Below are 222,596 nucleotides of genomic sequence, written 5' to 3'. Positions count from 1 at the left end.
GGGCGCTGGTCGGCGATCCGGCCCTGGACCCGGCGGGCGCCGCCGAGGTGCGCGGGATCGTGGAGGCCTCCGGTGCGCGCGCGGCGGTGGAGCGGATGATCCGGTCCCGGGCCGACGCGGCCCTGACCGCGCTGCACCGGCTGCCGCTGGCGGAGCCGGCCCGGGTGGCGCTGGCCGAGCTGGCGGCCCGGGCCGTAAACCGGCGCCGCTGACCCGACTTTTGTCGCTCATTGACGAAAGTCGTTCCGGAACCAGCGGAAGCTATGGACAGGCAGATCGAAAGGTCTTAATGTCGTGCGCAAGCACAGAGCTGTTTCGTCGAGGTGAACCGCCCGCACCCCCGGCACCCTCGTCGAGGTGACCGCCGGCCGGCCGCAACCACCGGTGGTCACGGCCCACCGAGCCGCACCCGGCGGGCCCGGCGCAGCATCCCCGCACGGCATCCGGCGCGACGCGCGCCCGATCCAGGCTGCGCGCGTCAGGAAGGGACAGCAGAGGCATGTCCAGCCCTCACCACACCCCCACCCGACGATGGCTCCCCGCCGGATCGGCGCTGCTGCTCGCGGCGGCCGCCGGCGCGGTCGGCCTGGCCGCGACCCCCGTCCCGGCGTCCGCGCACCCCATCCCGGCGAGCGACTTCCAGCAGGTCGAACTCGCCCGCGGCGTCGCCGAGACCGGCGAACCGATGTCCCTCGCGGTGCTGCCCGACCGCTCGGTCCTGCACACCGCCCGCAACGGCACGCTGCGGCGCACCGACGCCGCCGGCGTCACCACCGTGATCGGCACCCTGCCGGTCTACAGCCACGACGAGGAGGGCCTCCAGGGCGTCGGGGTCGACCCCGGCTTCGCGAGCAACCGGCAGATCTACCTCTACTACGCGCCGCCGCTGTCCACGCCGGCCGGGGACGCGCCGGCCACCGGCACCGACTTCTCCGCCTGGCAGGGCGTCAACCGGCTCTCCCGGTTCAACCTCAACGCCGACTTCACGCTCAACCAGGCCAGCAAGGTCGACGTGCTGGACGTGCCGGCCGACCGCGGGCTGTGCTGCCACGTCGGCGGCGACATCGACTTCGACGCCGCGGGCAACCTCTACCTCTCCACCGGCGACGACACCAACCCGTTCGACTCCGCCGGCTACGCGCCGCTCGACGAGCGGACCAACGGCAACCCCGGGTACGACGCGCAGCGCAGCGCCGGCAACACCAACGACCTGCGCGGCAAGATCCTGCGGATCAAGGTCAACGCCAACGGCACGTACGCGATCCCGGCCGGCAACCTCTTCCCGCCCGGCACCGCGCGGACCCGCCCCGAGATCTACGCCATGGGCTTCCGCAACCCGTTCCGGATGAGCGTCGACCGGGCCACCGGGATCGTGTACGTCGGCGACTATGGCCCGGACGCCGGCACCAGCTCGGCCCGCGGCCCGTCGGGCCAGGTCGAGTTCGACCGGGTCACCGGGCCGGGCAACTACGGCTGGCCGTACTGCACGGGCACCAACACGGCGGCCGAGACGTACGCCGAGTGGGACTTCGCCGCCGGCACCGCGGGCTCGAAGTACAACTGCGCGGGCGGCCCGACGAACAACTCGTTCCGCAACACCGGCCAGAGCACCCTGCCGGCCGCGAAACCGGCCTGGATCCGGTACGCGGGCGACGCCGGCAGCCCGCCCGAGTTCGGCGGCGGCTCCGAGTCGCCGATGGCCGGCCCGGTCTACCGCTACGACGCCGCCAACCCGTCCACCACGAAGTTCCCCCAGTCCTTCGACGGGCAGTTCTTCGCCACCGAGTTCGGCCGCGGCTGGATCAAGCCGATCCACCTCAACGCCGACGGCTCGCCCGGCGCCATCGACGCCTTCGGCTGGACCGGCAAACAGGTGATGGACTCCGCGTTCGGGCCGGACGGCGCCTACTACGTGCTCGACTACGGCACCGGCTACTTCAACGGCGACGCCAACTCGGCGCTGTACCGCTTCGACTACCTCGGCGGCGGCAACCGCGCCCCGGTGGCCCGGGCCGCCGCCGACCGGACCTCCGGCACGGCCCCGCTGGCGGTCGCCTTCTCCTCGGCCGGCTCGTCCGACCCGGAGGGCGGGGCGCTCACGTACGCGTGGGCGTTCGGCGACGGCGGCACCTCGACGGCGGCCAACCCGTCGCACACCTACACGGCCAACGGCCGGTACACCGCCACGCTGACCGTCCGGGACCCGCAGGGCGCCACCGGCACCGCCAGCGTGGCCGTCACCGTCGGCAACACCGCGCCGACGGTCACCGTGAACAGCCCGGGCAACGGGCAGCTCTTCTCCTTCGGCGACACCGTGCCGTTCCGGATCACCGTGACCGACCCGGAGGACGGCACGATCGACTGCACCAGGGTCAAGATGACCTACGTGCTCGGCCACGACCAGCACGGCCACCAGATCACCTCGGCCACCGGCTGCACCGGGTCGATCGGCATCCCCGTCGACGGCGAGCACGACGACGCCGCGAACATCTTCGCGATCTTCGACGCCGAGTACACCGATTCCGGCGGCCTGACCACGCACACCCAGCACACCCTCCAACCCCGGCACCGGCAGGCCGAGCACTTCAGGACCTCGGCCGGGATCAACACCTTCGACAAGGCGACCGCCGAGGGCGGCCGGACCGTCGGCGACATCCACAACGGGGACTGGATCGCGTTCGAGCCCTACCAGCTCGGCAACGTCACCGGGTTCAGCGCCCGGGTCTCCTCGGCCGGGGTGGGCGGCACCCTCCAGGTGCGGGCCGGCTCGGCGACCGGCACCGTGCTCGGCTCGGCCACCGTGCCGGTGACCGGTGGCTGGGACACGTTCACCACGGTGACCGGCGCGGTCGCCAACCCGCCCGCCGGGACCACCACGCTCTACCTCACCTTCGCGGGCGGCGCCGGCGCCCTCTACGACGTCGACTCGTTCACGCTCACCACGTCCGGCGTGCGCACCGGGCCGGTGCGCGGGCTGGCCGGCAAGTGCCTCGACGTGCGCAACGCCGCGACCGCCGACGGCACGCAGGTCCAGCTCTACACCTGCAACGGCACCACGGCGCAGAGCTGGACGGTGACGCCGAACTCGACGATCAAGGCGCTGGGCAAGTGCCTGGACGTCTCCGGCGGTGCGACCGCCGACGGGACGAAGATCCAGCTCTGGACGTGCAACGGCACGGGAGCACAGAACTGGTCGGCGCAGGCCGACGGCACGCTGCGCAACCCGCAGTCCGGCAAGTGCCTGGACGTCTCCGGCAACAACTCCGCCGACAGCACCCCCGTACACCTCTGGACCTGCACCGCCGCGGCGAACCAGAAGTGGATCCTGCCCTGATCCGACGGTGCGGGGCCGGGTGGCCGGCCCCGCACCCCGTCCGGCCCTGGAGAGCGACATGAGACTCCTCCGCACCGCCCTCGGCGCGGCCACCGCCGTCCTCGCCACCCTCGCCTGCACCACCCCGGCCACCCCGGCGGCCGCCGCCGACGCCCCCTACGACGTGCTGGTCTTCTCCAGGACCGCCGGCTTCCGGCACGACGCCATCCCGGCCGGCATCCAGGCCGTCCGCGACCTCGGCGCGGCGAACAACTTCACCGTCACCGCCACCGAGGACGCCGCCCAGTTCACCACCGCCAACCTGGCCCGCTACGAGGCGGTGGTCTTCCTCAACACCACCGGCGACGTGCTCAACCCCACCCAGCAGACCGCCTTCGAGGCGTACGTCGGCGCGGGCGGGGGCTACGTGGGCGTGCACGCCGCCGCCGACACCGAGTACGACTGGCCGTTCTACGGCAACCTGGTCGGCGCCTGGTTCGCCTCCCACCCGGCGATCCAGCCGGCGAACGTGAAGGTGGAGGACCGGGCGCACGCCGCCACCGCCCACCTGCCGCAGACCTGGAACCGCACCGACGAGTGGTACAACTACCGCACCAACGCCCGGTCCACCGCGCACGTGCTGGCCACCCTCGACGAGTCGTCGTACTCGGGCGGCTCGATGGGCGGCGACCACCCGCACGCCTGGTGCAAGACGTACGCGGGGGGCCGGTCCTTCTACACCGGCGGCGGGCACACCCAGGCGTCCTACGCCGACCCCGCGTTCCGCGCCCACCTGCTCGGCGGCATCCGGTACGCGGCCGGCCGCAGCAAGGCCGACTGCCGTCCGGAGACCGGCTACGCGCCGCTCTACAACGGCGCCATCACCGGCTGGTCCCAGGCCGGGCCGGGCAGCTTCACCAACACCGACGCCACCCTCACCTCGGTCGGCGGGATGGGCCTCTACTGGTACAGCGCCCGCCAGTTCACCAACTACTCGCTCAAGCTGGACTGGCGGCTCGCCGGCGACGACAACTCCGGCGTCTTCATCGGCTTCCCGCCGTCGAGCGACCCCTGGTCGGCGGTGGACAACGGCTACGAGATCCAGATCGACCCGACCGACAGCCCCGACCGGACCACCGGCGCGGTCTACACCTTCAAGTCCGCCGACCTGCCGGCCCGGGACGCGGCGCTCAACCCGGCGGGGGAGTGGAACACCTACGAGCTGCTGGTCGAGGGCGAGCGGCTCCAGGTCTTCCTCAACGGCGTGAAGATCAACGACTTCACGAACACCGACCCGGCCCGCTCGCTCGCCGGCCACGTCGGCATCCAGAACCACGGCACCGGTGACGACGTCTCGTTCCGCAACATCCGGATCAGGGAGCTGGGCACCACCCCGCCGACCGGCAACACCACCGTGCAGGCCGAGGCGTTCAGCTCGGCCAGCGGGGTCACCCCGTTCACCAAGGCCGGCGCCAACGGCGGGCAGACCCTGGGGTACGTCGACCCGGGCGACTGGGCCGCGTACCAGGGGCTGGACCTGACCGGGGTGACCGCACTGCGGGCCCGGGTGGTCTCCGGCGGCCCGGGTGGCACCCTCCAGCTCCGCACCGGCTCCCCGACGGGCACCGTGCTCGGCCAGGTGGCGGTGCCGAACACCGGTGGCTGGACCACCTTCGCGGACGTCGGCACCGCGCTGGCCGGTGTGCCGGCCGGCAGCCAGACCGTCTGGCTGACCTTCGCCGGCACCGGCTCCGGCCTGTACGACGTCGACGACTTCACCCTGGTCCGGGGCGGTGGGAGCGGGACCGGCCCGGTCCGGGGCCTGGCCGGCAAGTGCCTCGACGTGCGGGGTGGGGCCACCGCCGACGGCACCCAGATCCAGCTCTACACCTGCAACGGCAGCACCGCGCAGACCTGGACGGTGACGCCGAACTCGACCGTGCGAGCGCTCGGCAAGTGCCTGGACGTCTCGGGCGGTGGCTCGGCCGACGGGACGAAGATCCAGCTCTGGACGTGCAACGGCACGGGGGCGCAGAACTGGTCGGCCCAGGCCGACGGCACGCTGCGCAACCCGCAGTCCGGCAAGTGCCTGGACGTCTCCGGCAACAACTCCGCCGACAGCACCCCCGTACACCTCTGGACCTGCACCGGCGCGGCGAACCAGAAGTGGACCCTGCCCTGACCGGCGCTGGCGGCGGACCGGGCGACCTGCGGGATCCGCCCGGTCCGCCGCCGGGGTGCTGCCGTACCTTGACCGTGTGGGACGCCTGGAGCGGTGGCGTCGGGTCGCCCGGGCGCGCCCGAGCGTCGGTGACGTGCTGCGGGCCGCCCTGTCGCGGGTGTGGCGCCGCGTCGAGCCGTCGGCGTCGCCCGCCGGGCCCGCACCCAGCCTCACCCGGCTGGACGCGCTGATCGACGAGGTCGCCGCCGGCCGGCCGGTGCGCTGGAGGGTGGGCGGCCAGCCCCGCCCGCTGCCCGCCGCGGTCGACGTGGCCGCGTACCGGATCATCCAGGAGGCGCTGACCGACGCGCGCCGGCACGCGCCGGGCGCGGCCGTCGCGGTCCGGCTGCGCTACGACCCGGCCGGCCTCACCGTCGAGCTACGCGGCGACGGGCCCGCCATTTCGACCGCCGGCCTGCGGACGCGGGCCGAGTCGGTCGGCGGCGCCTTCCACGCCGGCCCGCGCCCCGAGGGGGGCTGGCTGGTCCACGCCGAGCTGCCCGCCCCCGAGGACGAGGCGGAGCCGGCCTGACCGTCCCCGGCCCTTCCGCGCCGGCCGCGGCCGACCTAGAGTGAGGGCGGCGACCGCGAGGTGGCCGGTGACCCGGCGGGAGGCGCAACCCGTCGGGCCCAGACGCGATCGCGTCCACCGGTGCCCGCCGGGGTCGCCGGCACCCGGTCGCCCTCGCCCCGGTCCGCTACGGAATCCCCCATCACGACAGGGGAGAAGGACAATGGCGCGACCCATCACGCTCTTCACCGGCCAGTGGGCCGATCTTCCGTTCGACGAGGTCTGCCGGCTCGCCGCCGAGTGGGGATACGACGGCCTGGAGATCGCCTGCTGGGGTGACCACTTCGAGGTCGACAAGGCGCTCGCCGACGAGTCGTACGTGGACCGCAAGCGGGCCACCCTCGCCAAGCACAACCTCCAGGTCTTCGCCATCTCCAACCACCTGGTCGGGCAGGCGGTCTGCGACCACCCGATCGACGAGCGGCACCAGGACATCCTCCCCGCCCGGATCTGGGGCGACGGCGAGCCGGAGGGCGTACGCCGCCGCGCCGCCGAGGAGATGAAGGACACCGCCCGGGCGGCGGCGAAGCTCGGGGTGAAGACCGTTGTCGGCTTCACCGGCTCGTCGATCTGGCACACCCTGGCCATGTTCCCGCCGGTCCCGCCCGCCATGATCGAGCGCGGCTACCAGGACTTCGCCGACCGGTGGAACCCGATCCTGGACGTCTTCGACTCCGTCGGTGTGCGCTTCGCCCACGAGGTGCACCCCAGCGAGATCGCCTACGACTACTGGACCACCAAGCGGGCGCTGGACGCGATCGGCCACCGCCCCGCGTTCGGGCTGAACTGGGACCCGTCGCACTTCGTCTGGCAGGAGCTTGACCCGGTCAACTTCATCTTCGACTTCGCCGACCGGATCTACCACGTCGACTGCAAGGACGCGAAGGTGCGCACCGGGGACGGCCGGCGCGGCCGGCTCTCCTCCCACCTGCCCTGGGCGGACCTGCGCCGGGGCTGGGACTTCGTCTCCACCGGCCACGGTGACGTGCCGTGGGAGGACTGCTTCCGCGCGTTGAACGCGATCGGCTACACCGGCCCGATCTCGATCGAGTGGGAGGACGCCGGCATGGACCGCCTGGTCGGCGCACCCGAGGCGCTCCAGTTCGTCCGCCGGCTCGCCTTCGACGCCCCGTCCGCCGCCTTCGACGCGGCCTTCTCCACCAGCCGGGACTAGATTCGTCGGCCGCTACGAACTTGATGGCGTGAACGACTCGTCCGCTCCGCCGGGCGGTGACCCGGGCGGTCGGCGGGTGAGTCACCTGCGCCATCAAGTTCGTAGCGCCGAGACGGACGGTCCGCCGCCGGTGCGGAGTGGGGGAGACGAACCGGTGCGGCACGGTGACGATGATGGTCGGCGCCGCCTCCGCCGCTCCCCTCAGCGGGCGGCGAAGACCTGGTCGCTGACCAGCCGGGCCGCGCCGACCAGGCCGGCCCGGTCGCCGAGGTCGGACAGGACGATCGGCATGCTGCCGGTGGCGAGCGGGGTGGAGCGCCGGTAGACCACGCCCCGGATCTCGGCGAGCAGGACCGGCCCGATGCCCGGTGCCGCCCCGCCGATGATCACGATGGCCGGGTTGACGAAGCTGACCAGGCCGACCAGCACCTGCCCGAGCCGGCGGGCGGCGTCGCGGACCAGGGTCTGCGCGGCCGCGTCCCCCGCGGTCGCCGCCGCGGCCACGTCGGCCACGGTGAGCGCCCCGGCGGCGGCCAACCGGTCGGCGAGCGCCGTCGAGCGCCCGGCCCGCGCGGCCGTCACGGCCTCCCGCACCAGAGCGGCATCCCCGCAGTACGCCTCGACGCAGCCGGTGTTGCCGCACCCGCAGAGCGGCCCGTCCTCGCTGAGCTGGAGGTGCCCGATGTCCCCGGCGCCGCTGGCCGCGCCCCGGTACAGCGCCCCGCCGAGCACCAGCCCGCAGCCCACCGCGTCGCCCAGCTTCACGTAGAGGAAGTCCTCGAACGGCCGGCCGGTGCCGGCGTGCCGCTCGCCCAGGGCCATCACGTTGGCGTCGTTGTCCACCTGCACCGGGCAGCCCAGCTCGGCGGCGATGGTGTCGCGTACCGGGAACTGGTGCCAGCCGGGCAGGGCGGGCGGGGAGACCGGGGCGCCGTCGCGGACCGCGACCGGCGCGGGAAGCGCCACTCCGACGCCGGCCAGCCGGGCCAGCCCGGACTCGGCCCGCAGCTTGCCGAGCAGCTCGATCGCCCGGCCGATCACGACCTCCGGGCCGAGCCGCACGTCCACCGGCTCGTCGTGGCGGGCGAGCAGGGTCAACTCGCCGTCGGTGAGCGCCACCGCCAGCCGCCCGTCGCCGACCCGCACCGCCCCGAAGCGCACCTGCCGGCCGACCCGCAGCAGCGACGAGCGCCGGCCACCCCGGGACGCGGCCGGCCCGGCGGTCTCCACCAGGCCCTGCGCGGCCAGCCGGTCCGCCTCGGCGGTGAACCGGGCCCGGGGCAGGCCCAGGGCGTCGGCCAGTTCGACCCGCGAGCGCGGGCCGTCGTCGCGCAGCAGGCGCAGCAGCCGCGCCTGGTCGGCGGTCTCCGGTCCGACCATCGTCATCACGATCACCTCCCCCCGAATGTGCCACACCGGCGTCACGACCGTGTGACGCGAGGGGGCCGCCCCGGTTCCCCGGTGCGGCCCCCTGCGATCCGGTGTCGAGTCCGTCAGCCCCGCAGACCCGACATGTGCTGGTAGCTGATCTCCGCGTAGCGCAGCGACCGGCCCGGGTCGGCGGCGCCGCCCGGTGCGTTGTCCTGCTCCCACATCGGGTTGTGGTAACCCTTCGCGCCCATGTTCGCGAAGAAGGTGCCGTAGTCGATGTCGCCCTCGCCGAGCGGCACCATGGCGTAGCCGGCGGCCGTGTTCGGGTCGTACGTGCCGTCCTTGGCGTGGAACAGCGGGAACCGGATGGTCTGGGCGGCGACCACGGCCAGCGGGTCGAAGATCTTGGTCTGGGTCACCCCGTCCGGGTCGGTGTAGCTGCGGAACCGGTGCTGGGCCACGTGCGCCCAGTAGATGTCCATCTCGAACCAGACCCACTCCGGGTTGGTCCGCGCGATGAAGTACTCCAGCTTGCGCACACCGGAGGACCGCGTCGGCCGGCCCTGCGCGTCCAGCGGGCCGCTGTCGCGCAGGAAGTCGTACGCGGCGTCGTGGTTGTGCGTGTAGAGCTTCAGGCCCCGGGCGGCGGCCATCTCGCCGAAGGTGTTCCACCGGTCCACGGCGGCGTCCCAGTCGGCCTTGTAGTTGCTGCCGGTCGGGTCGTTGCCGGTGCCGATGTGCGTCATGCCGAGGATCTCGGCGGTGTCGAGGGTCTGCTCGAACGCCGCGATGGTGTCCGGGGTGACCGTGCTCGGGACGGAGGCGTGCGAGCCGTTGGCACGCAGCCCGTTGTCGTCCAGGATCTTGCGGATCTCCGCCGGGGTGATCTGCCGGCCGAGGATCGAGGTGTGCTGGGTGTACCCGGCGAACTCGACCTCCTTGTAGCCGATCTCGGCGAGCCGGGCGAGCACCCGCTCGAACCCGTACGGCACGCCGGTGGCGTCCGGGGCGGCGCCGATCCGGTCGCGGACGCTGTAGAGGATGATGCCCCGCTTGCCGGTCGGGACGAGCACCCCGTTGCCGGCGAAGGCGGCCGACGGGGCGAGCCCTGCGGCGCCGGCGGCGACGGCGCCTGCCGCCCCGGCGATGGTGCCGAGCACCCGGCGACGGCTCATGCCGTGCGATGTGTCGTTCATGTGCTGACTGCCTTTCTGACGGTGCTGGATGGTGTGGAAGGGAGAGAGTGGGGTGGGGCCGCCGGGTGGCGGCCCCACCTCGGCGTCACGGCGTGACGCCGATGCCCTGGCCGGTGAACTCGACCCAGTTGAGGTTGCCGAAGCCGCCGGCCGGACCGCCGGGGACGGTGGTCAGGACCAGGTAGAGCCTGTGCGTCCCGCCCGGGTCGCTCACCGGCACGGTGGTGCTGGTGAAGGCGTTGTTGCCGGCGGTCGCGTTGACCGTGGCGGTGGCCAGCAGCGGGCCGGTGGGGGAGTCCAGCCGGAACTGGACGCCGAACCGGGGCTGCCCGGCGGTGGCGGCGCTGCCCCCGGAGGTGCGCAGCGTCACCGACTGCATGTTTCTCAGGTTCACGGTGTTGTTGACCGCGATCCAGTCGCCGGGGTCGAGGCTGCCGCGCTGCTGCCCGCCCCCGGTGTCGGTGGTGGTGCCGACCGTCGTGCCGGACTCCTCGGTGGCGAACTCGACCTCCTGGCGCTTGGCCTGGATGATCTGCTGGTCCACCGTGGTCAGCGCCGGCTGACCGTTGGCGCCCCGGTCGGTGTACGACGCGCTGACCACGCCGTAGATGTAGCCGCCGTGCGAGGCGTCGTCGGCGTCCGTGGGCAGCACCCCGGAGCAGCCGAACTGGTTGGCCTCGCCGTGCCCGTGGCTGTCGTGGCCGAGCACGAAGGTCACCTCGACCTTGCCGCAGTCGACCGGCCCGTCCTCCGGGTCGGTGACGGTGACCGTCCACGGGATGTCGTCGCCCCAGTTGAAGAAGCCGCCCTCCAGCGGGGTTGTGACGGTGACGGTCGGCGCGGTGTTGCCGACCGTGATGGTGGTGTTCGCCGACGCGCTCTTGCCGCTGGAGTCGGTCACCGTGAGCCGGGCGGTGTAGACGCCGTTGGCGGTGTAGGTGAACGACGGGTTCGGGTCGATCGAGTCGGTGGTGCCGTTGCCGTCGAAGTCCCAGGCGAACGAGATGGAGTCCGCCGGGTCCGGGTCCTTCGAGCCGTCGCTGGAGAAACCGACGGTCAGCGGCGCCCGGCCGTTGGTCGGGGTGGCGTTCAGCACGGCGGTCGGCGCCCGCAGGCCCTTGACGTAGCTGAACTTGAGCATCGCCGCGTCCGGGTTGACGTTGAAGAACCCGTCGCCGTACGTCAGCAGGTAGAAGTTGCCGTCCGCGCCCCAGCGCATGTCCATCGGGTTGTCGCAGAGGAACGGCTTCGCCGGTGTGGTGGGCGCCTGCCCGCAGTTCAACACGTTGTTGATCTTCAGGATGTCGCCCTGGTCGTCCAGCCGGATCTCCTTGAGGGTGTCCCGGGTGAACTCACCGAAGAAGATCGCGCCGTCGTAGTACTCGGGGAACTTCGTCTCCGACCTCAGCTCCGGGTCGAAGTCGTACTTCGCCGCTCCGTGCGGGCCGACGCCGCCCGTGCCCAGCTCAGGGAAGAGCACCGGGCAGGTCTGCGTCGGAGTCGACAGGTAGGACTCCGGGCAGGGCGTCGGGGCCTGGAACGAGTACCACAGCTCCGACTTCTCCACCCGCGGCAGGTCGGTCAGGCCGGTGTTGTGCCGCGAGGTGTTCTTCGGCGCCGCGCAGTCGAACGGGGCCACCGGCGAGATCGGGTTGGTGGTCCAGTTCATCTCGATGTACGGCAGGTTCGGCTGCACGCACATCGGCCAGCCGTAGTTCGCCGGCTTGTCGACCACCATCATCCGGCCGGTGCCGGCGGGACCCCGGCCCACCTGGGCGACCGAGGAGTCCGGCGAGTAGTCGGTGATGTAGGCGACGTCGTTCTTGTCCAGGGTGATCCGGAACGGGTTCCGGAAGCCCATCGCGTAGATCTCCGGGCGGGTCTTCGCCGTGCCGGCCGGGAACAGGTTTCCCGCCGGGACGGTGTACGACCCGTCCGCGCCGACGGTGATCCGCAGGATCTTGCCCCGCAGGTCGTTGGTGTTGGCCGCGCTGCGCCGGGCGTCGACGAACGGGGCCTGGTAGACGCCGGTGGCACTGACCGAGTCGTTGTGCGGGGAGAAGCCGCCGGACCCGCCGCCGCCGGCGGGGGTGTCGTCCCCGGTGACCAGCCAGAGGTTGTTCTCCGAGTCGAACGTGATGTCGCCGGCGACGTGGCAGCAGGCGCCCCGGTCCACCGGCACCTGCAGGATCTTCTGCTCGGTGCTCACGTCCAGCGACGGGGTCTCCCCGTCGACGAACTTGAACCGGGAGAGCTGGAAGTAGCCCTTCCACTGGTCCCACGCGGCCGGGTCGGTGCTGGTGGTCGGCGCGCTGCCCGTCGGGGTGTCCAGCGGGGGAGCGTAGTAGAGGTAGACCCACTTGTTGGTGGCGAAGTCGTGGTCCACCGCCGGGCCGTACATCCCGTCCTCGCTGTTGGTGTAGACCGGGATCTGGGCCAGCACGGTGGTCTCGTTGGTCGCCGGGTCGTGCAGCCGCACGCCGCCGCGCCGGTCGGTCTGGATCACCCGGCCGTCGGGGAGGACGTCGAAGCCGATCGGCTCGCTGACGTTGGGCTGCGCCCCGACCACCGTCATCTGGTAGTTCGCCAGCACGGTCGCGCCGCAGTCGCCGTCGGTGACGCCGGCCGCCCACTGGATCGCCCCGCCGAGGTGGGCCCGCAGGTCGGCGCTGTCGTAGCTCGCCGGGGTGGCGCCGAGTCCGGTGTAGAACGAGCGGCCGCCCTGGTAGTCCTTGCACCAGGTGACCGGGTGGTCGAAGCCCATGCTGCCGCCGGCGTACGTCTTCTCGTCCACCGTGGCCAGTACGTGCGAGACGCCCCGGACGTTGCCCGCGAAGTTGTACCACCGGTCGGTGGTGGACCAGCGCTGCGGCAGCGTCTCCGACGCCGGGTGGACCCGGTCGGCGACGGTGACGGTGGCCCGGCTCGCGGCCGTCGGCGCGCCGGTGGCTCGGGTGCCGAGCAGGTCGGTGAGGAACGACCAGTCCGGCTCGGCCTCGATGGCGGAGTGGACGCCCACGAAGCCGCCACCGTCGCGGTAGTACGCCTCGAAGGCGGCCTGCTGGGTGTCGTTGAGCACGTCGCCGGCGGTGTTCAGGAACACGACGGCCCGGAACTGCTTCAGGTGGGGCTGGTCGAACTTGCGCGGGTCGTTGGTGACCTCGACGGTGAAGCGGCGCTCCCGCCCGAGTTGCTGGACGGCCTGCACGCCTGCCGCGGTAGCGGCGTTGTTGCCGTCGGCCGACCGGGTGAAGACGAGCACCTTGTACTGGATGCCGTTGCTGTTGGGTGCGGGGGCGGTGAGCACCGGCGCCGCCTGCGCCGGGGTCGGGGCCCGCTCCGCCGTCGCGACGAGCGTCGCGGCGACGAGAGTGAGCACGCTGAGATGGGCGGCGGCCCTGCGGCCGAACGGTCTTCTGCGCATCGAACCTCGCTCTGGTCGGGCGGGTCCGCCTCAGCGCCGGGACGAGGCTGAGGAGGTCGCTGGAAGGTGACGAGAGCCTGGCCAGGTTCTATGCGAGACGATATTTGCGCTCGGGATCAAAGAGAAGAGGCTGACGGCAAAAGTTTTAGCTGAACCGCTGTCACTTTTGCTTAGAATGAGCGAAAGTCGGACACGATCTTGTTCGGACAGACGGAAGCGGGCCGGTCGCCAATGGCGATCGGCCCGCTTCCGGGTGGGTCAGAGGTTGGTGCTCGTGCCGGACGACTTGGTGGTCGACGAGCTGGTCGAGCTGGTCGAACCCGTGCCGGTCGAGCCGGACTTGGCGCCCACCGTGGCCGGCGTGCCGGCGAACGGCTTGTCGGCCTCGGTCAGCCCCGGCTTGCCGCCGTTGCCGTTGCCGGTGCCCAGCTTCTCGCCGAGCTTGGTCTGCCCCAGCTTGTCCTTGCCCTCCGAGTAGAGCCGGGTCGCCTGGGCCTGCGCGACACCCGCCGCCTCCTGGACGGTCGGGTGGTCGAGCACCTTGCGGCCCCGGACCACCAGCTCCTCGTACTTCTCCCGGCCGGCACGGGCGCCCAGGACGAATCCCGCAGCCAGCCCGCCAAGAAACATGATCTTTCCGCGCATGGCGGCTCCTTCCGTACCTGACGCGCCGCCGATCCCGACCGGGTGATCCCGGGCGGGAGCGACCTTCTCGCGCCTGCGTTCTCTGTCGGCGGCTAACTACCCATCCTGCTCTCCGCTCATACCTCCCTGTGCCGAGATGGCGATTTGTCCGATATTCTGAGAGCGCTCCGAGGGTGGTCGCCGGGTGGGGGAAGTCGGGTAACCCCCCTGGCGCACCACCCCCCGATGTCCTGTACTCTTGTCCCCGTCGCACGGCGCGGAGAGATCCGCAGCCGGGTGACCTACGGTCCCCCGTAGCTCAATTGGCAGAGCAGCCGGCTGTTAACCGGCAGGTTTTTGGTTCGAGTCCAAACGGGGGAGCAACACCCACAACGCCCGTCGGCCACGCCGACGGGCGTTTCCCGTTGTGTCGCCCCTCGCGCCGGGTCGGGTGGTTTTCGCCCGGCGGTGCTTGGTGGCCCGGCAGGATGGTCGATGTCGACTTAGACTCGCGCTGCGTCGATTGCTGCGTCGATTCGAGGGTGGTCGGGATGGCCGGAGGGCGGAGTCGCTGGACCGCGACGCTGGTCGCGGTCGTCGTGGTGCTGGGCTGGCTGGTCGTCGGCGGCCTCGCCGGGCCGTACTCCGGGAAGCTCGGCGACGTCGCCACCAACGACAACGCGTCCTTCCTGCCCGCCGACGCCGAGGCCACCCGGGCGCAGGACCTCGCCGCCGGATTCGTGGACCGGGAGACGACCCCGGCGCTCGTCGTCTACGAGCGCACCTCGGGCATCACCGCCGCCGACCAGGAGCGGATCCAGGCCGAGGCGGCCCGCTTCGCCCAGCTGCCGGGCGTCGTCGGCCCGCTGCCGCCGCCGATCGTCAGCCAGGACCGGCAGGCCGTCCAGGTGGTCGTCCCGATCGACGCGGCCGAGGGCGAACAGATCGGCGCGGTGGTCGACCGGCTACGGGACATCGCCGGCACCGATCGGGACGGGCTCACCGTGGACGTGGCCGGCCCGGCCGGCCTGCTCGCCGACCTCATCGAGGTGTTCACCGCCATCGACGGACCGCTGCTGCTGGTCACCCTGGTCGTGGTGCTGGTCATCCTGCTGATCGTCTACCGCAGCCCGGTGCTCTGGGTCTTCCCGCTGCTCGCCGCCGGGATGTCGTACTCGCTGGCCTCCCTCGTGGTCTACGTCCTGGCCAAGAACGACGTCGTCAAGCTCAACGGGCAGGCCCAGGGCATCCTCACCGTCCTCGTCTTCGGCGCCGGAACCGACTACGCGCTGCTGCTCATCGCCCGCTACCGCGAGGAACTGCACCGGCACGAGCGGCCGTGGGACGCCATGCGGGCCGCCTGGAAGGGCGCTGCCCCGGCGATCATCGCCTCGGGCGCCACGGTCATCGTCAGCCTCCTCTGCCTGCTGCTGTCCAGCCTCAACTCGAACCGGGCGCTCGGCCCGGTGAGCGCCGTCGGCATCGCCGCCACCCTGCTGGTGATGCTGACCTTCCTGCCCGCCCTGCTGCTGCTCGGCGGACGGTGGGCGTTCTGGCCCCGGCGACCCGGGTTCGACCACGCCGACCCGCGGACCGAACACGGCATCTGGGGGCGGATCGCGGGCTTCGTGGCGCGCCGCGCCCGTACCGTCTGGATCGTCACCGCGGTGGTCCTGGCCGCGCTCGCTCTGGGGGTGACCCAGCTCGGCGCCACCACCCTCGGCCAGTCCGACCTGTTCACCCAGCGCACCGACTCGGTGGCCGGTCAGGAGGTGATCGCCCGCCACTACCCGGCCGGCACCGGCAGCCCGGCCACCATCTTCACCAACCAGGCCACCGCCCAGCAGGTCGCCCAGGTGGCGCAGGGCGTATCGGGGGTGTCCTCGGTCCGGCCGTTCAGCCGGCAGGGACCGGCCGGGCCGCCCGAGGTGGTCGACGGGCGGGTGCAGCTGGAGGCCACCCTCGCCGACCCGCCGGACAGCAACGGCGCCGAACGCGCCGTACGCGAGCTGCGCGTGGCGGTGCACCGGGTGCCCGGCGCGGACGCGGTGGTCGGCGGCTTCACCGCCATCAACGTGGACACCGCCGACGCGTCCACCCGCGACCGCAACGTCATCATCCCGGTGGTGCTGCTGGTCATCGCGATCATCCTGGCGCTGCTGCTGCGGGCCCTGCTCGCCCCGGTGCTGCTGATCGCCACGGTCGTGCTGTCGTTCCTGGCGACGCTCGGCCTCTGCGCGCTGATCTTCCGGTACGTCCTCGACTTCCCCGGGGTCGACCAGTCGTTCCCGCTGTTCGCGTTCGTCTTCCTGGTCGCGCTCGGCATCGACTACAACATCTTCCTGATGAGCCGGGTCCGCGAGGAATCCGTCCGGCGCGGCAGCCGGGCCGGGGTGCTCACCGGCCTGGCCGTCACCGGCGGCGTGATCACCTCCGCCGGCATCGTGCTCGCCGCCACCTTCTCCGCGCTCGCCGTGCTGCCGCTGGTGGTGCTCGTCGAGCTGGGTGTGGCGGTCGCCGCCGGGGTGCTGCTCGACACCATCGTGGTCCGGTCGCTGCTGGTGCCCGCGCTCGCGTACGACATCGGGCCGAAGATCTGGTGGCCGGGCCGACTGTCCCGGACGAACCGCAACGGCGACCGGGCCGGGGCGGAGGTGGAGCATGCCCGCTGAGACGGACGTGGTCATCGTCGGCGGCGGCCTGGCCGGCCTCGCCGCCGCCCGCCGGCTGCACCGGGCCGGCGTGCCCTGGCGGCTGCTGGAGGCCGCCGACCGGCTCGGCGGCCGGGTCGCCACCGACGAGGTCGACGGTTACCTGCTGGACCGCGGCTTCCAGGTGCTCAACACCGCCTACCCGCGGCTCGGCGGCCTGGTCGACCTCGACGCCCTCGACCTGGGCTGGTTCACCCCCGGGGTGCTGGTGCGCCGCGGCGACCGGCTGGCACGCCTGGTCAACCCGCTGCGCGACCCCGCCGGCGCGCCCGGCACCGTGTCCGCCGGCATCGGCTCGCTGGTCGACCGGCTGCGCTTCGCCGCGCTCGCCACCGGCTGCGCCACCCTGCCGATCGGCCGGCTGCTCAACGCACCCGAAACCACCAGCGAGGTCGCGCTGCGCCGGGCCGGGCTCTCCGCCGCGTTCATCGAGGAACTGCTCCGGCCGTTCCTGTCCGGCGTGCTGCTCGACCGCGAGCTGACCACCTCCAGCCACGTGCTGGCCGTCCTCCTGCGGGCGTTCGCCCGGGGCCGGATCGGGCTGCCCGCCCGCGGCATGGCCGCGCTGCCCCGGGCCGTCGCCGGCCCGCTGCCCGCCGAGCTGATCGACCTGGACACCCCGGTCGCCGAGGTCGCGCCGGGCCGGGTCCGCACCCCAACCGGCGACCTCACCTGCCGCGCCGTCGTGGTCGCCGCGGATCCGCCGGCCGCGGCCACCCTGCTGCCCCGGCTCCAACGGGTACGCATGCACAGCTACACGACCTACTACCACAGCACCGACACCCCGCCGCTGGCCGAGCCGATCCTGCTGCTCGACGGGGACCGGCGCGAACTGGTCGCCAACACGGTGGTGATCAGCAACGCGGCGCCCACCTACGCGCCGGCGGGGAAGCACCTGGTCGCCACCTCGGTGGTCGGCCCGCAGGCCCCGCCCGAGCCGCTGGTCCGCGGCGAACTGGACCGCCTCTACGGGCGCTCCACCGCCGACTGGACCCACCTGGCGACCGTGTCGGTGCCGCACGCCCTGCCCGCCGCGCCGCCGCCGCAGGGCCGGCTGCGCAAGCCGGTCACGCTCGGCGACGGGCTCTTCGTCGCCGGCGACCACCGGGACACCCCGTCCATCCAGGGTGCCCTCGCGAGCGGCTGGCGGGCCGCCGGGGCGGTGCTCGCCGAGCTGCACGGCACGGGCTGGACGTGACACCAGCGGGACCGAATGATCCGCTGCGCGCTGTTATCCTCGCGTTGCCCATCGTGCCGGCCAGATCATCAAGCCGACCCGACGGGTGATGGCCGGTGATCCGTTGAGCGGGTTACGATCCGGCGCGGTAGCGGGGCGGTAGCTCAGCGGGTTAGAGCAGGGGACTCATAATCCCTCGGTCGCGGGTTCGAGTCCCGCCCGCCCCACCACGTAGACACCCTGGTCAGCCATGGCGGCGTCGGAGCTACTGCCTGCTGCTTTGCCGCTCGATCGCCGCCTGCCCGTCTTCGCCAGCGAAGCCAATCAGTAGAGCCGGCGCGCTGGTGGCCGTCAAGGCGACTTGGCGAGCGCGGCTGCCGGATTCAGGCCATGCGGGACCAGATGCCTAGCTCGGCCAGCCAATCGTGTCGAGGAAATCCTCCACGGCGACCACGACCCGGCTGAGCACCGCGATCGACTCGGTAAGCGGGCCGGGTACGTACATACCGTGGTCCGCGCCTTCCACCTCCAGCACATGGGGTGACAGCCGGCGGGCGATGTCACCGTCCCATACCTTGTCGGCGGTCCCACCCACGAGCAGGAACGGCGCGGTTGCGCGGGCCAGCGCGTCAACCACCCACGGCAGGGTGAGCAAGGGCGTGAGCCACACCGCGGGCAGGGATCTCTCGGCGGCGACGGCTGCCGCGTTCGTGCCGAGCGACTTGCCGATCAGCAGTGGGCGACCGCTGATGGTGTCGATCAGTGGAGCGATCTCACCGCCGACCCAGCTCTCGATTTCTGGCTGGTCAGGCTTCGGAAACTCCGCGGACCACGAGTGTCGATGTACCGTTGCGCCCCGCTGCTCCGCAACATCGCCGGCATACATCAGCAGGGGAGCGCCCGGTCCGAACCGGCCGCCGGGGATCACGACAGCGTCAGCCATGCGGCCGACCCTACCCACTGATCAAGACATGTCCAGCGCGACAGCGACGGCATGCTGCGGTTCGGCTCGACGCTCGAACAGGTCATGGCGGCGGGCTCGGTTCCGCACCGAGCCCGCCCGTTCCATGGTCACTCTGCTCCTGATCGCGGGTCTGACGACGCTACCCGTTGGCGACGAGTCGGAATTGCTGGTTGGCTTGTCCGTTGCAGTCGTAGAGCTGGACCTGCTGCCCGTTGCCGGTGCCCCAGACGTCGAGGCAGCGGCCGGACTGGACACCCGTGATGGTGCCGTTGGAGTTGACGTTCCACTGCTGGTTGGTCTGGCCGTTGCAGCTGTAGATCTGGACCGCCGCGCCGTTGCCGGAGCCGGCGGCGTCCAGGCACCTGGTGCCGTACACGGTCAGTTGCTTGTTCGCGGTGTACGTCCACTGCTGGTTGCTCTGGCCGTGGCAGTCGTAGAGCTGCACCCGGGTGCCGTTGGTCTGCGACGCGTTGGGCACGTCGACGCACCGGCCCGACTGGCTGCCGACGATCCGGTTGGCGCCGTTGCTCGGCGGCGGCGTGGTCGGCGTCGGTGAGCCGGTGCCGGTCGGCGAGGGGTTGGCCGCGTTGAGGGCGTTGAGAACCGAGGTGTACGCGGCCTTCTTGTTGCCGCCGCCGTCGAACAGCAGCGGGCTCTCGTTGGAGCGCCAGGAGTCGCTGTCGCGTACGCCCCAGACGGTGATGCCGATGCAGCGCGGGACGTTCAGGCACGCCTGGGTGAGCCCGGCGTACTGGGAGGTGGAGGAGTTGGTGACGTCGACCTCGGTCAACGCGACGTCGACACCGAGCGCGGCGAAGCTGGACAGGGTGGTCTGGAAGTTGCCGGGCAGCGAGCTGCCGCCGGTGAAGTGGGTCTGCAGACCGACGCAGTCGATCGGTACGCCGCGGGACTTGAAGTCCCGGATCATGTTGTAGACGCCCTGCGTCTTGCCGTAGCTCCAGTTCTCGATGTTGTAGTCGTTGTAGCAGAGCTTGGCCGACGGGTCGGCCGTCCGGGCGGTGCGGAACGCCACCTCGATCCAGTCGTTGCCGGTGCCCTGGAGGTTGGACTGGCGGCGGCTGCCGTCCTCGTTGAACGCCTCGTTGACCACGTCCCACGCGGCGAGCTTGCCCTTGTAGTGGGCCATGACGCCGTTGATGTGGTTGATCATCGCGTTGCGCAGCGTGCTGCCGCTCATGTTCTGCATCCAGCCCGGCTGCTGAGCGTGCCACGCCAGGGTGTGCCCCCGGACCTTCATGCCGCGGCTGGTCGCCCAGTTGTAGATCTGGTCCCCGGCGGAGAAGTTGAACTGGTTCTGGTTCGGCTCCGTCGCGTCCGGCTTCATCTCGTTCTCGGCGGTGACCATGTTGAACTCGCGCGCGGCGATGGTGCTGTACGTGGAGTCGTTCAACCTGCTCGCCGCGATGGCGGTGCCGAAATACCGGCCCGACTGCGCCGCCGCGGCGCCCAGGGTGGTGGCAGCCTGGGCCAGACTCGGCACCACCAGCGCTGCCCCGGCCACCGCCAGCGCGCCGGTCGCGGCGGCCACCGCCAACCGGAAGCGGTTACGCCTCAGTAGACGTTCCATGACACTCCTCTGCATGGCCCGCGTGCCTGGTGTGGCGGCTGCCGCCATCATCGGACGCGCGGTAACTGGCTCCGAAACTTCCGAGGACTGTGCGAGAAATTCGACTGGACGATACCCGGGGTCAAGTTATCGGTCAATGTCGATTGCTCTCGTTCGCGTGGCTGCTCTTTCGGAGGCCAGCTCGGCCATGGTGCCGGTGTCCCGGCTGGCCAACCGCATCGGATCTGGCGACACGTTCCTCGATGCTCGCGCCGAAACTTCCACGACCTTCCAGCCGGAATTCCACCCGCACCCGGTGCGCGCGAAACGCTCCGGGTCCGTGCGGGTGCGGCAGCGCGGTTCGATGACCGTCCCGACCTTGTCGGTGTGCCGTCCTACAGTCGGGGGATGCTGATCCGGATCGAGGGCAGCGACCTGCCGGGACGGCGCGCCGATGCCGAGGCCGACCTGCTCCGGCTCCGCGACGTGCAGGTGGGGATGCAGCGACGGGCCGAGGTGGTCGACCGGATTCCGGCCGACGCGCGGGAAGCGGCCTGGCAGGTGGAGGTCACCAGCCGAGAGGTGGACGGGCTGCTCGACGTCGGTGGGCCGTGGGTGCACGGGCGCTTGGGGGCGCGCTTCCTCTACCTGAGCTGGGGTTCGGTGACGGACGACCGCTTCGAGCTGTTCCGCCGGGCGAAGCTCATGTTCGGTGACATCCCGACCGAGGTGCTCCGCGCCGCACACGACGGTGCCGGCGTGCTGGTCGGGCGGCTCCGGTTGACGGGCGCCGACGACGGGCCGATCTGTGCCCGGGTCCGGCCGCCCGACATCAGCTGGACGTTGGAGTGACCGCCCGGGCGGTGGAACCGGTGGGAAGCGATCTGGTGACGACCGCAGCCATGACCTGAGAGACCGCGGAGGACCCATGTCGCTCTCCACTGAGCCACGCGCTCCCCGGGCAGCCGAGCTGGCCGAGCTGCTCGCCGCGTGTCCGTGGCTCGTCCGGGTGCTGGGGGTGGTGCGGGAAGCAGGTCTACCGGACGCGTGGGTGGGGGCGGGTGTCCTCCGTGATCTGGTCTGGGGCCGGCGCTTCGGCGGTGGCTTCGAGCCCCGGGACGTGCGGGACGTCGACGTCGCGTTCTTCGACCCCCACAATCTGACCCGGAGCGGTGACGCCGCGGCGACCGAACTGCTACGACGCCACGATCCGGCGATCCCCTGGGAGGCGACCAACCAGGCCGCCGTACACACCTGGTACGAGAGCGTGTTCGGCGCCGGTCCGGTCGACGCGCTCCGCTCCATAGCCGAGGCGGTGACCACCTGGCCCGAGACCGCCACCGCGGTCGCGGTGCGTCTCGACGCCGCCGGGACCCTGCACGTGTGTGCCCCGCTCGGGCTGGACGACCTGCTCGACGGGATCTGGCGGCGCAACCCGCGGCGGGTGACGGTCGAGCTGTCCCGCGCCCGTCTCGCTCGTCACGACCCGGGCAGACGATGGCCCAAGGTACGGGTCCTGCCGCCGTAGCCACAGCCACGCCTGGAACTGAGCACGCATGCTCATCCGCGTGACTCCGCGACGCGGCAGGATCGGGGCGTGACGAAGACGACGCGTACCCTGCTCGGCGGCCTGCTCCTGGCGGCCGCGACGGTCGGCGCCTGGTGGGCGTGGCTGGGCTGGGAGTCGGGCTACACGGTCGACCTGGAGACCGGCGCGACCAGCGGCCCGTACGCCGTGTGGCAGGTGGCCGGCGCGGTGCTCACGCTGGTCGTGATCGCCGCCGTGGGTGGTTGGTTCTGGAGTCCCTGGCTCGTGGCGCCGGTGATGACGGTGGCCTTCACCGCGACGTGGGCGGCGCGGGCCGCGTCGACGGACGACACCGGGCTCTGGGCGGTGGGCGCGGCGCTGGTCGCCATCGGCACCGCCATCGGGGCGACGGTGGTCGGCGGGGGCGCGGCGTGGCTGCGCCGGCGGCGCGCGGGATGACAGTGGGGCCCGCCGGCGCGGCCGGCGGGCCCCGTTCACATCAGGCGAGCGTCTTCGCGTAGTCGGGGTTGGCCTTGAGCCACTCCTCGACGGCCTTCTCCTCGTCGCCCTTGTGGGTGTTGAACATGAGGTCCTCCAGGGACGCGAGCTGCGGTCCGTCCATCTTGAACTTCTTCAGCATCGCGGTGGCCTCGGGGAAGTCCTTGCCGAAGCCCTTGCGGGCGAAGGTGTTGATCTGCTCGGCCTGGCCGAGCGTGCCCTTCGGGTCGGCCAGGTCCTTCAACTCGTACTTGGCGTAGGCCCAGTGCGGGTGCCAGAGGGTGACCGCGATCGGCTTCTTGTCGGCGATGGCGCCGTCGAGCGCGGCGAGCATGGCCGGGGTGGACGAGGTCTTCAGCTTCATGGCCCCGTCCAGGCCGTAGCTGGGGATCACCTTCTCCTGGGTGGCCTTGGTGAGGCCGGCGCCCGGCTCGATGCCGATGAGCTGCCCGCCGAAGGTGCCGGCCTTCGCGGCCAGATCGTCGAGCGAGTCGACGCCCTCCACGTACTTCGGCACCGCGATGCTCAGGCTGGCGTCGTCGTGCCAGACGCCGAGCTTCTCCAGCTTGTCGCCGTACTTCTCCAGGTAGGAGGCGTGGGTCTGGGGCAGCCAGCCGTCGAGGAACAGGTCGATGTCGCCGCTGGCGAGACCGCCGTAGACGAGACCGGCCTCCAGGTTCTTGAGCTGGACCTGGTAGCCCTTCTCCTCCAGGATGTGCTGCCACAGGTGGGACGCCGCGATGGCCTCGTCCCAGGCCATGTAGCCGATGGTGATCTTCTTGCCGCTGGCGGCGCCGCCGTCCGACTCGGAGGTGCAGGCCGCACCGGCCAGCGCCAGGGTGGCGGTCACCGCGAGCGCGAGGACGCGCTTCATGGTCGTGAACACAGGGTTGTCCTTCCGGTTGTGGAACAGGCCGGCGGACCCGCGTACGCGGGAACTGGGGTGCCGGCGCGGAGGGCGACGGTCAGGCGGCCTCGCGCGCGAGGCGCTGTGCCCGCGCGGAGGGGAACCGGTCGCCCACGGAATCGGTGAGCCGGTCGAGCACGACGGCGAGGACCACGACGGCGATGCCGCCCTCGAAGCCGCTGCCCACCTCGACCTGGGACAGCGCGAACATGATCACGTCGCCGAGGCCGCCGGCGCCGACCATGCCGGCGATGACCACCATGGACAGGGCCAGCATGATCACCTGGTTGACCCCGGTCATGATGGTCGGCAGGGCCAGCGGCAGCTTGGTGCGCAGCAGCACCATCCACGGCGGCGCGCCGAACGACTCGGCGGCCTGGACGATCTCCCGGTCGACCTGGCGCAGGCCCAGTTCGGTGAGGCGTACGCCGGGCGGCATGCTGAACACCAGCGTGGCCAGCACGCCGGGCACGGTGCCGATGCCGAAGAAGAAGATCGCCGGGATGAGGTAGACGAACGCCGGCATGGTCTGCATGAGGTCCAGCACCGGCCGGGCGATCGCGGAGGCGCGCCTGTTCTCCGCCACGAAGACGCCCAGCGGGATCGCCAGCAGCAGGGCGAGCGCGCTGGCCACGAGCACCTGGGCGAGGGTGCTCATGGTCTCCTCCCAGTAGGGCATCCCGGCCACCAGGCCGAGGCCCACGGCGGTGCCGAGGCCGAACTTCCAGCCGCGCAGCCACCAGCCGAGCGCGGCGAGGACCAGCACGACCGCCACCGCCGGTACGCCGGTGAGCAGGTCGTTGAGCGGGCGCACGAGGGCGTCGACCACGGTGGCGACCGCGTCGAAGACCGGGCCGAGGGTGGCGGTGGCCCAGTCGACGGCGGACTCGGTCCACGTGCCGAGCGGCACGCGGGGCAGCCAGGAGTCGAGCGGAGACTGCGTCAGGCTCATACCGGCTCTTCCTTCTTGCTGATCAGGTCGAGTTCGGCCGGCGTTGCCGCGTCGGCCGGCCCGCTGTCGACGGGGTCGTCCGCCGCGGGCTCGACGTCGTCCGTCGGTGAGCTGTCGGGAGCCGTGCTGGCCAGGGCGGCGAGCAGCGTGATCCGGGGGATCACGCCGGACAGCCGGCCCGTCGCGTCCAGGACGGCCACCGGATGGACGCTCTCCGCGCACTCGGCGAACAGGTCGGCCACGGCGGTGTCCGCGGTGACCGTCCGGACCTGTTCGGTCGAGACGTACCCCGCCAGGCTCTGCCGGCCCTCACGGAACGCCCGCAGGACCTCGTCCTCGGTGACCGTGCCGAGGAACTGCTTCCGCGGGCCGGTCACGTAGACCACCGAGGTCTGGTTCTCCCGCAGCGCGCGGGCGGCCACCCGGGGGCCGACGTTGACGTCGAGCACGGTCTGCGCCTTCTCCATGACGGACGAGGCGGTGAGGATGCGGGTGCGGTCGACGTCCGCGACGAACTGCGCGACGTAGTCGTTGGCGGGGTCGGTGAGGATCTCCTCGGCGGTGCCGATCTGCACGATCCGGCCGTCCCGCATCACCGCGATCCGGTCGCCGAGACGCATGGCCTCGTTGAGGTCGTGGGTGATGAAGATGATGGTCTTGCCCAGCTCGGCCTGGAGTTCCAGGAGCTGGTCCTGGATCTCCCGCCGGATGAGCGGGTCGAGCGCCGAGAACGCCTCGTCCATGAGCAGGATGTCCGTGCCGGCGGCGAGCGCCCGGGCCAGCCCGACCCGCTGCCGCATGCCGCCGGACAGGTCGTGGGGGAGCTTGTCCGCCCACTCGGTCAGGCCGACCATGCGCAGCGCCTCCAGGGCGCGCTCGCGCCGTTCGGCCTTCGGGAGGCCGGCGACCTCCAGCGCGTACCCGGCGTTCTCCAGCACCGTCCGGTGTGGCATCAGCGCGAAGTGCTGGAAGACCATGCTGATCTTTTCGCGGCGGAGCTTGCGCAGCGCGGCGGGCCTGAGCGTGGTCAGCTCGACCCCGTCGACCCGCACGCTGCCCTTCGTGGGGCGGAGCAGGCCGTTGAGCATCCGGATGAGGGTGGACTTGCCGGAGCCGGACAGGCCCATCACGACGAAGATCTCGCCGGGGCGTACCTCGAAGTTCGCGTCGATCACGGCGGCCGTGGCCGGCAGCCCGGCGAGAGCCTCCGCGCGGGGCGCGCCGTCCGCGAGGCGCCTCATCGCCTCGTCGGTTCGGTTACCGAATATTTTGTAGAGCGACTTCACTGCGAGTGCAGGCACGATCCCCTCTCCGATGAAAACCTCTGGCGGATCGCACCATCGGTGGCCATCTTCGCGTCTCGTCCGTCGATATCAACATCGGTCACATCATTCGGGCCCTGGGGGCCGGCCCGGAAACCTACCGACTTCACTGCGGTGAATCCAGCCCGGAGTGCGGGGATTGTGGATCTGCCCACAAAAAATCGCGTTCCCCGGAAGTCGAATTCGGTCGTCGCACGCAGCAAGGACAGCCCGAGCGGGCGGCCGACGCGGGTAATTTAGGGGTCCTTGCGCCCTTTTGTCGCCGCTCGTGGCCGTCTCGTCGCCGAGGGAGTCGATTGCCGCCGCTCATCCCCGAATTTGTCGGCACTGATAGAGAACTGTCATGCGTTCGTCATATTCCGGCGCGGATCCGCCGTATCGCCGCCCGGTGCCGCGGTGTGCGTTTCCGGATCCGATGTGGACACGAGGAATCGCCGGTGATGATTCTCCGGGTCCGTTTCAGCCCTGACTCCCGCGGAACTCGGCGGCGAGGATTCGTAGCGCGTCGGTCAGCTCCCGCGCGGACGGAGCCGCCGCCGGGTCGACCAGCCACTGGGCCGCCACGCCGCCGATCAGCGCCTGGTGGAACGCGCCGAGGGCGAGCGCGGTCGACTCGTCGAGGCCCGGGTCGAGCCGGTGGAAGACCTCGGCCAACCCCAGCCGGGCCTGGCGGGTCACCCCGGCGAACGCCTCCCGCAGCTCGGGTGTCCGGTCGAGCTGCGCGATCAACTCGAACTGGACGGCCCAGAGTGGCCGTAGCCGGGCGAACGACTCGATGATCCGTTCCCACGCCGCCTCGAAGCGCTGCTCGGGTGTGGCGTCCGGCCCGGCGTCCTCGGCGAGGGCGCGGTGCAGCTCGTCGCCCCACTCCGCCATGGCCTCCACGAGCGCCTCGTTGAGCAGCGCCTTCGTGGTGCGGAAGTGGTAGCCGATGGCGGCCAGGCTGGTGCCGGCGGCGCCGGCCACGTCCCGTGCCGTGGTGGCCGCGTAGCCCTTCTCCATGAGGCAGCGCTTGGCCCCGGCGAGCAGGTCCTCCCGATTTCCCATGCCGACAGCCTAGCCGATTCCTTGAACAAGTGTCTTGCACAAACGTCTAACACGCTTGTACCGTCCTCGGTATGACTGATGTGCTGATCTCCGGCGCCGGTGTCGCCGGTCCCACGCTCGCCTGGTGGCTGCGCCGCCACGGCTTCCGGCCGACCGTCGTCGAGCGCGGCCCGGCGTTGCGCGACGGTGGCTACAAGGTGGACGTCCGGGGCGCCGCGCTGACCGTGCTGGACCGGATGGGCCTGCTGGAGCAGGTGCGGCGGCGCGACACCGGGATGCGGTCGGCCCGCTTCGTGGACGCGTCCGGCGCGCGACTGGCCACCATGGACGCCGCGCTCTTCGGTGGCCGGGAGGGGGACGACGTCGAGGTGCTGCGCGGTGATCTGGCCCGGCTGCTCGTCGAGGCGACCGGCGACGTCGAATACCTCTTCGGCGACTCGATCGCCGCGCTGGATCCGGCCGCCGACGGGGTGGACGTGACCTTCGCCGGGGGCGGGCGCCGTCGCTTCGACCTGGTGGTCGGTGCCGACGGGCTGCACTCGGCGGTACGCCGGCTCGCGTTCGGCCCCGCGGCCGAGCACCTGCGCCCGCTCGGGCACCACATCGCGATCTGCGCCGTTCCCGCCGGGTTCGGCGAGGAGCGGGTCGAGCTGATGCACCCGGCGCCGGGCCGGACCGTCGGGGTCTACCGCACCGCCGGGGCGCCGGACGCCCGGGCGCTGTTCCTCTTCCCGTCGCCGGCCGAGGAGCCCGACCACCGGGACCTGCCGGCCCAGCGGGCCGCGCTGGCCCGGGCGTTCGACGGGGCCGGCTGGCGGGTGCCCGAGTTGCTGGCCGCGGCCGCCGACGCGCCGGATTTCTACTTCGCGCCCATGAGCCAGGTGCGGATGGACCGCTGGTCCACCGGCCGGATCGCGCTCGTCGGCGACGCCGGTTACGGCCCGTCGCCGGCCTCCGGGCAGGGCACCAGCCTCGGGCTGGTCGGGGCGTACGTGCTGGCCGCCTCGCTGGCCGACGCCGGTGGGGACCCGGCGGCCGGGTTCGCCGGGTACGAGCGGCGGATGCGCCCCTTCGTCGAGGCGAACCAGCGGTTGGCCGAGCGCAACCTGGCCGGGATGGTGCTGTCGTCGGCGGCCTGGATCCGGTTCCAGACGCTGATGCTGCGGCTCATGCCGCGCCTGCCGGGCCGGGAGCGGATGATCCGCCGGGTCACCGAGCCGATCCGCCGGGCCGCGACCGCGATCACCCTGCCGGACTGACCCGTCAGTCCTTCAGGCGCTCGTCGTACGCGGCGCGCAGCTCGTCCCAGCCGAACTCCTTGGCCTCGGCGCCCCGGATCGGGCCGACCGGGTCGCCGTCGAGCAGGTGGCCGGCGACGTCGAGGCAGAGGTGCCAGCCGGCGGCCATGCTGGCGCCCAGCGCGCGGTCGTCGAAGCGGTGCCGCAGGGTCAGCCGGGTGCCGCCCGCCGTGGCGGCGAGCTCCCAGCGCAGCAACCCGTCGCCCCAGGTGTATTCGAGCAGGGTGGGTGGCTCGGCCCGCCGCACGGTGGCCGCGTCCGGCCAGCGCCGGTCGCCGTCGACGGTGCTCAGCGTGACCGCCCCGGGCGTGCCCAGGTCCCGGTCGGCGAGGAAGGGCGCCCACTCGGCGAGCCGGTCCGGCTCGGTGAGCGCCGCCCACACCTTCTCCGGCGGGTGCCGCAGGTCACGGACGAGGACCAGGTCCCACCGGTCGCCGGCCGGTGCCCAGGTGACGTCGGCGAGCGGGCCGGGCCGGAAGCTGTCGCGGTCCATGGTCACTCCTCACTGTCGAGATGGCGTTCCAGGGCGTCGAGGTGCTCGCCCCACATCCGCCGGTACGGGCCGAGCCAGTCGTCCACGGCGCGCAGCGGGCGGACGTCGAGCCGGTAGATCCGCTGCTGGGCAGCGGTGCGGCAGCTGACCAGGCCGGCCTCCCGCAGCACCTTCAGGTGCTTGGAGACGGCCGGTTGGCTCATGCCGAGCGCGTCCACGAGGTCGCCGACGCTGCTCTCCGCCCGGCGCAGCCGGTCGAGGATGCGACGTCGGGTGGGCTCGGCCAGCACGGCGAAGGCATCCCCGGACACCTCCCCAATATGCCTCGACGTTCATATGCCTGTCAAGGAATACGAGGCGCGCACGCGGCGGGCCCGCCCGCTTTCTATGCTCGGGACATGGAACTGCGGATCTTCACCGAACCCCAGCAGGGCGCCAGCTACGACCAGCTGCTCGCCGTGGCGCGCCGCGCGGAGGAGACCGGCTTCGGCGCCTTCTTCCGCTCCGACCACTACCTGAAGATGGGCTCGGTGAGCGGCGACCCGGGTCCGACCGACGCCTGGACCACCCTCGCCGGCCTGGCCCGGGACACCAGGACGATCCGGCTCGGCACCCTCATGACCGCGGCCACCTTCCGGCTCCCCGGCCCGCTGGCCATCACCGTCGCCCAGGTCGACCAGATGAGCGGCGGCCGGGTCGAGCTGGGCATCGGGACTGGCTGGTTCGCCGAGGAGCACAGCGCGTACGGCATCCCGTTCCCGCCGCTCGGCGAGCGGTTCGACCGGCTGGAGGAGCAGCTCGCGGTCATCACCGGGCTCTGGGAGACGCCGGCCGGGTCGACCTTCGACTTCCCCGGCAAGTACTACCCGGTCAGCGACTCACCGGCCCTGCCCAAGCCGGTCCAGCAGCCGCGCCCACCGATCCTGCTCGGCGGCACGGGACCGAAGCGGACGCCCCGCCTCGCCGCCCGGTACGCCGACGAGTTCAACCTGCCGTTCGCCTCGGTCGAGGACTCGGCGGCGCAGTTCCAGCGGGTCCGGGACGCCTGCGCCGAGGCCGGCCGGGATGCGTCGAGCATGACCTGGTCCAACGCCCTGGTGCTCTGCTGCGGGCGGGACGACGCCGAGGTGGCCCGGCGCGCCGCGGCCATCGGCCGGGAGCCCGCGGAACTGCGCGCGAACGGCGCCGCCGGGACGCCCGCCGAGGTCGTCGACAAGCTCGGCCGGTACGCGGAGATCGGCAGCGAGCGGGTCTACCTCCAGGTGCTCGACCTGGCCGACCTGGACCACCTGGAGCTGGTCGCCGCCGAGGTGATGCGGCAGGTCTGAGCGCGGCCGGGCCCGGGCCCGGCCGCGCTCAGCGGGCCGGCCCGCCGGCGGCCCGGGGCGGCGGCCCCGGATGGGGAATCGGGTCGGGCTCGGGTTCCGGGGTCGGCGGCGGCGCCGGTGCCGTGCCGGCCATCCCGACCGGCTCGGGACCGACGCCGGTCGGGTCGATCTCCTCTTCCGACGGATACACGTCGCCCCGGAGGCTCGGATCGCGGTAGCTGCTCATGCCCACAGGGTTCCCTACCCGGTGGCGGGGCAACCACGCCTTGCGCGATTGGCGGATGATGCACCCGGACACGCGCGACCGGAACGGGGGGAACGACATGGAGCTGCACCGCAACCGGGGGGTGCTGCCGCTGGCCCTCGTCTGCGTGGCGGGCGGGGTGATGGTGCTCGCCGTCGCCGGTGACGGCCCGGTGCTGCGGATGCTGGTCGCCCTGGGGATCGTCGTGATCGGCGTCAAGGTGCTGATCGGCGCGCTGCGGCCGTTCCGCTGCGTGCTCGGCCCCGAGGGGCTGGAGGTGCGCCGGCCGGGCCTGCGCGGGACGTACCCCTGGGAGCAGTTCGCGGCGCTCGCCCTCGACGACGCCGGCCGGCTGGTCGGCGTGCCCGGGGCCGGGCTGCCGCCGGGCCTGCCGGTCACCGCCCGGCATCCGCGCGACGGCCGCCCCGCCGTCGAACTGCTCGACCTCGGCCAGGTGCGGGAGAGCCCCGACGAGGTGACGGCGGCGCTGGTCCGCTACGCGGGCGACCGGTTCACCGACGCGCGCACCCGGCCGGCCGGTGTGGACCTCGACTTCACGATCGGGCTGCGCGGCTACGACGTCCGCGAGGTCGACCGGCTGGTGCACCGCGCCCGGGAGGCGCTCGCCCGGGGCGGAACGGCCGAGCGGCGGGCCGCCCGGGCGGAGATCGAGCAGACCCGGGCCGCCGGGCTGCCGGTGGCGCTGCGCGGGTATTCCACCACGGAGGTGGAGGCGGCGCTGGACAAGCTCTGCGCCGCCCTTGCCGAGGAGGCCAACACCGACCGGGAGGCCACGGCATGACCGGCACCAACTGGGCGGGCAACGTCACCTGGTCGGCCCGCGCCCGGCACGAGCCCACCACCCTGGACGAGCTGCGCCGGCTGGTCGCCGGTGCGGACCTGATCCGCGCGGTGGGCACCGGGCACTCGTTCAACCGGCTCGGCGACACCACCGGTGAGCAGGTGTCGGTGGCCGGGCTGCCGCCGACGGTCGCGCTCGACCGCGACCGGGGCACCGTCACCGTCGCCGCCGGGCTGCGCTACGGCGACCTGGCCACCGCGCTGCACGCCGAGGGGTACGCCCTGGCGAACCTCGCCTCCCTGCCGCACATCTCGGTGGCTGGGGCGGTCGCCACCGCCACCCACGGCTCGGGACCGGCGAACGGCAACCTGGCCACCGCCGTGGCCGCGCTGGAACTGGTCACCGCCGACGGTGACCTGCTCACGGTGGACCGCGGCGACCCCCGGTTCGCCGGGATGGTGGTCCACCTCGGCGCGCTGGGCGTGGTCACCCGGCTCACCCTCGACGTGGTGCCCGCCTTCGAGGTGCGGCAGTACGTCCGGCTCGGCCTGCCCCGCGCGGCACTCGACACCGCGCTCGACGGGGCGTACAGCGTGAGTGTCTTCACCGGCTGGCGGTCGCCCCGCTTCGACCAGGTGTGGCTCAAGCAGCGGGCCGACCAGCCGCCACCCCCGGCGGACTGGCTGGACACCCGGGCGGCCGACACGCCCCACCATCCGGTGCCCGGGATGCCGGCGGAGAACTGCACGGCCCAGCTCGGCGTGCCCGGGCCGTGGCACGAGCGGCTGCCGCACTTCCGGCTCGGCTTCACCCCGAGCAGTGGCGACGAACTCCAGTCCGAGTGGCATGTGGCCCGCTCCGACGCCGCCGCGGCGCTGGCCGCGCTCGACCCGGCGGCCGGGCGGATCGCCGCCGTGCTCCAGGTCTGCGAGCTGCGTACGGTGGCCGCCGACGGGTTGTGGCTCAGCCCGAACCACGAGCGGGACACCCTGGCCGTCCACTTCACCTGGGTCGGTGACCCGGCGGCGGTGGCGCCGGTGCTGGCCGAGGTGGAGGAGCGGCTCGCCCCGTTCGCCCCGCGCCCCCACTGGGGCAAGCTCTTCGCCCGCGACCCGGGTGCCGCCTACCCGCGCCACGACGACTTCCGCGCCCTGCTGCGCGAGCTCGACCCGGCCGGCAAGTTCCGCACCGCGTTGCTGGACCGTTACTTCCCGCGATACTGACCTACCGCCGTGGCCTGCTGAGCGACGGCTAGGAGCGGCCGGCGGCCATCTGCTCGCGCATGTGACCGCGCTGCACGGCGCGGCTGATGTCGCTGGGCGAGACGATCCCGACCAGCCGCTGGTCGGTCACCACGAGCGCCCGGCCGTCGGCGCACGCGCTGAGCCGGGGGAGCAGGTCGCTGAGCTGCTCGTCCGGGGTGGCGAGCACCAGCTCGTCGGCCCGGCAGGAGACCTCGGCCAGGGTGGTCGCGGCGCGCCGGTCGGCCGGGATGCCGCGGACCCGGTCGAGGGTGACGAGCCCGATCGGCCGGCCCTCCTCGGTCAGCGGCAGCGCCGAGTGCCGGTACGCGAAGAGGTAGTGGTCGACGAAGTCGGCGACGGTCATCTCCCCGGAGGCGGTCTGCGGCTGCGGGGTCATCACCTCGGCGACCCGGATGCCGCGCAGCGCGCTGCCCATCCGGGCCTGGCGCTCCTCCATGGTGGAGGCGCCGATCAGGAACCAGCCGATGAGCGCCAGCCAGAGCCCACCCACCCCGCTGCCGGCCAGGAACTGCCAGAGCCCCAGCCCGATCAGCAGCGCGCCGAGGACCCAGCCGGCCCGGGCCGCCACCACGGCCGCCTTGGTCCGGTCGCCGGTGGCCTTCCACACCGCCGCGCGCAGCACCCGGCCGCCGTCCAGTGGCGCGGCCGGCAGCACGTTGAAGATCGCCAGCAGCACGTTGATGCCGGCCAGCCAGGACAGCGCGCCGAGCAGCAGGCCGTGCGAGCCGGCCACGGCGAGCAGCACCGCGATGGCACCGAAGAAGAGCCCGATGATCAGGCTGACCAGCGGCCCCACCCCGGCGATGCGCAGCTCGGCGCCCGGGTCGCGGGCCTCGCCCTTGAGCTCGGAGACGCCGCCGAAGAGCCAGAGTGTGATCCCCTCGACCTCGATGCCGTTGCGCTTGGCGACCACCGCGTGGGCCACCTCGTGGGCGAGCAGGCCGAGGAAGAAGACCACCGCGGCGGCCAGGCCGGCGGCCCAGTACGCCACGGCCGAGTGTCCCGGGTACGCGCGGGGGAACTGGCTGGCGGACAGCGCCCACGCGATCAGCACGAAGATGACCAGGACGCTCCAGTTGACCCCGACGGGTACACCCGCGATCCGGCCAAGCCGGAAGCTCGCCCTCATGACCCCGTCATACCCCCACCCTGCCCCACCATGCGTCGCCGGTCGGTCGGGTCGGTCGCCGCGACCCGCCGGCACCACCCAGGGAGTCTTCGCCGGTTGTCAGCGGCGGTTCGGGGCCGTGCTGACCACGGTCGGGGAGTACTCGTTGGCCGCCTCCACGGCCCACTCCAGCGCGAAGTCGGCCTCCTCCTCCCAGCCCGGCTCGCCGCCGACGAAGTGCGACCGCCCCGGGAACTCCCGGTAGCTGGTGATCGCCGTCGAGCCCCGGTAGAGGTTGGCCACGGCGGACGCCAGCGCGGGCGGCACCACGTGGTCCTCGCCGCCGGCCGTCACGAGCAACGGCGCGCGGTCGGTGCGCGTGGTGTCCGTCGCCGTCGCCGAGTTCGGGTCCAGGTTGGCGAACGCCCCCTCGAAGAAGACGTGGCCGGCGGCGGGCACGGCGTACCGCTCCCAGGCGGCGTCGGATTCCTCCTGGCTGATGGTGTTGCCGAAGGTGTACCGGAAGTCCTCGGCGGTGAACGCCACCGCGCGGTGCCGGTTCGCGGGGTTGCGCAGGATGGGGAACCCGGAGCGCAGGGTGCTCAGCGGCAGCTTCAGCACGCCCTTCACGGCGGCGGGGTGCAGGGCGACGACGGCGGCGCCGAGGCCCCGGTCCATGAGCAGTTGGGCGATGAGGCCCCCGAACGAGTGCCCCATGATGATCGGCGGCCGGGGCAGGCCGCGGATGATCCCCGCGTAGTGGTCGACGATGGTGGCGATCCGCTGCGCGGCGATCGGGGTCGGGTCCTCCCGGAGCCGCTCGACGTCGACGTCCATGCCGGGCCAGGCGGGGGTGAGGACCCGGAAGCCGCGCGCCGAATACCGGTCGACCCAGTGCTCCCAGCTGCGTGACGTCATCCACAGGCCGTGGATCATCACGATGGTGTCCACCCGTGCCGTCGGTGCGCTCATCCCCAGACCTCCCGGTGCCGCGGCGACTGACGTCGGCGCTGGTTACCCGGCCGGGCCGCCCTCACTCCCGGGCGGGACGTGGGTGGCGAGGCCCCGGATCAGCAGGTCGACGCCGAACTCGAAGCGGGTGTCGCCGTCGCCGGCGAGCAGCGCGTCCACGTGCTCCCGCACGTGCGGGTACCGCCCCGCCGGCAGGTTCCGGTAGAACGTGCTGAGCTGCTCGCGCATCCGCGCCCACCACGCCGGCTGGTCCTGTCCGGCGGCCCGGACCTTCTCGGCGTACAGGGCGCCCTCGTAGGCGTCGCCCGCGATGTAGAGAAAGAGCCGGTCGAGGAACCAGGCTGCCTGCTGGGCCGGCACGCCGCCGCTGCGGAGAACGGCGAGCAGCCCGTCGGTGACCCGCAGGGCGTTCGGACCGGTGGGGATGGTGGCCAGTGAGGCCAGCGCCAGGTCGGTGTGCGCGGCGTAGACCCGGTACGCCTGCCGGGCCACCTCGCGGACCTGCTCCGTCCAGCGGCCCGGGTCGGGCTCGGGCACGGTGATGTCCGCGCTGACCCGGTCGACGAGAAGTTCGAGCAGTTCCTCGCGCCCGGAGACGTGGGCGTAGAGGGAGGCCGGTCCGGTGCCCAGCTCCTGGGCCACCCGCCGCATGCTGAGGCCGCCCAGACCTTCCCGGCCGAGCACGGCGAGGGCGGCGTCGACCACGGCCTGCTGGCTGAGCGGCCGGCGGGTCGCCCGGCTGCGCGGCCGGGTGCGCCACGGTGGCGCGGGGGTTTCGCTCACGGACGACCTCCGGGATGTGGGGACTCGAACATCGTACTTGCTGCGAACGGCGTTCGTTGATAGAACAGTGTTCGTCAACGAACAGTGTTCGCTCGAATCGGGGGACCCCATGACCACCCAACTCATCGCGGCACCACCGGCCGCGGGCCACCGCTGGCGCTGGATCGCCCTCGCGGTGATCCTCGCCGCCGAGGTGATGGACCTGCTCGACGTGCTCGTCACGAACCTTGCCGGCCCGGCGATCCGGGCAGACCTCGGCGGCTCGCCCACCGTCATCCAGTGGATCGGGGCCGGCTACACCCTCGCCATGGCCGTCGGCCTGGTCACCGGCGGCCGCCTCGGCGATCTGTACGGCCGGCGCCGGATGTTCCTGGTCGGGGTGCTCGGCTTCACCGCCGCCTCGGCCGCCTGCGCCCTCGCCGGCAGCCCCGGCACGCTGATCGCCGCCCGGGTGGCCCAGGGCCTGCTCGGCGCGCTGCTCCTCCCGCAGGGGCTGGGCCTCATCAAGGAGATGTTCCCGCCGGAGCAGCTGGCCGCCGCCTTCGGCGCGTTCGGCCCCGTGATGGGGATCTCCGCCGTCGGCGGGCCGATCCTGGCCGGCTGGCTGGTCGACGCCGACCTCGGCGGCACCGGCTGGCGCGCCATCTTCCTGATCAACGTCCCGCTCGGCCTGCTCGCCGCCCTCGGCGCGGCCCGCTTCCTGCCGGCCTCCCGACCCGGCCACGCCACCCGGCTCGACCTGCCCGGCGTCGCGCTCCTCTCGGTCGCGGTGTTCCTGCTGGTCCACCCGCTGGTGCAGGGCCGCGAGCTGGGCTGGCCGGCGTGGAGCTTCGCCATGCTGGCCGGCGCGGTCGTCGTGCTGGCGGTCTTCGCCCGCTACGAGCAGCGCCGGCAGCGGGCCGGCCGGGACCCGCTGGTGGTGCCCGCCCTGTTCCGCCGCCGCGCCTTCACCGGCGGGCTGGTCGCCGGGCTGGCCTTCTTCACCGCGCTGGCCGGCTTCTCGCTGGTGTTCAGCCTCTACCTCCAGCTCGGGCTCGGCTGGTCGCCGCTGCGCGCCGGGCTGGCCGGCGTGCCCCAGGCGCTCGGCATGGTGGCCGCCTTCGTGCTCGCCGGCGCCGGCCTGGCCCAGCGGCTCGGCCGGCGGCTCATCCACCTCGGACTCGGGGTGGTGCTGGCCGGCGTCGCCGGGATGCTGCTCACCCTCACCGTGGCCGGCGCCGACGTCACCCCGTGGCGGATGACGCCCGCGCTGCTGGCGGTCGGCTTCGGCATGGGCCTGGTGATGGCGCCCTTCTTCGACATCGTGCTCTCCGGGGTCGAGGAGGCGGAGACCGGCTCGGCGTCCGGCACGCTCACCGCCGTGCAGCAGCTCGGCGGCGCGCTCGGCGTGGCGCTGCTCGGCACCGTCTTCTTCGACGGGCTGGCCGAGTCGGTGTCGCACGCCGTGCGGGTCACCCTCCTCGCCGAGCTGGGACTGCTGCTGGTCACCGTGGCCGGCGCGTTCCTGCTGCCCCGCCGGGCCAGGGAGGGGGCCGGCGGCGGCCACTGACCGCCCTGACAAATGTCACGGTCGGAAGGTGACGCCCGCTCCGGGGACCGGCCCGCCGGTCCCCGGAGCATCATTGTCATGACCGACACCCCACCGGCCGTCGAGCTGGCCGGACTCACCAAGACCTTCGGCCCGGTGACCGCCGTCGACGGGCTCAGCCTCCGGATCGAACCGGGCGAGGTGGTCGCCTTCCTCGGCCCCAACGGCGCCGGCAAGACCACCACCGTGGACATGCTGCTCGGGCTGGCCCGCCCGGACGCCGGCACCGTCCGGCTCTTCGGCGGCACGCCCGGCGACGCCGTCCGGCTCGGCCGGGTCGCCGCCGTGATGCAGACCGGCGGCCTGCTCAAGGACCTCACCGTCGCCGAGACGGTACGGATGACCGCGCACTTCTACGGCCAGTCCCGGCCGGCGTCCGAGGTGCTGGAGCGGGCCGGCATCGCCGACATCGCCGACCGCGCGGTGGGCAAGTGCTCCGGCGGCCAGCAGCAGCGGCTGCGCTTCGCCCTGGCGCTGCTGCCGGACCCCGACCTCATGGTGCTCGACGAGCCGACCACCGGGATGGACGTCGAGGGGCGGCGGGACTTCTGGCAGGCCATCCGTGCCGACGCCCGCTCCGGCCGGACCGTCCTGTTCGCCACCCACTACCTGGACGAGGCCGACGCGTACGCGGACCGGATCGTGCTGGTCCGCCAGGGCCGGGTGGTCGCCGACGGCACCACCGCCGAGATCAAGAACCTGGCCGCCGGCCGGGTCGTGCGGGCCACCCTCCCGGGCGCCGACCAGACCGCGCTCGCGGCGCTGCCCGGCGTGCAGTCCGTCGAGGTGCGCGGCGACGCCGTGCTGGTCCACACCGAGGACTCCGACGTGGTCGCCCGGCACCTGCTGACCCGGACCGACGCCCGCGACCTGGAGATCACCTCGCGCAACCTCGAGGACGCCTTCCTCGCCCTGACCGCCGCCGCCTGACGCCGACCGCGAACGACCCCGGAGCCTGAGATGACCGTCACCGCCACGTCCGCCACCACCACGCCCGACCGGGCCGGAAACCGCCGGCCCCCCGCGCTGGGCGGCTTCTCCGCCCCCGTGCTCGGCATCGAGATCCGCCGGGTGCTGCGCAACCGCCGCACGCTGGTGTTCATCCTGGTCATGCCAGCGGTGTTCTTCCTGCTGTTCGGCCTGCCGCAGCGCGGGCAGAACCTGGACAACGGCCTGCCCGTCATGGGCTGGATCATGATCAGCCTGGCCGTCTACGCGGCCATGGTCGCCACCACCAGCGCCGGCGCGGCGGTCGCCACCGAGCGGGCGCTGGGCTGGAGCCGGCAGCTGCGGCTCACCCCGCTGCGCCCGGCCGCGTACGTGGCCACGAAGGTGGCCACCGCCATGGTGCTCGGCCTGCTCGGCGTGCTGGTCGAGTTCGCCGTGGGCGCCGCCTCCGGGGTCCGGATGCCGGTGCACGTCTGGATCGAGTCCGGCCTGACCGCCTGGATCGGCTCGCTGGTCTTCGCCGCCCTCGGGCTCTTCGTCGGCTACCTCGCCCCAGCCGAGAACGTCATGCAGTTCATGGGACCGGCGCTCGCCATCCTGGCCATGCTCGGCGGGCTGTTCGTCCCGCTCGACATCCTGCCCCACGCGATGCAGCAGATCGCCAAGTTCACCCCGGTGTACGGCGTCGGCCAGCTCGCCCGGGCGCCGCTGACCGGGGCCGGGCTGGACTGGGTGGCCGTCGGCAACGTGGTCGCCTGGACCGCCTTCTTCGGCTTCGGCGCGGCCCGGCTGTTCCGCCGCGACACCACCCGCGTCTGAGGCGCGGCGGCGGAGGTTAGCGTGTTCACCGTGGGCCTGCCGCACCAGCCGAGCCAGCCGGTGAGCCGCCGTTGGCGGATCACCGGCTGGCTCCTGGCCGCGGTCTGGCTCTTCTTCCTCAACATCCCGCTGCTCACCGCCCTGCACCAACCCGAGGTGTGGCGCCGGGTGCTCGGCGCGGTCACCCTGGTCGCCTTCGGCGTTCTCTACGTCTGGGTGTTCGAGTGGGCGCGCGGCCGGCGGCAGGCGCACCGGAACATCCCGCGCGGTCGGGCGTGGACGGTCCTGGCGGCGCTGCTCGGGCTCGGCCTCGCGGGCATTCCGGGCACCGAGGGGGACTGGCTGACCACACTGGTCTTCGTGGCGGCCGCGGCGGTGTTCCTGCTGCCGATCTGGGAGTCCCTGCTGGTGGTCGTGCTGGCCGCGCTGACCCCGCCCGTCACGGCGGCGCTGGTGCCCGGCTGGGAGGCCGAGGGGACCGTGGTCTTCGCCGTCGTGCTCGCCTCGTTCGCCATGTTCGGGGTGACCCGGCTGGCACAGCGCAACGCCGAACTCCAGGGCGCCCAGCAGGAGATCCGCCGGCTGGCGGTGGCCGAGGAGCGGGCCCGCACCGCACGGGACCTGCACGACATCCTCGGGCACTCGCTGACCGTGGTGGCGGTCAAGGCGGAGCTGGCCGGGCGGCTGCTGGAGCTGGACCCGGCCCGAGCGGCCACCGAGGTCGCGGACATCGAGCGGCTGGCCCGGCAGGCCCTGGCCGACGTGCGGGGCACCGTCGGGGCGTACCGCGGGGTGAGCCTGGCGACGGAGCTGGCGGGCGCCCGCTCGGCGCTGGCCGCCGCGGGCATCGCCGCGGACCTGCCCGAGACGGCGCCGTCGCTGCCGGCGGAGCGGGACGAGCTGTTCGGCTGGACGGTCCGCGAGGGGGTGACCAACGTGGTCCGGCACAGCGGGGCCCGGCGCTGCGAGATCCGGATCGACCCGACGGCCGTGGAGATCCGCGACGACGGCCGGGGGCCGGCCGGCGAGCCGGAGGCGGCCGGCCACGGCCTGGTCGGGCTCCGGGAGCGGGCCCGGCGGCTGGACGCCACGGTCGTCGTCGGCCGCCCGCGCGCCGGGCGCGGCTTCCTGCTCCGGGTGACGCTGCCCGACGCCGAACGGGGGACGACCGGATGAGCGAGCCGATCCGGCTGCTGCTCGCGGATGACCAGGCGCTGGTCCGGGGCGCGCTCGCCGCGTTGCTGTCGCTGGAGCCGGACCTGACCGTGGTGGCCGAGGTGGGGCGGGGCGACGAGGTGGTGCCGGAGGCGCTGCGCACCCGGCCCGACGTGGCCCTGCTCGACGTGGAGATGCCCGGCCTGGACGGGGTCGCGGCGGCCGCGGCGGTGCGGGCCGCGCTGCCCGGCTGCCGGGTGCTGATGGTGACCACCTTCGGCCGGCCCGGCTACCTGCGGCGGGCCATGGAGGCGGGCGCGAACGGCTTCGTGGTCAAGGACACCCCGGCCCGGCAGCTCGCCGACGCGGTCCGCCGGGTGCACGCCGGGCTGCGGGTGGTCGACCCGACGCTCGCCGCGGAGACCCTCGCCACCGGGCCGAGCCCGCTCACCGACCGGGAGACCGAGGTGCTGCGTACGGCCCGGGGCGGCGGCACCGTGGCGGAGCTGGCGGCGACCCTGCACCTCTCCGAGGGGACGGTGCGCAACCACCTGTCGGCGGCGATCGGCAAGACCGGCGCGCGCAACCGGGCCGACGCGGTCCGGATCGCCGAGGAGAACGGCTGGCTGCTCGGCGACTGAGCCGGCTCAGGCGGTGGCCGGCGGGGCCGGGAGCTGGTCCACCACCACGACCGCGGTGCCCGGGCGCAGCTCGGCGAGGAGCTGCCGCTGGCCGCTGCGGGTGAGCCGGATGCAGCCGTTGGTGACGTTCCTGCCGAGCGTCGCGTCGGTGTACCAGCTGTGCAGTCCGATGTGGGCGCCGCGCAGCCCGGTCGGCACCGCGTCCGGGTCGTCGGGGATCGCGCCCAGGGCGAAGATGTCCACCCCGCCGTAGACGTCCTGCGGGGGCGGGGTGCGGCCCAGGACGAAGGTGCGGCCGAGCGGGGTCAGCTGCCCGGACATGCCGAGGCTGACCTCCCAGGAGCGCACGGCGCTGCCGTCCCGGTACCAGGTGAGCCGGTGCGGGCGGCGTTCCACCACGATCTGGTCGCGTAGCGCGACGATGCTCCAGCCGCCGGCCGGCAGCCAGGCGATGCGCCGGTTGGCCGAGGGGAGCAGGACGGCGGTCCAGCCCACCCGCCGCTCGACGATCGGCACGGTCAGCTCGACGTCGCTGATGGTGGGCGCGAGGAAGGCCAGCGGCCGGCCGCCCGGCGCGTCGTACGCGGCCACGTTGCGGGTCGGCGTGAGTCCCTCGGTCAGCGGGCGGGTGTCGGCCGCACCGGGGTCGGCCGGGAATCCGCCGGGGGCCGGGTCGTAGGTGACCACCGGCAGGTCGTCCGGGGCGGGTGCGGCGGCCGGCACGGACTCCTCGGGGGACGGGCTCGGCTCCTCCGGAGCGGGCGGCACCGCCGCGGTGGGTGCGCCGGCGACCGGCGCCGGGGCCGGACCGCCGGTGAGGCCGCGCCCGACCAGCAGCGCGGCCGCCAGCAGCACCGGTACGCCGACCGCGGCGAGCAGCCAGCCGAACGTCCAGCGTGAGAACAATCGGTCAAACAGCACGATCAGTACTGTAATCGGGCGCACGGCCCCCGGGCCGCGAAAACAGCGGCGCGGGGGCCGATGTCGTCCTAGCTCAGGGCAGCTTCGCGCCGATGTGGATGGCGATCGCGTCGTGCGCGTTGACGGTGGCGGGGAACCAGCCGCCGGCGTCCACGGTGATCACCGGACCGCTGCACGAGCCGTTGCTGAAGTCGCCGTGGATGACGTCGCAGTAGCGCCCGGCCGGCAGGCCGGTGTAGTAGGACCGGCCGGTGATCGCGAAGTCCTCGTCGTTGACGGTGAGGTAGCCCTTGCCGGCCCGGCTGAACGCGATGTGCTGCCAGCCGTTGTCGTACCAGTTGGCGACACCGGCGCCCTGGGTGGCGTTGGCGAAGCCGACCATGTTGGCGATCACCCGCCAGCGATGCTCGCACTCCCAGCCCGAGTAGCAGGTGGTGTTCGACGTCTTGTTGCTGGCGTCCGAGGGCGGGCCCTGGTCCTTGTTGCCGAACGTGTAGCTCGACATCACCGCCGGGGTGCCGTACGGCCAGGCGAGCATGAAGGCGTTCGCGAGGGCGTACTCGCCGCGGTCGCGGTAGGTCAGGACGCCGCCGTCGCGCTGGGTGTCGTGGTTGTCGGTGAAGACCACCGCGGAGCCGCCGGGCAGGTAACCCCAGGCCTCGCCGAAGTTCCGCAGGTACGCCAGCCGCTCGCTGTTGAACATCCGGGCCAGGTCCTTGCCGTAGCGGAATTCGTGCACGTCGCCGTTGCCGGTGTACTCGGTCGGCTGGATCGGCTCGCCGGCGCCGTAGATGACCTCCTGCACCAGGTACGCCGAGCGGGACAGCTTCCCCTTGATCGCGGCGATGTCTGCGGCCGGCATGTGCTTGCTGGCGTCCAGCCGGAAGCCGTCGACCCCGAGCGAGAGCAGGTCGTTGAGGTACGCGGCGAGCCGGGTGCGTACGTAGTCCGACTCGGTCTTCAGGTCGGCCAGGTTGACCAGCTCGCAGTTCTGCACCTCGTACCGGTCGCCGTAGTTGGCGATGTCGTTGTTGCCGTTGCGGCCGCAGTAGTGGAAGTCCTGACTGGAGTAGGTGCCCGGGTAGTCGTAGTGGCCGAACCCGCTGCCGGCCCAGCCGGTGCCGCCGTTGTCCTGGCCGGACATGTGGTTGACCACGGCGTCGACGATGACCTTCACGCCGGCGTTGTGGCAGGTGTTCACCATCGCCTGGAACTGGGCTCGGGTGCCCTTGCGGGACTCGATCCGGTAGCTGACCGGCTGGTAGGCCACCCACCACTGGTTGCCCCGCACGTGCTCCTGCGGCGGGGAGACCTGCACGTAGCCGTAGCCCTTCGGGCCGAGGGTGCTGGTGCACTCGCTGGCCACCGAGGTCCAGTTCCACTCGAAGAGCTGGACGATGACCTTCTTGCTGCCGGGGGTGGCCGCGGCGGCCGGGGGAGCCGCCACGGTGGTGGGGACGAGCAGGCTGGCGGCCAGGCCCAGGGCAAGGGCAGCCGCGCGGCATCGACGTCGATGCATCGGGACTCCTGAGGGGGTGTGCGGTGCCGGGGGCTTCAGTGCCGGGTTATTGCAAGTCGGCCTGAAATTTTCGGCAAGGTTACAAGCGTGTTGCAAGAACTGTCAACGCATGGACATGTTTCGTTGCGTCAGGCGCTACACGCGCCCCGGGGCCGGACGGTTCGACGGACCGGCCGAGAAATTCGCCACCGGAGGTGATCCGCCCGTGCCGTCCGTCCGTACTGGAGAGGGGAGCAGGGTCGGCCGGTGGGGGCGCCGCCGCGAGACGATCGAGGAGCAGATGGCCCGGGCACAGCAGAACGAGAAGGCGACGACCGTCCGGACCGCCACCACCAGCCGTGGTGCCCGGACGATGTCGAGATCCGCGATGGTGGCGCTCAGCGTGTCCGCGCTCGCCGTCGCGTGGGCCGGCCTCGAACTGGCCGGCGCCGGCACCGTCATGTACTCGTACGGATTCTTCTTCACCGAGTTCTTCGCCGGGGTGGTCACCCTGGTCTCGCTCAGCCTCACCGTGATGATGGGCCTGCTCGCCACCGACCGGCTGGTGCTGCTCATCCGGCACCGGGTGCTGCTCCAGTCGGCGCACCGGGCCACCGGCGTCCTCGGCGTGGCCGGGCTGGTCTGTCACGTGATCACCAAGGTCGCGATCGGCCGGGCCGGGCCGACCGACGCGCTGGTGCCGTTCGTCGCCGGCCGGGGCCTCTACGTCGGGCTGGGCACGGTGGCCGCGCTGCTGATGGTCGGCGTGCTCTGGACCGGCATCGTCCGGGTCCGGTTCGCCGGCGTCGGTCCGAAGTGGATGTGGCGCGGGCTGCACTCCATGGCGTACGTCTCCTGGCCGTTCGCGCTGCTGCACGGGCTCAACGCCGGCCGCGCGGCGAAGACCTGGGTGGTGCTGAGCTACCTGGCCTGCGTGCTGCTGGTGGTGATGGCGCTGCTGGTCCGCCTCTCCGTCCACCTCGGCAAGCGCAGCCGGGAGCAGCACCAGGCCGCCGCGCTGAACCAGGCCATGGCCGGCAAGGGGGAGGAGCGCACGGGCCTGCTCGCCGGGCTGACCCGGCGCCGGAACGCCGGCAAGGAGGAGAGCCGGTCCAGCCGGGGCCGCTGGGCCGAGGCCACCGCCACCTGGACCGCGCCGGCCGGCACGGCCCGGCGCCGCGATCCCGAGCGGTTCGCCGTACCCGTGGTGCCGGAGCCCGGGACGCTGCGCGAGCCGGTCCGTGCGGGGGCCAGCCGGCGGCGCGCCGAGGCGCCCGTCTCCCCGGCCCGCCGCCGCGACGCCGAGCCGGCGCCCGCCGCCCGGCGGCGCGAGGAGCGCGAGCCGGTGGCGAGGCGCGAGGAGCGCGAGCCGGTGGCCCGGCGCCGCGAGGACGAGCGGACCGGCCGCCGCTACCGGGACGAGGAGGAGCGGACCGCACGCCGGTCCCGCGCCGACGCCGACGTCGACGCCCGCTACTCGGCCCCGCCGGAGAGCGGCGGCCGGCACTCGGCGCCGCCGGACACCGGCAGCCGCTACTCCACCCCACCCGAGATCGCCCGCTACTCGGCCCCGCCCCGGCGGCGCGACGAGCCGGAGGAGCCGTGGGACAGCCCGCGCCGCTGGGAGAGCCGGCCCGTCTCCGGCGAGCCCATCTCGGCCGGTCCCATCTCGTCGGCGCCGCGCAGCGACAGCGGCCGGCACAGCGTCGAGGAGGACCTGCCGGAGGAGCCGGACTACTGGCGTCCGCCGGCCCGCTACGCCCCCGACGACGCCTTCGTCGACGACACCCCGACCCTGGTCGACCTCGCCTCCCGGCGGGCCCGGAAGGCCTCCGGCGAGAGCCGGTCGAGCCGGCGCAAGCGGGCCAACGCCAACGCCGACGCCGTGGACGGGGCGTACTGGGCCGGGCTGCGGGGTGAGGCCAAGTGATGCGCACGACCGTGCCGCCGGTGGCCTGTGTCGGCGAGCCCCGGCTCACCGCCGGCTTCGCCGAGTTCGGGAGACTCGACCTGCTCGCCCACGAGGAGGTGCACGGCCCGATCGGGCCCATGGAGCCGGCCGCCCTGCTCCGGCTCGCCGAGGCGATCGACCTCAAGGGCAAGGGCGGGGCCGGCTTCCCGTTCGCCCGCAAGCTGCGCGCGGTGCTGGAGTCCTGCGAGCGGCAGGACCTCGCCGCCGTGGTGGTGGTCAACGCCTCCGAGGGGGAGCCGGCGAGCTGGAAGGACAAGGTGCTGCTCACCCGGGCCCCGCACCTCATCCTGGACGGCGCCGCGCTGGCCGCGTACGCGCTGGACGCCGAGGAGATCGTGATCGGGGTGGCCGACGACGACGTGGGCCGGCCCTCGCTCACCGAGGCGTTGCAGGAGCGGCGGATGCCGGTGCCGACCACCATCGTCACCGTGCCGCACCGGTTCATCTCCGGCGAGGGCGGCGCCCTGGTCAACGGGATCAACGGTCTGCCGCACATCCCGCCGGGCACCAAGAAGCGGTCCAGCGACTCCGGGGTGAACGGGCTGCCCACCCTGCTCTCCAACGCCGAGACGTACGCCCAGCTCGCGGTCGCCGCCCGGATCGGCCCGTACGAGTACGCCGCGCTCGGCACCGACGACGAGCCGGGAACCGTGCTGCTCACCGTCACCGGGGCGGCCAAGCGGCCCGCCGTGGTGGAGTGCGCGGCGGGCACCCCGCTACGCGAGATCCTGGAGCTCTGCGAGGTGCCCGAGGGGCCGGGCATCCTGATGGGCGGCTACCACGGCAAATGGATCACCCCGGAGGCGGCGGACCGGGCCGAGGTCTCCCGCAAGGGACTCGCCGCCGTCGGTGGCACCCTGGGCGCCGGCATCATCGTCCCGCTGGCCCGCGACACCTGCCCGCTGGGCGAGGCCGCCCAGGTGGTCCGCTACCTGGCCGGTGAGTCCGCCGGTCAGTGCGGCCCGTGCAAGATGGGCCTGCCCGACCTGGCCCGCGCCGTCGACCTGGCCGTCTCCGGCAGCGCGCCGATCGAGGTGGTCCGCGCGGCGGCCGGCGACGTGAAGGGGCGGGGGGCGTGCAGCCACCCCGACGGCACCGCCCGGTTCGCGCTCTCCGCCATGGAGGTGTTCGCCGAGGACCTGCGGCTGCACGCCACCGGCGAGGGCTGCGGCAAGCGGGTCAAGGGCCTCATGGGGTTGCCCGGCGCGCCCGACGCCAACCCCCGGAAGCTCACCCTCGACTGGTCCCGCTGCGACGGGCACGGCCTCTGCGCCCACGTGGTGCCGGACTTCATCCGGCTCGACGGCAACGGTTACCCCGCCTTCCCCGCCACCCCGGTGCCGACCTGGCTGCGGGAGGGCGCGCTCAAGGCGGTCAAGGTCTGTCCCGAACTCGCGCTCCGGCTGGTCAAGGCCGAGTAGCCCAACCCGGATGGAGACGCGGATGCGCCCACTCACCGCCCGTCGCCTGGTCACCGCCGCCGTGCTGGCCGTCACGCTGCCCGGCGCGGCGTCCTGCGCGGTCGGGCCGGAGCGGGCCACCCCGGTCGGCGCCGTGGCTCCCGCCCCGGCCGCGTCCGCGTCGGCGTCGCCGGCCGCCCCGGTGGTCCCGGCCCGGGTGCCGGAGACGCTGTCGTTCACCGCGAAGACCCTCGACGGTACGGCGTTCTCCGCCGCCGCCCTGGCCGGGAAGCCGGTGGTGCTGTGGTTCTGGGCGCCCTGGTGCGCCACCTGCGCCAGCCAGGCGTGGACGGTCGCCGAGATCGCCCCGAAGTACCGGGACACCGTGCCGATCGTCGGCGTCGCCGGGCTGGGCGAGCAGAAGGCCATGAAGGAGTTCGTCAGCGAGTTCGAGCTGGCCGGCACCCCGCAGCTCGACGACCGGTCCGGCGCGCTGTGGCGCCGGTTCGAGGTGGTCGAGCAGAGCACCTTCGTGGTCGTGGACCGCGACGGCCGGATCGTCCACCAGGGCTTCCTGGACGGCGAGTCACTCACCCGGCAGGTCGACGCGCTGGCCCGGGGATGACCGGCGGGCTGCTGCTCGCGCTGACCGCGGGCATGCTCGCCGCGGTCAACCCGTGCGGCTTCGCCATGCTGCCCGCGTACCTGTCGCTGCTGGTCGCCGGCCCCGCGGACGGTCGCGGCGCGGTCGGCCGCGCGCTCACCGCCACGGCCGGGCTGACCCTCGGGTACGCGCTGGTCTTCGGCGCCTTCGGGCTGGCCGTCGCGCCGCTGGCCGACTGGTTGCGCCCCCGGCTGCCCTGGCTGACCGTGACCCTCGGCGTGCTGCTGGCGCTGGCCGGCTGCTGGCTGCTCGCCGGCCGGCGGCTGCCCGCCCCGCGCCCGTTCGCCCGGGCGCCCCGGCTCACCCGCACCTGGCCGGCCATGGTCCTGTTCGGCGCGGCGTACGCGCTGACCTCGCTGACCTGCTCCATCGCGCCGTTCCTGGCGATCGTGGTGACCAGCCTGCGGGCCGGCTCGCCGCTGCGCGGGCTGGCGCTCTTCGGCGCGTACGCGATCGGGATGGGTCTGGTGGTCGGGGTGGCCGCGCTCGGCGTGGCGCTGCTGCGCGGCCGGCTGGTGGCCGGGCTGCGCGGCGCCGGCGCGTGGGTGCCCCGCCTGAGCGGCCTGGTGCTGCTGGTCGCCGGCGGCTACGTCGCCTGGTACGGCTGGTACGAGGTGCGCCTCGCCCGAGGCCGCCACGACGCCTTCGGCGACCCGGTCGTGCTGGCCGCGGCGCGCGTGCAGCAGGCCCTGGTCCGCGCGGTGGACACGGTCGGCCCGGCCCTGCTCGCGGCCGCCCTGGTGCTGTTGCTGGCGGCCGGTCTGCGGTGGCGACGGCGGCGGGGGCCGGACGAGCCGACCCCCGCCACGCGTCAGGCGGTCAGCGGACCGGGGTGAGCCGGTCCGTGCCGAGCTTGTCGCGGAGCACCTCCGGCACCACGACCGAGCCGTCGGGCTGCTGGAACTGCTCCAGGATGGCCGGGAAGAGCCGGCTGGTGGCCAGCGCCGACCCGTTGAGGGTGTGCACGAACCGGGTCTGCTTGCCGCCCGGCTCGCGGTAGCGGATGGCCGCCCGGCGGGCCTGGTAGTCGCCGCCCCAGGAGACCGACGACACCTCCTTGTACTTGCCGGTGCTGGGCATCCAGACCTCGACGTCGAGGGTCTTCTTCATGGCGGCGCTGGAGTCGCCGGCCGCGAGCAGGCTGGTCTGGAAGTGCAGGCCCAGCTTCTCGACCAGGCCCTCGACGTGACCGACCATGGCCTCCAGCGCGGCGCCCGCCTGCTCGGGCAGGGTGAACTGGAAGATCTCCACCTTGTTGAACTGGTGGCCGCGCACGGTGCCGCGCTCGTCGGAGTGCGAGCCGGCCGCCTCCCGGCGGTAGCACGGGGTGTAGGCGAACGCCTTCAGCGGCAGCTTCGGGGTCTCCAGGATCTCGTCCTGGAACGCGCCGAGGATCGCCGTCTCCGCGGTGGGCAGCAGGAACTGGCCGCGCGGGGCGGACTGCTTGTCCAGGTGGTAGACGTCGTCGTAGAACTTCGGGAACTGGCCGGCCGCGAAGCCGGCGCTGTCCAGCAGCAGGTGCGGCGGGAGCAGGAACTCGTAGCCGGCCTGGATGTTCTGCTCGATCAGCCAGTTGACCAGCGCCCACTCCAGCCGGGCGCCGAGGCCCGTGTACATCCAGAAGCCGGAGCCGCCGAGCTTCACCCCGCGCTCGTGGTCGACCAGGCCGAGCGCCCGGCTCAGCTCCACGTGGTCCCGGACCTTCTCGACGGCCGGCGGCTCGCCGAAGGTGCGCACCACCCGGTTGGCCTCCTTGCCACCGGCGACCACGTCGTCGGCGGGCAGGTTGGGCAGCTCGCTCATGGTGGTGCGCAGCCGGGACTGCACCTCGTCCAGCTGGGACTCCAGCTCGGCGAGCTGCTTGCGCTCGGCCTCCGGCGCGACCGGCTCCGGCGCCACGCCGGACCGCTTCGCCTCCGCGTACGCGCGCGCCTCGGCCTTGCGGCGCTGCCGCTCGGCGTCGATCTCCGTGATGAGGGCGCGGCGTTCCTGGTCGAGCCGCTGGATCTCGTCCAGCGCCCGGTTGACCTCGGCGGGATCCAGACGCTTCGCCAGCGCGGTCGCCACCGCCTCGCGATCCTTCCGGATCAACTCCATGTCGAGCATGCGGCTCCGTACGCCTCCGTCCAGGCAGTCGGGTGGGACCCCCAGATGCTACCGTCGCGGCCCGTTCCGCCCGCTTCGGCCCGCGCAGGCGGCCGACCGATCGGGTGCCGGCGGCGGCGCGCCCTCGACGGTGACTTTGCGTGACAGCGTGCCCGCCGGCGACCTGGTGTGACGGTGAGTGACGAACGCTGGCCTCGGGGTCGGTCGACGTCGCGGTCCCCGTCAGGTCACGGGTCGCCGAGCTGCGTGTTCTCTCGCACGCCCGCCAACGCCGCCCCCCACCCACGACCGCCTTTGCTCTGCAGCCACGGACGCATCGGTTGCGGTCCGTGCCTGCTGCGTGGATGGCTGCAGAGCAAAGGCGGAATGAGGGTGGGGTGGGGCGGGCGCCGGGATGACGCAGGGTGACAGCGGGTGTGCGTCGCGGGCGAGCCGTCCTGTGCCCGCCACGGTCGGTCCGCGTCAGAGGCGCACCGGCATGAGGATCGAGAAGACGTCCTCGTCGTCGGGGCGGCGCACGGCCAGCGGGGCGATCGGGCCGTCCAGCTCCAGCACGAGCTGGCCCCGGCCGCCGGCGTCCAGGGCGTCGAGCAGGTACTCCCGGTTCACGCCCACCCGCAGGCCGTCCGGGGCGTCGGGCCCGAGCACGCACAGCCCGCCCCGGTCGTCCACGCCGAGCACGACCACCTCGTGGTCGGCCCCCGCGTACTCGCGGTGCAGCACCGCAGCACCGCCGGCGGTGAGCGCCCGCCGCAGCGTCGGAACGTCGACCGGGATCCGGTGGGTGGGCTCGCCGCCGACCTGCCCGTGCAGCAGCCGCCGGTAGTCCGGGAAGTCGTACGGGAGCGCGGCGGCGGTCACCGGCCGGCCGGCCACCGTGACCTCCACCCGGTCCGCGCTCACCATGAGGTGCGCCTCCGGGGTGATCCCGACGCCGGTGTCGAGCAGGGCGCGCAGCTCGTCGACCGCGTCCGCCGGCAGCAGCGCGCGGACGGGCGGGCCGTCGACCTTCCCGCCGACCCGGGCCACGGCGAGCCGGTGCCGGTCGGTGGCGACCAGCCGGACGCCGTCCGGTTCGACCTCCAGCAGCACGCCGGAGAGCACCGGCAGCTCCGGATCGCTGCCGACGGCGAACCGGACGGCGTCCACGGCGGCGGCCAGGTCGGTGCGGGACAGCACGAGTCGGGTGGGGCTCACGGGGATCTCCTCCGGATCGATCAGGGCACGGATCCGGGAGAGCTCACGGCGGGCGTCGGCGAGGCCGTCCTCCAGGCGGCGCAGGTGCGCGTCCAGCAGCCGGTGCACCACGGCCGGCCGGTGCCGGTGCCGCAGCGCCTCGGCGATCCCGGCCAGCGGCATGCCGACCCGGCGCAGCCCGGCGACCAGGCGCGCGGGTGCCACCTGGTCGTCGGTGTACCAGCGGTAGCCGGTCGCCGGGTCCACCAGCGCCGGCACGAGCACGCCCGACCGGTCGTAGAACCGCAGCGCGCTCACCGTCAGCCCACTGGCCCGGGCCAGCTCGCCGATGCTGCGCAGTTCGCTCTCCACGACACCGGATCCTGGGCCCTCGACCCGGTTGAGGGTCAAGCGTCCAGCACCCGGAACGTGATTCCGGCCCGGACCAGCCGGTCGAGCAGGGCGTCGCCCATGGCGGTCACCGGGGTCACCTGCCCGGCGGTCGGGGGCAGGTCGTCCAGGGCCAGGCACAGCGCGGACTCGGCGAGCATCTTGGCGGTCTCGTCGTAGCCGGGGTCGCCGCCGGCCACCTCGGTGCGTACGGTCCGGCCGCCGCCGGTGCCGACGAACCGGACCCGGAACCACGACTTCGCCCGCTGGGCGGCGCTCGGCCCCTGGCCGGAGGAGAGCCGGCCGAGCAGCCAGCGCCGCGTCGGCGGCAGCTTCACGAGCCCGACCACCCCGGCCAGGCCCACGCCGGCGGCCAGCACGGTGGGCAGCCGCTTCACCGCGGCGAAGTGGCGGTAGCGGAAGTCCGGGCCGTACTCCGTGCGGGCCGCCGCCGACCGGCGGACCACCTGCGGGTCGATGGTGGGCAGCGGCACGGCCCACTGCCCGAACTCCTTCACCCGGCCGACCCGGCCGGGCACCGCCCGGACCCGGCGGCCCTCCGGCCGCGGCTCGACCGCCCGGCGGGCCTTCGCCGCCCGGCTCATCTCGCCCGTGCGGGAGAACGCGGTCAGTGCCGAGTGGTACGTGCCGGCCGAGAACCGCCCGCCGGCCCGGACGTAACCGTCCACGGTGACCGGCCCGTCGGTGGGCAGGTGCTTGACGGTGAACCAGGCGCCCAGGTCGTGCGGGATCGAGTCGAAGCCGCAGGCGTGCACGAGCCGCGCCCCGGTGCGCACCGCCTCGGCGTGGTGCCGCACGTACATGAGGTCGACGAACTCCGGCTCGCCGGTGATGTCGAGGTAGTCGGTGCCCGCGGCGGCGCAGGCCGCGACCAGCGGCTCGCCGTGGTGGACGTACGGGCCGACGGTGCTGGCGACCACCCGGGCGCTCTCCGCCACGGCACGCAGCGACGCCGGGTCGGTGACGTCGGCGGTGAGCAGCGGCAGCTCGGCCAGGCCCGGCTCGATGGCGGCCAGCCGGTCGCGCACCCCGGCCAGCTTGTCCGGGTTGCGGCCGGCCAGCGCCCAGCGCAGCCCGTCCGGGGCGTGCCGGGCCAGGTACTCGGCGGTCAGGCCACCGGTGAAACCGGTGGCGCCGAAGAGGACGAGGTCGTACGTGCGGTCGTCGCGCATCCGCCGAGTGTGCCACCCGCGGCCGCCCGGATCACGGGGTGCGGACCCCCGCCCTCAGCCCGCGGTCCCCGGCCGGTCCAGCCGGGAGCGGTCCGCCCGCAGCACCTCCCCGGTCTCCACGAGCTGCTTCGTCTCCCGCAGCGCCTGCCGGAGGAACCGGCCGGGGTCGTCGCCGACCAGGTGGGCGGCCAGCCCCGGCAGCATCGCCTCCCCACCGGCGGGCAGGCGGGCCGCGAGTTCGGTGCCGCGCCCGCCGGGGGCGGGGCGGGCGGACAGCTCGACCGCGCCGCCGAGCCGGTGCAGCGGTGCCGGCCGGCGCCCGCGCGGCAGCACCTCCTCGGGCCGGCCGGCCACCGTCAGCACCTGCCAGCGCCCCGGTGCGGGACCGGGTGCGGCCGGCCGGTGCCGGTGCCGGCGTACGAGGACGCCGGCCGCCAGGACGGCGAACCCGCCGCCCGCCAGGCGTCCCATCCGTGCCACCGGCCCCTCCCGTCCCCGCGGCTCCCGTGCGGCCGGCTCCGTGCGGCCGGCCCCCCCGTCCCCGCGGCTCCCGGGCGGCCGGCTTCTTTGCGGCCGGCCGCCCGCGTGCCTCCACCCTGCGGTCGGGTCGGGTGACCCGGGTTCGCCCGGAAGGGGTGAACCGGTCCGGGCCGGGTAACCGCTGCGCGCACCGACCGGGGGAGGGGCCGCATGCCGGAGGAGGCTGACCGCGTCGAGGTCGCCGCGACACCGACCGACGTCACCGGGGCGACGGATGTCGCCGACCCGCCGCCGACCGTCCCGGCCGCCGCCGGCGCGGTGGGGGTCGGCGGAGCGCCGGGCGGGGGCGGGTCGGCGGGCGGCCTCGGGGTGGTCGGCGCGCCGCTGCTGGCGTCCCGGCTGGCGCCGGCCGCGCTGCCCGAGCCGGTGCTGGTCCGGCCCCGGCTGCTGGACCGGTTGGACCAGGGCAGCGCCGGGCCGGTCACCCTTGTCCTCGCGCCCGCCGGCTGGGGCAAGACCACGCTCCTCGCGGGCTGGGCCCGGGCCGTGCGGACGGAGCCGCCGCCGGCCTGGGTGACCGTGGAGGAGGGCGACACCGGCGAGCGGCTCTGGGCCTACCTGGCGGCGGCACTGCGGGCGGCCGCCGAGGGGGTCCCGGACGAGGGGCCCCGGCCGCCGGTGCCGGACGGCCCGCCCCGGCCGGACCAGCTCGAACTGCTCGCCGCGGCGCTCGCCGCCCGGGAGCGCCCGGTGCTGCTGGTCCTGGACGACCTGCACCGGGTGACCGATCCGGCCGCGCTGACCGGGCTGGAGTTCCTGCTCCGGCACAGCGACGGACGGCTGCGGCTGGTGGCGGCCGCGCGGACGGACCCGCCGCTGGCCCTGCACCGGTGGCGGCTGGCCGGCGAGCTGACCGAGGTGGGTCCGGGGGAGCTGGCGTTCACCCCCGACGAGGTGGCCGACCTGCTGGTGGCGCACGGCGTGGCGCTGCCGGCCGCGGCGGTGCCCCGGCTGGCCGACCGGACCGGGGGCTGGCCCGCGGGCCTGCGCTTCGCCGCGCTGGCGCTGCGCGCCCAGGCCGACCCGGCGCGCGCGGTCGACGGGTTCGGCGGCGACCAGCCGGACGTCGCCGGGTACCTGCGCGACGAGGTGCTCGCGCCGCTGGACCCGGCCGTCCGGGACGTGCTGCGCCGCAGCGCGGTGGCCGCCGCGGTCTGCGGCGACCTGGCCGACGCCGTGACCGGGCGGCCCGACGCCGGCCAGGTGCTGGCCGACCTGGCCCGGGAGGGCGGCTTCGTCCAGCAGGACGGGGGGAGCCCGCCCTGGTACCGGTGCCACCCGCTCCTGGCCGACCTGCTCCGCGACGAGCTGGACCGGCTTCCCGCCGACGAGCTGGCCGAGCTGCACCGGCGCGCCGCCGGCTGGTACGCGGACCACGACCGGCCGGCCGAGGCGCTGCGGCACGCGCTGGCCGGCGGCGAGTGGGACACCGCCACCGAGCTGCTGATCGCCCGCTGGCCGGAGCTGGCGCCGTACGAGCGGGACCGGCCCGCCGCCCCGGCTCCGCCCGAGCCGCCCGTCGAGGCGGTGCGCCGCGATCCCGAGCTGGCGCTGGCCGGCGCGGCCGAACGGGCGTACGCCGGGGACGCCGAGGCGGCCGCGGGACGGCTGCGGGCGGCCGTCGAGCACGCCCGCGACCTGCCCGCCCCGCGCCGGGACCGGTTCCGGCGGCTGGCCACCGCCGTGGAGCTGACCCTGGCCCGGCTCGCCGGGGACCACGACGAAATACGCCGGGTGGCGGGACGGTTGCTGGCCACCGCCGCCCCGGCCGGTCCGGCGGACGACCCGCGGGCCGGCGGGGCGGAGGACGCCGACGTGCGGGCGGTCGCCGGCACCGCGCTGGGGCTGGTGGCGCTCGCCGAGGGGGAGCTGTCCGAGGCCGCCGGGCACTTCTCCGGGGCGCTGGCGGCGGCGCGGCGGGCGGGCCGGCCGCGTACCGGGCTGGTCTGTGCCAGCCGGTCGGCGCTGCTGGACGCGGCCCACGGCGCGCTCCGGTCCGCCGAACGCGCCGCCCGGGAGGCGCTGGCCATGCCGCCCTGCGAGGGCTGGTCCTCGCGGCTGGACTGCGGGTACGCGTACCTCGCGCTGGCCCTGGTGGCGTGGGACCGCGACGAGCCGGCGGAGGCCGCGGCGAACCTGACCCTGGCGGGGCCGGCGACCGCGGAGCCGGGCGGGGCGGCGCTGGCCGCGCTCTGCCGGGCCGGACTGCTGGCCGCCGGCGGCGAGCCGGCCGCGGCGCTGCGCGCCCTGGCGGCGGCCCGGGAGACGGCGCCCGGCCCCGAGCTGGGCGCCTGGCTGACCGCCGACGAGGCGCAGCTGCGCGCCGCCGTCGGGGACCTGGAGACCGCCCGTGCCCTGCTCGCCGACGCCGGAGCCGGCGCGGCCGCCGGGACCGCACCCGACCCGTCGCCGCCCGTCGGTCCCGGCCCGGCGGACCGGGCGGCGGCCGGCGGCCGGGAGCCGGACGCGGCCCGCGGTGCCGGCCGGGAGCCGGACGGGGCCCGCGGTGGCGGCCGGGCCGCCCTGGACGTGGCCCTGACCCGGGTGCGGCTGGGGGCCGGCGACGCGCGGGCGGCCGGCCGGACGCTGCCCGACTGGACCGGACCGGACGCGGACACCTGGCCACTGCCCGTGCGGCTCGCCGCCGGGCTGCTCGACGCGGTGGTGACCGGCTCGGCCGGCGACGACCGCGGTGCCGGGCGGATCCTGGAGCGGGTGCTCGACCTGGCCGAGCCGGAGGGCTACCGGCGGGTCTTCACCCGCGCCGAGCCGGTGGTCCGCGACCTGCTCGCCGCGCATCTCGACGCCGGCACCGCGCACTGGGCGACGGTGAGCGACCTGGTCCGCGGGGCCGACGAGCGGCGGGCCGACGAATCGCCGGAGCGCCCGACCGGCCCGGAGCGGGCCCTGGACGAGCCGCTCACCGAGCGGGAGCTGACGATCCTGCGCTACCTGCAGAGCATCCTGTCCAACGTGGAGATCGCGGGCGAGCTGTCGCTGTCGGTCAACACGGTGAAGACCCACGTGCGCAACATCTACCGCAAGCTCGACGCGACCCGCCGGCGGGAGGCCGTCCGGCGGGCGCGCGAGCTGCGGCTGATCTGACCGCGGCCGGGTTCAGGCCTCCGCGGCGGCGTCCACGGCGGCCAGCAGGTCGGCCACGTCGTAGCCGCCGTCGTGACGCACCTCGTTGACGAAGAGCGTCGGGGTCGCGTCGACCCCGCTGCGGATGCCGCCGACGAAGTCCTGCCGGACCCGGTCGGCGTGGGCGTGCCGCCCCACCTCCGCGCCGACCTCGTCGGGCGGCAGCCCGAGCTGCTCCACGCCGAGCGACAGGTGCACCGGGTCGAGCTGGTCCTGGTGCTCGTAGAGCCAGTCGTGCATCTCCCAGAACCGCCCCCGCCGGCCGGCCGCCTCGGCCGTCTCCGCGGCGCTCTCCGCGTACGGGTGGACGTTGGCGATGGGGAAGTGCCGGTAGACCAGCCGGACCGTGTCGGCGCGCTGGCGCAGCACCTCGGCCAGGTTGAGGTACGCGGCCCCGCAGAACCGGCACTGGAAGTCGCCGTACTCGACGAGGGTGACCGGCGCGTCGGCCGGCCCGCGGGCGTGGTCCGTCCCGGTCACCGGCAGCCCCAGCCGGACGGTGGTGACCTGCAGTGGCGTGGTCATCGGGCCATCACCCGCCGATCCGGCGTGGCGTTCGGATCAGTCATGGTTCCCAGCCTCGCCCGCGGCGGGGTGAGCCGGGATCACCCGGCCGGGGTGGTCCGCCTCACGGGCCCACCGTCACCCGGTTCTGCACCTCCCGGATGCCGGGCGCGCTCCACACCACGCGCTCGATCTCCGCGCGCTCGCCGGCCGAGTGCACCAACCCTTCCAGCAGCACCGTGTCGCCGTGCACCCGTACGCTGATCCCCTCCGCCTCGGTGGCGCCGTTGCGGGCCAGCGCGTCCACGATCCGCTCGGCCAGGTCGCGCCCGTCGGGGCGGGCGCTCGGCCGTACGGTGATGCCGTTGCTCACCCCGGTCACGCCGCTGAGCCGGGCGACCGAGCGCTCGGCGGCCCGGCGCTGGTACTCCCACTCGACCTCGCCGTGCAGGGTGACCCAGCCGTCGGCGACGGTCACGTCGAGCGCCTCGATGGGCACGAACGCGTCCCACTCCAGGGCCCGGCTGGCCGCGGTGGCGATCTCCGGGTCGCCCTTCTCGGCCGAGGTGGCGATCCGGACGGCGAGGTCGTTGGCGACCGCGCGCACCCGGGGCACCCGGTGCGCGGCCCGCTCGGCGGCCCACTTCTTGGCGTAGCTGTCCACCGAGCCGTTCAGGGTCACCACCCCCTCGGTGACGGTCACCCCGATCTCGTTGGGGCGTACCCGGGGTTCCCAGGTCAGCTCGTCGAGGACGGCGGACTGGATCTCCTGGTCGGTGCGGGTGGTGGTCGCGGTGGCCATGCTTGCTCCCTTCCGGGCTCCGTTCGTTGTTCGCCGGGCTCCGTCACCGGCACGGAGTCCCGCAACCCCGATCCTGCGCGCGTCCCGGGTGACCCGCCCTCACCCGATCCGGGTGGGCGTCGGGGGCTTGGGAGCGCTTCCATAATCGGTTAGTGTGAATGTCCTCGCCGCTCCCGCCCCACCACCCGGGCAACCGAGAGGACCCGCCCCATGCGTAGAAGTCTCGCCGGCGCCGCCGCGGCCGCGCTGGCCGCCGCCGTGGCGGCGGTCGTCGTGCCGCTCACCGCCGCACCCGCCACCTCGGGCGCCGCCGCGGCGGCCGAGCCGTACGACTGGAGGAACGTCCGGATCGACGGCGGTGGCTTCGTTCCCGGCATCGTCTTCAACCAGACCGAGAAGAACCTCGTCTACGCGCGCACCGACATCGGTGGGGCCTACCGCTGGGAGCAGTCGACCCGGTCCTGGACGCCGCTGCTGGACTGGGTCGGCGCCGACCGCTGGGGCTGGAACGGGGTGGTCAGCATCGCCACCGACCCGGTGCAGACCAACCGGGTGTACGCCGCGGTCGGCATGTACACCAACGACTGGGATCCGAACAACGGGGCGATCCTGCGCTCCACCGACCGGGGCGCCACCTGGCAGGCCACCGCGCTGCCGTTCAAGAACGGCGGCAACATGCCCGGCCGCGGCATGGGGGAGCGGCTGGCCGTCGACCCGAACCGGAACAGCATCGTCTACTACGGCGCCGAGGGCGGCAACGGCCTGTGGCGCAGCACCGACCACGGCGTCACCTGGGCGAAGGTGACCACCTTCCCCAACGTCGGCAACTACCGGGCCGACCCGAACGACAGCAGCGGCTACCAGAGCCAGAACCAGGGCCTGACCTGGGTCAGCTTCGACAAGAGCACGGGTACGGCCGGCAGCGCCACCCAGACCGTCTACGTGGGCGTGGCCGACAAGGAGAACCCGGTCTACCGGAGCACCGACGGTGGCGCCACGTGGGAACGGATCCCCGGCCAGCCCACCGGCTACCTGGCCCACAAGGGCGTGGTCGACCCGGTCGGCGGCTACCTCTACATCGCCACCAGCGACACCGGCGGCCCGTACGACGGCGGCAAGGGCGACGTGTGGAAGTTCAGCCGGGCCACCGGCGCCTGGACGCGGATCAGCCCGGTCCCGTCGACCAGCGCGGACGCCTACTTCGGCTACTCGGGGCTGACCATCGACCGGCAGCGCCCGAACACCCTGATGGTCGCCACCCAGGTCTCCTGGTGGCCGGACGCGATCTTCTGGCGCAGCACCGACGGGGGCGCCACCTGGACCCGGATCTGGGACTACGCCGGCTACCCGACCCGCGCGAAGAAGTACACCATGGACATCTCCTCGGTGCCGTGGCTGACCTTCGGCGCCAACCCGGCGCCGCCCGAGGAGAGCCCGAAGCTGGGCTGGATGAACGAGTCGCTGGAGATCGACCCGTTCGACAGCAACCGGATGATGTACGGCACCGGCGCCACCATCTACGGCACCACCGACCTGACGAAGTGGGACACCGGTGGCCAGGTCACCATCCGGCCGATGGTCCAGGGGCTGGAGGAGACCGCGGTGCTCGACCTGGTCAGCCCGCCCTCGGGCGCGCCGCTGATCAGCGCGCTCGGCGACATCGGCGGCTTCCGCCACACCGACCTCGCCGCGGTGCCGCCGGCGATGTTCACCCAGCCCGTCTTCACCAGCACCACGAGTCTCGACTACGCCGAGGCCAAGCCGGCGGTGCTGGTCCGGTCCGGCAACTTCACCGACGCGGACCGTCCCGGCGACAGCCACGTCGCGTTCTCCACCGACGGCGGGGCGAACTGGTTCCAGGGCGCCGAGCCGTCGGGGATCAACAGCGGCGGCACGGTGGCCGCGTCCGCCGACGGCAGCCAGTTCGTGTGGGCGCCGGGCGACGCCGGCCAGCCGGTGGTCCGCGCGGTCGGGTTCGGCACCTCCTGGAGCGCGGCGACCGGCATCCCGGCCAACGCGGTCGTCGAGTCCGACCGGGTCGACCCGAACCGGTTCTACGGCGTCAGCGGCGGGCGGTTCTACCTCAGCACCAACGGCGGCGCGAGCTTCACGGCCACCGCGGCGAGCGGGCTGCCCACCACCGGGGTCAAGTTCAAGGCGGTGCCCGGCCGGCAGGGCGACGTGTGGCTGGCCGGCGAGGGCGGCCTGTGGCACTCGACCGACTCCGGCGCGAGCTTCACGAAGCTGGCCGGCGTCACCTCGGCGGTCAACGTGGGCTTCGGCCGGGCCGCCCCCGGGCAGACCTATCCGGCGCTGTTCACCGTCGGCACCGTCGACGGCCGGCACGGCGTCCACCGGTCGGACAACGCCGGCGCGGCCTGGGTGCGGATCAACGACGACCAGCACCAGTACGGCAACGCGGGCGAGGCCCTCACCGGCGACCCGCGGGTCTACGGCCGGGTCTACCTGGGCACCAACGGCCGAGGCATCCTGGTGGCGGACCGCCTCGGCACCACGCCCGGCCCGACGCCGACCACGCCCGGCCCGACGCCGACGACCCCGGGCCCGTCCCCGACCTCGCCGAGCCCGACGCCCACCACGCCCGGCCCGTCGCCGACCGGCAGCGGCTGCACGGCCACCTACGCGGTGACGAACTCGTGGCCGGGCGGCTTCCAGGGCGAGGTGACGGTGCGCAACTCGGGCGCCGTCCCGATCGCCGGCTGGACCGTGGCCTGGACCTTCCCGGACGGCCAGAAGATCACCCAGCTCTGGAACGGGTCGTACACGCAGACCGGATCGGCCATGACGGTCCGGGACGCCGGCTGGAACGGCGACCTCGGCGCCGGTGGGTTCACCACCGCCGGCTTCACCGGCACCTGGACGGGCGGCAACCGCGCGCCGGCGCCCTCCTGCACCGCCCGCTGACCGCGCCGTACACCGCGACGGTGGCCGCCCCCGCATCGGGGGCGGCCACCGTCGCGTCCGCTTGTCGGTCCCGTCCGGCCCGGCGTCCGCCGGGTCCCGCTCAGCCGTCCAGGCCGGCGGGGGAGTTCGGGCGGTCCACGTCGACGAACTCGATCTCGTCGACGTCCCGCTCCCGGCTCCCGGCGGCCCGCGCGGCGGTGCCGGCCGCCCAGCCGATCGCCGCGCCGGCCAGCGCCGCGGCGATCAGCAGCGTCCAGGGCAGCGCCGGCCGGCGGCCGGCGAGCGCGTCGAAGGCGAGGCTGGCCCGGCGGCGGGCCTCCTCGGCGGCGGAGCCGACCAGGTCGGTGGCGTCGTCGGCGAGGCCGGAGGAGTTGCGGCGGGCGGACCGGGCGGCCTCGCGGACGCTGCCGCCGGCGGAACCGGCGGCGGAGAGCAGGTGCTGCCACGCCTGGTCGGCGACCCGCTCGGGCTTGCTGCGGCGGTCCAGCAGGGTGGATCCGAACATCGTGTTACCTCCTCGGGGTGCCGAAGTCCGGCGGCCAGATCGGACTCCGGGTGTGATCCGGCGCGTGACGGTTCGCTCCCCGGGGCAGTGCCCCGGCCGGACCCGGCGCAAACCATCGTGTCAGGGCAGGTCGGCGCGGCGTGGGACGAACCACCCGAACGCGCCGGGGGCGGGGTGCCACCCGGGCGTGCGCCGGCCCGCTACCCTGGGTCGGCGGATCGGCCGGGCCCACCCCGGCCGATCGACCGGTTGGGACCCCGCGCCGCGGGGAAATCGGAGCCCGAAGGTCCGGATTGGGATGCCCAGGTGTGCCCAGTACGCGAATTGCTCATCCCGAGGGGTGGCGACCGAGGCCGTCGGAGGAATACTCTCGGTCGCGGCCCGCGTACTGATGAGGCGCCCGTAAGGGCGAGTGGAGGTGCTCGCGTGAGCCTGTCGATCGTGAAGTCGGTGCTGCCGGGTGGTGTGGTCCAGATCGCCCCGCGAGGGGAGATCGACGTCGACACCGCGTACGAGGTGCGGGAAGCGATCGCCGAGGTGCTCGCCAAGGGCCGCCCCTCCCGGATCGAGCTCAACATGCGGCTCGTCACCTTCATCGACTCGGTCGGCATCAGCGCCATGGTCGCCGGCTTCCAGACCTGCGAGGTCAGCGGCGTCAAGCTGGTGGTCACCGAGCCGAGCCGGTTCGTGCACCGGCAGCTCTGGGTGACCGGCCTGCTCGGCCTCTTCGGCGCGCCCGAGCCCTGGTTCGCCGACAGCACCCCGCAGGTGCTCCCCGGCGCCTGATCGGCCCACCTCCCGCTGATCGACTCCAGCTCGCCGACCTGCCGCGGGCCCGGGACTTTCGACCCGTTGCCAGCCCGGCTCCGGTACGGGACGATCGTGCGGACCCACGACGGCGAGGGGGTGCCGCTTGCTCAGCAGCGACAGCTTCAGCTACACCGTGCAGGCCCGGTGCACCAGGGCCCACGCGGTGGCCCTGCTCGGCGACCTGAGCCGGCAGGGCGAGCTGCATCCGTTGATCGTCCGGGTCCGCCAACTGCCGGCCCGCCCGGGGGCACTGGCCAGCTACGCGATCACCGACCGGCTGGCGCTCGGCCCGCTGCATTTCCCGGTCACCTACCAGGCGGACGTGCTGGTCGCCACCGAGGACGAGGTCGTGACCGTGGCCCGGCAGCAGCCGGCCACCACGGTGCGCAACCACACGCGGCTGCGCGACGAGCCCGACGGGGTGGTGCGGATCGACGTGGAGATCACCCTCTCCGCACCGGCGCCGCTGTTCGGCTACGCCTTCCGGCAGGCCCGGGCGGCCCACCTCGGGCTGGCCAGCCGGCTCGGCGCCACCCTGGAGGGGCAGGCGGTCTGACCCGGGCGCCCTGACTCAGCCGCGTCGCCCGGCGGACACCGGTCGTCGGGCCGCCGGCCGGGCCGGCCGCAGCCGCCCCCACGGCTTGTAGGTGGACAGCACCGTCACGACGAGCAGCAGCGTGCTGGAGACGGTCGGCGCGACCACCAGGTCGACGCGGAGGTGGGCGTCGGCCGCCCCGGCCAGCTCACCGAGGTGCCGGACCCGCGGGGTGAGCAGGAGCAGCACCAGCGTGAGCACCACGGTGGTGACGGCGAACTTCACCAGCACCCAGCGCCAGCGCAGCAGCCCCCACGGGGTGAGCAGCGCGCTGGCGAGCCCGACCAGCCAGACGAGCACGCTCAGCGGGGCGAACAGCCAGGTGACCAGCAGCGCGGCGGCCGGATAGACCACCTCGGGGTCGGCCCCGCGCAGCCCGGCCACGCCGAGGGCCAGCAGCACCAGGTCGGCGCCGAGCCACCCCAGCGAGGTGACCAGGTGCAGGGTGAGCAGGGCCTTGCGTCCGGCGGGGGAGAGTCGAGTCATGCCCCCGATGCTCGGCCGTCGCGGGCGTCGCGTCGTGGGCCGCGCGGCGACACCCGGCGTACGTCGTGGGACGTAGCCGGGCGCCGCCGGGGCGGGGATCAGTACACCGACAGGTGCACGTGGTTGGTGTGGTCGCTGGACGGGTCGCCGTTGCCCCCGCTGTACGCCTTCCAGCCGCTGCTGGGCAGCCAGATCTGCCGGAACCAGATCACGTAGAGCACGGCGAGCGCGTCGGCGTTGCGGATGAAGTAGGCGGAGAGGTTGTTGCCGTACGTCTTGTCGCCGCCGCTGGCCACGCCGCCGAAGCCGCTCTTCTGCGCGGCGAAGTCGCAGGCCCGCCCCTTCGGGTGCTCGCCCGAGCCGCTGGGCCGGTGGCAGGAGACGTAGCGGGTGAAGCCGGCCGCCTTGGCCTGCTGGAGCGCGTGCAGCGTACGCGGGGTGATGCAGCCGTCGGCGGGCGTCGGGTCGTTGACGCTGCACGACTCGGGTGGCCAGGAGCCGTCGGCGTTGCGCTTGGCCGGCTTGGCGTTGGCCGACGAGGTGCCCTGGACGCTGCCGCCGCCGCTGCTGGACGCGCGGTTGTTCGCCACCTCCAGGGCGCGTTCGGCCTGCTGCTTGCGCTTGGCCATCACCGCGACCTGCTTGCGCTGCTCCTGGATCTCGCCGGTGAGCGCGGTCTGCGTGCGGGTGGCCTCGTCCCGGGTGTCGATGAGCTCGCGCAGTGCCCGGTCCTCGTGCGCGGCCACCTGCTCCAGCGCGGCCGCGCGGTCCATGAAGCCCTCGGGGCTGGTGCTGCCGAGCAGGGCCGCGGCGGTGCCCAGCCGCCCGGACCGGTATGCCACCCCGGCGATCTCGCCGACCTTGGCGTCCCGGACGGTCAGCTCGGCGTTGACCGTCTTGAGCTGGGCGGTGAGCTGCTGTTGCCGGGTCACCGAGCGGTTCAGCGCGGTGCGGGCGTCCAGCCACCCCTTGCTGGCGGCGTCGAGTTGGGCGCGCAGCGCCGGGGTGCCGCCCTCGTCGTCGCCGGGTGCGGCGGCGAGCAGCGCGGTCGGGGAAGCCGCCGCGGCCGCCGAGGCGGGAGAGACCGGCGCGGTCACGACGCCGAGGGCGAGCGTCGCGACGAGCAGGGCCGCCAACCGGGCGACCGTCCGTCGTACAGGTGCCACTGGGGGCATTCACGTGTCCTTCCGTCCACCGCCGACCGGGTTAGCTGACGGGTTCGGGACGGAAGATCCCTACCGCTGACGCGGATGCACCCCACGAACGTGGTTCCCCGGCTCGCCCTGCGGGCGATTAGGCGCTGGCCACCGCAGGCGCCGGTGGGCGCCGCCCGGCGGAGGCCGCGATCGAGCCTACCGGCGTTGTTCCGGGTCGGCTCGCTGGTGGGAGCCGGTGTCCCGGTCAAAACCGGCATAAGTGCACAATAACCACTTGGATTTAAGATTGCCCTAATTACCACTCGACCGCGCCGCACGCCCCGGGAGACGCTCCGGGTTCGATCTGCAACGTGGCGTGATCGATCGAGAAATCCTCGTGCAGGGCCGTCCGGGCGGCCGCCAGCACCTCGCCGACCTCGGCGCCCGGTGTCATGGTCAGGTGCGCCGAGGCCACCTCCATGCCCGAGGTGAGCGTCCAGACGTGCAGGTCGTGCACCTCGGCGACGCCGGGGACGGCGGCCAGCCGGTCGTGCACCGCGGTCACCTGGAGGTGCTCCGGGGCGGCCTGCACCAGGATCCGGACCGCGGCCCGGCCGAGCCGCCAGGTGCGCGGCAGGATGAACAGCCCGATCGCGACGGCGACCAGCGGGTCGGCCCACCACCAGTCGGTGACCGCGATGACCAGGGCGGCCCCGATCACGCCGAGCGAGCCGAGCAGGTCGCCCAGCACCTCCAGGTACGCCCCGCGCAGGTTGATGCTCTCCTCGGCGCCGGCGCGCAGCAGCGCGAACGCGGCGATGTTGGCGAGCAGGCCGAGCACCGCCACGGCGAGCATCGGCCCGGCGAGGACCTCCGGTGGTTCGCCGAACCGGCGTACCGCCTCGACCAGGACGTAGACGGCCACGGCGCCGAGCAGCACCGCGTTGGCCAGCGCGGCCAGCACCTCCAGCCGGTAGAGCCCGAAGGTGCGCTGCGGGTCGGTGTCGGCGTGCCGGGTGGCGGTGATCGCGGCGAGCGCCATGCCGATGCCGAGGACGTCGGTGAACATGTGCCCGGCGTCGGAGAGCAGGGCCAGCGAGCCGGTGGCGAAGGCGGCCACCGCCTCGACGACCATGAGGGCGGTGAGCAGCGCGAACGCGCCCCAGAGTCGACCACGGTGACGGTGCGCCGCGTTGGCCACCGCGCCGCTGTGGTCATGACCTGCGCCCACGCACACACCCTCTCGTTCGCCGCCCCGGCCGAGCTCAATCTATGCTCACATCGCTATGTGTGCAAGTGAACGCCGGATGCGGCGCCGCCGTCAGCCGACCGGGTCGAGGGTGGTGAGCCGCTGGGTGGCCCGGGAGAGCGCCACGTAGAGGGTCCGGACGCCCGACCCCGGATCGGCCCGGATCTCGCTCGGGGCGACCAGCACCACCCCGTCGTACTCCATGCCCTTGGCCTGGAGGCTGGTCACCACCTGGAGCCGGCCGCCCAGGTCGCCCAGCCAGCCGGCCACCTCGTCCCGGCGCGGCACCGGCGTGATCACACCCACCGTGCCCTCGACCTCCGCCAGCAGCGCGCGCGCCGCCGCCGCCGTGGCGGCGGGCAGGTCGCCGGCGGGCACCGACCGCTCGACGGGCGGCACCCCGGTGGAACGGACCGCGGTGGGCAACGCGAGATCCGGGTGCACGCGGTGGATCTCCGCGGCCGCCACGGCGAAGATCTCCGCCGAGTTGCGGTAGTTGGTGGTCAGCTCGTACCGGTGGCGACGGCGCCGGCCCAGCGCCTGGTCCCGGGCCCGGGCCAGCTCCTGCGGGTCGCCGGTCCAGGCGGTCTGCGCCGGGTCGCCCACCACGGTCCAGGAGGCCAGCCGGCCGCGCCGGCCGATCATCCGCCACTGCATCGGCGAGACGTCCTGCGACTCGTCGACGACCACGTGGGCGTAGTCGCGGTAGTCCTCCGGGCGCTCCCGCGCGGCGGCCCGGGCGGCCCGCTGCCGGTCGGCGGCCGTGCTCAGCTCGCGGACGCCGCCGGCCAGCTGGAACGGGTCCCGCTTCGGCCTCGCCCGCCGCACCGGCTGGCCCAGAAGCGCGTCCAGCTCGTCCAGCAGCGCCACGTCGGCGATGGTCAGGCCCTCGCCGTCCAGGCTCCGGTACGCCCCGGTCAGCAGCCGGATCTCGGCCCCGGACAGGACGCCCCCGGCGTACCGGCGCAGCCGCTCCGGGCGGGCCAGCCAGCCCAGCACGTGGCGCGGGTGCAGCCGCGGCCACCAGGCCTTGAGGAACTCCCGGAACTCCGGCCGGTCGATGATCTCGTCCTCGAACGCGGGCTGCTCCGGCAGCCGGCCGATCCGCAGCCTGCGGGCCTGTGCCCAGAGCGCGGCGAGGACCGCGTCGAAGGCCGCCCGGCGCACCTCGTTGCGGCGCGCCCCGCGGGACAGCGTCCGGTCCCGGATGGCGTCCAGCTCGGCCCGCTCCAGGCGCAGCAGCTCACCCCGGTAGAGCAGGCGCAGCTCGCCGGGGGAGTCGGGCACCGCGTCCCGGACCGCCCGCTCCAGCACCCGGCGCATCCGCAGCGAGCCCTTCACGGCCGCCACCTCGGGCGGGTCGGTCCGGGTCGCCGACACGCCGGGGAAGAGGGAACCCAGCGAGTGCAGGGTGGCCGTCTCCTCGCCGAGCGAGGGGAGCACCGAGGCGATGTACTGGACGAACACGCTCGACGGGCCGACCACCAGGATGCCGCCGCCGGCATACCGGGCGCGGTCGGAATAGAGCAGGTACGCGGCGCGGTGCAGGGCCACCGCCGTCTTGCCGGTGCCCGGGCCGCCGGAGACGATCGTGACCCCGCTGCCCGGGGAGCGGATCGCCTCGTCCTGCTCCCGCTGGATGGTGGCGACGATGTCCCGCATGCCGTGGCCGGTGGCCCGGGACAGGGTCGCCAGCAGCGCCCCGTCGCCCACCACCGCCATGTCCGGCGGGGCGGACTCCGGGTCCAGCAGGTCGTCCTCGATCCGGGTGACCTGCTCCGCGGACGACTGGATCGTGCGCCGCCGCACCACGCCCTGCGGCTCGGCCGGGGTGGCCTGGTAGAACGCGGCGGCGGCCGGCGCGCGCCAGTCCACCACCAGCGTCTCGGCGTTCTCCCCGCGCACACCCAGCCGCCCCACGTGCAGCACCTGCCGGGTACGCAGGTCCAGCCGGCCGAAGACCAGCCCCTCGTGCTCGGCGTCCAGCACGTGCCGGCGCTGCGCGGCGTGGAACACCATCGCGTCCCGCTCGACCAGCGCGCCGAAGTTGCCGACCCGGGCCAGCCGGTAGCCCTCCCGCTCGGCGTCGGCGGCCGACCGACGCAGTTCGGCCAGCCGGGCGTACACCCGGTCGAGATGCCGTTGTTCGACGGCGATCTCCCGTTCCAGGGTGGTCTGGTCGCTCAACGCGGGGGCTCCTGTGGTCAGACGGCGGGCTGAATGAGGGTACGGGCCGCCGGCCCGGCCCGTGTCGGGGCCATGCCGCTGCCCGCCGCCCGCCGCCCGGGTTGCCCGTTATCCGGGCGTTCCCACCCGCTGCCCGGACGTGCCCGCGTCCGTCCCCGAGAGCACCTGGTGCAGCACCCCGGCGACGGCCGCGGTCACGTCGTCGGGGCGTTCCATCATCAGCATGTGACCGGCGCCCGGGCAGACGGTCAGCTCGGTGGTCGGCAGCGCACCGGCGATCGACTCGGCGCACGGTGGCGGGGTGAGCCGGTCCCGGTCGCCGACCAGCGCGGCGGCCGGCAGCCGGCCGAGCGCCGCGAGGGTGTCCAGCCGGTGCTGGGCCCCGATCGAGGCGCGGAACCCGCCGATCGAGCGCAGCGAGGCGTGCGCCACCGCCGAGGTGACCAGCCGGATGTCGGCGGGGTCGCAGCGGTCGCCGAACAGCATCCAGCGGATGCTGGGGCGGAGCGCGCGCAGGAGCGCGTGCGGCGGGCGCCACGCGCCGCAGCGGGCCAGCACCCCGGCGCCGGTGGTCTCGGCGAGCCGGATCAGCCGGGCGATCCGGGGGGAGAGCCCGTAGGCGGTGTGGGTGTGCCCCTCGGCGGTGGTCGAGACGAACACCAGGCCGGCGGCGCGGGCCGCGAAGTGGTCGGGGTGGCGGTGGGCGTACTCCATCACCGTCATCCCGCCCATCGAGTGCCCGACCAGCACGATCGGGCCGGACGGGACGAGCTGGTCGACCACCGCGGCCAGGTCGTCGCCGAGCTGGGCCAGGGTGGCGGTGCGCAGCGCCATGCAGCTCGACCGGCCGTGTCCGCGGGCGTCGTAGGTGAGCACCCGGACCCGGTCGCCGAACCGGTCGCGCAGGCCGGCGAGCTGGCGGTGCCAGCTGCGGCCGTCCAGGGTCCAGCCGTGCAGCAGGACCGCGGTGACCTCGGCGTCGACCGGCCCGGTCGCCGTCACGTGCAGGCGTACGCCGTCGGGAAGCCGCACCTCCATGTGCTCCGGCATGTGCCACCTCCCCCGGGCCGACCGGTGTCCGCGCACCGGAGTGACCCGGTGGTCACACCGGCGTACCCGTCATGACAGCACGGCAACCGGGCTGGTGAGAAGATTCGCAACCCCGCCTCGCGCGGTCGGATCGGTGACCAGGCTGGAGGGCATGCCGTCCACCCCCGCCGCCCGGACGCCCCGGGCCGCCCTGGCCGAGCTGCTCTCCGGCAACCGGCGCTTCGTCAGCGGGCAACCGGTGCACGGCCACGACGTCACGGCCGCCGCGGCGGTGGCCTCCGGCGACCAGCAGCCGTACGCCGTGGTGCTGGGCTGCATCGACTCGCGGGTGCCGCTGGAGGCGATCTTCGACCAGACGTTCGGCTCGATCTGCGTGATCCGCACCGGCGCGCACGTGCTCGACCGGGCGGTCTGCGGCTCGATCGAGTACGTGGTGGGACAGCTCGGCGTGCGGCTGGTGATGGTGCTCGGCCACGAGCGCTGCGGCGCGGTGGGCTCGGCGGTCGACGCGCTGCGCAGCGGGCGCCACCCGGGCGGCGCGCTGGGCTACGTGGTGGACCGGATCGCGCCGGCGGTCCAGGAGGTCGGCGCGGACGACCCGGACGCCCACCGGATCGCCGTCCGCCGGCACGTCCGGCGCACGGTGGCCGCCCTGCGCGCCGACGACCTGCTGGCGGGGGCGGTGGCGGCCGGGGAGGTGGCCGTGGTCGGCGCCCTCTACGACCTGGCCACCGGCGAGGTGGCGCTGCTGCCCGAGGAGTGAGAAGACAGAACCGCCCGCCGGGGTGACCCCGGCGGGCGGTTCGTGGTGTCGCGGGTGAGGGCGCTCAGCCCTCGAAGACGCCGGCCTCGACGAGACGCTTCTCGGTCTTGTCCCAGCCGTGGTCCGGGTGGGTGGCGGCGAGAGCGTTGATCTCGGCGCGGACCTTGGCGGCGTGGCCGGCGGCGGCCAGCACGCGGATCTCCTCGACGAAGGCGTCGGAGTCGGTGCGCAGGTGCGCGGTCTTGCCGTTGGTCAGGTTGCGCACGTAGGCGTGCTTGCCGCCGTTGAGCGGGATCAGGTACTTGAACTCGCCCAGCACGCTGAGGGCGCCACCCTGGCCAGCCTGGCCGGCCCGGACTGACGCGCGCGCGGTCTTAGAGGTGTTGCTCGCCACGGAGGTACTCCTTGCAGACGTACGGGAGGACGGAAACCGTCCGGGGGCTGAATGTGCGGTTTGACGCCCGGGGTGAGCGTCAGCCCGCGAAGACGTGCGGCGGCACAGAACCGCCCAGAGAACTGTACACGACCCCGACGCCTGGCTGGTCGTCGCGCCGTCAGGGAGCACAACCAGGTCAGCCGCCCGGGTATTTCCCGGTCACCGGCACCGGCGAATTTTCCGATTCGCTGGCGCACCATCCGTCACACGGGTCATCATGTGTTCCAGAGGCCACTCGCGTGGACGAGGTCGTAGGGGAAGACGCACCTCGGCTCACCGGGAGGTCACCGTGCCAACGCGTGGCGTCGTATACGTCCACTCGACCCCGCTCGCCGTGTGCTCGCACGTCGAGTGGGCGATCGCGCGCGTCCTCGCCGCGCCGGTCAACCTGCACTGGACGGCCCAGCCCGTCGATCCCGCGGCGCGGCGCGCCGAGTGCGGGTGGACCGGCAGCCCGGGGACGGGCGCCGAACTGGCTGCTGCCCTCCGGCAGTGGCCCATGATCCGTTTCGAGGTCACCGAGGAGCCCAGTCCGGGGGTCGACGGCGAGCGCTTCATGTACGTCCCGGGGCGCGGCCTGTTCCGGGCCACCGTGGGCGCGGCCGGTGACATCCAGCTCGGCGAGGACCGGCTGCGCAGCATCATGGCCTCCGCCCGGGCCCCGGAGGCGCTCGCCCACGCCCTCGACAAGGCCCTCGGCACCGCCTGGGACGCCGAACTGGAGCCCTACCGGTTCGCCGGTGACGGCGCGCCGGTGACGCTGCTCACCCGGGTGGGCTGACAGAAGGTCAAGTTGCCCCGATACGGTGGGGCGCGTGTCGATTTCCCCGCGCCGCGCCTGCGTCGCGCTCGCCGCACTGACCGCGCTGCTCGCCTCCGGGTGCTCGGGTGAGCCCGAACGGCCCCGACCGACCCCGTCGAGCCCGGCGCCGGTCCCGTCGTCGGCCGCTCCCGCCCCGGCCGGCGCCGACCCGGCCGCCCGGGCGGCCGCCCTGGTGGCGACGCTCTCCGACGAGGATCTCGTCGGCCAGGTGCTGATGCCCTACGCGTACGGCAGCTCGGCGACGAAGGTGTCGCCCGGGTCGGCGGCCGGCAACCGGGCCCTGGCCGGGGTCGACACCCCCGCGGAGATGGTCGCGAAGTACCGCCTGGGCGGGCTGATCCTGGTCGGCTTCAGCGCCGACGACCCCACGTCCGGCAACCAGGAGACCACCAACGTCGACAACCCGAAGCAGGTTCGCGCGCTGACCGACGGGCTGCGCGCGGCCGCCGGCCGGCTGCCCGCCGGCCCCGCACCCTTCCTGATCGGCACCGACCAGGAGTACGGCGTGGTCACCCGGATCACCGACGGGGTGACCCTGCTGCCCAGCCCGCTCGCCGCCGGTGCCGCCGGCAACCCGGCGCTGACCGAGGCCGCCTGGCGGGCCGCCGGCGCCGAGCTGGCCGCCATGGGCGTCAACCTGGACTTCGCGCCGGTCGCCGACGTGCTGGCCACCCGCAGCACGGTGATCGGCTCCCGCTCCTTCGGCGCCGACCCGAAGACCGCCTCGGCGCAGGTGGCCGGCGCGGTCCGCGGGCTGCAGGCCGAGGGGGTCGGTGCCGCCGTCAAGCACTTCCCCGGGCACGGGCTGACCGCCGCCGACTCGCACACCGACCTGCCGGTGGTCGGGCAGTCCCGCGCCGTGCTGGACCGCACCGCGTTCCCGCCGTTCCACGCCGGGATCGACGCCGGCGCCATGGCGGTGATGTCCGCCCACCTGGACGTCAAGGCGGTCGACCCGGGCACCCCGGCCACCTTCTCCCGCAAGCTGCTCACCGACGTGCTCCGCGGCCAGCTCGGCTTCCAGGGCGTGGTGATCACCGACGGGATGAACATGGCGCCGGCCAAGAAGTGGTCGCCGGGCGAGGCCGCGGTCCGAGCTTTGAACGCCGGCAACGACCTCATCCTCATGACCCCGAACGTGGGCCAGGCGTACGACGGGCTGCGCGCCGCGCTCAAGGACGGCTCGCTGCCCCGGACCCGGCTCGTCGAGGCGGTCACCCGGGTGCTGACCATGAAGTTCAAGCTGGCCGACCGGCCGGCGCCCGCGCTGTCGACGCTGGACAGCGCCGGGCACCGCAAGGCCGCCGCCGACCTGGCCGCCGCCGCGGTGACCATGCTCCGCGGTCGGTGCGGCAGCCCGGTGGCCGGCCCGGTCACCGTCACCTCCTCCGGGGGACGGGACGGCACCCGGGCCGCGCTGACCGCGGCGCTCACCGCCGCCGGGGTCAAGGTGGTGCCCAGCGGCGGCACCGTCGTGCACCTCGTCGGGTACGGCGACGGGAGCAAGGACCTGCGCGCGGACGCCACCGTGACGGTGGCCATGGACACCCCGTACGTGCTGGCCGGGGCGAAGTCGCCGACCCTGCTGGCCACCTACTCGTCCACCCGGGCGTCGATGACCGCGCTGGCCGCGGTGCTCGCCGGCAAGGCCCGCCCGACCGGCCACTCCCCGGTGAAGGTGTCCGGCCTGCCCGCCACCACCTGCGGCACCTGATCGGGGCGGGTGCCGCCCGACCGGCCCGGTCCTGACCTGCCCGACTGGTAGCGTCGGCCCGGTCCGCCGCCAGGGAATCCGGGGGGTCGAGTGCCGTGACCGCGCCGCAGCCGGCCCTGTCCGTGGTGGTGCCGATGTTCGACGAGGCGGCCGTCCTCCCGCTGCTCGCCGTCCGGCTGCGCGGCGTGCTCGACGGGCTCGGCGAGGCGTACGAGGTGGTGGCCGTCGACGACGGCAGCACCGACGGCACCCCGGCGGCGCTGGCCGCGCTGCGGGTCGGCTGGCCTGAGCTGCGGGTGCTGCGGCTGCGCCGCAACAGCGGGCACCAGGCCGCCCTGCACGCCGGCCTGCTCCGGGCCCGGGGCGCGTACGTGGTCAGCATCGACGCCGACCTCCAGGACCCGCCCGAGGTGATCGTCGCGCTGCTGCGCCGGGCCCGGGCCGACCACCTGGACGTGGTCTACGCCGTGCGGGCCGACCGCAGCCGGGACACCCGGTTCAAGCGGTGGAGCGCGGGCGGCTACTACCGCCTGGTCCGGCGGCTGGTCGGCGAGCAGGTCCCCGCCCAGGCCGGCGACTTCCGGCTGCTCAGCCGGGCCGTCGTGGAGGCGCTGCGGGAGCTGCCCGAGCGCAGCCCGGTGCTCCGGCTCGTGGTGCCCTGGCTCGGCTTCCCCAGCGCCGAGGTGACCTACGAGCGGCAGGAACGCGCCGCGGGCCGGACGAAGTACCCGCTGTCCCGGATGGCCGGGCTGGCCGCCGAGAGCGTCACCAGCTTCTCCGCCGCCCCGCTGCGGGTGGCCACCTGGCTGGGCCTGGTCGGGGTGGCGGGCTGCGGGGTGCTCGTGGTCGCGGCCGTGCTGGCCTGGTTCGCCGGCGCCACGGTCAGCGGCTGGCCCTCGCTCTATGTGGCGATCCTCTTCCTCGGCGCGGTGCAGCTGCTCTGCCTCGGCCTGCTCGGCGAGTACGTGGGCCGGATCTACACCGCCGTGCAGGGCCGGCCCGCCTACCTGGTGGCCGGCGACAGCGCCGCCGCCCGCCCGGATTCCGCCGAGCTGGCCGACAGCCTGCGGTGACCGCCGTCGCCACCGGCGCCGCCCCGGCGGCCGCCGACCCGCGCCGCCGCCCGGCCGCCCTGCGCTGGGCCCCGACCGTCGCCGGGTACGCCGCCGTGGTCGCCGTGCTGCTCGCCGCCGGCACCTCGGCCGGCGCGATCGCCCGCTGGACCGCGTACGCGGCGCTGGCCGTGCTGCTCCCCGGCACGCTGGTGTTCCGCGCGTTGCGCCGCCGGCCGCACACCCTGGTCGAGGACCTGGCCCTGGGCGCGGCCGTCGGCCTGGTGCTGGAGCTGGTCGCGTGGGCGGGGTTCACCGCCGTCGGGCTGCCCGGCTGGCTGCGCCTGTGGCCGCTCGCCGTGGTGGTGCCGTTCGCCGCCGTGCCCCGGCTGCGCCGGCACTGGCGGGTCCGGTACCCGACGGTGGCGCCGGCGGGGTGGGCGTGGTCGCTGGCGGGGGTGGTGGCCGGCTTCAGCCTCTACCTGTACGGCTCGTTCCTCGCCGTCAACCCGGTGCTGCCCACCGACGAGGGGCAGGCCCAGTACCTCGACCTGGCCTTCGAGCTCTCCCTCGCCGGGGCGGCCACCCACCAGGTGCCGCCCGAGGTGCCGCAGGTCGCCGGGGAGCCGCTGCACTACCACTGGTTCGGCTTCGCCCACCTGGCCGCCACGAGCCTGGTCAGCGGGGTGGACCTGCCCACGGTGCTGTTCCGGCTCGCCGTGCCCGCGCTGTGCGCGCTCGCCGCCGTGTTGCTGGCCGTGGTCGGCTGGCGGATCACCGGCCGGCCGTACGCCGGGGTGGTGGCCGCCGCGCTGCTGTTCACGGTGGGCGAGTTCGGCTTCGAGAACGGCTGGCGGCAGCTCTTCGGCAGCCAGGCCACCTTCATCGTCTGGGGCAGCCCGTCGATGACGTACAGCTGGGTGCTGCTGCTGCCGCTGATCGCCGCGCTCGGTGAGCTCGTCGGCCGGGCCCGCGCGGTGACCGTGCCCCCGCTGGGCCGCGGCGCCTGGGCGCTGGCCGTCCTCTTCCTGGCCGCGTCGACCGGCGCGAAGGCCAGCACCCTGCCGGTGGTGCTGGCCGCGCTCGGTCTCACCGCCGTGGCGACCCTGGTGGCCCGCCGCCGGCTGCCCCGGGCAGTGCTGGTCGCCGCCGGCCTCGCCCTGGCCGCGCAGGTGTTCGCCACCGCGGTGCTGTTCGCCTTCGAGAGCCACGGGGTGGTCCTGGACCCGCTCTCCGGGCTGCGCCCGTACGTGCCGACCGGCCGGCCGGCGGGGGTGACCGCCCTGTGGTGGGTGCTGGTCGCGGTGGCGTTCCTGCTCAACCTCCAGCTCCGGCTGGCCGGGGCGCTCGCCCTGTTCCGGCCGCGCCGGTGGCGGTTCGAGCCGGTGCAGGTGTTCCTGCTCGGCGGAGCGCTCGCCGGCCCGGCCATCTACCTGCTCGTCGGGCATCCCGGCAGCAGCAACCAGTACTTCACCCGGACCGGGTTCGCCTTCGGGGTGCTGCTCTCCGCGTGGGGCTGGGTGGAGGTGGCCGACCGGGCCGCCCTCGCCGCCCGGGGCCGGTGGCTGCTCGGCGCGGGCGCCGCCGGGTTCGCCGTGCTGCTCACCGCGGTGCAGCTCGACTCCGCGACCAGCTCGCCGGCCGTCCCCGCGTACGCCCCGGTGCTGCCGCTGCTCCGCTGGGCGGCCGTGCTGACCGTGCCGGCGGTGCTGGTGTTCCTGTGCTGGCCGGCCCTGGTGGGTCGCTGGCCGGGGCTGGCCGGCCGGGGCGGGCTGGTGCTGCTGACCGCCGTGCTGACCGCCGGGGCGCCGGGGCTGGTGCTGGACGCCGCCGCGACCCGGGTCTACCCGAACGGCGGGGCGTACCCGGTGGTGGCAATGCCCGCCTCCCGGGTGGAGGCGGCCCGCTGGGTGCGGGCGCACAGCGCGCCGGACGACGTGCTCGCCACCAACGCGCACTGCCGGGAGGTGGTGGACGGGTGGTGCGACGCCCGGTCGTTCTGGCTCAGCGGCTACGCCGAGCGGTCGGTGCTGGTCGAGGGGTGGGCGTTCGCGCCCCGGATGGTCGGCCGGCCGGACGGCCCGTACGCGCCGTTCTGGGACGCCGACCGGCAACGCGTCAACGACTCGGCCTTCACGGCCCCCACGGCCGCCGGCCTGACCGCCCTGCGCGACCGGTACGGGGTGCGCTGGCTGGTGGTGGACCGGCAGGTCGGCGCCGAGGCGCTGGCCCTGCGGACGCTGGCCGACCTGCGCTTCGAGAACTCCCGGACGGCCGTCTACCGGCTGCGCTGACCCGGTCGCCGCTGGCGGTGACGGCGCGGGCCGGCACGGCCGGGCGGGATCAGGCCGGGCGGTGGGCGCGCAGCATGAGCGAGACTCCGGGCAACGCCCGCACCGGCAGGTGGCGTTCGGCCGTGACGACCGTGCGCAACCCCAGGTTGACCAGCGGGTGCGGCGGGTCCAGGTCGCTGCCGGTGGACCGGCGCCGCCGCCAAGCCGCCACCGGGCGGAGCAGCACGTTCCAGCTCCACAGCTCGTCGATCGCCAGGCCGGCCTTCTCCACCACGGCCCGCAGCCCGGCGCGGTCGTAGCGCCGGACGTGCCCGACCGCCACGTCGTGCGCCGACCAGAGCCGCATGTCGGCCGGCACGGCGATCAGGGCCGCCCCGCCGGGGCGCAGCGCCCGCCGGATCTCGGCGGCCGCCAGGTGGTCCTCGTCGACGTGCTCCAGGATGTCGAAGGCGACCACCAGGCCCAGGCCGGCCGAGGGGACCGGCAGGTGCCGGGCGTCGGCCCGGATCACGTCGAGGCCCCGGCCCCGGGCCACCCCGGCGCCCTCGGCGCTGTATTCCAGGGCGACGGGCCGCCAGCCGTGCGCCCGCAGCACCCGGGTGTTCCCGCCGCCGGCCGCGCCGATGTCCAGCGCCCGGCCCGGGCGGGTGCCCGCCGCCGCCAACCGGCGCAGCGCCCGGCCCAGCAGGACGCGCCGCTCCCGGTACCACCAGTGGGTGTCCTCCAGCGCGGCGAGCTTGCGGATCTCGGTCGCTTCCACGGGTGGTGCTCCTCGACGGCTCGGCGGTCTCACCCTAACGGCCACCGCGGGCCGGGACCGGGACGGCGGCAAATCCGGGTGCGGCCGGGCGCGGGTGCTGGCAGGGTGGCGCCGATGGGAGAGCAGGCGCAGGGTTTCCGCTATGTCGAACGGGCCGACGGGTCGGTGGTGATCACCCACCACGGCCGGGTCGCCGCCACGCTGCGCGGCGGGCGCGCCGCGCAGTTCCTCGCCGAGGTCGGCGACGACCCGCAACTGGTGATGGCCCGGTGGACCGGCAACTACCGGCGGGGCAACGAGCGGACCGCGCGGCAGCATCCCCGCAACCGGGGCTGAGACGCGCTCGGGGCCCGCGTCCGGTGCGGACGCGGGCCCCGAGCGGGCAGGCCGTGCTCAGGCCCGGGTGAACACCAGGGCCACGTTGTGCCCGCCGAAGCCGAACGCGTTGTTCAGCGCCGCCGGGATCTCCAGGTGGCGCGCCTTGTGCGCGGCCACCTCGAGGGTGAGCCCCTCGTCCGGGTCGTCCAGGTTGATCGTCGGCGGCACGACGCCGTCCCGGATGGCCAGGATGGTGGCGATCGACTCCAGCGCGCCGGCCGCGCCGAGCAGGTGCCCGGTCATCGACTTGGTGGCCGACAGCAGCACGTGGTCACCCACCGCCTTGTGCAGCGCGCCGATCTCCAGCATGTCGCCGACCGGGGTCGAGGTGGCGTGCGCGTTCACGTGCCGGATGTCGGTCTTCGCGACGTCCGCGTCCGCGACCGCCTTGGCGATGGCCCGGATGGCGCCCTCGCCCTCGGCGTGCGGCTGCACGATGTCGTAGGCGTCCGAGGTGATCCCGGCGCCGGCGAGGCGCGCGTAGACCCGGGCGCCGCGGGCGGCGGCGTGGTCGGCGCGCTCCAGGATCACCACGCCCGCGCCCTCGCCGAGGACGAAGCCGTCACGGCCCTTGTCCCAGGGGCGGGACGCCTTCTCCGGCTCGTCGTTGCGGGTCGACATGGCCCGCATCGAGCTGAACCCGGCGATCGGCAGCGCGTGGATGACCGCCTCGGTGCCGCCGGCCACCACCACGTCGGCCCGGCCGGCGCGGATGATGTCCAGCCCCAGCGCGATCGCCTCCGCGCCGGTCGCGCAGGCGCTGGCCACCGAGTGGACCCCGGCCTTGGCGCCGAGTTCCAGCCCGACCCAGGCGGCCGGGCCGTTCGGCATCAGCATCGGGATGGTGTGCGGGGAGACCCGCCGCGGGCCGGACGCCTCCAGGATGTCGTCCTGGGCGAGCAGGGTGGTGGCGCCGCCGATGCCGGAGCCGACGCTGACGGCCAGCCGCTCCGGGTCGAGCCCGGAGTCGGCCAGCCCGGCGTCCGCCCAGGCCTGCTGCGCCGCCACGATCGCGATCGCCTCGGACCGGTCCAGCCGGCGCAGCTTGACCCGGTCCAGCACCGTCGACGGTTCGACGGCGAGCTGCGCGGCGATCCGGACCGGCAGTTGCTCGGCCCACTCCTGGGTGAGCGCACTCACCCCGGAGCGGCCGGCGAGCATGGCGTCCCAGGTCGACGCGACGTCCCCGCCGAGCGGGGTCGTCGCGCCGAGCCCGGTGACGACGACGTCGGGACGACTCATGATCAGGACTGCGCCGCGATGTAGCTGACGGCGTCACCCACGGTCTTGAGGTTCTGCACCTCGTTGTCCGGGATCTTGACGCCGAACTTCTCCTCGGCCGCCACCACGACCTCCACCATGGAGAGCGAGTCGACGTCGAGGTCGTCGGTGAAGGACTTCCCCTCGGCCACGTCGTCCGGGTTCACCCCGGCAACCTCTTCGAGGATCTCGGCGAGGCCGGCGGTGATCTCGTCACGGGTCATTGCGGTTGGTTCCTCTCATCGGGGGTTCACTCGACGGCCGGCGACGCCGGTCGTCACACCTCGGCGCTCGCGCCCGAGGGAGTCTTCAGGGGCAGCGGACGACCTGACCGGCGTAGGTCAGGCCGCCGCCGAAGCCGAACAGCAGCACCGGGGCGCCGGAGGGCACCTCGCGCCGCTCGACCATCTTCGACAGGGCCAGCGGCACGCTCGCCGCCGACGTGTTTCCGGACTCGACGATGTCCTTCGCGATGATCGCGTTCGGGATGTCCAGCCGCTTGACGATGCCGTCGATGATCCGGGCGTTGGCCTGGTGCGGCACGAACGCGGCCAGCTCCGACGGGGCCACCCCGGCCTTCTCGCAGGCCTGGAGCGCGAGCGGGGCCAGCGCCGTGGTGGCCCAGCGGAAGACCGCCTGCCCCTCCTGCGCGATGTACGGCCGCCAGCCCTCGATACGGACCGCGTCGCTCTTCTCCGGCACCGAACCCCACACCACCGGACCCACCCCGGCCGGCTCGCCCTCGGCCGTCGCGGTGACCACGGCCGCTCCCGCGCCGTCGCCGAAGATGATGCACGTCGACCGGTCGGTCCAGTCGGTGAAGTCGGACAGCTTCTCGGCGCCGATCACGATCGCGTTGCGCGCCGCGCCGGCCCGGATGGCGTGGTCCACCGTGCCCAGCGCGTACGCGAAGCCGGAGCAGGCGGTGTTGATGTCGTACGCGCCCGGGGCGCTGATGCCCAGCTTGGCCGCGACCCGGCAGGCCACGTTCGGGCTGCGGTCGACCGAGGTACAGGTGGCGACCACGACGAGGTCGATGTCGGCGGCCGTGAGGCCCGAGTTGGCCAGCGCCTTGCCCGCGGCGGCGGCGGCCATGTCGGCCACCGTCTCGTCCCCGGCGATCCGGCGGGTGACGATGCCGACCCGGTCCCGGATCCACTCGTCGTTGGTGTCGACCATCTGAGCGAGGTCGTCGTTGGTGACGACGCGGGAGGGCTGGTAGTGCCCCATCGCGACGATCCGGCTGCCGGCCATCAGTAGATACCTTCCGTTCGCGACTGCGGGACCCGCAGGATCGGCTCGTTTTCCGGGCTCATGCGCTGTGCCGGGCGATCAGGTCCCGCGCGGCGGGCAGGTCGTCGGAGGTGTTGAGGGTGACGATCTCGGGCGCCCCCTCGCCCTTGAGCTCCCGCTTCACGAGGCCCGCCAGGGTCCCGGCCGGCGGCAGCTCGATGACGCCGGTGACGCCGAGGTCGGCCAGCGTGCGCATGCACAGGTCCCAGCGGACCGGGGCGGTCACCTGGCGGACCAGCCGCTGCACCATCTCCCGGCCGTGCGCGACCGGGGCGCCGTCCAGGTTGGAGAGCAGGGTGCGGGCCGGGTCGGCGGGGGTGATGCCGGCGGCCACCTCGGCCAGCGCGGCCTCGGCCGGGGCCATGTACGGGGTGTGGAAGGCGCCGGCCACCTTGAGCATGATGACCCGGGCGCGGGTGGGCGGTTCGGCGGCGAGCTTCTCCAGCCCGGCCACCGCGCCGGCGGCGACGATCTGGCCGGCGCCGTTGCGGTTGGCCGGGTGCAGTCCGTGCGCGTCCAGGGCGGCGAGCACCTCGTCGGGGTCGCCGCCCAGCACGGCGGCCATCCCGGTCGGCTCCAGCGCGCAGGCGGCGGCCATCTCCCGGCCGCGTACGCCGGCCAGGGTCACGGCCGCCTCGGCGGGCAGCACCCCGGCCAGGGCTGCGGCGCCAAGCTCGCCGACGCTGTGGCCGGCGACCAGGCCGACGTCGCGCATCGGCAGGTGCTCGGCGGCGAGCAGCGCGGCGGCGACCAGCAGCGGCTGGGTGCGGGCGGTGTCCTTGATCTCGTCCGCGTCCGCCCGGGTGCCCAGGTGGAGCAGGTCGACCCCGGCCAGCGCCGACCACCAGCGCAGGCGCGCCGCCGCGTCGGGCAGGTCGAGCCAGGGGGTCAGGAAACCGGGCTTCTGCGAACCCTGTCCGGGTGAGAGTACGGCGAGCACGTCTACGACTCTGACGGATACTCGCGGGTCGCGCTGTAACGCACGGCACCAAACCGCACTAGAAGGTTTGGAGGATACCTACAAAGATCGGCGCCGATCATCACCGGTCTGTGGCGTTTTGCCGGCTCCTGGGCTCATTGTCTGGCTCGGGACCGGTGCGACACCCGGTACCACCGGGTCCAGCCGGCCGACCGTCAGGGCCACCTGCAGGGTGAAGGCGTCGCGCGGCGTGAGCGGCGAGAAGCCGGCCACCTCGGCGACCCGCTTGAGCCGGTACCGGACCGTGTTGGGGTGCACAAAGAGGGCCCGGGCGGCGCTCTCCAGCGTGCCGCCGGCCGCGAAGAAGGCGTCCAGCGTCTCCAGCAGCTCGCCGCCCGCGCGGGCGAGCGGGGCGTACACGTCGTGACGCAGCCGGCGGCGGGCCTCGGCGTCGCCGGCCAGGGCCCGCTCGGGCAGCAGGTCGGCGGCGGAGACCGGGCGGGGCGCGGTCGGCCAGGCCGGCGCGGCCCGGAAGCCGGCCAGCGCGGCGCGCGCCGAGTCGGTCGCCTCGTCCAGGCTGGGCACGGCCGGCCCGACCACCACGGGGCCCTCCCCGAAGGCGGTAAGCAGCTTCTCCGTGGCCGCCACCGGGTCGGCCGCGCCGCCCAGCACGATGACCAGCCGGTCGCCGTGCACACCGCCGATCACCTCGACCCCGATCCGGCGGGCCTGCCGGTAGACGGTGTGCAGCACGGCGGCCACCTCACCGCCGGGGGAGCGGCCCACCGCCACCGCCACCGGCGGCGCGTCGGACCAGCCCAGCGCGGCCGCCCGGCTGGCCAGCACGTCGGGGGAGTCGCCGCGCAGCAGCGCGTCCACCAGCAACGCCTGCAGCCGGGCGTCCCAGGAGCCGCGGGTCTCGGCGGCGCGGGCGTAGACCCGGGCGGCGGCGAAGGCGATCTCCCGGGAGAAGCGCAGCACCGCCTCCCGCAGCAGCTGTTCCTCGCCCTTCACGGCGAGGTGCGACACCTGTTCCTCGACCACCTCGATGGTCACCTTGATCAGCGCCACGGTCTGCTGGAGGGTGATCGAGCGGGCGAGGGCCTGCGGCGCGGCGGCGAAGACCTCGTCCGACACCTCCTGGGTGCTGTCGGTCGCGCCGCCGCCCTGGTGCAGCCACTGCACCAGCGACCGGACGCCCGCCTGGGCGACCAGCATGACCCAGGAGCGCTGGTCGGCCGGCAGCTCCCGGAACCAGGGCAGCGTCTCGTCCATCCGCGCCACGCTGGCGGTCGACAGCGCGCCCGCCGCCCGCTCGATGCGGCGCAGCGTCGCCGACAGTTCGGTCCCGCCCGGTTCGCTCACGGCACCAGCCTGACACGCCCTGACCAGCACCTGCACTCCGAGGCCCGCCCGCCGGCCGGGCGCTGGCGGCCGGCGGTGACAATCATCTCCCGTGACCGACACCCCGCGCGCCCTCGCCGACCTCGCCCGCGACATCGACGCCACCTGCCGGCTCACCGGCCGGTTCGTGCTCCGTTCCGGCCGCACCGCCGACGAGTACTTCGACAAGTACCGGTTCGAGGCCGACCCGGTGCTGCTCGACCGGGTCGCCGCCGGCCTGGCCGGGCTCGTCCCGCCCGGCACCGAGGTGCTGGCCGGCCTGGAAATGGGCGGCATCCCGGTGATCACCGCGCTGGCCCGGCACGTCGGGCTGCCCTGCGCGTTCGTCCGCAAGACCGCCAAGGCGTACGGGACCGCCCGGCTGGCGGAGGGCGCGGACGTCGCCGGGCGGCGGGTGCTGGTGGTCGAGGACGTGGTGACCTCGGGCGGCCAGGTGGTGATCTCCACCGGCCAGCTCCGCGAGCTGGGCGCCACCGTCGACCACGCGCTCTGCGTGATCGACCGGGGCGAGGGCGGCACGGAGGCGCTCGCCGGGCACGGCATCGCGCTGCGCGCCCTGCTCACGCGCGCCGACCTGGACGCCGCCCGCCGCCTCTGACCCGTTCCGGTCCGCCGACGATCTCCGCGGGTACGCGCTGAACAGCCCGTCGGGCCCGGCCAGTACGGTGTCAGGGCACGTCGGGGTGATTACCGCCCGACGGGCGAAGGCGAACGTGAGGAGACCGGGATGGCGCACGGGGAGGCCGAGCACGGCTGCGCCCAGGGTGAGCCCTGCCGGCCGGGCCACCACGACCAGCCGGCGCCCGCCAAGCACCCGCGCCGGACGGGCCTGACCCATCCGGAGCCGGCCACCGGCTGGGCGCCCGAGCGGGCCGACGACGAGCCGCCGGTGCCCCGCCAGCGGGCCGCCGAGCCGGCGCCCCCGGCCGGGGGAGAGGCGGAGCCGGCTCAGGGCTGCCGCAGTGACCTGCCCGGTTGGGCGGGCGCGCACCGGCACGGCGCGGTCCGGCCGCGCAGCCGGGCGGTCCGCCGGGAGCGGCCCCCGCGCCGCTGGTGCTGACCCCGCGGCCGCCGTCCGGCGGCTAGCGTGGGCGGGGTGAAGGCGATCGCGATCGACGCGTACGGCCCGGTCGACCGGCTCACCCTGCGCGAGTTGCCCACACCGCCGGTGGGGCCGGACACGGTCCTGGTCCGGGTGCGGTCCGCCGGGGTGAATCCGGTCGACGGGAAGATCCGGGAGGGGCACCTGGCCGGCGCGATGCCGAGCCACTTCCCGCTGGTCCCCGGCTGGGACGCCGCCGGGGTGGTCGAGGCGGTCGGGCCCGCGGTGGCCGGGTTCACCGTCGGTGACGAGGTGATCGGCTACGTCCGGCGCGACGACGTGCAGCACGGCACGTACGCGGAGCTGGTGCCGGCCCCGGAGCGGTGCCTGGCCGACAAGCCGGTGCAGGCGTCCTGGGCCGAGGCGGGCGGGCTGCCGCTGGCCGGCCTCACCGCCTACCAGGCGTTGCAGCTGGCCCGCACCGGCGGAGGTGACACCGTGCTGGTGCACGGCGCGTCCGGCGGGGTGGGGCACCTGGCGGTGCAGCTGGCCCGGGCGCTCGGCGCCGGCCGGGTGATCGGCACGGCGAGCGAGGCCAACCACGACTTCGTCCGGTCGCTGGGCGCCGAGCCGGTCAGCTACGGCGACGGCCTGCTGGACCGGGTCCGCGCGGTCGCGCCCGACGGGGTGGACGTGGCGCTGGACCTGTTCGGCGGCGACGCGCTGGACGTCTCCGCCGAGCTGCTGGCCCGGCCGGCGCGGCTGATCTCCACGGCCGACCCGGAGCACGTCACCCGGCTCGGCGGCAGCTACGTCTTCGTGAAGCCGTCCACGGCCGACCTGAGCGTGCTGGCCGGGCTCGTCGACGCCGGCCGGCTCGCCGTGCACGTGGCCCGGACGTTCCCGCTGGCCGAGGCGGCCGAGGCGCAGCGCCTGGTGGCGGCGGGACACGTCCGGGGCAAGGTCGTGCTGGAGGTCTGAGCCCCCGCGGCTCAGCGGGTGCGGCGGCGCACCAGCAGCGCGATGCCGGCCAGCCCGGCGGTGATGACCACCATCACCCCGACGTTGAGCAGCAGCAGCCGCTGGAGCTCGCCGAGCGCGGCGTCGATGTCCTGCACCGGGTCGAGGGCCTCCTCCGGGATGACCCGCTCGCCGCCGCCGATGCCGCCGCTGAGCGTGTCGAACTGCCGCTCCAGCGGCACCCCCGCGGTGCGCAGCGTCTCGGACATGTTGAGCCGGCCGAAGAACCAGCCGGCCCGGGTCTTGCTCAGGTCGGGCTGCTTGGCCGGCCGGTAGACGCGCGGGCCGCCCTTGGCGAGCGGGTAGAGGTCGTAGGTCTTCGAGGCCGTGCCCGCGACGAACAGCACGATCGTGTACTTCGGACCGAGGTCCTTGGCCGCCGGGCCCCGCTGCTGGCCGCTGGCGCCCAGCCACTTGACCTGGTCGACGACCATGTTCACCTCGGCGGGCCGGGTGTCGGCGCGCAGTCGCAGCGGCTGGTCGAGCCGGTGGCCGGTGATGTCCACTCCGGCCGGTGCGAGCTTGGGTTTGGGCGCCGCCTGCGCCGGTGCCGCGCCGAGGAGGGCCAGCGAGCAGGCGCCCGCCACCACCATCCCGGCCACGGCCGCCAGCAGCCGCCTCACCTTCCTGACCATCGCCGCCTCCTCGCCCCGTTCGATGGGTGGCTTCCGCTGCAGGTCGCGCTGGATCGGCCGAGGGGTGGGCGCCGGGCGCGGACCGGCGTCCACCTCAAAGACTCCGCAGAACGGCGCTGGGTTGCACTCGCTGGAAGAGTATTTGGAACTATCTGCGATCTGCGACCGACCAACAGAGCGGCCGATGATCAGCGGCCGGATCGTACCCGGATGGAGGAGTTCATGGGGGGCAGGGTCATTCGTGTGGCGCGGGGCTGGTCGGTGGTGCTCGGGGTGGTGGCCGGGGTGTCGCTGCTGCTGCCGGCCGCGCCGGCGGCCGCGCACAACTCGCTGACCGGCAGCGATCCGAAGAACGGGGCGCGGGTGGCCACCGCGCCGAAGCGGGTCGAGCTGAAGTTCCTCGCCTCTCCGGCGCCCGCCACGACGAAGATCACCATCACCGGGCCGGACAACGTGCCGGCCGCCGGTGGCGCGCCGACCTTCGCCGGCAACCGGGTGAGCGTGCCGTTCACCCCGGGTGCGGCCGGCCTCTACATCGTGGCCTACCGGGTCGGCTCGGCCGACGGCCACCCGATCAGCGGGGAGATCCGCTTCACCCTGACCACCGGCACGGCCGCCGCGCCGCCGTCGGCGACCGCCACCCCGACCACCGCCGCCCCGACCACCGCCGCCCCGAGCACCCCGGCGACCTCCGCGGTGAGTCCCACGCCCGCCGCCGGCGAGGTCGACTCCGACGGGGGTACGGGCTGGCTGTGGGCGGTCGGGGTCGCCGTGGCGCTGGTCGCGCTGGGCGGCGGCCTGCTCCTGCGCCGCCGGTCCGCCCGCGGCTGACCCCGCGTACGGGACGGGTCCGCCGGTCGTTCGAGCCTGATCGAAGTCCCCTGTCCCGGCGCGCGCCCGATACCGAGGCTGTGTCCTGACGGGCGCATCCGGCGCCCCGGACGGCCGAGGTGGGTGTCATGACGGGTGGGTCGCGCCGGTCCCGGTCCTGGTGGTACGCCGTCGCGGTCCCGGCGGTCCTCGCGGTGACGGTCGGCGGAGCGCTGGGCGCCGGCCGCGACACGACACCGCCGCCCGGCGACCATGGCGCGGCCGGGCCGCAACCGGCGGCGACCGCGCCCGCCTCAGCCGCGCCGGCCGGGTCCGCCCCGGCGGCGGAGGTGCGGCACACCGCGACGCAGCTGCTGATCCGTGACTGCATGCGGCGCCGCGGGTTCCGCTACTGGCCGGTGCCCTGGCGCCCGGTGCCGGAGCTGCGCGAGTTCCCGTACGTCCTCGACGACGTGTCCTACGCCCGCCGCTACGGCTACGGCGGGGTGCTGGAACGCCGGTTCCAGGCGGCGATGGCGGCCGACCCGAACGCCCGGTACGCCCGGGAGCTGCCGCCGGAGCGCGGCGCGGCCGCCGTACGCGCCGTCAACGGCGACCCCGGCGAGCCGGACGCCCTGCGCGCGACGTTGCCGGCGGGCGGCGTGCTGCGCCGCAGCAGCCGCAGCTGCACCTCGGAGGCGGAACGCCACCTCTACGGCGACCTGCCCGCCTGGTACCGCGCCGCCAGGACCACCGACAACCTCGCCGGGCTGCGCGTCGGCCGGGTGCTCGCCGACCCCCGCTACGCCGCCGGCGTGACGGCGTGGCGGCGTTGCATGCGCGCTGCCGGGCACGAGTACGCCGACCCGGCCGCCGCCCGCGCGTCGGTGCCCGAACCGGCGTCCGACACCGTCCCGGCCGGCGAGGTCCGGCTGGCCGTGGCCGAGGCGACGTGCGCCGCGGAGACGGGACTCGGCGGCCTCGCCCGGCGGCTCGACGCCGAGCACCGGCGCGCCGTCGAACGGCAGTTCCCCACCGAGGTGGCCGACCGGCTCCGCCTCGAAGGCACCGCGCTGCCGCGTGCCCGTGCCGTGCTGGCCGGCGGCTGACACCCCCACGACGTCCGTGGCGGACCCGCCGCGGCAGAAACCCCAACGGGAGGAAACACCATGAGAGCAGTACGGGCCCTGCTGGCCACCCTGGTCGCGGTGCTGGCCGCGCTGGCCGTCACCGCCGCCGCGGCGCAGGCCGCGCCCAGGCCGGCGCCGCACGCCGACCCGCACCGCGTGGCGGCCGGCAGCGGCTACCTGTACGTCAGCCAGGACGCCTACTGGTCGGGCCGGTGGTGCTGGTGGTACAACGCCGACACCAACTGGGACACCATCAACGTCGCCGAGAACGCCAACTGCGACAACAACAACCGGGCCAGCATGCGCAACCTGGCGTCCTCGGCGTGGAACGACTCGAACAGCGGCCGGCCGGTCGCCCTCTACATCCACCCCGACTACACCGGCGCGTACGCCTGCCTGGGTGCCGGCGACGCCTGGGACGACCTCACCGGAGCCTGGTTCACCTGGGGCTCCAACCGCGACGGCTACATGCAGAACACCAACGACAACATCGCCTCCCACCGGTGGCGGTCGAGCTGCAGCGTCGGCTGAACCGTCGTGCCCCGCGGGGCGGCAGCTGTCTGGCTGCCGCCCCGTCCGGCCGTCGCACGCCGGTGTTCCAGACCGGTGAAGATGTCGATGTATGTCAATGTCGCAGACGAGACTGAGCGCGGCGGTCGATCTCGGAACACTGTGCGCCATGCGGACTCTGCGGATCCACTTCACGGCCGCGGACCTCAGCCGTACCCGGCTGGCGGTCCAGCCGGATCCACTGTGGGAGATCGTCTGCAGTCTGCACCGCCTGCAGACCCGTGCCGGCTACGCCGGATACGCGGGCTGGTACCGGCAGGTGCGCCGGGACCTGCAACGGGCCGGCCTCGTCCCGGTGGTCCGCGAACGGCTGCTGCCTGTCGCGCCGCTCAAGCGGTACTTCCCGGACTTCCTGACGCCCGGCCCGGTCGCCGACCTCGACGAGGGAATCGACCGGGTGCTCGGCACCCCGAGCCGGCGGATCCGCACCGAACTGGGGCGGATGGCGGCTCCGGCCAACGGCGCCTGGCTGGGGGACCTGGCCGCCGGCCGGGTCGCCGCCCTGCACGGCCTCGGCGACGTGCTGCGTGCCTACTTCCGGGTCGCGGTCGCCCCGTACCTGCCGCAGATCGGCGCCGCCGTCTCCGGCGACCGGGCTCTGCGCGGGGCCCGGGTACTCGATACCGGCGCCGGGCAGATCCTCGACGACCTGGGTCCGGACGTGCGCTGGGACCCGCCGGTGCTGTCCGTGAACGGCTACCCGGAGGACCGGGACATGCACCTCGACGGTCGGGGGATCGCGCTGATCCCGTCGTACTTCTGCTGGCATGCGCCGATCGCGCTGGCCGACCCCGAGCTGCCCCCGGCCCTGGTCTACCCGGCCCGCCGGCAGCGACCGGACCCGACGACCGGGCCGGCGTCACCGGCCGACCCGGAACGCCGCCTCGGCCCGCTGCTCGGCCACACGCGCCTGGCCGTCCTGCGGGCCACCGTCCGGGGCGCCACCACCGGCGAACTGGCCCGGCGCGCCGGCATCTCGCCGGCCACCACCAGCCACCACACCACCATCCTGCGCGAGGCCGGGCTCATCAGCAGCCAGCGGCACGGCAACCTCGTGCTGCACCGCCTCACCGATCTGGGTGAGACGCTGCTGGGCGACGTACCGCCGCGCCCGGGTGCGCCACCGGGTCTCGGCGGCGGCACCCGCGACGTCCGGTGAATCCGGGGTGCGAGGAGCGACGGCGGGCGCCTGTCGATCCGGTCAGAACAGGCGTACCCGGGCGGCCCGCAGCCGGGTCAGCGTGCGCTCGCGGCCGAGCACCTCCAGCGACTCGAACAGCGGCAGGCCGACGGTGCGGCCGGTGACCGCCACCCGGACCGGCGCCTGCGCCTTGCCCAGCTTCAGGCCGCGCTCCGCGCCGACCGCCTCCAGGGTGGACTTGAGCGACTCGGCGTCCCAGGACTCCAGCCCCTCGAACGCGGCGATCGCCGCGTCCAGCAGGTCGGCCGCGCCCTCCTTCATGGCCTTGGCCCAGGCCGCCTCGTCGATCAGCGGGTCGGCCAGGAAGAGGAAGTCGACGTTCGGCACGATCTCGCTGAGCACCGCGATCCGGGTCTGCGCCAGCGGGGCCACCGCCGCGAACGCGGCCGGGTCGAACTCGGCCGGCTGCCACGGCGGCGGGGCGATCGTGTCGGTGCCGGTCAGCCACGGCTGGCAGGCGGTGACGAAATCCTCGACCGGCAGCGCCCGGATGTAGTCCCCGTTGAACGCGCGCAGCTTCTTCTCGTCGAAGAACGCCGGGGAGGGGTTCACCTCCTCCAGCCGGAACTCCTCCTCGATGACGGACCAGGGCACGATCTCCCGGTCGCCGGAGGGCGCCCAGCCGAGCAGCATGAGGTAGTTGCGCATCGCCTCGGCGAGGTAGCCCTCGTCCCGGTACGCCTCCAGCGCGACCTTGTCGCGCCGCTTGGACAGCTTCTGCCGCTTCTCGTTGACCACCACGGGCACGTGCGCCCAGATCGGCGGCTTGACCCCGAGCGCGTCCCAGAGCAGCTGCTGCTTGGGCGTGTTGGGCAGGTGCTCCTCGGCCCGGATCACGTGGGTGATCCCCATGGTCATGTCGTCGACGACGTTGGCCAGCAGGAACACCGGCGAGCCGTCGCCGCGGGCGATGACGAAGTCCTCGATCAGCTTGTTCTCGAAGGTCGGCTCGCCGCGGATCAGGTCGACCACCACGGTCTCGCCCTCGTCCGGGGTGCGGAACCGCAGCGCCCGGCCCTCGCCGGGGCCGAGGCCCTTGTCGCGGTGGAAGCCGTCGTAGCCCTGGTACTGCGAGCCGGTGCGCGCCTGCACGTCCTCGCGGGTGCAGTCGCAGTAGTACGCCCGGCCGCCCTCGTAGAGCCGCTGCGCGGCGGCCCGGTGCTCACCCGCGTACGAGGACTGGAAGTAGGGGCCCTCGTAGCTGCCGCGCGCGATGCCGATCCAGTCGAGCGCGGAGAGGATGCCCTCGGTCCACTCGGGCTTGTTGCGGGCCGCGTCGGTGTCCTCGATGCGGAGCACGAACACCCCGCCCTGCTGCTTGGCGTAGATCCAGTTCTGCAGGGCCGAGCGGGCGCCGCCGACGTGGAACATTCCGGTCGGGGAGGGGGCGAAGCGTACACGTACCGTCACGTCCCCCAGCCTACGGCGGGCCGCGACCGCATTCCGGCAGGGGGCCGGTTCAGGGCACCGCCCTGATCTTCAGGACGAGGACGCTGCCGACCAGGGTGACCGCCGCCGTCACCGCGTACAGGGTGGGATAGCCGCCCAGGTGGACCACGATCGGGGCGGAGAGCGCCGGGCCGAGCACCTGCGGCGCCGAGTTGGCGATGTTGATCACGCCGAGGTCCTTGGCCCGGTCGGTGGCGGCCGGGAGCACCTGGGTGATCAGCGCGGCGTCGACCGCGAGGTAGACCCCGTAGCCGGCGCCGAGCAGCAGCGCCGCGACGATCGCCATGGGCCAGGTCGGGGCCACCGCGAGCAGCGTGGCCGCCACGGCCATGATCAGCCCGGAGACGATCACGAAGACCTTGCGCCGGCCCGAGCGGTCGGAGAGCCGCCCGGCCACCACGGCGGTGAGCATCATGCCGAGCGTGTAGAGCAGGATCAGCACCAGCAGGCTGCCCTCGGGGTCGGCCACCCGCACCCCGTCGGTGAGGAAGTAGAGCAGGTAGAGCGTGCCCAGCGCGTTGCCGGTCTGCACCAGGAACCGGGTGAACCAGGCCCAGGCGAAGTCGGGGTGCCGGCGCGGGCTGATCCACATCGAGGCGAGCAGCGTGCGCGCCCGCAGCGGCGACCGGTGTTCCCGGGGCAGCGGGTCGTCCTGGGTGAGCAGCGCGAACGGCAGGGACAGCAGCAGCACCGCGAGCGCGATGGCGGCGTACCCGGCGGCGTTGCCGGTGACCACGGCGGTGACCAGCACCGCGCCGAGCACCAGGCCGAGCGCCTGCGGGATGCCCACCCAGCCGGAGACGCCGCCGCGCTGCGCCACCGGCACCCGGTCCGGGATGGCGGCGGTGAGGCTGGCCAGCATGGCGTTGAAGCAGACCTGGGCGGCCACCCAGGCGACCGCCACCCCGGCGATGCTGTCCTGCCGGGCCAGCACCACCAGGAAGAGCGCGCCGACCACCGCGCCCGTGGCGGTCCAGACGTGCCGGCGGCCGAAATGCCGGTTCGCCAGCCGCAGCGAGGTCCGGTCGGACAGCGCCCCGGCGAGCGGGTTCGCCAGCACGGCGGCGAGCGCGCCGAGGCCGGTGACCACCGCCAGCATGGCTTCCTTGTCGCCCGGCGCGATCCGCTCCACCTGCTGCGGCAGCAGCACCTGGATCGGGGTGAAGAAGGCCATCCAGACGCCCAGGTTGGCCGCGAAGATCAGCGCGATCCAGCTCCGCCGCACCGGCACCGTCGGCTCGGCGAGCGCCGCCGGCAGCGAGGCCGGCGTCGGGTTGACGGTGGTCATCGACGGACCAGGTCCCGGAACCAGGCGTACGACGACTTCGGGGTGCGCCGCTGGGTCGCGTAGTCGACGTGCACCAGGCCGAACCGCTTGGTGAAGCCCTCGGCCCACTCCCAGTTGTCCAGCAGCGACCAGACGAAGTACCCGGTCACCGGCACCCCGGCGGCCATCGCCTCGTGCACCGCCCGCAGGTGCCCGTCCAGGTACGCGATCCGGTCCGGGTCGGCCACCCGGCCGTCGGCGTCCGGCACGTCGTCGTACGCGCAGCCGCTCTCGGTGACCTGGATCGGCGGCAGCGCCTCGCCGTAGCGGTGGTGGAGCTGGAGGAGCAGCTCGCGCAGCCCGTCCGGGGCCACCGGCCAGTCGAAGGCGGTACGCGGGTAGCCGTCCAGCGGCACCATCTCGAACGGCAGCGGCGAGTCCGCGTCGGCGGGGGCGCGGATGCCGGTCGGGTTGTAGTAGTTCACCCCGAGCACGTCGATGGGCGCGGCGATCACGTCGAGGTCCCCGGCGCGGACCACGGCCGGGTCGAGGCCCGGCTCCTCGGGGTAGCCGCGGCCGAGCAGCGGGTCGGTGAAGAGCCGGTTGTGCAGCGCGTCGTACGCCGCCCCGGCCGCCCGGTCGGCGTCGGTCTCCCCGGCCAGCCGCACCGGGGAGTAGTTGTTGGCGATGGCCACCGGGCTGGTGCTGCGGGCGCGCAGCGCGGCGACCGCGAGGCCGTGCCCGAGGAGCTGGTGGTGGGCCACCGGGAAGGCGTCGAAGAGCAGCAGCCGGCCGGGGGCGTGCGCGCCCGTGCCGTGCCCGAGGCTCATGTGGACGAACGGCTCGTTCAGGGTGATCCAGAGCTTCACCCGGTCGCCGAGGCGGGCGGCGACCAGGTCGGCGTACTCCGCGAAGCGGTGGGCGGTGTCCCGGTTCAGCCAGCCGCCGGCGTCCTCCAGGGCCTGCGGCAGGTCCCAGTGGAAGAGGGTGGCGACCGGGTCCACGCCGGCGGCGAGCAGGGCGTCCACCAGCCCGTCGTAGAAGTCCAGCCCGGCCGCGTTGGCCGGGCCGGCGCCGGTGGGCTGCACGCGGGGCCAGGCGATGGAGAACCGGTACGCCGACACCCCCAGCCCGGCCAGCAGCCCGACGTCCTCGGCGTACCGGTGGTAGTGGTCGCACGCCTCGTCGCCCGTGCTGCCGTCGACGATCCGGCCGGGGGAGTGGGCGAAGGTGTCCCAGATGGACGGCCCGCGGCCGCCGGCGGTGACCGCCCCCTCGATCTGGTACGCGGACGTGGACACCCCCCACCGGAAGCCGGCGGGGAACTCGGGCATCGGCGCGCTCGTCATTCGCCCTCCCAGAAACGCGAAGCGTGCTCGCGACTCTAGGGCTCGGGCGGTCGTCGCGCCATAGGCCCGCAAAGGCTGTCAGGGCAAGGGCTTTCGGCGTGTCTTTTCCGAACCCGTCCGCTTAAGTCCGATTTACACATAGAGTGCCGAATATCGCGGATGTGTTTTAAGTGGGGGAAAGATAGACATGATCCTCGTGGAGCGCAGTGCGCACGTGGTGGCGCCGGTGGAAGCGGTCTGGGACGTCGTGCAGCGGGCCGAGCAGTTGCCGGCCTGGCTGGCGGGGGTCCGCGCGGCCGAGGTCCTGTCGGGGGAGGGGTTCGGTCGGCGACAACTGGTCCAGGCCGGGCGCGGCGCCGCGCACGAGGCCGAGGTGATCGCCTACCAGGAGCCGACCCTGATCGGGTGGCGCGAACGGGCCAGGGGCGCCGGCGCCCGGGCCGAGGCGCGCACCGAGATCTACGTACAGCTCACCCCCGACGAGGAGGAGGGCGGGACGGTCGTGCGGCTCATCGTCGTGCGGTGGCCCGCCGGGCCGGTCAAGGCCGCCCTGCTCCGGCTCGGCCTGCGCAGGGTGGGCGCCGATCTGGAGGACTCGCTGGCCCGGCTGACCGACCTGGCCGCCGTCGGCTGACCGAGCTTGTCCCGGCGTCGCCCGCGATGGTGATGGTCCGGCGTCCCCGCCAGGGACGCCGGACCATTGTCACGTCTCGCGCGCTCAGTTCGCCCGTAGCTCCGCGATCGTGGCCCGGAGCCAGGTCCGCTCGGCCCGGCTGATCTCCCGGGCCATCACCAGCATCCCGCGCCGGAAGGGGTCGGTCTGCTCCGCGGCCCGTTGCGGCCGGTCGCCGGTGGCGAAGAAGCTGGCCGGCTCGTCGAGGAAGGCCAACCGCCGTTCGAGCACCGTGGCCTGCGCCGCCCGGTCGCCGAGCTGGCCGAGGAAGGCCAGCAGCGTGAAGAACCGGTTCTGGTCCGTGACATCCAGCTCGGCCGGCTCACGCAGTCGCCGACGCAGCTCCGCCCGTCCGGCGTCGGTGAGCGACAGGGTGTGCCGGGGCGCCGCCGCGGCGCCCGGCTCGCGTTCCCGGCTGACCAGCCCGGCCCGCTCCAGCCGGTTGATGGCCGGGTAGAGGCTGCCGTCGCTGACCGGCCGGGCGTAGCCGGCGAGCCGCGCGATCCGGCCCTTCAGCTCGTAGCCGTGCAGCGGCCCTTCGCCCAGGAATCCCAGGATCGACAACTCCAACACCCTTCGCATTCTGCCTTGCCCGCCGCGACGGTGCCTCGATACGGTGTACCTCGATTCGAGGTATGGAGAGGGCGCATGCGCATCGAGGGACACGCCGGGACCGGGCTCAACGTGGTCGACTTCGGGGGCGACGGGCCGGGGATCCTGCTGCTGCACGGTCTCACCGGCCGTGCGGCGAATTGGACGGCCACCGCCCGCTGGCTCACCCGCTACGGCCGGGTCGTCGGCTACGACGCGCGCGGGCACGGCCACAGCGACAAGCCCGACGGCCCGTACGACCGCCCGGCGTACGTCGGTGACGCGGTCGCCGTGATCGACGCGCTCGACCTGGCGCCGGCGCTGGTGGTCGGCCACTCGATGGGCGGGCTCACCGCCTGGCAGCTCGCCGGCGCCCGGCCGGATCTGGTCCGGGGCGTGGTGATCGCCGACCTGAACCCGGTGACCCCGCCCGACCTGGTCGACCGGTGGCGGCGCTGGCTGGCCGGGTGGCCGGTGCCCTTCCCGACCCTGGCGGACGTGCGGGACTTCTTCGGGGCCGAGCGGCGGACCGAGGGTGAGTCCTTCGTGGAGGTGATGGCCGGCGCCCCGGACGGGTGGCGTCCGCTCGCCCGTCCCGAGCACCTGCTCGCCTCCCTGGCGCACTGGGCGGACCGCGACCACCGGCCCGAGCTCGCCGCCGTGCGATGCCCCGCGCTGGTGGTCGCCGGGGCGCAGAGCGACCAGCCGGTCGACCGGCAGCGGGAGATGGCGGCGCTGCTGCCCGACGGGCGCTTCGCGCTGGTCCCCGACGCCGGGCACGTCCTGCACTACGACAACCCCGCCGGCTGGCGCGCCGCCGTCGAGCCCTTCGTCGCCGCCCTGAGCCCGGCCCGCGCGCCGGCGTGAGTCACCGGCAGAAGACGGCGAAGGGGCCCGGCGCTTCGCGCGCCGGGCCCCTGTCGTACCGATGGGTCAGCTGTCGCCGCCGGTCTCCCCGACCGGGGCGGCGGTGACGTCGTCCAGCGCGTACTTCTTGGCGGCCTCGGCCGGCACGTGGGCCGGCACGGCGCCGCGCAGCGCGAGCTGGCGCAGCGTCGCCACGGCCACCGACTCGGCGTCCACGTGGAAGTGGCGTCGCAGCGCGTGCCGCGTGTCCGACATGCCGAAGCCGTCCGTGCCGAGCGAGGTGTAGTCACCCGGTACCCAGCGGGCGATCAGGTCCGGCACCGCGCGCATCCAGTCGCTCACCGCGACCTTCGGCCCGTCGGCGTCGGCCAGCTTCCGCTGGATGTACGGCACCCGCTGCTCGCCACCCGGGTTGAGCAGGTTGTGCTCCTCGCACTCCACCGCGTCCCGGCGCAGCTCGGTCCAGGACGTCACCGACCAGACATCGGCGGCCACGCCCCAGTCCTCGGCGAGCAGCTTCTGCGCCTTGAGCGCCCACTGCATGCCCGTGCCGGAGGCCAGGACGTTGGCCTTCGGCGCGTCCCCGTCGACCTGCGGGGCCGGCGAGTAGCGGTAGATGCCCTTGACGATGCCCTCGACGTCCACGCCCTCCGGCTCGGCCGGCTGGAAGATCGGCTCGTTGTAGACGGTGAGGTAGTAGAAGATGTTCTCCTGCGCCTCGCCGTACATGCGGTGCAGGCCGCTCTCCATGATGTGCGAGATCTCGAAGGCGAAGGCCGGGTCGTAGGCGGCCACCGCCGGGTTGGTGGCGGCGAGCAGCAGCGAGTGGCCGTCCTCGTGCTGCAGGCCCTCACCGTTGAGCGTGGTCCGGCCGGCGGTCGCGCCCAGCAGGAAGCCCCGCGCCATCTGGTCGGCCGCGGCCCAGAGCCCGTCGCCGGTCCGCTGGAACCCGAACATCGAATAGAAGATGTAGAGCGGGATCATCGGCTCGTCGTGGGTGGCGTACGAGGTGCCGGCCGCCGTGAACGAGGCGACCGAGCCGGCCTCGTTGATCCCCTCGTGCAGGATCTGGCCGGTGGTGGCCTCCTTGTACGACAGGAACAGCTCCCGGTCCACCGAGGTGTACCGCTGCCCGTGCGGCGAGTAGATCTTCGCCGTCGGAAAGAGCGAGTCCATGCCGAAGGTGCGGGCCTCGTCCGGGATGATCGGCACCCAGCGCTTGCCGAACTCCTTGTCCTTCATGAGGTCCTTGAGCAGCCGGACGAAGGCCATGGTGGTGGCGACCTTCTGCTTGCCCGAGCCGCGCTTGACGTCGGAGAAGCGCTCGGTGCCCGGGATCTGCAGCGTCTTGCCGGTGGTCCGACGGGTCGGCAGGTAGCCGCCGAGCTGCTTGCGCCGCTCGTGCAGGTACTCCATCTCGTCGGACTTCTCGCCCGGGTGGAAGTACGGCGGGAGGTACGGGTTGTCCTCCAGCTGCTTGTCCGGGATGTCGAGGTAGAGCCGGTCGCGGAAGAGCTTGAGATCCTCCAGCGTCAGCTTCTTCATCTGGTGGGTCGCGTTGCGGGCCTCGAAGTGCGAGCCCAGCGTCCAGCCCTTGATGGTCTTGGCCAGGATCACCGTCGGCTGGCCGGTGTGCTCCATGGCCGCCTTGTAGGCCGCGTAGAGCTTCCGGTAGTCGTGGCCACCCCGCTTGAGGTTCCAGATCTCGTCGTCGCTGAGGTGCTCGACCATCTTGCGGGTCCGCGGGTCGCGGCCGAAGAAGTGCTCCCGTACGTACGCCCCGGACTCCGCCTTGTAGGTCTGGTAGTCACCGTCGGGCGTGGTGTTCATGAGGTTGACCAGCGCGCCGTCGGTGTCCGCGGCGAGCAGCGGGTCCCACTCCCGGCCCCAGACGACCTTGATGACGTTCCAGCCGGCGCCCCGGAAGAACGCCTCCAGCTCCTGCATGACCTTGCCGTTGCCGCGGACCGGGCCGTCCAGCCGCTGCAGGTTGCAGTTGATCACGAAGGTGAGGTTGTCCAGCTCCTCGCGGGCGGCCACGCCGATCGCGCCGAGCGACTCGACCTCGTCCATCTCGCCGTCGCCGAGGAACGCCCAGACGTGCTGCTGGGAGGTGTCCTTGATGCCGCGGTGCTGCAGGTAGCGGTTGAACCGCGCCTGGTAGATCGCGTTCATCGGGCCCAGGCCCATCGACACCGTGGGGAACTCCCAGAAGTCCGGCATCAGCCGCGGGTGCGGGTACGACGGCAGCGCGCCACCCGGGTGCGACAGCTCCTGCCGGAAGCCGTCGAGCTGGTCGGCGCTGAGCCGGCCCTCCAGGAAGGCCCGCGCGTACATGCCGGGGGAGGCGTGGCCCTGGTAGAAGATGTGGTCGCCGCCGCCCGGGTGGTCCTTGCCCCGGAAGAAGTGGTTGAAGCCCACCTCGTAGAGGGACGCGGAGCTGGCGAAGGTGGAGATGTGGCCGCCCACGCCGATCTCCGGCCGCTGCGCCCGGTGCACCAGCATGGCGGCGTTCCACCGGATGTAGGCCCGGAGCCGCCGCTCGACGTGCTCGTCACCCGGGAACCACGGTTCGCGCTCCGGCGGGATGGTGTTGATGTAGTCGGTGGTGGTCAGGGAGGGCACCCCGACCTGGCGCTCGCGGGCCCGCTCCAGCAGGCTCAGCATGACGTACCGGGCGCGCTTGGTTCCGCGCTCGTCGATGACACCGTCAAGCGACTCGACCCATTCGCTGGTCTCTTCAGGGTCGATGTCCGGAAGCTGGCTCGGCAGACCAGCGGTGATCACCGGGCGCTTGCGTTCCGTAGCCACAGGCGTTCCCTCGGTTCTGTGTGGGATAGGTCTCTAGCGCCATCCTGCCCCCTGGTGGCGCTTGTCGTCACGTCTCCCTCCCCCAGACGCGACGCTGAACACAGGTACTCGCCGGTAACTTTGTGCGATCGCCGGCGGTGCCGATCCGGGCCGGAGGCGCGGGCGGCGGCGGCCGCCGTCCGGCTGCGGCAGAATGCGAGGTATGCGCAGTGAGGTGATCACCGTCCAGACCGGGTCCCGCCCGACCGTCCGGGACATCACGAGCGAGGCCGAGCGGTTCGTCGCCGGCCAGGGGGACGGCCTGCTGCACGTCTTCGTGCCGCACGCCACCGCCGGCCTGGCGATCATCGAGACCGGCGCCGGCTCGGACGACGACCTGCTGCGCGCGCTCGACGACCTGCTCCCCTCCGACGACCGCTGGCAGCACCAGCACGGCTCGCCCGGGCACGGCCGGGACCACGTGCTGCCCGCCTTCGTCCCCCCGTACGCCACCCTGCCGGTGCTCGGCGGGCGGCTCAAGCTCGGCACCTGGCAGTCGATCTGCCTGGTCGACACCAACGGCGACAACCCCGACCGGCAGGTCCGCTTCTCCTTCCTGCCCGGCTGACCCTCCGCGAAGCCGGGGTCAGCCCAGCAGCCGGCGCAGCCGGCCGGGGGTGTGACCCAGCTGGGCGCGGACCGTGCGGGTCAGGTGGGCCTGGTCGGCGAAGCCCAGCTCGACGGCGAGCCCGGCGAGGCTCTCCGCACCCTCCTCCAGCCGGTCGAGGAGGCGCCCGACCCGCAGCCGGTTGCGGTAGCGGGTCAGCGGCACCCCGACCCGGGCCTGGAACTCGCGGCTGAGCCGGTAGGGCGAGACCCCGAGCGCCCGCGCCAGCGGCAGCAGCCCGGCGGCCTCGGGCGCGCCGTCGTGCAGGGCGGCGCGGGCCCGCTCGACGAGCCGCCCGTCCCGCCCGCTCCCGCCCGCCGGCCCGGTGGCCGCGCCGAGCAGCCGGACCAGCCGCTCGGCCGCCGCGTGGTCGGGGTCGGTCACGGACCGCAGCAGCAGCCGGTGGGCCAGGTCCACCCGCGCGTCGACGTGCACCACGGCCGGCGCCGGCCGGTCCGCGAACAGCTCCCGCCACAGCCGCTCGGACAGGTGTACCGAGGTGCAGTCGTCCCCGCCCGCCGGGTGGGCGAAGCGTTCCTCCTCACCCGGCACGGTCAGGTAGGCGACCGTCGGCTCGACGAACTCGGCGCCGCCGCGCCCGGCCCGGCGGAAGCCGCCCCGCCGGGTCAGCACGAGGCCGTACGCGGAGGCCGGCTCGGGCGCCGACCAGCCGGTGTGGTCGTCCCGGCACCGCACCACACCGATCCGGAAGTCCGGATGCGCCAGCAACAGGGTGGCGGTACGCATGCCGGTCAGCGTAGGCCGACTGGCCGACACGGCCGCCCCGCAAGGATCGACAAGACCGCCGCCCGCGGGGGCGGGCAGGGTGGCGGCCGTGACCGAGTCGACCCACCGGACCGCCGCCCTGCTCACCGTCCTGCTCACCGGGCAGGCGATGGCCTCCATGGACACCTCGATCGCGGCGGTGGCCGCGCCCGCGATCCGGGCCGACCTGGCCGGACCGCCGGCCGTGCAGCAGCTCGTGCTGGCCGGCTACACCCTCACCTTCGCCGTGCTGGTGGTGGCCGGGGCCCGGCTCGGCGCCCGGCACGGGTACCCGCGGGTCTTCCTGCTCGGCCTGGCCGGGTTCACCCTCGCCTCGCTGGCGTGCGGCCTCGCCCCGGGACCGGCCGCGCTGGTGCTGGCCCGGGTGGCGCAGGGCGCCGCCGGCGCGCTCATGGTCCCGCAGGTGCTGTCGCTGATCCAGGCGGCGGTCCCAGCCACGGCCCGGGCGCGGGCGATCGGGGCGTACTCGATGGTGCTGGCCCTCGGCGTGGCCGCCGGGCAGGTCGCCGGCGGGCTGCTGGTGACCGTCGACCTGGGCGGCCTGACCTGGCGGGCCGCGTTCCTGGTGAACGTGCCGGTCGGTGTGGTGCTCCAGCTCGTCGGGCGGCGGGTGTTCGCCGGCCTGCCGGCCGACCCGCCCCGGCGCGAGCCGCTGGACCTGCCGGGCGTGCTGCTCCTCGCCGCCGCGATGCTCACCCTGGTGCTGCCGCTCGTGCTCGGCGGGGACCTGGGCTGGCCCGGATGGGTCCGGGCCGCCGCGGTCGCCGCCGGCGCCGCCGGGCTGCGGCTCTTCCTCGGGTACGAGGTCCGGCGCGCCCGTCGCGACGCGGCGCCGCTGCTGGACGTGACGGTGCTGCGCCACCCCGGTGTGCCGGCCGGGCTGCTCGCCTGCTGCGCGGTGATGGGCTGCTACGCGGGTTTCCTGTTCGTGCTCACCCTGCGGCTCCAGGACGGGCTGGGCTTCACGGCCCTGGCGGCGGGGCTGGCCTTCGTCCCGTACGCCGCGGGTTTCGCCCTGTGCGGCCTGGCGGTGGCGCGGCTGCCGGAGCGGATCCGGGCGGTGCTGCCCGTCGCCGGCCCGCCGGTGCTCGCGGCGGTGGTGGTGGCGGTGGCCGGTCTCTCCGCCACGGGCTGGCCGTGGCCGGCGGCGAGCGCGCTGCTGGTGGCCGGCGGGGCGGCGCACGCGGCCGCGTTCAGCCCGCTCGTCACCCGGCTCACCGGCGTCGTGCCGGCGGGCGCGGCCGCGGCGCTCTCCGCGGTCGTCTCCACCGGCACGCTGCTCGCGGCCGTGCTCGGGGTGACGCTGGTCGGTGGCCTGCACCTCGCCCTCGCCGCGACCGGCCGGCACGGCCCGGCGCTCGCCCTGCCCCCGGCGCTCCTGACCGCCGTGCTGCTGCTGGCCGGCGCCGTCGCCGCCCGGCGGGCCACCCGGCCGGCGCCGGACCGGCGGCCGGTCCCGGGCGGCCCGGAGGTCGTCGGCTCGCGGCCGTGACGCGGGCCGCCTGACCTGCGCACGTACGATGTGGGACATGGCGCAGTCCACCGTCCCCGACCGCTCCGGCCTGGCCGGGGACGCGGTGCGCCGGATCATGCACATCGCCTCGGCCATGCGGCACTACCAGGACGAGGAGATCGCCGCGCTGGGGCTCACCCCGGCCGTCGCCCGCGCCCTGCACGAGCTGGACCCCGACCACCCGCTGCCCGCCCGCGACCTCGCCGAGCAGTTGCGCTGCGACCGCTCCAACGTCACCGCGCTGGTCGACAAGCTGGAGCAGGCGGGGCTGGTGGAGCGGCGGGTCGACCCGGCCGACCGGCGGCAGAAGACGCTGGTGGTGACCACGGAGGGCCGGCGGGTCCGGGACCGGGTCCGGCTCGTGATGTCCGACTCCCGACTCCTCGGCGGGCTCACCACCGACGAGCTGGCCACCCTGCGTGAGCTGGTCTGGAAGGTCTCCGACGGCGGCTGCCCGGAGCAGTGCGGGGAGGCCTGACCGCGGCCGGGCGGAACGTGTCCGACTGGGCGAGGTGCCCTCCGGTCGGTAATGCTGTCCGACGTGACCACCCCGCAAGATCTCGACGACCGGTTCCGGGCGGCCCTCACCGCGCTCGGCGCCCCCGCCCAGCGGCGTGACCTGGGTGAACCGCTGCCCGGCGACGCGTCGCTGACCGGGGCGCAGGCGCTGGCCCTGTTCGACGCCCAGCTGACCAGCCGGCTGCTCGACCTGGCCGGGCGGTGGCTGCGCAGCTTCGGCGAGGGGTACTACACGATCGGTTCCGCCGGCCACGAAGGCAACGCGGCCGTGGCCGCCGCGCTGCGGCCAACCGACCCCGCCCTGCTCCACTACCGCTCCGGGGCGTTCTACTGCCTGCGTGCCGCCCAGGCGGCGGGCGGCTTCCCGGCCGGCGCGCCGGTGCCGACCGGGGAAGCCTCGGCCGCTCGGATTCCGGACCCGCGTACCCCCGCCGCCGGCGAGGTGGACGCGGACCCCGACCGGCCGGACGGATCGCCGGAGTCCGGAGAGCTGGCCGGTGACCCGGCCCCTGCCCCGGCGGCGCTGCCGCTGGACGGCCCCGCGGCGCCCGACGGCGCTGGAGCATCCGACGGCTCTGGGGCCTCCGACGGCGCAGCGGCGTCCGACGGCGCTGGGGCGCTCGACGGCGGTGGGGCCTCCGACGGCACAGCGGCGACCGACGGCGCTGGGGCGCCCACCAGCCCGGCCGCGCCCACGAGCCCGGCCGCGCCCACCAGCCCGGCCGCGCCCGCCGGCCCTGCGGCGCCGCAGGCCGGTGACGGGGCCGGGGCGGCGAGCCTGCCGTCCGGGGCGGGGGTGGCCGTGGACACGGTCGGCGCCGCAACGGTCGGCGTACCCGACCTGCCCCTGCCCGACCCCGACGACGCCTACGCGGAGGCGGCCCGCGACGTGCTGCGCGGGATGGTCGCCTCCGCCGCGGAGCCGATCGCCGGGGGCCGGCACAAGGTCTTCGGCCGGGCCGACCTGGCGGTCATCCCGACCACCTCCACCATCGCCTCGCACCTGCCCCGGGCCGTCGGCCTGGGCCTGGCCCTGGAACGGCTGCGCCGCGGCGGCCGGCGGGCCGACGGGGACTCCGGCGCCGCGCCCTGGCCCCCGGACGCCATCGTGGTCTGCTCGTTCGGCGACGCCTCGGTCAACCACGCCACCGCGACGGCGGCGTTCAACACCGCCGGCTGGTACGACCACACCGGGCTGCGCATCCCCGTCCTGTTCGTCTGCGAGGACAACGGGCTCGGCATCAGCGTGCGCTCGCCGCGGGGATGGGTGGCCGAGACCCTGCGGGCCAGGCCGGGGATCCGCTACTTCGCCGCCGACGGCACCGACGTGGCCGAGGCGTACCGGGTGGCGGCGGAGGCGGCGGCCTGGGTGCGCCGGCACCGGCGGCCGGCCGTGCTGCACCTGGCCACCGTGCGGCTCATGGGGCACGCCGGGGCGGACGCGGAGACCGCGTACCGGAGCCCGGCGGAGATCGCCGCGGATGTGGCGCGGGACCCGCTGCTGGCGACCGCCCGGCGGCTGGTCGAGGCCGGTTACGCCACCGGCGAGGAGCTGCTGGCCCGGTACGACGAGCGCGGCTGGCAGGTCCGCCGCCTCGCCGAGGAGGTGCTGGACGAGCCGAAGCTCGCCTCCCCGGTCGACGTGGTGGCCGAGCTGGCCCCGCGCCGGCCGGTCCGCATCTCCCGGGCGGTCGCCGACGCGGCGGCCCGGGCGGCCGGCCCGGACTCCGGCGCCCGGGCCGAGGCGTTCGGCGGCAGGCTGCCGGAGCTGGCCGGGCCGCTCACGCTGGCGCAGAGCATCAACGCGGCCCTGGCCGACGGGATGCTCGACCACCCCGGGATGGCCGTCTTCGGCGAGGACGTGGCCGCCAAGGGCGGGGTATACGGGGTGACCAAGGGGCTGCGGGACAGGTTCGGGGCGGCGCGGGTGTTCGACACCCTGCTCGACGAGACCTCGATCCTCGGGCTCGCGCTGGGCGCGGGGGTGGCCGGGATGCTGCCGGTGCCGGAGATCCAGTACCTGGCGTACCTGCACAACGCCGAAGACCAGCTGCGCGGCGAGGCGGCGACCATGCGGTTCTTCTCCCGCGGGGCGTTCCGCAACCCGGCGGTGGTGCGGGTGGCCGGGCTGGCGTACCAGGAGGGGTTCGGTGGGCACTTCCACAACGACAACTCGGTGGCCGTGCTCCGCGACGTGCCGGGGCTGGTCATCGCGGTGCCGGCCCGCCCGGACGACGCCGCGCCGATGCTGCGCACCTGCCTGGCCGCCGCCGCGGTGGACGGCGCCGTGAGCGTCTTCCTGGAGCCGATCGCGCTCTACCACACCCGCGACCTCTACACCGAGGGCGACGGTGAGTGGCTGGCGGAGTACGCCGAGCCCGGCGCCTGGGCCGCCCGCCACGTGCCGATCGGCCGTGCCCGGGTGTACGGGGTCGGCTCGGCCGAGGATCTCACCATCATCACTTTCGGTAACGGTGTCCGGATGTCGCTGCGCGCGGCCGCCGCCCTGGCCGACGAGGGGGTCGGCAGCCGGGTGGTCGACCTGCGCTGGCTGGCCCCGCTGCCGGTGGCGGACATCATCCGGGAGGCCTCGGCCACCGGCCGGGTGCTGGTGGTGGACGAGACCCGCCGCTCGGGCGGGGTGGGCGAGGGCGTGATCGCCGCGCTGGTCGACGCCGGGTACGTGGGCACGGCGCGCCGGGTGGCCGGACTTGACTCGTTTGTACCATTAGGTCCGGCAGCGCGTCAGGTTCTGGTCTCCGAGGAAGCCATTACCGAGGGTGCCCGTACGCTGCTGGCACGGTAAATTCCGTTCCACCCGGTGCGCCACTTGCGCGGGAAGCCACAACTGTGTGGACTGGGCGCGACGGCGTCGGACGACGCCACGAGCAGGGATGAGATGAGGAGGCACGCGACAGTGAGCGCGACCGCTGGTCAGGCCGCCGACGGGGTACGCAGCCTGGCGGACCGGTTCGGGATCGAGCCGGGGATGGTCGTCATGGAGATGGGTTACGACGATGACGTCGACCAGGATCTCCGGGACGCCCTGACCGACCGCTGTGGAGATCTGGTCGACGAGGACACCGACGAGGTGGTCGACTCGGTTCTCGTCTGGTACCGCGACGGCGACGGCGACCTCTTCGAGCTCCTCGTCGACGCCCTCGGACCGCTGGCCGACAACGGCGTGGTCTGGCTCCTGACGCCCAAGGCCGGCCGGGACGGCCACGTCGAGCCGAGCGAGGTCGCGGAGAGCGCGCAGACCGCCGGCCTCCAGCAGACCTCCACCATCAACGCGGGCCGCGACTGGAGCGGCGCCCGCCTCGTGCTCCGACGCGGGTCGAAGAGCAAGAAGTAGGCCGGGCTCCGCGCCCGGCGGCCGGTGTCGCCGGGTGTGGCAGGCTGATCATCTCCAGACCCGATCCAAGGAGCTCCCATGCCCATCGAGGTTGGCGCCGAGGCGCCGGACTTCGTGCTCAAGGACCAGAACAACCAGGAGGTCCGGCTCGCCGACTTCCGCGGCCGGCGCGCCGTCCTGCTGGTCTTCTACCCGCTCGCCTTCACCGGCATCTGCCAGGGCGAGCTGTGCGAGGTGCGGGACAACCTCAACGAGTACGTCAACGACGACGTCCAGGTGCTGACGGTCAGCGTCGACTCGGTCTACGCCCACAAGATCTGGGCCGACCGGGAGGGCTACCAGTTCCCGCTGCTGGCCGACTTCTGGCCGCACGGCGCGGTCGCCCAGGCGTACGGCGTCTTCAACGACGTCGCGGGCATCGCCAACCGGGGCACCTTCGTCATCGACAAGGCCGGTGTGGTCCGGTTCGCCGAGATGAACATGCCCGGCGAGGCGCGGGACCAGCAGGGCTGGCGCAAGGCCCTCGCCGAGGCCGTCGCCGCCTGATCCCACCCGGGCACGTCGTTCGACCGGGCCGGAGGCCGGCAGGTAAGCTTGCCGCTCCGGCCCGCCGTACGGGCGTTCCGGGCGCGTAGCTCAGCGGGAGAGCACTCGCCTTACAAGCGAGGGGTCGCAGGTTCGAAACCTGCCGCGCCCACCACACACCACAAGCGAATCCGCTCCGAAAAGATCATTCCCCGGCGCGCTGCTAAAGTCCGCTGTCGCCCGGCTCCGTGTCCGCCGGGCAGGACGGAGCCTGCGATGGGAAGGGTCCCGCGAATCGCCGCGGCCCTGGCGTTCAGCTTGCTGGTGCCGATGACCACCGCGGGATGCAGCCGGTTTTTCGGGTGCGCACCCCAGCCCGCCGAGGACATCACGGAGTCGGATCTGGCAGGGGTCTACACCAGTCCTGAGGGTGGACGAATCGAGCTGGGCGAAGATGGGCGCTACAGCACCAGCAATCTTCCCGGGGCCAGCGAAGAGGGCACGTGGAGTCTCGACCTCGATTCAGGGAGCACCGAGGATCTGAGGCTTGAGGACCTTCAGCTGTGGATTTCCGGCAGCCGAGGAAAGCCCTGGCTGTACCGATTCGACGGCGACCCCGACAATTGCGACCTCATCGAGTTCCACCGGGCCCGCTGAATCACCCGCCAGGGAGATCCGCCGGCGCTAGCGCGGGCCGAAGGCCGCTTCCGCGGTCATCGTGCTGGTGGGAGCCATGGTCAGCCTCTCGCGCAACGCGGCCGTCGTCGTTCCGGGCCGAGGACGGTTCGCGGTGCAGCCTGGTCGAACACATGTCCGACGTGGCTCCAGCGGGTGGGTCGCGGCGGCTAGGGTGACCGCGTGGAGGAACGGTTGCTTCTCAGCTCGTCGTTCGGCGCGGCGGCGGCCGCGTATGCCGAGCACCGCCCGGACTACGCGCAGGCCGCGGTGCGCTGGGCACTTGAGCCCACGCCCGGCCCGCGAGTGCTCGACCTGGGCGCCGGGACCGGCAAGTTGACCGCGACGCTGCTCGCGCTGGGCGTCGAGGTGGTCGCGGTCGAACCCGATCCGGCGATGCTGACCGAGCTACGCCGTGCGCTGCCGGCCGTCCGGGCCCTGCCGGGCAGCGCCGAGGCGGTCCCGCTGCCGGACGCGTCCGTCGACGCCGTGCTGGCCGGCAACGCCCTGCACTGGTTCGACATGGCCGTGGCCGGCCCGGAGATCGCCCGGGTCCTCGCGCCCGGAGGCATCCTGGCCGGCCTGTGGAACGTCATGGACGACCGGGTCGACTGGGTGGCCGGGCTCGAACGGGTCAGCGGGAGCGCGGCGATCGGCCCGCGCGACACGCTGAGCAGTTGGCGCGCTGCGACGGCGGGCCTGTGCTCTCCGGGCAACGGCCTGGTCGCCCGGTTCGGCTCGCCGGAGCAGGCCGAGTTCCCGCACGGGCAGCGCCGGACCGCCGAGTCGCTCGTCGCGACACTTGCGACCCGCGCGGGGGTGCTGGTCATGCCGGAACCGGACCGGGAGGCCAGGCTCGACCGGATCCGCGCCTTCCTCGGGAGCCGCCCCGAAACCGCCGACGGCGAGTTCACCCTGCCGATGCTGACGGGCGTGCTGCGCGTCCGGCGGTGACGCCGCCGAGAGCGCAGCGTTGGTCAGGCGAAGCCGCCGTCGCTGTGCAGGAGCTGACCGTTGATCCAGCCCCCGTTGGTTGAGCACAGGAACGCGACGAGGTTCGCGCAGTCCTGCGGGAGCCCGAGGCGTCCGAGTGGCGTGGACCGGAGGACGGCATCCTTGACCTCTGCCGTCATCCAGCCGGTGTCGGTGGGGCCCGGATTGACGGCGTTGGCCGTCACGCCGAGGTGGGCCAGTTCCCGGGCGGCGGCCAGGGTGATCCGGTCGAGAGCGCCTTTGCTGGCTCCGTAGGGGAGGTTCCCGGCGGTGTGGTCGCTGGTCAGGCTGATGATGCGTCCGGTGCCGTGAGCCCCCTGGAACCGTTGGGCGTACTCGCGGATGAGGAGCCAGCTCGCCCGGGCGTTGACCGCGAAGTGACGGTCGAAGCTCTCGACGGTGGTGTCGAGCAGGCCCGAGTCGACACTCTCGCAGTGGGCGAGGACGAGCGCGGTGACCGGGCCCAGCTCCCGCTCCACGGTCTCCAACACCGCAGCGGCGGCGTCAGGATCACTGAGGTCCGCCTCGGTGGCGGCAGTCGCCGCCCCGTGCTCGCCGGCCCGGTCGCGGAGTTGCCTCACGGCCTCGGGATCGGCGCCCCAGGGCATCCGCTCGTCGTACGGGGTCCAGTAGGTGAACCCGACATCCCAGCCGGTCTGCGCCAGCTTCACCACCACCGACGCGGCGATGCCCGCGCTGCGGCCGGCACCGGTCACCAGGGCGACGGGCCGCTGCTGTCGATCCCTGCCGGCCATGAACGCCCTCCGTCTGGTCACGCCTGCTCGTCGTGCTGTCGGCGCACCATCTCGGCGATCCAGACGGGCGCGAACGGCGACGTGCAGCCCGGGGGAGTCGGGTAGTCCTTGAGCACCTCCAGGCGCTCGCCGATGCCGATCGCACGGGCCCGGAGCGCGGCATCCTCGATCCCGATCTGCGCCAGGCAGTGGTTCATCGCCCACTGGAGGCGATCCGGGGCGTCCTTCATCTCCGCCTCGATGACGTCGAGCAGCCCGGCGAGGTCGAGGCCCTCGGGCTTCTTCGCCACCCGTTCCGTGGTCAGCGCCCAGCCGGCGCTCGCGACCACGGGATCCGGGTCGGCGAACCAGGCCACGCGCAGCTCGTCCGCGTGCGGGTTCTTCTTCACCACGTAGTTCACGAGCCAGTCGTGCACCTTGGGGGTGCGCGCCTCGCGCAGCATGACGTCCAGCTCGTCACGCGCGAACGCCCTGGGGCGGCAGATCAGGATCGCCAGCAGTCTCGCCGCGCTGTCACCCGTCTCCCAGAGCTGGAGCGCGAGGTCCTGCTGCGTCTTCAGCCGCTTCGCGAGCGCGCGCAGCCTGCCGAGGTTCACACCGTGGTCGTCACCGTGCCGCTCGTTCACCGCGCGTGCCTTGGGGTCCTCCAGCTCGGCCAGCTCGGCCATGACCCCGGCCACCGTCGTCTCGGCCACCTCAGCCTCCCGCCCGTCAGGTGCGAGATGCAGCCTACGACGGACCACTAGCCGGGAGGTGAGGGTGACTCGACCGGGCCGCGGTTCGCGCGGACCGTGTCGGCGACGGCGACCCCGACGAGCACCGCGGCCGCGGCGACGGCGGCCACCAGCGGCGGCGCCAGGAGCATCGGGGGTACGAGCGCGCCCAGCACCAGGATGCCGATCGGCCGGTCCCGGGACACCCGGGCGAAGACGGCGTACTCGAAGGCGGCGCGACCGGCCAGGAACAGCGCGGGTCCGCCGAGGATGACGGCGACCCAGGAGGGTCGCGTGTGGCCGAGTGGATGGGTGATGGCGAGTTCGTCGCCCACCGCGGTGGCGACGATGCCCGCGAGCATCATCAGATGGGCGATCGCCGCCAACCGGGCGAGGGGATCCGGCCGGCGGGCCGCCGAGATGGCGGCGGGCAGGAGTTCCCCGGCCCGGTGCACGTAGATCCGCCAGAACATCACCGTGGCGACGAACGACACCACGAACGCCGACGTCCGGTCGGCGGCGAAGCCGCTCGCACTCAGGGTCAACGTGCCGACCAGGATCAACTCGCCGAGCGCGATGATGAAGAGCTGCCGGTACCGCTCCGCCAGGTGCTCGGCCACGATCGGGTACTCCGCTTCGGGCGAGCGCCCCAGCCGCGGGGTCGGGAAGCGCAGGACGCCGCCCGCGAAGTCCACCGCCACCGCCAGCGTCCACAGGACGACGCGGGCCGACACCGGCGCCAGCGCCCCGGCGATCCAGGGCACCGCCGACACGCCGAACCAGGTCAGCACCCGCATGCTTCGGCGCTGCAGATCCTGGCCGCGCAGGGCGAGGACCAGGAAGAGTTGACGGCCGACATGGATGGCGACGTACGCGCCCGCGAAGGCCAGGCCGCGCTCGCCGAACGCGTCCGGGAGCGCCACGACCATCACCAGGCTGCCGAGCATGGTCCCGGTGACCACCAGCTGCACCGACATCTGTTGCGGGTCGTACAGGTTGGTGGTCCAGGCGGTGATGCTCCAGACCCACCATGTGGCCAACAACAGCACCAGCGTCCGGAAGGCGCCCGACCAGGTGAGGTCCTGCATCAGCTCGTGCGAGAGCTGGATGAGCACGACGACGAACACCAGGTCGAAGAACAGCTCCAGGAAGTTGGCCCGGTGCGGTCCCTCGGGCATGCGCAACAGCTTGGCGCCGCTCGCCGTCCTCATTGCCTGGCCCGCACGGCGGTCTAGCCGAAGGTGAACACGTACGCCTCGGCGCCGGGCTCGAGGAACCTGATCTCCAGGGTCCGCTCCCGGACCCCGTCCCGCTGGCGGACGAGCTGGTACAGCCGGCCCTCCCGGAGCAGGCCGTTGCCGTCCTCGTCCACGTCGTCGCCGTGTGCCGGGCCCGGAGCCGCGCCGTCGAGGAGCAGGCGGAAGGGGATCGGGTCCCGCCTTCCGGCCGACAGCACGAGATGCGCGTCGCGGGCCTGGAACCGGAAAGCGAGGGTGGCGCCGGCCCGGTCGGACACGACGTACTCCGAGCCGATCGTCCACTCGCCGCCGAGCGCCCAGTGGTCGGCGGGCAGGCTCGCGGGGAGTTCGTAGGCGCGGGTGGCGTCGTAGGTGGCGTCGTCCGGTGACGCGAACTGCTCGGAGCGCGCGTAGCCGAGATACGTCTCGGGCGTACGCAGGTGGTCCCAGTCGGCGTCGGCCTCGACGCCGCGCCCCTCGACGGGGACGAGGTCCCGGTCGACGCCGAGCAGCCGCTGGATCACCCGTTCGGACTGCTCGTAGCGGCCCTCGCCGAAGTGGTGGTCGCGGATCACGCCGTCGCCGTCGACGAAGTAGAGCGCCGGCCAGTAGTGGTTGTCGAAGGCGCTCCAGACCCCGTAGTCGTTGTCGAGCGCGACCGGGTAGTCGATCCCCCGTGCCGCGACCGCCTGGCGCACCCCGTCGATGTCGTGCTCGAACGAGAACTCCGGCGTGTGCACCCCGAGGACCACGAGCCCGTCGTCCCCGTAGGCCCGCGACCACGCCCGGACGTACGGCTCCTGGCGCAGCCAGTTGATGCAGGTCAGCGTCCAGAAGTTCACGACGACGGGGCGTCCCCGCAGCTCGGCGGGACCGAGTGGCTCGGTGTTGAGCCACCCGGTCGCCCCGTCGAGCGCGGGCAGGCGCAGCCGCTCGGAGACGGCCATCTAGCGAACCGACCGGAAGGCGGTGCGGAGCTCGTCGCACAGCAGTTGCGGCTGCTCCCACGCCGCGAAGTGCCCACCCCGGTCGAGCTGGTTGTAGTGGATGAGGTTCGGATAGGCCTGCTCGGCCCAGCTCCGCGGCGCCTGGTAGAGCTCGTCCGGGAAGACGCTGACGGCGGCCGGCACGGAGACGTCCTTGGCGCCGAGGAAGGAGTACTTGTTCTCCCAGTAGATGCGGGCGGAGGAGACGCCGGTGTTCGTCAACCAGGTGAGCGTGATGTTGTCGAGGATGTCGTCGCGGCTGAGGCCGCCGGGGTTCCCGGCGAACGCCCGGCAGATCAGCTCCAGGCTGGCCGCGTCGTGGTCGCACATGAAGGCCGCCAGCGCGACGGGCGAGTCGGCCAGGCCGATCAGTGTCTCGGGGCGGGTGGCCATGATCAGCGCGTAGGCGGAGTGCTTCCAGAAGAAGTCCTGCTGCTCGGTGGCCCGCCGTTCCTCGTCGGAGAGGTTGGCCGGCAGCTTCGAGAGCGCGCCGTTGATTCCGGTGATGTCGGACTGGACCAGCGCGTCGATCTCGAACGGAACCGTGCTCGGCATGTTGGTGTGGATGGCGGCCAGTTCCGGCGGCGCCTGCACGCCCATGAGGTTGGTGATCAGGGCGCCCCAGTCGCCGCCCTGGGCGACGAACCGGTCGTAGCCGAGGCGCTTCATCAGCTCGGTCCAGGCCCTCGCGACGTGATCGGGGCCCCAGCCGGGTTCGGTCGGCTTGCCCGAGAAGCCGTAGCCGGGCATCGACGGGATCACCACGTGGAAGGCGTCCGACGCGGCCCCGCCGTGGGCCGTGGGATCGGTCAGCGGCTCGATGATCTTCAGCTGTTCGATTATGGAGCCGGGCCAGCCGTGCGTGACGATGAGCGGCAGCGCGTCCTCGTGCTTGGACCGGACGTGGATGAAGTGGATGTCCAGGCCGTCGATCTCGGTGATGAAGTTCGGCAGGGAGTTCAATCTCGCCTCGACCTTGCGCCAGTCGTACTCCTTCTCCCAGTAGCGGGCGAGGGCCTGGCTTGTTTCGAGCGGCACGCCCTGCGACTGGTCGCTGACGGTCTGCTTCTCCGGCCACCGGGTGGCCGCGATGCGCCGGCGCATCTCCTGGAGGTCCGCCTCGGGGATCTCCACGGTGAACGGCTTGATGTCGGTGGCGCGTGCGAGCGTCTGGGTCCTGGCGGCCACGTCGGGCTCCCTTCCTCGTTGGTCACTCGGCTGCGTGCGGTCAGCTCGGGTTCTCGCCCCGGCGGGGCAGCTTCCAGTCGGGCCGGGGGAAGTGGCAGGTGTAGCCGCCGGGATGCTTCTCCAGGTAGTCCTGGTGCTCCGGCTCCGCCTCCCAGAAGGGGCCGGCCGGGGTGACCTCGGTGACGACCTTGCCCGGCCACAGGCCGGAGGCGTCGACGTCGGCGATGGTGTCCTCGGCGACCTTCCGCTGCTGGTCGTCGCAGTAGAAGATCGCGGACCGGTAGCTGCTGCCGACGTCGCCGCCCTGCCGGTTCTTCGTGGTCGGGTCGTGGACCTGGAAGAAGAACTCGAGAAGGTCCCGGTACGAGAGCTTGTCCGGGTCGTAGGCGATCTCGATCGCCTCGGCGTGCCCCTCGTGGTTGTAGTAGGTCGCGTTGGGCACGTCCCCGCCGGTGTAGCCGACCCGGGTGGAGACCACGCCGGGGCGTTTCCGGATGAGGTCCTGCATCCCCCAGAAGCAGCCGCCGGCCAGGACGGCCTTCTCAGTCGTGTCGGTCATCGCTTCGCCCCCCGTCCGGGTGCTCGAACAGTGCGCGGTACTCGCCGTACCCTTCCCGTTCCAGGTCGTCGCGCCGGATGAACCGGAGCGCGGCGGAGTTCATGCAGTAGCGCAGCCCGCCGGTCGCCACCGGGCCGTCGTCGAACACGTGCCCGAGGTGGCTGTCGCCGTGCGCGGACCGGACCTCGGTGCGGACCATGCCGAGGGTGGAGTCCCGCACCTCGACCACGTTCTTCGGCTCGACCGGTTTGGTGAAGGAGGGCCAGCCGGTGCCGCTGTCGTATTTGTCGGCGGACGCGAACAGTGGTTCGCCGGACACGACGTCGACGTAGATGCCCTGCTCCTTGCTGTCCCAGTACGGGTTGGCGAAGGGCGGTTCGGTCCCGCCCTCCTGGGTGACCCGGTACTGCTCGGGCGACAACCGGGAAACTGCCTCCGGGTTCTTCGTGTACTCGTGTGACACCGTCGTTCCTCTCGGCTGGGGTTCGTCGGCAAGGAAGGCCGGTTCAACGGGCTGCACACGCAGCGCGTGTGGCTACCCGGCCTGCCGTCGACTAACCCCGCACACGGTCCGGAGGAGTCACCGCCGCTGCCGGGACTGGGCCTCGGCATCGAGCATCTCGTTCAGCGCCAGCGCCGTGTTGATCAGCGCGAGGTGGCTGAAGGCCTGCGGGTAGTTGCCGATCTGCTCACCGGTCGAGGCGATCTCCTCGGCGTACAGGCCGAGGTGGTTGCTGAAGGTGAACATCTTCTCGAAGGTGAGCCGGGCGTCGTCCAGGCGGCCGGAGCGCGCCAGCGCCTCCGCGTACCAGAAGGTGCACATGTTGAAGGTGCCCTCGTGGCCGGGGAGCCCGTCGGGGGAGTGGACCGGGTCGTACCGGTGGACCAGGCTGTCGGAGACCAGCTCCCGCTCGATGGCGTCGAGGGTGCGGCACCACATCGGGTCCGACGGCGTCACGAAGCCGACCGCCGGCATCGAGAGCAGCGCGGCGTCCAGGACGTTCTCGCCGTAGGCCTGCACGAAGGACCCGCGGCCCCGGTGATAACCGCGCGCCATCACCTGGTCGTAGATCAGGTTCCGCTGGCTGGTCCAGCAGGCGACGTCCCCGGGCCGGCCGGTGCGGCCGGCGAGCCGGATGGCCCGGTCCAGGGCCACCCAGGACATCACCCGGCCGAAGGTGTAGTCCCGGGGATGGTGGCGGCTCTCCCAGATGCCGGCGTCCGGCTGGTCCCAGTTGTGGCACAGCCAGTCGACGAGCCGCACGGTGCTCTTCCACACCTGGTGGGAGACCCGGATGCCCTGTTCGTCGGCGACGTGCATGGCGTAGAGCGCCTCGCCGTGGATGTCGAGCTGGAGCTGGTCGGCGGCGCCGTTGCCGATCCGGACCGGCCGGGAGCCGCGGTAGCCCTCCAGGTGGTCGAGGATCTCCTCGTGCAGGTCGGACGATCCGTCGACCCGGTACATGATCTTCAGCGGGGCCTGGTGGTCGCCGGCCTCGCGGATCCGCTCGTCGAGCCAGTCCATGTACCGGCCGACCTCCTCGGTGAAGCCGAGGCCGAGCAGCGCGTGCACCGAGAAGGACGTGTCCCGGACCCAGGTGTAGCGGTAGTCCCAGTTGCGCGTGCCGCCGACCAGTTCGGGCAACGCCGCCGTCGGCGCGGCGATCATCGCCCCGGTCGGCGCGTACGTCATCAGCTTCAACGTGATGGCCGACCGCTCCACCATCTCCCGCCACCGGCCGGTGTACCGGGACCGCTCGACCCACCGTCGCCAGTAGTCCCGGGTCCACTCGAACATCCCCTGCACCTCTTCGAGCGGGACGGCCCGGGGTTCCAGCTCCGAGTTCGTCTCCAGCACCACCCCGCCGGTGTCGCCCTGGTTCAGGGTGCCGAACCCGATCAGGTCGCCGTCCCCCAGGTGCATGTCCTCCTTGGCGATGAGTTGGCGGATCGGCTGGACCGGGTTGAAGGTGAGCGACGCCGACGAGCCGCGGAAGACGAAACCGTTCCGGTGCCGCTCCAGTTGCGGCTTCTCGCGCCCGTAGTCGAACCGGGGCCGGCACTCCAGCCGGAACCGCATGCTGCCCCGGACCATGGTGACCATGCGCACCAGGCGGTGCACGTCGGTGACGCGCTCGCCGGTGACCGGCATGAAGTCCTGGACCTCGGCGACCCCGTCGGCGCTGATGAACCGCGTGATCAGGATCGGGGTGCCGGGCAGGTAGAGCTGTTTGGTGACGTAGGTGGCCTCGTGGGGGGCGATGCGGAAGTAGCCGCCCCGCTCCTTGTCGAGCAGGGCGGCGAAGATGCTGGGCGAGTCGAAACGCGGCGCGCAGAACCAGTCGATCGTCCCGTCGCAGGTCACCAGGGCGGCGGTTTGAAGATCACCGATGAGCCCGTGATCCTCGATCGGCGGATACTCGTCCACGTCGCCCCCCGGTCTCGACTGCACCCTCGGGCAGTAACCTAAAGGGCAATTTTGGCCATGTAAGTCGTATTCGTGAATGCCACCCCTCCGCGTGCTCAGCCGCGCCGCCGCGCCTCGACCGCCCGGCGGGTCTCCTCGGCGACCAGGTCGCCGTTGATGGCGGCGGCCGCCAGGGCGCCCGCCGCCGCTGCCGCGCCGACCTGCGCGGCCGGGTCGGTCACGTTGCCCGCGACCCACACCCCGGGCACCTCGGTACGCCCCGTCGGGTCGGCGGGAACGTGCTCGCCGACCCCGGCCGGATGCTCCACGGCCCGCAGACCGAGCGCCGCCAGGAACCCGGCCCGCGCCACCATCCGGGGCGCGGCGACCAGCACCTCGCGCGCGACCAGCCGGCCGTCGCGCAGGCGTACCCCGACCAGCCGGTCCTCCACGACCTCCACCGACGCGACCTCGCCCTCGACCACGGTGACGCCCCGGGCGGCCAGCTGTTCGGCCTGCTCGTCGCCGAGCGGCGGCGCGGTGTGGCGGAGGAGGACCACGTCGTCGCTCCACTGGCGGAACAGCAGCGCCTGGTGCACCGACAGCGGCCCGGTGGCCAGCACCCCGATCGGCCGGTCGCGCACCTCCCACCCGTGGCAGTACGGGCAGTGCACCACGTCCCGGCCCCACCGCTCGCGCAGTCCGGGTAGCTCGGGCAGCTCGTCGACCAGGCCGGTGGCCACCAGCAGCCGGCCGGCCCGGACCCGGCGGCCGTCGGCCAGCGCCACCGTGAACCCCGCACCGTCACGGGTCACCGTGTCGACCTCGCCGTCCACCAGGTGCCCGCCGTACCGGCGCACCTCGTCCCGGCCGCGCGCCAGCAGCTCGGCCGGTGGCATGCCGTCGCGGGCCAGCAGCCCGTGCACCCCCTCGGCCGGGGCGTTGCGCGGGCGGCCCCCGTCGATCACCAGGACCGACCGCCGCGCCCGGGCCAGCATCAGCGCCCCGTTCAATCCGGCGGCGCCGCCGCCGATCACCACCACGTCGTAACCTTCGGTCACCCTGACCACCTCCTGCGGCAACGATGCGGCGGCGGTGGCCGAACCCGCAAACTTTGTTGCTGATCTGGCAAACTGGGGGGATGGACGACGACCTCGACCGGGCGCTCGACGCGGTGGGCCCCCGGCTGCGCGCGCTGCGCCGCGAACGGGAGACCACCCTGGCCGACCTGTCGGCCGCCACCGGCGTCTCGGTGAGCACCCTGTCCCGGCTGGAGTCGGGCAGCCGCCGGCCCACCCTGGAGCTGCTGCTGCCCCTGGCCCGGGCGCACGGCGTGTCGCTCGACGAGCTGGTCGGCGCCCCGCCCACCGGCGACCCGCGCATCCACCTGCGGCCGGTCACCCGGCACGGCATGACCATGCTGCCGCTCACCCGCCGGGCCGGCGGCATCCAGGCGTACAAGCTGGTCATCCCCGCCGGCGGGCGGCCCGCCGAGCCCACCCCGCAGACCCACGAGGGGTACGAGTGGGTCTACGTGCTCAACGGGCGGCTGCGGCTGGTCCTCGGCGAGCACGACCTGGTGCTCGCCCCCGGCGAGGCGGCCGAGTTCGACACCCGGGTGCCGCACTGGTTCGGCCGAGCCGACGACGAGGCGGTCGAGTTCCTCAGCCTCTTCGGCGCCCAGGGCGAACGCGCCCACCTCCGCGCCCGCCCCCGCACCGCCTCTTGAAGATCTTGGTACGAACTGGCCCCCCGAGGGGCGGATCCGTCCCAAGATCTCGGCGGTCGGTAGCCTGCGGCGACACTCGTCACGGGAGGGGAGCGGGGACGTGGGGGCGAAGACGGCACTGCTGGCGTACGCGGACGGGGACATCCCCACGGCGTTGCGCGGCGCCACCGCCGGTGACCGGGACGCGGCCGAGGCGTTGGTCCGGCGGGTGCACCCGGGGCACCTCGTCGATGCCGCCGCCGACGAGTGCCTGTGGGACGCCGTCTACCCGCCCGACGAGGTCACGTACGCCGTCGCGCTGCCCGGGGTGGACCTGCTCTGCGACCGGCGGCTGGCCTTCAACCCGCCGTCCGCGCTGCCCACACGCCTGGTCGAGGCGGGCGCCGGGCGGCGGATCGTGCTGCACGCCATGCACTCGGTCAGCGACTGGCTGGGATTCGCGGTGTGGGAGGACGGCGTCCTGGTCCGGTCGCTGAGCGTGGGACCCGAAGGCGTCGGAGAGAACATCGGCGAGCCATTACCGTTCGAGCTGCCGTACTGGGCGGGGGAGCACCCGGTGCCGGGCTGGGACCGGCTGCCGTTCCACCCCCTCGAACTGGGTGAGGAGGCGCTGCGCGCGCTGGTCGGCTTCGTGGTGGAGGGCCACCGCCGGCCGGACGACGTGGACGCCGACGCCGTCCGGCTGCACGGGTTCCGCGTGACCGACCCGACCGGTCGGGAGCAGGCCGCGCGCGAGGAACTTCACGAACTGGCGCGCCGGATGGTGCTCCACCGCCGCGGCTAGCCCGGGTGTCGGGCGTTCGGCCGGACCGCCTTCGTGCACGACCGCCATCGACCCAGAAGCCGTCGACGCGTCCGGCCCGTCGACCGGCGAGCCGCGCTACGACCCGGACGGCATCGACGAGCTGCTGCGCACCATCGCGGAGCACCAGGGCGCCTGGGACGCGTGGTTCGCCCGGCACGGGATCACCCCGCACCGGGTGCGCTACGAGGACCTGGCGGCCGACCCGGGCGGAGTGACCCGAGGCGTCCTCGACGCGCTCGGGCTGCCGTCGGCCGGGGTCCCGGTCCGGCCGCGCCACTCGCGGCAGGCCGACGAGATCAACGCCGAATGGATCGCCCGGCACCGGGTCCGGGCGTGACCTTGGCCACCCCCGCGCCGGATCCCCGCTCAGGGGCAGGTCATCTGCCGTTACCCGGCGGTTAAGGTGGGCCTCGCGAAGTCGCTTCCCCGGACCCGGGGCGCGGCTTCGTAGTGCTTCACGGGATCCGTGGAGCCCAGCCGTCCCGACGTTCTCCGGGCCAACCGCAACGGGACGGCTGCACCCCCACCGCCCGGCCGGCGTGACCGGCTGGGCCAACCCGGAACGGAGTAAGCCACGCCATGAGCGTGACTACGCAGGATCCTGCTGCCCCGGTCGAGCCGGCGGAACCCGCCGCGCAGAGCCGCCTCGACCGCTTCTTCGAGATCACCCGCCGAGGCTCGACGGTCCGGCGCGAGGTGCTCGCCGGGCTCACCACCTTCGCGACGATGGCCTACATCGTCGTACTCAACCCCCTGATCATCGGCACCGCGCCGGACGCCGACGGCAGGACGCTGGGCATCCCGGCGGTCGCCGGGGTCACCGCCCTGGTCGCCGCGGTCATGACGATCATGATGGGCGTCGTCGGCCGTGTGCCGTTCGCGGTGGCCACCGGCCTCGGGCTGAACGCCTTCGTGGCGTACGCGGTCGCGTCCCAGATGAGCTGGGCCGAGGCCATGGGCCTGGTCGTCATCGAGGGTCTGATCATCACCGTGCTGGTGCTGACCGGTTTCCGGAAGGCCGTGTTCCGAGCCATCCCGGCCGAGCTGAAGGCGGCCATCGCGGCCGGCATCGGCCTGTTCATCGCGCTGATCGGCTTCGTCGACGGCGGTCTGGTCCGGGCGGGCACCGGCGTGCCGCTGCAGCTCGGCTCGGGCAGCAACGGGACGCTGCGCGGCTGGCCCACGGTCGTCTTCCTGATCGGCCTGCTGGTCACCGGCATCCTGGTCGCCCGCAAGGTGAAGGCCGGCGTCCTCATCGGCATCGTGGCCACCACGGCCGTCGCGGTGATCGTCAACGCGTTCGCCAAGCCCGGTCCGGCTCTCGTCGACGGCAAGCCCAACCCGGACGGGTGGCGGCTCAACGTGCCGACCCTGCCGGACCCGCTGGTCCAGAAGCCCGATCTGCACCTGCTCGGCAACGTGTCGTTCGGCGCGTTCGCCCACGTCGGCCTGATGACCGCGCTGCTGCTGGTCTTCACCCTGGTGCTGGCCGACTTCTTCGACGTCATGGGCACCACGGTCGGCCTGGCCAAGCAGGCCAACCTGGCCACCGAGGACGGCACCGACATGCCGCGGCTCGGCAAGGTGCTCTTCGTCGACGGTGTCGCCGCGGTCGCCGGCGGCGCGGGCAGCGCCTCGTCGGCCACCACGTACGTGGAGTCCTCCTCGGGCATCGCGGACGGTGGGCGGACCGGCCTGACCAGCGTGGTCACCGGCGTGCTCTTCCTGGGTGCGCTGCTGCTCACCCCGCTGGTGTCGCTGGTGCCGAGCGAGGCCGCCGGCCCGGCGCTGGTGGTGGTCGGCGCGCTGATGATCCGCCAGGTCAAGGACATCGACTTCACCGACGTGGGCGTCGCCGTCCCGGCCTTCCTGACCATGACGCTCATGCCGTTCACCTACTCGATCACCAACGGCATCGGCGCCGGCTTCGTGAGCTGGGTGGCGATCCGGGTGGCGCAGGGTAAGGCGCGGCAGATCCACCCGCTGATGTGGGCGGTGGCCGCCGCGTTCGTGATCTACTTCGCCATCAACCTGGTCAAGGCCGTCACCGGCGTCAGCTGACCGGTCCTCCGCCGCGCCCCCGTTGCCCGTTGGCCCGAGGCAACGGGGGCGCGGCGTATCCGGATCATGGGCTAGAGTGCCGGTGCGCGGACACGCGACCGTCGTGGGCGCAGGGGGATGAGGCCATGGATTGCCATGAGCTTCCCCTGCCATGCCTTTTTCCGGGTCGCGCGCGCTGACCGACCGCGACCCGGGTCACTCCACGACCTTGGAGAATCGCGTTGTTCATCTCTGAACTGACCACCGAACGACTCGTGCTGCGCCCCTGGCCGGCCGAGGAGGCCGCCGCCGTCGTCGCCGGGGAGCGGCGCCCGCACTGGGCGGCGGACTTCCCCGCCGGCGGCGACCGGGTGATCGCCGGGATCATCGCCGGCGACCCGGACCGGCCGCACGGCCACCGGCTCATCGTCGAGCGGGAGACCGGCCTCACCGTCGGCGCCATCGGGCTGAAGTGGCCGCCCACCGACGGTGCGGTCGAGTTCGGCTACGGCATCGCCCCATCTCGACGCTGCCGGGGCTACACCACCGAGGCCGTCCGGGCGCTGGTCGCCTTCGCCCGCACCGTACCCGGGGTGGCCGAGGTCTTCGCCACCGTCGACCCGGCCAACGTGCCGTCCGTCCGGGTGCTGGAGAAGGCCGGCCTGCGCCGGGCCGGCACGGTCGACAGCGACGAGGGGCTGCTGCACCGGTACGTCGCCGGGTAACGCCGAGCCGGACGGCCCGGCGGCGGGGCGACCCGCCACCGGGCCGTTCGTCGTTGAAGGGGCGTGACCTACGCGGACGTCAACGGGCTGCGCCTGTGGTACGAGGTCCAGGGCGCGGGGAAGCCGCTCGTCCTGCTGCACGGCGGCTACGGGTCGACGGAGATGTTCGCCCCGATCCTGCCCGACCTGACCAGGCGGCGGCGGGTCGTCGCCGTCGACCTCCAAGGCCACGGCCGCACCGCCGACGTGGACCGGCCGCTGCGCTACGAGTCGATGGCCGACGACGTCGCCGCCCTGCTGCGGCACCTCGACCTGCCGCCGGCCGACGTGCTGGGCTACTCCCTCGGCGGCGGGGTGGCCCTGCGCGCCGCGATCCAGCACCCGGCCCGGGTCCGGCGCCTCGTGCTGGTCTCCACGCCGTGCCGGCGGCAGGGCTGGTACCCGGAGGTGCTGGCCGCGATGGCCGCCCAGGACGAGCGGGTCGCCGAGCGGATGCGCGGCACCCCGCCGCACCAGCTCTACGAGCGGGTAGCGCCCCGCCCGCAGGACTGGCCGACCCTGTGGGCCAGGACCGGCGAGCTGCTGCGCCGCGAGTACGACTGGTCGGCCGAGGTGGCCGCCCTGCCCATGCCGGTGCTGCTGGTCTTCGCCGACGCCGACTCGATCCCGGTCCACCACGTGGCCGAGTTCTTCGGGCTGCTCGGCGGCGGCCACCGCGACGCCGGCTGGGACGGCACCGGCCGGCCCGCGTCCCGGTTGGCCGTCCTGCCCGGGCTGACCCACTACGACATCGTCGGCTCACCCGCCCTGCCCGCGGCGGTGCTGCCCTTCCTCACCCACGAGGTGCGTGCCCCCGAGTGACCGCTGCGCCCGTCGTCGCCGCCGGAGCAGCCGCGCGGACACCAGGCCACCGAGCAGCAGCGCCGCCGCCCCGGCCGCCCACCAGACCCGGCCGCCCGGCCCGGACGGCGGAGCCGCCGCGCGGACCCGGCCGGCGCGCACCACCGCGTCCGACACGTCGATGGCGAGCACCTGGTCCGGCGCGGTGAGCAGCGTGGTCGGCGAGGCCGCCCCCGGGGCCAGGCCCAGCACCCGGATCGTCCGCACGTTTCCGTAGGCGGTGCGCTGGTCCATCTCCAGCGCTCCGGGGAAGTAGGCCGGGGAGTTCGGCTCGGGCCGGTACGCGACCACCACGGCGGTCCCGTCCACCTGCCAGCCGAGCAGCCGGATGGTGGTGACGCCCGCGACGGCGGGCAGCGCCGGCGCGCCCAGGTCCTTGCCGGTGGTGTCGACCCGGCGCAGCCGCCACCGGTCGGTGCCCGGGTCGTGGCTGACCAGCGCCAGCGTCCCGTCGGGCAGCCAGGCACCCTTGCCGGCCAGCCCGCTCTCCGGCGGCAGCGGGAACGAGGTGATGCTCTGCCCGTCGACGCCGGTGACCAGCACCTTGTCGCCGACCTGGTAGGCCAGCCGGGATCCGGCGGCGTCGAACGCGACCGGCGTGCCGAAGACCGGCAGCTGCTCGGTCTCCAGCAGGCGTACCGCCCGGCCCGTGTCGAGCCGGACCAGGCTGAGCGTGTTGACATGGGCGCTGCCCTCCGGGTTGGCGGGCGTGGTGTCCCGGACCACCAGCGCGGAACCGTCCGGCGCCCAGCCGGCCGGTTCGGTCATCGTGCTGCCCTGCCTCGGGCTGGGCAGCCGCCGGACCGTGCCGTCCACCAGATCGACCAGGTCGATCCCGGGATGCTCGGGGGACCCGCCCGGCACGGCGAGCCGCCGACCGTCGGGGGAGAGCAGCACCTGCTCACCGGCCGGCGCCTCGTAGCCCACCGTCCAGGTCCGGTAGCGATCGGCGTCGGCGCCGACGATGCCCACGGTCCCGTTCTCGTCGATCAGCCCGGTGAGGCCGCGCGCCTGCCCGCTGAACACGACCGACGCCGGGCCGAGCCGGGGCCGGTCGGTGGCGCGCAGCGCGCCGAACTGCGGCAGCCCGATCCGATCCGGCAGCGCCGGGCCGCCCGCGTCGGCCGGCGCGAGCGCCGGCCGCCCGTCATCACGTACCGCCACCGGCACGAGCGCCACCAGCACCAGCACCGCCGCGACCGCCGCCGCCATCCGCCGCCGCGTGCGCCGCGCGGTCCGCACCGCACGCTCGCGCACCGGGTACGCGGGTACCTCGGCCGCCGCCTCCCGCAGCGCCTCCCGCAGCCGTAAGCTCATCGCCCGCTCCTCTCCGGCGTCGGCTCCCACAGGTCGGGGACGAGGTCGCGGAGCCGGCGTACGGCGTCGTGCCCGTGCCGCTTCACCGTGCCCACCGAGCAGCCGAGCACCTCGGCCACCTGCGCCTCGGTCAGGTCCTCGTAGTAGCGGAGCACCACCACGGCCCGCTGCCGGGCGGTGAGCCGGCGCAGCGCGGCCACCACGCTGAGCCGCAGCGCGGTGTCGTCGCTGTGGTCGTCGCCGCCCCGCTCGACCGGCGCCGCGTCCAGCCGTTCCGCCACCCGCCTCCGGCGCCACCACGAGACCTGCTGGTGGTACATGACCCGGCGCACGTACGCCTCCGGGTCCCCGTCGCGGATCCGCCGCCAGTGCCGGTACGTCCGGGCCAGCGCGCTCTGCAACAGATCCTCGGCGTGCTGGTGGTCCCCGGTCAGCAGGTACGCGGTCCGCGACAGCGCGGGCGACCGCTGCACCACGAACTCGTGGAACGTCTCCGACATGCCCACCCCCTCGCCCCCTAGGAACGCGCTCCACCCGGCGGATGGTTGAGGCCGTCATTCGACCACGCCCCGCCGGTACGGCCCCCACCCCACGAACCGCTCGAACAGCTCGCGCGGCGTGGGCCCGTCGTCCGGGTTGAGCCGGAACAGGTCGTGGGTCGCCTCGTGGTAGAGGCCGGACAGGTAGACGGCCAGGTCGACCGGGTGATCCGCGTACTCGACCTTGAGCAGCAGCCGGGCCTGGGCGCACGGCCATGGCGACCCGCAGGCCCGGCACAGCCAGAGCGGCCGGATCGGCAGGTGCGGCGGCCGGTCCGGCGGGTAGGCGCGCGGCCGGTCGGGGTGCGGCCCGAGCCGGGGTACGGGAAGCGTGGCGCCGCTCATCACGCCCTTCCTTGTCACGGAGGCTGAGGTCGGGGCCGCCCCCGGCATCGGGGGAATCGGGGGCGGCCCCGCGGCGGGCCGGACGGGAAGCGGCCCACCGGTGACAGTCTGTTGAGGACAGCACTACTCTCGGAACCCGGCGAGGCTGATCGTGGACACGTCGGGTCGGCCGATACCGAAACGTGGCGACGCCGGGAAGGTCGCCGAGAAATCGGGGAGGAAGCGTGGAGAGCGAGCCGACCGCCGACCTGATCCGTGCCCAGCTACGGCGCTTGCGGGTGAAGGCCGAGTTGAGCCAGGAGGAGTTCGGGAAGCTGGTTCACTTCTCGGGTTCCCAGGTGTCCGCGGTCGAGCTGGGCCAACGGCCGCTTGACCGGTTCTTCCTTCAACGTGCGGACGAGGTGCTGGCCACCGGCGGCCTGCTGACGTCGCTGCTCAAGCTCGCTGACCGCGACGGCCAGCCGAGTTGGCTACGGCCCTGGCTGGAAGCGGAACGGCAGGCACAGCAGCTCCGCTGTTACCAGCCGACCCTGATTCCAGGGCTGCTGCAGACGCAGAACTACGCCCGCGCGGTCATCCGCTCAGCAGACACCCTGACGGACGACGAGGTCGAGCAGCGGCTCAACGTCAGGCTGGACCGGCAGGCCATCCTCTCGCAGCCGAATCCGCCGCAGTTCATTGCGGTGATCGAGGAAGCCGTCCTGCGACGTGCCGACGAGAGTTTCAAGGGCATCATGGCCGAGCAGACGGCGCACCTGATCGCCTGCGCCGCCAAGCCGCACATCAGCGTGCAGGTCATCCCTGTGGAGGTGAGTGTGCACGTGGGACTGATCGGGCCGTTCGTCCTGGGTAGAGACGCGAACGGCGGCTGGGTCGGCCACCTGGAGACTCAGCTCGGCGGCGACGTGGTCGACAGAGATGAGGACCTGGCTATCCTGCTGTCGAGGTGGGAGAGCGTCCGCAACGAGGCGCTGTCCCGTCGCCAGTCGATCGAGCTGATGAAGGAAGCGGTGACATCGTGGAGCTGATCGGCGCGCAGTGGCGGAAGTCAAGCCGTAGCGGCCAGGGGGAGTGCGTCGAGGTGGCCGACAACCTGCCGGGCGTGGTCGGCGTCCGGGACAGCAAGGATCCGGCCGGTCCTGCCCTCGCCTTCACCCCGGACACCTGGCGCGCCTTCCTGACCTTCGCGAAGCGAGGCTGATCCCGAAAGCCGTCAGCCCAGCCGGCGGGCGAGCCAGGGAAGCAGAGCGTCGCCCTGCAACCGCTGGAACGCCCGGACCGTCGGGATGCCGGGCGGGGGCGGCTGGCGGGCGCCATCCAGGAAGAAGCCGGTGAACCCGGCCAGCACCCCGGTCAGGTCGGCCGCGTCCACCCCGGCGGCGAGCGGCCGGGCGGCCAGCAGCGCCTCCGGGTCGTGACCGCCGTGCACCTGCACGTTGATCAGGGTCAGCAGGCTGTCCAGCCAGGCCGGCCCGCGGCAGGCCCAGGGCCAGTCGACCACGGTCACCGTGCCGTCCAGGCCGAGCAGCACGTTGTCGGCCCGGATGTCGACGTGGCAGAGGGTGTCGCCGGCCAGCGCGGCCAGCCCCCGGTCGGCGGCCGCGCACAGCTCGGGCAGCCGGGCCCGCGCCCACGGGTCCAGGTCGGCCGGTGGGTCGGCGGCGAGCCGCCGCCAGCCGCCGAAGTCGTACCCCAGTTGCTCGGTCGCGGTGCTGACCACCGCGGCGGGCGCCGGGGTGAGCAGGCCGGCCATCGCCTCCAGGGTGGACAGCACGGCGGACAGCTCGCCGGCGTTCCACGGGGTGACCGGGTGCCGGCCCTCGATGTCGGTGAAGACCAGTGCGATCCAGTCGCCGTCGTCGTGGCTGCCGAGCAGCCGGGGCGCCGGCGCGGCCGGCGGCAGCGCGGCGGCGATCCGCGCCTCTGCCCGGTGCAGGGTGGGGCTGCGGTCGTTCTGCGCCGGGCTGACCGCCTTGACGAAGGCCCGCCCGCCACCGGCCGTGCGGACCCGGTCGGCGGTGCCGGGGGAGAAGCCGCCGTGCTGCGACTCCGCCGCCACCACCCGGTCGCCGAGGATCTCCTCGACGGCGGCGCGGACCGTTCCGGGCAGGTCGGTCCAGCGGATCCGGCTCTTCGTCAGGCTTGTCACCGACCCACCGTGCGCGACGCCGCCCGGCCGCGGCAACCGATTACCGCGCCTCGGCGGTGTAGCGGAGGACCACCACGCCGCTGTCGAACGGCCGGGTCCCGGCCAGGGTGAACCGGGTCGGCGTGAACCCGCGGTCGGCCAGCGGGATGCCGCTGCCGACCACGATCGGGTTGAGCTTGACCACCAGCTCGTCGACCTCGTCGAGGAGTTGGCCGGCGAGCTGCCCGCCGCCGCAGAGCCAGATGTCGCCGCCGGGCTGCGCCTTCAGCTCGCGGACGAAGGCCACCGGGTCGCCGCTGACGATCTCGACCTGCGGGTCGTCCGACGGGGGCAGCGAGCGGCTGAAGACGTACTGCTTGAGGTGTGCGTAGGGGCTGGTCACGCCGATCTTCAGCGCCGGGTCGTAGGTGGCCCGGCCCATGAGCAGGGCGTCGAAGCGGCCGGCGGGCGGCGAGGCGATGCCGAACTGGGCGTGGGCGAACGTGGGAAAGGTCTGGGGCCACTCGGCGGTCAGGTAGGCCGCCACCTCCGGCTCCAGCGGGAGGAAGTCGTAGGACCCGTCGGGGGCGGCGATGAAGCCGTCGAGGGTGCTGGCGACGTAGTACACGAGCTTGTGCAAACCGACTCCGATGTCCGGACTCAACCACGACGGCTGTCGTGGTCGAGAGAGAATGTACAACACCTGTCGTGGTTATTGCTAGGGTGCTGTCATGGCCAGGAACCCGGAACGCCGCACGCTGCTCGCCGACGCCGGGCTGCGGGTGCTCGCCGCCGCCGGCGCGCGCGGGCTGACCCACCGGGCGGTGGACGCCGAGGCGGGCGTGCCCACCGGCACCGCCTCCAACTACTTCCCGTCCCGGGCGGCGCTGCTCGCCGGGCTGGCCGAACGGATCTTCGACCGGATGGCGCCCGACCCGGCCGTGCTGGCCGACCTCGGCCGGCGCGAGCCGTCGCTCGCGCTGGTCACCGACTACCTGCGCTACATCGTCGAGCGCACCACCCGCGAGCCCGACCTCACCCGGGCCCTGTTCGAGCTGCGGCTGGAGGCCTCCCGCCGCCCCGAGCTGCGGGCCGCGCTCGGCGACGTGCTGCGCCGGGGGTACGCCGACGACGTCGCCTTCCACGTCGCCGCCGGGCTGCCCGGCGGCGCCTTCGAGATCGCCCTGTTGCACTACGCGGTCGACGGGCTCCTGCTCGACCTGCTCACCACCTCGATCGACGCCGGGTTCGACGCCGATCAGGTGGTGTCCGCCCTGGTCTCCCGTCTGGTCGCCGCCGGCTGACCCGCTCCCCGGCCAGGTATGTCCCCGCGACCAGCGGGAACGCTGCCCGGGACGCACCTGGGGAGGAGCGACGATGACGGATGGCACCGGACTGACCATCGGTGTGCTGGGCTCGTACGGCGGTCGCAACCTCGGTGACGAGGCGATCCTCACGGGCCTCCTGGCCGACCTGCGTGAGCAGGAGCCGAACGCCCGGATCATCGTCTTCTCGCGGAACCCCGCACACACCGCCCTGGAGCACCCGGACGTGGAGGCGGTGCCCTGGGAGGGCGTGAGCCGGGTCGACTCGGCGGCGGTCCTGGCCCAGCTCGACCTGCTCGTCCTCGGCGGCGGCGGGATCCTCTACGACAAGGAGGCCCGGCGCTACCTGCGGGTGGTCCGGGTCGCCCAGGAGCGCGGGCTGCCGCTGCTCACGTACGCGGTCGGGGTCGGCCCGCTCAGCGAAGGGGTGGACACCGGGATGGTGCGGGAGACCCTGGGCAAGGCCACCGAGGTGACCGTGCGGGACCAGGAGTCCCGGATGGTGCTGGAGGAGGCCGGGCTGCTGAACCCGATCACCGTCACCGCCGACCCGGCGTTCCTGCTCACGCCCGACGACTTCCCGGAGAGCTGGCTGCGCGAGGAGGGCGTACCGGCCGGCAAGCAGCTGGTCGGGCTGAGCGTCCGCGAACCGGGCCGGGCGGCCGAACGCCTCGACGTCGACGGCTACCACCGCCTGCTCGCCCAGATCAGCGACTTCCTGGTGCACCGGATCGACGCGTACGTGCTCTTCGTGCCGATGGAACGCGACGACATCCGGCACTCGCACGGGGTGATGTCGCACATGGTCGCCGCCGAGCGGGGCCGGATCCTGCACAACGACTACTCGCCCCGGCAGGTGCTCGGCCTCATGAGGCACTTCGACCTCGCGGTCGGCATGCGCCTGCACTTCCTGATCTTCGCGGCCATGATGGGCACCCCGTTCCTGCCCCTGCCGTACGCCGGAAAGGTCTTCGATCTGGCCCAGCGGCTCGGGGTGCCGGCGCTGCGCGGCGTGGAGCGCGAGGTGGAGGGCCCGCTGCTGGCCGAGGTGGACCGGTTGTGGGACGAGCGCGACGCGCGGGCCGACGAGACCGCCCGGCTGGTGGCCGCCGTGTGCGAGCAGGCCCACGGCACCTCCCAGGTCACCCGCGGCGTGCTGGAGAGCATCCGGTCGCGGACGCTGACCCGGGTGACGGCCTGAGCGGCCGTCAGGCCGCCGGCCCCCGGAACGTGTAGACCCACGAGCCGTCCTGCTTGTCGTCCGACTGCAGTTCGTAGATCTGGGCGTGCGCCAGCCCCTCCGGCCCGAGGTGGTGGTGGGTCAGCGGCGGGCGGCCGTTGCTGTCCAGCTCGACGGTGACCACCTCGCCATCGGCCGTGCCGCCCATCAGGGGGATCTGCACCGTGGATGCCATGCGCCCATCCTGCCCCGCCGATCGTCGGCCCGCAGCGGGATGAGGGGCAGCGCGCCGGCGGGCCGGGCGACTAGGTTCCGGGAATGGCGGAACCGACGATCGACCCCACCCTCGGTCCGGTCCTCGCCCGCACGGGCGACGAACGGGCGATCCTCGAATCGTTCCTCGACTTCCACCGGGCCACGGTGCTGCGCAAGGCGCGCGGTCTCTCCGACGCCGAGGCCACCCGACGTCTGGTGCCCTCCCGCACCACCCTCGCCGGGCTGCTGAAACACCTCGCCCTGGTGGAGCGGAACTGGCTGCCCTGCCTGTTCGCCCCCGGCCCGGGCGACGTCTACCTCACGAGCGAGGCCGACGCCGAGGCCAGTTTCACGCTCGACCCGGGCGAGACGGTGGACGGGCTGGCCGCCGCCTACCGGGCCGCCTGCGCCCGGTCCCGGGCCGTCGCCGCCCGGTTCCACCTCGACCACGTGGTGCCGCACCCGCAGCTCGGCGAGGTGTCGCTGCGCTGGGTGCTCGTGCACCTCATCGAGGAGACCGCCCGGCACGCCGGGCACGCCGACATCGTGCGCGAGCTGACCGACGGCGAGACCGGGGCTATCTGACCGGGTTCAGACCTGAGGCAGCAGGCCGGCCGGATACTCCATGCCGTCGTGGGTGCAGGCGACCGCGGCCACCCGGGCCGCGTAGCGGGCCGCGTCGAGCGGGGTGGCGCCGCGCAGCCGGGCGGCGATCAGGCCGGCGGCGAACGCGTCGCCGGCGCCGTTGGTGTCGACCACGGCTGCCGGCGGGGTGGTCGCGGGCACGTGGACCGGCGGCGAGTCCGGGCCGTGCAGGGTGGCGCCGGCCGCCCCGCCGGTCACCAGCACCGTCCGTGGCGCCAGTCCGGCCGCCACCTTGCCGGCCCGGTCGCCCAGCTGGACGTCGCTGACGAAGACCAGGTCGGCCGCGTCGGCGAAGGGCCGGTGGTAGTCGTTCTCGCCGTCCCAGTCGTGCAGGTCGGTGGAGAGCGACACCCCGGCGCCGAGGGCGGACCGCAGGGCCGGCAGCGCGTCCCGGGCCCAATCCATGATCGACACGTGCACGTGCGCGGCCTCCCGCACCAGCCCGGCCAGCTCCGACTCCCCGAACGGCGCGGGGCCGGACCACGGGCGCGGGTCGTAGAGCGACATCCGCCGGCCGGCCGGGTCGACCATGTTCACCGAGCGGCGGGTGCCGGCCGGCGCGTCGGCCAGCACGGCGCGCACCGAGGTGCGGGCCAGCGCCGCCCGGACCACGTCACCGGCCGGGTCGGCGCCGAGCACGTCGACCAGGGCCACCCGCAGGCCGAGCGCGTGGGCGGCCAGCGCCACCCCGGCCCCGGTGTTGCCGACCCGCAACTCGATCGGGGGCACCGCCAGCGAGTCGGCGGCCGGCAACGGCAGGGCGGGCACCCGGGCGCGGATGTCCACGCCCAACCCGCCGACCACGAGCAGATCGACCATGGCGCCGACAGTAGTCCGCGCCGGCCGCCTATCCTGGCCCCGGGCGTCGTCGAGGGGGAGTGCGTGCTGGTCATCCACGGGCTGTGGCTGTCCGGGCAGGGGCTCGCCGTCTGGGCCGAGGACAGCACCCGCCCGGCGCGCGCGCCCCGCCGGCCGGGCCGCGCCCCGCGCGAGCGGCCGCACCCCTTCGCCGCCGACCACGCCACCCTGGCCGCCGCGCTCGGCGGCCCGCCGGGCGTGCCGGCCGCCGTGCTGCTCGACCTGCCCACCCGGGCCGGCTCGCCGCTGGACTCACCCGAGCTGGTCCGGGCCGCCGTCGGAGAGCCGGTCCGCGGCCCGGTCACCCGGGCCGGCTGGCGGGCCCCCGCCCTGGTGTACGCCCCGGACGCCGCATTCGCCCTACTCCGGGCACTCGAACCGGAGGAGGCGGTGGCCGGGGCGAGCCTGCGCCACCTGGCCGAGCTGGCCGACTTCGCCGCCGACCTGGTCACCCGCGGCCGCGTCCTGCCCGGACTCGCCGATCCCACCCCGACCGTCGCCGCCGTCCGCGCCGCCGGTGGGCGACGGGGCCTGCGCGTGGTGGACGACTCGGACGTGGTGACGGCGTCGGCCGTCTGGCGTCCGCTGCTCACCGGCACGGACGCGGCCTGGGCCCGCTCGCTGGCCCTCGCCCTGCCCCCGGCCGCCCGTGCCGCCCGCGAGTGGCACCCCGTGGCCGTGGATTCGGGTGCGTCTGTTGTCGCCGGGGCGACCACAGATGCACCCACAGCGGCGGACGTCCCGCCCTCGTCGGCACCCGGCCGCGTCGAAGGGGCCGCGTCGGGGTCGGGAGCCGGGTCGCCGGCCGGGTCGACGTCCCAGCCCGGTGCCGGGGCAGCGCGGCACGGCGCGGCGGGTGGGGTCGAGCTCGGGGAACTGGTGGCCGAGGCGCTGGACGCGCTGGTCGACGCCGCGGCCCGGGCCGCTCTCGGCGACACCCGGTTGCCCCGGGGCATGCGCCCGGGCGGGCCGGTGCCGGCCTGGTTGGCCGCGCTCACCGGCCCGGAGCGCGCCTTCGCCGCCGACCCGGGCGCGTTGGACACGCTTCGGGGCGAGCTGGACGCCTGGCAGCGCGACGCCGCCGGCGGTCCGGTGCGGGCCGCGTTCCGCCTGGTCGAGCCGGCCGCCGATCCGGTGGCCGAACTGGTCGAGGGCGGCGCCTGGCGGGTCGAGTTCGGCCTGCACCCGACCGACGAGCCGGGGCTGGTGGTCGACGCCGCGCACATCTGGCAGCGGCCCGCGCCCGCGCTCGCCGCCCGTGGCGTCGACCCGCAGGAGACCCTGCTGGCCGAGCTGGGCCGGGCCAGCCGGCTCTGGCCGGAGCTGGACGCCGCGCTGCGGACCGCCGCGCCGGACGGGATGGAGCTGGACGCCGACGGCGCGCACCGGTTCCTCCGGGAGGGGGCGCCCGTGCTGCACGCGGCGGGCTTCGGCGTGCTGCTGCCCTCCTGGTGGCGGCGCTCCTCCGCCCGCCTCGGTGCGCGGCTGCGGGCGCGCAGCCGGACCGCGCCCGGCACGGTGGCCGTCGCCGCCGGTGGGCTCGGGATGGACGCCCTGGTCGACTACCGCTGGGAGGTGGCCCTCGGCGACCAGCCGCTGACCGCCGAGGAGCTGGCCTCGCTGGCCGACCTGAAGTCGCCGCTGGTCCGGCTGCGCGGCCGCTGGGTCGAGCTGGACCCGCAGCGGCTCGAAGCCGGGCTGCGGCTGCTCCGCTCCTCGGGCGAGCTGACCGTGGCCGACCTGCTGCGGATGGGACTGGCCGGGGCCGACCGCCCCGGCGAGCTGCCGGTGCTGGAGGTGGCCGCGGACGGCGCGCTGGGCGAGCTGCTGGCCGGCGAGGCGGAGCGGCGGCTCACCCCGGCCGACCCGCCGCCCGGGTTCGTCGGGACGCTGCGGCCGTACCAGCGGCGGGGGCTGGCCTGGCTGGGCTTCCTCCAGTCGCTCGGGCTGGGCGGGATCCTCGCCGACGACATGGGGCTGGGCAAGACCGTGCAGCTGCTCGCGCTGCTCGCCGGTGACCCGCCGGACGCCGGGCCCACGCTGCTGGTCTGTCCCATGTCGCTTGTCGGCAACTGGCAGCGGGAGGCGGCGAAGTTCGCACCGGAGCTGCGGGTCCACGTGCACCACGGCGCCGAACGGGCCCGGGGCGAGGCGTTCACGGCGGCCGTGCACGCCGCCGACCTCGTGCTGACCACCTATTCGGTGGCCGCGCGGGACGCGTACGAGCTGGCCGGGATCGACTGGCACCGGGTGGTGGTGGACGAGGCGCAGGCGATCAAGAACGCCTCCACCCGGCAGGCCGAGGCGGTGCGGTCGCTGCCCGCGCGGCACCGCGTCGCGGTCACCGGCACGCCGGTGGAGAACCGGCTCGCCGACCTCTGGTCCATCATGCAGTTCGCCAACCCGGGCCTGCTCGGGCCGGCCGCCACCTTCAAGAAGAAGTTCGCCGAGCCGATCGAGCGGCACGGCGACGCCGACGTGGCCGAGCGGCTGCGCCGGATCACCGGCCCGTTCGTGCTGCGCCGGCTCAAGACCGACCCGTCGATCATCACCGACCTGCCGGAGAAGCTGGAGATGGAGGTGCTCTGCAACCTCACCGCCGAGCAGGCGGCGCTCTACCGGGCCGTGGTCGACGACATGATGGCGAAGATCGAGTCCAGCGACGGCATCGAGCGTCGCGGACTGGTGCTGGCCACCATGACCCGGCTCAAGCAGGTCTGCAACCACCCCGCCCAGCTGCTGCACGACGGCTCCGCGTTGCCCGGCCGTTCCGGCAAGCTGGAACGGCTGGAGGAGATCGTCGACGAGGTGCTGGCGGCGGGGGAGAAGGCCCTGCTCTTCACCCAGTACGCCGAGTTCGGCGGGATGCTGCGCGGCCACCTGTCGGCGCGTACGGGCCGGGAGGTCCTGCTCCTGCACGGTGGGGTGGGCAAGGCCGAACGGGACGCCATGGTGACCCGCTTCCAGTCCCCGGCCGGCCCGCCGCTCTTCGTGCTCTCCCTCAAGGCGGGCGGCACCGGGCTCACCCTGACCGCGGCGAACCACGTGGTGCATGTGGACCGCTGGTGGAACCCGGCCGTCGAGGACCAGGCGACCGATCGGGCGTTCCGGATCGGCCAGCGCCGCCGGGTGCAGGTCCGCAAGTTCGTCTGCGCCGGCACGGTCGAGGAGAAGGTCGCCGCGATGATCGCGGACAAGCGGAGCCTGGCCCAGCGGGTGGTGGGCAGCGGCGAGCAGTGGGTCACCGAGCTGTCCACCGACACCCTGCGTGAGCTGTTCGCGCTGGAGTCCGGGGCGGTGGTGGAGTGACCACACCGGACGGAGGATCGCGTTTCGCCGAGTTCGGCCCGCCCCGGCGGGTGGAGGGCGGGCTGAAGGCGCGTAGCACGAAGGGCGCCATCGGGCGCTCCTGGTGGTCCCGCCGCTTCCTGGAGGTGCTGGAGTCCTTCGCGCTCGGCACCCGGCTCACCCGGGGCCGGGCGTACGCGCGCCGGGGGCAGGTGCTCCGGCTCGACATCGCGCCCGGGCTGGTCACCGCCAGCGTGCAGGGGTCCCGGCCGGATCCCTACCCGGTGCGGATCGGGCTGGCCCCGTACCCGGACGGGGTGTGGGAGCGGATCGAGGCGGAGCTGGCCGGGCAGGCGTTCTTCAGCGCCCGGCTGCTCGCCGGTGACCTGCCGGCCGAGCTGGAGGAGCTGTTCGCCGCGGCGGGCGCGCCGCTCTTCCCGGCCACGGTCGGCGAGCTGGGCCAGCACTGCGGCTGCCCCGACTTCGCGGTGCCGTGCAAGCACCTCGCGGCGACCTTCTACCTGCTCGCGGAGGCGTTCGACGCCGACCCGTTCCAGCTCCTGCACTGGCGGGGGCGGTCCCGGGGCGAGTTGCTCGACCGGCTGCGTACGCTCCGCGGCGCCGCCACCCCCGGCGGCGCTCCGGCCGGCCCGGCGGCGGTCCCGGACGGGCCGGTCGCGCCGGTGGACGCGGACTCCGGGCCGGCGCGGCCCGTGGCCGGTGCGGGACGGGTGCTGGTGGGCCTGCCGGCGGTCCCGCCGGACGACGAGGTCGACCGGTTCTGGGTGTCCCCGGTGGCGCTGCCGGACCGGCCGCCCACCCTGGCCACCGGACCGGAGCTGCTGTTGCGCCAGCTCGGCCCGCCGGGCGCCGCGATCGGCGGCCCGGGCCTCGCGGAGCGGCTCCGCCGGGCGTACCGGGAGTTCGGCCGTGGTGAGGCCGGGTCCGACGACCCGGGCTGACCGTCTCCGTCGGTGCCGCGGTCATAGCCAGCGTCGGCGGAACCGCCACATGAGGCCGGCGTTGGCGAGCAGCACCACGGCGCAGATCGCGCCGGCCAGCCGCCCGGCCAGTACGGTCATCGCCGGCAGCGAGGCCCACAGCACGATCGTCAACAGCATCAGGTACCGGCCTCGGCGGCCCCGGGCCCGGTGGTCGAGCCGGGCGAAGAACTGCGGGTCACTTTCCCGTAGCTGGCGGGTGATCTGTTCGAACCTGCGCTGATCCTCTTTGCTGAGCATGGCGGTGCCTTCCCCTCACGGCTTCAGCGGTTCGGCGGCATACCCGGATCGGAGGCGGGTCACGCGCTGCTCCCACCGCTACTTTCGGCGGGGTCGGACAGGCCCGCACGCGCCGCGCAGACACCTCAGCGCAGGCTTATCCGTGCCTTAAGTTTCCCTCAGCGGTTGAACGCCGCCAGCAGCGTCGCGGCGGGCGAAAACGTCACGTCCGGGCGGGGACCGCCCGGGTCGGCCCTGCTCCGGAGGCCGCCGGGCCGGGCCGGTGGCACGGGCCGCCGGGCAGCCGGCCTGAGCACCGTCTTAAGTGCCCTCGCGTTCGCCGCCGGCACGTCTTGAGCCCCCCGAAGCGCCTGGTTACTTTCCCGTAGCAACTCCTCCGGCAACCGTCGCCGCCCCTCCGCCCACCCCCTGGGTGGCAGGCGTGCCGGCGCTCGAAGAAAACGGGAAGCTACATGGCCGACCTGAACGTGCCACCGCGACGACCCCGGGACGACCGCGGCTGGGACGGATTCCAGCACCCCCATCCGGACGGGTACCGCGACAACGCCATGCCGTACGCCGGTCCCGCCGGTCCCGCCGGTCCCGCCGGTCCCGCCGGTCCCGCCGCCCCGGCGGCGCCGGCGGCCGGCCCGCAGTGGGTCGGGCCCGACGGCTTCGCCGGTGGCTACCCCCAGCCGTCCGGCGGGTACGCCCCGCCGCCCGCACCGGGACTGCCCAACCTGGACGACGACGACGAGCCGCGCCGCGGCCGGCGGCGCGCCCTCGCCGTGCTCGGCGGCGCCGCGGTGGTCGCCGGTGGTGCCGCCCTCCTGTCGCCGCAGGTCCGGGGCCTGTTCTCCGACGACCCGGTGGCCGGCGACGCGACCGGCACGGTGGTCACCGACGGCACCGCCGCCCGCCCCAGCGGCCAGCAGCCCAGCACGGTGCGCACCTACACCGAGCAGAACGAGAGCTACATGGGCTCGCGGGCCGGCGCGGCGCTCAAGCGCAACGCGCCGTCCGGTGGCCGGGTCTTCGCCAGCCCGGCGGCCGCCGCGGCGGCCACCCAGGTGACCGTCAAGACGGTGCTCGCCAAGGACCCGATCCGCCACCTGGCGAGCCGGACCACGTTCGGCCCGACGCCGAAGGTGCTCGCCGACATCAAGCGGCTCGGCATCGACGACTGGCTGCGCCAGCAGCTCCAGCCGGAGAAGATCGCGCCGACGAAGGCCGAGCTGAAGCTGGCCGAGCTGCCCACCCTCAAGCTGACCCCGACCCAGCTGCGCGACCAGCGGGACCAGCTCAACGAGCGAGGCGCCCAGCCCGAGCGGGAGACGGTGGACGCCACCATCGCCCGGCAGATCTGGTCGGACCGCCAGCTCTTCGAGGTGATGGTCGACTTCTGGAACGACTTCCTGCACGTGGCGGCCGACTTCGACGGCGGCGAGATCTACCGCAACTCCTTCGACCAGGACGTGATCCGCAAGCACGCGCTGGGCAGCTACCCGGAGATGCTGGTGGCCGCCAACAAGCACCCCGCGCTGCTCATCTACCTGAACCAGACCGACTCGCGCAAGGACGCGGTCAACGAGAACCTGGCTCGGGAGAACCTGGAGCTCTACTCGGTCGGCGTCGACGGCGGCTACACCGAGAAGGACGTCCGCCAGGCCGCCATGCTGCAGACCGGACGCGGCGTGGCCGACGGGAAGTACGTCTTCCACGCCGACCGCCACTACCTCGGCAAGGTGAAGATCCTCGGGTTCAGCCACGCGAACAACTCGGCCGACCCGAAGGTCGCCGACAAGGTGATCGACCAGTACATCACCTACATCGCGATGCACGCGTCGACCGCCCGGTACGTGGCGAGCAGCCTCGCCACCCGGTTCGTCTCGGACACCCCGCCGAAGTCGCTGGTGGACCGGCTGGCCAAGGCGTACACCACCAACAAGGGGCAGATCCGGCCGGTGCTGGCCACCCTGTTCAGCTCGTCGGAGTTCTGGGCCTCGGTCGGCCAGAAGGTCCGCCGCCCCATGGAGTACCTGGTCGCCACCTACCGGTCGCTGGGCGTCGGGCCGGAGGCGTCGGCGGGCTTCGACGGCGACAAGCGGCGCACCCCGTTCGCCCAGGGGCTGCGGCAGATCCAGGACAAGATGCGCGAGCTGGGCCAGTATCCGATGGGCAAGCCCACCCCGGACGGCTACGCCGACGTCTACGTGGCCTGGACCTCCGCCGGCACCATGGTCGACGGCTGGAACGAGGCCGGCGACCTGATCGCCGCCTACCGCAAGCAGTTCACCTATGTCCGGCCGGAGAAGCTGGTGGCGAAGCCACCGGCGACCGCCGGGGCGTACGTGGACGCGCTGGCCCTGCGGCTCGTGCACCAGAAGCTGAGCGCCAAGGAGAAGGCCCTCGTGCTCGGTGTCGCCGGCGTGTCGGCGGGCACCAAGGTCGACGCCACCTTCAACGGGGCCATCGCCGCGGTCGCGCGGACGATCCTCGCGTCCCCCCAGCACCACCTCCGGTGAGGCATTCGATGGAGATGACCGTGAACCCGTACCCCCTGCACCCCGAATGCCCCGACCTGCGGCGGCTGGCCGACAACCCGGCCGAGGCGCTGCTGCGCGCGGAGGCCGACATCGTCGCGGCCGAGAACGCCGCCGAGGCCGACCGGTACCGCCGGCTGGAGGAGGTGGAGGAGGCCCAGCAGGACGGCCGGGGCGTCACCCGGCGTACCTTCGTCGCCGGCGCCGCGGCCACCGCGACGGCCCTGGCCACCGCCCAGTTCGTCACCACCTCGGCGTCCTTCGCGGCGACGAAGACCGGCACCCTCATCCACGTCTTCCTCTACGGCGGGCTGGACGGGCTGAGCCTGGTCGCCCCGGCCGACGACCCGGTGCTCAGCAAGTCCCGCCCCGACCTGCTGCTCGGCAACGACTCGCTGGCCCTCGGCCGCGGCTTCAAGCTGACCAGCGCGTTCGCCCCGCTGGACAAGTGGCTCAAGGCCGGTCAGCTCGGCTTCGTGCCGGCGGTCTCCGACCCGCGGCTGTCGCGCAGCCACTTCCAGGCCGCCGACGCCTGCAACCTGGGCGGCCTGCCCGGTGAGACCGGCGGCCGGGGCTGGCTGGACAGCCTGGTCGACACCCTCGGCAAGGGCACCGCGTTCCGCAGCGTCGGCATCGGCAGCACGCTGCCGCGCTCGCTGGTCGGCGTGAACGGCGCGATCTCCCTCAACAACGTCGGGGAGCTGCGGCTCAACGGCGACGCCAAATACCGCGCCGCGACCGAGAAGGCGATCCGCGGCCTCTTCACCGGGATCAACCACCCGGTGGAGGAGGCGGTGAGCGAGGGGATGGGCGCGCTGGCCACCGCGCAGAAGCTGGCCGCGAAGCCGTACGCGGCCGCCGCCGGGGTGAAGTACGAGGGCGTCGGGTACGCCTTCCAGCAGCTCGCGCAGCTCATCAAGGGCGGGGCGAACGTCCGGGTGGCGACGGTCGGCATGGGCGGCTACGACACCCACGAGAACCAGGGCACCCGCGAGGGCGGCCAGCTCTGGCGCCGGCTCAACGAGCTGGCCAACGCCATGGCGGCGTTCTTCACCGACCTCGGTGACCGGGCCGCCGACGTGACGGTCATGGTGTCCAGCGAGTTCGGCCGGCGGGTCGCCTCGAACCAGGGCGGCACCGACCACGGGCACGGCGGGGTGGTCACCATCCTGTCCGGGCGCAAGCTCGCCGGCTCGCTCCTCGGCACCTGGAACGGGTTGAACGATCTCGACAGCGGAGACGTACCTGAGTACAACAACATGTTCAACGTCTACGGTTCGGTCGCGCAGGGACGGTTCGGCCTGACGACCGCGCAGGTGGACAAGGTCTTCCCCCGGCAGAAATACACCCCCGTGAAGCTGTACGCGTGACATATCAGGACACCTTCGCCGCCGGCCGCCGCACCGGGGCATCCGCCCCGTACGGCGGCCGTCCGGCTGCCCCCGTACCCCCGGGCCGGCCGCGTCGCGGGCCCGGCGGGCGGCGGGTGCTGGCCGCCGCCTTCTGGCTCGGCCTGGTCGCCGCGGTGCTGCCCTGGTGGCTCGCCACCCCGCCCGGCTCGCTGGCCGGCACCACCGACGTGCTCACGGCGGCGGGCCGGATCACCGGCCTGGTCGCCGGCTACCTGCTGCTGGTGCAGGTGCTCATGATGAGCCGGCTCGGCGTGCTGGAGCGCTGGCTCGGCGGCGAGCGGCTGTCCCGGGTGCACCGGGACCTCGGGGCCACCCTGCTGGTGGCGGTCCTCGCCCACCTGGCGCTGCTGGTGGTCGGCTACGCCCGGCTGGAGCGCAACTCGATCCTCGGCCAGGTCGGCGCCCTGCTGACCCACTACGAGGACATGGTCTCCGCCTTCGTGGCCGCCGGGATCATGGTGGCGGTCGGCCTCACCGCGGTCCGGGGCGTCCGCCGGCGGCTGCCCTACGAACTCTGGTACCACCTGCACCTGACCAGCTACCTCGCCCTGCTGCTCGGCTACGGGCACCAGTTCAGCAACGGCGCCCAGCTCTACGAGCCCGGCCCGGTGCGCACCGGCTGGATCGCCGCGTACCTGCTGGTGGTGGCCGCGCTGGTGTGGGGGCGGCTGATCGCCCCGCTGCGCTTCAACCTGCGGCACCGGCTGCGCGTCGCCGACGTGGTGGCGGAGAGCCGGGACACCATCTCGATCTACCTGACCGGGCACCGGCTCAACCAGATCGACCTGCTCGGCGGCCAGTACTTCCGCTGGCGGTTCCTCAACCCCGGGTGCTGGTGGCAGTCGCACCCGTTCTCGCTCTCCGCGGCGGGCAACGGCCGCTGGCTGCGGCTCACCGTGAAGGTCGTCGGCCGGCACACCGCCGACCTGCGGGACCTCACCCCGGGCACCCGGGCCTGGGCCGAGGGGCCGTCCGGCACCTTCACGGCCGCCCACCGGACCCGGGAACGCGCCCTGCTGATCGCCGGGGGCAGCGGCATCGCCCCGCTGCGGGCCATGCTGGAGGAACTGCCGCCCGGGGCGGCGCTGATCTACCGCGCCCGCACCCCGGCCGACGTGCTGCTGCACAACGAGCTGGACTGGCTCGCCCAGGCCCGGCACACCTCGGTCTGGTACGTGGTCGGCTCCCGCGACGACCCCGGCCCCCGCCAGGTGATGAGCCCCGAGGGGCTGCGCCGGCTGGTGCCCGACCTGACCCGGCGCGACGTCTACCTGTGCGGCCCGGGGGGCCTGGTCGAGGAGGCGGTCCGGGCGCTGCGCCGGGCCGGGGTGCCGCGCCGGCAGATCCACCTCGCCACCTTCGAGCTGTAGAGAGGCCCCGCCCATGCGTCGCGCGCTCCTCGCGATCACCGGCCTGGCCGCCAGCACCACCGTGCTGGTGGTGCTCAAGGGCGCCCCGGGCGCCGGCCAGGCCGCCCAGGACCGGCCGGTCGCCGAGGCGCCGGTCGCCCCCGGCGGCTCGGCGGCCCCCGAGCCGACCCCGGGCGGCGTCACCCCCTCCGCCCGGCCGAGCGCCTCGGCGAAGCCGACCGCCAAGGCGGGTGCCAGCCGCACCCCCGGCATCCGGAGCAGCGCCACCACCAGGACCACCCCCGCCGCGCCGCGGACCACCACGAGCGCGCCGAAGGTCACCACCCGGACGGTCACCGGGCCGGTGGTCAGCTACCGGTACGGCTCGCTCCAGGTGCGGATCACGTTGAGCGGGAGCAGGATCGTCGACGCCACCGGTCTCGGCCTGCCGCTGGACGGGCAGTCCGGGCTGCGCAGCGACGACGTGCAGGCCCGCTACAGCGGCAGCTCCGGCGAGGTCGTCGCCAAGCAGAGCGCCAACCTGAACACGGTCTCGGGGGCCACCTACACCAGCACGGCCTACAAGCAGTCGCTCCAGGCCGCGCTCGACAAGGCGTGAGCGCGAGGAGTGAGCCAGGTTTGCGAGCCCCGCGGGTCGCGCACGAAGATCGGCACGGCATGAGGCCGGGCCTGCGCCGGGTCGAGCAGATCATGGGTACGGCGATCAGCCTCGACCTGGCCGACGACCTGCCCGCCGCCACCCTGCACGAGCTGGCCGAGGACACCTTCGCCTGGCTGCGTGAGGTGGACGCGCGGTTCAGCACCTACCGGACGGACAGCGAGGTGTGCCGCCTGGACCGGGGCGAGCTGCCGCTGGCCGAGGCGTCCGCCGACCTGCGGGCGGTGCTGGCGCGCTGCGCCGACCTGTGGACCGGCACCGACGGCTTCTTCGACGTGTACGCCACCGGGCGGCTGGACCCGTCGGGTTACGTCAAGGGCTGGGCCGCGCAGGTGGCCTCGGACCGGCTGGTCGAGGCCGGCGCCCCGAACCACTGCCTGAACGCCGGCGGTGACCTCCGGGTACGCGGTCGCGCGGTCGGCGGCGGCCCGTGGCGGATCGGCGTCCGGCACCCCTGGGACCCGGCCGCCACCTGCCTCGTGCTGACCGGCACCGAACTGGCGGTCGCCACCTCCGGCGTCTACGAGCGCGGCCACCACGTCGTCGACCCGCGCCGGGGCGCCCCGGCCGCCGGCCTGCGCTCGGTCACCGTGGTCGGTCCCGACCTGGGCGTCGCCGACGCCTACGCCACCGCCGCCGTGGCCATGGGCGGCGCCGGCATCGGCTGGCTGGACGGCCTGCCCGCCCCCTGGCTGCACGCCGTGGTGACGGACGACGGCCGCCTCCTGCACTCCCGCACCCTCCCGCTGGGGACCTGACGCCGCCCGGCGGGTGTCAGCGGAGCGGGCGGTGGGTGGTGGCGGGGCGGGAACCGCGGGGGCGGGAACCGCGGGGCCGGGTGCCCCACGGGCGGGTGAAGGCCCACCGGTAGGGGCGGCGCCGGTGCGGCGGTGGCTCGGTGCCGCCGCTGTGGCGGGCCGCGTCGTCCCCGGACATCCTCCACCCCCGCTCCGGCGCCTCTGCGCCCTCAGCAGGAACAACGAGTGCGACGCCGGGGAGGTCGCTGCCCGGGGGCCGGCGGTCAGCAGCCGCGCCGGGGGAGGGGCAGCTGGCCGGGGAGGAGCTCGGGGGTGAGCGTGATCCCGGCCGCCCGTAACGCCGCGATCAGCGCGTTCTGCACGAGGTACGAGTCGGGCAGCCGCCAGCGCGCCTGCTCGGGGGCGACCGCCCAGCGGACCGTCCCCTCGGGCAGCCGGGTCGGCGGGGCCGGGATCCACGAGCCGGGACCGTGCCGGACCACGTGGAAGCAGTGCTCCAGTTCCGGGCGCAGCGGGTCGCCGGGGCGGACCAGGAACATCCAGCGGCCGGTGGGGGTGACCAGCACGGGCCCGCGTACGCCGAAGCCGGCCGGATGGGTGGCGACCGTGTCGAGCACTCGCCGGCCCAGGTGGGCCGCGACCTCCAGCACGTCGAACGCGCGCCCGGTGGGCAGCAGCACCCCGTGCGGGCGGCTGCGCCACCAGGTGGCCACCCGGGCCGGGTCGGCGCTCGCCGCGTGCTCCCAGTTCTCCAGGGCGGGGTGGCAGCCGATCGTGGGGCAGCCGGCCCGGCCGCAGACGAAGCGGCTGTTGGCCAGGCAGGCGCCGGGGGTCACCGCCCAGCCGTGCGCGGCGTACCGGACGGCGACCCGGCGCAGCCGGACCCGTTCCAGCGGCGACAGGTGAGCCACGCGCGGTCCGACATTCCCCCACATGTGTCCCATCCCCTCTCGCCCGCCCGGAACCGTCCACACACCACACGTCGAACGCCGTCACTGCCGTAACCCACACTCGTTGAGCTGACGAACGGCTGATGCAACTTGCACGAAAACTACGAGAACTGGCTGTACGGCCGACGTACAGACTGTGCGACCAGCGAAAACCTGAACACCGACGGACCGTCGTGATTGGTCGACCGGGGGGATCAGCCGGACGCGGGCAGGGGGAGGGATGGGGAGATGGACGAGCTACCCATAGGCCGTCGGGTCGCGTACTGGCGCAGCCGGCGCAAGATGTCCCAACAGGTCTTCGCCGACCGGCTCGGCAAATCCAAGAGCTGGGTGGACAAGGTGGAGCGCGGCGTCCGGCGGCTGGACAAGTTCTCCGTGCTCTACGAGATCGCCGACATCCTCCAGGTCGACGTGCAACTGCTCCTCGGCAAGGACCCGGAGCGGCGGAGCGACGCCCTCAACTGCATCGACCAGGTCGAGGTCGAGGAGATCCGGGCCGCGCTGGAGCGCTACGACTCGATGAGCGCGTACTTCGACGCGGCGCCCTACCCCCCGCCGCTGACCGACATGCGCAAGGCCGTCAACCACGCCTGGCTCACCTACCAGTACGGCCGTTACGGCATGCTCACCCGGGCCCTGCCGAAGCTGCTGCGCGACGCCCAGGCCGCCGACGCCGGCTACCGCGGCGACCAGGCCCGGGAGGCCGCCCACCTGCTCGGGCAGGTCTACCAGATCGCCTCCTCGGTGCTGCGCAAGCTCGGCGAGTGCGACCTGTCCTGGCTGGCCGCCGACCGCTCGATGGCGGTCGCCCAGCGGGCCGACGACCCCCTGCTCGCCGGCATCGCCACCACCCGGGTCTGCAACGCCCTCGTCGCGATGGGCCGCCCCCGCCCCGCGCTCGAACTCAACGTGCGGATCGCCAACCGGCTGGCCCCCGGCGGCGAGAACGACGTCCGGCCGGAACGCCTCTCGGTCTACGGCATGCTGCTGCTCCAGGGCGCGATGGCCGCCGCCCGGATCGGCGACTCGGCGACCGTGGACGACCTGCTGACCGGGGCGGCCGAGGCGGCCACCCTGCTCGGTGGGGACCACAACCACTACTGGACCTCGTTCGGCCCGACCAACCTGGAGCTGCACCGGGCCGCCGCCGCCGTCGAGCTGGGCGACGGCGGCCGGGCGGTGGAGACCCACCACCGCCTGGCCGAGCCCGCGTTCAACGCGCTGCTGCCCGAGCGGCGCGCGCACCACCTGCTGGACATCGCCCGCGGCTTCGCCCAGATCGGCGACGTCGCCAACGCCGGGGACATGCTGCTCCGCGGCGACCGGCTCGCGCCTTCCGAGATCCGTTGCCGGCCCATCGCCCACGAGGTGATGTCGGACGTGCTCCGTCGCACACGGGGTGCGCCGCCTCCGCCGATCGCGGAGTTGGCTGAGCACATGGGAGTCGGAGTATGAGCGTGGGCCGGGTCGCATGAGCGGTCCGCACACCAGCAACGGGCACCGTCGGGTGCTCTACGTCATCGCCTGCGGTTCGCCGCTGGCCCGTCACGTCGGCCGGCTGGTCGACCTCGCCCAGCAGGACGGCTGGCAGGTCTGCGTGGTGACCACGCCGGACGGCGCGAAGTTCGTCGACCGGACGGCGTTGGCCCGGCAGACCGGCCACCCGGTCCGTACCCACTACAAGAACCCGGGCGATCCGGACGTGCTGCCCCCGGCGGACGCCATGCTGGTCTGCCCGGCGACGGTCAACACCGTCAACAAGTGGGCGGTCGGCATCGCCGACACCCTCGCCCTCGGCCTGCTGGTCGAGGGGCAGGGGATGGGTGTGCCGATCGCGGCCGTGCCGTACACCAACGTGGCCATGGCCGCGCACCCCGCGTTCCGGGCCGGCCTGGCCCGGCTGCGCGAGTGGGGCGTCCGGGTGGTCTTCGGCGACCACGTGGTGCCGCTGCACCCGCCGGGCACCGGCGAGCGGCACCTGGACGCCTTCCCGTGGGGAGCCGGCCTGGCCGCCCTGCGCGCCGCGCCACGCCCGGCCGCCCCGGTCGGCTGAGGTGCGAGCAGGGGCCTCTTGCTGACGGTTCCGTCGGACGAGGGGCCCCTGCTCGCCGCCATCGGGCATGTGGGCCGCCCGACGCCGGTAAGCTGGCCGGCCGTGAGCACAACCGGATCGCCGCCCACGGTCGCCGACGTGGTGGCCGCGCTCGACCGGCGCTACCCGCCCGCCTGGGCCGAGGAGTGGGACCGGGTCGGGCTGGTGCTCGGTGAGCCCGGCACCCCGGTCCGGCGGGTCGCGTGCGTGGTCGACGTGGTCCCGGAGACGGTGGCCGAGGCGCTCGCCGCCGGGGCCGACATGATCGTCGCGCACCACCCGCTGCTGCTGCGCGGGGTCTCCTCGGTGGCCGCCACCACGTACAAGGGCCGGATCGTGCACCGGCTGATCAAGGCCGACGTGGCGCTGTACGTGGCACACACGAACGCCGATGTGGCCGACCCCGGGGTGTCCGACGCCCTGGCCGCCCGGTTCGGGCTCACCGGGCTGCGCCCGCTGCACCCGCCCCCCGCCGGCTCGCCCGCCGCCGGCCCCGGCCGGGGCATCGGCCGGATCGGCGAGCTGCCCACCCCGCTCACCCTGGCCGAGCTGACCCGGCACGCCGCCGCCGTGCTCCCCGTCACCGCCTGGGGAGTTCGCGCCGCCGGGGATCCCGGGCGTATGGTTCGTACCCTCGCCGTCAGCGGCGGCGCGGGGGACAGTTTCCTGGCCGAGGCGACCGCGGCCGGGGTGGACGCGTTCCTCACCGCCGACCTGCGCCACCACCCCGCCGGCGAGCACCTCGCCGCCGGCGGCCCGGCCCTGCTGGACGCCGCCCACTGGGCGACCGAGCGACCCTGGCTGGACGACCTGGCCGCCCAGCTGCGGGACGAGCTGGGCGTCGAGACCACGGTGTCCGACCTGGACACCGACCCGTGGACCGTGCACGCCGCCGCGCCCCGACCGGACGACAAGGAGCCCCGATCGTGAAGGCTGACCCGAAGGTGCAGCGCCGCCTGCTCGACCTGCAGGCGATCGACACCGCGCTCGCCCAGCTCGCCCATCGCCGCCGGACGCTGCCGGAGCTGGCCGAGCTGGAGGCCCTGGCGCGCGAGCTCTCCGCGCTGGAGGACGAGCGGGTCCGCGCCCAGGTGGCCGTGGACGACCTGGACCGGGACATCGCCCGGCTGGAGAAGGACGTCGACCAGGTCCGCGCCCGCAAGACCAAGGACGAGAACCGGCTGGCCGCGGGCACCGGCCCGGCCCGCGAGCTGGAGGCGCTCCAGCACGAGCTGGCCTCGCTGAACCGCCGGCAGAGCGACCTGGAGGACGCCGAGCTGGAGCTGATGGAGCAGCGGGAGACCGCGCAGGGCGTGCTGGACGGCGTCGAGCGGCGCATCGCCGAGGCCCGGGACCGGCGCGTCGCGGCCGAGCAGCGCCGCGACGACAGCCTCGCCGAGATCGCCAAGGAGGAGGAGTTCAAGCGCGGCGCCCGCCAGCCGCTGGCCGGCGACCTGCCGGGCGACCTGGTCACCCTCTACGACAAGATCCGCACGGACACCGGCCTCGGCGCGGCGCTGCTCACCGGCGCCCGCTGCGGGGGCTGCCGCCTGGAGCTCTCCGGCGCCGACCTGGCCCGGATCCGCAAGGCCGACCCGGACGACGTGGTCCGCTGCGAGGAGTGCCGGCGGATCATGGTCCGGACCAACGAGTCGGGGCTGTAGCCGTCGTGGCGGTGCGCGCGGTGCTGATCGAGGCCGACGGCGGGTCCCGGGGCAACCCGGGGCCGGCCGGCTACGGCGCGGTGGTCCGGGACCCGGCGACCGGCGAGGTGCTGGCCGAACGTGCCGAGGCGATCGGCACGGCCACCAACAACGTCGCCGAGTACCGGGGCCTCATCGCCGGGCTGGAGGCCGCCGCCGAGCTGGGCGCGGCCGAGGTGGAGGCCCGGATGGACTCCAAGCTGGTGGTCGAGCAGATGTGCGGCCGCTGGCAGATCAAGAACCCCGGGCTGCGGCCGCTCGCCGCGCAGGCCGCTGCGCTGGTCGGGCGGTTCGAGAGCGTACGGTTCGGCTGGGTCCCCCGGGAGCGCAACAAGCACGCCGACGCGCTGGCCAACGCCGCCATGGACGCGGCCGCCGGCCTGGCCCCGGCCGGGCCCGTCGTGGGGCCACCGCGCGAGGCCGCGCCCCCCGAGCCGGCTGTGCGCGAGGTGGCCGCCCGGGCCGCGACCGGCCGGGCCACCGGCACCGACCCGGCCACCACGCCGGCGTCCTGGGAGCCGCGCCCGACCGAGGAGGCCACCCGGCTGATCCTGGTCCGGCACGGCGAGACCGAGCGGACCGTGCAGAAGCGCTACTCGGGGCGCGGCGACGTGCCGCTGACCGACCGGGGGCGGGCCCAGGCCCGCGCCACGGCCGCCCGGGTGGCCGCCCTCGCGCCGTCGGTCGCGGCCGTGGTCAGCTCACCGCTCGCGCGCTGCGTGGCCACCGCCGAGGCGGTCGCCGCACTGGTCGGCAACCCGCCGGTACGCCCCGACGACGACCTGATCGAGTGCGACTTCGGGGTCTGGGAGGGCCGCACCTTCGCCGAGGTGCGCGCGGGCTGGGCCGGGGAACTGGACGCCTGGCTGGCCTCCACGAGTGTCGCCCCGCCCGAGGGCGAGTCGTTCACCGCGGTCGCCGAGCGGACGGGCCGGGCGGTCGACCGGCTCCGGACGGCGTACCCGGGGGAGACCGTCGTGGTGGTCTCCCACGTCTCGCCCATCAAGCTGGTGCTGCGCGACGCCCTCGCGGCCGGCGACGCCTTCCTGCACCGGCTCTACCTGGACACCGCGGGCGTCTCGGTGCTCGACCTCTACCCGGACGGCGGCGTCGCGGTCCGCTCGGTCAACGACACCGCCCACCTGTCCGACCTCTGAGCTGCCGCCCGCCCCGCCGCCCGCACCTACGGCGACTCCGGCTCGGCGCGCCCGACGCGTGCCGCGACCTGGAGCCACCGCCGTTCGGCGCATGCGGGCGGCCGTTTGGCGCATCGCCGTCCTCCGGCAGAACGTGACCGCGCTCACAGGGTCGTAGCCTCCGGCCGTCACATGGCAAGTTACGACTTCCCGGAGGTGTGTCACATGGCAGCACCAGAACCGGAGGCGCCGACAACGGCGCGATCCAGGGCGAAGGACCACAGCCCCTGGAACTGGTTGCTCTTCATACCGATCGTGGTGCCGCTGATCCCGGCCTTCTTCAACGCCGACTCGCCGCGGCTGTTCGGCTTCCCGCGTTTCTACTGGCTGCAACTGGCCTGGATCATCCTCGGCGTGGCCACCACCACGCTGGTCTACCAGATGACGAAGAAGCGGGGAGGTGACCGCTGATGTGGCGCGACCACCTCACCGAGATCATCGTCTTCAGCCTCCTCTTCCTGCTGGTCAGCGCCATGGGTTTCGTGGCGGCCCGGTGGCGGGCGCCGCGCGACATGGCCCACCTGGACGAGTGGGGGCTGGGCGGCCGCAGCTTCGGCGGCTGGATCACCTGGTTCCTGGTCGGCGGTGACCTCTACACCGCCTACACCTTCGTGGCGGTGCCGGCGCTGATCTTCGGCGCCGGGGCGGCGGGCTTCTTCGCCGTGCCGTACACGATCGTCATCTACCCGCTGGTGTTCCTGGTGCTGTGCCGGCTCTGGTCGGTTTCGCACCGGCACGGCTTCGTCACCCCGGCGGACTTCGTCCGCAACCGGTTCGACTCGCCGATCCTCGCGCTGCTGATCGCGATCACCGGCATCGTGGCGACCATGCCGTACATCGCCCTGCAACTGGTCGGCATCGAGGCGGTGCTCAAGACGATGGGCGTGACCGGGGACAGCGCGCTGGCCCGGCACCTGCCGATCATCATCGCCTTCGCGATCCTGGCGGCCTACACCTACCAGTCCGGGCTGCGCGCGCCGGCGCTGATCGCCTTCGTCAAGGACTCGCTGATCTACATCGTGATCCTGGTGGCGGTCGTCTACCTGCCGTACAAGCTGGGCGGCTGGGGCGACATCTTCGACGCGGCCGACGCGAAGTTCAAAGCGTCACCGGCGCCGGGTGACGGCATCCTGCTCAACGCCAACAACCAGCTCCAGTACGTCACGCTGGCGTTCGGGTCGGCGCTGGCGCTGTTCCTCTACCCGCACAGCATCACCGGCGTGCTGGCCAGCAAGAACCGGGACGTGATCAAGCGGAACATGTCCGCGCTGCCGGCGTACAGCCTGCTGCTCGGGCTGATCGCGCTGCTCGGCTACATGGCCATCGCGGCGGGCGTGAAGCCGCTGCCCGGCGCCAAGGCCGGCAGCGTCGACGGCAACACGGTGGTGCCGCTGCTGTTCGACAGCCAGTTCCCGGACTGGTTCGCGGGCGTGGCGTACGCGGCCATCGGCATCGGCGCGCTGGTGCCGGCGGCGATCATGTCGATCGCGGCGGCGAACCTGTTCACCCGCAACATCTACAAGGAGTACCTGAAGCGGGACGCCAGCCCGGCGCAGGAGGCGAACGTCTCGAAGATCACCTCGCTGGTGGTGAAGGTCGGCGCGGTCGCCTGCATCGTCTTCCTCGACCCGCAGTTCTCCATCGACCTCCAGCTCATCGGCGGCGTGATCATCCTGCAGACGCTGCCGGCGGTGGCGCTGGGCCTCTACACCCGCTGGTTCCACCGGGGCGCGCTGATCGCCGGCTGGGTGGCCGGCATGGGCCTCGGCATGTGGATGCTCTACCAGATCGGGAACCCGGCGACCGGCAAGAAGCACTTCGCCGGCTCGGCCTTCCCGCTGGAGAAGTTCGGCTTCGACACCACGAAGACGATCTACGTGGGCATCGTGGCGGTGCTGGTCAACCTGGCGGTGGCCGCGCTGCTCACGCTGGTGCTGCGGGCCGCGAAGGTGGCCGACGGGGTGGACGGCACCACCCCGGACGACTACTTCGCCGACGAGGGCGACCCGCGGGTCACCCCCGGCACGGAGCGCGACGCGGACTCCGCCCGGGAGCCGGTGGCCTGAGCCGCCCGAGGCCCCGGTCGCCAGGACGGCGGCCGGGGCCTCGCCGTGCGCTCGCCGGGTCTCGCCCTGCGCTCGCCGGGTCTCGCCCTGCGGTCAGCGGCGGCGGGTGCGCGACTCGAGGGCCTCGTTGAGCCGGTGCAGCAGGTCGGCGAGGCTCTCCCGGTCGTCGGGGGACCAGGCGGCCAGGATGTCGCCGTAGAGCCGGGTGCGGGCCGCCCGCACCGCGGCCATCCGCTGGAGGCCGGCCGGGGTCGGCGAGATCACCGTGCCGCGCCCGTCGGCCGGGTCCGGGGTACGCGCGATCAGCCCGTCCCGCTGCATGGCGGAGACCTGGCGGGTGACCGTGGAGCCGTCCAGGTTCAGCTTCGTGGCCAGTGCCGAGACGTTCTGCGGTCCGGCGCCGGCCAGGTGCCGCAGGATCACGTACGCCGCCCGGTCGAGCACCCGGTGCTCGGCCGTGCCGCTGGCCCGCCGGGTCGCCTCGCCGAGCCGCATGAGCAGCGCGACCTCGGTCTCGATCCGGCCGAGTGTGACATCTTCCGCGTGGGCGTCGTCCCTCATAGCTGTATGATACAACTGATTTACCTGTAACATACAGCTATCTGTCTGGAGGCGCGGAGTGGATCGGCGATCCGAACCCAACCGCAGTGCCATCTACGCCACCACGCTGGTGGCCTTCCTCGCCATCGCCGGCATCGCCGTGGTGGACCCGATCCTGCCCGCCATCGGCGAGGCGATCGGCGTCACCGCCTGGCAGGTCGAGCTGCTCTTCACCGCGTACATCGCGGTGATGGCGGTCGGCATGATCCCGGCGACCCTCGCCAGCGGGAAGTTCGGCTTCAAGCCGGTGCTCATCACCGGCGTCTCGGTGGTCGGCCTGGCCGCCATCCTCGCGTCGTTCAGCAACGACATCGTGCAGCTCTCGGTGCTGCGCGGCGTCTGGGGGCTGGGCAACGCCATGTTCTTCGCCACCGCCATGGTGGTGCTGGTCAACCTCGCCAACGACCGGGAGTGGGTGGTGGGCCTCTTCGAGACCGCGCTCGGTCTCGGCTTCGCCGTCGGCCCGCTGATCGGCGGCCTGCTCGGCGAGGTGTCCTGGCGGCTGCCCTTCTTCGTGTGCGGCGTGTTCATGGTGCTGGCGCTGGCCGTCGCCTCGCGCAAGCTCCGCGAACCCGCCAACAGGCAGGCCCCCGTACGCCTCGGCGCGATCTTCTCGACCTACCGCAAGCCGGCGTTCATCACCCTCTGCGTGGTCACCGCCGCCTACAACTTCGTCTTCTTCGTGGTGCTCGGCTACACGCCGCTCTACCTGCACCTCGACGTCATCCCGCTGGGCCTGGCCTTCACCGGCTGGGGCCTCGGCCTGGCCGCCGGCATCCTGCTCGTCGGCCACCGGCTGGCCCACCGGATCGGCGCGGTGCAGGCCGTCGGCGTCGCCATCGCCGGCCTGCTGGTCTGCATGGTCCTCTTCGCCACCTCCACCGGCACCGCCATGTCGCTGGTGGTCCTGGTCCTCGCCGGCCTGTTCATGGGCCTGGCCAACGCCAACCTCACCGACCTCGCCCTGGGCCTCGGCTCCAGCGACCGGCGGGTCGCCACCGGCGCGTTCAACCTGGTCCGCTGGGGCGCCGCCGCGCCGGCCCCGATCCTCTCCGGCAAGCTCGCCGAGCACGGGCTCGCCCTGCCGTTCTGGGTCGGATTCGGGGTCCTCGCCGTCGGCGTGCTGGTCTACCTCGCCTTCGCGCACGTGATGGCCGCCGGCTACGGCGAGCGGGTGCTCTGGTCCCGGTGGAACTCCGCCGCCCGGCGCAACGAGCACGCCCCGGAGGAACCGGTCGGCGAGGCGTACTGACCGTCGCAACCCTGGCCGACCGTCGCACTCCGGGCCGGGCCGCTCCGACGTCGCGTCGGGGCGGTCCGGCCGTCTGCGGTCAGCCCAGGGCGCGGTAGAGCAGGTAGAGGCCGATCACCGTGCCGAAGACCACGATGAGGGTCCGCAGCACCACCGGCGGGAGCCGGCGGACCAGCCGGGCGCCCGCGTACCCGCCGACCAGGGTGGCCGGCGCGACCACCGCGACCGCGGCCCAGTCGACCGGGCCGAAGAGGGCGAACACCACCAGCGTGGTCAGGCCCACGACGGCCGAGAGCAGGTTCTTGATGGCCGACACCCGGGCCAGCGTGGCGTCCAGCACCAGCGCCAGGCCGGCCACCAGCATCACGCCGAGCGCCGCGCCGAAGTAACCGCCGTACACCGTGCCCAGCGCGACCATGGCCTGCACGGTGACGGTGCGGCGGCGCGGGCTGAGGTCGGCCGGATGGCCGACCAGCCGGCGCAGCGGATCCTGGAAGGCCAGCACGGCGGTCGCACCCAGCACCAGAAACGGCACCACCAGCTCGAACGCGCGCGCCGGGGTGGCCAGCAGCAGCACGCAGCCGACGACCGTGCCGGCCACGGCCGTGGGCAGCAGCGGCCAGAGCGCCCGGCCGCGGGGCAGGTCCATCCGGCTGCCCGCCACGCTGGCCACGTAGCCGGGAAAGACCGACACCGAGTTGCTGACGTTGGCCGGCACCGGGGGCAGGCCGATCGCGATCAGGGCCGGGAAGGTGATGAGGGAACCGCCTCCGGCCACCGCGTTCACCGTGCCCGCGGCAAGGCCGGCGGCGACCAGCAGCGCGATGTCGGAGAGCTCCATGATCCCGCAGGCTAGCCCGCTACCCGCCCGGGCGCAGAACCACCTCCACCGCGCCCCCGCACCACCCCCGCGCCACCCCTCGCCCTGCCCCCGCGTTGATCAAGAAGTTGGCGTCAGAATTCGGCCTCTCCGCGACGCAAACTTCTTGATCAACGCCGGCCGGGGGCGCGTGCCGGGGTGGAAATGGGGGCGGGGGTGTTGTCGTTAGGATTAGGGCGCGACGGACGAGTCGACCGGGCGGTCGCGTCGGCGGGCTGCGGCCCGCCGCCGAGGAACGTCCGGACTCCACAGGGCAGGGTGGTTGCTAACGGCAACCCGGGGTGACCCGCGGGACAGTGCCACAGAAAACAGACCGCCGGCCCGACACGGGACGGTAAGGGTGAAACGGTGGGGTAAGAGCCCACCAGCATCCCGGGTGACCGGGATGGCTCGGTAAACCCCACCCGGAGCAAGGCCAAGAAAGGGTCGTCACCGCAAGATGACGGCCCGTGCAGACGATTGAGGGCGGCCCGCCCGATGTCTGCGGGTAGGCCGCTAGAGCCTGCCGGCAACGGTAGGCCGAGATGGATGGCCGCCGCCGGCCCGCCCTCCGGGGCGTGCCGGTCACAGAATCCGGCGTACAGGTCGACTCGTCCGTCGCCCACCAGCTCAGAGCCGCGATCAAGGCTCTGCCGCCGCGGTTACCGACCCGTGGATGGCCCGGAGGGGTGGGCGAGGAACACCACTCGGTCGTCGGCCGGCTCGTACGCCATCATCGGCGGGTAGCTGTGACCGCCTTCGGGGCCGTGGTCGCCTTCGGCGTACACGAGCACACGCTTGTCGAGGGTCCTGCCCAGTGTCCGAAGGAATCCGCAGAAGACGTCCAGGCGTTCCTGCCCCTGGATCTCGAACAGGCTGACGTCGCTGTCAATCTCATCCGGGCTTGGCAGCCGAACGGTCCACTCCATGGCAGGGTCGGGCCAGACGTGCAGGGTCCGCAGCCATTCGGGGTCGGCGGTGAACAGACCGGCTGCTGACGCGGGCGGCGGAAGGGTCTGCTCCCGGAAGTCGTATTCACACCGCCAACCCTGGGACCGGATCAGCCGGAGCACGGCCTCCCAGTCGGTCAGAGTCATGCCAGGCACGATGACGTCGGGCAGGCTGCCGTTCTCGTACGGGTCGAACCACTCTCTGACGTCGTCCCACCGGAGATCGCGCATCCGGCCATTGTCTTGGTCAGCGCCGAGATCTCGCACGCTCGGGCTCACGCTTCGCGGATCTCCTCGTCGGGCCCACCACGCCGTCGTCCGGGGTTGCATCCGGTACCCAGGTACAGACTTACCGTCGGCGTATGAGCGACGACCCCATCACGGCGAGCGGTTCCTGGGTGCCGGACGCGTGCACCCTGCCGACGGCCGAGCAACCACTGCGGCTGGCGGAGTTCGACCAGTTCTTCCGCACGGCGGTCCGGGACGCCAACCGGCTGTCGGCGGAGCACCTGCGGTTGCGGCTCGACGGCGCGGCACGGGTCGAGGAGACCGCGCGGGAGCTGGCCGCCCGCGAATCGTCCTGCTGCTCGTTCTTCGCCTTCGACATCGCGCGATCCGGCGCGGAGCTGCTGACGCTGGACGTCCGGGTGCCCGCGGCACACGTCGGCGTGCTCGACGCCCTCGCCGAGCGGGTGGCAGCGGCCCGGGGCCGGCGATGACCGGCTCGGGGCTGCGCAGCGGCGAGCTGGCCGACGCGGCCGGGGTCAACGTGCAGACACTGCGCTACTACGAACGCCGGGGACTGCTCGTCTCTCCGCGGCGGTCGCCGGGCGGTCACCGGCTGTACCCGTCCGACACGGTCACCCTGCTGCGGGTCATCAAGACCGCGCAGCGCCTCGGTTTCACCCTCAACGAGGTGGCCGACCTGCTCGCCGCCGGCCGGCGCCGGCATCGCCGCACCGACAACGGTCTCCAGGCACGAGCCACGGAGAAGCTCGCCGAGGTCGAGCGGAAGATGGCGGACCTGACCGTCATCCGCGACACCCTGCGCGCCGCCATCTCCGCCGGCTGTGACGACCTGGTCGCCTGCGCGGGCAGTGCCTGCTGTCCGCTGCCCTTCACCGAACTCGCCGAGCGGAACGACCATGCCGACCATTGCTGACCGGCTGCGCCGACTGCTTCCCTCCGGCCTGACCGGACTCGCCGGTGGCGCCTGCGCCGCCTGCTGCGTGCTGCCGCTGCTGCTGGCCGCCGGGGTCGTCGGTGGCGGTGGCTGGGCCGCGGTCAACCGATTCCTTCCCGGGGTCGCCGTCGCCCTGGCCGTGCTCGCCGGAGTGTCCTGGTGGTGGGCCGCCAAACGCCGCCACACCACCGGTTGCGCCCGCGGCGACTGCTCCTGCGGGCAGGGCGACGAGCGTGCGCGCCAGGTGGTCAGGTTACGGTCCGACGTATGACCGTTGCCCGCTCGATCCTGCTGTTCCTGCTCGCCGCGCTCGCCGAGATCGGTGGCGCCTGGCTGGTCTGGCAGGGCTGGCGGGAAAACCGTGGGCTGCTCTGGATCGCGGCCGGAGTCGTCGCGCTCGGTCTCTACGGCTTCGTCGCCACCTTCCAACCGGACGCGAACTTCGGCCGCATCCTCGCCGCCTACGGCGGCGTCTTCGTCGCCGGCTCCCTCGCCTGGGGCATGGTCGTCGACAAGTTCCGCCCCGATCGCTACGACATCGTCGGCGCCGCCATCTGCCTCGTCGGAGTCGCCGTCATCATGTATGCGCCCCGCGCCAGCTAGCGACCGCCGCCAGCGACCGCTACGAGAGCTCGTTCCACTCACCCGGAGAGTGCCGGCAGGCTTCCGTGCGCATTCCAGGCCAGGGCGCGGGGCGGCCGGCTGACGGGAACCAGCGGCGGCGCTCTCCCAGCTCAACGACTAGAATCCGGGGTACCGGTCGATTCGTCCGTGGCCCACCGCGCCGGATGTCCGGTTCCTACCAGCTGCTGGGACGGCCGTCTCACCGGTTGCCGGAAGCGAAATTTGTCGGGGCGCAACTAGGATCGTGGGGTGGTTCGGGCGGAGGTCCTGCGGGACGACCAGTGGTTGCGCCGTGTCGAGGCGGTGACCGACGCGACGCTGTCCCGACTCGATGTGGCGGACCTGTTCGACGAGCTGCTCGACCGGGTGCGTGACCTGCTGCGGGTCGACACGGCCGCGATTCTCCTGCTCGACGTCCGCGCCCAGCAGTTGGTGGCCACCGCCGCCCGGGGGCTGGAGGAGGAGGTCCGGCAGGGCTTCCGGGTCTCCATCGGCCGTGGATTCGCCGGCCAGGTCGCGCTCACCCGGCGGCCGGTGATCATCCAGACCGTCACCTCCGACAACGTCGTCAACCCGGTGCTGCTGGAGATCGGCCTGCAGTCCCTTCTGGGCGTGCCGATCATGGCCCGGGGCGAGCTCGTCGGCGTGCTGCACGTGGGCACCCTGTCGCCCCGTCAGTTCAACCTCGACGACGTCCGCCTGCTCGAACTGGTCGCCGACCGGGTGAGCCTGGCCAGCAGCGCCCGGGCGAACACCCTCGACCAGACCGCCGCACTCGCCCTGCAACGGAGCCTGATCCCCGCCGAGCTGCCCCAGCTGCCCGACCTGGAACTGGCCGGCCGCTACGTGCCGGGCCACGCCTCCGGCGTCGGCGGCGACTGGTACGACGTCTTCAACCTGCCGTCCGGCTGGCTGGGCGTGGTCGTCGGCGACGTCTCCGGGCACGGCCTCCAGTCCGCCGTGGTGATGGGCCGGGTCCGCAGCGCGCTGCGCGCCTACGCGCTGGTCTCCGACGATCCGGCGGAGGCGCTCACCCTGCTCGACCGGAAGGTGGTCCACTTCGAGGCCGGCAGCCTGACCACCGCGTTGTACGCGATGATCTCCCCCGACCGGGAGACGCTGCACGTCTCCGTGGCCGGCCATCCGCGTCCGGTGCTGGCCGTGCCCGGCCGACCGAACGCCCTGCTCGACGCGCACATCGATCCGCCGCTCGGCACCGGCGGGCGGAGCCGGGTGCGGCACACCACGAGGGTCGACTTCCCGCCCGGCTCGGTCCTGGTCGCCTACACCGACGGGCTGGTCGAGCGGCGTGGGGAGCTGTTCGACGCCGGTGTGGCCCGGCTGACCGCGGCCGTCCCGCTGGCTCCCGTCGACACGGTGACCGCCACCGTCATGGCCGCCCTGGACACCGAGCACCCGACCGACGACATCGCCCTGCTGGCCGTCCGCCGGCTGCCCCGCTGACCCGCCCTCACTGCGGCGGCCAGTTCCGCAGCAGGGCGTCGAGGGCGTCGAGGGTGCGGGACCAGGTGGCGTCCGTCGTACGCGGGGTGTGGCGGAAGCCGCCCGCCCGTTCCAGCGTCACGTATCCGTGGAAGGTGCTGCCCAGCAGGCGTACGGCGTCCGTCTGGTCGGGCTCGGCCAGCTGGTAGCCGCGCAGGATCGCCCGGGTCATCTCCGCGTGCCGCCGGGCCGCGCTCGCCTCGGCCGTCTCGCGGTCGAGTTGCAGCTGCGCGGCGGCGTACCGGCCGGGGTGCCGGGTGGCGTAGTCGCGGTAGGCGTTGGCGAAGGCGACCAGCGCGTCCTTGCCCGCCCGCCCGGCGAGCGCGTCGGCGGCCGCGTCGGCCATCTCCTGCAAGGCCAGCATCGCCACCTGGACGCGCAGCTCCCGAGCGTTTCTCAGGTGGAAGTACAGGCTCGCGTCCTTCACCCCGAACCGGCGGGCGAGCGCAGAGACGGTCACGTTCTCGAAGCCGACCTCGTCGGCCATCTCCGCGGCAGCCTGGATCAGGCGTTCGACCGTCAACCCCGTACGGGCCATGTGTCCCACCCCACGTCTAGTTTCCCTAGCCTTTTACCTAGGGGGTCTAGACTAGCGCCTATGACACCCCTGTCCGAGCCCGCCATCCGGGCCTCCTTCGTCAATTGCACCAAGGGTGAGGCGAAGCGCCTGGCCCTGCCCCGGGATCTGGCCGAGCGCCCCTGGGCGGACCTCGACTTCCTGGGCTGGCGCGACCCGGCCGGGGCCGACCGGGCCTACCTGGTCGCCGAGTCCGGCGCCGGGCTGCTCGGGGTGGCCCTGCGGGTGGCGTCGCAGGCCGGGCGGGCCCGGCGCAGCATGTGCTCGCTCTGCCTGACCACACACACCGGGGACGGCGTCTCGCTGATGACCGCCCGCAAGGCCGGGCCGGACGGGCGGGCGGGCAACTCGGTCGGCAGCTACCTCTGCACCGACCTCGCCTGCTCGCTCTACCTGCGAGGGCGGAAGGACGCCGGGCGGCGCCTCGACGAGTCCATCACGCTGGCCGAGAAGATCGACCGGACCACCGCCAACCTGGCCGCCTTCCTCCAGCAGGTCGTGGGGCACACCCCTATGTAGGGTTCCGATACAGTCACCCTCATGCGGTTGACTATCCCGGTGGCGAAGGTGCTCTCCGCGCTCCTCGCCGACCCCGAGGCCCGGCGCTACGGGCTCGACCTCATGAAGCTCACCGGCCTGCCCAGCGGCACCCTCTATCCCGTCCTGCACCGGCTCTGGGCGGCCGGCTGGCTGGCCGCCGACTGGGAGGAGGTCGACCCGGCCGCCGCCGGCCGGCCCGCGCGCCGCTACTACCGGCTCACCGGCGAGGGAGTGCGTGCGGCCCGGCTCGCGCTGGCCGAGCTGCGCGCCCTCGCCCCGGAGGGCGGGACGTCCCGGGGCGGGGCCGAGCCGACCGGAGCCCCGGCGTGGTGACCCGCCGGCTGGCCGGTCTCCTGCTGGGTGCGGCGGCGCGGCGCTGGCCGGCCGAGCTGCGCGCCGAGCTGATCCGCGAGTGGGACGCCGAGCTGCACGTCCTGGCCGGGCGCGGGGAGCGGTGGCGGATGCTGCGCTTCGCGGCCAGCCTCGCCACCAGCCGGGCCGCGGCGCCGGTGGTCGACCGGGCCGTGCTGCACCGGCGGTTGTGGCGCACCGCCCGGCTGCTGCTGCTCGCCCCGCCGGCGTGCGTCGCGGTCGTCGGGGTCGCCGCCGTGGTGATGAGCCTGGCGTACGCCATGCTCGGCTTCCGCGTCGCCTGGGCCGCCGCGGCGCAGCTGCCGCTCTGGTCCGGCCTCACGGCCGGGGCCGGCGCGGGGCTCGCCCTCCTCGTCACCCGCGCCGCGCGACGGACCGTACGCACCGGGCCGCTGGCCACCGCGCTCGGCGTCGTGCTGCCGATCGGGTTGACCGTGGCGGTGGTGCTCGCCGCGTTCGGCCGCCGGGGTGAGCAGGGCCTGCCGGGCACCGTTCCCGGGCTGCTGCTCTGGCTCGCCCTGCTGGTGCCGGCCCTCTGGGGTGCGGGGCTCCTGGCCCGCCGGGGGAGGACCCGGTTGGCCTGGGCCGTCGGGGTGCTGGGCGCGCTGGTCGCGGCCGACGCCGCGGTCGTCCTGGCGGTGGTCTCCGCCATCCCGGCGGCACCCGTGGGGCCGGTCGCCGACGGGGCGCCGCAGGACACCGTGGACCGGGTCTCCGCCCCGCTGTGGCTGCTCACCTGCTGGACCGACTCGTCGCTCGGGCTGCCCCGCCCGACCGCCTGGGAACGGTTCCTCATCACCGACCGGGTGCTCATCGAGCCCGTCTTCTACCTGGCCTGCACCCCGTACGCGGTGGCCTACACCGTCGCCGCCGCCCGCCCGGCGCCGGCCGCCGAACCCGTGCCGGAGCCCGTGCCGGCACCCACCTGACACCACCGGCCGGCCCGCGACGCGACGGACCGGCCCGGGTCGACGTCAGCCGGCCACCACCGGAACCGGCCGGCTCCCGGCGAGGTCAGCCGGCCCAGCTCACGATCCGGCCGGCCCGCTCGTAGTGCCGGGCCAGCTCGGCGTCGATCCGCTCGGCCCGGGCGTCGGTGAGCACCACGGCGGGGTCCTGCCAGGACCGCGCCGTGAGCATCCGGTGGCGCAGGCCGGCCGGGGGATGGGTGGCGAACAGCGACATCTCCTCCCGCACGGAGAGCTGGCGCACCAGCGGCAGCCGGTCGTTCGCGGCGGCCAGCGAGCGGGCCGTCCCGGCCCGCCAGGCCGCCGGCCCGTGTCCGCCCCGGGCGGCCTGGCGCACCACCAGCGCCACCGACTCGGTGCTGAGCAGCACGTCGAGCAGGCGGGTCGCGCCCGCCGTGCCGGCCGCCCGGGCGGCCATCTCGTCGGCCAGGTACTCGGCCCGTTGGCTGCCGCGCAGCGCGGTGGCGGCCAGCGCCAGGTGGCCGACGAAGAGCAGCCGGGACAGCGTCCCGGACAGGATCCGGCCCAGCCACTCGCCGATCAGCGCCAGCAGCCCGACGCCGTACGTGCCGGGCGCCGGCCGGAACAGGTCGGCGGCGATGCCGAGCATGTTCAGCGCGGGTTGGGTGAGCGGTCCGCGCCGTACGTCGCCGTTGACGAAATGGCCCAGCTCGTGACCGAGCAACGCCACGCGCGCCGGCCCGTCGAGAGCGCCCCACAGCGGCAGCCCGAGGCACAGCAGCCGCCGCCGGCGCGGGCCCACGGCGGTCGCGTACGCGTTGAGGTCGCTGTCGACCCCCAGCACGTGCGGCACCGGGGCGCCGATGCTGCTCGCCACCTCCTCGACGAGGGCGTGCAGTTCGGGCGCCTCGGCGCGGGTGAGCACGTCCACGTCCGGCGGGACCCGGCCGAAGCGCGGGCGCAGCACCAGCGCCAGCCCGATCAGCGCCAGCCCCACGACGATGGCGAAGTTCGGGAACGGGAACGCGATCAGCAGCCACACCCCGAGCACCGCGACGGCCAGCACCCCGACCAGGAGCAGGATCGAGATGCCGACGGTCAGCGCGCCGGCCAGGCTCCACCCGGTCGACCCCAGCGGCCGGCCGGCCAGTGCCGCGTACTGCTGGCGGGTCAGCCGGGTGGCCAGCCGGTGGGTCCGCCGGTCGATCCAGGACCAGCCCAGCTCGGGCGCCTGGCGGGCCCGGTCGTATCCGTCGAGGTTCCACTCGCAACCGGCGCACCAGGGCAGCGCCTCGCGGATCGACACCGTCGCCGCCCCGCACTCCGGACACGCCCCCGGGCCGGCCATTGTGGTGATCATGAGCGGTGATCCTGTCCGGACCCGGCCGCCGGTGGTACCGGCCGTTCGGGGGAGAGCGCCGGTCAGCCCGGGCAGGGCAGCCGTTCCAGCGGGGCGGGGGCGGCCCCCGGGCGCACCGACTGGGCGAAACAGGCGGCGGCCTCGGCCCGCTGCCAGCCGAACACGGACGCGGCGGTCTTCGCCACGCGTACCCGGAAGACCAGCCGGACCTCGGCGGCGCCCACGGCCGCCGAGAGGACCTCGACGCCGTCCACCGTGTCGGCGGCGACCCGCAGGTCGGCCTCCCGCGCCGCCGGCTCCGCGAGCAGAACGGCCCGGGTGCGTTGGGCGGTGGCCGTCACCTCCCGGTCGGCCCGGCGTTCCAGCCGGTGCTGGGACCGGTCACGCAGCAGCGGGACCCCCACCGTCAGCCCGACCGCCACGAGCCCCGCCAGCGCCACGCCGGCCACCAGGCCCCGCCGGCGTGCCGACCGTCCTCCCCCGAACCGCACCCCGGGATTGTGCGCCCTCGACCCGGCACCCGGCTGCCCCGTCTTCGGCCGTTCCGGCCCGGAACCGCCCTGACCAGGTCTACTGTGGAGGACATCGGCGACTATTTACGGCGTTCCGGTGGCGGCCGGGCGCTTCGCGGTGCACAGTGATCGCATGAGCGACGACGGACGTGGTGGCGGGCACTACTACTGGTGCACCCGTCACCACCGGGTCGAGACCGATGCCGACGTGTGTCCCGCGAAGCACGTTCTCGGACCGTACGCCTCAGCCGCCGACGCGGAGAACGCCCTGCAGCAGGTGCGGCAGCGCAACGAAGCGTGGGAGGCCGAGGACGCCCGTTGGGCCGGGGAGGACAGGTAGACGGCGCGGGACGGCCCGCGTCGAGGTGATCCGTGCTCCGCGAGGGCGAGAGCACGTCCCCAGGAAAGGGAACCGAGATGGCCGAAGCACAGCAGGCCACCCGCCCGGCCGCGAAACGGACGACCGCGAAGAGGACCACCGCGGGCAGGACGACGGCCACCAAGGCGTCCCCGAACGCCTCCGGCGCCGGCGCCGGCCGGGTGCCGGCGAAGAAGGCCGCCGCGAAGAAGGCGACCGCCCGGAAGGCCGTGTCAGCGGCGCGGAAGGCGCCCGCCAAGAAGGCGCCGGCCACGAAGACCACCGCCAAGAAGGCGCCCGCCAAGAAGGCCACCGCGAAGAAGACCACCGCGGCGAAGAAGACCACCGCGGCGAAGAAGGCGCCAGCCAAGAAGACCACCGCGGCGAGGAAGACGACGACCGCGGCGAAGCGGACCACCGTGGCGAAGAAGGCCCCGGCCAAGAAGACCACGGCCGCGAAGAAGACCACCGCCGCCAAGAAGGCGCCCGCCAAGAAGGCGCCGGCCAAGAAGACCACCGCCTCGACGCGCCCCGCGGCGCGCAAGACGGCGGCGAAGAAGGCGCCCGCCAAGAAGGCCACCGCGAAGAAGACCACCGCGGTGAAGAAGGCGCCGGCCAAGAAGACCACGGCCGCCAAGAAGACCACCGCGCGCAAGGCGCCGGCCCGCAGGTCCGCCGCCTGACGGCGGGCGTCCGCCGCTGACCGGCGCGCGCCGGTCAGCGGATCACGCGGGGCGCTGTCAGGATTGACCCCGTGGTGATCCGACGCGTACTGGCGCCCCGCATCGACTTCGGCGCGCTGCGCCGCGAGCTGGGACTTCCCGAAGACTTCCCGGCCGCGGCGCAGCGCGAGGCCGACGCGGCCGCCGCCGCGCCGCTGCCCGCCGTGGCCGACCGGACCGACGTCCCCTTCGTCACCGTCGATCCGGCGACCTCGCGCGACCTCGACCAGGCCATGCACCTCGCCCGCCGTCCCGGTGGCGGTTTCCGCATCCGGTACGCGATCGCCGACGTGTTCACCCACGTCCGCCCCGGCGGGGCGCTCGAGGCGGAGACCTGGCGCCGGGGGCAGACCGTCTACCTGCCCGACGGGAACGTGCCGCTGCACCCGCACACGCTCAGCGAGGGGGCGGCCAGCCTGCTGCCCGACGCCGACCGGGCGGCGGTGCTGTGGACCATCGACCTCGACGCCGACGGCGGCACGGTCGCCGTCAACCTGGAACGGGCCCGGATCCGCAGCCGGGCCAAGCTGGACTACTCCGGGGTGCAGCGCGACGCCGACGCCGGCCGGCTGCCCGAGCCGATCGCCCTGCTGCCCGAGATCGGCGCCCTGCTCACCGCCCGTGGGCTGCGCCGGGGGGCGATCAACCTGCCGCTGCCCGAGCAGGACGTCGAGCCGGACGGCGACGGCTGGCGGCTGGTGCTGCGCGGGCCCGGCCCCATGGAGGAGCACAACGCCCAGATCTCCCTGCTGACCGGGATGGCCGCCGCCGACCTCATGCTGGCCGGCCGGGTCGGCCTGTTGCGCACGATGCCGCCGCCCCGGCCGGAGGCGGTCGACCGGTTGCGGCTGGCCGCCGGGCCGCTCGGCGTGCCCTGGCCGGCCGGCGCCACGGTCGGCGCGGTGCTCGCCGGGCTGGACGCCTCGCAGCCCCGGGCGGCGGCCTTCGTCGACCAGGCCGCCGAGCTGATGCGCGGTGCCGCGTACACGGCGTTCGACGGGGAGCTGCCCGAGCAGCCGGAGCACGGCGGGGTGGCCGCCGCGTACGCCCACGTGACGGCGCCGCTGCGCCGGCTCGCCGACCGGTACGCCACCGAGGTCTGCCTGGCCCTGCACGAGGGCCGGGAGGTGCCCGAGCACGTCCGCGCCGCGCTGCCGAAGCTGCCCGAGGTGATGGCGACCACCGACCGGACCGCGTCCGCGGCCACCCGGGGCGCGGTGGAGCTGGCCGAGGCGGTGCTGCTGGCGCACCGGGTGGGCGAGACCTTCGAGGCGGCAGTGGTGGACGTCGACGAGCCGCGCCCGGCGGGCAACGGCCGTCCGGGGCGCCCGCCCGGCGGCACCGTCGCCCTGGACGAGCCGCCGGTGCGGGCCCGCTGCACCGGCGACCTGCCGCTCGGCGAGCGCGTCCGGGTCCGCCTGACCGTCGCCGACCCGGACCAGCGCAAGGTCGCCTTCGAGAAGGCGTGAGCCCGCGGAGCGCGGGGATTGTCACAGCGCCCGGCCGCGCCGCCGTGCGGTGACCTTTGCGAGGATGACCCGTATGGCTTACGACGCGACCACGCTGCCCGACGTCTCCGGGCTGACCGTCGGCATCATCGGTGGCACCGGCGACCAGGGGCGGGGTCTCGCCTACCGGTTCGCCCGGGCCGGGCAGACCGTGCTGATCGGCTCCCGCGCCGCCGACCGGGCCGCCCAGGCCGCCGCCGAGATCGCCGCGCTGCCCGGCGTGCCGGCCGGCGCCGCCGTGTCCGGCGCGGACAACGACGAGGTCGCCCGCCGCAGCGACGTGGTGATCGTGGCGGTGCCGTGGGACGGGCACGCCGCCGTCGTCGGTGCGCTGGCCGGCCCGCTCGCCGGCAAGATCGTCATCGACTGCGTCAACCCGCTCGGCTTCGACAAGCAGGGCCCGTACGCGCTGACCGTGGCCGAGGGCAGCGCCGTCCAGCAGGCCGCCGCGCTGCTGCCCGACTCCCGCGTCTGCGCCGCCTTCAACCACGTCAGCGCGCCCCTGCTGGCCGACCCGGAGGTCGACCGGATCGACCTGGACGTGCTGATCTGCACCGAGGACCGCGAGCTGGTCGGCGTGGTCGCCGCGCTGGCCGCCCGGATCCCGGGGATGCGGGGCATCTACGCCGGCCGGCTGCGCAACGCCCACCAGATCGAGGCGTTCACCGCCAACCTCATCGCGATCAACAAGCGCTACAAGGCGCACGCCGGCATCCGCGTCACCGACCTGTGACGTCGTACCCGTGCGGCACCATCGCCGCATGGAATGGCAACTGGTGATCGACTGTCGGGAGCCGGCGGCGGGCGCGCCGTGCCGCTCGCCGAGCGGCGGTCCCGCGTGGACGCCGAGGTGGCCCGGCTGACCGCCCTGGGCGCCTGGGTGCTCGGCGGGATGGACGTGCCGGACAACGACCACTACTCGTTCCAGCTGGCCGACCCGGAGGGCAACGAGTTCTGTGTGGTCTGACCGGCCGGGCGGCGCGGCCCGCGGGCCGCGCCGCCCGGCGAGCGGTCAGAAGGTGTGCTCGGCGGCGGGGAACTGGCCGCCGCGCACCTCCTCGGCGTAGCGGCGGGTGGCGTCGGTCAGCGCGCCGGCCAGGTCGGCGTAGCGCTTCACGAAGCGCGGGGCCTTCCCGGTGCGCAGCCCCGCCATGTCCTGCCAGACCAGCACCTGCCCGTCGGTGTCCGGGCCGGCGCCGATGCCCACCGTGGGGATGGGCAGCTCGGCGGTGATCCGCTTCGCCACCTCGCCGGGCACCATCTCCAGCACCACGGCGAAGGCGCCCGCCTCGGCCACCGCACGGGCGTCGGCGATCACCTCCTCGGCGGTGTCGCCCCGGCCCTGCACCCGGTAGCCGCCCAGGGTGTGCTCGCTCTGCGGGGTGAAGCCGATGTGCGCCATCACCGGGATGCCCGCACCCACGATCGCCTCGATCTGGGCGGCGCAGCGCCGGCCGCCCTCCAGCTTCACGGCGTGGCAGCCGCCCTCCTTCATGAACCGCACCGCGGTCCGCAGCGCCTGCGTCGGCCCCTCCTCGTAGGAGCCGAAGGGCAGATCACCGACGATCAGCGCCTGCCGGGTCGCCCGCACCACCGCGCGGACCAGGGGAAGCAGCTCCTCGGCGGTCACCGGCAGGGTGGTCTCGTAGCCGAAGACGTTGTTCGCCGCGGAGTCGCCGACCAGCAGCACCGGGATCCCCGCCTGGTCGAAGATCGAGGCGGTGTACTGGTCGTACGAGGTGAGCATCGCCCAGCGCTCGCCGCGCTCCTTGGCGGCGATCAGGTCGCGGGTGCGGACCCGTCGGGTGGCCGGCCCGCCGTAGAGGGCGGTCACCTCGGTCGGGGTGGACTCCACCATGACTCTCTCCTTCCTCGAGGCCGCGTTCGCGGTCCCCGGGTTCCGCCGCGATCGTCGCACCGGGGCACCGGCCGGGGGCAGGGCGGAGTGGAGGATTTCACTCCCGGCGGCGGGCCCGCCGGGCGCGGATCAGCCGTCCTCGCGCCAGCGGTTGGTGACCGGCAGCCGCCGGTCCCGGCCGAACGCCTTCATGGAGATCTTGGTGCCGGGGGCGGACTGCCGGCGCTTGTACTCGGCGGTATCCACCATCCGCAGCACCCGGTCGACGATGGCCGGGTCGTGGCCGGACGCGACCAGGCCCTCCCGCCCCAGGTCGCCGTCGACGTAGCCGATCAGGATCGGGTCGAGCACGTCGTATTCCGGCAGGCTGTCGCTGTCGAGCTGGCCCGGGCTCAGCTCGGCCGACGGCGGCTTGCCGATCGAGTTCTCCGGGATCGGCGGCGTCTCACCGCGCCGCTCGGCATCGGCGTTGCGCCACCTGGCCAGCCGCCAGATCAGCGTCTTCCAGACGTCCTTGACCGGGTTGTAGCCGCCCACCGAGTCGCCGTACAGGGTGGAGTAGCCCACCGCCAGCTCGCTCTTGTTGCCGGTGGTGAGGACCAGGTGGCCCTCCTGGTTCGACAGCGCCATGAGGATCACGCCACGGACCCGGGCCTGGAGATTCTCCACGGCCACGCCGGAGAGCGACAGGTTGGCCAGGAAGGTGTCCACCATGGGCTGGATCGGCTCGATCCGGAAGTCGAGGCCCGTGCGCTTGGCCAGCTCCTCGGCGTCGGCGCGGGAGTGCTCGGAGGAGTGCTGGCTGGGCAGCGACACCCCGACCACCCGCTTCGCGCCGAGCGCGTCGACGGCCAGCGCCGCCACCACCGCCGAGTCGATGCCGCCGGACAGGCCGAGCACCACCGAGGGGAACCGGTTCTTGTTGACGTAGTCGCGCAGGCCCAGCACCAGCGCCTGCCAGACCTCCGCCTCGTCGGCGACCGGCGCGAAGATCCCACCGACCGCGACCTCGCCCGCGGGTGCCGCCGGGAGCATGTCGCTGACCTTGGCCCGGACGATCCGCATGTCGTCGGCGACCTCCTCGCCGCCGACCGGCTCCCCGGCCCGCGGCAGCTCCACGTCGTGCACCAGCAGGTGCTCGACGAACTGGGGCGCCCGGGCGAGCAGCGTGCCGTTCGCGTCGACGATCATCGAGTCGCCGTCGTAGACCAGCTCGTCCTGGCCGCCGACCATGTTCACGTACGCGATGGTGGCGCCCGCCTCGGCCGCCCGGCGGCGGACCAGCGGCAGCCGGATGTCGTCCTTGTTCAGCTCGTAGGGCGAGCCGTTGATGTTGAGCACCAGCCCGACGCCCGCCTGCCGGGCCACCGCGAACGGGCCGCCGGCCTGCCACAGGTCCTCGCAGATGGTGAGCGCGACGTCCACCCCGCCGATCCGGACCACGGTGAGCGCGTCACCGGAGACGAAGTAGCGGTCCTCGTCGAACACGCCGTAGTTGGGCAGGTGGTGCTTGAAGTAGGTGGCGGCCACCGCCCCGCCGTGCAGCAGCGCGGCCGCGTTGCGGGCCCCCCGGCCCGGCTCGGCGTCGGCGCTCACCTGCGGCGGGCCGTCCGCGTCCAGGTAGCCGACCAGGACCGGCAGGTCACCGAGGCCGTCGGCGGCCAGGTCGGCGGCGAGCCGGTGCAGCGCGGCCCGCGAGGCGGCGACGAAGGACCGGCGGAAGACCAGGTCCTCGACCGGGTAGCCGGTCAGCATCAGCTCGGGGAAGAGAGCCAGCTGGGCGCCGGCGTCGGCCGCCCTGCGGGTCCAGTCGCGGACCATGCCGGCGTTGCCGGCGATGTCGCCGACCGTCGGGTCGACCTGGCACAGGGCGAGACGCAGGGTGGGCATGACCTCATCTTGCCCCAGCCGGAGGGCCCGAATCCGACCGGACGCGGGAGACGCCGGGGGCGTAACGTCGGCGTAACGAGCCCGGTGGAGACTGGGCGGTCAGGCCCGGCCGGCCGACCGGCGCGGACGTACGTGTCACGAGGGGTGGAAGTGGACCGTCAGCAGGAGTTCGTCCTCCGTACGCTGGAAGAGCGGGACATCCGGTTCGTCCGGCTGTGGTTCACCGACGTGCTCGGCACGCTCAAGAGCGTGTCGGTGGCCCCGGCGGAGCTGGAGGCGGCCTTCGAGGAGGGCATCGGTTTCGACGGCTCGGCCATCGAGGGCTTCGCCCGGGTCTTCGAGTCGGACATGGTCGCCATGCCCGACCCGACCACCTTCCAGGTCTTCCCCTTCGAGGGCGGGGTCAGCGGCGAGAGCGCCCGGATGTTCTGCGACATCCTGCTCCCCGACGGCAGCCCGTCCTGGGCCGACCCGCGGCACGTGCTGCGCCGGGCGCTCTCCCGGGCCGCCGAGAAGGGCTTCACCTTCTACACCCACCCCGAGATCGAGTTCTTCCTGCTGGAGAACGGCCCGCAGGACGGCTCGCTGCCGATCCCCGTGGACACCGGCGGCTACTTCGAGCACACCACCCACGCGGTGGCCCGCGACTTCCGGCGGCAGGCGGTGCTGGCGCTGGAGCGGATCGGCATCTCGGTGGAGTTCAGCCATCACGAGGTGGCCCCCGGCCAGCAGGAGATCGACCTGCGCTACGCCGACGCGCTCACCACCGCCGACAACATCATGACCTTCCGGCATGTGGTGAAGGAGGTCGCCCTCTCCACCGGGGTGCAGGCCAGCTTCATGCCGAAGCCCTTCACCGACCAGCCGGGCAGCGGCATGCACACCCACCTCTCGCTGTTCGAGGGGGAGCGCAACGCGTTCCACGACGCGGGCGACCCGATGAAGCTCTCCAAGGTGGCCAAGTCGTTCATCGCCGGGCTGCTCACCCATGCCCGGGAATACACCGCCGTCACCAACCAGTGGGTCAACTCCTACAAGCGGCTCTTCCCGCAGGCGCTGCCGGACCGGATCACCGAGAGCCCGGCGTACGTCTGCTGGGGTCACCTGAACCGGTCCGCGCTGGTCCGGGTGCCCGCCTACGGCAAGCCGAACTCGGCCCGGGTCGAGGTCCGCTCGCTGGACTCGGCGACCAACCCCTACCTGGCGTTCGCGGTCATGCTCGGCGCCGGCCTCAAGGGCATCGAGGAGGGCTACGAGCTGCCGCCGGGCGCCGAGGACGACGTCTGGTCGCTGAGCACCGCCGAGCGCCGCGCCATGGGCTACCCGGCGCTGCCGGAGAACCTGGCCGAGGCGATCGACGTGATGGCCGGTTCCGAACTGGTCGCCGAGGTGCTCGGCGAGCACGTCTTCGACTTCTTCCTGCGCAACAAGCGGGCCGAGTGGGAGCAGTACCGCCGCGAGGTCACCCCCTACGAGCGGCAGCGTTACCTGTCGCTCTAGATCAGGGCGGGGGAGGCGCTGTCGCCCGTGGCACCACGCGCCTGAGCGTGTCGTACCGGGGGCATAGCCTCCGGGCGTGAACCGCACCGACCGTCTCTACGCCCTCGTGGAGGAGCTGCGGGCGGTGTCGCCGCGGCCGCGCAGCGCCCGGTGGCTGGCCGGCCGCTTCGAGGTCAGCACCCGCACCATCGAGCGGGACATCACCGCGTTGCAGGGTGCCGGGGTGCCGATCTGGGCCGAGCCGGGCCGCACGGGTGGCTACGTGGTCGACCGCGCGCGCACCCTGCCGCCGGTCAATCTGACCCCCGGCGAGGCGGTGGCCATGGCCGTCGCGCTGCACCGGCTGGGCGGCACGCCGTTCGCCCCGGCCGCCGCCGCGGCGCTGCGCAAGCTCGTCGCCGTGATGCCGCCCGCCGACGCCGCCGAGGCGCACCGCCTCGCCGGCCGGGTGCACCTGATCGGCGGCGGTCCGGCCGCGCCCGTCCCGGCCGCCGTCGCCGACGCGGTCGCCGCCGGCCGCGTGCTCCGGCTGCGCTACGCGGACCGCGCCGGCGCGACGTCGGCCCGCGACGTGGAGCCGCTGGCCTACCTGGGCAACGCGACGCACTGGTACCTGGTGGGCTGGTGCCGGCTGCGCGACGGGCTGCGCTGCTTCCGCACCGACCGGATCGTCGGGGTGCACCCGCTGGCCGAGCCGGTGACCCGCGAGCTGAGCCCCGACGACCTGGACATCCCCGCCGGGCGGGTGCGTCCACTGAGCCTGGTCTGATTCCCGGATTCCCGGGAAACACCGACAGGACGGTGTCGCGCCGGTCGCCGAGGCTTATTCCTGACGACGCCGGCCGACCGGCCGGCACGAACCTCAGGAGGAAACATGTCCAGCACGCCCGTGACCTGGTTCGAGATCGGCTCCGACCGTCCGGCGGAGGTCGAGCGCTTCTACGCCGACCTGTTCGGCTGGACCTTCGAGGAGCAGGGCGGCCCGGGGGCGTCGTACCGGCAGACGGCCGCCGGCGGGGAGCGCGGCATCGGGGGCGCGATCCGGGCCACCGACGGCAGCTCGCCGAACTACGCGATCTTCTACGCCGAGGTCGCCGACGTGGCGGACACCTGCCGGCGGGCCGAGGCGGCCGGCGGCAAGGTGCTGGTGCCGCCGCGCAGCGCGCCGAGCGGCCTGACCCACGCCCAGCTGCTCGACCCGTCGGGAAACCACCTCGGCGTCTTCACCCCGCCCGCCGGCGGATGAGCGTTCGGGTGCGTTTGTTGTCGAGCCGACGACAACAAACGCACCCGAAGCTGCACGTCAGTGGGTGGCCCCGCCGGGGATCGGAAGCCGGCCGGGAAGGAGGTGCGGCCGGTGAGGAGTCGGCGGGGCCACCCCGGTCACCTGCCCCAGCGGCCGTCCCCGCCGCGGTGGCCGTGACCGCCCGGGCCCGGGAAGACGCCGGCCTCGGCGGCCTTCAGCACCGCGTCGGCCTGCTCCTGGGTGAGCTTGCCGTCCTTGACGGCCTGGTCCAGCCGGTCCTTCAGCGCGGCCTGCCGGTCCTCGGTCGACGGCCGCTCGGGCCGGTCGGCCTGGCGCTGCTCGCGCAGCTTCTCCAGCGCCGCGGTGACCTTGTCGGCCGGGACGCCCAGTTCCTTGGCGAGCGCCTCGGCGAAGTCGGCCTGCCGGTCGGCCCGCTGCTGCTGTCGGTCGGTGCCCTGGTCGGTGCTCGTGCTGGCGCTCGGGCTCGGGCTCGGGCTCTTGTCGTCGGCGAGCGCCACCGTCGGGGCGGCGATCCCGACGCCGAGCACGCCGGCGGCGGCCAGGCCGGCCAGCAGGTGCTTCTTCGACATCCTGCGGATCATGCGGTTCTCCTGTTCGGTGGTGGTGCGATGACGTCACCGACAGTGACCGGCGTAGCTGGGGGCAACCCGTGGCGAACCTGTCAGCGCGCTGGCAATCGACCCCGGGAACCGGGACAAACCAGTTGCGACGGGCTGCTTCGGCCGGGAGTGTGGGCCGGTCACCGACGGAAGGCGAAGCCGCATGACGAACCCCTCCATCCGTGAGATCGAGCTGCCGGAACCAGGCTCCGGGCCGTACGGGATCACCACCGGCCCGGACGGCGCGCTCTGGCTGACGCTGGCCGGGACGGGCGGCGTCGCCCGGGTGGGCCCGGACGCGGAGGTGCGCACCTACCTGGCCGACCCCGCGGAGAGCCGCCCGCTGATCATCACCACCGGCCCGGACGGCGCGCTCTGGTACACCCGCTCCGGCGACGACCGGCTGGGCCGGATCACGGTCGACGGGACGACCAGCGCCGTCGCGCTCCCGCCGGGGACCGCGCCGTGCGGCCTCGCCGTCGGCCCGGACGACGCCCTCTGGTACGCCGGCATGGGCGACGACACCGTCGGCCGGGTCACCGTCGACGGGGCAGTCACCACCTTCGGACTGCCGGTCGCCAAGGGCTTCCCGTCGATGCTGGCCGCCGGGCCGGACGGCGCCCTCTGGCTCACCCTCAACCAGGCGAACGCGATCGCCCGGGTCGCCCTCGATGGTCAGGTGGCCCTGCATCCCCTGCCCACGGAGGCCGCCGGGCCGGTCGGCATCACCTGCGGCGGCGACGGGGCGCTCTGGTTCGTCGAGATCGCCGCCGGCCAGCTCGGCCGGATCACCCCGGACGGCCGGATCGACGAGTTCCCGCTGCCGGACCGTACGGCCCGCCCGCACGCCATCGTCGCCGACCCGGCCGGCGGCTGCTGGTTCACCGAGTGGGCCGCCAACCGCATCGGCCACATCGACAAGGCCGGCCACATCACCGGCTACGACCTGCCCACCCCGGGTTCGGAACCCCACGGCCTCACGGTGACCCCCGACGGAGCGGTCTGGATCGCCCTGGAAACCGGCGCGGTGGCCCACCTCACCCCATGATCGACGCGGGGTCGGGGGGTGGGGGCGGGTCAGCGGACGGCGGGGGTGACTGTGAGGGTGCCGGTGGTGGCGTCGAGGACTGCCGGGGTGCCTACCGGGACCGTCAGTTGGTCGGGGCCGTGGCCGATGGGGAGGCCGCCCAGGACGGGGACGCCGAGGTCGCCCAGGCGCTCGGCGAGCACGTCCGTGATCGTGGTGTCCCAGCCGTCGGCGCACTCGGTGAACTGGCCCACCGCCACCCCGGCGATCCCGTCCAGGGCGCCGCAGCGGCGCAGGTGGGTGAGCATCCGATCGACCTTGTACGGCGGCTCCTGCACCTCCTCGACCAGCAGCACCGCCCCGGTCAGGTCGGGCATGTCCGGGGTGCCGATCGACGCGGTGATCAGGCACAGGTTGCCGCCGAGCAGCCGCCCCTCCGCCCGCCCGGGCACCCGGACGGCGAACGTCTCCTCCTCCTTCACCGCCTCGATCGTCACCGGCTCGGTCGTCATCAGCGCGGCGTGCAGCGACTCCGCCGAGCGGAGCGGGGTGCGGTCGTCCCGCCACGCCGCCCCGGGGCCGTGCACGCCGGCCAGGCGGGCGCCCCGCCAGAGCGCGAACTGCAGCGCGGTGATGTCGGAGAAGCCCGCCACCACCTTCGGGTCGCGGCGGACCGCCGCCATGTCGACGAGGTCCACCACCCGCTGCGCGCCGTAGCCGCCCCGGGTGCAGATCACGCCGCGGATCTCCGGATCGGCGAAGGCGGTGTTCAGGTCGGCGGCCCGCAGCTCGTCGGCGCCGGCCAGGTAGCCCTGGCGGGCGTACGCGTGCGGCGCGGGCACGGGGCGCAGCCCCCAGCCGGTGAGCAGCTCGATGCCGCGGGCCACCCGCTCCGGCCGGGTCGGGCCGGAGGGCGAGACCAGCATCACCTGGTCGCCGGGACGCAGGGCCGGTGGGCGCAGGCAGTCGTCGGTGGGCACGACGGGAGCCTAGTGCGGCCGAGCCGGACCGGCCGTCGTCGGGCGTACCGGATAGCCTCGACGTCGTGGCGACCGCGCTGGTGATCGAGAACGACCCGACCGACGACCTCCGCCGCCTGGGGGAGTGGCTCACCGAGGGGGGCCTGGACCTGTGGGTCCTGCGCCCGCACGCCGGTGACGAGCTCCCGGCCGACCTCGACGGATACGTCGCGCTCGTGGTGCTCGGCGGCGAGCAGCAGGCCTATCCGCTGGCCGACGGGAGCCCCGGCGCGCCCTGGTTCCCCGCGCTGGAGGGGCTGCTGCGCAAGGCGGTCCGGCAGCGGATCCCCACCCTCGGGGTCTGCCTCGGTGGGCAGCTGCTGGCCGCCGCCCACGCCGGGCAGGTCGAGCGCAGCCCGTCCGGGCCCGAGGTCGGGCCCGGGGTGGTGGGCAAGCGGGACGCGGCCGAGAACGACCCGCTCTTCCGGTACGTGCCGCTGATGCCCGACGTGCTCCAGTGGCACAGCGACGAGATCACCCAGCTGCCGCACGGTGCCACCTTGCTGGCCGCCTCGACCCGCTACCCGCACCAGGCGTTCCGCCTCGGCGACCGGGCCTGGGGGCTCCAGTTCCACATCGAGTGCGACACCGCGATGATCGCCGACTGGGCCCGCGACTCCGAGCTGCTGGCCGAGCTGGGCTACGACCCGGAGCTGGTGGTGGCCGCCTGCGACCGGGTGATGGCCGACGTGGAGGAGGTCTGGCAGCCGTTCGCCGTCCGGTTCGCCGCTCTCGCCCTCGGTGAGCTGGAGGACGCGACCATCCGCCCCACCCTGCCGCTGCTCGGGCACTGAGATGACCCGACCGGCGCGGGGTCGCCTGGCCCGCTACGGGTTCGCCGAGGGCGACGGTGGGCCGCGTGCCGCCGACCTGCTCGGTCCGGACGGGCTGGGGCTGTGGCGGGTCGAGGAGCAGGAACCCGCCGACGAGGCGGCCGGCGAGCTGCTCGCCGCCCTGTCCCGGGCCGCCGACCCCGACCTGGCGCTGCGCCAGCTGCACCGCGTCGTCGAGGCGGAACGGCGCACCGGGGAGAAGCCGGCCGTGCTGGACGCGCTCGCCGCCGACCCGGGGCTGCGCCGCCGCCTGGTCGCGGTCCTCGGCGCCTCCTCGGCGCTCGGCGACCACCTGGTGGCCAACCCCGACCAGTGGCCCGTGCTGGCCACCGAGGCGGACGGGCTGGCGCCCTCCGCGGACGGCCGGCTCGACCTGGCGGCGGCCGCCCGGCTGACCGCCGCCACCGGCCCGATCCCGGCGCTGCGGCAGGCGTACCGGTTGGCGCTGCTGCGGATCGCGGCGGCCGACCTGACCGGCGGTCGCGGTCTGGAGCAGACCATGGCGGCGCTCTCCGGGCTCGCCGACGCCACCCTGGCCGCCGCCTACGGCATCGCCGTCGACGAGCTGCCGGAGGGCACGGCCCGGCCCCGGCTGGCCGTGGTGGCGATGGGCAAGTGCGGGGGCGACGAGCTCAACTACGTCTCCGACGTCGATGTCATCTTCGTCGCCGCCACCGACGACGACCTGGCCGCCGCGACCCAGGTGGCCACCCGGCTGATCCACATCTGTGGGCTGGTCGCCTGGCCGGTCGACGCCGCGCTGCGTCCCGAGGGCAACCGGGGGCCGCTGGTCCGCACCCTCGCCAGCCACCTGGCCTACTACCGCCGCTGGGCGCGCACCTGGGAGTTCCAGGCGCTGCTCAAGGCGCGGCCGGCGGCCGGCGACCTGCCGCTGGCCCGCGAGTGGATCGACGCGCTCGCCCCGCTGGTCTGGACCGCCGCCGAGCGGCCGGAGGCCGTCGAGGACGTCCGGGCGATGCGCCGGAAGATCATCGACCATGTTCCGCCGAAGGAGCTGGAACGCGAGATCAAGCGCGGCCCGGGCGGGCTGCGCGACATCGAGTTCGCCGTCCAGCTGCTCCAGCTCGTGCACGGCCGCGTCGACGAGTCGCTGCGCCCGCCGGGCACCATCCCCGCGCTGCGCGCCCTGGTCGCCGGCGGCTACGTCGGCCGCGCCGACGGGGAGGCGCTGCTGCGCGGCTACCGCTTCCTGCGCGGCGTCGAGCACCGCCTCCAGCTCCAGGGCCTGCGCCGCACCCACACGGTGCCGACCGAGCCGGCCGCGCTGCGCTGGCTGGCCGCCGCGCTCGGCTACGCGGCCACCCCGGGCCGCAGCGCCGTCGAGGAGTTCCGCGCCGAGTGGGTCACCCACGCCACCGAGGTACGCCGGCTGCACGCCAAACTGCTCTACCGGCCGCTGCTGGAGTCGGTCGCCCGGGTGCCGGCCGAGGGGCTGCGGCTCACCCCGGAGGCGGCCCGGCACCGGCTGGAGATCCTCGGTTTCGCCGACCCGGCCGGGGCGCTGCGGCACCTCCAGGCACTCACCGGCGGAGTGAGCCGCACCGCCGCCATCCAGCGCACGCTGCTTCCGGTGCTGCTCAGCGAGTTCGCCGACGCGCCCGAGCCGGACCGGGGGCTGCTCAACTACCGGCAGGTCTCCGACAAGCTCGGCAGCACCCCCTGGTACCTGCGCCTGCTGCGCGACTCCGGCCCGGTGGCCCGCCGGCTGGCCCGGGTGCTCTCCTCCTCCCGGTACGCCGCCGACCTGCTGGCCCGGGAGCCGGAGGCGCTGCGGCTGCTGGCCGAGGACACCGAGCTGACCCCGCGCCCGCGCGAGGTGCTCGGCGAGGGCTTCACCGCCGCCGCGGCCCGGCACGACGACCCGGTCGAGGCCACCCGTGCCGTACGCGCGCTCCGCCGCCGCGAGCTGGTCCGGCTCGCCTGCGCCGACGTGCTCAGCCGGGCCGGTGCGCTGGCCCCGCTCACCCCGCGGTCGCCGGACGGCGGTGGCCGGGTGCCCACCCTGGCGGACGTCACGGCGGTCGGGGCCGCCCTCTCCGACGTCGCCGACGCCACCCTGGCCGCCGCGCTGCGGACCGCCCGGGCCGCCCAGCCGGGGCCGCCCGGCCTGCGCTTCGCGGTGATCGGCATGGGCCGGCTCGGCGGGCGCGAGTCGAACTACCTCTCCGACGCCGACGTGCTCTTCGTCTACGACCCACCGCCGGGCGGGGACGAGCAGGGCGCGGCCGCCGCCGCCCACGCCGTCGCCGAGGAGCTGCGCCGGCTGCTCTCCGCGCCCGCCCCCGACCCGCCGCTCGGGGTCGACGCCGACCTGCGCCCCGAGGGCCGGCAGGGCCCCCTGGTGCGCAGCCTCGCCGCGTACGCCCAGTACTACGCCCGCTGGTCCAAGGTGTGGGAGGCGCAGGCGCTGCTGCGGGCCCGGTTCGTCTGCGGCGACGCCGACCTGGGCGCCGAGTTCGAGGCGATGATCGACCCGGTGCGCCACCCGGCCGACGGCCTGACCCGTGAGCAGGTGGTGGAGATCCGCCGGATCAAGGCCCGGGTGGAGACCGAGCGGCTGCCCCGGGGCGCCGACCCCGCCACCCACACGAAGCTGGGGCGGGGCGGGCTCGCCGACGTGGAGTGGGCGGTGCAGCTGCTCCAGCTCCGGCACGCCGGCCGGCTGCCCGCGCTGCGCGGCACGAGCACCCTCGCCGCGCTCGCCGCGGCCCGCGACGCCGGGCTGGTCGACCCCGAGGACGCGGCCGAGATGGCGGCCGGCTGGACACTCGCCGCCCAGGTCCGCAACGCGCTCATGCTGGTCCGCGGCCGGGCCGGTGACCAGCTGCCCCGGCACGGGGTGGAGCTGGCCGGCGTGGTGCGGCTGCTCGGCGGGGACGACCCGGGGGAGTTCCTCGACGAGTACCTGCGCACCGGCCGTCGCGCCCGGGCCGCCATGGAGCGGGTGCTCGACGCCCCGGCCTGACCCGCCGGCCTGCCGTCGGCGACAGTGGCCGTGCTGGTCCGGGCCTTCGACGGGGTGGCAGTGCCGGGCCCGGCCGTCGACGGGTTGGCCGTGCTGGCCCCGGCCGTGAGGTGGTCCTGCGGGCCTTTCGAGCTGCTGCGGCGAACGACTCGCCATCGGCGCCACTCGCGTGCCGTCGGCCCTGTGGGTCGGTGAGCAGTGAGTGGTCGGCGCGTCAGCTCGAAGGGCGCTCTCGGTGTCCGGCCGGGTCGCCTGCCTCCTCGCTGGCGGCTACGAACTTGATGACGTAGGTGGGTCACTCGCGTGCCCGTCGGCCCTGTGGGTCGGTCGGCGGTGAGTAGTCGGCGACGTCAGCTCGAAGGGTGCTTTCCACCGCCTGGGCGGGTCGGCCGCTTCCTCGCCGGCGCCTACAAACTTGATGACGTAGGTGGATCACTCGCGCCTGGGTCGGGTGCCTGCCCGGACTGAGTCGTCCACGTCATCAAGTTTGTAGCGGCTCGCGGCCCTTCGCCCGGCCGGCCTGGGTGTGCGTGGTGGCGTGCGGCGCGGTCAGGGTCGTCCACGTCGTCGAGCTGTAGGGGCTCGCGGCCCTTCAGGCGGCGGGCCGGCGCGAGTGTGCGTGGCGTTCAGGGGCGTCCACGTCGTCACGGTCGTAGCGGCGCGCGGGCCCCGAGCCGGGTCAGCCGCCGACGGTGTACGTGCCGGCGTGCGGGACTGTCACGGTCGTCCACTCGCCGGAGGGGGCGAGCGTGGCGCCGCCGGAGACGGTCAGCCAGCGGTCGTGGCGTACCCGCAGCGGCACCGGGCCGGGGCCGGGCGCGCGGAAGGTCACCGTGGCGGCGTCCTGGCGGATCAGCTCGCCGGGCGCGCCGACCAGCGGGGTCGGGTCGGCCACCGCGTAGAGCCGCCAGTGCGGGTCCGACCAGACCTCGGTGAGGTACGGCAGGCCGGCCCGCACCAGTTCCGCCTCGGGCCGCCCCACCCAGGACAGCTCGACGCCGGGCACGGCGACGTACTGCACCGCATTCTCCGCCAGCCAGGCGCGGTAGGTGTCCGCGGTCAGCGGGACCCCGGTGCCGGGCGCGCCGGGAACGGTGGTGAAGAAGAGCGGGTTGCGGGCGATGTCGGCCTGGCGCAGCCAGCCCCGTGCCAGCGGCACCTCGCCGAGGTGGGCGGCCTCCCAGTAGTTGCGGGTCGGCGGCACCTCCACCCGCCCGGTCAGCCCGCGCCGGTCCAGCTCGGCCCGCAGCGGCGCGAAGTACGCCGGCTCGGCCGTGGGATCGTCTGCGCTGGCCAGGTCGGCGGTGACCACGGGCGGCTGCCATACGCAGACCGCCGCCAGCAGCGCGGTCAGGCCCACCGCCGCCGCTGTCCGCCGCCATCGTGCCGGCACCGCCGGTGTCGGTCCGCTCGTCGGCACTGCGGGCGTCGGTGCGCCCGCCGCCGGTGTCGGCTCGGTGGCGGGCGTGGGCTCGCCCGCTGGGCCGGCGTGGTTACGTCCGGCCCGCCGGTTCGTCAGGCGGCGGGGGAGCGTCGCGGCGGCGGCCAGCACGGGCAGCGCGAACATCACCACGAGGCGGGTGGCGTTCAACCCGACCGGGGTGTGCAGGAGCGCCGCGGCCAGCACCCCGGCCGCCGACAGCAGCGCGCTCACCCGCACCGGCCGGTACGCCACCAGCGCGGCCACCACCAGGCTCGTCACCACGGCGTGCACGGTGTCGGTGCGGCTGATGTTCATCCAGCCGCCCTCGCCGAAGAACAGCCCGGTCACGGCCAGGGGCGCGGCGGCGGGCACGGCGAGCAGCAGGCCGTCGGCGTACCGGCGGGTGAGCAGCAGCGCGACACCGGCCAGGCCGACGAAGAGCCCGGCCACCGGGCTGGCCGCCGAGGCGAGCAGCGCGGCCAGGCCGGCCAGCGCGGCGCGCCACCACCGGGCGCGGCCGGCGGCCCCGGCGGGCAGGGTCAGCGCGAGCAGCGCGGCCAGGCCGAAGGTGACCCCGAGGGCGTACGTGACCCGGCCCGAGACCAGGTTGCCGGCGATCGTGAGCACCCCCACGAGGCTGCCCAGCAGCGGCCGGGGCACCCGGGCCCGGACCAGCAGGGCGGCGAACGCGGTGGCCGAGGCGAGCAGGGCGAGCGCGCCGGTGGGGCGGACCCCGAGCAGGGCCATCAGCGGCGGCGAGACGAGGCTGTAGCCCCAGGGGTGGACCCCGCCGTACCAGCGCAGGTCGATCAGGGCGGGCCCGTGTGCGGCGAAGAAGCCGGCCCGCGCCACCTGGGCGGACAGGTCCGAGCCGGTGGCCGGCAGGGTGAGATACAGCACGGCGAGGACCAGCGCGGACGCGGCGGACACCGCCACCACACGACCGCCCCGCATGCCCACCTCCTGATCGCGACCCACCGTACTGGCAGCATGTCCGGCGTGCCTCACCACCTCTCGCGCTGGATCGGCCCGGCGGGCTCGGTGCTGCTCGCCGTGGCCGCGTATCTCGGCGGCGCGCTGCCGCACGGAGAGCTGCGCCCCACCCCGGTCAGCATCTGGCAGGGCCCGAACGGGCCCCTGATCATCGCTCTCTGGCTGGTCGGCACCGCCCTGCTGGCCGGGGCCTGGTGGTCGCTGCGCGACCAGGCGCCGTCGACCCGCTGGGTGCTCGTCACGGTCGCCCTCTGGCTGCTGCCGATGCTGTTCACCCCGCCGCTGGGCAGCCGGGACGCGTACGCCTACGCCTGCCAGGGTGCCAGCTACTCGGCCGGGATCAACCCGTACGAGCAGGGCGTGTCGGCGCTGCCCTGCCCCTGGCTGGACACCATCTCCTACATCTGGCGGGACACCCCGGCGCCCTACGGGCCGCTGTTCGTGGTGCTCTCCGGGGCCGTGGTGTCGGCGGCCGGGTCGCTGGCCGGCAGCGTGGCGCTGTTCCGGCTGCTCGCGGTGGCCGGGGTGGCGCTGACCGCGTGGGCGCTGCCGGTGCTGGCCCGCCGCTGCGGGGTGCCGCCGCAGCGGGCGCTCTGGCTGGCGCTGGCCTGCCCGCTGGTCCCCGTGCACCTGGTCTCCGGGGCGCACAACGACGCGCTCATGGTGGGCCTGCTCGTCGCCGGGCTGGCCGTGGTGGCGGCCCGGCCGGGCCGACCGCTGCCGCTGCTCGCCGGTGGGCTGCTCCTCGGCCTGGCCGCCGCCGTCAAGGTCACCGCGCTGGTCGTGGTGCCGTTCGCCGCGCTCGCCGCGATCGTCGGGCCGTACCGGATCCGGGCGCTGGTCCGCGACGGCGCGTGGGTGGTCGGCGCGGCGGTGGCCACCGTGGTCGCCGTGACCCTCGCCGCGGGCCTGAACTTCGGCTTCATCAGCGGCCTGGAACAGGGCGGGCTCGTGGTGGCCTGGACCTCGCCGCCCACCGCGGTCGGGCAGACCGCCGGGTACGTGGCGGCGCTCTTCGGCGCGCACATCGACGCCCTCCCGGTCACCCGGGGGATCGCCGTGGTGGTGCTGGTGGCGGTGCTGGTCTGGCTCTGGTTCCGGGCGCTGCGCCGCGGGGAACCGTTCTGGCACGCCGGCCTGGCGCTGGCCGCGACGGTCGCGCTCTCCCCGCTGTTCCACCCCTGGTACTGGATGTGGCCCCTCACCGTGCTCGCCGCCACCGCCCGCCGGACCGGCTGGTTCGCGCTGGTGGCGCTCGTGTCGGCGTTCCTGGTCCTGGCCGACGGCACGGGCCTGCCCCGGTGGAGCAAGATGCCGGGCGCGCCCCTCATGACGCTGTTGGTGATCGTGGTGGTGGTCCGGTTGGTACGTTCGGCTCGGGCGGCCCGCCGGCCGGTCCCCGCCGACCGAGGAGCCGACTGAGAGAGGTGCCGGTGAGCGAGCCCGGCGCGCTGCCCGACGGACCGGTCCGGCCGGTGGCCGCCGCGCTCGCCCGGTACGCCGGACTCGCCGGCGCGGTGCTGCTGACCGCCGCCGGGTGGCTCGGCGGCGCGCTGCCCGACACCCCCGCCGTGACCAGCCTCGGCGACGCCTGGCGCGCCCCGCACGGGCCGGTGGTGCTCGGCTGCTGGCTGGTCGGCACGGTCCTGCTGGTCGGGGCCTGGTGGTCGCTGCGGTGGGGCGCCCCGTCGGGCCGGTGGGCGTACGTGACCGCCGGGCTCTGGCTGCTCCCGCTGCTGGCCGCGCCGCCGCTGGGCAGCCGGGACGTCTACTCGTACGCCTGCCAGGGCTGGTCCTGGTCGCACGGCGTGGATCCGTACCGGGTCGGCGTGGTGGCGGCCGGCTGCCCGTGGGCGGAGAGCGTGTCGCCGATCTGGCGGGACACCCCGGCCCCGTACGGGCCGTTCTTCGTGCTGCTCGCCGGCCTGGCCGTGCTGCTCGGGGGCGGCCTGGTCGGCGCGATCGTGGCGCTGCGCGTGGTGGCCCTGGCCGGGGTGCTGCTGGCCGCGTTCTGCCTGCCCGGGCTGGCCCGGGCCGCGGGGGTGCCGACCCGGCGGGCGGCCTGGCTGGCGCTGGCCTGCCCGCTGGTCGGGGTGCACCTGGTGGCGGGCGCGCACAGCGACGCGGTGGGCCTCGGGCTGCTGCTGTTCGGCCTGCTGGTGCTCGTCCGCCGGCCCGGCCGGCCGCGGGCGCTGGTCGTCGCCGGGGTGCTGCTCGGGCTGGCCGTGGCGGTGAAGGCGGTCGCCGTGGTGGTGCTCCCGTTCGCGGTGCTGGCCGCCGTGGTCGGCCGCTACACATGGCGGGCGCTGCTGCGCGACGGCGGTTGGCTGGCCGGTGGAGTGCTGGCCGCGCTGGTGGTCACCAGCCTCGCCACCGGCCTGGGCCTGGGCTGGGTACGCGGCCTGGCCCGCAGTGGCGACTCCGAGCAGTGGACGTCCCCGCCGACCGCCGTCGGTCAGGTGGTCGAATACGCGGGCGCCCTGGCCGGCCGGGATCCGCAGGCCGTGCCCGTGATCCGGGTGGTCGCGCTCGCGGTGCTCGCGGTGCTGCTGGTGGTCCTCTGGTGGCGAGCGTGGGCGGCGCTGCGCCGGCTGGGCGACGCCCGGCAGCGCGCGGTTCACGCCGCCGCCCGGCCGCGGGTGGCCCTGGTCGGAGCCGGCCTGGCGCTGGCCGCCACCGTGCTGCTCGCCCCGGTCTTCCACCCCTGGTACGCGACCTGGCCCCTCGCGCTGCTGGCGGTGGCGACGGTCGCGGTGGCCCGGACGGTGTGGTTCATGGCGCCCTGCGCGGTGGCCTCGGTGCTCACCCTGCCGGACGGCACCAACCTGGCCCGGTTCACCAAGGCGCCGGGGGCCATCCTCATGACCCTGCTGGTGGTGGCGGTCGTGGTGGCCGCGGTCCGGGCCCGCCGCGCCCACTGAAATCCGCGAAGTGGTTGACGTCGCCAGTCCCGACCTCTATGTTTAACGCATCCGTTAATTAACGAGGTGGTTAAGCAGTGGCCGAGGACCGACTCAGCGTCATCTTCGCGGCGCTGGCCGACCCGACCCGCCGGGGGATCCTCGCCCGGCTGGCGGAGGGGGACGCCACCGTCTCGGAGCTCGCCGAGCCGTTCGCGATCAGCCTCCCGGCGATCTCCCGCCACCTGAAGGTGCTGGAGCACGCCGGTCTCATCACGCGCAGCCGGAGCGCGCAGTGGCGCTCCAGCAGCCTCAACCCGGAGCCGCTGCGGGAGGCGACGGCCTGGATGGAGCGCTACCGGCAGTTCTGGGACGCCAACTTCGACCGGCTCGACGCGCACCTCCGGCGGATCCAGGCGCAGACCGAACGGAAAGACCAATGAGAGAGGACAGCAGCATGACCGACACGCAGGCGACCCAGGAACTCGTCATGACCCGGGTCTTCGACGCCCCGCGGGAGCTGGTCTGGCGCGCCTTCACCGACCCGGACCAGTTCGCCGAGTGGTTCGCCCCGGTCGGCTGGTCGGTGCCGCGCGACACCGTCGACATGGACGTCCGGGTCGGCGGCCACCAGCGCTTCGTCATGGTCAACGACGAGGACCCGGCGATGACCTCGCCGGCCGACGGCACCTTCGGTGAGGTGGTCGAGCACGAGCTGCTGGTGGGCTACGAGGAGGCGCACGGCGTGCCGGGCGTGCCCGACGGCACCCGGTTCACGCTCCGGCTGGAGTTCCACGCCGAGCCCGGCGACCGGACGCGGCTGGTGTTGCGCCAGGGCCCGTTCGCGCCGGAGATGCGGTCCGGCGCCGAGCAGGGCTGGGGCAGCTCCTTCACCAAGCTGGACGCGCTGCTCGCCCGCTGACGGCGGACACACGCACCGGCCGGGCCGGCCCCGCTGTCGCGGAGCCGGCCCGGCCGGTGCGTACTTGACCCAGATTCCGACCGCTATGCCCAGTATTCACCTTACGATGAGATCTCTTCGTGGAGGTGAGGGGCCATGCCGACGTATATCGCGCTGCTGAACTGGACCGATCAGGGGATCCGCGCCTACAAGGACACTGCGAAGCGCGCCGAGGCCTTCGCCGCAGCGACCCAGAAGGTCGGGGCGAAGCTCGTGAACCTTCAGTGGACCGTCGGTCCGTACGACCTCGTGGCCGTCGTCGAGGCGCCCGACGAGGAGACCGGCGCTGCTGCGCTCCTGCAGCTCGGCGGGGCGGGCAACGTCCGTACCACGACCCTGCGGGCCTTCAGTCGAGACGAGATGGACGGCATCATCGCCAAGACTGCTGGCTAAGGCACGACGGGCCATCGATCGCTCGTACGCGGCGGCGATCGACGGCCCGTCGGATGAACCCAGGTGGTGACCAGGGCGCATGATCCCTGGTCAGAGTGTTGTCAGCTCAGCAGTCGAAGTACATGGCGAACTCGTGCGGGGTCGGGCGCAGGCGCACCGGGTCGACCTCGTTGGCCCGCTTCCAGGACACCCAGGTGGAGATGAGGTCCGGGGTGAACACGCCGCCGTCGAGCAGGTAGTCGTGGTCGGCCTCGAGGGCGTCGAGGACGGCGGGCAGCGAGCCCGGGACCTGCTTGACGTCGCCCCACTCCTCCGGCGGCAGGTCGTAGAGGTCCTTGTCGATCGGCGCCGGCGGCTCGATCTTGTTCTTGATGCCGTCGAGGCCGGCCATCATCATCGCCGAGAACGCCAGGTACGGGTTGCTGGACGGGTCGGGGACGCGGAACTCGACCCGCTTGGCCTTCGGGTTGCTGCCCGTGACCGGGATCCGCGTGCAGGCGGAGCGGTTGCGCTGCGAGTAGACCAGGTTGACCGGCGCCTCGAAGCCCGGCACCAGCCGTCGGTAGGAGTTCACCGTCGGGTTGGTGAACGCGAGCAGGGACGGCGCGTGGTGCAGCAGACCGCCGATGTACCAGCGGGCGGTGTCGGACAGGCCGGCGTAGCCGGTCTCGTCGTAGAACAGCGGCTCACCGTTGAGCCACAGGCTCTGGTGGGTGTGCATGCCGGAGCCGTTGTCCCCGAACAGCGGCTTGGGCATGAACGTGGCGGTCTTCCCGGCGGCCCACGCCTCGTTCTTGATCAGGTACTTGAACAGCTGCAGCTGGTCGGCGGAGTGCAGCAGCGTGGAGAACTTGTAGTTGATCTCCGACTGGCCCGCGGTGCCGACCTCGTGGTGCGAACGCTCGACGATGAACCCGGCATCGATGAGCCGGCGGACCATGCTGTCACGCAGGTCGGCGTAGTGGTCCACCGGCGGGACCGGGAAGTAACCGCCCTTGTACGCGGTCTTGTAACCCCGGTTCCCGCCTTCCTCCTCGCGGCCGGAGTTCCAGGCGCCCTCGATCGAGTCGATGTAGTAGAACGACTGGTGGGCGGAGGTTTCGTGGCGGATGGAGTCGAAGATGTAGAACTCCGCCTCCGCGCCGAAGTAGGCGGTGTCGGCGATGCCGCTGGCGGCGAGGAACGCCTCGGCCTTCTTGGCCACGTTGCGCGGGTCGCGGGAGTAGGCCTCGCGGGTGAACGGGTCGTGGATGAAGAAGTTCAACGCCAGGGTCTTCTGCGCCCGGAACGGGTCGATGAAGGCGCTCGCCACGTCGGGCAGCAGCAGCATGTCCGACTCGTGGATCGCCTGGAAGCCGCGGATCGACGAACCGTCGAAGGCGAGGCCGTCGGTGAAGACGCTGTCGTCGAACGACTCCACCGGCAGGTTGAAGTGCTGCATCACGCCGGGCAGGTCACAGAAACGAACGTCGACGAACTTCACGTCCTCGTTCTTGAGGTAACGCAGCAGTTCCTCGGGATTGGCGAACACAGGTCCTCCTGGCGGGTCCACTCCGGTCGCTGTCTACCTGGCGACGCTATGGCCGCGGGGTTGCCCGGCCGTGTCTCCTCTGTTTCCGCCGTGTTACGTCCCTCGCGGAGCGTCATTCCGGCCGCTCAACGCCTCCGGTCTGGCGCTGTTCGATGAATTTGGTCCTGTTTCCCGCTCCGTGCGACCGGCGTACCCGGCAGCCCGGGGCCGGACGCTGGCTACCCTGGCCGCTGTGACCGATACCGCCGCCGCGCCGGTGCCGCCCGCCGCGGACCCGACCTTCACGCCCCCGAGCATCGGCCGGCGCTTCGGCGCCCTGCTCATCGACTGGGTGCTGTGCCTGTTGATCGCCAACCTGTTCGCCGACCCGGTCCGGGACGGCTGGGCCCCGGTCCTGGTGCTGATCCTGGAGTACGGCTTCTTCCTCGGCCTCTTCGCCCAGACCCCCGGCATGTACGTCACCCGGATCCGCTGCGTGTCCTGGGCCGACGGCGGCCGGATCGGGCCGGTCCGGGCGCTGCTGCGCGGCGTGCTGCTGGCCCTCGTGGTGCCGGCCCTGATCATGGACGGGCACCGGCGCGGCCTGCACGACCGGCTGACCGGGTCGGTCATCGCCGACGCCCCGCGCCCGGCCCGCCGCTGACCCCGGCCCAGACGACGAAGGAGCCGGCCCCGCACGGGACCGGCTCCTTCTCGCCTACGACGGGGGTCAGCGACCCCGGGTCTGGCGGAACGCGCCCCGCGGCGGTCGCATGTTCTTCGGGACCGCGCCCTTGGGCATCTGCGGGCGGGCGGTGAGCGCCTTGAGCCGCTTGTCGAGGGCGTTGACGTCCTTCGGGGCGAGGCTGCGGGGCAGCCGCATCAGCGTCATCCGCAGCTTGCGGATCGGCAGTTCGCCCTCGCCCTGGCCGATCACGTAGTCGTGCAGCGGCGCCGAGCCGATGACCTTGGCCAGCCGACGCTTCTCCTGGCCGAGCAGGCCGCGTACCCGCTGCGGGTTGCCCTCGGCCAGCAGGATCACGCCCGGCCGGCCGATCACCAGGTGCACCATGTCCATCTGGGTGGTGGAGCTGACCGCCGGGGTGACCCGCCAGTCGCCGCGCATGCTCTCCATGATCTGGGCCGCCGCGCCGGGCTGCCCCTCGGCGGCGTTCATCATCGCCTTGTTGGACCGCAGATTGAGCACGATCAGCACGGCGAGCAGGATGAACAGGATGCCGATCGGCAGCCAGATCCAACCCCAGAGGAGCACCGCGACCACGGTGAGCGCGAGCGGAATCAGCACCGCCGCCGCGGTCAGCGGCGCGAACCACCGGTCCTGCTTGGCGGTGAACTGGAACACCATCCCGATCTGCTTCAGCCGCTGGCCGAACGAGACCTTCTCCTGGGGCTTTGCCATGCCGCAGAGTCTAGTGGTCGGCGCGCAGCCCGTTGATCCGTGGCCGCCCCTCGGCCGTGCGGCTGAGTACCTTACGTCGCCGCCGGGCCGCTGAGGCCCCCGAGTAAGGAGGCGGAGCGGCCGAAGATCAGGCGGCGCACCCATGCCCCGGGGGCACCTTCGCGCGGAAAGTCAGTGTCGACAGCGACAGACACCGCACGACAGGAGAACCGAGATGTTCGGCAACGACGCAGACCTGCTTCTCACCATCCACCGCAGCCACGCCTCCGAGCTGCAGGCCGAGGCGGCCCGCGACCGGCTCGCCCGGTCCCTGCCCCGCCGCCACCCGCGCGGCTGGCTGGGCCGCCGGCAGCACGCCGCCCGCGTCTCCGACGCCCGCCGGTGACCGCCCCGGCGCTGCCGGCGCGCCCGACCGCCGCAGGTCCGGCCGCCTCCGAGGGGGCTGGTGCGGCCGGGTTGGGTTCCGGGGACGTCGGTCCGGCCGCCACGGGGGCGGCCGGGCCGGCGGGGAACCGGCCGGTCGGCCGGGACGGCGCCGGCGTACGCCATGGCATGCTCGACGGCGTGACCGCACGCGCCGCCAGCACCGTCCTCGTCGGGCGCCAGTCCGAGCTGACCGGGCTGCGCGAGGCCCTCGCCCGGGCCCGGGCCGGGGACCCGGCGACCGTCCTGGTGGGCGGCGAGGCCGGGGTCGGCAAGACCCGGCTGCTGGAGGAGTTCGGCGCGCACGCCACCACGACCGGGGCGCGGCTGCTCGTCGGCCAGTGCCTGGAGCTCGGCGAGGCCGGCCTGCCCTTCGCGCCGTTCGCCGCCGCGCTGCGCGACGTGCTGCGCCACGACGGCCCGGCCGCCTTCGCCGGCTACGAGGCGGAGTTCGCCCGGCTGCTGCCCGAGCTGGCCCGGGTGCCGGCCGCGGCCGCCGCGCCGACCGGGCTGCCGGTCTCCGACACCCCACGTGGCTACCTGTTCGACCTGGTCGCCGACCTGTTCCGGCGGCTCGCCGAGGAGCGGCCGCTGGTGCTCTTGATCGAGGACCTGCACTGGGCGGACCGGTCCACCCGGGACCTGATCGACTTCCTGGTCCGGGCCGCCCGGTCCACCCGCCTGCTGCTGGTCTGCACCTACCGCACCGACGAGCTGCACCGCGGGCACCCGCTGCGCCCCTTCCTCGCCGAGCTGGACCGGGCCCGGGGCGTGGGCCGGGTCGAGCTGGGCCGGCTGGACCGCGACGGCACAGCCGCCATCCTCGGCGACCTGCTCGGCGCCGAGCCGGCGCCCCGCGCCGTCGACGATGTGCACGGGCGTACGCAGGGCAATCCGTTCTTCATCGAGGAGCTGGCCGCGGCCGGCGACCCGGTCGGCTGCGCGGTGCTGCCGGAGACGCTGCGGGACCTGCTGCTGGCCCGGGTGGACCGGCTGCCCGAGCCGGCCCAGCGGGTGCTGCGGATCGCCGCCGCCGGCGGCACCCGCTTCGCCCACCAGCTCCTCGCCGAGGTGGCCGGCCTTCCCGAGCACGAGCTGGAGGACGCGCTGCGCGCCGCCGTGGCCGGCCAGCTCGTCGTGGCCGACCCGGACGGCGACTACGAGTTCCGGCACGCGCTGTTCCGCGAGGCCGTCCACGACGACCTGCTCCCCGGCGAGCACGCCCGGCTGCACGCCCGGTACGCCGCCGCCATCGAGGCGCAGCCGCACCTGGTGGCCGCCGGCCGCGCCCCGGCCGAGATCGCCCACCACTGGTACGCCGCACACGACCACCCGCGCGCCCTGATCGCCGCCCGGGTGGCCGCCGGCGCCGCCGGTGACCGTTACGCGTACGCCGAGCAGAGCCGGCTGCTGGAACGGGTCCTCGAACTGTGGGAGCTGGTGCCGGACGCCGCCGACCGGCTCGACATGGACCACCTGCGGGTGCTGGAGGAAACCCTGGCCGCGGCGACCACGGCCGGCGACTACAAGCGGGCCCTCACCCTGACCCGGGCCGGGCTGGCCGAGGTGGACACCGCCGCCGAGCCGCTGCGCGCCGCCCACCTGCTCTACCGGCGCGGCCGGTTGCTCGCCCTGCTCGGCAAGAGCGACGGCACCGCCGAGGTACGCGAGGCGTACCGGCTGGCCGGGGAGGTGGCGGACGCGCCGGAGCGGGTGCGGCTGCTCGCCGACATCGCCGCGCACCTGGTCAAGATCGACCCCGAGCAGGCCGCCTCGGTGGCCGCCGAGGCGATGGCCGCGGCCGAGGTGGTCGGCGCGGACGTGGCCCTGCTGCCCACCCGGATCGCCCTGCTCGGCCGCACCGACAAGGCCCCCGATCTGGGGTTGGCCGAGCTGCGCCGGGCCGAGGCGCTGGCCCGGGCGACCGGCAACGCGCCGGCGCTGGTCAGCGCCCTCGTGCACCTCTCCGACGTGCTCTACGAGCTGGGCCGGTACGCCGAGTCCGAGGAGGCCGCCGCGTCCGGCGTGAGCGAGGCGCGCCGGGTGGGGATCAGCCGCTCCACCGGGGCGTACCTGCTGTCGAACCGGGCCGAGGCGCTGATCGCGCTGGGTCGCTGGGACGAGGCCGACGCGGCCTGCGCGGAGGCGGCCCGGATCGACCCGCCCGGCGTCTCCGGGCTGCACTGGCTCCAGCTCCGGGCCGGGCTGCGGCTGGCCCGGGCGCACCCCGCCGCCGACGAGCTGGTCGGCCGGGCACTGGCCTTCCTGGCCCGGCCCTACCTCTGGCCGAACCACCGGCTGCCGCTGCGCGAACTGCGCATCGAGGCCGCCCTGGCCGCAGACGACAAGGTGGACGCGCTCGCCGCGAGCCGGGCCGCCCTGGCCGACGAGCGCCTGGTCGACCTGCCCCGGGAGGGCTGGCCGGTGCTCAGCGCGGTCGCCCGCGCCGCCGCGCTGGTCGGCGACGCCGCGCTGGCCGCCGAGGCGTCCGCGGTGGCCGCCGTGCTTCCCGCGCGCTATCCGGCGGAGCACGCCCACGCTGCCCAGGTCACCGCGATCCTCACCGGCGTCGGTGCAGGTGGTGGCGCTCCCGTCGCGATCCAGCAGCACGACGTGCCGGCTGGTCGGGACGGCGCGGTGCTGCCGGCGTGGCGGGCGGCGGTCGTCGCGTGGCGGGCGGTCGGGCAGCCTTACCCGCTGGGCCGGGCGCTGCTCGCGCTGGCCGAGGCCGCCGCGGCGGCCGGCGAGCGGGACGAGGTCGCCGGCGCCGTTCGCGAGGCCGCGGACATCGCGACCCGGCTCGGCGCCGCCCCGCTGGGCGAGCAGGCCGCCACCCTGGCCCGCCGGGTCGGGCTGCGCGGGGCCGGCCGGCCCGGCCCGGACCTGCTGACCAGCCGGGAGCAGGAGGTGCTCCGGCTGGTCGCCGAGGGGCACAGCAACAGCCGGATCGCCGAGCGGCTCTTCATCTCCCCGAAGACGGCGAGCGTGCACGTGTCCCGGATCATCGCCAAGCTGGACGTGACGAACCGGGTGGAGGCCGCCGCACTGGCCCACCGCCTCGGGCTGCTCGACCCGGCGCCGCCGGCTCAGCGGCGGGGATAGCCGAGGCGGCGTCGGCGCAGCCGGCCGGGCCGCGCGTGGCGTCGGCTCGTGGCGGGCGGGGAAGACGCGCCCGCCGGTCGGTTCAGCGCCGGGGCAGGTAGATCCGCCAGCCGGCGGCGGTGACCACGTCGAGCGCCCCCGGGTCGGGTCCGAGCCGCCCGTCCAGCCGCGCCGCCAGCGGCGATCCGGCCGGGGCCACCCAGGCCGCGCTTGGGTCGGCGTCCACCGCCCGCCGGTACACCGGCAGCCGGTCGAACCCGGGGCGCAGCTCGTCGTCGACCACGGCGCAACGCACGTCCTCACCCGTGGCGAAGGTGAGCCGGTTGCACGTCCAGTAGCCGGCGCGCACGTGCCGCACGCCCAGCGCGCCGAGCGCGTCGACGAGCGCCCGGTGCCGGTCGGCCTCGGCGTGGGTGGCCGGCACCGCACCGACCGCCTCCGCCGTCGCGACCGCTCCGGTGCCGAGTATCCCCGCGAGGACGGCGACCGCCGCCACCCCGGCCACCCGGACCCGCCCCCGACCGCTCGCCGCGCGGTTGATCGACTCCGGCTCGCCGGCCTGGCGGTCTCCCGGCCGGTCGGATCCCGCCAGCTCCCCGAGGTGGTGACCGGGCCGGCCAGCCAGGTCGCCGGGCTGGTGGTCGGGCTGGTCGGGTCCCGTCAGGTCGGCGGGGTGGTGGTCGGGCTGGCCGGGTTCCGTCAGGTCGGCGGGGTGGTGGGGCGGCCCGGAGGGCCGGGGCGGGGGCGGCCACAGGCCGGCCCGTCGGGCGGCGGACCGGAGCGGCCAGAGCAGGGCGGGCGTCGCGACCGCCAGGACGGACAGGTAGCGGGCGCTCTCGATCGGGGTCCGCCCGGCCGCGTTGCTCGCCGCATAGGCCGCCAGCACGCCGGCGGCCCCGGCGAGCAGCGCCAGCCGCACCGCCGCCGACACCCGCCGATCCGCCGCGCCGGGGGGATCCTCGCCGGATCTTGGACAGTTGGCGTTCGCAGCGAACGGAAAGTGTCCAAGATCCGCGGGCGTTACGGGCCGGCGGAGGGTGCGTCCGGCGGTCACCGCCGCGAGCAGCAGCAGGAGAGGGAACACGGGCGCCCACCAGAGTTGCCACCCGGCGCAGTGGCCGGGGGAGCAGAAGCCCGTGGCCAGTGACGGGCCGAGCACCAGGCCGCCGGACAGCCGCTCGCCCCAGCTCGCCGCCGCGTCCGCGCCGCCGGCCGCCAGCACCGCCGCGAGCGGGTTGCGGCCGTGCCGGAGGCTGTCCAGCAGCATCGGCGCCGCGCCCAGCAGCAGGGCGCCGGCCACGACCGGCCCCGCCCGGCCGGCCAGCTCGCGCCGGCACCACGCGACCAGCACCGCGCCGGTCCCGAGGACGTACGGCAGCACCAGCGGGTCCACCCAGAGCATCAGCCCGGACACGAGCCCCCAGGCCGCCCAGCGGGGCAGCCGCGCGCCCGGCCCGGCCGCGCAGAGTCCCACGGTGAGCAGCGCCAGCGCCGCGGCGGCCGGGTTCAGCTCGGGGTAGCCGCCGCCGGCGATGAGCTGGTTCTTGACCACCCGGTCGGAGCCGAGCGCCAGGACGGCGACGACCAGCAGGGCGTACCAGCGGTCGCCGCCGAGCCGGCGGGTGAGCCGCCAGGACAGGGCGAGGAAGAGGGCGTACAGGGCCAGGGTGGGCAGCCGCAGGGCCAGCACCGACGGCCCGGCCAGGGCCACCAGCGGCGCGGCCAGGTACGCCTCCAGCGTGCCCATGTACGCCTGGCCGTAGAACCAGACCGGGAAGTCCTCGCCGCGGGCGATGTGCAGGGCGGCCAGCCCCATGGTCGCCTCGTCGCTGTTGGTGGGCGGCGCGTCGGCGAGCAGCAGCGCCAGCCGGTAGCCGACCCCGGCCAGCCCGACCAGCAGGGCGAGCAGCGCCGGCAGCCGGGGACGCCGGGGCGTGCGCGGGCGGGTGGCCTCGCGCGGCTCCTGGCGTACCCCGACGGTCATCCCTGGGATCATGGCATCCGGCGGGCGGCCGGCGGTGGGTGACGCGGTGGACGGCCGGCCTCAGCCGGCGGCCACGACCTCGTCGCGGGCGGCGAGCGCCTGCTGGTAGAGCCGCCCGGCCCGGTACGACGAGCGGACCAGCGGGCCGCTCATCACGCCGGCGAAGCCGATCTCCTCGGCCTCCTCGCGCAGCTCGACGAACTCCTCCGGCTTGACCCAGCGGGTGACCGGGTGGTGCCGGGGGGAGGGGCGCAGGTACTGCGTGATGGTGATCAGCTCGCAGCCGGCCTCGTGCAGGTCGCGCAGCGCCTGGGAGACCTCGGCCCGCTCCTCGCCCATGCCGAGGATGAGGTTGCTCTTGGTGACCAGGCCGTCGGCGCGGGCCTGGCGGATCACGTCGAGGGAGCGCTCGTAGCGGAACGCCGGGCGGATCCGCTTGAAGATCCGCGGCACGGTCTCGACGTTGTGCGCCAGCACCTCGGGCCGGGCGCCGAACACCTCGGCGAGCTGCTCGGGCACCGCGTTGAAGTCGGGGATAAGCAGCTCGACGCCGCAGCCGGACTGGAGGGCGTGGATCTGCCGGACCGTCTCGGCGTAGAGCCAGGCGCCGCCGTCAGGCAGGTCGTCGCGGGCCACGCCGGTGATGGTGGCGTAGCGCAGGCCCATGGCGGCGACGGACTCGGCGACCCGGCGGGGCTCGTCGGCGTCGAACTCGGCCGGCTTGCCGGTGTCGATCTGGCAGAAGTCGCAGCGCCGGGTGCACTGGTCGCCACCGATGAGGAAGGTGGCCTCCCGGTCCTCCCAGCACTCGTAGATATTGGGGCAGCCGGCCTCCTGGCAGACGGTGTGCAGCCCCTCGCGCGAGACGAGCCCGCGCAGCTGGGTGTACTCCGGGCCCATCTTGGCCTTGACCTTGATCCACGGCGGCTTGCGCTCGATCGGCGTCTCGGCGTTGCGCGCCTCGATCCGCAGCATGCGCCGCCCCTCAGGTGCGACAGTCGCGGTTGGCGCTGCCTGCTCGGTCGTCGGCGCGGAGTGCTCGATCGTCACAAAACCGAGCCTACGCCGGTCGGTGGCGGTCGATGAACGGCGGGCGACGGCCGTCACGCCCGAATCGTTGTGACACCGGACACCAGTGGCGAAAAATCGGCGTCACACGGGCCGGGCCGGGGTGCTAGCGTGCCGGGCAGAGCTGCGACGGAGCCGAGTAGCGGGCCGATCCGCCAGCGCAGAGAGCCGCCGGTTGCTGGAAGGCGGTCTGGCGCCGGACCGCGAAGACCCTCCCGAGCTGCGGGAAGAACGGCGGCCTGGCCGCTCAGTAGACCCCGCCGGCTGGCCCCCGTCACGGGCGACGAACGAGGCCCACCGCCGAGGCGGAGGGCGAAGGTGTGGTGGCACCGCGAGGTTCCCGCTCGCCCACACCTCCCGGGGATCGCGTTGCGATTGACCAAGGAGGTAACCGCCGTGCAACGCATCCTGTCCTCCCAGCTCACCCACCATGTCGGCGCGACCGTGCGGATCGCCGGCTGGGTGCACCGCCGCCGGCTGCTCAAGTCGGTGGCCTTCCTGATCGTCCGGGACGCCGCCGGCCTGGCCCAGGTGGTGGTCACCGACGCCGCCGTGCGCGCGGCCGTCGAGTCGCTGCCCGAGGAGACCGTTGTCGAGGTCACCGGCACGGTGGTCGCGAACGCCACGGCGCCCGCCGGGGTCGAGCTGGCCGAGCCGGCGGTACGCCCGCTCGGGCCGCCCGCCGTCCCGCCGCCGTTCGACCTGTACCGGCCGGCGCTCACCGCCACCCTGCCCACCCAGCTCGACCACGCGCCGGCCGCGCTGCGCCACCCGACCCGGTCGGCGGCGCTGCGGATCTCGGCGGCGGCGGTGGCCGGCTTCCGGGCCGCCCTGGACGCCCGCGCGTTCGTGGAGATCCACACCCCGAAGGTGGTCGCCTCGTCCACCGAGAGCGGGGCGAACGTGTTCGCGCTGGACTGGTTCGGCCGGCCCGCGTACCTGGCCCAGTCGCCGCAGTTCTACAAGCAGCTCATGGTCGGCGTCTTCGAGCGCGTGTACGAGGTCGGGCCGGTGTTCCGCGCCGAGCCGCACGACACCGTCCGGCACCTGGCGCAGTACACCTCGCTCGACGTCGAGCTGGGCTTCGTGACCGACCACCGCGACGTGATGGCCGTACTGCGGGAGACCCTGGCCGGGATGCTGGCCGAGGTCGCGGCGCGGGCCGGCGGGCCACTCGCCACCCTCGGGCTCACCCTGCCCGAGGTGCCCGCCGAGATCCCGGCCGTGCACTTCACCGAGGCGCTGAAGATCGCCGGGGCGCCGGCCGACGAGCCGGACCTCGCCCCGGCGCACGAGCGGGCGCTGGGGGAGTGGGCGCTGCGCGAACACGGCTCGGACTTCCTGTTCGTCACCGGGTACCCGATGGCGAAGCGGCCGTTCTACACCCATCCGGACCCGGTGCGGCCGGCGTACTCCAACGGCTTCGACCTGCTGTTCCGCGGGATGGAGCTGGTCACCGGCGGGCAGCGGCTGCACCGGCACGAGGACTACCTGGCCGCCCTGGCGGCCCGCGGCGAGCCCGTCGAGCCGTACGCCGGGTACGTGGACGCGTTCCGCCACGGCATGCCGCCGCACGGTGGGTTCGCCATCGGGCTGGAACGCTTCGTCGCCCGGCTCACCGGCGCGGCCAACGTCCGGGAGGTGACCGCCTTCCCCCGGGACCTGCACCGGCTCACCCCCTGACCGGGGATCACGCCGCCGCGATCCGGGTACCCCGGGTCGCGGCGGCGACCGGAGGGTGAGGGCGGATGGGCGAGCAGGTACGGGCGACGCTGCACGGCCTGCTGCACGTGCGGCCCGCGCCGGGCGCGCACCGGGTCGCGCTGCGGGCCGGCGTCAGTGTCCTCGTGCCGCTGCTCGCGGTGCTCGCCGCCGGCCGCCCGGCCTGGTCCGTGTACGCGGTCTTCGGCGCGTTCACCTCGCTCTACGGCCGCAACCACGTGCACCTGTCCCGGGCCGCCATGCAGGCCAGCGCCGGGGCGGCCCTCACCGGGACGGTCGTCCTCGGCGTGCTGGTCGGGGCGCTGCCGTCCCGGGCGTGGGTCGCGGTGGCGGTCGCGGCGGCCGTCGCGGCGCTGGGCGCGGTGCTGGCCGCCGCGCAGGACTGGCACCCGCCGGGGCCCCTGTTCCTGGTGTTCGCGTTCGGCGCGGTCGCCTCGGCGCCGCACGCGGTGTCGGACGTGCCGGTCGCCGCCGCGCTGGCCGGGTCGAGCGCGCTGTTCGCCCTGCTGGTCGGGAACGTGGGCAGCGTGCTGCGGCGGGAGCGGAGCCGGCCGGCCCGGCTCGCGCACGTGTGGACCTGGCAGCCGGTGCGCTACGCGCTGGCCGTGGTGCTGGCCGGCGGCGTGGCGACCGCGGTCGGGATCGGCCACCCGTACTGGGCGATGGTGGCGGCGGTCGCCCCGCTCAGCGCCGCCGGGGTCACCGCCCAGCTGGTCCGCGCCGCGCACCGGATCCTCGGCACGCTGCTGGGGCTGCTGACCAGCGCGGTGCTGCTCGCCCCGGCGCTGTCGCCGTACGCCACCGTGCTGGTGGTCGCGGTGCTGCAGATCGTCACCGAGCTGCTGGTGGGCCGCAACTACGGGCTGGCGCTGCTGTTCATCACCCCGATGGCGCTGCTCATGGGTCAGCTCGCGGTGGCCCGCCCGGCCGGGCAGCTGCTCTACGACCGGGGCGTGGAGACGGTGATCGGCGGCATCGTCGGTGGCGCGATCGTGCTCTGCGAGCCGTGGTTGCGGGCGCGGTTCGCCGCCGGCCCGCTCGACGACGGTGTCGGTCCCGACACCTAGGGCGCGATCGGGAGCTGGCGCTTGTGCTCGGTGGCGCGGTAGCGGGCCACCAGCGCCTCCTCCACCTCCGCCGGCACGGGCCGGCCCTCCAGGTAGTCGTCGATGTGCTCGTAGGCCAGGCCGAGCGCGTCCTCGTCGAGCTTGCCCGGGGCCAGGGTCTCCAGGTCGGCCGTGGGCGCCTTGCCGACCAGCTCGACGGGGGCGCCGAGCGCCGCGGCCAGCGCCCGCACCCGCCGCTTGGTCAGCCCGGTCAGCGGGACCAGGTCCGCCGCCCCGTCGCCGTGCTTGGTGAAGAAGCCGGTGACCGCCTCGGCGGCGTGGTCGGTGCCGACCACCAGCCCGCCCGCCGCGCCGGCCACCGCGTACTGGGCGATCATGCGCTGCCGGGCCTTGACGTTGCCGAGCACGAAGTCCTGCTGGGCGGCGTCGCGGAAGGTCAGCCCGCCGGCGACCAGCGCGTCCAGGGCGGCGTCGGCGGCCGGCTTGACGTCGACCGTGAGCACCCGGTCCGGGCGGATGAACTCCAGCGCGGCCTGGGCGTGGTGCTCGTCGGCCTGCACCCCGTAGGGCAGGCGCATGGCGACGAAGGTGGCCGGGTGGCCGGCGGCGCGGGCCCGTTCGGCGGCGAGCTGGCAGAGCCGGCCGGCGGTGGTCGAGTCGACGCCACCGCTGATGCCCAGGACCAGCGTGGTCAGGCCGGTGTCGACCAGGCGGTCGGCGAGGAAGACGACCCGGCGCTCGATCTCCTCGGCGGCGTCGAAGGTCGCGGGAATCCGCAGCTCCTCGGCGATCCGTTGCTGGGTCGACAGCACGTCGGTCATCGGGGGTTCTCTCCTCGTCAGGCGGGACCGAGCAGGTCCCAGGGGTTGCCGGCGAGGTCGCGGAACACGGCGACCCGCCCGTACGGCTCGGTGCGCGGGGGCTTCACGAACTCGACCTTCGCCTCGACCATCCGCCGGTAGGTGGCGTCGAAGTCGTCGACCTGGAGGAAGAAGCCGACCCGGCCGTGGGTCTGGTCGCCCACCGCCGCCGCCTGTCGCTCCCCGTCGGCGCGGGCCAGCAACAGCCCGGTCCCGCCGCCCGGCGGGCGGACCACCACCCAGCGCTTCGGCCGGCCGTCGTTCGTCAGCGAGGGCTTGTCCTCCACCAGCTCGAAGCCGAGCACCTCGGTGAAGAAGGCGATGGCCGGCTCGTAGTCGGCGACGACGAGGGTGACGAGGTCGATCCGCACCCGCTCAGCCCTGGACCGCGACCAGCGTGGGCAGGTGGCGCTCGACCACCGGCAGCACGTCGGCGACCGTGATCGGGCGGCCCAGCTCGGCGGTGAGCGAGGTGACCCCGGCGTCGCGGATGCCGCACGGCACGATCCGGTCGTAGTGGCCGAGGTCGCAGTCGCAGTTGATCGCGAAGCCGTGCAGGGTCACGCCCCGGGCCACCCGGATGCCGATGGCGGCGACCTTGCGGGCCGGCCCCCGGTCGTCCTCCGGCACCCAGACCCCGCTGCGCCCCTCGACCCGGCCGGCGGCCAGCCCGAACTCGGCGCAGACGTCGATCAGCAGCTGCTCGGTGCGCCGGACGTACGCCACCACGTCGACCGGATCGGGCAGCGTGACGATCGGGTAGCCCACGAGCTGACCCGGACCGTGCCAGGTGATCTTGCCGCCGCGGTCCACGTCGACCACCGGGGTGCCGTCCATCGGCCGGTCCCACGGCTCGGTCCGCTTGCCGGCGGTGTAGACGCTGGGGTGCTCCAGGAGCAGCACGGTGTCGCCCTGCTCGCCGGCCACCACGGCCTCGTGCACCCGGCGCTGCTCGTCCCAGGCGGCCCGGTAGTCGATCAGGCCGGCACGGACGGCGGTCAGCCCGGAAGTCGTCACGCTCACCCGTCCAGCCTAGTCGTGCCCGGCGGCGTCAGGCCGGTGAGGCTCGTCGCTCCCGGCGGCGGCGCAGAGCGCGTGCGAGCAGGACGGCGAGCAGCAGAGCCGGTAGGGCGACCACCGGGTAGAGCCACCACGGAGCCGCCCACGGGGAGGGCCGGGGGGCGGAGCCGGCGAAGACGGCGTCGGCCAGCCGGTCCGCCGGCACGTCGAAGCCCGAGACGCCCGGGGGCCCCGTCACCAGCACCTGCTCACGGCCGCCCGCCGCCACGGCGACGAGCGACGCGTGCCGGTCCTGGAGGGTCGTCTCCCGCGACAGCCGGTTCAGCACCGCTTCGCCGTTTCGCCAACCGACCAGCTCCGTCGCCCAGCCAGCGACCGGGACGGGGGTGCCGAGCGGTTGACCGGTCGCGGCGTCGAGGAACTCGAGCCGCCAGGACCGGGCGGCCGCCTCCTCGAGGGTGCAGGCGGGGCCGGCGCAGCCGTCGAAGGCGAGCAGCGCGATCCGCGCGCCGTCGGGGCTCCAGGCGCCCCGCCCGGCGAGCAGGTGGCGTTCGTCGAGGTCGCGCTGCCAACGCACACCGCCCCCGGCCGCATCGGTGACCGTCAGCCGCTGCCGCTCGACCGCCGGATCCGTCGGGCCGGCGACCACGATCAGGCTGCCGTCCGGTGACCAGGCCCCGGTGGTGTGACTGGCGAACGTGCCGGCCGCGACCACCCGCTCCGCCCCGTCGTACGGGTCGACCACGAGCAGGTCGTCCGGTTTCGCGGGGTCGTTGAGCTGCTGGTTGTCCGGTCCGTACGTGATCACCGCGTCGTCGTTGTCCCGCGTGCCGAGCAGCGACCTGCCGTCCGGCGACCACGCCAGCGCCCGGATGCCCGGCCGGTGGGTGCGGTCTTCCGCACCGGTGGTCAGGTCGACCAGCACCCCTCGGTGGGGCCGCACATAGTGCCGCCCGTTCGGAGAGAGCAGCCCGTGATCTTCACCGACCTGCAGCGGAATCAGTCGGTAGGCGCCGTCGCGCCCCACCAGCACGCCGGTCGACTCGAAGTAGCGGGTGTTCGAGGTGAAGAAGACCACCGAGGCCGGACCGGCGGGACGCTGACCGACCGTCGCCTGCCAGAGCCACGGGTCGTAGACCCGGCCCGGCGCCGCGTCGGAAGCGGCCGCCGCGGCGAACGAGCCGGCAGCCAGTGCCGCGATGGCGACGGTCGACAGGGCTGCGGCGCGCAGCGTGGCCCGTGGGGGGATCCGGAGGAACCTCATCCGCACCATTAGACGCCGTCGTCCGGCTTCCGGTGATCCCGTGCCGGCCCGGGCCGACAGGTCAGGCCGGCGGCACCCGCCAGACCCAGACGTCCTCGACCCGTTCGGGCGGGCCGAGCAGGGCCGTGGCCGTACGGCGCACGGCCTCCTCGTCGACGTCGAACTTCGCACCGTGCACCCGGTCGGCCAGCACGACCGTCTCGACCCCCCAGTAGTGCAGGTCCGCGCGGGACTCCCGGATGCTGCCCTCGGTGATGATCGGCACGAGCCCGGTCCGCCCGGCCTGGTCGACCAGCGCGCTGAAGGTGCGCGGGACCGGCCCGATCCGGCCCCGGCCGTCCGGTCCGCCCGGGCCGAGGAAGAAGCCGGCCGGGATGCGGAACTCGCCCTGCCGGTGCGCCAGGGCGTACGCCTGCCAGCGCTGGCCGTCCGGGTAGATGTCCACGGTCAGCGGCAGGGGGGTGAGCACCCCGCCGGGGGAGACGTAGCGCTGCCAGGCGCCGGTGGTGATGAACGCCGGCACCGGCTCCCGGACGTGGGTCAGCAGCGGGGTGGGCACCAGCGGCAGCAGCGCGGCGGCGAAGCCGAGCGCCCAGACCAGCTCGGTGGAGCGGTGCCGGGGCGGCCGGGCGCGCAGCGAGTCGACCGCGTACGCCAGCAGCAGGCCGATCACCGGTGCCACCACCAGGGCGAGCCGGGAGGGCAGCGCCGCGTTGACCACCGGCAGGTTGTCCAGCACCCCGAACGGCAGCAGCTGGTCGGTGCGCCGGCCGTTCCACTTGGCCGTGGGGCCCCAGGAGAGCACCGCGAAGACCAGCGCGGTCACGCCGAGCGCCGTGAGCGTGGCCCGGAAGGCCCGGTCGGCGCGCCGCCGGAGCAGGACGAAGCAGGCGACGGCGAGCAGCAGCAGCGGGATCCCGAAGAAGGAGTTCTCCTCGGTCGGGTTCGGCGCGAGCGAGGTGCCCAGCCCGGCCCAGCCGGCCAGCGACCGCCGGGGGTACGACCCGTACGCGGCGATGTCCTCGGAGTGGATGAGCGGGTCGAAGCCGGTGCCGTGGAACCGCTGCGGCCCGGCGAAGTGCAGCCACAGCGGGTACGCCAGCAGCACCCCGGCCACCAGCGCGGTCACGCCGAGCCCGCGCAGGAAGCTCGGCAGGGCGGCCCGCGCCTCGGCCCGGTTGACCGGGTGCAGCGCCCACACCAGCAGGAACAGGGCGACCGCCAGCGCGGTGAAGAAGAGCCCCTCGGCGGCGATCGAGAAGGCGACCGCCACCAGCAGGCCGAGCACGACGCCGCCGGTGATCGCGTGGCCGGGGCGGCGCAGCCGGAGCACGCCCCAGACGAGCAGCGGCACCAGCCAGCCGGCGGTCCAGTTCAGGTGCGCGTTGGCGTGCGACACCATCGCCGGGCAGTAGGCGATGAAGAGGGCGCCCACCCCGGCGGCCAGCCGGCTGGCGACCAGGTGCCGGCTGAGCAGCCAGTACCAGGCCACCGCGGTGGCCGCGAGGTTGAGCGTGAGGATCACCAGGAACGTCGCCGGCGGTCCGACGAGGTACGTCAGCGGTGCGAAGACCACCGCGTACGCGGTGATCGAGGTGTTGACCGCCAGGTTCACCCCGTCCGGGACGTTGATCAGGTGGGTGAAGAACGGGTTCTCCCCGTGGGTCACGGCGTGCCCGCCGAAGGCCAGCAGCCATTCGAAGAGGGCCTGGTCGCTGGAGTTCACGGTGATCGTGCGGGTGTTCGGGTCCCGCCACATCCCGCTGGTCACCCAGAGGGCGAGGGCCACCGCGGCGAGCACCAGCACCAGGTCGGCACGCCGGTTCCGGAAGGTGGTCGACGGCCCGGTGGCCTGGGGCGGGGAGCTCGGCACGCAGCGGACGTTACCAACCGGAACTGGACACGCCGGTCAGACACGGAACCTCGCCGGCTGACCGCCCCCGCACACTTCGGCGTTCGTGAATGTGTGAGCGGCGGCCATTCCGGGAGCGTGAAACAGGGACGTAACGTCGCGGCAACTCGAAGGTGACCCAGTTCACAATTCGCCGTCAGGAGGTCGCCGTGCGCCGCTCCTCATCCCTTCTCACCCGCCTGGCCGGGGTGGCAGCGGGGGTCGTGCTCGCCGCGGCCGCCGTCGGAGTCGCCGCGCTGCCCGCGCAGGCCGCCACGCTCTCCCAGGTCACCGGCTTCGGCTCGAACCCCGGCAACCTGGCCATGTACGCCTACCGCCCGGACGCCCTGCCCGCCAACGCCCCGGCCGTGGTGCTGCTGCACGGCTGCACCCAGAACGCCTCGACCTACTTCACCAACTCCGGCTGGCAGAAGTACGCCGACCAGTGGAAGTTCGCGCTGATCGTGCCGCAGCAGCCCTCGGCCAACAACGCCAACTCCTGCTTCAACTGGTTCGAGACCGGGGACACCGCCCGGGGCCAGGGCGAGGCGCTGTCGGTCAAGCAGATGGTGGACTACGCGAAGTCCACCTACGGCACCGACGGGAGCCGGGTCTACGTCAGCGGGCTGTCGGGCGGCGGGGCGATGAGCGCCGTCATGCTCGCCACCTACCCGGACACGTTCGCCGCCGGATCGGTGATCGCCGGTATCCCGTACCGCTGCGCCACCAGCATGGTCAATGCCTTCACCTGCATGAACCCGGGCGTCGACAAGACGCCGGCGCAGTGGGGCGACCTGGTCCGCAACGCCTACGCCGGCTACACCGGCAAGCGCCCCCGGGTGGCCATCTGGCACGGCACCTCGGACACCACGGTCGCCCCGCTGAACGCCACCGAGTCCCGGGACCAGTGGACCAACGTGCTGGGCGTGTCGCAGACGCCGACCAGCACCGCCTCGCTGCCGGCCGGCACGAGTCTGGAGGTCTACGGCAGCGACCAGGTGCGGCTCTACCGGGTCTCCGGCATGGGCCACGGCACCCCGGTCGACCCGGGCTCGGCGACCGAGCAGTGCGGCACCGCCGGGGCGTACTTCCTCGACACCATCTGCTCGACCTACCGCGACGCGCTCTTCTTCGGTCTGAACGGCGGGGGCGGCACGCCCAGCCCGACGCCGACGGCGACCGCGTCACCGACCCCGAGCCCGACCCCGACCACCGCGCCGGTCTGCGTCACCGCGAGCAACTACGCGCACGTCACGGCCGGCCGCGCCTACCAGTCCGGCGGCTACGCCTACGCCCTGGGCAGCAACCAGCGGATGGGCCTCTACAACACCTTCTACACCAGCACCCTCAAGCAGACCGGCCCCGCCTACTGGGTCATCGGCTGCTGACCGCGTCGGCGCCGCCCTCGCCGGCTCAGTCGGTGAGGGCGGCGTGCAGCGCGCCCGGCAGGTCCGGGTGGGTCCAGGCGAAGCCCGCCCTGCCCAGCACGCCGGGCAGGACCCGGGCGCTGGTGAGCGCCTCGTGGGCGAAGCCGCCCAGGGCGACCTTCAGGGCCAGCGCCGGGATCGGCATGATCGCCGGCCGGTGCAGTTGGCGGGCCAGCTCCCGGGTGAACTCGGCGTTGGTGACCGGGGCCGGACCCACCACGTTGACCGGACCGGCGACGTCCTCGCGGGCCAGCAGGAAGGTCAACGCGTCCAGCCAGTCCCGCATCGAGATCCACGGCAGCCACTGCCGGCCGTTGCCCAGCTTGCCGCCGACCCCCAGCCGGAACGGCAGGAGCTGCGGCTTGAGCATGCCGCCGTCGCGGTGCAGCGGCAGCCCGGTGCGCAGCCGCACCACGCGGGTCCCGGCGTCCTCGGCCGGGCGGGTGGCGGCCTCCCACACCCGGCAGACGTCGGCCAGGAAGCCCTCGCCGGCCGGCGAGTCCTCCTCGACCGTCCGGTCGCCGGTGTTGCCGTACCAGCCGACGGCCGAGGCGTTGAGCAGCACCGCCGGCCGGTCGACGGCGGGCAGCCCCGCGATGGTGATCGCCAGCGTCGTGGTGCTGTCCACCCGGCTGGACCGGATCAACCCCTTGTACGCGTCGTCCCAGCGCTTGTCGCCCACCCCGACGCCGGCCAGGTTCACCACGGCGTCGGCGTCGGCCACGACCTGCGGGTCGAGCTGCGCGGCGGACGGGTTCCACCGCCGCTCGTCAGGGGTGCGCGGCGCGCGGCGGACCAGGCGGGTGACCTGGTGCCCGTCCGCGGTGAGTCGGTCGACCAGTCGGGTGCCGAGGAAGCCGGACACTCCGGCCATGAGGATCCGCATGCGCATATCTTCGGGTACGGACGCCGGCCCGGATGCGTTGAGCGAAATCACTCACTCGTCGTTCCCGACTCATGCCCGCTGACCTACCGACCTGACTCCCGTGAGTGATTCGCGGTTCACTCCCCGGTCCGGCCGTCGATCGCCTCCCGCAGGATGTCGGCGTGCCCGAGGTGGCGGGCGTACTCGTCGGTCATGTGCGCGAGGATCCAGCGCAGGGAGAGCGTGCTTCCGGTGCCCGGGTGGCGACCGACCGCGTCCAGCGGGCGTTCGGCGGTGAGCTGCCGCGAGGTGGCCACCTCCGCCCGCCAGAGCGCGAAGGTCTCCGCGCCGGTGGTCCCGGCGACGTCGGTGAACGGGGCGTCCGGGTCGTCGGTGAGGTCGAAGAGGTCGCCGGGGAAGGCGTCGGCGAGCACCGCCTGGAAGTACCACCGCTCCACGGTGGCCAGGTGCCGGACCAGGCCGATCAGGGACAGGCCGGACGAGGGCACCGGCCGCAGCCGCAGTTGCGCGTCGGTGAGCCCGGCGCACTTGCGGACCAGGGCGTCCCGCTGGAAATCGAGGAAGGTCTCGAGCAACGTCCGTTCGTCCACGGTGGCCGGCAAGGTGAAACGTTCATCGATCATCGCTCGCATCGTACAGGCGTTCGACGCCCGGTGGTGGGCGCCGGCCCGGTCAACCCGGATGGCCGGCCAGTGCGGCCGTCACGGCCAGGGCGAACCGCGCCGGGTTGTCGACCATGATGTTGTGGCCGCAGTCCGGAATCGCCACCGCGGCGACACCCGCGGCCGCCAGCCGGTCCGCGTCGAGCCGCGGCCCGTCGGCCGCCGGATACAGCACCGTGCACGGCGCGGCGAGCCGCTCCATCTCCTCGCGCACGCCCGGCGTCGTGCCGCGCAGCAGGCTCATCGCCGTGCGGTAGAGCGCCTCCCTGCCGGCCAGGCGCATGGTGGCCGCCCACTCCGGCCCGACGAATGCCATCGTCTCGTCCCAGCCGTGGTCCAGGAACTCCTGCTCGGTGTGGTAGACGCCGATGCCCGAGCTGCCCGGCCGCTTCGTCGTCGGCAACGTCTCCAGCGCGTCGAGGGCGGGATCGACGAGCACGAGCCGGCGTACCAGCCCGGGGTGGCGCGCCGCCAGCAGGACCGCGACGGCGCCGCCCGCGCTGTGCGCGATCACGTCGGCGTCCTTCACCGCCGCCTGGTCCAGCGCGTGGGCCAGCAGGTCCGCGTGCATGTCCAGGGTGTACGCCACGTGCGCCGGCCGGTCGCTGATCCCGAAGCCCAGCAGGTCCATGAGCAGCGAGCGGTGCCCGGTCAGGGCGGGATGTGCGATGGCCTGGGTGTAGTAGGGCGCGGAGCTGGCGCCGAGTCCGTGCAGGTAGACGCGGGTGGGTTCGGTGCCGGGGATCTCGACCCAGCGGATGCGGGAGCCGTCCGGGGTCACGGTGGCGCTATGCATAGCGCAGAAGATACCTTGTTACCGAGGTATCAAAGCAAGAGGGTATCTCGGCGGGAGGGTATGATCTGGATCATGTTGGAGCTCGCGACCCTCGGATTCCTCTACGACGAACAGCTGCACGGCTATGACCTGCGTAAACGCATCGCCGCCCTGACCGGGCACGTGCGCCCGATCGCCGACGGCACCCTCTACCCGCTGCTCAAACGCATGGAGGCGGCCGGACTGCTGACCCGCGAGCTCCAGCCCGGCCAGGTGGCGGCGCCGCGACACGTGCTCTCGCTGACCGCCACCGGCCGCCTAGCCCTGCTCGACCGGCTCCGCGAGCCCGACGAACTGTTCGTCACGGACGAGAACCGCTGGTTCACCCTGCTCGCGTTCCTGCGTCACCTCGACGACCCGGCAGCCCAGGCGGCGGTCCTGCGGCGGCGCCTGACATTCCTCACCCAGCCGGCCAGCTTCTTCTGGGACGGCGACCGGCCGATGCGCGCCGCCGACTTCGACGACCCGTTCCGGCAGGGGCTGTTCACGATCGCGACGGCAACGTCACGTACCGAGCTGAAATGGCTGCGGGAGACCCTCGCGGATCTCGACGGCTGAGCGCCTCGACGAGCCGGAGTCGGTCAGGCGACGGCGGTCAGGCGGGGCAGCAGCGGGGCCAGCTGGTCGACGCCGTCGGGGCGTACCACGAAGCGGGTGATGCCCCAGCGGCGCCGGTGCTCCGCGACGGCGGCGACGATCTCGTCGGCCGTGCCGATCAGCGCGAACGGGGTGGCGAGCAGGTCGGCGACCGTCAGCCCGGTCTCGGCGGCGATCGGGGCGGCGGCGGCCTCCGCGTCGTCGGTCACGGTCACCTGCTGGACCAGGGCCTCCAGCGCAGGCGGCGCGTCCCGGCCGGCCGCGCCGGCCGCCACGTGCGCGAGCTGCGCCTCGATCTGGTCGGCCCGCCACCGCACGTCGTGGTTGTGGCCGTCGGCGAGGGTACGCCCGAAGCCGGTCAGGCCGACCACGTCGGCGTGCGCGCCGGCCCAGCGCAGCAGCGTCGAGTTGGCCGTACCCATGGTGAGCGGGACCCGGGCCTGCACCGGCCGCAGCTCGGTGAGCCGGGCGCCCCGGGCGGCCAGCTCGGCGGTGTCCACGGTGACCTCGGTCCCGGCCAGCAGGTCACGGACGGCCTCGGCGACCGCGACGCAGCGGCGGACCCGGGCGGCGACGTCGGGGCGCTCGCGCCCGACGGCCCGCCACTCGGCCGGCGTGTGCCCGGCGCCGAGACCGAGCCGGGCGCGGCCGCCGGAAACCACGTCGAGGGTGGCCACGTCGGTGGCGAGCAGGATCGGCTCCCGCACGCCGGCGTTCGACACGTACGAGCCGAGGCCGAGCGTCGACGTCACCGCTGCCGCGGCGGCGAGCGCCACGAACGGCGACGCGCCGTGACCCGGGTGGTCGGCGGCCAGCAGCGCGTCGAAGCCGGCGGCCTCGACCCGCCGGGCCAGGCCGGTCCAGCCGGCCGCGTCGGTGGGCCGGGCCTGCACGGAAAAGATCACCATCGGCCCAGCATCCCCGGCGTACGCCCGCCTCGGCCAGCCCGGACCCGCCGATTCTGCTGACCGGCGAATCCGGGCCCGATCCTGGCGTCAGCCGGCGGACTCGTGCACCGCGTCGAGGCGGGACAGGTCGTCGTCGGTGAGCCGCAGCGCGCCGGCCGCGACGTTCTGCTCCAGGTGCGCCGGGTTGCCGGTGCCGGGGATGGCGAGCACGTTCGGGCTCCGGTGCAGCGTCCAGGCCAACCGGACCTGGGCCGGAGTCACCCCGTGCGCCCGGGCCACCGCGCGCACCTCGTCGTGCTCCACGCCGCTCGCGCCGGCCTCGCGGCCGCTGGTGGCGAGGGCGAAGAATGGCACGAACGCGGTCCCGTGCGCGGCGCAGTCCCGGATCAGTGCGTCGTTGCTCAGGCGGTAGCCGAGGCTCCACGAGTTCTGTACGCAGACCACGGGGGCGATCGTGCGCGCCTCGGCGATCTGGTGCGGCTTCACGGCGGAGACGCCGAGGTGTCGGATCAGCCCGGCGTCGCGCAGCTCGGCGAGCGCGCCGAAGTGCTCGGCCAGCGGCTCCGGGCCGTACACCCGGAGGTTGACCACGTCGAGGTGGTCCCGGCCGAGCTGGCGCAGGTTCTCCTCGACCTGGCCGCGGAGCTGGTCCGGCCGGGCCATCGGCAGCCACGCACCGGACGGGTCCTTGCCCGGCCCGACCTTGGTGACGATGACCAGATCCTCCGGGTACGGCGACAGCGCCCGGTTGATCAGCTCGTTGGCCGAGCGCAGCGGCGAGAAGTAGAACGCCGCGGTGTCGATGTGGTTGACGCCCAGCTCGACCGCGCGGCGCAGCACCGTCACCGCCCGGTCCCGGTCGCTGGGGCTGCCGTCCGCGTTCGCGGTCAGCCGCATCGCGCCGAAGCCGATCCGGTTGACCGTGCGGTCGCCGAGCTGCCAGGTGCCCGCCGCGGCGGCGTCGACGGTGTCGATGGTCATGCGGTCTCCGTCCGTTCGAAAGGGTCCCCGTTGCCGGGTGGCGTGACGCCGAGCAGTTCCACGGGGTCGCCGCCGAGCCGGTTCAACGCGGCGACGATCTTCCGCTCCTCGTAGCCGAAGTGCGACTCCAGCAGCGCCGCCAACCCGTCCAGCTCGGCCCGGACGCTCCGGCCGTCGGCGGCCTCGGCGAGCAGGGCGTCGATCCGGCGCAGCAGGTCGGCGACGATCCGGTGGTCCGCGCTCAGCTCGGCGAGCACGGGGCGCAGCTCCGGCGCCTGCTCGGCCAGGGCCTGGAAGGCGCCGCCGTCCTCACCGGTGTGGTGCCGGTCGAGGGCGGCGCAGAAACCGGCGCAGTGCGCGCGCAGCTCCCGGGTGAGGGCGACGCTGCCGCCGTCGGGGGTGTCGAGGCTCGCGCGGAGCCGGGCCAGCTCCTCGCGGAGCCAGTGGTGGATCTCGATCAACTGGGTGCCGAGGGCGGTCAGCCGCCCGCTCGGTGGGTGGGATGGGTGCACATGGTTCCCTGCTGTCCCGCGCCTCCGTGCCCACGGCGGCCTTCGTGCCGGATGCACCGCGACGCTGCCGGGAGTCTACGCGCCACCGCGTCACCCGTGGTGGTCGTGGCCGCCCACCGCCGGTGCGCTCGCGCCGCCGGGCTGCGGCGCCGAGTCCGCGGCGGGCTCACTCGCCCTCGTCGCGCTCGTGCGGCTCGTGCCAGCGCGCCCGATAGGCCGCCTCGTGGGCCTCGTGGCTGGTGCGTTCCTCGAAGACCAGGCCCCGCAGCGCCCGCCGGCCCTCGTCGAAGACGACCACCTCGGCGGTCACCATGCCGATGGTGATCGCGGTCAGCAGCGCCAGGGCGGCCAGCGCGGGCAGGTGTGCGGCCACCGGGATGCTCACGGCGAGCAGCAGCACCGCGGCGACCCGGGTCCAGCTCAGGGTGCGCAGGGTGCGGAACTGGAAGAGCATGTTGCCGCAGATGTAGCAGATCACCCCGCCGAAGAGCAGCGGTACGCCGGGGCCCAGCGCCGGCAGGTGCTGCGGCACGTGCGGGTCGGCGACCTGGTGCACGATCATCTCCGCGCCCAGCGCGAACAGGATGATGCCCGCGATCATCGGCAGGAACAGGTACCCGTAGGCGTCCCGGGCCATGGCCACGCGGGGGCCGTCCTCGGCGGCGTGCAGGGCGATCCGGGCGGCCGGCCCGACCATGTCGTAGTGCGCCCACCACAGCGCGGCGGTGAAGAAGATGCCGAGCACGGCCGCCGTCACGGCCGGCCAGGTCGGCGGCTGGCCCAGCAGGTTGCTGCCGACGCCCACCGAGATGACCGACTCGCCCAGCGCGATGATGAGGATGAGGTCGTACCGCTCGGTCCAGTGCTCGGCGGACGCGACGCCCCAGCCCCAGGTGCCCGCCACGAGGCCGGTGGAGTACTGGAGCAGCACGACGAAGGCCCACAGCCCGTCCCGGACCGCCGCCGCGGAGAAGAGGTCGTCGATCTTCGGCGGGATCAACGCGGCGACCCCCAACAGCAGGGTGCTGCCCACCAGCTCGGGGGTGAACCGGAGGAGCTGGCGGCGTTCCTTCGGGCTGTCCCGCACCGCATGCAGGTAGAGCAGCAGGTGCACCCCCCGGATGACGGTGTAGCTGATCGCCGCGACGATCGGCCCGGCCGCGTTGCCGCGCGGGTCCCGGAACGCGTTGGGCAGGGACAGCGCGAAGGTGAACAGGGCCGCCATGCCGACCGTCATGAGGACCGGGACGAAGCCCTCGCCCAGCCGGATCCGGGTGGCCACGATGCTGTGCACCACCCACGACCACCACAGCACGGCGAGGACCAGCAGCGCGTGCAGCAGCGCACCGCCGTTGACCTGGAGCGCGGTGGCCCGGGTGATGATGAAGAACGAGAACACGAAGACCAGGTCGAAGAAGACCTCGAACCGGTCCACCCGGGCCCCGGGCGCCACCGGCACCGCCGGCCCGAGGCGTCCCCGCCACCCGAAGCCGCTCACCGACCGAGTCTGTCAGCGCCGGGTCGGCGGCGGGCCGGATTGCGCCCAGCCCGGGCGGTGGCGCGGGCCGTCCCGCGTTACGTCGCCGCCGCCCTGGGAAGACGCGGGGACCACGGGCCGCCGCCGAGAGGGATGAATCATGACCGCCAGCACACCCGTCAGCACCCCGTTCTCCCGGGAGACCACCGCCCTGGAGGTGGCCCGTGACCTCGACCTGACCGGCCGGCGGGCCGTCGTCACCGGCGGCGCCTCGGGGATCGGCGTCGAGACGGCCCGCGCGCTCGCCGCCGCCGGGGCCGACGTCACCATCGCGGTCCGCAACACGGAGGCCGGCCAGCGCGCCGTCGCCGACATCACGGGCACCACCGGCAACGACCGGGTCCTGGTCGCCCCGCTCGACCTGGCCGACCTCGGCTCGGTGGCCACCTTCGTCCGCACCTGGGACGGGCCGTTGCACATGCTGGTCAACAACGCGGGGATCATGGCCTCGCCCGAGATGCGCACCGAGCAGGGCTGGGAGATGCAGTTCGCGACCAACCACCTCGGGCACTTCGCGCTGGCCACCGGGTTGTACCGGTCCCTGGCCGCCGCGGGCGGCGCGCGGATCGTCTCGGTCAGTTCCTCGGCGCACCTGCGCTCGCCGGTGGTGTTCGACGACATCCACTTCCGCGAGCGGCCGTACGAACCGTGGGCGGCGTACGGGCAGTCCAAGACCGCGAACGTGCTCTTCGCGGTGGACGCCACCCGGCGGTGGGCCGGCGACGGGATCTACACCAACGCGCTCATGCCGGGCGCGATCCGGACCAACCTGCAGCGGTACGTGAGCGACGAGGACCTGGCCCGGCTGCGTGCGGAGAGCGGCGGCGGCGACTCGCCGAGCTGGAAGAACACCGAGCAGGGAGCGGCCACCTCGGTGCTGGTCGCCGCCTCGCCGCTGGTCGCCGGGGTCGGCGGCCGGTACTTCGAGGACTGCCAGGAGGCCGGGCCGAACCAGCCGGGCACCCGCACCGGCTACGCCCCCTACGCGCGGGACCCGGAGGCCGCCGAGCGGCTCTGGGAGGTCTCCGAGGAGCACCTGCGCGGCTGACCCGGAAACGACGAAGGGTCGCGCGGCGTACGCCGCGCGACCCCTCGTGTCGTCAGAGGGTCAGAGCCCCAGCTCGGCCTCGAAGTTGCCGGCCTCCAGCCGCTCCTTGACCGCGACGAGGAAGCGGGCCGCGTCCGCGCCGTCGATCAGCCGGTGGTCGTACGACATGGCCAGGTAGACCATCGACCGGACCGCGACGACCTCGCCCAGCTCCGGGTCGTTGACCACGACCGGGCGCTTCACCACGGCGCCGGTGCCGAGCATCGCCGACTGCGGCGACGGCACGATCGGGGTGTCGAAGAGCGCACCCCGGCTGCCGGTGTTGGTCAGCGTGAAGGTCGCGTTGGCGAGCTCGTCCGGGCTGATCTTGTTGGTCCGGGTGCGCTCGGCCAGGTCGGCGACCCGCTTGGCGATCCCGCCCAGGTTGAGGTCACCGGCGTTGTGGATGACCGGCACCAGCAGGCCCCGCTCGGTGTCCACGGCGATGCCGAGGTGCTCCGCGTCCGGGTAGGTGATCGTCCCGCCCTCGAGGTCCAGCTGGGCGTTGACGATCGGGTAGGACTGGAGCGCCTCGACGGCGGCCAGGGCGAAGAACGGCAGGAAGGACAGCTTCACGCCGTGCCGCTGCTGGAAGGAGTCCTTGGCCTGGGCCCGCAGCTTGGCGATCCGGGTGACGTCCACCTCGATCACCGTGGTCAGCTGCGCCATCTCGTGCAGCGACTCGTGCATCCGGTTGGCGATGGCCTTGCGGATCCGCGGCAGCTTCTCGACGGTGCCCCGCTTGTTGCTCGGCTGCGGCTTCGCGGCCGGCTTGGCCGGGGCCGCCGCGGCGGCCGGGGCGGGCTGCGCGGCCGGCGCGGCCTGGGCGGCCTTCGCCTTCTCGGCCGCCTCCAGCACGTCCTGCTTGCGGATGCGCCCGCCGACGCCGGTGCCGTTGACCGAGGAGAGGTTCACCCCGTGCTCGGCGGCCAGCTTGCGGACCAGCGGGGTCACGTAGCCGGCGCCCTCCTCGCCACCGGCCTGGGCCGGCACGGTCGGCCGCTGCGGGGTGGCGGTCGGCGCGGCCGGCTGGGCGGCCTGCTCGACCTTGGCCGGCTGCGCGGCCTGCTCCGCCTCGGCGGCCGGCTCGTTGTACGACATGCCCGGGGTCGGCTCCTCGACCTTGGGCTCCGGCTTGGGCTCCGGCTTCGGCTCGGGCTTCGCCTCGGCCCTGGGCTCGGGCTTCGGCTCCGGCTTCGCCGCCGGCGCGGCGCCGGCCGCGCCCACGATCGCCAGGACACCGCCGACCTCGGCGGTCTCGTCCTCGGGAACCTTGATCTCCAGCAGCGTGCCGGCGACCGGCGACGGGATCTCGGTGTCGACCTTGTCGGTGGAGACCTCCAGCAGCGGCTCGTCCACCTCGACGGTCTCGCCGACCTGCTTGAGCCAGCGGGTGACCGTACCCTCGGTGACGCTCTCGCCCAGGGCCGGCATCTTCACCGGGGTGCCCTCGCCCGACGGCGCGGCGGCCGGGGCCGGCTCCTCGACGGCCGGCTGCTCCGCCTCGGCCTGCGGCTCGGCGGCGGCCTGCTCGGCCTGCTCCGCCGGGGCCTCCTGCTGCGGGGCGGCCCCGCCGGGCGCCTCGCCCTCACCGGCGATGACCGCCAGCTCGCTGCCGACCTCGGCGGTCTCGTCCTCGCCGACCACGATCCGGCTCAGCACGCCCGCCGCGGGCGACGGGATCTCGGTGTCCACCTTGTCGGTGGACACCTCAAGCAGCGGCTCGTCGACCTCGACGGTGTCGCCCTCCTGCTTGAGCCAGCGCGTGACGGTGCCCTCGGTGACGCTCTCGCCGAGCCGGGGCATGGTGACCGATACCGGCATGTTCTCCAGACTCCTTCATTCCCCTGGTGGGATCATCGCCCGTCGCCGGACGCCGCGGTTGTCGTGTCAGGCGTGCGAGTGCAGCGGCTTGCCGGCCAGGGCCAGGTGCGCCTCGCCCAGGGCCTCGGTCTGGGTCGGGTGGGCGTGCACGAGCTGCGCCACCTCGGCCGGGTAGGCCTCCCAGTTGTAGATGAGCTGCGCCTCGCCGATCAGCTCGCCGACCCGGGCGCCGACCATGTGCACGCCGACCACCGGGCCGTCGTCCACCCGGACCAGCTTCACGTGGCCGGCGGTCTTGAGGATCTGGCTCTTGCCGTTGCCGCCCAGGTTGTAGTTGTAGGTCTTGATCTTGTCGGCGCCGTACTGCTCCTTGGCCTTCGCCTCGGTCAGGCCGACCGACGCCAGCTCCGGGTCGCAGTAGGTGACCCGCGGGATGCCGGCCTCGTCGATCACGGCCGGGTTCTTGCCGGCGATCTCCTCGGCGACGAAGATGCCCTGCTGGAAGCCACGGTGGGCGAGCTGGAGGCCGGGCACGATGTCGCCGACCGCGTAGACGTTCGGCACGCTGGTGCGCAGCCGCTCGTCGGTCAGCACGTAGCCGCGGTCCATCTTGACGCCCTGCTCCTCGTAGCCGAGGTTGGCGGTGTTCGGGCCGCGGCCGACGGCGACCAGCAGCAGCTCCGCCTCGACCGTGTCGCCGCCCTGGATGGTCAGCTTGACGCCGTTCTCGGTCTTCTCGACCTTCTCGAACGGCTTGCCGACCTTGAAGTTGATCTTCCGCTTGCGGAACGCCCGCTCCAGCGCCTTCGAGGACTCCTCGTCCTCGGCCGCGACCAGCCGGGGGAGCGCCTCGACGATGGTCACGTCCACGCCGAAGGACTTCCAGACGCTGGCGAACTCGACGCCGATCACGCCGCCGCCCAGCACGATCGCCGAGGAGGGGACGCGGTCCAGGGTCAGCGCGTGGTCGCTGGTGATGATCCGCTCGCCGTCGACCTCCAGGCCGGGCAGGCTCTTGGCGTACGAGCCGGAGGCCAGGATGAGGTTGCGGCCGGTGTAGCGCTTGCCGTCGACCTCGACGACGTTCTTCCCGACCAGCTTGCCGGCGCCCGCCACGAAGGTGATCTTCTTGGAGCCGCCCACCAGGCCCTGCAGGCCCTTGTAGAGGCGGGAGATCACGCCGTCCTTGTACGAGTTGACCGCCGCCATGTCGATGCCGACCAGCTCGGCCTTGACGCCGAACTGCTCCGACTCGCGGGTCTGGTCGGCGATCTCGGCGGCGTGCAGGAGCGCCTTGGTGGGGATGCAGCCGTTGTGCAGGCAGGTGCCCCCGAGCTTGCCCTTCTCGATCAGGGCGACGGAGAGGTCCAGCTGGGCGGCACGCAGCGCCGCCGCGTAGCCGCCGCTACCACCTCCGAGGATGACGATGTCGAAGGTTGCGTCGTTCGGCTCGCTCACGTCCAACTCCCAGGTCGCGTCGCTGCATTCGGGGGTTACGGGGGAGTAACAGGCACACCCCACCTCGGTCATCTTGTCACCACCGGGGACGGGGCGCGTAGTGAGGTGCCCAACGACACGTCGGTGACACGTACGCTTGGCACCGTCTTCGATGACGACCGGGGGAGGAGTGGGTTCGGTGGGGCTGTTCCGACGACGCAAGCGGGCGGGCGCGGTGAGTCGCGACCGGGTCGCGGACCGCGCCGATCTGGACCATCTTGAGAGCTTCGTCCGCACCCGGCGGGGCGTCGAGGCCTACGTGGAACCTCGGACCACGGTCACCGAGACAACGATCATGCTGATCGCCGGCGACGGCGAGTGGACGCGGCGGCGGGTCGGCGGGCCGGAGGAGGCCCGCCGGTTCGCCCACCGGCTGGCCATCCCGATCTACGACGTCCGGCTCATGGGTTACCCGCAGCGGATGCGCGACTACAACGAGCGCCGCAAGCGCCGCCCCGAGCTGTTCTGATCCGGACACGCGGACGGGGCGCCCCCCGGCGAGGGGAGCGCCCCGTTGCGGCGCGGCGGAAGCGTCAGCCGTTGGCAGCGACGTCGTCGACCAGGTGCAGCAGGGTGCGCACCGGGACGCCGGTGCCGCCCTTGGTCCAGTAGCCGGTGGCCTCGCCCGAGTGGTAGCCGGGGCCGGCGATGTCGATGTGCGCCCAGGCCACGTCGTCGGTGACGAACTCGCGCAGGAACACACCGCCCTGGAGCATGTGGCCCGCCCGGTCCATGCCGGCGTTGACCTGCGAGATGTCGGCGACCTCGGAGTCCATGCCCTTGCGCACGTCGTCCGGCAGCGGCATCGGCCACGCCGGCTCGCCGGTCGCGTCACCGGCGGTCCGGACCCGCTCGCACAGCTCCGGGGTGCCCATCACGCCGGCGATCCGCTTGCCCAGCGCGATGACCTGGCCGCCGGTCAGCGTCGAGGTCTCGAACAGGTAGTCGGCGCCGTCCTCGCAGGCCCGGGCGATGGCGTCGGCCAGGATCATCCGGCCCTCGGCGTCGGTGTTGAGGACCTCGACCCGCTTGCCGCTGTACATGGTGATCACGTCGCCCGGCCGGTAGCTGGTGCCCGACGGCATGTTCTCCGCCATCGGCAGGTAGCCGGTGACCGCGACCGACGGCTTGAGCGCCGCGACGGCCAGCATGGCCGCGCCGACCGCCGCCGCGCCCGCCATGTCGGACTTCATCTCCCACATGCCCTGGGCCGGCTTGATCGAGATGCCGCCGGTGTCGAAGGTGATGCCCTTGCCGACCAGCGCCACCCGCTTGCCGTTGCCGCCGCCCTCCGGGGTGTAGGTCAGCTTGACCAGCCGCGGCGGAGCCTCGGAGCCCTGGCCGACGGCGAGGATGCCGCCGTAGCCACCGGCGGCGAGCGCCGCCTCGTCGAGCACCTCGACGCCGAGCCCGGCCTCGCGGGCGGCGGCGGCCACGGCCTCCGCGAACGACGGCGGGCGCAGCTCGTTCGGGGCGGTGTTGACCCAGTCCCGGCTGGTCAGCACCGCGCCGGCCACGGCCTGGGCGCGGGTGACCTCGGCCTGGGCGGTCGCGTCGGCGGCGTCCGGCACCGCGACCAGCACCTCGGCCACGGGCTCGCGCCGGGCCGGCTGCGGCTTGGTCTTGTAGCCGGCGAACCGGTAGCCGCCGAGCAGCGCGCCCTCGGTGACCGCGCGGAGCGCGGCCGGGGCGTCGGCGTCGTCGGGCAGCGGCAGGGCGAGCGCGACGCGGGGCGCGCCGGCCAGGGCCCGGACGGCCGCGCCGGCCGCCCGGCGGAGGGTCTCCGGGGCCGGTGCGGCGCCGGACGGCTCGGCGCCGAGGCCGACGGCGACGACCACCGGGGCGGTGACCGTGCCCAGCGTGGCCAGCTTGATCACCTCACCGGGGCCGCCGGTGGCGCCGAGCAGGGCCAGCGTCTCGGTCAGCTTGCCGTCGAACGCGGCGGCGATGCTCTCCGCGCCGCTGGCCAGCAGCAGGGCGCCGGCGGGTGAGCCGGCCTCCTGCTCGGTGGTCTGGCTGTGCACGCCGATCACGATCGCGTCGACGGCGAGTTCGGCGGGGTCGGTGTCGACCAGGCTGAGGGTGGTGCGGGGCGATGTCACGAAAGCTACTCCGGGCGGGCCGGGCCGGCCGCGGCGTCGCGTACCGGCGATGAAGGTCTCCGGCGGCGAACCTACCCGCCGGATGCGTGGCTGTCCCGCCGATGGGTGCAGGCGGGACGTCCCGCCCGCACCCGATGGCGAAACAGGCGGGGTCCCGCCGATGCTAACCAGCCGGTCACGGGCCGGTAAGTTCGCACCCATGACCGAGGTGACCTCCGACGCCGCCGCGACCCGGCTGCGCCGTTCCCCGTTGCACGAGCGGCACACCGCGCTCGGCGCCAAGTTCGCCCCCTTCGGGGGATGGGAGATGCCGCTGGAGTACGCCGGCGGCGGGGTGCTCAAGGAGCACACCGCTGTGCGTACCGGGGTGGGCGTCTTCGACGTCTCGCACCTCGGCAAGGCCCGTGTCACCGGGCCGGGCGCCGCGGACTTCGTCAACTCCTGCCTGTCCAACGACCTCGGTCGGATCGCCCCCGGCAAGGCCCAGTACACGCTCTGCTGTGACGACGCCACCGGCGGCGTGGTGGACGACATCATCGCCTACCTGTACGCCGGCGACCACGTCTTCCTGGTGCCGAACGCGGCGAACACCGCCGAGGTGGTCGCCCGGTTGCGCGCCGCCGCGCCCGACGGCGTGATCGTCACCGACGAGCACGAGGCGTACGCGGTGCTCGCGGTCCAGGGGCCGCGCTCGGCGGAGCTGCTGGACGCGCTCGGCCTGCCCACCGGGCACGACTACATGAGCTTCTCGGCCGCCTCGCTGAACGGCGTCGACCTGACCGTCTGCCGCACCGGCTACACGGGCGAACTCGGCTACGAGCTGGTTGTGCCGGCCGGCGACGCGCTCGCCGTCTGGGACGCGCTGTTCGCCGCCGGCGAGGCGGAGGAGCTGCGCGCCTGCGGCCTGGCCGCCCGGGACACGCTGCGCACCGAGATGGGGTACCCGCTGCACGGGCAGGACCTCTCCCTGGACATCACGCCGGTGCAGGCCCGCTCGGGCTGGGCGGTCGGCTGGGACAAGCCGGCCTTCTGGGGCCGCGACGTGCTGCGGGCCGAGAAGGCCGCCGGCCCCGCCCGCACCCTGCGCGGTCTGGAGGCGGTCGACCGGGCCATCCCGCGCCCCGGCATGGCCGTCTACGCCGGCGACAAGCAGGTCGGCACGGTCACCAGCGGCACGTTCAGCCCGACGAAGAAGCAGGGCATCGCCCTGGCCCTGGTCGACACCGACCCGAAGCTCCCCGACGGCGAGGTGCTGGAGGTCGACATCCGCGGCCGCCGCGCCCAGATGCGCCTGACCCGCCCACCCTTCGTGGAGCCTTCGGTCCGCTGACCGCACCTCGAACGATCGTGAAGTTGGCGGCACCCAGGGAGATCGAGATCGCCGCCGACTTCATGATCGACGGGGACGGGACGGCTCAGTCCGTGGGGGGTTCGCCGGCGTCGAGGACCGCCTGGGTCCAGCCGCCCTCGATGACGCCGGTGCCGTCCAGCACGGCCCAGTCGACGACGTCGGACGCCTCCACCACGACGGGGGCGCCGATCCGCACCGTGGGGTCGCCGGCGGCGTCGCTGGCGCTCGCGCCGACGATCCGCTCCGGGGTGTCCCACGAGGTCACCCCGGCCCAGACGTACTCCGGGCCGTCGTCGCCCGGCAGCCCGTACTTGACCACGAGCTGGCTCTCGGTGGGGAGCAGGCCGGCCAGGAAGCGGGCCCGGATGTCGTCGAGCGCGGCCCGGGCGGTGGCGACGGCCCGGCTCATGGCGTCGCCGGAGCGCGCGTACCGGACGTCGGGCTGGATGCCGTTGAACAGGGTCGCGCAGGCGGCGGCGAAGTAGCGGCCGGGCGGGCCCGGGTGCCCCGGCGGCGGGTTGAGGGTGAGGAACGAGTCGGCGTCCGGGTCGGTCGCCGGGTCCAGCTCCAGCCGCAGCAGCACGGGCGCCGTCGCGCCGTGCTGCTCCGGATTGCCGTACGCCACCGCGATGTCGTGCCCGGTCACCGTGGCCAGCACCGGGAGCTGCACGAACGCCGGCACCTCCTCGCCGGACAGCCCGTCGGTCCAGTCCCGCAGGAGACGGCGGGCGGCCCCGGTCATCACCGCGCCCCACGCCCGGGTGAGGTGGTCCGGCACACCCTGCGCCTGCAGCTCCAGCAGCCCGAAGCGGCGCAGCCCCTTGGTGGTGAACCAGAGCCCGTCGGCGTCCGACGAGTAGGGCACCAGCACCCAGTCGACCAGCCGGATCCGGCCCTGGGCGTCGGGGAGGGACCGCAGCGCGGCGGCCGGGTCGAGGAACTGGAGCCCGAAGACGTCCACGACGTCCCCGTCGACCGTCTCGGCGACCGCCGCGGCCACCGCCCGGGCCGCCCACTCGTGCGCCGGCGGCCAGCCCGGCCGGTATTCGGCCTGCACCACCACGAGGTGCGTGGCGGCGGCCAGCCGGGCCAGCTGCGGCTCGGTCGCCCCGAACGCGGTGAGCAGGTCCGGAGGAAGCTCGGGAAACTCGCTGACCGGCCGGGTGTCCACGGTCATCAGCGGGCTGTCCAGCATCTGCCGGGCCAGCCCGTGCACCGGCTCGGCGAGCCGGCCGGCCAGCCGCTCCACGGCGGTCTTCGGGCTCACCTTCGGCAGGCCGACGATCGGCACCAGGTAGGTCGCGTCCAGCGACTCGGGCACCGGTACGGGCAGAAAATCGTCCGTGATGAGCATGCCGTCCCCCTCGACCGCGCCGGTGCACCTCGCCTCAGAACGCTACCCGCCCGGACGGGTGGCGCTCAGGCGGACAGCACCAGTCCCAGGTAGGACAGCGTGGTGACGATCTCCACGAGGGCCCCGAGCACGTCGCCGGTGATCCCGCCGAGCCGGCGTACCAGGTGCCGCAGCAGCCCGGCCGCGACGGCGAGCGCCGCCAGCACGGCGAGCGGCCCCTGCCACGGGCGGCCGGGCACCGCCGGCACGGCCAGCAGCGCCACGGCGGCCGTGCCGGCCACCAGCGCGACCGGCCCCACCGTGCCGGCCACCAGCGTGCCCAGGCCCTCCGGGCGGGCGGCGGGCACCCCGCGGCGGCAGGCCAGCGCGACACCCAACCGGCCGGCCGCCGTCGCGGCGACCACCGCCGCGAGCGCCGCCGGCCGGGACCGCCCGGCCAGGTCCGCGAGCACGGCGGTCTGGAGCAGGAGTACGAGCACCAGGGCGACCACGCCGAACGGTCCGACGTCCGGCTTCTTCATGATCTCCAGCGCGGCCGGCCCACGGCGGTAGGAGCCGACCGCGTCCACCGTGTCGGCCAGCCCGTCCAGGTGCAGCCCCCGGGTGAGCAGTGCGCCCAGCCCGACGGTCACCCCGGCGGCGACCAGCGGGGGAGCGACCGCCGCGGCGAGCAGCAGCACCGCCCCGAGGAGCGCCCCGAGCAGCGCACCGACCACCGGGGCCAGCGCCATCGCGACGCCGGCCGCGGCCCGGTCCACCCGACCGGCGCGCACCGGCGCCGTGGTGAAGGTGGTGAGCGCCAGCCGGATCCCGTCGCCGAACCGGACCTCAGTCGGCACGTCGGCCGGGCGCGACCGGCTCGTCCGGCCCGATCGTGGTGGGCCCAGGTCCGCCCGGCTCCGGCTCGGTGAAGTCCGGTTCGGGCTCCGTGCTGGCCGGTCCGGGGCCGGCGGGCTCGGGCTCGGTGAAGTCCGGTTCGGGCTCGGCGCTGGCCGGTCCGGGGCCGCCGGGCACCGGCTCGGTGACGTCCAGCTCGGGCTCCGTGCTGGCCGGTCCGGGTCCGGCCCGCCCCGGCTCGGTGAAGTCCGGTTCGAGCTCCGTGCTGGCCGGTCCGGGGCCGGCCGGCTCCGGCTCGGTGAAGTCCTCGTCGTCCCCACCGCCGAGGGCCGGGTGCACGGGCAGGCCGGCGGCGAGCGACAGGGCCGAACGCAGCAGCGGCAGGGCGGCCAGCGCGGTCGCTCCCTCGCCCAGGTCGAGCCGGAGGTCCAGCAGCGGGGTCAGGCCCAGCACGTCGGCGGCGAGCCGTACGCCGGGCCGGCCGCCGTGGTCGGGCAGCAGGCACCAGTGCCGGGCCTGCCCGGCCAGGTCGCGGCTGACCATGCCGGCGGCCACCCCGACCGGCCCGTCCAGCAGCACCGGGACGCGCCGGGCGGTCGCGCCGAGCAGCACGCCGGTGGCCACCGCCACGTCGCCGCCGCCCAGCTCGGCGAGCACGTCCTTGGCCTCCCGGGCGGAGCGCCGGGTGCGGTGCAGCGCGTCCCGGACGGCGGCGCAGCGGACCATCCAGGCGGCGTCGTCGAACTCGCCGTGCTCCGTCACCACCCGGCCGAGCACCGCCGGGGGTTCCGCGCCGGCCGTGGCCGCCAGCACCGCCGCGGCGGCCGTCTCGGTGCCGGCCCCGCACGCCGCGAGCACCAGCAGCTGTACGCCCGCGTCGGCGGCCTGCTCGGCGAGCCGCCAGCCGTAGCGCAGGGCCGCCTCGACCTCCTCGCCGGTGAGCGCCGGCCCCTCCTCGATGGGTGCGGAGGTGGGCGTCTCCACCACCTGGAGGCTCGCGCCGTTCTCGGCGGCCAGCCGGGCGAGGGGTCCCTTGCCGGCGCGCGCCTGCCGGGCGCGGCGGCCCGACTCGCCGGGCACCGCGCCGGCCGACGCACCGCCCTCGTGGTCGCCGTGCAGCAGCAGCACCCGCACCGCACCCCACGGCGTCGGGGTCGCGGTGCCCTGGGTGGCGGCGGCGAAGCCGACCACCCGCTCCAGCACGCCGAGGCCGGCCCCGGGGATGTCCAGGGTGGCGAGCCGGTCGACCGCCTGCGGGCCGGTGTAGTCGTCGGGCATCGGCAGTTCCATGCCGGGCTGGATGACCAGGCCGGTCGCGACCATCGGCAGCGCCATGGTGGGCGCGGCCCAGTCGGCCGGGCCGGCCGCCGCGGCCGGGGCCGGAGCCGGGGTGGGCGCCACGGTCGGGGTGAGCACCTCGGGCAGCGCCTCGTCGGGCCCGTCCGTCACCGGCCGGGCGCTCGCCGCCGTCAACTCCGGCGCGCCCGCCTGGCCGGGGCCGCCCGGCACGGGGCCGGCCTGTGCGGGGCCGGCCTGTGCGGGGCCGGCCTGTGCGGGAACGGCGTGTGCGGGAACGGCGTGCGCCGGGACGGTCGCGGGTGCGGCGGCGGGCTTCAGCCAGGCGGTCTGCCCCGCCACCACCAGGGCGACGGCGTCGCACGCCTCGGCCACCGCGCGGTTGGTCGCGCCCAGCGCGTCGGTGAACGCCCGGCCCAGCGGCGTGGTGGGCACCAGGGACAGCCCCACCTCCGGGCTGACCAGCACCAGCCGGGCGGCGCTGGCCCGGACCGCCGCGGCCAGCTCCGCGATGGTGGCCGTGTCGTCCGCCGGCTGGTGCGCCGGATCGAGCAGCACGGTCACCCAGCCGCCCAGGTCGTCCACGAGCAGCGTCTCGTTCGGCCCGGCCGCCGCGATCACCGCGGCCAGGCGGCCGGGGTCGGCGGCGGTCTCCTCGGTGGTCCAGCTACCCGGCCGGCGCGCGCGGTGCGCCGCGAGGCGGGTCGCCCACTCGGTGTCCTCCGGGTCCCCCGCGGGGGCGGTGGCCACATACCGGACCGTGGGCGCGTCGGCGACCACCGACTCGGCGAACTCCGACTTGCCCGAGCGGATACCGCCGAGCACCAGGAGGGTGTTCCACCCGTCTACGGACATGCCCGTACCTTAAGGCCGCCCGGCGGGTCGCCGCCCGCCGCCCCGGTGTCAGTCGCAGTGCTCGAACGGGCTGGCGTAGCTGGCCCCGCCCGCCGACCCGCCCCACTTCACGCAGACCCCGGCGGCGGTGGCCCGCACCGGCCCGGCGTAGTACTGGTAGGCCCCGCTCTCGGTGTGCCGCGCCTTGCCCTTCACCTCCAGGTACGCGGTCACCGTGGTGGCCCGCCCGACATCGGTGTCCTTGAGGGTGACCACGCAGTTGGCGCTGCTCGCGGTGCTGTAGAGCAGGTAGACGCGCCCCTTGCGCACCCCGCCGGCGGTCAGGGTCGCCGAGTCGATCACCTGGTAGCCGCTGCCGCACGCCTGCGCCGCCGTGTACGGGTTGGGCTTCTGCGGGGCGGCCGTGCTCCCGGTCGGCCCGGGCGCGCCGGTGGTCGGCGCCGGGTCACCGGCCGACGGGCTGCCGCCGCCCGCCGCCGGGCGGCTCGGCGTGGCCGACGGCGACCGGCTCGGCCGCCCGGTACGGCTCGGCGTCGGCTCCGCACCGGCGCTGGCGCCGGCCTCGGCCGACGCCTCCGACTGCCCGGGGTCGGCGACCGCGGACTCCCCGGTCAGCGCGGCCGGGCGCTGCCCCGGGTCCGTGTCGTCGGGGTAGCGCAGCACCGCCACGACCACGGCGGTCACCACGGCGACCAGCACCACGCCGGCCGCACCGGCCAGCGCCAGTGCCCGGCCGCGGCCCCGGCGCTCCGCCGGCTCCTCCAGCGTCGGCGGCACGCCCGAACCGGCGTGCCGGTCCCGCAGCGACCCGTGGCCGGGCTGCCCGCCCGGGTGCGCCACACCGACCGACCACACCGGCCCCGGCGCGGAACCCTGCCCGGGAGCCCCGGGGGTGGGCCCGGGAGCGCCGAGGCCCGGACCGGGGGCGCCGGGGACGGGCCCGGGGGCGCCGGGGACGGGGCCGGGGGCGCCGGGAACGGGACCAGGGGTGCCTGGGACGGGCCTGGAAGCGCCGAAGCCGGGACCGGGAGCGGCGGAGGCGTGCCCAGGAGCCGGAAACGGACCGGGCGGCGTGGTGGGCGCGGCCGGGAGAGGGCCGGCGGGGGACAGCGGCGCGGCCGCGACTGGGCCGGCGGGGGATAGCGGCGCGGCCGGGAACGCCGCGGGCGACTGACCGGCCGGCGGCTGGGCGGCCGGCGGCTGGCTGGCAGGGGACTGGCCGGCGAGCGGCTGGCCGGCGGGCGAGTGACCGGCCGGCGGCTGGCCGGCGGAGGGCGTGGCCCCGGGCGGGCCCGGGGTGGGCGCGGGCGCCGGCAGGACGGCCGCGCCCGGCACGGCGGGACCCGCGACCGCCCACGGCGGGCGGGGCGGGGCGGGAAGCCGGGCCAGGGTGGCGTCCCGGGCGTCCTGGGCGGCCTCGGCCAGGGCGAGCGCGCTCGGGAACCGGTCGGCCGGACGCTTCGCCAGCGCGCGGCCGACCACCTCGACCACCGCGGGCGGCGTGCCCACCAGCGGCGGTGGCTCGTCCTGGACGTGCCGCATGGCCACCTGGAGCGGGTTGTCGCCCTCGAAGGGCGGCCGCCCGGCCAGGCAGTAGTAGGCGACGGCGCCGAGCGCGTAGACGTCGGTCACCGGCGACACCGGCTGGCCGGCGGCCTGCTCCGGCGACATGTACGAGGCGGTGCCCAGCACCATGTGCGCGGCGGTGATGCCCGCCATGGTGGTGGCGCGGGCGATCCCGAAGTCGACCAGCACCACGGTGCCGTCCCGCTTGACCAGCAGGTTCCCGGGCTTCACGTCCCGGTGGACGATCCCGGCGAGGTGGGCGGCGTGCAGCGCGTGCGCGGCCTGCCCCACCACGGACATGGTGGACGCCGGGTCGAGCCGGCCGGCGCGCCGGATCCAGGTGACCAGCGGCTCGCCGTCGACGTACTCCATCACGAGGTAGCTGACCTGGCTGCCGTCGGCGAGGGTCGCCGAGCCGAAGTCGTGGACCTGCACGATGCCGGGGTGCCGCAGCGCGGCCAGCATCCGGGCCTCGGCGTGGAAGCGGGTGGTGAACTCGGGATCGGCGACCAGCGAAGGCAGCAGCACCTTCACCGCGACCTCGCGGCCCAGCAGGGTGTCGGTGCACTTCCAGACGGCCCCCATGCCGCCCGTCGCGATGCGTTCGCCCAGCCGATAGCGATCGCTGAGCACCACTCCTTGAGTCAGCACCGAGCCACCGTACCGGTCGGGGCGTTGGGCATGATCCATGTGGCGGCCGGGCCGTCCCGCGTCCGGCCGACTAGGCTTGCGGGGGTTTCCGTCCCAGGGCGACGGCGGCGAGGGGAGACGCGGCATGGCGTGGAGCTGGCGGTACGAGGGCACGAACGGGACTTCGGCCGACGGGCCGGGTGAGTCGTTCCCCAGCCAGGCGGACGCCGAGTCGTGGATCGGCCAGGCCTGGCGGGAGCTCGCGGCGTCCGGCGTCACCTCCGTCGCGCTCCTGGAGGACGACCGGGTGGAATACCGGATGAGCCTGCTGCCCCCGGCCGAATGACCGGCTACGACCGCCCGCGCGACCCGCTGGTGCTCGGGGTGCCCCGGGCGGCGTTCCGGCCCAGCGCGATCTTCCTCGCCCTGGTCGCGATCTTCGTGGCCAGCGGGGTGATGACCTGGAACGGGTTCGGCAGCGTCCGGTTCGACGTCTTCCTCTTCGTGGTCTCCGGCTGGCTGATCTCGCTCTGCCTGCACGAGTACGCGCACGCCGTGGTCGCGTACCGGGCCGGGGACCGGGACATCGCGCACCGCGGCTACCTGACGTTGAACCCGCTGAAGTACACGCACCCACTGCTGTCCATCGTGCTTCCGGTGGTCGTGGTGCTGCTCGGCGGCATCGGCCTGCCCGGCGGCGCGGTGTGGGTCGACCGGCACGCCATCCCGGGCCGGCTGCGGCACACCCTGGTCAGCCTGGCCGGGCCGGCCACCAACGTGCTGTTCACCCTGGTGCTGGTGCTGGCCGTGCGGGTCGGCAGCGAGATCGGCGGCCCGCTGGAATTCTGGGCCGGCGTGGGGCTGCTCGCGTTCCTCCAGCTCACCGCCAGCGTGCTCAACCTGCTGCCGGTGCCGGGCCTGGACGGCGGCAACATGATCGAGCCGTGGCTGTCCCCGCAGTACCGGCGGATGTACGGCCTGTTCGCCCCGTACGGCTTCATCCTGCTGTTCGCGCTGCTGTGGAGCCCGCGGATCAACGGGTGGTTCTTCAGCGCCGTCTTCTCCGTCGGCGACCTGCTCGGCCTGCCGCCCCAGCTCTACGGCCTCGGGTGGCACCTCATCCGGTTCTGGGAGGGCTGACCCTCCGCCGCCGGGAGCCGCCGCGCAGCGGCGGGGTGCTCCCGGCCGTGCGTACCTCCGCGGGGTCCCGGGCCGGCGCGGAGGCCGCGCCGGCCCGGGAGAGCGTCACGGACGCTGCGCCGGGCTCTCGGTCTTCGCCGGGTCCCGCTCGGTGACCGGCTCGACGATCTCGTCGATCGCCTTGAGCAGGTCGGCGTCGAGCTTCACGCCCGCCGCCTTCACGTTGTCGTGCACCTGCTCCGGCCGGGACGCGCCGACGATCGCCGAGGCCACGTTCGGGTTCTGGAGCACCCAGGCGACGGCGAGCTGCGGCATGGTCAGCCCGGCCTGCTCGGCCAGGGGCTTGAGCCGCTGCACCCGGGTGAGCACGTCGTCGGTCATGAACCGGGCGATGAACCCGGCGCCCGACTTCTCGTCGGTGGCGCGGGAACCGGCCGGCGGCGGCTGGCCCGGCAGGTACTTGCCGGAGAGCACGCCCTGGGCCATCGGCGACCAGACGATCTGGCCGACGCCCAGTTCCTCGCTGGTGGGGATGACCTCGGCCTCGATGACCCGCCACAGCATCGAGTACTGCGGCTGGTTGGAGACCAGCGGGACGCGCAGCTCGCGGGCGAGCCCGTGCGCCTCCCGGATCTGGGACGCCTTCCACTCGGAGACGCCGATGTAGTGCGCCTTGCCGGAGTGCACGATGTCGGCGAACGCCTCCATCGTCTCCTCCAGCGGGGTGCTGTAGTCGTAGCGGTGGGCCTGGTAGAGGTCGACGTAGTCGGTCTGCAGGCGGCGCAGCGAGCCGTTGATCGACTCCATGATGTGCTTGCGGGACAGGCCCCGGTCGTTGCGGCCCGGCCCGGTCGGCCAGAACACCTTGGTGAAGATCTCCAGCCCCTCGCGCCGCTCGCCCTTGAGCGCGCGGCCGAGCACCTCCTCGGCCTTCGTGCCGGCGTAGACGTCGGCGGTGTCGAAGGTGGTGATGCCGGTGTCCAGGGCGGCCCGCACGCAGGCGGTCGCCGCCTCCTCCTCGACCTGCGACCCGTGGGTGATCCAGTTGCCGTACGAGATCTCGCTGACCAGTAGGCCCGAGCGGCCTAGGTGTCGGAATTCCATGCCCCGACCCTAGACCTGCCCGATCATGGTCGGCGTGCGGCGCGACGGGGGTGTGACGCTCAGCCGGGCGGCAGTGTCTCAGAGCACCGGGCTGGTGTC

Annotated in this window: 211 protein-coding genes, 3 tRNA genes, 1 other RNA gene and 1 riboswitch (2 of these 216 running past the window's edge); of the genes, 116 read left to right on the top strand and 99 right to left on the bottom strand. The window is 74.2% G+C overall.

The window, feature by feature from the left end; translation table 11 throughout:
• The 5 genes from ACQP12_RS26125 to ACQP12_RS26105 form a co-directional block, all read left to right on the top strand.
• Positions 1-212: the 3' end of a polyprenyl synthetase family protein gene (locus ACQP12_RS26125; protein ID WP_357939269.1), read on the top strand. 910 nt of this gene lie to the left of the window's left edge; only the last 212 of its 1,122 coding nucleotides appear in the window; the start codon falls outside the window, past its left edge; its stop codon occupies positions 210-212.
• Positions 213-499: 287 nt separating this feature from the next.
• On the top strand, positions 500-3,334 hold the full coding sequence (locus tag ACQP12_RS26120; RefSeq protein ID WP_433282779.1) for an RICIN domain-containing protein: 2,835 nt from the start codon (positions 500-502) through the stop codon (positions 3,332-3,334).
• A gap of 58 nt (positions 3,335-3,392) precedes the next feature.
• Entirely contained in the window at positions 3,393-5,495 is a 2,103-nt protein-coding gene (locus tag ACQP12_RS26115) for a lectin (protein WP_433282777.1), read from the top strand.
• Positions 5,496-5,571: 76 nt separating this feature from the next.
• Positions 5,572-6,066, top strand: coding sequence for a sensor histidine kinase (locus ACQP12_RS26110; protein WP_433282775.1), 495 nt, complete (start codon positions 5,572-5,574; stop codon positions 6,064-6,066).
• 202 nt (positions 6,067-6,268) lie between these two features.
• A complete protein-coding gene (locus ACQP12_RS26105) occupies positions 6,269-7,279 on the top strand; it encodes a sugar phosphate isomerase/epimerase family protein (RefSeq protein ID WP_357939277.1) in 1,011 nt (336 codons plus the stop codon).
• Between the two features lie 201 nt (positions 7,280-7,480).
• On the opposite strand, the gene ACQP12_RS26100 is transcribed toward ACQP12_RS26105, so the two are convergent.
• The 4 genes from ACQP12_RS26100 to ACQP12_RS26085 form a co-directional block, all read right to left on the bottom strand.
• A complete protein-coding gene (locus ACQP12_RS26100; RefSeq protein WP_357939279.1) occupies positions 7,481-8,665 on the bottom strand; it encodes an ROK family transcriptional regulator in 1,185 nt (394 codons plus the stop codon).
• Between the two features lie 107 nt (positions 8,666-8,772).
• Positions 8,773-9,846: a sugar phosphate isomerase/epimerase family protein gene (locus ACQP12_RS26095; RefSeq protein WP_433282772.1), complete on the bottom strand. Its 1,074-nt coding sequence runs from the start codon at positions 9,844-9,846 to the stop codon at positions 8,773-8,775.
• A gap of 85 nt (positions 9,847-9,931) precedes the next feature.
• A complete protein-coding gene (locus tag ACQP12_RS26090) occupies positions 9,932-13,270 on the bottom strand; it encodes a ThuA domain-containing protein (RefSeq protein WP_433282770.1) in 3,339 nt (1,112 codons plus the stop codon).
• A 258-nt stretch (positions 13,271-13,528) separates the two neighbouring features.
• Positions 13,529-13,915 carry a hypothetical protein gene (locus ACQP12_RS26085; protein ID WP_357939285.1) on the bottom strand — a complete coding sequence of 129 codons (387 nt, stop codon included), beginning with the start codon at positions 13,913-13,915 and terminating at the stop codon, positions 13,529-13,531.
• 287 nt (positions 13,916-14,202) lie between these two features.
• Between ACQP12_RS26085 and ACQP12_RS26080 the strand changes: the two genes are divergently transcribed.
• The 4 genes from ACQP12_RS26080 (at position 14,203) to ACQP12_RS26065 (ending at position 18,012) form a co-directional block, all read left to right on the top strand.
• Positions 14,203-14,275 (top strand) — tRNA-Asn (locus tag ACQP12_RS26080).
• 170 nt (positions 14,276-14,445) lie between these two features.
• Positions 14,446-16,566 (top strand): MMPL family transporter, encoded by a 2,121-nt coding sequence (locus ACQP12_RS26075; protein ID WP_433282768.1) that lies wholly within the window; start codon positions 14,446-14,448, stop codon positions 16,564-16,566.
• The gene (locus ACQP12_RS26070; protein ID WP_433282766.1) at positions 16,556-17,803 is read left to right on the top strand and encodes an FAD-dependent oxidoreductase; all 1,248 of its coding nucleotides are present in this window, start codon (positions 16,556-16,558) and stop codon (positions 17,801-17,803) included. Before ACQP12_RS26075 ends, ACQP12_RS26070 begins: the two co-directional genes overlap by 11 nt.
• A 132-nt stretch (positions 17,804-17,935) precedes the next feature.
• Positions 17,936-18,012: transfer RNA gene (locus ACQP12_RS26065), tRNA-Ile, on the top strand.
• 176 nt (positions 18,013-18,188) lie between these two features.
• Here the strand turns inward: ACQP12_RS26065 and ACQP12_RS26060 are convergent.
• Both ACQP12_RS26060 and ACQP12_RS26055 read right to left on the bottom strand, forming a co-directional pair.
• Positions 18,189-18,725, bottom strand: coding sequence for an alpha/beta hydrolase (locus tag ACQP12_RS26060; RefSeq protein WP_433282764.1), 537 nt, complete (start codon positions 18,723-18,725; stop codon positions 18,189-18,191).
• A 160-nt stretch (positions 18,726-18,885) separates the two neighbouring features.
• Positions 18,886-20,334 carry an endo-1,4-beta-xylanase gene (locus ACQP12_RS26055; RefSeq protein ID WP_433282763.1) on the bottom strand — a complete coding sequence of 483 codons (1,449 nt, stop codon included), beginning with the start codon at positions 20,332-20,334 and terminating at the stop codon, positions 18,886-18,888.
• 387 nt (positions 20,335-20,721) lie between these two features.
• Here ACQP12_RS26055 and ACQP12_RS26050 point away from each other — a divergent pair, with 387 nt between their 5' ends.
• From ACQP12_RS26050 to ACQP12_RS26040, 3 genes are all read left to right on the top strand, one after another.
• Entirely contained in the window at positions 20,722-21,165 is a 444-nt protein-coding gene (locus ACQP12_RS26050) for a DUF5990 family protein (RefSeq protein WP_433282760.1), read from the top strand.
• Positions 21,166-21,241: 76 nt separating this feature from the next.
• Positions 21,242-21,841, top strand: a complete 600-nt coding sequence (locus tag ACQP12_RS26045; RefSeq protein WP_433282758.1) for a nucleotidyltransferase family protein — start codon at positions 21,242-21,244, stop codon at positions 21,839-21,841.
• 69 nt (positions 21,842-21,910) lie between these two features.
• Positions 21,911-22,300 (top strand): hypothetical protein, encoded by a 390-nt coding sequence (locus tag ACQP12_RS26040; protein WP_433282756.1) that lies wholly within the window; start codon positions 21,911-21,913, stop codon positions 22,298-22,300.
• A 40-nt stretch (positions 22,301-22,340) separates the two neighbouring features.
• Here ACQP12_RS26040 and ACQP12_RS26035 read toward each other — a convergent pair whose 3' ends face one another.
• From ACQP12_RS26035 to ACQP12_RS26020, 4 genes are all read right to left on the bottom strand, one after another.
• Positions 22,341-23,213, bottom strand: a complete 873-nt coding sequence (locus ACQP12_RS26035) for a glycine betaine ABC transporter substrate-binding protein (protein WP_433289457.1) — start codon at positions 23,211-23,213, stop codon at positions 22,341-22,343.
• A gap of 91 nt (positions 23,214-23,304) precedes the next feature.
• On the bottom strand, positions 23,305-24,198 hold the full coding sequence (locus tag ACQP12_RS26030; RefSeq protein ID WP_433282754.1) for an ABC transporter permease: 894 nt from the start codon (positions 24,196-24,198) through the stop codon (positions 23,305-23,307).
• Positions 24,195-25,499, bottom strand: a complete 1,305-nt coding sequence (locus tag ACQP12_RS26025; RefSeq protein WP_433282752.1) for a quaternary amine ABC transporter ATP-binding protein — start codon at positions 25,497-25,499, stop codon at positions 24,195-24,197. The genes ACQP12_RS26030 and ACQP12_RS26025 overlap by 4 nt, the downstream gene beginning before the upstream one ends.
• Before the next feature lie 480 nt (positions 25,500-25,979).
• Positions 25,980-26,567 carry a TetR/AcrR family transcriptional regulator gene (locus tag ACQP12_RS26020; RefSeq protein ID WP_433282750.1) on the bottom strand — a complete coding sequence of 196 codons (588 nt, stop codon included), beginning with the start codon at positions 26,565-26,567 and terminating at the stop codon, positions 25,980-25,982.
• 71 nt (positions 26,568-26,638) lie between these two features.
• On the opposite strand from ACQP12_RS26020, the gene ACQP12_RS26015 reads away from it, so the two are divergent.
• Positions 26,639-27,826, top strand: coding sequence for an FAD-dependent monooxygenase (locus ACQP12_RS26015; RefSeq protein WP_433282748.1), 1,188 nt, complete (start codon positions 26,639-26,641; stop codon positions 27,824-27,826).
• A 4-nt stretch (positions 27,827-27,830) separates the two neighbouring features.
• On the opposite strand, the gene ACQP12_RS26010 is transcribed toward ACQP12_RS26015, so the two are convergent.
• Together ACQP12_RS26010 and ACQP12_RS26005 are read right to left on the bottom strand one after the other, a co-directional pair.
• On the bottom strand, positions 27,831-28,358 hold the full coding sequence (locus ACQP12_RS26010) for an SRPBCC family protein (RefSeq protein ID WP_433282745.1): 528 nt from the start codon (positions 28,356-28,358) through the stop codon (positions 27,831-27,833).
• A 2-nt stretch (positions 28,359-28,360) separates the two neighbouring features.
• Entirely contained in the window at positions 28,361-28,669 is a 309-nt protein-coding gene (locus ACQP12_RS26005) for an ArsR/SmtB family transcription factor (protein ID WP_433282743.1), read from the bottom strand.
• An 87-nt stretch (positions 28,670-28,756) separates the two neighbouring features.
• On the opposite strand from ACQP12_RS26005, the gene ACQP12_RS26000 reads away from it, so the two are divergent.
• Positions 28,757-29,686, top strand: coding sequence for an LLM class F420-dependent oxidoreductase (locus ACQP12_RS26000; protein ID WP_433282741.1), 930 nt, complete (start codon positions 28,757-28,759; stop codon positions 29,684-29,686).
• A 28-nt stretch (positions 29,687-29,714) separates the two neighbouring features.
• Here the strand turns inward: ACQP12_RS26000 and ACQP12_RS25995 are convergent, their stop codons facing one another.
• Positions 29,715-29,912, bottom strand: coding sequence for a hypothetical protein (locus ACQP12_RS25995; RefSeq protein WP_433282739.1), 198 nt, complete (start codon positions 29,910-29,912; stop codon positions 29,715-29,717).
• Positions 29,913-30,009: 97 nt separating this feature from the next.
• Here ACQP12_RS25995 and ACQP12_RS25990 point away from each other — a divergent pair, with 97 nt between their 5' ends.
• Together ACQP12_RS25990 and ACQP12_RS25985 are read left to right on the top strand one after the other, a co-directional pair.
• Positions 30,010-30,732, top strand: coding sequence for a PH domain-containing protein (locus ACQP12_RS25990; RefSeq protein WP_433282737.1), 723 nt, complete (start codon positions 30,010-30,012; stop codon positions 30,730-30,732).
• Positions 30,729-31,955 (top strand): FAD-binding protein, encoded by a 1,227-nt coding sequence (locus ACQP12_RS25985; RefSeq protein WP_433282735.1) that lies wholly within the window; start codon positions 30,729-30,731, stop codon positions 31,953-31,955. Before ACQP12_RS25990 ends, ACQP12_RS25985 begins: the two co-directional genes overlap by 4 nt.
• Positions 31,956-31,983: 28 nt before the next feature.
• Here the strand turns inward: ACQP12_RS25985 and ACQP12_RS25980 are convergent, their stop codons facing one another.
• The 3 genes from ACQP12_RS25980 to ACQP12_RS25970 all read right to left on the bottom strand — a co-directional run bounded on the left by ACQP12_RS25980 (position 31,984) and on the right by ACQP12_RS25970 (position 34,860).
• Complete coding sequence (locus tag ACQP12_RS25980; protein ID WP_357939375.1) at positions 31,984-33,126, bottom strand: site-2 protease family protein; 1,143 nt, start codon at positions 33,124-33,126, stop codon at positions 31,984-31,986.
• Between the two features lie 99 nt (positions 33,127-33,225).
• Positions 33,226-34,077, bottom strand: coding sequence for an alpha/beta hydrolase (locus ACQP12_RS25975; protein ID WP_357939377.1), 852 nt, complete (start codon positions 34,075-34,077; stop codon positions 33,226-33,228).
• A 42-nt stretch (positions 34,078-34,119) separates the two neighbouring features.
• Positions 34,120-34,860, bottom strand: coding sequence for a TetR/AcrR family transcriptional regulator C-terminal domain-containing protein (locus tag ACQP12_RS25970; protein WP_433282733.1), 741 nt, complete (start codon positions 34,858-34,860; stop codon positions 34,120-34,122).
• A 109-nt stretch (positions 34,861-34,969) separates the two neighbouring features.
• Between ACQP12_RS25970 and ACQP12_RS25965 the strand changes: the two genes are divergently transcribed.
• From ACQP12_RS25965 to ACQP12_RS25945, 5 genes are all read left to right on the top strand, one after another.
• The gene (locus tag ACQP12_RS25965; protein ID WP_433282731.1) at positions 34,970-36,409 is read left to right on the top strand and encodes a DHA2 family efflux MFS transporter permease subunit; all 1,440 of its coding nucleotides are present in this window, start codon (positions 34,970-34,972) and stop codon (positions 36,407-36,409) included.
• Positions 36,410-36,487: 78 nt separating this feature from the next.
• Complete coding sequence (locus tag ACQP12_RS25960) at positions 36,488-37,378, top strand: ABC transporter ATP-binding protein (RefSeq protein ID WP_357939383.1); 891 nt, start codon at positions 36,488-36,490, stop codon at positions 37,376-37,378.
• 30 nt (positions 37,379-37,408) lie between these two features.
• Positions 37,409-38,215, top strand: a complete 807-nt coding sequence (locus tag ACQP12_RS25955) for an ABC transporter permease (protein WP_433282728.1) — start codon at positions 37,409-37,411, stop codon at positions 38,213-38,215.
• 21 nt (positions 38,216-38,236) lie between these two features.
• Positions 38,237-39,391 carry a histidine kinase gene (locus ACQP12_RS25950; RefSeq protein ID WP_433282726.1) on the top strand — a complete coding sequence of 385 codons (1,155 nt, stop codon included), beginning with the start codon at positions 38,237-38,239 and terminating at the stop codon, positions 39,389-39,391.
• Complete coding sequence (locus tag ACQP12_RS25945; protein WP_357939389.1) at positions 39,388-40,011, top strand: response regulator transcription factor; 624 nt, start codon at positions 39,388-39,390, stop codon at positions 40,009-40,011. Before ACQP12_RS25950 ends, ACQP12_RS25945 begins: the two co-directional genes overlap by 4 nt.
• Positions 40,012-40,017: 6 nt before the next feature.
• On the opposite strand, the gene ACQP12_RS25940 is transcribed toward ACQP12_RS25945, so the two are convergent.
• Both ACQP12_RS25940 and ACQP12_RS25935 read right to left on the bottom strand, forming a co-directional pair.
• Positions 40,018-40,932, bottom strand: coding sequence for a L,D-transpeptidase (locus tag ACQP12_RS25940; protein WP_433282724.1), 915 nt, complete (start codon positions 40,930-40,932; stop codon positions 40,018-40,020).
• A gap of 73 nt (positions 40,933-41,005) precedes the next feature.
• Positions 41,006-42,451: an alpha-amylase family glycosyl hydrolase gene (locus ACQP12_RS25935; RefSeq protein WP_433282721.1), complete on the bottom strand. Its 1,446-nt coding sequence runs from the start codon at positions 42,449-42,451 to the stop codon at positions 41,006-41,008.
• A gap of 352 nt (positions 42,452-42,803) precedes the next feature.
• Between ACQP12_RS25935 and ACQP12_RS25930 the strand changes: the two genes are divergently transcribed.
• The 4 genes from ACQP12_RS25930 to ACQP12_RS25915 are packed head-to-tail and all read left to right on the top strand — an operon-like array spanning position 42,804 to position 47,302.
• Complete coding sequence (locus tag ACQP12_RS25930; protein ID WP_433282719.1) at positions 42,804-44,360, top strand: hypothetical protein; 1,557 nt, start codon at positions 42,804-42,806, stop codon at positions 44,358-44,360.
• Complete coding sequence (locus ACQP12_RS25925) at positions 44,357-45,823, top strand: NADH-ubiquinone oxidoreductase-F iron-sulfur binding region domain-containing protein (protein WP_357939397.1); 1,467 nt, start codon at positions 44,357-44,359, stop codon at positions 45,821-45,823. The genes ACQP12_RS25930 and ACQP12_RS25925 overlap by 4 nt, the downstream gene beginning before the upstream one ends.
• 22 nt (positions 45,824-45,845) lie before the next feature.
• Positions 45,846-46,427 carry a TlpA family protein disulfide reductase gene (locus ACQP12_RS25920; protein WP_433282716.1) on the top strand — a complete coding sequence of 194 codons (582 nt, stop codon included), beginning with the start codon at positions 45,846-45,848 and terminating at the stop codon, positions 46,425-46,427.
• Positions 46,424-47,302 carry a cytochrome c biogenesis CcdA family protein gene (locus ACQP12_RS25915; RefSeq protein WP_357939401.1) on the top strand — a complete coding sequence of 293 codons (879 nt, stop codon included), beginning with the start codon at positions 46,424-46,426 and terminating at the stop codon, positions 47,300-47,302. Before ACQP12_RS25920 ends, ACQP12_RS25915 begins: the two co-directional genes overlap by 4 nt.
• On the opposite strand, the gene serS is transcribed toward ACQP12_RS25915, so the two are convergent.
• From serS to ACQP12_RS25895, 4 genes are all read right to left on the bottom strand, one after another.
• Entirely contained in the window at positions 47,286-48,572 is a 1,287-nt protein-coding gene (gene serS, locus ACQP12_RS25910) for a serine--tRNA ligase (protein ID WP_433282714.1), read from the bottom strand. The genes ACQP12_RS25915 and serS overlap by 17 nt on opposite strands.
• Before the next feature lie 462 nt (positions 48,573-49,034).
• Positions 49,035-50,108, bottom strand: coding sequence for a MerR family transcriptional regulator (locus ACQP12_RS25905; RefSeq protein ID WP_433289455.1), 1,074 nt, complete (start codon positions 50,106-50,108; stop codon positions 49,035-49,037).
• Positions 50,109-50,155: 47 nt separating this feature from the next.
• Positions 50,156-51,331, bottom strand: a complete 1,176-nt coding sequence (locus ACQP12_RS25900; protein ID WP_433282712.1) for a saccharopine dehydrogenase family protein — start codon at positions 51,329-51,331, stop codon at positions 50,156-50,158.
• A gap of 54 nt (positions 51,332-51,385) precedes the next feature.
• Positions 51,386-51,802: a hypothetical protein gene (locus tag ACQP12_RS25895; RefSeq protein ID WP_433282710.1), complete on the bottom strand. Its 417-nt coding sequence runs from the start codon at positions 51,800-51,802 to the stop codon at positions 51,386-51,388.
• Positions 51,803-52,021: 219 nt separating this feature from the next.
• Here ACQP12_RS25895 and ACQP12_RS25890 point away from each other — a divergent pair, with 219 nt between their 5' ends.
• Positions 52,022-54,976, top strand: a complete 2,955-nt coding sequence (locus tag ACQP12_RS25890; protein WP_433282708.1) for a LuxR C-terminal-related transcriptional regulator — start codon at positions 52,022-52,024, stop codon at positions 54,974-54,976.
• A gap of 12 nt (positions 54,977-54,988) precedes the next feature.
• Here ACQP12_RS25890 and ACQP12_RS25885 read toward each other — a convergent pair whose 3' ends face one another.
• On the bottom strand, positions 54,989-55,540 hold the full coding sequence (locus tag ACQP12_RS25885; RefSeq protein WP_357939409.1) for a DsbA family protein: 552 nt from the start codon (positions 55,538-55,540) through the stop codon (positions 54,989-54,991).
• Positions 55,541-55,643: 103 nt separating this feature from the next.
• Positions 55,644-56,321: a BON domain-containing protein gene (locus ACQP12_RS25880; protein ID WP_433282706.1), complete on the bottom strand. Its 678-nt coding sequence runs from the start codon at positions 56,319-56,321 to the stop codon at positions 55,644-55,646.
• A 210-nt stretch (positions 56,322-56,531) separates the two neighbouring features.
• Between ACQP12_RS25880 and ACQP12_RS25875 the strand changes: the two genes are divergently transcribed.
• Positions 56,532-59,246: a cellulose binding domain-containing protein gene (locus ACQP12_RS25875; protein ID WP_433282704.1), complete on the top strand. Its 2,715-nt coding sequence runs from the start codon at positions 56,532-56,534 to the stop codon at positions 59,244-59,246.
• 100 nt (positions 59,247-59,346) lie between these two features.
• Here ACQP12_RS25875 and ACQP12_RS25870 read toward each other — a convergent pair whose 3' ends face one another.
• Positions 59,347-59,751, bottom strand: a complete 405-nt coding sequence (locus ACQP12_RS25870; protein ID WP_357939415.1) for a hypothetical protein — start codon at positions 59,749-59,751, stop codon at positions 59,347-59,349.
• Between the two features lie 426 nt (positions 59,752-60,177).
• Here ACQP12_RS25870 and ACQP12_RS25865 point away from each other — a divergent pair, with 426 nt between their 5' ends.
• Positions 60,178-60,537 (top strand): STAS domain-containing protein, encoded by a 360-nt coding sequence (locus tag ACQP12_RS25865; protein WP_313718855.1) that lies wholly within the window; start codon positions 60,178-60,180, stop codon positions 60,535-60,537.
• A 127-nt stretch (positions 60,538-60,664) separates the two neighbouring features.
• Complete coding sequence (locus ACQP12_RS25860; protein WP_357939417.1) at positions 60,665-61,117, top strand: SRPBCC family protein; 453 nt, start codon at positions 60,665-60,667, stop codon at positions 61,115-61,117.
• 15 nt (positions 61,118-61,132) lie between these two features.
• On the opposite strand, the gene ACQP12_RS25855 is transcribed toward ACQP12_RS25860, so the two are convergent.
• From ACQP12_RS25855 to ACQP12_RS25835, 5 genes are all read right to left on the bottom strand, one after another.
• Positions 61,133-61,642: a hypothetical protein gene (locus tag ACQP12_RS25855; protein ID WP_433282701.1), complete on the bottom strand. Its 510-nt coding sequence runs from the start codon at positions 61,640-61,642 to the stop codon at positions 61,133-61,135.
• A gap of 98 nt (positions 61,643-61,740) precedes the next feature.
• Entirely contained in the window at positions 61,741-62,817 is a 1,077-nt protein-coding gene (locus tag ACQP12_RS25850) for a coiled-coil domain-containing protein (protein ID WP_433282699.1), read from the bottom strand.
• A 5-nt stretch (positions 62,818-62,822) separates the two neighbouring features.
• A riboswitch (cyclic di-AMP (ydaO/yuaA leader) is annotated at positions 62,823-62,952 on the bottom strand.
• A gap of 142 nt (positions 62,953-63,094) precedes the next feature.
• Positions 63,095-64,009, bottom strand: coding sequence for a cation diffusion facilitator family transporter (locus tag ACQP12_RS25845; RefSeq protein ID WP_433282697.1), 915 nt, complete (start codon positions 64,007-64,009; stop codon positions 63,095-63,097).
• Between the two features lie 90 nt (positions 64,010-64,099).
• A complete protein-coding gene (locus tag ACQP12_RS25840) occupies positions 64,100-66,214 on the bottom strand; it encodes a HelD family protein (protein WP_433282696.1) in 2,115 nt (704 codons plus the stop codon).
• A gap of 108 nt (positions 66,215-66,322) precedes the next feature.
• Complete coding sequence (locus tag ACQP12_RS25835) at positions 66,323-67,264, bottom strand: alpha/beta fold hydrolase (RefSeq protein WP_433282694.1); 942 nt, start codon at positions 67,262-67,264, stop codon at positions 66,323-66,325.
• Positions 67,265-67,397: 133 nt separating this feature from the next.
• Here ACQP12_RS25835 and ACQP12_RS25830 point away from each other — a divergent pair, with 133 nt between their 5' ends.
• Positions 67,398-68,027: a carbonic anhydrase gene (locus ACQP12_RS25830; protein ID WP_433282692.1), complete on the top strand. Its 630-nt coding sequence runs from the start codon at positions 67,398-67,400 to the stop codon at positions 68,025-68,027.
• Between the two features lie 64 nt (positions 68,028-68,091).
• On the opposite strand, the gene ACQP12_RS25825 is transcribed toward ACQP12_RS25830, so the two are convergent.
• A complete protein-coding gene (locus tag ACQP12_RS25825; RefSeq protein ID WP_154228052.1) occupies positions 68,092-68,421 on the bottom strand; it encodes a hypothetical protein in 330 nt (109 codons plus the stop codon).
• 331 nt (positions 68,422-68,752) lie between these two features.
• Here ACQP12_RS25825 and ACQP12_RS25820 point away from each other — a divergent pair, with 331 nt between their 5' ends.
• From ACQP12_RS25820 to ACQP12_RS25805, 4 genes are all read left to right on the top strand, one after another.
• Positions 68,753-69,244, top strand: coding sequence for a DUF3145 domain-containing protein (locus ACQP12_RS25820; RefSeq protein WP_357939431.1), 492 nt, complete (start codon positions 68,753-68,755; stop codon positions 69,242-69,244).
• A 25-nt stretch (positions 69,245-69,269) separates the two neighbouring features.
• On the top strand, positions 69,270-71,000 hold the full coding sequence (locus ACQP12_RS25815) for a glycoside hydrolase family 3 protein (protein WP_433282689.1): 1,731 nt from the start codon (positions 69,270-69,272) through the stop codon (positions 70,998-71,000).
• Positions 71,001-71,095: 95 nt separating this feature from the next.
• Positions 71,096-72,073: a glycosyltransferase family 2 protein gene (locus ACQP12_RS25810; RefSeq protein ID WP_433282687.1), complete on the top strand. Its 978-nt coding sequence runs from the start codon at positions 71,096-71,098 to the stop codon at positions 72,071-72,073.
• Entirely contained in the window at positions 72,070-74,346 is a 2,277-nt protein-coding gene (locus ACQP12_RS25805; protein ID WP_433282685.1) for a hypothetical protein, read from the top strand. Before ACQP12_RS25810 ends, ACQP12_RS25805 begins: the two co-directional genes overlap by 4 nt.
• Before the next feature lie 49 nt (positions 74,347-74,395).
• On the opposite strand, the gene ACQP12_RS25800 is transcribed toward ACQP12_RS25805, so the two are convergent.
• Positions 74,396-75,106, bottom strand: a complete 711-nt coding sequence (locus ACQP12_RS25800; protein ID WP_433282683.1) for a class I SAM-dependent methyltransferase — start codon at positions 75,104-75,106, stop codon at positions 74,396-74,398.
• Positions 75,107-75,220: 114 nt separating this feature from the next.
• Between ACQP12_RS25800 and ACQP12_RS25795 the strand changes: the two genes are divergently transcribed.
• Complete coding sequence (locus tag ACQP12_RS25795) at positions 75,221-75,442, top strand: hypothetical protein (protein ID WP_357939441.1); 222 nt, start codon at positions 75,221-75,223, stop codon at positions 75,440-75,442.
• A 57-nt stretch (positions 75,443-75,499) separates the two neighbouring features.
• On the opposite strand, the gene fabF is transcribed toward ACQP12_RS25795, so the two are convergent.
• The 5 genes from fabF to ACQP12_RS25770 all read right to left on the bottom strand — a co-directional run bounded on the left by fabF (position 75,500) and on the right by ACQP12_RS25770 (position 80,321).
• The gene (gene fabF / locus ACQP12_RS25790; RefSeq protein ID WP_433282681.1) at positions 75,500-76,726 is read right to left on the bottom strand and encodes a beta-ketoacyl-ACP synthase II; all 1,227 of its coding nucleotides are present in this window, start codon (positions 76,724-76,726) and stop codon (positions 75,500-75,502) included.
• A 2-nt stretch (positions 76,727-76,728) separates the two neighbouring features.
• Complete coding sequence (locus ACQP12_RS25785; protein ID WP_088972559.1) at positions 76,729-76,968, bottom strand: acyl carrier protein; 240 nt, start codon at positions 76,966-76,968, stop codon at positions 76,729-76,731.
• 85 nt (positions 76,969-77,053) lie between these two features.
• Positions 77,054-77,998 carry a beta-ketoacyl-ACP synthase III gene (locus ACQP12_RS25780; protein ID WP_357939445.1) on the bottom strand — a complete coding sequence of 315 codons (945 nt, stop codon included), beginning with the start codon at positions 77,996-77,998 and terminating at the stop codon, positions 77,054-77,056.
• A gap of 58 nt (positions 77,999-78,056) precedes the next feature.
• Complete coding sequence (locus ACQP12_RS25775) at positions 78,057-78,977, bottom strand: ACP S-malonyltransferase (protein WP_433282677.1); 921 nt, start codon at positions 78,975-78,977, stop codon at positions 78,057-78,059.
• Between the two features lie 78 nt (positions 78,978-79,055).
• Positions 79,056-80,321: a PucR family transcriptional regulator gene (locus ACQP12_RS25770; RefSeq protein WP_313718871.1), complete on the bottom strand. Its 1,266-nt coding sequence runs from the start codon at positions 80,319-80,321 to the stop codon at positions 79,056-79,058.
• A gap of 91 nt (positions 80,322-80,412) precedes the next feature.
• On the opposite strand from ACQP12_RS25770, the gene ACQP12_RS25765 reads away from it, so the two are divergent.
• The 3 genes from ACQP12_RS25765 (at position 80,413) to ACQP12_RS25755 (ending at position 82,383) form a co-directional block, all read left to right on the top strand.
• A complete protein-coding gene (locus ACQP12_RS25765; protein WP_433282675.1) occupies positions 80,413-80,958 on the top strand; it encodes an orotate phosphoribosyltransferase in 546 nt (181 codons plus the stop codon).
• Positions 80,959-81,087: 129 nt separating this feature from the next.
• Positions 81,088-81,420 (top strand): hypothetical protein, encoded by a 333-nt coding sequence (locus tag ACQP12_RS25760; protein WP_433282673.1) that lies wholly within the window; start codon positions 81,088-81,090, stop codon positions 81,418-81,420.
• Positions 81,421-81,456: 36 nt separating this feature from the next.
• Complete coding sequence (locus ACQP12_RS25755) at positions 81,457-82,383, top strand: NADP-dependent oxidoreductase (protein WP_357939450.1); 927 nt, start codon at positions 81,457-81,459, stop codon at positions 82,381-82,383.
• Positions 82,384-82,394: 11 nt separating this feature from the next.
• Here the strand turns inward: ACQP12_RS25755 and ACQP12_RS25750 are convergent, their stop codons facing one another.
• Positions 82,395-83,057: a hypothetical protein gene (locus ACQP12_RS25750; RefSeq protein WP_357939452.1), complete on the bottom strand. Its 663-nt coding sequence runs from the start codon at positions 83,055-83,057 to the stop codon at positions 82,395-82,397.
• 222 nt (positions 83,058-83,279) lie between these two features.
• Here ACQP12_RS25750 and ACQP12_RS25745 point away from each other — a divergent pair, with 222 nt between their 5' ends.
• The 4 genes from ACQP12_RS25745 (at position 83,280) to ACQP12_RS25730 (ending at position 86,726) form a co-directional block, all read left to right on the top strand.
• A complete protein-coding gene (locus tag ACQP12_RS25745; RefSeq protein ID WP_433282671.1) occupies positions 83,280-83,888 on the top strand; it encodes a copper resistance CopC family protein in 609 nt (202 codons plus the stop codon).
• 128 nt (positions 83,889-84,016) lie between these two features.
• Entirely contained in the window at positions 84,017-84,976 is a 960-nt protein-coding gene (locus ACQP12_RS25740; protein WP_433282669.1) for a hypothetical protein, read from the top strand.
• Positions 84,977-85,036: 60 nt separating this feature from the next.
• Positions 85,037-85,528 (top strand): hypothetical protein, encoded by a 492-nt coding sequence (locus ACQP12_RS25735; RefSeq protein WP_357939458.1) that lies wholly within the window; start codon positions 85,037-85,039, stop codon positions 85,526-85,528.
• A gap of 148 nt (positions 85,529-85,676) precedes the next feature.
• Entirely contained in the window at positions 85,677-86,726 is a 1,050-nt protein-coding gene (locus ACQP12_RS25730) for an ArsR/SmtB family transcription factor (protein WP_433282667.1), read from the top strand.
• A gap of 42 nt (positions 86,727-86,768) precedes the next feature.
• Here ACQP12_RS25730 and gltX read toward each other — a convergent pair whose 3' ends face one another.
• The 3 genes from gltX to ACQP12_RS25715 all read right to left on the bottom strand — a co-directional run bounded on the left by gltX (position 86,769) and on the right by ACQP12_RS25715 (position 90,833).
• Positions 86,769-88,139 carry a glutamate--tRNA ligase gene (gene gltX, locus ACQP12_RS25725; protein WP_433289453.1) on the bottom strand — a complete coding sequence of 457 codons (1,371 nt, stop codon included), beginning with the start codon at positions 88,137-88,139 and terminating at the stop codon, positions 86,769-86,771.
• Between the two features lie 88 nt (positions 88,140-88,227).
• Positions 88,228-89,505, bottom strand: a complete 1,278-nt coding sequence (locus tag ACQP12_RS25720) for an MFS transporter (protein ID WP_357939464.1) — start codon at positions 89,503-89,505, stop codon at positions 88,228-88,230.
• Positions 89,502-90,833, bottom strand: coding sequence for a GH1 family beta-glucosidase (locus ACQP12_RS25715; RefSeq protein ID WP_433282665.1), 1,332 nt, complete (start codon positions 90,831-90,833; stop codon positions 89,502-89,504). The genes ACQP12_RS25720 and ACQP12_RS25715 overlap by 4 nt, the downstream gene beginning before the upstream one ends.
• Before the next feature lie 187 nt (positions 90,834-91,020).
• Here ACQP12_RS25715 and ACQP12_RS25710 point away from each other — a divergent pair, with 187 nt between their 5' ends.
• Positions 91,021-91,467, top strand: a complete 447-nt coding sequence (locus ACQP12_RS25710) for an SRPBCC family protein (protein WP_091319671.1) — start codon at positions 91,021-91,023, stop codon at positions 91,465-91,467.
• Positions 91,468-91,551: 84 nt separating this feature from the next.
• Here ACQP12_RS25710 and ACQP12_RS25705 read toward each other — a convergent pair whose 3' ends face one another.
• Complete coding sequence (locus ACQP12_RS25705; protein WP_357939468.1) at positions 91,552-92,079, bottom strand: PadR family transcriptional regulator; 528 nt, start codon at positions 92,077-92,079, stop codon at positions 91,552-91,554.
• 75 nt (positions 92,080-92,154) lie between these two features.
• Between ACQP12_RS25705 and ACQP12_RS25700 the strand changes: the two genes are divergently transcribed.
• Positions 92,155-92,964, top strand: a complete 810-nt coding sequence (locus tag ACQP12_RS25700) for an alpha/beta fold hydrolase (RefSeq protein WP_433282662.1) — start codon at positions 92,155-92,157, stop codon at positions 92,962-92,964.
• Positions 92,965-93,030: 66 nt separating this feature from the next.
• On the opposite strand, the gene aceE is transcribed toward ACQP12_RS25700, so the two are convergent.
• On the bottom strand, positions 93,031-95,775 hold the full coding sequence (gene aceE, locus ACQP12_RS25695) for a pyruvate dehydrogenase (acetyl-transferring), homodimeric type (protein WP_433282660.1): 2,745 nt from the start codon (positions 95,773-95,775) through the stop codon (positions 93,031-93,033).
• Positions 95,776-95,977: 202 nt separating this feature from the next.
• Between aceE and ACQP12_RS25690 the strand changes: the two genes are divergently transcribed.
• Complete coding sequence (locus tag ACQP12_RS25690) at positions 95,978-96,382, top strand: secondary thiamine-phosphate synthase enzyme YjbQ (RefSeq protein WP_357939474.1); 405 nt, start codon at positions 95,978-95,980, stop codon at positions 96,380-96,382.
• 18 nt (positions 96,383-96,400) lie between these two features.
• Here ACQP12_RS25690 and ACQP12_RS25685 read toward each other — a convergent pair whose 3' ends face one another.
• The gene (locus ACQP12_RS25685; RefSeq protein ID WP_433282658.1) at positions 96,401-97,168 is read right to left on the bottom strand and encodes a helix-turn-helix domain-containing protein; all 768 of its coding nucleotides are present in this window, start codon (positions 97,166-97,168) and stop codon (positions 96,401-96,403) included.
• An 88-nt stretch (positions 97,169-97,256) separates the two neighbouring features.
• On the opposite strand from ACQP12_RS25685, the gene ACQP12_RS25680 reads away from it, so the two are divergent.
• The 8 genes from ACQP12_RS25680 to ACQP12_RS25645 all read left to right on the top strand — a co-directional run bounded on the left by ACQP12_RS25680 (position 97,257) and on the right by ACQP12_RS25645 (position 104,748).
• A complete protein-coding gene (locus tag ACQP12_RS25680) occupies positions 97,257-98,699 on the top strand; it encodes an MFS transporter (RefSeq protein ID WP_433282656.1) in 1,443 nt (480 codons plus the stop codon).
• Positions 98,700-98,736: 37 nt separating this feature from the next.
• Complete coding sequence (locus ACQP12_RS25675; RefSeq protein ID WP_433282654.1) at positions 98,737-99,198, top strand: MarR family winged helix-turn-helix transcriptional regulator; 462 nt, start codon at positions 98,737-98,739, stop codon at positions 99,196-99,198.
• 51 nt (positions 99,199-99,249) lie between these two features.
• On the top strand, positions 99,250-102,045 hold the full coding sequence (locus tag ACQP12_RS25670) for a thiamine pyrophosphate-dependent enzyme (protein WP_433282652.1): 2,796 nt from the start codon (positions 99,250-99,252) through the stop codon (positions 102,043-102,045).
• A gap of 111 nt (positions 102,046-102,156) precedes the next feature.
• Positions 102,157-102,594 carry a DUF3052 domain-containing protein gene (locus ACQP12_RS25665; protein WP_148794571.1) on the top strand — a complete coding sequence of 146 codons (438 nt, stop codon included), beginning with the start codon at positions 102,157-102,159 and terminating at the stop codon, positions 102,592-102,594.
• Between the two features lie 78 nt (positions 102,595-102,672).
• Positions 102,673-103,140, top strand: coding sequence for a peroxiredoxin (locus tag ACQP12_RS25660; RefSeq protein ID WP_433282649.1), 468 nt, complete (start codon positions 102,673-102,675; stop codon positions 103,138-103,140).
• Positions 103,141-103,219: 79 nt separating this feature from the next.
• Positions 103,220-103,294 (top strand) — tRNA-Val (locus ACQP12_RS25655).
• Positions 103,295-103,395: 101 nt separating this feature from the next.
• A complete protein-coding gene (locus ACQP12_RS25650) occupies positions 103,396-103,776 on the top strand; it encodes a hypothetical protein (RefSeq protein ID WP_433282647.1) in 381 nt (126 codons plus the stop codon).
• A 201-nt stretch (positions 103,777-103,977) separates the two neighbouring features.
• Entirely contained in the window at positions 103,978-104,748 is a 771-nt protein-coding gene (locus ACQP12_RS25645) for a class I SAM-dependent methyltransferase (protein ID WP_433282646.1), read from the top strand.
• A 23-nt stretch (positions 104,749-104,771) separates the two neighbouring features.
• Here ACQP12_RS25645 and ACQP12_RS25640 read toward each other — a convergent pair whose 3' ends face one another.
• The 9 genes from ACQP12_RS25640 to ACQP12_RS25600 all read right to left on the bottom strand — a co-directional run bounded on the left by ACQP12_RS25640 (position 104,772) and on the right by ACQP12_RS25600 (position 113,694).
• Positions 104,772-105,563, bottom strand: coding sequence for an SDR family oxidoreductase (locus ACQP12_RS25640; RefSeq protein ID WP_433282644.1), 792 nt, complete (start codon positions 105,561-105,563; stop codon positions 104,772-104,774).
• On the bottom strand, positions 105,560-106,237 hold the full coding sequence (locus ACQP12_RS25635; RefSeq protein WP_433282642.1) for a DNA alkylation repair protein: 678 nt from the start codon (positions 106,235-106,237) through the stop codon (positions 105,560-105,562). Before ACQP12_RS25635 ends, ACQP12_RS25640 begins: the two co-directional genes overlap by 4 nt.
• A gap of 47 nt (positions 106,238-106,284) precedes the next feature.
• Positions 106,285-107,433, bottom strand: a complete 1,149-nt coding sequence (locus ACQP12_RS25630) for a low temperature requirement protein A (protein ID WP_433282640.1) — start codon at positions 107,431-107,433, stop codon at positions 106,285-106,287.
• Between the two features lie 53 nt (positions 107,434-107,486).
• Positions 107,487-108,440 (bottom strand): redoxin domain-containing protein, encoded by a 954-nt coding sequence (locus ACQP12_RS25625; protein ID WP_433282638.1) that lies wholly within the window; start codon positions 108,438-108,440, stop codon positions 107,487-107,489.
• On the bottom strand, positions 108,441-109,583 hold the full coding sequence (locus ACQP12_RS25620) for an epoxide hydrolase family protein (protein ID WP_433289451.1): 1,143 nt from the start codon (positions 109,581-109,583) through the stop codon (positions 108,441-108,443).
• 124 nt (positions 109,584-109,707) lie between these two features.
• A complete protein-coding gene (msrA, locus tag ACQP12_RS25615; RefSeq protein WP_433282636.1) occupies positions 109,708-110,226 on the bottom strand; it encodes a peptide-methionine (S)-S-oxide reductase MsrA in 519 nt (172 codons plus the stop codon).
• Positions 110,210-110,689: a peptide-methionine (R)-S-oxide reductase MsrB gene (gene msrB / locus ACQP12_RS25610; protein WP_357939509.1), complete on the bottom strand. Its 480-nt coding sequence runs from the start codon at positions 110,687-110,689 to the stop codon at positions 110,210-110,212. Before msrB ends, msrA begins: the two co-directional genes overlap by 17 nt.
• Positions 110,690-110,806: 117 nt before the next feature.
• A complete protein-coding gene (locus ACQP12_RS25605) occupies positions 110,807-112,654 on the bottom strand; it encodes a glycoside hydrolase family 15 protein (RefSeq protein ID WP_433289449.1) in 1,848 nt (615 codons plus the stop codon).
• 95 nt (positions 112,655-112,749) lie between these two features.
• Positions 112,750-113,694 carry an NAD(P)/FAD-dependent oxidoreductase gene (locus tag ACQP12_RS25600; RefSeq protein WP_433282634.1) on the bottom strand — a complete coding sequence of 315 codons (945 nt, stop codon included), beginning with the start codon at positions 113,692-113,694 and terminating at the stop codon, positions 112,750-112,752.
• Positions 113,695-113,774: 80 nt separating this feature from the next.
• Here ACQP12_RS25600 and ACQP12_RS25595 point away from each other — a divergent pair, with 80 nt between their 5' ends.
• The 6 genes from ACQP12_RS25595 (at position 113,775) to ACQP12_RS25570 (ending at position 118,793) form a co-directional block, all read left to right on the top strand.
• Positions 113,775-114,362 carry a helix-turn-helix domain-containing protein gene (locus ACQP12_RS25595; RefSeq protein ID WP_433282632.1) on the top strand — a complete coding sequence of 196 codons (588 nt, stop codon included), beginning with the start codon at positions 113,775-113,777 and terminating at the stop codon, positions 114,360-114,362.
• A gap of 100 nt (positions 114,363-114,462) precedes the next feature.
• The gene (locus ACQP12_RS25590) at positions 114,463-115,146 is read left to right on the top strand and encodes a DUF6928 family protein (protein ID WP_433282630.1); all 684 of its coding nucleotides are present in this window, start codon (positions 114,463-114,465) and stop codon (positions 115,144-115,146) included.
• 46 nt (positions 115,147-115,192) lie between these two features.
• Entirely contained in the window at positions 115,193-115,504 is a 312-nt protein-coding gene (locus ACQP12_RS25585; RefSeq protein WP_433289447.1) for a Stf0 family sulfotransferase, read from the top strand.
• Positions 115,505-115,746: 242 nt separating this feature from the next.
• Positions 115,747-117,228, top strand: a complete 1,482-nt coding sequence (locus tag ACQP12_RS25580; RefSeq protein WP_433282628.1) for an NCS2 family permease — start codon at positions 115,747-115,749, stop codon at positions 117,226-117,228.
• Between the two features lie 221 nt (positions 117,229-117,449).
• Positions 117,450-117,932 carry a GNAT family N-acetyltransferase gene (locus tag ACQP12_RS25575; protein WP_433282626.1) on the top strand — a complete coding sequence of 161 codons (483 nt, stop codon included), beginning with the start codon at positions 117,450-117,452 and terminating at the stop codon, positions 117,930-117,932.
• A 63-nt stretch (positions 117,933-117,995) separates the two neighbouring features.
• Positions 117,996-118,793, top strand: coding sequence for an alpha/beta fold hydrolase (locus tag ACQP12_RS25570; RefSeq protein ID WP_433282624.1), 798 nt, complete (start codon positions 117,996-117,998; stop codon positions 118,791-118,793).
• Here the strand turns inward: ACQP12_RS25570 and ACQP12_RS25565 are convergent.
• The 3 genes from ACQP12_RS25565 to ACQP12_RS25555 are packed head-to-tail and all read right to left on the bottom strand — an operon-like array spanning position 118,731 to position 121,033.
• Positions 118,731-120,149 (bottom strand): TolB family protein, encoded by a 1,419-nt coding sequence (locus tag ACQP12_RS25565; protein ID WP_433282622.1) that lies wholly within the window; start codon positions 120,147-120,149, stop codon positions 118,731-118,733. The genes ACQP12_RS25570 and ACQP12_RS25565 overlap by 63 nt on opposite strands.
• A complete protein-coding gene (locus ACQP12_RS25560) occupies positions 120,146-120,649 on the bottom strand; it encodes a SigE family RNA polymerase sigma factor (protein WP_433282620.1) in 504 nt (167 codons plus the stop codon). Before ACQP12_RS25560 ends, ACQP12_RS25565 begins: the two co-directional genes overlap by 4 nt.
• Positions 120,650-120,703: 54 nt before the next feature.
• A complete protein-coding gene (locus ACQP12_RS25555) occupies positions 120,704-121,033 on the bottom strand; it encodes a hypothetical protein (RefSeq protein WP_433282618.1) in 330 nt (109 codons plus the stop codon).
• A gap of 224 nt (positions 121,034-121,257) precedes the next feature.
• Between ACQP12_RS25555 and ACQP12_RS25550 the strand changes: the two genes are divergently transcribed.
• Together ACQP12_RS25550 and ACQP12_RS25545 are read left to right on the top strand one after the other, a co-directional pair.
• The gene (locus ACQP12_RS25550) at positions 121,258-122,061 is read left to right on the top strand and encodes a helix-turn-helix domain-containing protein (protein ID WP_357939529.1); all 804 of its coding nucleotides are present in this window, start codon (positions 121,258-121,260) and stop codon (positions 122,059-122,061) included.
• Positions 122,049-122,234 carry a DUF397 domain-containing protein gene (locus ACQP12_RS25545; protein ID WP_433289445.1) on the top strand — a complete coding sequence of 62 codons (186 nt, stop codon included), beginning with the start codon at positions 122,049-122,051 and terminating at the stop codon, positions 122,232-122,234. Before ACQP12_RS25550 ends, ACQP12_RS25545 begins: the two co-directional genes overlap by 13 nt.
• A 12-nt stretch (positions 122,235-122,246) precedes the next feature.
• Here the strand turns inward: ACQP12_RS25545 and ACQP12_RS25540 are convergent, their stop codons facing one another.
• Both ACQP12_RS25540 and ACQP12_RS25535 read right to left on the bottom strand, forming a co-directional pair.
• Entirely contained in the window at positions 122,247-123,182 is a 936-nt protein-coding gene (locus ACQP12_RS25540) for a phosphotransferase family protein (protein ID WP_433282616.1), read from the bottom strand.
• A 40-nt stretch (positions 123,183-123,222) separates the two neighbouring features.
• The gene (locus ACQP12_RS25535) at positions 123,223-123,801 is read right to left on the bottom strand and encodes a dihydrofolate reductase family protein (RefSeq protein WP_433282614.1); all 579 of its coding nucleotides are present in this window, start codon (positions 123,799-123,801) and stop codon (positions 123,223-123,225) included.
• 91 nt (positions 123,802-123,892) lie between these two features.
• On the opposite strand from ACQP12_RS25535, the gene ACQP12_RS25530 reads away from it, so the two are divergent.
• On the top strand, positions 123,893-124,465 hold the full coding sequence (locus ACQP12_RS25530) for a TetR/AcrR family transcriptional regulator (protein ID WP_433282612.1): 573 nt from the start codon (positions 123,893-123,895) through the stop codon (positions 124,463-124,465).
• 73 nt (positions 124,466-124,538) lie between these two features.
• Positions 124,539-125,687 (top strand): polysaccharide pyruvyl transferase family protein, encoded by a 1,149-nt coding sequence (locus ACQP12_RS25525; RefSeq protein WP_433282610.1) that lies wholly within the window; start codon positions 124,539-124,541, stop codon positions 125,685-125,687.
• Between the two features lie 7 nt (positions 125,688-125,694).
• On the opposite strand, the gene ACQP12_RS25520 is transcribed toward ACQP12_RS25525, so the two are convergent.
• Positions 125,695-125,901: a hypothetical protein gene (locus ACQP12_RS25520; protein ID WP_433282609.1), complete on the bottom strand. Its 207-nt coding sequence runs from the start codon at positions 125,899-125,901 to the stop codon at positions 125,695-125,697.
• An 83-nt stretch (positions 125,902-125,984) separates the two neighbouring features.
• On the opposite strand from ACQP12_RS25520, the gene ACQP12_RS25515 reads away from it, so the two are divergent.
• On the top strand, positions 125,985-126,506 hold the full coding sequence (locus ACQP12_RS25515; RefSeq protein ID WP_433282607.1) for a DinB family protein: 522 nt from the start codon (positions 125,985-125,987) through the stop codon (positions 126,504-126,506).
• Positions 126,507-126,512: 6 nt separating this feature from the next.
• Here ACQP12_RS25515 and ACQP12_RS25510 read toward each other — a convergent pair whose 3' ends face one another.
• Positions 126,513-127,385 carry a carbohydrate kinase family protein gene (locus ACQP12_RS25510; RefSeq protein ID WP_433282605.1) on the bottom strand — a complete coding sequence of 291 codons (873 nt, stop codon included), beginning with the start codon at positions 127,383-127,385 and terminating at the stop codon, positions 126,513-126,515.
• 63 nt (positions 127,386-127,448) lie between these two features.
• Between ACQP12_RS25510 and ACQP12_RS25505 the strand changes: the two genes are divergently transcribed.
• Positions 127,449-130,733 (top strand): SNF2-related protein, encoded by a 3,285-nt coding sequence (locus ACQP12_RS25505; protein ID WP_433282603.1) that lies wholly within the window; start codon positions 127,449-127,451, stop codon positions 130,731-130,733.
• Positions 130,730-131,674, top strand: coding sequence for an SWIM zinc finger family protein (locus tag ACQP12_RS25500; protein ID WP_433282601.1), 945 nt, complete (start codon positions 130,730-130,732; stop codon positions 131,672-131,674). The genes ACQP12_RS25505 and ACQP12_RS25500 overlap by 4 nt, the downstream gene beginning before the upstream one ends.
• A gap of 21 nt (positions 131,675-131,695) precedes the next feature.
• Here ACQP12_RS25500 and ACQP12_RS25495 read toward each other — a convergent pair whose 3' ends face one another.
• The gene (locus ACQP12_RS25495) at positions 131,696-131,953 is read right to left on the bottom strand and encodes a DUF3040 domain-containing protein (protein ID WP_355349829.1); all 258 of its coding nucleotides are present in this window, start codon (positions 131,951-131,953) and stop codon (positions 131,696-131,698) included.
• A gap of 452 nt (positions 131,954-132,405) precedes the next feature.
• Here ACQP12_RS25495 and ACQP12_RS25490 point away from each other — a divergent pair, with 452 nt between their 5' ends.
• From ACQP12_RS25490 to ACQP12_RS25470, 5 genes are all read left to right on the top strand, one after another.
• Positions 132,406-134,457, top strand: a complete 2,052-nt coding sequence (locus ACQP12_RS25490; RefSeq protein WP_433282598.1) for a DUF1800 domain-containing protein — start codon at positions 132,406-132,408, stop codon at positions 134,455-134,457.
• Positions 134,458-134,471: 14 nt separating this feature from the next.
• Positions 134,472-135,845, top strand: a complete 1,374-nt coding sequence (locus ACQP12_RS25485; RefSeq protein ID WP_357940048.1) for a DUF1501 domain-containing protein — start codon at positions 134,472-134,474, stop codon at positions 135,843-135,845.
• Complete coding sequence (locus ACQP12_RS25480) at positions 135,842-137,257, top strand: ferredoxin reductase family protein (RefSeq protein ID WP_357939551.1); 1,416 nt, start codon at positions 135,842-135,844, stop codon at positions 137,255-137,257. Before ACQP12_RS25485 ends, ACQP12_RS25480 begins: the two co-directional genes overlap by 4 nt.
• 13 nt (positions 137,258-137,270) lie before the next feature.
• Positions 137,271-137,855, top strand: coding sequence for an FMN-binding protein (locus ACQP12_RS25475; RefSeq protein ID WP_433282595.1), 585 nt, complete (start codon positions 137,271-137,273; stop codon positions 137,853-137,855).
• 92 nt (positions 137,856-137,947) lie between these two features.
• The gene (locus ACQP12_RS25470) at positions 137,948-138,673 is read left to right on the top strand and encodes an FAD:protein FMN transferase (protein ID WP_433289442.1); all 726 of its coding nucleotides are present in this window, start codon (positions 137,948-137,950) and stop codon (positions 138,671-138,673) included.
• A gap of 16 nt (positions 138,674-138,689) precedes the next feature.
• On the opposite strand, the gene ACQP12_RS25465 is transcribed toward ACQP12_RS25470, so the two are convergent.
• The gene (locus ACQP12_RS25465) at positions 138,690-138,851 is read right to left on the bottom strand and encodes a hypothetical protein (protein ID WP_357939555.1); all 162 of its coding nucleotides are present in this window, start codon (positions 138,849-138,851) and stop codon (positions 138,690-138,692) included.
• A gap of 85 nt (positions 138,852-138,936) precedes the next feature.
• The gene (locus ACQP12_RS25460) at positions 138,937-139,617 is read right to left on the bottom strand and encodes a bifunctional DNA primase/polymerase (protein WP_357939557.1); all 681 of its coding nucleotides are present in this window, start codon (positions 139,615-139,617) and stop codon (positions 138,937-138,939) included.
• 234 nt (positions 139,618-139,851) lie between these two features.
• On the opposite strand from ACQP12_RS25460, the gene ACQP12_RS25455 reads away from it, so the two are divergent.
• From ACQP12_RS25455 to mctP, 7 genes are all read left to right on the top strand, one after another.
• Positions 139,852-141,078 (top strand): helix-turn-helix domain-containing protein, encoded by a 1,227-nt coding sequence (locus ACQP12_RS25455; RefSeq protein ID WP_357939559.1) that lies wholly within the window; start codon positions 139,852-139,854, stop codon positions 141,076-141,078.
• 16 nt (positions 141,079-141,094) lie between these two features.
• Positions 141,095-141,676: a flavoprotein gene (locus ACQP12_RS25450; RefSeq protein WP_433282592.1), complete on the top strand. Its 582-nt coding sequence runs from the start codon at positions 141,095-141,097 to the stop codon at positions 141,674-141,676.
• A 138-nt stretch (positions 141,677-141,814) separates the two neighbouring features.
• Complete coding sequence (locus ACQP12_RS25445; protein WP_433289439.1) at positions 141,815-142,645, top strand: Nif3-like dinuclear metal center hexameric protein; 831 nt, start codon at positions 141,815-141,817, stop codon at positions 142,643-142,645.
• Positions 142,642-143,379: a zinc ribbon domain-containing protein gene (locus ACQP12_RS25440; protein ID WP_357939563.1), complete on the top strand. Its 738-nt coding sequence runs from the start codon at positions 142,642-142,644 to the stop codon at positions 143,377-143,379. The genes ACQP12_RS25445 and ACQP12_RS25440 overlap by 4 nt, the downstream gene beginning before the upstream one ends.
• A gap of 5 nt (positions 143,380-143,384) precedes the next feature.
• The gene (locus ACQP12_RS25435; protein ID WP_357939565.1) at positions 143,385-144,575 is read left to right on the top strand and encodes a bifunctional RNase H/acid phosphatase; all 1,191 of its coding nucleotides are present in this window, start codon (positions 143,385-143,387) and stop codon (positions 144,573-144,575) included.
• A 204-nt stretch (positions 144,576-144,779) separates the two neighbouring features.
• Complete coding sequence (locus ACQP12_RS25430; RefSeq protein WP_091269096.1) at positions 144,780-145,025, top strand: DUF3311 domain-containing protein; 246 nt, start codon at positions 144,780-144,782, stop codon at positions 145,023-145,025.
• Positions 145,025-146,680, top strand: coding sequence for a monocarboxylate uptake permease MctP (gene mctP / locus ACQP12_RS25425; protein WP_433282590.1), 1,656 nt, complete (start codon positions 145,025-145,027; stop codon positions 146,678-146,680). Before ACQP12_RS25430 ends, mctP begins: the two co-directional genes overlap by 1 nt.
• 93 nt (positions 146,681-146,773) lie before the next feature.
• On the opposite strand, the gene ACQP12_RS25420 is transcribed toward mctP, so the two are convergent.
• The gene (locus tag ACQP12_RS25420) at positions 146,774-147,241 is read right to left on the bottom strand and encodes a MarR family winged helix-turn-helix transcriptional regulator (RefSeq protein WP_357939569.1); all 468 of its coding nucleotides are present in this window, start codon (positions 147,239-147,241) and stop codon (positions 146,774-146,776) included.
• A gap of 58 nt (positions 147,242-147,299) precedes the next feature.
• Here ACQP12_RS25420 and ACQP12_RS25415 point away from each other — a divergent pair, with 58 nt between their 5' ends.
• Positions 147,300-148,532 carry an MFS transporter gene (locus tag ACQP12_RS25415; protein WP_433282587.1) on the top strand — a complete coding sequence of 411 codons (1,233 nt, stop codon included), beginning with the start codon at positions 147,300-147,302 and terminating at the stop codon, positions 148,530-148,532.
• Positions 148,533-148,611: 79 nt separating this feature from the next.
• Here the strand turns inward: ACQP12_RS25415 and ACQP12_RS25410 are convergent, their stop codons facing one another.
• On the bottom strand, positions 148,612-149,373 hold the full coding sequence (locus ACQP12_RS25410; protein ID WP_357939573.1) for a sulfite exporter TauE/SafE family protein: 762 nt from the start codon (positions 149,371-149,373) through the stop codon (positions 148,612-148,614).
• A 225-nt stretch (positions 149,374-149,598) separates the two neighbouring features.
• Here ACQP12_RS25410 and rnpB point away from each other — a divergent pair.
• Positions 149,599-150,009: RNase P RNA component class A (gene rnpB / locus ACQP12_RS25405), an RNA gene on the top strand.
• Positions 150,010-150,053: 44 nt separating this feature from the next.
• On the opposite strand, the gene ACQP12_RS25400 is transcribed toward rnpB, so the two are convergent.
• Positions 150,054-150,620: a hypothetical protein gene (locus tag ACQP12_RS25400; RefSeq protein ID WP_433282585.1), complete on the bottom strand. Its 567-nt coding sequence runs from the start codon at positions 150,618-150,620 to the stop codon at positions 150,054-150,056.
• A gap of 83 nt (positions 150,621-150,703) precedes the next feature.
• Between ACQP12_RS25400 and ACQP12_RS25395 the strand changes: the two genes are divergently transcribed.
• The 5 genes from ACQP12_RS25395 to ACQP12_RS25375 all read left to right on the top strand — a co-directional run bounded on the left by ACQP12_RS25395 (position 150,704) and on the right by ACQP12_RS25375 (position 153,612).
• Complete coding sequence (locus ACQP12_RS25395) at positions 150,704-151,060, top strand: hypothetical protein (protein WP_433282583.1); 357 nt, start codon at positions 150,704-150,706, stop codon at positions 151,058-151,060.
• The gene (locus ACQP12_RS25390; RefSeq protein ID WP_433282581.1) at positions 151,057-151,503 is read left to right on the top strand and encodes a MerR family transcriptional regulator; all 447 of its coding nucleotides are present in this window, start codon (positions 151,057-151,059) and stop codon (positions 151,501-151,503) included. The genes ACQP12_RS25395 and ACQP12_RS25390 overlap by 4 nt, the downstream gene beginning before the upstream one ends.
• Positions 151,487-151,795 (top strand): hypothetical protein, encoded by a 309-nt coding sequence (locus ACQP12_RS25385; protein WP_433282579.1) that lies wholly within the window; start codon positions 151,487-151,489, stop codon positions 151,793-151,795. The genes ACQP12_RS25390 and ACQP12_RS25385 overlap by 17 nt, the downstream gene beginning before the upstream one ends.
• Positions 151,792-152,127, top strand: coding sequence for a YnfA family protein (locus tag ACQP12_RS25380; protein WP_433282578.1), 336 nt, complete (start codon positions 151,792-151,794; stop codon positions 152,125-152,127). The genes ACQP12_RS25385 and ACQP12_RS25380 overlap by 4 nt, the downstream gene beginning before the upstream one ends.
• Before the next feature lie 270 nt (positions 152,128-152,397).
• Positions 152,398-153,612, top strand: a complete 1,215-nt coding sequence (locus ACQP12_RS25375) for a PP2C family protein-serine/threonine phosphatase (protein ID WP_433282576.1) — start codon at positions 152,398-152,400, stop codon at positions 153,610-153,612.
• Positions 153,613-153,619: 7 nt separating this feature from the next.
• Here ACQP12_RS25375 and ACQP12_RS25370 read toward each other — a convergent pair whose 3' ends face one another.
• Positions 153,620-154,189, bottom strand: coding sequence for a TetR/AcrR family transcriptional regulator (locus tag ACQP12_RS25370; protein WP_433282574.1), 570 nt, complete (start codon positions 154,187-154,189; stop codon positions 153,620-153,622).
• Between the two features lie 60 nt (positions 154,190-154,249).
• On the opposite strand from ACQP12_RS25370, the gene ACQP12_RS25365 reads away from it, so the two are divergent.
• The 3 genes from ACQP12_RS25365 to ACQP12_RS25355 are packed head-to-tail and all read left to right on the top strand — an operon-like array spanning position 154,250 to position 156,069.
• Positions 154,250-154,747, top strand: a complete 498-nt coding sequence (locus ACQP12_RS25365) for an FBP domain-containing protein (RefSeq protein ID WP_433282572.1) — start codon at positions 154,250-154,252, stop codon at positions 154,745-154,747.
• Positions 154,748-154,768: 21 nt separating this feature from the next.
• On the top strand, positions 154,769-155,101 hold the full coding sequence (locus tag ACQP12_RS25360) for a PadR family transcriptional regulator (RefSeq protein WP_433282570.1): 333 nt from the start codon (positions 154,769-154,771) through the stop codon (positions 155,099-155,101).
• Entirely contained in the window at positions 155,095-156,069 is a 975-nt protein-coding gene (locus ACQP12_RS25355; protein ID WP_433282568.1) for a hypothetical protein, read from the top strand. Before ACQP12_RS25360 ends, ACQP12_RS25355 begins: the two co-directional genes overlap by 7 nt.
• Before the next feature lie 85 nt (positions 156,070-156,154).
• On the opposite strand, the gene ACQP12_RS25350 is transcribed toward ACQP12_RS25355, so the two are convergent.
• Complete coding sequence (locus tag ACQP12_RS25350) at positions 156,155-157,429, bottom strand: M48 family metalloprotease (protein WP_433282566.1); 1,275 nt, start codon at positions 157,427-157,429, stop codon at positions 156,155-156,157.
• A gap of 62 nt (positions 157,430-157,491) precedes the next feature.
• The gene (locus ACQP12_RS25345; RefSeq protein WP_357939607.1) at positions 157,492-157,920 is read right to left on the bottom strand and encodes a hypothetical protein; all 429 of its coding nucleotides are present in this window, start codon (positions 157,918-157,920) and stop codon (positions 157,492-157,494) included.
• 154 nt (positions 157,921-158,074) lie between these two features.
• Here ACQP12_RS25345 and ACQP12_RS25340 point away from each other — a divergent pair, with 154 nt between their 5' ends.
• From ACQP12_RS25340 to ACQP12_RS25320, 5 genes are all read left to right on the top strand, one after another.
• The gene (locus ACQP12_RS25340; protein ID WP_357939609.1) at positions 158,075-158,281 is read left to right on the top strand and encodes a hypothetical protein; all 207 of its coding nucleotides are present in this window, start codon (positions 158,075-158,077) and stop codon (positions 158,279-158,281) included.
• Between the two features lie 77 nt (positions 158,282-158,358).
• Positions 158,359-158,982: a histone gene (locus ACQP12_RS25335; protein ID WP_433282563.1), complete on the top strand. Its 624-nt coding sequence runs from the start codon at positions 158,359-158,361 to the stop codon at positions 158,980-158,982.
• Between the two features lie 71 nt (positions 158,983-159,053).
• The gene (locus ACQP12_RS25330; protein WP_433282561.1) at positions 159,054-160,490 is read left to right on the top strand and encodes an RNB domain-containing ribonuclease; all 1,437 of its coding nucleotides are present in this window, start codon (positions 159,054-159,056) and stop codon (positions 160,488-160,490) included.
• Between the two features lie 73 nt (positions 160,491-160,563).
• Complete coding sequence (gene npdG, locus ACQP12_RS25325) at positions 160,564-161,262, top strand: NADPH-dependent F420 reductase (protein ID WP_357939615.1); 699 nt, start codon at positions 160,564-160,566, stop codon at positions 161,260-161,262.
• A 33-nt stretch (positions 161,263-161,295) separates the two neighbouring features.
• On the top strand, positions 161,296-161,496 hold the full coding sequence (locus ACQP12_RS25320) for a VOC family protein (RefSeq protein WP_433282558.1): 201 nt from the start codon (positions 161,296-161,298) through the stop codon (positions 161,494-161,496).
• Between the two features lie 45 nt (positions 161,497-161,541).
• On the opposite strand, the gene panB is transcribed toward ACQP12_RS25320, so the two are convergent.
• Together panB and ACQP12_RS25310 are read right to left on the bottom strand one after the other, a co-directional pair.
• The gene (panB, locus tag ACQP12_RS25315) at positions 161,542-162,387 is read right to left on the bottom strand and encodes a 3-methyl-2-oxobutanoate hydroxymethyltransferase (RefSeq protein WP_357939619.1); all 846 of its coding nucleotides are present in this window, start codon (positions 162,385-162,387) and stop codon (positions 161,542-161,544) included.
• A 129-nt stretch (positions 162,388-162,516) separates the two neighbouring features.
• The gene (locus ACQP12_RS25310; RefSeq protein ID WP_433282556.1) at positions 162,517-164,277 is read right to left on the bottom strand and encodes an NAD+ synthase; all 1,761 of its coding nucleotides are present in this window, start codon (positions 164,275-164,277) and stop codon (positions 162,517-162,519) included.
• 150 nt (positions 164,278-164,427) lie between these two features.
• On the opposite strand from ACQP12_RS25310, the gene glnA (ACQP12_RS25305) reads away from it, so the two are divergent.
• The 3 genes from glnA (ACQP12_RS25305) to ACQP12_RS25295 all read left to right on the top strand — a co-directional run bounded on the left by glnA (ACQP12_RS25305) (position 164,428) and on the right by ACQP12_RS25295 (position 167,023).
• Positions 164,428-165,777, top strand: coding sequence for a type I glutamate--ammonia ligase (gene glnA, locus ACQP12_RS25305; RefSeq protein ID WP_357939623.1), 1,350 nt, complete (start codon positions 164,428-164,430; stop codon positions 165,775-165,777).
• Positions 165,778-165,853: 76 nt separating this feature from the next.
• Positions 165,854-166,546 carry a helix-turn-helix transcriptional regulator gene (locus tag ACQP12_RS25300; RefSeq protein ID WP_433282554.1) on the top strand — a complete coding sequence of 231 codons (693 nt, stop codon included), beginning with the start codon at positions 165,854-165,856 and terminating at the stop codon, positions 166,544-166,546.
• A gap of 105 nt (positions 166,547-166,651) precedes the next feature.
• Positions 166,652-167,023: a VOC family protein gene (locus ACQP12_RS25295; protein ID WP_433282552.1), complete on the top strand. Its 372-nt coding sequence runs from the start codon at positions 166,652-166,654 to the stop codon at positions 167,021-167,023.
• Between the two features lie 137 nt (positions 167,024-167,160).
• On the opposite strand, the gene ACQP12_RS25290 is transcribed toward ACQP12_RS25295, so the two are convergent.
• On the bottom strand, positions 167,161-167,625 hold the full coding sequence (locus tag ACQP12_RS25290; RefSeq protein WP_433282550.1) for a hypothetical protein: 465 nt from the start codon (positions 167,623-167,625) through the stop codon (positions 167,161-167,163).
• Between the two features lie 181 nt (positions 167,626-167,806).
• On the opposite strand from ACQP12_RS25290, the gene ACQP12_RS25285 reads away from it, so the two are divergent.
• Positions 167,807-168,691 carry a virginiamycin B lyase family protein gene (locus tag ACQP12_RS25285; protein ID WP_433282548.1) on the top strand — a complete coding sequence of 295 codons (885 nt, stop codon included), beginning with the start codon at positions 167,807-167,809 and terminating at the stop codon, positions 168,689-168,691.
• Positions 168,692-168,720: 29 nt separating this feature from the next.
• Here the strand turns inward: ACQP12_RS25285 and ACQP12_RS25280 are convergent, their stop codons facing one another.
• The gene (locus ACQP12_RS25280; protein ID WP_433282546.1) at positions 168,721-169,650 is read right to left on the bottom strand and encodes a S66 peptidase family protein; all 930 of its coding nucleotides are present in this window, start codon (positions 169,648-169,650) and stop codon (positions 168,721-168,723) included.
• 65 nt (positions 169,651-169,715) lie between these two features.
• Between ACQP12_RS25280 and ACQP12_RS25275 the strand changes: the two genes are divergently transcribed.
• Together ACQP12_RS25275 and ACQP12_RS25270 are read left to right on the top strand one after the other, a co-directional pair.
• On the top strand, positions 169,716-170,483 hold the full coding sequence (locus ACQP12_RS25275) for a type 1 glutamine amidotransferase (RefSeq protein ID WP_433282545.1): 768 nt from the start codon (positions 169,716-169,718) through the stop codon (positions 170,481-170,483).
• Between the two features lies 1 nt (position 170,484).
• The gene (locus ACQP12_RS25270) at positions 170,485-173,508 is read left to right on the top strand and encodes a bifunctional [glutamine synthetase] adenylyltransferase/[glutamine synthetase]-adenylyl-L-tyrosine phosphorylase (protein ID WP_433282543.1); all 3,024 of its coding nucleotides are present in this window, start codon (positions 170,485-170,487) and stop codon (positions 173,506-173,508) included.
• 679 nt (positions 173,509-174,187) lie between these two features.
• Here the strand turns inward: ACQP12_RS25270 and ACQP12_RS25265 are convergent.
• On the bottom strand, positions 174,188-175,885 hold the full coding sequence (locus tag ACQP12_RS25265) for a hypothetical protein (protein ID WP_433282541.1): 1,698 nt from the start codon (positions 175,883-175,885) through the stop codon (positions 174,188-174,190).
• Positions 175,886-175,930: 45 nt separating this feature from the next.
• Between ACQP12_RS25265 and mptB (ACQP12_RS25260) the strand changes: the two genes are divergently transcribed.
• The 5 genes from mptB (ACQP12_RS25260) (at position 175,931) to ACQP12_RS25240 (ending at position 180,178) form a co-directional block, all read left to right on the top strand.
• Positions 175,931-177,346 (top strand): polyprenol phosphomannose-dependent alpha 1,6 mannosyltransferase MptB, encoded by a 1,416-nt coding sequence (gene mptB, locus ACQP12_RS25260; protein ID WP_433282540.1) that lies wholly within the window; start codon positions 175,931-175,933, stop codon positions 177,344-177,346.
• An 11-nt stretch (positions 177,347-177,357) separates the two neighbouring features.
• On the top strand, positions 177,358-178,845 hold the full coding sequence (mptB, locus tag ACQP12_RS25255; protein ID WP_433282537.1) for a polyprenol phosphomannose-dependent alpha 1,6 mannosyltransferase MptB: 1,488 nt from the start codon (positions 177,358-177,360) through the stop codon (positions 178,843-178,845).
• A gap of 77 nt (positions 178,846-178,922) precedes the next feature.
• Positions 178,923-179,267 (top strand): ArsR/SmtB family transcription factor, encoded by a 345-nt coding sequence (locus tag ACQP12_RS25250; protein WP_357939645.1) that lies wholly within the window; start codon positions 178,923-178,925, stop codon positions 179,265-179,267.
• Positions 179,268-179,281: 14 nt separating this feature from the next.
• On the top strand, positions 179,282-179,746 hold the full coding sequence (locus ACQP12_RS25245) for an SRPBCC family protein (RefSeq protein ID WP_357939647.1): 465 nt from the start codon (positions 179,282-179,284) through the stop codon (positions 179,744-179,746).
• A 135-nt stretch (positions 179,747-179,881) separates the two neighbouring features.
• Positions 179,882-180,178: a GYD domain-containing protein gene (locus ACQP12_RS25240; protein WP_433282534.1), complete on the top strand. Its 297-nt coding sequence runs from the start codon at positions 179,882-179,884 to the stop codon at positions 180,176-180,178.
• 106 nt (positions 180,179-180,284) lie between these two features.
• On the opposite strand, the gene glnA (ACQP12_RS25235) is transcribed toward ACQP12_RS25240, so the two are convergent.
• On the bottom strand, positions 180,285-181,709 hold the full coding sequence (glnA, locus tag ACQP12_RS25235) for a type I glutamate--ammonia ligase (RefSeq protein ID WP_433282532.1): 1,425 nt from the start codon (positions 181,707-181,709) through the stop codon (positions 180,285-180,287).
• Positions 181,710-181,941: 232 nt separating this feature from the next.
• On the opposite strand from glnA (ACQP12_RS25235), the gene ACQP12_RS25230 reads away from it, so the two are divergent.
• Positions 181,942-182,352, top strand: a complete 411-nt coding sequence (locus tag ACQP12_RS25230) for an RDD family protein (protein WP_433282530.1) — start codon at positions 181,942-181,944, stop codon at positions 182,350-182,352.
• A 66-nt stretch (positions 182,353-182,418) separates the two neighbouring features.
• On the opposite strand, the gene ACQP12_RS25225 is transcribed toward ACQP12_RS25230, so the two are convergent.
• Positions 182,419-183,108 carry a DUF4191 domain-containing protein gene (locus ACQP12_RS25225; RefSeq protein WP_151460953.1) on the bottom strand — a complete coding sequence of 230 codons (690 nt, stop codon included), beginning with the start codon at positions 183,106-183,108 and terminating at the stop codon, positions 182,419-182,421.
• A gap of 214 nt (positions 183,109-183,322) precedes the next feature.
• On the opposite strand from ACQP12_RS25225, the gene ACQP12_RS25220 reads away from it, so the two are divergent.
• Positions 183,323-183,493, top strand: a complete 171-nt coding sequence (locus ACQP12_RS25220; protein WP_357939651.1) for a hypothetical protein — start codon at positions 183,323-183,325, stop codon at positions 183,491-183,493.
• 179 nt (positions 183,494-183,672) lie between these two features.
• Positions 183,673-186,633 carry a helix-turn-helix transcriptional regulator gene (locus ACQP12_RS25215; protein WP_433282528.1) on the top strand — a complete coding sequence of 987 codons (2,961 nt, stop codon included), beginning with the start codon at positions 183,673-183,675 and terminating at the stop codon, positions 186,631-186,633.
• An 82-nt stretch (positions 186,634-186,715) separates the two neighbouring features.
• Here ACQP12_RS25215 and ACQP12_RS25210 read toward each other — a convergent pair whose 3' ends face one another.
• Both ACQP12_RS25210 and lipA read right to left on the bottom strand, forming a co-directional pair.
• On the bottom strand, positions 186,716-188,617 hold the full coding sequence (locus ACQP12_RS25210; RefSeq protein ID WP_433282526.1) for a DUF423 domain-containing protein: 1,902 nt from the start codon (positions 188,615-188,617) through the stop codon (positions 186,716-186,718).
• A gap of 60 nt (positions 188,618-188,677) precedes the next feature.
• Positions 188,678-189,724: a lipoyl synthase gene (gene lipA / locus ACQP12_RS25205; protein ID WP_357939657.1), complete on the bottom strand. Its 1,047-nt coding sequence runs from the start codon at positions 189,722-189,724 to the stop codon at positions 188,678-188,680.
• Between the two features lie 357 nt (positions 189,725-190,081).
• Between lipA and aspS the strand changes: the two genes are divergently transcribed.
• Positions 190,082-191,368, top strand: a complete 1,287-nt coding sequence (gene aspS, locus ACQP12_RS25200; RefSeq protein WP_433282524.1) for an aspartate--tRNA(Asn) ligase — start codon at positions 190,082-190,084, stop codon at positions 191,366-191,368.
• Between the two features lie 65 nt (positions 191,369-191,433).
• Positions 191,434-192,474 (top strand): FUSC family protein, encoded by a 1,041-nt coding sequence (locus ACQP12_RS25195; RefSeq protein ID WP_433282522.1) that lies wholly within the window; start codon positions 191,434-191,436, stop codon positions 192,472-192,474.
• Here the strand turns inward: ACQP12_RS25195 and nadE are convergent.
• From nadE to ACQP12_RS25170, 5 genes are all read right to left on the bottom strand, one after another.
• Positions 192,471-193,295, bottom strand: a complete 825-nt coding sequence (nadE, locus tag ACQP12_RS25190) for an ammonia-dependent NAD(+) synthetase (RefSeq protein WP_433282519.1) — start codon at positions 193,293-193,295, stop codon at positions 192,471-192,473. The two genes, ACQP12_RS25195 and nadE, sit on opposite strands and share 4 nt — an antisense overlap.
• 17 nt (positions 193,296-193,312) lie before the next feature.
• A complete protein-coding gene (locus ACQP12_RS25185) occupies positions 193,313-193,705 on the bottom strand; it encodes a VOC family protein (RefSeq protein WP_433282517.1) in 393 nt (130 codons plus the stop codon).
• A gap of 4 nt (positions 193,706-193,709) precedes the next feature.
• Positions 193,710-194,357: a lipoyl(octanoyl) transferase LipB gene (gene lipB / locus ACQP12_RS25180; protein ID WP_357939668.1), complete on the bottom strand. Its 648-nt coding sequence runs from the start codon at positions 194,355-194,357 to the stop codon at positions 193,710-193,712.
• A 28-nt stretch (positions 194,358-194,385) separates the two neighbouring features.
• Complete coding sequence (locus tag ACQP12_RS25175) at positions 194,386-195,618, bottom strand: TolB family protein (protein ID WP_433282515.1); 1,233 nt, start codon at positions 195,616-195,618, stop codon at positions 194,386-194,388.
• 61 nt (positions 195,619-195,679) lie between these two features.
• A complete protein-coding gene (locus tag ACQP12_RS25170) occupies positions 195,680-197,491 on the bottom strand; it encodes a DUF2079 domain-containing protein (protein WP_433282513.1) in 1,812 nt (603 codons plus the stop codon).
• Positions 197,492-197,679: 188 nt separating this feature from the next.
• Between ACQP12_RS25170 and ACQP12_RS25165 the strand changes: the two genes are divergently transcribed.
• Positions 197,680-198,897 (top strand): extracellular catalytic domain type 1 short-chain-length polyhydroxyalkanoate depolymerase, encoded by a 1,218-nt coding sequence (locus tag ACQP12_RS25165; protein ID WP_433282511.1) that lies wholly within the window; start codon positions 197,680-197,682, stop codon positions 198,895-198,897.
• 25 nt (positions 198,898-198,922) lie between these two features.
• On the opposite strand, the gene ACQP12_RS25160 is transcribed toward ACQP12_RS25165, so the two are convergent.
• The 3 genes from ACQP12_RS25160 to ACQP12_RS25150 all read right to left on the bottom strand — a co-directional run bounded on the left by ACQP12_RS25160 (position 198,923) and on the right by ACQP12_RS25150 (position 201,280).
• Complete coding sequence (locus tag ACQP12_RS25160) at positions 198,923-199,822, bottom strand: TIGR01777 family oxidoreductase (protein ID WP_433282509.1); 900 nt, start codon at positions 199,820-199,822, stop codon at positions 198,923-198,925.
• A 116-nt stretch (positions 199,823-199,938) separates the two neighbouring features.
• Positions 199,939-200,445 carry a DinB family protein gene (locus ACQP12_RS25155; protein WP_433282506.1) on the bottom strand — a complete coding sequence of 169 codons (507 nt, stop codon included), beginning with the start codon at positions 200,443-200,445 and terminating at the stop codon, positions 199,939-199,941.
• Positions 200,446-200,494: 49 nt separating this feature from the next.
• A complete protein-coding gene (locus ACQP12_RS25150) occupies positions 200,495-201,280 on the bottom strand; it encodes an alpha/beta fold hydrolase (protein WP_433282503.1) in 786 nt (261 codons plus the stop codon).
• Positions 201,281-201,352: 72 nt separating this feature from the next.
• Here ACQP12_RS25150 and ACQP12_RS25145 point away from each other — a divergent pair, with 72 nt between their 5' ends.
• Positions 201,353-201,877 carry a PadR family transcriptional regulator gene (locus tag ACQP12_RS25145; RefSeq protein WP_433282501.1) on the top strand — a complete coding sequence of 175 codons (525 nt, stop codon included), beginning with the start codon at positions 201,353-201,355 and terminating at the stop codon, positions 201,875-201,877.
• 23 nt (positions 201,878-201,900) lie between these two features.
• On the opposite strand, the gene ACQP12_RS25140 is transcribed toward ACQP12_RS25145, so the two are convergent.
• The 4 genes from ACQP12_RS25140 to ACQP12_RS25125 form a co-directional block, all read right to left on the bottom strand.
• A complete protein-coding gene (locus tag ACQP12_RS25140) occupies positions 201,901-202,824 on the bottom strand; it encodes an LLM class flavin-dependent oxidoreductase (protein WP_433282499.1) in 924 nt (307 codons plus the stop codon).
• 87 nt (positions 202,825-202,911) lie between these two features.
• Positions 202,912-203,805, bottom strand: coding sequence for an oxidoreductase (locus ACQP12_RS25135; protein ID WP_433282497.1), 894 nt, complete (start codon positions 203,803-203,805; stop codon positions 202,912-202,914).
• Entirely contained in the window at positions 203,802-204,317 is a 516-nt protein-coding gene (locus tag ACQP12_RS25130) for a hemerythrin domain-containing protein (RefSeq protein ID WP_433282495.1), read from the bottom strand. The genes ACQP12_RS25135 and ACQP12_RS25130 overlap by 4 nt, the downstream gene beginning before the upstream one ends.
• Before the next feature lie 166 nt (positions 204,318-204,483).
• The gene (locus ACQP12_RS25125; protein WP_433282493.1) at positions 204,484-205,815 is read right to left on the bottom strand and encodes a low temperature requirement protein A; all 1,332 of its coding nucleotides are present in this window, start codon (positions 205,813-205,815) and stop codon (positions 204,484-204,486) included.
• A gap of 139 nt (positions 205,816-205,954) precedes the next feature.
• On the opposite strand from ACQP12_RS25125, the gene ACQP12_RS25120 reads away from it, so the two are divergent.
• The gene (locus ACQP12_RS25120) at positions 205,955-206,902 is read left to right on the top strand and encodes an SDR family NAD(P)-dependent oxidoreductase (RefSeq protein WP_433282491.1); all 948 of its coding nucleotides are present in this window, start codon (positions 205,955-205,957) and stop codon (positions 206,900-206,902) included.
• Positions 206,903-206,962: 60 nt separating this feature from the next.
• Here ACQP12_RS25120 and sucB read toward each other — a convergent pair whose 3' ends face one another.
• Positions 206,963-208,765: a 2-oxoglutarate dehydrogenase, E2 component, dihydrolipoamide succinyltransferase gene (sucB, locus tag ACQP12_RS25115; RefSeq protein WP_433282489.1), complete on the bottom strand. Its 1,803-nt coding sequence runs from the start codon at positions 208,763-208,765 to the stop codon at positions 206,963-206,965.
• Between the two features lie 66 nt (positions 208,766-208,831).
• A complete protein-coding gene (gene lpdA / locus ACQP12_RS25110; RefSeq protein ID WP_433282487.1) occupies positions 208,832-210,223 on the bottom strand; it encodes a dihydrolipoyl dehydrogenase in 1,392 nt (463 codons plus the stop codon).
• A gap of 178 nt (positions 210,224-210,401) precedes the next feature.
• Here lpdA and ACQP12_RS25105 point away from each other — a divergent pair, with 178 nt between their 5' ends.
• Positions 210,402-210,731 carry a hypothetical protein gene (locus ACQP12_RS25105; RefSeq protein WP_357939698.1) on the top strand — a complete coding sequence of 110 codons (330 nt, stop codon included), beginning with the start codon at positions 210,402-210,404 and terminating at the stop codon, positions 210,729-210,731.
• Positions 210,732-210,795: 64 nt separating this feature from the next.
• Here ACQP12_RS25105 and ACQP12_RS25100 read toward each other — a convergent pair whose 3' ends face one another.
• Positions 210,796-212,364 carry a leucyl aminopeptidase gene (locus ACQP12_RS25100; RefSeq protein WP_357939700.1) on the bottom strand — a complete coding sequence of 523 codons (1,569 nt, stop codon included), beginning with the start codon at positions 212,362-212,364 and terminating at the stop codon, positions 210,796-210,798.
• 199 nt (positions 212,365-212,563) lie between these two features.
• Between ACQP12_RS25100 and gcvT the strand changes: the two genes are divergently transcribed.
• Positions 212,564-213,694 carry a glycine cleavage system aminomethyltransferase GcvT gene (gene gcvT, locus ACQP12_RS25095; RefSeq protein ID WP_357939702.1) on the top strand — a complete coding sequence of 377 codons (1,131 nt, stop codon included), beginning with the start codon at positions 212,564-212,566 and terminating at the stop codon, positions 213,692-213,694.
• An 85-nt stretch (positions 213,695-213,779) separates the two neighbouring features.
• On the opposite strand, the gene ACQP12_RS25090 is transcribed toward gcvT, so the two are convergent.
• The 4 genes from ACQP12_RS25090 to ACQP12_RS25075 form a co-directional block, all read right to left on the bottom strand.
• The gene (locus ACQP12_RS25090) at positions 213,780-215,069 is read right to left on the bottom strand and encodes a DUF2314 domain-containing protein (protein ID WP_357939704.1); all 1,290 of its coding nucleotides are present in this window, start codon (positions 215,067-215,069) and stop codon (positions 213,780-213,782) included.
• Between the two features lie 65 nt (positions 215,070-215,134).
• Positions 215,135-215,908, bottom strand: coding sequence for an adenosylcobinamide-GDP ribazoletransferase (locus ACQP12_RS25085; RefSeq protein ID WP_433282483.1), 774 nt, complete (start codon positions 215,906-215,908; stop codon positions 215,135-215,137).
• Entirely contained in the window at positions 215,898-218,057 is a 2,160-nt protein-coding gene (locus ACQP12_RS25080) for a bifunctional adenosylcobinamide kinase/adenosylcobinamide-phosphate guanylyltransferase (RefSeq protein WP_433282481.1), read from the bottom strand. Before ACQP12_RS25080 ends, ACQP12_RS25085 begins: the two co-directional genes overlap by 11 nt.
• A 48-nt stretch (positions 218,058-218,105) precedes the next feature.
• Entirely contained in the window at positions 218,106-220,274 is a 2,169-nt protein-coding gene (locus tag ACQP12_RS25075; RefSeq protein WP_433282479.1) for a protein kinase domain-containing protein, read from the bottom strand.
• A gap of 124 nt (positions 220,275-220,398) precedes the next feature.
• Here ACQP12_RS25075 and ACQP12_RS25070 point away from each other — a divergent pair, with 124 nt between their 5' ends.
• Both ACQP12_RS25070 and ACQP12_RS25065 read left to right on the top strand, forming a co-directional pair.
• Positions 220,399-220,599, top strand: a complete 201-nt coding sequence (locus ACQP12_RS25070) for a hypothetical protein (RefSeq protein ID WP_433282477.1) — start codon at positions 220,399-220,401, stop codon at positions 220,597-220,599.
• Complete coding sequence (locus ACQP12_RS25065) at positions 220,596-221,393, top strand: site-2 protease family protein (protein WP_357939715.1); 798 nt, start codon at positions 220,596-220,598, stop codon at positions 221,391-221,393. The genes ACQP12_RS25070 and ACQP12_RS25065 overlap by 4 nt, the downstream gene beginning before the upstream one ends.
• A 105-nt stretch (positions 221,394-221,498) precedes the next feature.
• On the opposite strand, the gene ACQP12_RS25060 is transcribed toward ACQP12_RS25065, so the two are convergent.
• Both ACQP12_RS25060 and ACQP12_RS25055 read right to left on the bottom strand, forming a co-directional pair.
• Positions 221,499-222,497 carry an aldo/keto reductase family protein gene (locus tag ACQP12_RS25060; RefSeq protein WP_433282475.1) on the bottom strand — a complete coding sequence of 333 codons (999 nt, stop codon included), beginning with the start codon at positions 222,495-222,497 and terminating at the stop codon, positions 221,499-221,501.
• Positions 222,498-222,575: 78 nt separating this feature from the next.
• Positions 222,576-222,596, bottom strand: partial view of a WG repeat-containing protein gene (locus ACQP12_RS25055; protein WP_433282473.1) — the 3' portion only. 1,779 nt of this gene lie beyond the right edge of the window; the window shows 21 of its 1,800 coding nt (coding positions 1,780-1,800); the start codon falls outside the window, past its right edge; its stop codon occupies positions 222,576-222,578.

It is taken from the genome of Micromonospora sp. CA-244673 (assembly GCF_050948395.1).
In the GTDB taxonomy this organism is placed as follows: Bacteria; Actinomycetota; Actinomycetes; order Mycobacteriales; family Micromonosporaceae; genus Micromonospora.
The sequence above is the reverse complement of the archived record's forward strand: the minus strand, read 5'-3'. Positions and strand labels throughout refer to the sequence as shown.

What these genes read in the sequence shown, in the direction of transcription:
- ACQP12_RS26120 (WP_433282779.1), top strand. Translation starts at nt 500, where the DNA reads ATGTCCAGCCCTCACCACACCCCCACCCGACGATGGCTCCCCGCCGGA.
- ACQP12_RS26115 (WP_433282777.1), top strand. Translation starts at nt 3,393, where the DNA reads ATGAGACTCCTCCGCACCGCCCTCGGCGCGGCCACCGCCGTCCTCGCC.
- ACQP12_RS26105 (WP_357939277.1), top strand. Translation starts at nt 6,269, where the DNA reads ATGGCGCGACCCATCACGCTCTTCACCGGCCAGTGGGCCGATCTTCCG.
- ACQP12_RS26100 (WP_357939279.1), bottom strand. Translation starts at nt 8,665, where the DNA reads ATGACGATGGTCGGACCGGAGACCGCCGACCAGGCGCGGCTGCTGCGC.
- ACQP12_RS26095 (WP_433282772.1), bottom strand. Translation starts at nt 9,846, where the DNA reads ATGAACGACACATCGCACGGCATGAGCCGTCGCCGGGTGCTCGGCACC.
- ACQP12_RS26090 (WP_433282770.1), bottom strand. Translation starts at nt 13,270, where the DNA reads ATGCGCAGAAGACCGTTCGGCCGCAGGGCCGCCGCCCATCTCAGCGTG.
- ACQP12_RS26085 (WP_357939285.1), bottom strand. Translation starts at nt 13,915, where the DNA reads ATGCGCGGAAAGATCATGTTTCTTGGCGGGCTGGCTGCGGGATTCGTC.
- ACQP12_RS26075 (WP_433282768.1), top strand. Translation starts at nt 14,446, where the DNA reads ATGGCCGGAGGGCGGAGTCGCTGGACCGCGACGCTGGTCGCGGTCGTC.
- ACQP12_RS26070 (WP_433282766.1), top strand. Translation starts at nt 16,556, where the DNA reads ATGCCCGCTGAGACGGACGTGGTCATCGTCGGCGGCGGCCTGGCCGGC.
- ACQP12_RS26060 (WP_433282764.1), bottom strand. Translation starts at nt 18,725, where the DNA reads ATGGCTGACGCTGTCGTGATCCCCGGCGGCCGGTTCGGACCGGGCGCT.
- ACQP12_RS26055 (WP_433282763.1), bottom strand. Translation starts at nt 20,334, where the DNA reads ATGGAACGTCTACTGAGGCGTAACCGCTTCCGGTTGGCGGTGGCCGCC.
- ACQP12_RS26050 (WP_433282760.1), top strand. Translation starts at nt 20,722, where the DNA reads ATGCTGATCCGGATCGAGGGCAGCGACCTGCCGGGACGGCGCGCCGAT.
- ACQP12_RS26045 (WP_433282758.1), top strand. Translation starts at nt 21,242, where the DNA reads ATGTCGCTCTCCACTGAGCCACGCGCTCCCCGGGCAGCCGAGCTGGCC.
- ACQP12_RS26035 (WP_433289457.1), bottom strand. Translation starts at nt 23,213, where the DNA reads ATGAAGCGCGTCCTCGCGCTCGCGGTGACCGCCACCCTGGCGCTGGCC.
- ACQP12_RS26030 (WP_433282754.1), bottom strand. Translation starts at nt 24,198, where the DNA reads ATGAGCCTGACGCAGTCTCCGCTCGACTCCTGGCTGCCCCGCGTGCCG.
- ACQP12_RS26020 (WP_433282750.1), bottom strand. Translation starts at nt 26,567, where the DNA reads ATGGGAAATCGGGAGGACCTGCTCGCCGGGGCCAAGCGCTGCCTCATG.
- ACQP12_RS26015 (WP_433282748.1), top strand. Translation starts at nt 26,639, where the DNA reads ATGACTGATGTGCTGATCTCCGGCGCCGGTGTCGCCGGTCCCACGCTC.
- ACQP12_RS26010 (WP_433282745.1), bottom strand. Translation starts at nt 28,358, where the DNA reads ATGGACCGCGACAGCTTCCGGCCCGGCCCGCTCGCCGACGTCACCTGG.
- ACQP12_RS26000 (WP_433282741.1), top strand. Translation starts at nt 28,757, where the DNA reads ATGGAACTGCGGATCTTCACCGAACCCCAGCAGGGCGCCAGCTACGAC.
- ACQP12_RS25995 (WP_433282739.1), bottom strand. Translation starts at nt 29,912, where the DNA reads ATGAGCAGCTACCGCGATCCGAGCCTCCGGGGCGACGTGTATCCGTCG.
- ACQP12_RS25990 (WP_433282737.1), top strand. Translation starts at nt 30,010, where the DNA reads ATGGAGCTGCACCGCAACCGGGGGGTGCTGCCGCTGGCCCTCGTCTGC.
- ACQP12_RS25985 (WP_433282735.1), top strand. Translation starts at nt 30,729, where the DNA reads ATGACCGGCACCAACTGGGCGGGCAACGTCACCTGGTCGGCCCGCGCC.
- ACQP12_RS25980 (WP_357939375.1), bottom strand. Translation starts at nt 33,126, where the DNA reads ATGAGGGCGAGCTTCCGGCTTGGCCGGATCGCGGGTGTACCCGTCGGG.
- ACQP12_RS25975 (WP_357939377.1), bottom strand. Translation starts at nt 34,077, where the DNA reads ATGAGCGCACCGACGGCACGGGTGGACACCATCGTGATGATCCACGGC.
- ACQP12_RS25965 (WP_433282731.1), top strand. Translation starts at nt 34,970, where the DNA reads ATGACCACCCAACTCATCGCGGCACCACCGGCCGCGGGCCACCGCTGG.
- ACQP12_RS25960 (WP_357939383.1), top strand. Translation starts at nt 36,488, where the DNA reads ATGACCGACACCCCACCGGCCGTCGAGCTGGCCGGACTCACCAAGACC.
- ACQP12_RS25955 (WP_433282728.1), top strand. Translation starts at nt 37,409, where the DNA reads ATGACCGTCACCGCCACGTCCGCCACCACCACGCCCGACCGGGCCGGA.
- ACQP12_RS25945 (WP_357939389.1), top strand. Translation starts at nt 39,388, where the DNA reads ATGAGCGAGCCGATCCGGCTGCTGCTCGCGGATGACCAGGCGCTGGTC.
- ACQP12_RS25935 (WP_433282721.1), bottom strand. Translation starts at nt 42,451, where the DNA reads ATGCATCGACGTCGATGCCGCGCGGCTGCCCTTGCCCTGGGCCTGGCC.
- ACQP12_RS25930 (WP_433282719.1), top strand. Translation starts at nt 42,804, where the DNA reads ATGTCGAGATCCGCGATGGTGGCGCTCAGCGTGTCCGCGCTCGCCGTC.
- ACQP12_RS25920 (WP_433282716.1), top strand. Translation starts at nt 45,846, where the DNA reads ATGCGCCCACTCACCGCCCGTCGCCTGGTCACCGCCGCCGTGCTGGCC.
- ACQP12_RS25915 (WP_357939401.1), top strand. Translation starts at nt 46,424, where the DNA reads ATGACCGGCGGGCTGCTGCTCGCGCTGACCGCGGGCATGCTCGCCGCG.
- serS (WP_433282714.1), bottom strand. Translation starts at nt 48,572, where the DNA reads ATGCTCGACATGGAGTTGATCCGGAAGGATCGCGAGGCGGTGGCGACC.
- ACQP12_RS25900 (WP_433282712.1), bottom strand. Translation starts at nt 51,331, where the DNA reads ATGCGCGACGACCGCACGTACGACCTCGTCCTCTTCGGCGCCACCGGT.
- ACQP12_RS25895 (WP_433282710.1), bottom strand. Translation starts at nt 51,802, where the DNA reads ATGGGACGCCTGGCGGGCGGCGGGTTCGCCGTCCTGGCGGCCGGCGTC.
- ACQP12_RS25890 (WP_433282708.1), top strand. Translation starts at nt 52,022, where the DNA reads ATGCCGGAGGAGGCTGACCGCGTCGAGGTCGCCGCGACACCGACCGAC.
- ACQP12_RS25885 (WP_357939409.1), bottom strand. Translation starts at nt 55,540, where the DNA reads ATGACCACGCCACTGCAGGTCACCACCGTCCGGCTGGGGCTGCCGGTG.
- ACQP12_RS25880 (WP_433282706.1), bottom strand. Translation starts at nt 56,321, where the DNA reads ATGGCCACCGCGACCACCACCCGCACCGACCAGGAGATCCAGTCCGCC.
- ACQP12_RS25875 (WP_433282704.1), top strand. Translation starts at nt 56,532, where the DNA reads ATGCGTAGAAGTCTCGCCGGCGCCGCCGCGGCCGCGCTGGCCGCCGCC.
- ACQP12_RS25870 (WP_357939415.1), bottom strand. Translation starts at nt 59,751, where the DNA reads ATGTTCGGATCCACCCTGCTGGACCGCCGCAGCAAGCCCGAGCGGGTC.
- ACQP12_RS25855 (WP_433282701.1), bottom strand. Translation starts at nt 61,642, where the DNA reads ATGACTCGACTCTCCCCCGCCGGACGCAAGGCCCTGCTCACCCTGCAC.
- ACQP12_RS25850 (WP_433282699.1), bottom strand. Translation starts at nt 62,817, where the DNA reads ATGCCCCCAGTGGCACCTGTACGACGGACGGTCGCCCGGTTGGCGGCC.
- ACQP12_RS25835 (WP_433282694.1), bottom strand. Translation starts at nt 67,264, where the DNA reads ATGCCGGAGCACATGGAGGTGCGGCTTCCCGACGGCGTACGCCTGCAC.
- ACQP12_RS25795 (WP_357939441.1), top strand. Translation starts at nt 75,221, where the DNA reads ATGGGAGAGCAGGCGCAGGGTTTCCGCTATGTCGAACGGGCCGACGGG.
- fabF (WP_433282681.1), bottom strand. Translation starts at nt 76,726, where the DNA reads ATGAGTCGTCCCGACGTCGTCGTCACCGGGCTCGGCGCGACGACCCCG.
- ACQP12_RS25785 (WP_088972559.1), bottom strand. Translation starts at nt 76,968, where the DNA reads ATGACCCGTGACGAGATCACCGCCGGCCTCGCCGAGATCCTCGAAGAG.
- ACQP12_RS25780 (WP_357939445.1), bottom strand. Translation starts at nt 77,998, where the DNA reads ATGGCCGGCAGCCGGATCGTCGCGATGGGGCACTACCAGCCCTCCCGC.
- ACQP12_RS25760 (WP_433282673.1), top strand. Translation starts at nt 81,088, where the DNA reads ATGGCGCACGGGGAGGCCGAGCACGGCTGCGCCCAGGGTGAGCCCTGC.
- ACQP12_RS25750 (WP_357939452.1), bottom strand. Translation starts at nt 83,057, where the DNA reads ATGGTCAGGAAGGTGAGGCGGCTGCTGGCGGCCGTGGCCGGGATGGTG.
- ACQP12_RS25745 (WP_433282671.1), top strand. Translation starts at nt 83,280, where the DNA reads ATGGGGGGCAGGGTCATTCGTGTGGCGCGGGGCTGGTCGGTGGTGCTC.
- ACQP12_RS25740 (WP_433282669.1), top strand. Translation starts at nt 84,017, where the DNA reads ATGACGGGTGGGTCGCGCCGGTCCCGGTCCTGGTGGTACGCCGTCGCG.
- ACQP12_RS25735 (WP_357939458.1), top strand. Translation starts at nt 85,037, where the DNA reads ATGAGAGCAGTACGGGCCCTGCTGGCCACCCTGGTCGCGGTGCTGGCC.
- ACQP12_RS25730 (WP_433282667.1), top strand. Translation starts at nt 85,677, where the DNA reads ATGCGGACTCTGCGGATCCACTTCACGGCCGCGGACCTCAGCCGTACC.
- gltX (WP_433289453.1), bottom strand. Translation starts at nt 88,139, where the DNA reads ATGTTCCACGTCGGCGGCGCCCGCTCGGCCCTGCAGAACTGGATCTAC.
- ACQP12_RS25720 (WP_357939464.1), bottom strand. Translation starts at nt 89,505, where the DNA reads ATGACCACCGTCAACCCGACGCCGGCCTCGCTGCCGGCGGCGCTCGCC.
- ACQP12_RS25715 (WP_433282665.1), bottom strand. Translation starts at nt 90,833, where the DNA reads ATGACGAGCGCGCCGATGCCCGAGTTCCCCGCCGGCTTCCGGTGGGGG.
- ACQP12_RS25710 (WP_091319671.1), top strand. Translation starts at nt 91,021, where the DNA reads ATGATCCTCGTGGAGCGCAGTGCGCACGTGGTGGCGCCGGTGGAAGCG.
- ACQP12_RS25700 (WP_433282662.1), top strand. Translation starts at nt 92,155, where the DNA reads ATGCGCATCGAGGGACACGCCGGGACCGGGCTCAACGTGGTCGACTTC.
- ACQP12_RS25690 (WP_357939474.1), top strand. Translation starts at nt 95,978, where the DNA reads ATGCGCAGTGAGGTGATCACCGTCCAGACCGGGTCCCGCCCGACCGTC.
- ACQP12_RS25685 (WP_433282658.1), bottom strand. Translation starts at nt 97,168, where the DNA reads ATGCGTACCGCCACCCTGTTGCTGGCGCATCCGGACTTCCGGATCGGT.
- ACQP12_RS25675 (WP_433282654.1), top strand. Translation starts at nt 98,737, where the DNA reads ATGGCGCAGTCCACCGTCCCCGACCGCTCCGGCCTGGCCGGGGACGCG.
- ACQP12_RS25670 (WP_433282652.1), top strand. Translation starts at nt 99,250, where the DNA reads ATGCTGTCCGACGTGACCACCCCGCAAGATCTCGACGACCGGTTCCGG.
- ACQP12_RS25660 (WP_433282649.1), top strand. Translation starts at nt 102,673, where the DNA reads ATGCCCATCGAGGTTGGCGCCGAGGCGCCGGACTTCGTGCTCAAGGAC.
- ACQP12_RS25650 (WP_433282647.1), top strand. Translation starts at nt 103,396, where the DNA reads ATGGGAAGGGTCCCGCGAATCGCCGCGGCCCTGGCGTTCAGCTTGCTG.
- ACQP12_RS25630 (WP_433282640.1), bottom strand. Translation starts at nt 107,433, where the DNA reads ATGCCCGAGGGACCGCACCGGGCCAACTTCCTGGAGCTGTTCTTCGAC.
- ACQP12_RS25625 (WP_433282638.1), bottom strand. Translation starts at nt 108,440, where the DNA reads ATGGCCGTCTCCGAGCGGCTGCGCCTGCCCGCGCTCGACGGGGCGACC.
- ACQP12_RS25620 (WP_433289451.1), bottom strand. Translation starts at nt 109,583, where the DNA reads ATGCGCCGGCGCATCGCGGCCACCCGGTGGCCGGAGAAGCAGACCGTC.
- msrA (WP_433282636.1), bottom strand. Translation starts at nt 110,226, where the DNA reads ATGACCGACACGACTGAGAAGGCCGTCCTGGCCGGCGGCTGCTTCTGG.
- ACQP12_RS25595 (WP_433282632.1), top strand. Translation starts at nt 113,775, where the DNA reads ATGGACGACGACCTCGACCGGGCGCTCGACGCGGTGGGCCCCCGGCTG.
- ACQP12_RS25580 (WP_433282628.1), top strand. Translation starts at nt 115,747, where the DNA reads ATGAGCGTGACTACGCAGGATCCTGCTGCCCCGGTCGAGCCGGCGGAA.
- ACQP12_RS25565 (WP_433282622.1), bottom strand. Translation starts at nt 120,149, where the DNA reads ATGAGCTTACGGCTGCGGGAGGCGCTGCGGGAGGCGGCGGCCGAGGTA.
- ACQP12_RS25560 (WP_433282620.1), bottom strand. Translation starts at nt 120,649, where the DNA reads ATGTCGGAGACGTTCCACGAGTTCGTGGTGCAGCGGTCGCCCGCGCTG.
- ACQP12_RS25555 (WP_433282618.1), bottom strand. Translation starts at nt 121,033, where the DNA reads ATGAGCGGCGCCACGCTTCCCGTACCCCGGCTCGGGCCGCACCCCGAC.
- ACQP12_RS25530 (WP_433282612.1), top strand. Translation starts at nt 123,893, where the DNA reads ATGGCCAGGAACCCGGAACGCCGCACGCTGCTCGCCGACGCCGGGCTG.
- ACQP12_RS25525 (WP_433282610.1), top strand. Translation starts at nt 124,539, where the DNA reads ATGACGGATGGCACCGGACTGACCATCGGTGTGCTGGGCTCGTACGGC.
- ACQP12_RS25520 (WP_433282609.1), bottom strand. Translation starts at nt 125,901, where the DNA reads ATGGCATCCACGGTGCAGATCCCCCTGATGGGCGGCACGGCCGATGGC.
- ACQP12_RS25515 (WP_433282607.1), top strand. Translation starts at nt 125,985, where the DNA reads ATGGCGGAACCGACGATCGACCCCACCCTCGGTCCGGTCCTCGCCCGC.
- ACQP12_RS25510 (WP_433282605.1), bottom strand. Translation starts at nt 127,385, where the DNA reads ATGGTCGATCTGCTCGTGGTCGGCGGGTTGGGCGTGGACATCCGCGCC.
- ACQP12_RS25495 (WP_355349829.1), bottom strand. Translation starts at nt 131,953, where the DNA reads ATGCTCAGCAAAGAGGATCAGCGCAGGTTCGAACAGATCACCCGCCAG.
- ACQP12_RS25490 (WP_433282598.1), top strand. Translation starts at nt 132,406, where the DNA reads ATGGCCGACCTGAACGTGCCACCGCGACGACCCCGGGACGACCGCGGC.
- ACQP12_RS25485 (WP_357940048.1), top strand. Translation starts at nt 134,472, where the DNA reads ATGACCGTGAACCCGTACCCCCTGCACCCCGAATGCCCCGACCTGCGG.
- ACQP12_RS25475 (WP_433282595.1), top strand. Translation starts at nt 137,271, where the DNA reads ATGCGTCGCGCGCTCCTCGCGATCACCGGCCTGGCCGCCAGCACCACC.
- ACQP12_RS25470 (WP_433289442.1), top strand. Translation starts at nt 137,948, where the DNA reads ATGGGTACGGCGATCAGCCTCGACCTGGCCGACGACCTGCCCGCCGCC.
- ACQP12_RS25465 (WP_357939555.1), bottom strand. Translation starts at nt 138,851, where the DNA reads ATGTCCGGGGACGACGCGGCCCGCCACAGCGGCGGCACCGAGCCACCG.
- ACQP12_RS25460 (WP_357939557.1), bottom strand. Translation starts at nt 139,617, where the DNA reads ATGGGACACATGTGGGGGAATGTCGGACCGCGCGTGGCTCACCTGTCG.
- ACQP12_RS25455 (WP_357939559.1), top strand. Translation starts at nt 139,852, where the DNA reads ATGGACGAGCTACCCATAGGCCGTCGGGTCGCGTACTGGCGCAGCCGG.
- ACQP12_RS25450 (WP_433282592.1), top strand. Translation starts at nt 141,095, where the DNA reads ATGAGCGGTCCGCACACCAGCAACGGGCACCGTCGGGTGCTCTACGTC.
- ACQP12_RS25430 (WP_091269096.1), top strand. Translation starts at nt 144,780, where the DNA reads ATGGCAGCACCAGAACCGGAGGCGCCGACAACGGCGCGATCCAGGGCG.
- mctP (WP_433282590.1), top strand. Translation starts at nt 145,025, where the DNA reads ATGTGGCGCGACCACCTCACCGAGATCATCGTCTTCAGCCTCCTCTTC.
- ACQP12_RS25420 (WP_357939569.1), bottom strand. Translation starts at nt 147,241, where the DNA reads ATGAGGGACGACGCCCACGCGGAAGATGTCACACTCGGCCGGATCGAG.
- ACQP12_RS25410 (WP_357939573.1), bottom strand. Translation starts at nt 149,373, where the DNA reads ATGGAGCTCTCCGACATCGCGCTGCTGGTCGCCGCCGGCCTTGCCGCG.
- ACQP12_RS25395 (WP_433282583.1), top strand. Translation starts at nt 150,704, where the DNA reads ATGAGCGACGACCCCATCACGGCGAGCGGTTCCTGGGTGCCGGACGCG.
- ACQP12_RS25390 (WP_433282581.1), top strand. Translation starts at nt 151,057, where the DNA reads ATGACCGGCTCGGGGCTGCGCAGCGGCGAGCTGGCCGACGCGGCCGGG.
- ACQP12_RS25385 (WP_433282579.1), top strand. Translation starts at nt 151,487, where the DNA reads ATGCCGACCATTGCTGACCGGCTGCGCCGACTGCTTCCCTCCGGCCTG.
- ACQP12_RS25380 (WP_433282578.1), top strand. Translation starts at nt 151,792, where the DNA reads ATGACCGTTGCCCGCTCGATCCTGCTGTTCCTGCTCGCCGCGCTCGCC.
- ACQP12_RS25370 (WP_433282574.1), bottom strand. Translation starts at nt 154,189, where the DNA reads ATGGCCCGTACGGGGTTGACGGTCGAACGCCTGATCCAGGCTGCCGCG.
- ACQP12_RS25365 (WP_433282572.1), top strand. Translation starts at nt 154,250, where the DNA reads ATGACACCCCTGTCCGAGCCCGCCATCCGGGCCTCCTTCGTCAATTGC.
- ACQP12_RS25360 (WP_433282570.1), top strand. Translation starts at nt 154,769, where the DNA reads ATGCGGTTGACTATCCCGGTGGCGAAGGTGCTCTCCGCGCTCCTCGCC.
- ACQP12_RS25350 (WP_433282566.1), bottom strand. Translation starts at nt 157,429, where the DNA reads ATGATCACCACAATGGCCGGCCCGGGGGCGTGTCCGGAGTGCGGGGCG.
- ACQP12_RS25340 (WP_357939609.1), top strand. Translation starts at nt 158,075, where the DNA reads ATGAGCGACGACGGACGTGGTGGCGGGCACTACTACTGGTGCACCCGT.
- ACQP12_RS25335 (WP_433282563.1), top strand. Translation starts at nt 158,359, where the DNA reads ATGGCCGAAGCACAGCAGGCCACCCGCCCGGCCGCGAAACGGACGACC.
- npdG (WP_357939615.1), top strand. Translation starts at nt 160,564, where the DNA reads ATGGCTTACGACGCGACCACGCTGCCCGACGTCTCCGGGCTGACCGTC.
- ACQP12_RS25320 (WP_433282558.1), top strand. Translation starts at nt 161,296, where the DNA reads ATGGCAACTGGTGATCGACTGTCGGGAGCCGGCGGCGGGCGCGCCGTG.
- panB (WP_357939619.1), bottom strand. Translation starts at nt 162,387, where the DNA reads ATGGTGGAGTCCACCCCGACCGAGGTGACCGCCCTCTACGGCGGGCCG.
- ACQP12_RS25310 (WP_433282556.1), bottom strand. Translation starts at nt 164,277, where the DNA reads ATGCCCACCCTGCGTCTCGCCCTGTGCCAGGTCGACCCGACGGTCGGC.
- ACQP12_RS25295 (WP_433282552.1), top strand. Translation starts at nt 166,652, where the DNA reads ATGTCCAGCACGCCCGTGACCTGGTTCGAGATCGGCTCCGACCGTCCG.
- ACQP12_RS25290 (WP_433282550.1), bottom strand. Translation starts at nt 167,625, where the DNA reads ATGATCCGCAGGATGTCGAAGAAGCACCTGCTGGCCGGCCTGGCCGCC.
- ACQP12_RS25285 (WP_433282548.1), top strand. Translation starts at nt 167,807, where the DNA reads ATGACGAACCCCTCCATCCGTGAGATCGAGCTGCCGGAACCAGGCTCC.
- ACQP12_RS25270 (WP_433282543.1), top strand. Translation starts at nt 170,485, where the DNA reads ATGACCCGACCGGCGCGGGGTCGCCTGGCCCGCTACGGGTTCGCCGAG.
- ACQP12_RS25265 (WP_433282541.1), bottom strand. Translation starts at nt 175,885, where the DNA reads ATGCGGGGCGGTCGTGTGGTGGCGGTGTCCGCCGCGTCCGCGCTGGTC.
- ACQP12_RS25245 (WP_357939647.1), top strand. Translation starts at nt 179,282, where the DNA reads ATGACCGACACGCAGGCGACCCAGGAACTCGTCATGACCCGGGTCTTC.
- ACQP12_RS25240 (WP_433282534.1), top strand. Translation starts at nt 179,882, where the DNA reads ATGCCGACGTATATCGCGCTGCTGAACTGGACCGATCAGGGGATCCGC.
- ACQP12_RS25225 (WP_151460953.1), bottom strand. Translation starts at nt 183,108, where the DNA reads ATGGCAAAGCCCCAGGAGAAGGTCTCGTTCGGCCAGCGGCTGAAGCAG.
- ACQP12_RS25220 (WP_357939651.1), top strand. Translation starts at nt 183,323, where the DNA reads ATGTTCGGCAACGACGCAGACCTGCTTCTCACCATCCACCGCAGCCAC.
- ACQP12_RS25210 (WP_433282526.1), bottom strand. Translation starts at nt 188,617, where the DNA reads ATGACCGTCGGGGTACGCCAGGAGCCGCGCGAGGCCACCCGCCCGCGC.
- ACQP12_RS25195 (WP_433282522.1), top strand. Translation starts at nt 191,434, where the DNA reads ATGGGCGAGCAGGTACGGGCGACGCTGCACGGCCTGCTGCACGTGCGG.
- nadE (WP_433282519.1), bottom strand. Translation starts at nt 193,295, where the DNA reads ATGACCGACGTGCTGTCGACCCAGCAACGGATCGCCGAGGAGCTGCGG.
- ACQP12_RS25175 (WP_433282515.1), bottom strand. Translation starts at nt 195,618, where the DNA reads ATGAGGTTCCTCCGGATCCCCCCACGGGCCACGCTGCGCGCCGCAGCC.
- ACQP12_RS25160 (WP_433282509.1), bottom strand. Translation starts at nt 199,822, where the DNA reads ATGCGGATCCTCATGGCCGGAGTGTCCGGCTTCCTCGGCACCCGACTG.
- ACQP12_RS25155 (WP_433282506.1), bottom strand. Translation starts at nt 200,445, where the DNA reads ATGATCGATGAACGTTTCACCTTGCCGGCCACCGTGGACGAACGGACG.
- ACQP12_RS25150 (WP_433282503.1), bottom strand. Translation starts at nt 201,280, where the DNA reads ATGCATAGCGCCACCGTGACCCCGGACGGCTCCCGCATCCGCTGGGTC.
- ACQP12_RS25145 (WP_433282501.1), top strand. Translation starts at nt 201,353, where the DNA reads ATGTTGGAGCTCGCGACCCTCGGATTCCTCTACGACGAACAGCTGCAC.
- ACQP12_RS25140 (WP_433282499.1), bottom strand. Translation starts at nt 202,824, where the DNA reads ATGGTGATCTTTTCCGTGCAGGCCCGGCCCACCGACGCGGCCGGCTGG.
- ACQP12_RS25135 (WP_433282497.1), bottom strand. Translation starts at nt 203,805, where the DNA reads ATGACCATCGACACCGTCGACGCCGCCGCGGCGGGCACCTGGCAGCTC.
- ACQP12_RS25120 (WP_433282491.1), top strand. Translation starts at nt 205,955, where the DNA reads ATGACCGCCAGCACACCCGTCAGCACCCCGTTCTCCCGGGAGACCACC.
- sucB (WP_433282489.1), bottom strand. Translation starts at nt 208,765, where the DNA reads ATGCCGGTATCGGTCACCATGCCCCGGCTCGGCGAGAGCGTCACCGAG.
- gcvT (WP_357939702.1), top strand. Translation starts at nt 212,564, where the DNA reads ATGACCGAGGTGACCTCCGACGCCGCCGCGACCCGGCTGCGCCGTTCC.
- ACQP12_RS25090 (WP_357939704.1), bottom strand. Translation starts at nt 215,069, where the DNA reads ATGCTCATCACGGACGATTTTCTGCCCGTACCGGTGCCCGAGTCGCTG.
- ACQP12_RS25080 (WP_433282481.1), bottom strand. Translation starts at nt 218,057, where the DNA reads ATGTCCGTAGACGGGTGGAACACCCTCCTGGTGCTCGGCGGTATCCGC.
- ACQP12_RS25070 (WP_433282477.1), top strand. Translation starts at nt 220,399, where the DNA reads ATGGCGTGGAGCTGGCGGTACGAGGGCACGAACGGGACTTCGGCCGAC.
- ACQP12_RS25065 (WP_357939715.1), top strand. Translation starts at nt 220,596, where the DNA reads ATGACCGGCTACGACCGCCCGCGCGACCCGCTGGTGCTCGGGGTGCCC.
- ACQP12_RS25060 (WP_433282475.1), bottom strand. Translation starts at nt 222,497, where the DNA reads ATGGAATTCCGACACCTAGGCCGCTCGGGCCTACTGGTCAGCGAGATC.